We start from the raw sequence: 193,405 nt of genomic DNA on the forward strand, positions 1-193,405 counted from the left end.
GCAGAGAGTCGCACAGCCATGCGGTCATATTTTCGGTTGGTCTGAAACATAACGTATTGCTCTCAATAACAGACGTTAGGAAATTAAGAAGTGAGGGAGTTTAACTTAGGAGATTGACAGGTTATGTCTGTTGGGAAAAATTCTCATTCGGCTTTTTAGTGAAAAATCGCCATAATTAACTCATTGATAAATAACGTTATTCTGTTTATTTAAACGATAAGAATGTAAGGCGTAACGACACAACCTGTCAGGGCGGGAAAATTAGTTGGGTTGGCGAGGGGCGAGTTGGTTAAATAAGGTATCCGCCATCACCCAGAGGGCTTTATTGAGTTTGATATCGCCATCAATCCCATTCACCGAACGAGTACGAGCGCGTTTACCTTTTGCAGTTCTGCCTGATAATCCCCCTTTAATCAGGTTTTCTTGTAGACGTTGATACACCGTCCAGAGGTCTTCTTTTTTGTCTTCAAAGTGTCGAGGCTGTAGAACTTGCTCTCGAGTGACGGGCTGGAACTCTTCACCAAAGCGGTAGGTCAAAGCCGCTTCAGCAAAGGCTTGCTGGGCTGGTGGGGGTAACAATAACGACTGCATACTTTCGCGTTTTTCAGCCACTTGCTCAAACGTATCGAGTACCTCATACGCCCCCTCAATCACTTTCCCCACGACATCCCCTTTATGGGGTACTCGCACTTCCCCTAACACATCACCGCACACCAAACCGTTAGAACAGACGGCTCTAAAGAGTCCCGGTAACATCTGGTAGCTGCTTGAGCCATCATGGCTATTAAGTAAGATGATTTCAGGCACTTGTACGCCTGTAATTTGGTCATGACGACGCAGCCTCAACATATGCTTGGTGTGCTCTCGACGGCTGATATCACGCACCCGAGTCTGGCAAGCAAAGAACGGATAGAAGCCTTCTTTTTGCAGGCTATCTAACAAGATAATGGTTGGGATGTAGGTATAGCGTTCACTGCGGGAATCGTGCTTTTCTTCAGAAAACACACTCGGTACAGTACGGAATAACTCTTCGATGGTCAGTGGACGGTCACGGCGAATACTGTTAGCAGAACCAAAACGCGAAGCTAATAAACTCATGATAGACTCCTGATTAATCAATTAAATGGAAAATGGCAGCGGATTCGGGATGTTCTGCAGCGTAGTCGCGCAGCTGATAAAAGCGGTCGCACATGACTTCGCTTTCCGTTTGGAATGACCAGATGCTGTACAGGATCAGACACACCGCAATCCCTGCCGCTTTTTGACTCACGGTGGCTTCATTGCCGTTGTGCATATTGAATAGGGTTAAGGTGTCTGCGTTGATATCGGGGTAGATAAAGGCACCTCCATTACTGAGCACGCCGTACTCCCAGTAACCGCCATGATATTCGTCGCAGAATTGCCCCATCGTGGTGAAGATCACCACTTCAAAGGTGGCCCAACCTTTTACTGCACCAAAATGGTTGAACCAAAAATCAAGGCGTTGTTCATCAGGGACTAATTCCATTGTGATAGCGGATTCAGTTGAATGATTCATAAGTTGATACTCTAATAAAAAGAAATAAAAAAGCGCCAATCCCGTTAAGGACTGGCTCTGAGAGTGATAAATAATGAGTTAACGTAGGAGGTTAAAAGAATAGGCTCCACAGGGATTTAGCGACGGAAACGATGCTGTTTTTGACCGTACCAATCGTACTTTTTATCAGTGGTGGCAACGGAACGATGTCGATTAAAGTATCAACAATATCACTGATACATTGCCCAAAATCGTTACGTGCCGAAGTTTCTACAGATTGCGTCCGGTAAGTGTTGTTCAGTTGCCTAGCAACGCCGCTACTAGCCTCTGCTGGTAATACCTGTATTAATTGCTCTGCTAATTCAGTGAGTTGATAGTTTTCGATTGCAGATACAACCATTACAGGATGATGCGGTTTAAATGCTGTTATCACGGTTTGTTGCTTGGAGACTAAGTTAGCCGATTGCTCAGGGGATGGCTGGTGGCTCAGTTCATTCCACTGGCGACAGGGCTCTATTTTGTCGGCCTGATTCAATACAAACAGAAATCGTTCAGATTGGTAGCCAAATTGCTCAGTGAGAAAGCGATAACATTGTTCATCAGAAGACCATGCCCTATCATCGGCTTTGAGTACCCAGATGATTAAATTTAGTTCTGGCAATAAGTTACGATAGAGCTGGTGGTACTCTTTATCTCGCTCAAGGCTTTCACCTACGCCGGGTAAATCCACAAAGGTAAGCGTGTGATTGTTCATCGTCATACTGAAGCGTTGGGCGTGCCGTGTACAGCCGGATACATCACTCACAGGTGATAACTGGGATTGGAAGAGAGCATTGATTAAGCTGGATTTTCCAGCACCTGTTTTACCCATTAGGCCGATGGTTGGGGAATAGTTGATTAGGTGATTGAGTTGGTTGAAAAACAGATTTTTAAATGAAGCAGGAAAGGCAGAAATAACCTTTCCTAATTCAGGATGTTCGTTCATATTACTTCCTTGAAAGAATCATTGTTACTATTCAAGTTAATAATATATATCTGAAATTTTTTAAGCTTCCGTTTGATTATTGTTCAATAATAATTAAACGATAGTTTAACATACAGTTAAGCTTCAAAAATTTGCTTTTTAAATTCATTTAAAATTTTATGATTAATATAGGCTTTCATTACAGATATTGGTTCACAATAATGGCAATAAATAACAGGATATTCTAATTCAGCAATAAATAAATCAGTTCCCCCTTGTCCTCTTTTCCCAACATGAGCCGATATTAATTTTTGTTCTACTCCAGGAAATACAAAATGAGTTGTAACTTTCACATCATGATTTACTGTAGATTTGACAGCTTTCTCATAAAAAAATTGCTTAACTAAATCAGGCCAACCGGGGGCATCTTTTGGTGTCAAAGCGGTATAATATTTAGCATCGACGACGGCAACTCGTTGATTAGACTTGTCACTAATGACTATATCAGTTCTTTGCCCTTTTTCTGCAACCTCATGATATTTAGAGTTTTGTAGATAATAAGGAACAGGTAATTTTTGATTGTATGCTTTTTCTCCGAGTAGCACTTTATGTAGCATGCTCTCCCACACATTCTGAAAATGACGAGTACCTATTATCAATATGTTATTGTTCATACCATCTATGTTTTCAATATATCGTTTTAATAATCTGATTAAGTTAATATCTCGTTCAGAATAACTTAAAGAGAGTTCACGATTTAAATGAGCGAGTTGAGTTTCTTGGTCGCCGGAGGGGACAGGCATTTCCTCTAGATTTACATCAAAATGAATCTCTTCACCATTTATAAGCACACCAAATTTATTCTTAATGTCTCTAATGATTGCAGCATGGATCCTAGCGGTTTCACTATCTGATATATTCTTTATCTGAGATGATTCAAGCTCTAAATAAACAGGAGATGAGTTGGATATAAATGGCATATGTCGAGATACTGTACGGGACCAGTTTGTTTTGCCTTTATTAACCGACTGAATTTTATGCCTCCTGACATATAAACCATTTGTTATATAGTCTTCAAATATACTGATTGAAGTAAAAATTAAATTTCCCCCAATCAATGTATCACCATCAGTATCTTGTATACCTGTTAATTTGTCTGAATAGTAACGATTTAATGACTGGAACAAATAATGAGCGGCTAACTCTTTATTATCTGTTAATGCGCTGTTTACTGGCAAGAAAACTGCTGTAGTCCCAGACCAAGAAAAGAAACCACAAAAACGAACCTTATAATGATCTGGGGCTATTAACCCCATTTCACGCATCTTACAAGACAATTCATCAGGTAACTGACTGATGATAGAACGATCTCTGTAAAATTGAAGGTTACTCATCTCCTTCTGTAACCCCTGTAGTATCATCAGCCGTGTTGCCATTCGAGATAATTAGAGATTCAATTACTTCGCTGAAAACAGGTTTTTTACCCTCAATGAACTGTTCATGTAATTCACCAAATGTACCAATATTTTTATCAAAAATGATATTCCGTCCCTTATGACGTAATACATCATCCCAGAGATACACAAACAGTTTACCGCTGATTGCTTCATTAGATGTCTCACTATTTGATAATTCAGTACTATTGAGAAAAAATGGGCCGATTAAGCGATCTTCTGGAACTTTCATTTCTTTCAGTTGATGATTGACCACTTTATTAGCAAAATCTTTCCAAGTGATATAATAAACACCTTGAGTAGTCATAATTCGCAGGTTTTGTGAACTAACTGCAGGGTTCTCAAAATCTAGCTTCATATATCTAAATGACCAGCGTCTTTTAAATGCAGTATCCAAAGGCATAACTGCTTGGTCGCTACTATTCATAGTTGCAAGTAAAGACAAATTTGCAGGTATTGATAATTTGGAACGTTCATCTAGACCCACAGCTTTAAGTTCCTCATTAATGTAAGCCTGCATATCAGGATCAGTGAAATCAATTTCGTACTTGCTTGCCCCGTTTTCTCTATCTAAGAGTTGAAACAATTCACCAAATACCGCAGCAGCAGGTGCTCGATTAATTTCTTCAATAACTAGGTAAACATTTTGTTCTGGATTCTTTAGTGCTTCAAGTAATGCTGTGGTAAAAGGGCCGGGTCTGAAAGCATAAGTAACAGAACCACTTACATTTGTTGGCTTCAAAGAACCAATAAAATCTGAATTTTGTGTATCAGGATGGAAAACGGTAACAATTTTTCTATCACTTTCTGTTAGCTCATTAAGCTGGTGGCTTTTACCTGTACCAGGTGCGCCATAAAAAATAATATTATTGCTGGTGAATTTTCTAAAAATAGGGGAAGCATTTGTAATAAAATCACTTTTTACCTGAAGGGATGCAATATAGCTATCTTCATCAGCAATTTGTGAAGTTAAATAAGCTATAGCAACATTTAAATGCTCTTTACTTAATGGCATTTGCTTATCACTAAAATTTACATCCAACTTATTAGCTTTGTATATGATTTTATTAATTAAACTAAATAATGGAAGCGTTTGTACAGTTGATAACGCATTTACAATATCATCAGTAATATAATTGCTAAATAAATTTCTCCATCTAGTTTCCTCATAGGTATTATATGGTAAAAACTCAGGTAAAGAGTTGTTTATATCGATTAATACCGTAATCATTTGATTTAATGATACATAGAAAAATTTTACACCTTTTCTTCTTCCTGTATTAGAAAATTTAAATCCAGGAGATAGTGGTAGGTAAGATACGCTCATCTCGCTTTCAATCTGTTGGATATCATCAACAAATGAATTAATTGTTTGATTGTACATATGGGCCTATTGCATGTTTATTTATACAGTTGTAAAATCCGGGTCTAAAAGCGGATACATGGGCATGACTATAATGACAACTTTAATTGATTCAAAACCTGAATATATCAGAAAAATGAGAGAAAGCCTTGGATTAGGGTTAACTGAATTTGCAAATCTGTTAGGTATGTCATCTACAGGAGAGAGAACAATTAGGGGCTGGGAAAGTGGGGAACACAAACCAACACCAGCGAAATGGCAGAACATACTCGATTTAGAAACATCGTTAGCCGAACATTTTAAAAATGCTCCCTTCAAACAAAAACCTTTAGAAGAAGCTGATTTTACATTTATTGATTTATTTGCAGGGATCGGAGGGATACGTTTGCCATTCCAAAATCTTAATGGGCATTGTGTATTTTCATCCGAATGGGATAAATTTTCTCAAAGAACGTATTTAACGAATTATGGAGAAATGCCGAACGGAGATATCACTCAAATCTCAGCAAAAGATATTCCTGACCATGATATTTTATTAGGTGGCTTCCCTTGTCAAGCATTCTCACAAGCTGGATTAAAGCAAGGTTTTAACGATACTCGAGGAACAATGTTTTTTGAGATACAGCGGATACTTGCAGAAAAAAAACCGAAAGCATTCCTCTTAGAGAATGTAAAGCAACTTCAAAGCCACGATAAAGGCCGAACACTACAAACTATAATTAACATATTACAAGGGAAGCATAATCAGGCTATACCTGATGATGTTCCAATGAGTGAAGAAGCACGCCATGCACTCTCTGTAAAACTTAATTATTGGGTTGATTTTAAAATACTTCGCGCTGCAGATTTTGGCATCCCTCAAAATAGAGAACGAATTTTCATCGTAGGCTATGACAGGGATTATTTTAAAGATATAGACTTTGCTAGCCTATTTAAATGGCCTATTCCACCAAAATCTGACACTCGAGTTGGAGATATTCTTCAACCACAGGAAGAATTAGAAGCCGAGATCAAAAAAATAGGTAAAGACAAATATACTATTTCTGATCAACTATGGAATGGACATAAAAAAAGAAAAGAAGAGCACAAGATGAAAGGAAATGGTTTTGGGTATACATTATTTAATTCCGAAAGCGAATATACGAATACAATTAGTGCTCGCTATTATAAAGATGGTTCTGAGATATTAATTGACCAAAGTCATCTTGGTAAAAATCCAAGAAAACTAACGCCTAGAGAATGTGCAAATCTCCAAGGCTTTCCCAAAAACTATATTGTTGATGCTGTATCACAAGGCCAAATTTATAAACAATTTGGTAATTCCGTATGTGTTAAAGTGGTAGAGGCTGTTGCTAGAGAGTTGGTTAAAATACTTACTGTTTATAAACATAAAAATAATAAGGTTGTCTAGATTAATTATAATATAACAGTTAAAAATTAGTATTGCTAGCTTACATTAGGCTACTCCAAAATACTCAGTGATTTGATAAGTATAATTAATATATAAAGTGTGGTTGTGCAGGGGATTGAATATTTAGCTGGTTTTTTTAGTGGAAACAGAAGGAAAATAACTTATAACCTCAGCTACAATTGCTACATGTAGCAATTGTAGCTGAGATCTAAAAGATAAAATTTATATATTTTTACGTAATTCGTTTTCTACTATTACCAATGCATTGCATATTATAACTTTTCTTTGATAAATTTTTTCTGATATATCATCGGTATAAGGAAGTAAACTTCTTAAATTGTTACCTTCGCTATTGGCTCTTAATAAATCAAATAAAACTGACATACAATCAAGGCAATTATATAGATTGGAATGTTTAATGATATTAAAGTAATTTTTCGTAACCTCTTGTAATTTTAATGTTTTATTATGTAAAATGTACTTTGCGAGATTTTGGCTTGTAAGCGGTTCTTTTAGATTATTAATGGCATGGTTCAATTTAGTTGCAGTGATGCTAATTTTATTGAGAAAACCTGAAATCGCGTGAGGATAAAACTCATCAGGATTATCACCATCTAGGCTACTTATTTTATATATCATTACGTTATATAATTTAATTGAACGCATTATTATCATATTGTTAGAGTTTGAAATAATAGGGTTTTTTAGTTGTTCTGGCCTTAAGAATGCATAACTAAAATACGGACTTTGATTATTTAAAATAGGATTTATTAATGGTATTAATGAACCATTTTTTATTTTTTTTGGCTCTAGTTTTATTTTTAGTGCAAGCTTTATGATTGATATTGAAGATATTAATTTATTTGATTGGATTTCGCCTAAGTCCATTCCATTTATAAGTCTATAGGCTTCATTTAAATTTTGGTGCCTTAGTAAATATAAAATGTCTAAAAATTGTTCATACGTATGAAATATGGGGTATTGCTTACACTCACTTAGTTTTTTATAAATGTTAAGAAAATCATTTTCAGTATAATTCTTACGTAATATATATACATAAACTATTTCATTTATTTTTCGAATAACATATCTAGCATGTAGTGGTTCGTCTTTTATATTAGATAACTTTGCATAAGAAATAATTTCATCTGAACAGCGTTTAACGTTCCCTTCATTATATATATATTTATATATGTATACATATAAAGACTTTAATGGAGGACTTAAAGGGGTATTTTCATTTATTATTTTTTCATAATAATCTTTTACTAATTGTACTAAATATGTTTCATTTTGAAATGTCAGCATTGAATTTAAGGAAGTATATGCCATTTTTATTTTTTCAAACGCATCATCATAATTTAAATTTGCACGTTTTGCATTTAATTTGCAAATTTTTATTTTTTGGATGAACGTTTTTGTATTTTGATTTGCACTGGCTCTGATATTTCCAATTTGGATCTCAAGTAGCTTTGTATCTATAATTAATGGAAATTTCATGTTTTTGATAATTCTTTTAAGATACTTTCTAACTCCTTTTGGGAGTTCTTTAGGATCATGTAAATTGTGAGGATAACAGTCACTGAATAGAAAGGCCTCAATATAACTATAGAAATGAATGGGGTTATCTTTAGATGAAGTGTTGAGTGTTATATGCATATCTAGAGCAATAATTGCTGGAATAGTGATCTCAGTAAGTTTTTTTATTATTTCTTTTTTTGACAATTTAGATAAAATAAATTCGCTATTTAGTTGATTATATAGTTGTTCATATTTATAAAAATATTCCCTCCTTTTATCTTTATTTATCACTTTATTATGATCGATAATTTCGATTATCCCATTATAAGCATCATCTAAAAATTTTTGATGAGATATAAAATCTGTGTGGTTCCGCAATTCTTTCTTGTCAAGTTCTTTTGATAGTAACCCTAGAATTTTACAGACATCAATCATTATATTGGCAAACTTGTGTGTATACATTTTCTTCTCTATTGGTCTCGGGATTTTTACGAGTTATTTTCTCATAACTTATGGCAAAGTCGAAGCATGTAAACAAAGCTGATAAGAGAGAACGAAATGCTGAATCCAAAAGAAAATGTAAATCAATCAAACTTACCTATACGTATCCTGCGAATGACAGAGTTAACGGTAATGCTTGGTATATCCAGATCAAGTATTTATGAAAAGCTCAATCCTCGGTCGAAATACTACGACCAAGACTTCCCTAAGCCTATCAAGCTTGGTGCCGCATCGGTGGGATGGCAGTACGCATCTATTGAAAAATGGTTAGTTTCACGAATTGCTTAGTTGAATTAATAAAGGGGTATGAAATGTCTAAACAAAAAAAAGAACTGTGCTTCAAGCTAGATGTATTACCAAAATATTTTCAAGATTTGATTGTTGAGATCCACGCTAAAACAGGCGCAGCAGCTGAGGTTATTTTTCCTACAATGTTGGGCGTTATGGCTCAGTCCTGTCAGGACATGTTCGATGTCAAATATAAAGGTGGAATACAGCATCCAGTATCTATCTTTAGCATCGTACTTGCTAGGTCTGGAATGAGAAAAACAACAGTATATCGCTTGTTGACGGAAAAGTTAGGGCAAATAGATAAAAAATTAGAGGAAGAGTTTGATGCTGAAAAAGACACCTATGAACGTGGGAATATGATCTGGGAAAGTGCTTTTAGTGCATACAATAAAAAATACCAAGCAGCTTTGAAGTTAGGGGATGATGCTAATACGGCTGAAAATGAATTGAATGAACACATCTTAAAAAGACCAGTAAAACCTGTTAGAAAACGATTAATAATTAACGATACAACGAGTGAAGGGCTCGTAAAGGAATTAGGTTTGGGATATCCAGTAGTGATGCTTATGTCAGATGAGGCAGGGGAATTGTTTGATGGAAGTCTATTTCGAAAAACCCCCCTGTTAAATGCCCTTTGGTGTGGAGAGACAAAAACCGTCACTAGGGCATCTAGCGACGGTTTCACAATTAAAGATGCTCGCTTTGGAATAGTGCTATTGCTACAACCAATGTTATTTGACAAGTATTTAGATGCTAAAGGGCAAAAGACTCGGGCGTCAGGCTTTTTACCTCGCTGCTTAATAGTTGATTTAGATAACATTCCAGATTTAGCAGATATCAGTGTTCTAGCTCAGCCGGATGAATTAGTATTTAATAATTTCTCATCTATTCTAGCTAAACATTTAAAAGCAGGAATTGAACGTAGAGAACGAAATGAAGAGCGTACCTGTATTACTTTTGAACCAGAAGCTCAAAAAATATGGGATGAATATCAAAAAAATGTACGAGAAATGATGAAAATAGGAGGGGAATTATACTCATATGATGATTATGCCGCGCGGTTTATGGAGCATGCAGCAAGAATCGCCGCAGTGATGCAAATATTTATAACACCAAATTCAACAATAGTGACTAAGGAAGTATTAGTATCCGCTTTACATATTGCTGAATGGTATATTAATCACTTTATTGAAAAAGTAGATTATTTTAGGGAACTTAGCGACACAGAAAAATTGGTATTATGGCTAGAAGAACATTTAGTGAGCAATAAATCTTATGATTTTAGGCGAAATGATATTATTAAAAAAGGACCATTTTGTCTTAGACGTTCGGATCGTTTAATACCTGCTTTAAAAAAGCTCGAAGATAACGATATGATTCAACAATTTGAGCATGAAGGGAAAAGCTATATCAGATTTATAGGGGCAAAAATGGACGCAATGGAGCTTGCAAAAAGAATTAATTTACCTATAGACCAATATCCATGTTTTGGATTGAGTAAGTTAAAAAGATTGATATAACTTCAGAGTAATTTTAGATATTTTTATTTGGTAATATTTTATTAAAGCCTAGGCGTATAGCGCTTTTTAGCAATATTGCTATGTAAGTTTATTATTTATTCACGCTGGTATATGTAATATATATTACATATTTAAATTATAGCAAGACCAATTGATTATAACTCTTAATAGAGCTGTAAGTTATACGCATGGGTAATTTTTGAATTACCTATTATTGAGTTATATAAGATTGGTATTGGTGGAAATATTATGATGTCATTATATGAATTAACTAAAACTGAATTAAATAATCTGATTTTAGAAGCTAATAATAAATATGGCTCTGAGATTGATGGTGCTATCTTATGTAAATCGTTAGCAGTGATATATGACAGTTTAACAAAACATAACCGAATATTCGCTATTCGTACAGATCTAAGGTTCGCACAAGACCATGTTCAAGACGAGCCTGATTTACCTTTATGTTTCCAGCGAGTAGATGAAAAAGCGATTACTCGGTTTATAGAGTCATTGAAAAGTCAGCTTCGCGCAGACCATAAACGTTCAGGCAGAACTGGTGAGCCGACGCTACCAGCCTATATCTGGGCAAAGGAACGTAAGGAAAGTGAACATTATCACTATCACGTAGTTTTATTGTTCAATGGCGATGCTTATCGATACTTAGGTGATTATAGAAATAGTGATGCTAATAATATGGCTATAAGGATTCAGAAAGCATGGTGTAGTGCATTGGAGCTTGAGTTTCCTTACTATGCACCACTAGCTGAATTTCATGAAAACCATTCATTTAGATTTGATAGGCAGGATGCTCAGAATCGTAATTACAATTACCTTTATTTCTTATTACGAATAACCTATTTGGCTAAAGTGTATACAAAGGAATTGAATACTGGCTATCGAAACTTTGGAACAAGTCAAGTTTGATTGAGTGGTATTAGCTCAGACTTGAACTGACAGGCTTTGTTGGTAGAACATGACTAAGCCTGACAGTCTGATCTGAGCGAGGAGCTGACATGTAAAGAAAAAAGGGACATAATCTGCTGCAGCAGAGAGCGTCTTTAAAAAATGGGTCACGACATTTTCTGTAAGATTATTGTTGTTCATGAGTAATGAGAGCCAATCTGAGGCGATGCTCAATGAATCCCGTCTTAAAAGCACTATAACGACAGTTATCGTTTTCACTTGCTAATACCACTACACATTTAGTTTAAGAATACTGCTTTGCTATCTCTTTATTTTTAAGAAGATAATATCAAAATGTAAGAAGCTTTTTATGTGTTTATAGCCAACGATATGAACCTAGCGACTGTGTTGCTTTTTCAGTAACTGCCACATTGTCCAGCACTGATATTTCGCGTTATTGTCATAAAAAGCTTGCCATAGTTATTCTATATGACTAATCCACGGTGAATATGCAGGTTGGTAAATAGCCCTGAACTTCGGATTGACTTTTAACCAGCACACCGTTTTACGGTTCTTATGAATGATATAATTATCAACAACAAGTGCGATGGTTTTTGCTCTTCAGTAGGTGAATTTCAGATACTTCAATAGACTGATAAACAACACCGAACTTTTACTGTTACCACCGACATAACTGACTTACCAGTTTCTCTGTGTAACGCTCTTGCCTGATAATATTTTTCATTCTGTTCCGGAGTGACCCCACGTTTTTGCTGACTACGTAACTGTCAGTTCGAGCCGATTTTCGGGTTAAGATGAACGCCGACTTTGGCTTCGTTTTCATAAAAGACCGGAAGTACTGCACTGCATTTCCTGAGAGCCTAATTGATTGAAACGATTTTTTCCTCTTTATGTGGTTCACGGATACCCAGGGTTGGTGCTGTTCTGTGCCAGACTATTCCTGCAGGAAGATGCCTGAAGCGTAGTGTCCTAGTATGAATATGATATTGGTTAATTCATTAATTTTTATAGCCGGAGGCTCTGTGCGCCAGTGTGAATGCTGATAGCCGAGGTCTCCTGGTGCCAGTTTTATTAACTCCTGCAACAATGCACAGATGGTCTTAAACAGCCAGCGCTAGGAGCAGCCGGTAGATAACAAATTTACCCCTTCAATACCGTTCAATATGTAATAGCTTATCCCGCGACCGCCGGAAGAACGCGCACAACATAAAATCCAGGAACTTCAGTAACTGTTTATCCTCGGTTCAGTATCTCAGTATACCTGTGAGCCTTTTTGTGAGCTATTATCTGACGCAGCTATTTAGTCCCAAAATAACAACGCATCTATCTATAGCCTCCTTTAAAATTTATTAAATAATAATTCCTATTTTTAGATATAAATAATCTTACGGTTTTTTGAAATGAATAATTCATCAAAAACTTATCATATAATAAATGAGTTTATGGCACATCTATAATTTTTCGCATTTTTTCAGTTATACGCTGCCAGAAATCACCTGAATGGTATGCTGTGCATTGGAAAACTAAAGTATTTGTATTACAATTGTCTTTGTAATGATTAACAACCTGATTTTTTCTTTGTCTAATTGCCTCACCTCTATAATTTTGCTCTACCCAAGCTTTATCTTGTTTTTGACCTACCATGATAACCATTTTTAAAATTGGAAGTAATATTCCATCTAAGAGATAATGGCCATCTGTAAATAAATAAGCATTACTTTTATTTATTCCACGCAACATTAATTGCTCAAGATGTGAGCTATAACCCTGAGGGTCATTCACTTGGCTACTATATGTATAAATATATTCATCAACTCTTTGTTTAACTGCATTTATAGTATCATCATTTTCTGTAAGATCTTCATTGAGAAGTTTGGAACCTTCAGGCAAACGAATAGCCATATTAAATAAATTTTCCGGATGCAACTGCCATTCAATATTATGTAACCATGAAAAAAGACAAAGAGCAGGGTGAATAATTTCTGAATATTTCGCTAAAGAAGTTAATAATTGATTCTCTGGATATTTATGTAAGTGGAAGCACTCAAGGATATTACCAATGGCTTCCGGTGAGTTAATATAACTTTCACGAGAGTAATAAAATGTATGAAGTACGAATTGATTGGTGATTAATTGTTCTGCAAATTCATTTCTATTGCTGCATAAATAGTCATAGTCACTATCAACCCCAACGATAAAATCCTGATGAAGATTCATATACTCGCGTTCAAGGCTTCGTTTCGCTTCCGCCCCCCCCTGTGAATAGGGCATAACTCTATATCTTCCAGGGCAAACAGATTTAACAAGCCGTTCCCAAAACAAACGATCGGAGGCATCTTCAATATAAAGAAAGCCTGCTGGAACAGATGAGGTAAATAAATTATATGCATTTAGAAAATCACGATTTGATCTAATGGAATCAAAATCATTCATGATTATACCTCATGACAATATTTTTAATATCTACATAAGAGTCCATGTACCCATTCATGACAATTGCTGGACTATGTGTTACAATAATGATTTGCATGTTATTATTTATTTTACGCAGCACATCAAGAATTTTTTCTTGCCAACTTAAATGTAATGAAATCTCTGGCTCATCCATTAGAAAAATAGCTGGTGAGTTTCCAATATTTGCAGCAGTAGCTAATATGTAAATCAATTGTCGTTCTCCAGAAGACAACTGGCTTAATGTAAGTTTTTTATTTGTGTTCTTATCAAAAACCCAATACTCATTGTCTGAAGTAAAAAACTGCTTATTAGTATCACTCAACATTATATTAACTTGCTCTAAAAATGCATCTTTATATAATCGATTGTCATTTTTTAATAGCTCAATCATTTCTTTATTTGTAGCAAGGTCAAGTAAATTGGTTGAAATGCTATTGCCAACATCAACATTATTCTCAGCATTGAAAGATATATTTACTGTAGATATATATCTTATCTTTAGTTCATTTCTAATGTATTTTTCAGTTTTCTCTGTGTAAAAAATAGCATCCTTATGCATTTTTAATGTGTCACTTAATTTATTATTTATAAATAAATCATTGAAAACCATATCTGCTATTATTTTTTTGATGCTATTTGTTTTTTTTGATTTTAATTTTTTATTTTTTTGTATTTCATCAATTCTATCATCAACTGCTTTTTCAAGTAGTATTCTTTTGAACTCATCATTAAGACCACCGAAAGTTATCGATTCATCATCGGTGAAGGATAATTCTGCAAAATTACATATTGATACTAAATATTCATCACTTGTATTAATAAGTAATGAATGAATCAATTTCAGCAAAGTAGTCTTACCCATGCCATTTTTACCAACAATCACAGTTACATCTTTAAATTCCATAAAAATATCTTTGTAGCCATAAAACCCGTTAACTCTTAAATTTTTTATTTTGGGAAATTTTGGGTAAGTATCCATTTTTTTTCTCATCAGTTTTTATACTAGTGTAAGCGATTTTGCGGCTATGTGCACCTTAGTAATTGTTGCTACTTTCTACATTTAGGGAAGGCCTTCTAGTCTAAAGGGCTTTTTTCAAAGAACACATCAAACGAAGCAAAACACGACGCTAATTCCATTATTCAGGAAAAGTGTTTTTTGCGTTCTTGTAGTGATCTCTATGTCTGATTTATTGTTTCCCTTTTCTAGTATATATACAGAAAAGGAAACCTAAGTCAAAGTGCTATATAGGTTCTTTCCGTGTCGACAGGATAGAGTATCTGACCTGTTCCCTACCATAATGTAAACAGCGTCCACTTTTGGCACAGAGCCGACATCTGGATGATATATAACTCTGTGTTGTTATAGTACCCGCTCAGATTAGAGCTGATACATGCAAATTACCTAACTAGCGATATCCCTCTTATCCCTCCTTCAATAATACTCCCCCTATCTGCTTCCTCAATAAAATCAGCCCACCATTGCATCATAGGGCGTCTTTGCTCTAAGTAATCACTGCGGTTATAAGCACGTCTAACTTCGTTTTTATCAACGTGGGCTAGGGCTGCTTCAATTACATCAGGAGGGAAGCCTTGTTCATTGAGTGCGGTACTGGCTATTGAACGAAGACCGTGAGAAACCAATACACCACCAAACCCAGCGCGTTTTAATGCAGCATTGACAGTTTGGCTGTTCATTGGCTGGGTAGGCTTGATACGGCTAGGGAAAATAAATTCACGATTACCACTGAGTGGTTTCATTAGTTCTAAGATAGCTAAAGCAGCGTCAGATAACGGAACGGTATGTTCACGGTTCATCTTCATTCTGGCTGCGGGTATCTTCCATTCTTTGGTTTCAAAGTTGATTTCGTCCCAACGAGCTTCAGCGGCTTCGGCAGGGCGTGAGATGGTGAGTAGCTGCCACATAAACAAGCATCGAGTGGATAGGCTAATACTAGCTGTACGCATTGTCTGCATGAGTTTTGGTAGCTGATCAGGGCGAATACTTGGCATATTCTTTTTCTTGGGTTTTTCAAAAGCTTTACCAATGTTGATACTTGGTACGGCATCAATTAAGCCAGTATTTTGAGCATAGATCATGACTTCATTGATACGCTGACAAAGGCGACGAACAGTTTCTAATGCACCTCTGGCTTGAACGGGCTGTATTGCTTGAACCAATATATGGGCTTTGATATCGGTAACGCTGATATCACCTATAGCGGGAAACACATCTCGTTCAAGTGAACGCCAAATATCGTTACCGTAATCTTCGGTTACGGTGGACTTCTTTATTTCCCACCAACGTTCAGCGACAAGTTGAAAGGTATTGGTTTTGGCCTCTTGAGAGTTTCTTATTTGATCTTTTTGGTATTCTTGAGGATCAATATCTTTTGCCAGTAATGAGCGAGACTCTGCTCTAAGTTTTCTAGCGTCTGAAAGTGTGACAGCAGGGTAGGCCCCAAAACTTTGTTTGGTCCTTTGTTTTGTATACGGGCGGTAGTAACGGAATTGCCATAACTTGCTTCCGCTAGATTTGATTAACAGTGTGAGTCCATCACCATCATACAGCTGATAGTCCTTGTCCTGCGGTTTAGCTGCTTTGATTTCGGTATCGGTTAATGGCTTAGTTTTTCTTGCCATGAAAAATCTCCATGCGTTTAGGCCCAACAAAGATGTTAGTTCTTTTCGTTGGGCCTATCAATGGGCCTAAAGGAATTAGCTTGGGTGGGATAAAATAGGACGGCGTAGGACATAAAAAAGCCCGCAACTCATTGAGTTAGCGGGCTTTTCAGTCTTCTTTGGACGTCCTTAGAAGATAATTTGGTGGAGCTGGCGGGAGTTGAACCCGCGTCCGAAATTTCTACATCCTCGGTACTACATGCTTAGTCTAGTCTTTAATTTCATTTGCCAGCTGCGGACAGACACGCCACCAACAAACTATCCTGATTAAGTTTAACGCTTCAACCCCAGGCAAGGTATCCACGCGATCTCTTTTGGGTTTGACTTCTCTTGATCCCCGTCCTAAGAGCGGAGGCTAGGGAGAGAAGGCTCTAAGCAGGTTATTAAGCTGCTAGTGCGTAGTTTTCGTCGTTTGCGACTATTTTTTTGCGGCTTTTTACGAGGCCAACCGCCCCTCGGCATGCACCTTGGGTTTCGCAAATCCCGTCGAATCCAGAATCAGCCCCAAGTTGTGAGTGCAGTATAACAGAAAATAACTCTATAAAGCTAGGACTTAGCGATTAGAATGTTTCATTATACGTGCTTTATCTAATTGCCACTCTCTATCTTTGATATCAGAACGCTTGTCGTGGGCTTTTTTACCTTTGGCGACGCCAATTTTCACTTTGCACCACGCGTTTTTCCAATATAAGGAAAGAGCGATGACAGTATAGCCTTCGCGGTTAACTTTACCGTAAAGGGTATCTAATTCACGTTGATTAAGAAGTAGTTTTCTACTGCGGGTTGGGTCGCAGACAACATGGGATGATGCGACTGTCAGTGGTGTAAAGTTGGCACCAAACAGATAGGCTTCACCATCGCGCAGTAAAACGTAGCTATCGCCAATGTTGGCTTTGCCCGCACGTAATGATTTAACTTCCCAACCCTGTAGGGATAAACCCGCCTCGAACTCCTCTTCGATAGAATATTCGTGGCGAGCACGTTTGTTCATAGCAATTGTTGCTGAACCGGGTTTATATGGTTTTTTCTTTGTCATAGTTCATTCATTATACGTTAAGATGCGTTGAATGAAATCGTTCAACACTGATATTTTTGCGATTGTGCATTTCTTGCCCTGCACGGGTTTTGTTTTTTGAGTAACCCATCAATGGTGCTATTATATGCGCAGTTTTTGGGGATAGGAATTGATATGCCACAGATTAGTCGCTCTGCGTTAGTCCCTTTTAGCGCAGAACAAATGTATAAACTTGTGAATGATGTGATTTCATATCCAAGTTTTTTACCAGGATGCGTTGGAAGCCGAATCATTAGCCAAAATTCAGAAGAAATGACGGCATCAGTTGAGGTTTCAAAGGCGGGAATTAGCAAAACCTTCATTACTAAAAATGCGCTGGAAGATAATAAACGTATCCAAATGCAGTTAGTTGAAGGTCCTTTTAGAACTCTATCTGGGGGATGGCAGTTTATTCCTTTGAGTGCTGACGCCTGTAAAATTGAGTTTCATCTTGATTTTGAATTTACGAATAAGCTGATTGAGTTGGCATTCGGTAAAATATTCAAAGAGCTGGCCAACAATATGGTTCAAGCATTTACATCTCGTGCTAAGGTCGTTTACCGTGTCTGACATCAATATTGAAGTGACTTACGCATTACCTGAAAAGCAATTTTTGCTTCCTGTAAAAGTTGCAGAAGGAACCACGATTGAAGATGCAATTATTGCATCGGGTATTTTAACGTTGCGTTCAGATATCGATTTAAAGAAAAATAAAGTGGGCATTTATAGTCGGCCTGCGAAATTGGGTGATGTCGTTCAAGAAGGGGATAGAATCGAAATTTATCGCCCATTGATTGCCGACCCGAAAGAGTTACGCCGCAAGCGAGCTGAAAAATCGAAAGAGAATAATAAATAAGATATTGCGTAGTGAACGTATCTATATGATATGAAGCCGAGTGAAAGCTCGGTTTTTTTGTTTCAAATATATAGGTTTTTTCTTTGCGGGTGCGATGGATGCGTCGATTGATAGGCTAGAACGTAGAGGAGTATTGGCGAGAAGCTATAAAGGGATAAATAAAAGCACTAAAGTAACTACCTGTTTGTTATCCCATCATATAATTGGGCAGGTAGTTACTTATATACTCAAGTTATACACGCTCAAGCATTACGCTATATAGGGTGTTATTCCGCTGCTTTTGGTTCTGATGCTTTAACTTCACCAGCTTCCATGGCTTGTTGTGCTTCAAGGTTTTTTTCGTTTTTGATATCTGTCAGGATACCGTTGCGATCAAACGTCAGCGTCAATGTTTCTTGCTTCACTGGGTCATGCCCCAGCTCTTGGCGGAAAACATAAAACCAAGTCTGAGAACCAAACGGGTCAGTCATCATTGGCGTGCCTAAAGCATAAGCAACCTGTTGCTGTGTCATTCCTTTTTTAATCTTCGCAACATCTTTCGCCGTTAGGTAGTTACCTTGGTTAATATCCGGATGATAGACAAGACGTTCCATCATTGAACAGCCCGTGGACATTAATGCGAATGATAGTGCTGCAGCAGTTAACAATTTATAACGCATGGATATCTCATTCCTTTTGGAGTCAGAACATCAATGATAATCGACATTGATACAATTTAAAACCTTCCAGATCGACTCTAAGACAACAGGAGATAAAAAAAGTTGTCGAAATTTAAGCTGCGAGCAACTCTTTTGCATTAGCCAATGTATTTTTTGTTACCTCTGAACCAGCGAGTAACCGTGCAAGTTCTTGTAATCTAGATTTTTTATCCAGTAACTGCATATGAGTCTCGGTTTCCACACCGTTCGTTTCTTTACTAACATAAAAATGGTGATGACCGCAGCCTGCAACTTGAGGCAAGTGAGTTACACACATAACTTGGGTGGACTCACCAAGTTCACGGAGTAATTTCCCGACGATAGCGGCGGTTGGACCACTGATCCCTACGTCCACTTCATCAAAAATTAAAGCTGGAGTATCCATTTTTTTCGCGGTGATCACTTGAATGGCTAAAGCGATGCGAGATAACTCACCACCTGATGCGACTTTCGCTAATGCTTGATGTGGCTGTCCTGGGTTAGTGGTGACATTGAATTCGACTTTGCAGGCGCCATCAATTTGCAAATGTTCGGGAACAAATTTTATATCAATCGTGAATAGACCATGAGGCATTGAAAGTTGGTGCATACTGCTGGTAATTAGCTGGCTGAGCTCTTGTGCATAATGCAGACGTACATGATGTAAACGTTCTGCACATTCTAACGCTTTTTGGTGGTCAGCAATGACCTGCGCATTTAAAGCTTCACAATCTTCATTTTGGTTAGCTATCTGATTTTGTTCTTCAACTAATTGTTGAAAAAGTTCAGGTAGGGCTTCAGGTGTGACGTGATGCTTACGTGCCAAACTAATTTGTTTGGAAATTCGCTGCTCTAATTCGAATAAACGATTTGGGTCTAATTCATATTGATCGCAGTAATGTTTAATTTCGTCACTGACTTCACTAACTTGGATGGCCGCTTCTTCCAGCATATCCAATAACCCTGAAAATTTAGGATTCAGAGCAACTAAATCAGAAAGCTCATTTTTTGCCATATTGAGAAGGCTGATAACGTTCGCATCGTCACTTTCTGTCAGAATTTGTGTTGTTGTTTGCCCAATAGTTAAAAATTGCCCGTGATTAGCAAGTTGTTTATATTCTTGATCAATTTCCTCAAACTCCCCTTGAACGGGTAGGAACTCATTTAACTCTTTTAAATGATAATCCAGCAATTGCTGGCGAGATTCACGCTCTTGCATTTGTTTTTGAAAAACAGCTAATTGCTGACAGGACTCATGCCACTTTTGCCACGTTTGCTTCATTTGAGCGAGTAATTCTTGCTGATTAGCATAGGCATCAAGTAGGGATTGTTGATGATCATTATCCAATAATAGCTGGTGAGCATGTTGACCATGAATTTGGATCAGTAATGCGCCAAGTTCACGTAATTGTGATAGGGGAACGGAGACACCGTTAATAAAGCCTCGAGAGCGCCCATCGGTTGCGATGGTGCGGCGCAGTAAGCATTCATTTTGATTATCAAGTTGATGCTCAATGAGCCAATTTGCTGCCATTTGAGCATCAGACAGTGAAAAGCGAGCACATAAGTCGGCACGTTGAGCACCAGGGCGAACCATGTTGGCTTCACCTCGGTTACCTAAACATAAACCAAGAGCATCGATAGCAATGGATTTACCCGCACCGGTTTCACCTGTAATTGTCGTCATACCGCTACGAAAATCGATTTCTAACTCACGAACGATAGCAAAATTATTGATGGTTAGTTGGGTTAGCATCTGCGCTCTCCTGTTTAAATACACACCTGTGTTTTCGTACAGTTTAACCTGTTTTTTTATACAGTAAAGAGGCAGTGCAAAAAATTTAAAAAGTTTTTTTAGACCAACCGAGTTTTGAACTTAATGTATTGAAATAATTGTAATCTTTTGGGTGAACTAAATTCAGACTCTTCGAGCTGCGCTTTATAATCACCTCTTCGCCATCCTGTATAGGTAGCATAATTTGACTGTCACAACTGACTTCATAATCAATATTGGTTCGTAAAAATTTTAAGCGGATACTGCTGTCGCTGCTGATAACTAATGGGCGAGACGATAGGGTGTGTGGGAACATCGGCACGAGTACAATAGCGTCTAGATTTGGTGTAAGGATAGGTCCCCCAGCGGATAAAGAGTAGGCTGTTGAGCCTGTCGGGGTCGCAATAATTAAGCCGTCTGAGCGTTGTGAAAACGCAAATTTTTCATCAATGTAAACTTCAAACTCAATCATATGAGCGACTTTACCTGGGTGCAGAACCACTTCGTTGATGGCGCTACTTTTACGGGCTTTTTGATTTGCCTTGATTACTTGAGCTTCTAATAAAAAGCGCTGCTCTTCATGATATTCTCCATCAAGAACACAGGACAGTTGTTGAAGGGCATTGTCGGGGTCTAGGTCGGTTAAAAAACCCAAGTTACCGCGGTTTACGCCAATAACTTTATTGTTATAGCGGGATAAAATTCGCGCGGCCCCAAGCATGTTGCCATCGCCGCCAACCACAACGACTAAATCGGCTTGTTGACCGATTTCTGTTAAAGTTCCTGTATTGGCATCTTTTAATTTCAAATCCTTAGCCACTTGTTTATCAATTATTGCGTGGTAATTTTTTGAAATCAGCCAATGATAGATAAGTTCATGGGTCGCCAGTGCTTCAGGGTGCCTTGGGTGTCCGACAATACCGATAGTTTTAAATTGTAAAGATGGTGTCATCTTAGCCTTTTGCATACTTTTTTAACTCCTCGTTGTATGACTTCCCTTGAATCCCTGTATTAGATCCCCATAATACTCCCATAGATAGAATTATTGCTAAATACGCGGAGATATTCATGAGTAGTAAAGAACAAAACATGCATGATGAGCAAGCTTCTGAGCAAAATGAAACACAAAAAGTGCAAGCAGAGCAAGAAGTTGATACTCAACAAGCTGATTTACAAGCCGAAGAACAAGCGTTAGCAGCGCGTATTGCTGAGCTTGAACAGCAACTTGAAGCTTCCCGTAAAACTGAACGCGAAGCGATGTTACGTGCTCACGCTGAAATCGAAAATATTCGTCGTCGTACAGAACAAGATATTGAAAAAGCCCACAAGTTTGCGCTTGAGAAGTTTTCCAATGAATTGTTGCCTGTTATTGATAACTTAGAGCGTGCAATTGAGGCAGCTGATCGTGACAACGAAGAGTCCAAAGCGATGCTAGAAGGCCTAGATCTTACGTTGAAAACGTTCTTAGATGCCGTTTCTAAGTTTGGTATTGAGCCTGTTGATGCGGCAAATGTGCCATTCAACCCGGAAGTTCACCAAGCAATGACCATGATTGAATCCCCAGATCATAGTGCAGGTCAAGTGATTAACGTGATGCAAAAGGGTTATACCTTGAATAACCGTCTGTTGCGCCCTGCAATGGTCATTGTTTCTAAATAAGTTTAGAGCATAAATAGTTTTAGGGTATATAACGAGAATGGGATGCTGAGCATCCCATTTTTCTATTGCGAACTTCTACGAACTTTATCACCAATGCATTTTATCGCTATAGAATGCATCTATTCAGGAATAACCGGATACCAATCAATAGGTGCGCGGTCTTGCTGTTCAAGCAATTGATTAGCTTTCGAGAAATGACCACATCCTAAGAAGCCTCGATGCGCAGAAAGTGGTGATGGGTGAGGTGCTTTAAGCACATGGTGGCGTTTAGTATCGATAATGCGACCTTTCTTCTGTGCATGAGAGCCCCATAAAAGAAAAATCACGCCCTCAGTATGGTCATTAATCGCCTGAATCACTTTATCTGTAAACGTTTCCCAGCCTAGATGTGCATGTGAGTGCGCATTGCCTTGTTCTACAGTTAATACTGTATTGAGGAGTAAAACCCCTTGTTGCGCCCAGCTAAGCAAGTACCCATGTCCCGGGCGGACGAACCCAGGAATATCTTTTTCAAGCTCTTTATACATATTGACGAGTGAAGGCGGTGCTTTAATTCCCGGACGTACAGAAAAGGATAATCCGTGTGCTTGTCCTGGTCCATGATAAGGGTCTTGCCCCAAGATCACGACTTTGATGTCCGCTAATTCGGTATAGCGAAACGCATTGAAAACATCTTCTTGTGGTGGGTAGATTACTTTTCCACTTTCTCTTTCTTTTGCGACAAACGCGAGAGTCTCTTTGAAATAGGTTTGTGATTTTTCCGCACCAATTACGTCGTGCCAAGTCATCGTATTTGACATGAATGATCCCATAGTGATGTATTTTATAGTTCGTAGCTTACTGGTTCATGACGCATAGATAAAGTGTTGTTCCGCGCTAACTCCCTAAAAGCACTTCAAATTAATTTGAAAATTTACAAAAAATAATTAAAAAGTCTAAATATGAATATTGATTTAAATCATAAAGATGCACCGATCTGGTTAATTACCATACGAAACATTTGATAAATATCAAAGAATCCGGGGGTTCTAGCTGGTATATATTAGATAAACAGGTTGGTTAGACCAATTATCCAATCAACAGCGATTAAAAACAGTTAGCAAAGATTGATCAAAATCTGATTCGAACGTGGAGGTCGAGATGATTACTGGTATTCAAATTACTAAAAGTGACAATGCAGCACTGCTGAACTCTTTCTGGTTAATCGATAGCGAGACAAATGAAGCTCGTTGCGTGTGTGCGAAAGCAGATTATAGCGAAGGTCAGGTTGTTCCTAAAGATGAATTGGGAGCTTTTGAGAGCCGCGAAGTTCCTTTGGAAATGAAACCAACTGTTCGCGTAGAAGGTGGCCAGCACTTAAATGTTAACGTATTAAGCCGTGAAACATTAGAAGATGCAGTTAAAAACCCAGAGAAATATCCGCAATTAACTATCCGTGTTTCTGGTTATGCAGTGCGTTTTAATTCATTAACACCTGAACAACAGCGTGACGTTATTACTCGTACTTTCACTGAAAGCCTGTAATAAACATTAAGGGGTCAATAGATCTCTTATCTTAATAAATTCTAAAAGCCATTGTTCTCAATGGCTTTTTTATTTGCCCCTAACAAAGTTGATTATTTCCCCCCTTGGTTATTTATATTTCAATATTCTTCCAGCATACAGCATTTGTTAGGGAGAATTTATGCCATTCAGTACAGCAATACAGCAGACAGTAAGTAAGGACGAACTTTCTTTTTTTGAAGAAGGTTTAAATTTATATCAACAAAATACATTTTCGGATTCATTATGTAGCCCTCGTGATAAATGGTCTAAAAATGTTACGAGAGAGGAGTTTCTAGGAAGAGATGCGCAGAATAAAGATTATCTTTTAGTGTTACTATCACAAGGTGCTTATCATAGTAATTGGCGTGATATTCAAGGAGTAGAAAAACTCAGCACGTCAAAAATTAATGAATTAGGCATAGATGCAGAACTTTTAAATAATGAATTTACAGGTTTTCAATCGAATATTTGTTGTTTTAATGGTCTGTATATTATTTGCTTTGCGGGAACGAATGATATTGTCGATTTTTATGCCAATATTCGGCAAGGGCTAGGATATTACGAACCTCAATTCTTTCAGGCGGTAGGGTTAACTAATATTCTATATCGAGCCGTGAAAGGTAATATTATCTGTACAGGGCACTCTCTAGGGGGCGGTCTTGCATCAATAGCCGCATTGGCGAGTCAATCACCTTGTATTTCATTTAGTCCTTCAGGGCTTGCACAAAATACAGTACATAAAATTGGAATGGATTATAACATTGCTAAGCAACAAGCAGATGAAGGTTTGATACGCTTTTATACTGTTCAATATGATTGGCTTGATGCACTTCAAAACACGTTACCAATCCCTTCTGCGTTGGGAAACCGTATCAAAATGGCTTACAGCGAACATAATTCTTGGAAAGACTGGTTACCACACCGTTTGTTGACCAGGAGCTTTATTGCACATTCAATGGTTAAGATTATTAGGATGATGTGCAAACATAAACCATGGAATAATTGGAATGCGATTACAGGTGAATTTGATAAAACAGCGGATTCTATGTTGAATGAATTTCCTAACGTAGAGCAAAACCAAAGTTTTAATTGGCAAGAAAGTTGTAAAAATTCAATTAAGAAAGAAAATATTAGTGAATTTAAAGTGCTACTTTCAATGAAAAATAAGCACTGTGATATTGATAAACTGGCAATGCAATCTGTTCGTGCGGGTAATAGCCAATTTATAAAAGTATTATTGGAATCTCCATACGGGCAGGGAATTAAAAAAATGCAGTTAGCTCAGCAAAAAACAGTTTTACATTTAGCGGCTCAAAGCGGGAGAGTGGCTCAATCAGAAATTTTGCTGAGTAATGGTTTAATGGTCAACGTGAGAGATAATTTGGGAAATACCCCGTTGCATGACGCTTTAAATAGCCACTCTTTAGATGTTGCTGAATTATTATTATCAAATGGCGCAGATTGGCGAATGGAAAATAATCAGGGTTATAACTGCCGAGATATTTTAGATAATCATATGATAAAAGCAGAAGCGTTAACCAATGAAAGTCGGGTTATGAGAGAGAAGGTCTATAAGTTAATGAACTTAAGTTAATAAATGAAAAACGGGCCGAAGCCCGCTTTTGTCAGTATCACTCGATTGAGTTTTACTTGGTTTTATTGCTATCTGCAGTTGCAGATGGCGTAGTTGTAGAGGATGTAGCTGGAGTGCGACGTTTACCGATATTTTTCTTATCGCGATGGCGTACTTTTTCTTTTTTCTTGCTTTGCTCTTCTTTTTTCTTCTCTTTACGCTTAGCCAGCACTTTCTTAGAGGGTTTTGGCTTATTCAGCATTGCTTCAGAAGGCGCTTTGGTTGTTGGGCGTAATGAATCTACCACTCGCATCTTAATTGGGTCTTCGATGTAGCGAGTGATTTTACCCAGTAGAGGGAAATCGTGTGCTTCAACTAAAGACAGAGCAGTTCCTTTGCGTCCAGCACGACCGGTACGACCGATACGGTGCAAATAGACATCCGCGGTGCGCGGTAAGTCAAAGTTAAAAACATGGCTGACGTTTTCAATGTCTAATCCACGAGAAGCCACGTCTGTTGCAACGAGGACTTTAACTTGTCCAGTCACTAAGCGGCGAACAGCTTCGTTACGCTTCGCTTGCACCATTTCACCTTCGATATAGCAAGGTTCAATCCCTGCCTCACGCAGCCATTGGACAACTTCACGAACGCGTTCACGCTTACGCACAAAGACTATCGATTTGGTGACGTCTTCTTGCTTGATAAGGTGACACAGCAGCGCAGTTTTATGTTCTAACGTGTCAGCGCGATAGTAAAATTGTTGGATTTTCTTGCGTTCACGGCGTGAAGGATCTGCTTCAATTTCGATAGGATCTTCGAGTAGACGCTCAGCAAAATCACGAATTGCTTCACCTTCAAGAGTGGCAGAGAACAACATGGTTTGCTTGCGCCAGCGGGTTTCGCCTGCGATAGTTTCTATATCGTGCGCAAAGCCCATATCCAGCATACGGTCAGCTTCATCGAGGATCAAAATTTCTACGGCGCGGCAATCGAAGTTTTCTTCTTTAATGTATTGCAGCAAACGTCCGGTGGTTGCTACGACGATATCTTGGTTTTCGCTGAAAACCTCAGCGTGGTTCATATACGCAACGCCGCCTGTAATGGTGGCAACGTCTAAATGATTATGTGCACACAACTCTTTAGCTTGATCAGCGACTTGCATAGCGAGTTCGCGAGTTGGTGTTAAAATCAGAACGCGAGGCGGACCTGATTTTTTTCTTGGGAAATCAAGTAAATGTTGAATGGCTGGCAATAAGAACGCCGCAGTTTTACCTGTTCCGGTTGGGGCTGAACCTAAAACGTCGCGTCCATCCATTGCAGGAGGGATAGCCGCTTCTTGGATGGCCGTCGGGCGCTCGTAACCTTTATTGGTCAGCGCGGTGATCAGGCTCTCATCAAGCTCAAGTTCAGAAAAAGTGGATGCAGTCATGATATACCTCTATTTGGGGCGCTGATTATAAACAGGTTAGCAAAATTGTTCACCACAAAAATCAGCTTTGTGCAGAGTTTACCTGTTTTTGTTGGCGGGGGGTATACAAGGAAGTGGCTTACTGATAATGCTCCCTCTTACCAAACTCTGTCGTATGGTTGGTAAGAGGGATGAAGTGGAATTAGCTGAGCATGTTAATTAACCAAGTGTGGTAAGGAATTCCCACGAGGTCGATAAGTACAGCACCGCTTAATGGCACAATCATAAACGCTTTCATAGAAACTTGTTTGTAGCGCTCACAGACTGATGACATGTTTGCCATTGCGTTCGGTGTCGCCCCTAAACCATGTCCCATCATGCCTGAACACATTACTGCAGCATCGTAGTTTTTGCCTAACAGCCTGAAGACGACGAAAACAACGAACAGGATGATGGCAATAGTTTGCGCCAGTAAGATGATGAATAATGGCAGGGCGATGACTTTCAATTCCCAAATCTTAAGCGACATCATCGCCATGGTTAAGAATAAGCCCAGTGAAACATCTGAAATTAGGTTGATGGATTTTTGGTTAATACGAACAATTTCAACTTGGTCGTTAATGTTACGCACAATAATCGCGATAATCATTGCACCGACATAGCTTGGTAAAGAGAATCCCGTGGCTTTAGTAAATTGCGCAGAAGCAAATTGACCGACAACCATTACACCTAAAATAAGCGCTAACATTTTTAAGAATGCATGGGCATCGATAGAATCGATTTTGCCAGCCAATTTCTCTTCAACTTTCACGCTTTCAATGTGTTCTTCGGTTTGAATAGTGACTTTGTGTTTTTTAATTAAATAGCTCGCGATAGGGCCACCTAATAAGCTTCCTGAAATCAGACCAAACGTTGCTGCTGCAATAGCCGCAACAGTTGCAGACTGTACGCCAAGACCTTCAGCCATACCACCAAAGGCAGCCGCACCACCGTGTCCACCTGTTAAGGAAACACCGCCAGCCATGATCCCGATAACCGGGTCGATACCTAATAAATGCGCCAGACCGGCACCAAAGGTGTCTTGGAAAATAACCAATGTCCAGCAAATTAATAGGTAAGTAATGAGTAAGCGTCCACCGCTTTTTAATACGCGGAAGCTGCCATCAATACCAACAGTTGTAAAGAATGCCACCATTAAGAATGACTGTAAGCTGGTATCGAAAGTAATTTCAGCTAAATCGAAAGACTTTAATCCCCAAATAAGCAAGCTGACTAAAAAACCACCAATGACCGGTGAAGGAATACAGAAACGTTGCAGCCATTCAATGCGTTTTTTGAGGTGAACACCCATCAGTAGGCAAACTACAGTCAGGAAGAGGGTGGTGAGTGTGTCGATTTGGAATGTCATATTTTTCCCTTTATTTATACCTTGTCTTTTTTATACTTTGTCTTTCGTGCTACAGCGTTGTTGGCCGCGTTCGGCTACCCTAGTCACATACTTATGTATGCTCCTCGGGATATCCTCTCTAGCCGCCTAGCTGTAACTCGAAATCCAAGGGTATAAATGTCTTGTTAAAGACACGATAAAATTGTTTTTCGTGCTACAGCTTTAGGGGCACAATGCTGTTTATTTTTAACTAGTTGCTTAGTTGACTAAGCTTTTATTTATATTTTGAAAGACAAGGTAAAGTTGTTTATCAGTCGTTTTATTGTGTTTGTTGTTTTTAGAATAAATATTGGTAAACCAAGTAAGCTGCTAGTTTTGATGTGTGGTTATCAATATCAAATTCAGGATTGCACTCAGCGATATCAAACAGTGCAATCTTGCCGCTAGATTTGATGACACTAAATAATTCATCAAATGTTTCAGTAGAAATCCCTCGAGCGGCTGGCGCGCTGACTCCCGGTGCGATACCTGCAGAGAACACATCCAAATCCACAGTGACATACAGGTAATCCACTGAATTTATAAATTGTTTAATCTGTTCAATTGCTTGGGGTAATAAGCTTGCGGTTAAAGCTTTATCGCGAATATAGTGGCAACCTAAGCGATCCGCTGTATCAAATAACACCTTGGTATTACCGTGATCTGCGATGCCTAAACATAGGTAATTGAAAGGGCGCTGGTGCTTAGCGCACAGTTGTGACGATTGTAAAAATGGCGTACCAGATGTGGCTTCTGGGGCTTCGCGTAAATCAAAGTGCGCATCAAAATTGATGATCCCAATGGTTTTTTCTGGTTGATGTTTTTGAACAAAATCGAAAACACCTTGGAAGCTCGCAAAGCCAACTTCGTGCCCACCGCCTAAAACAATGGGTTTTTGGCGCAGTTCTAACACTGAGATTATCTCATCGGATAGGCGGCGTTGAGCCGCTTCCAGATCACCATCATCACAACTTACTGTTCCCACATCACGAATAGCCAGTGGCTGGTGGATAGGCAGGCCAGCAAGTTGACGACGGATAGTATCAGGACCAGATTTAGCGCCTTGGCGGCCTTTATTGCGGCGAACACCTTCGTCCGAAGCGAAGCCGATAATGGCAAACTCCGCAGGTGAATGTTGGTTGATGACTTGGTGAATGCGTAAATGTTCCTGTGTTTCACCATCAGTACGACCCTGCCATTGAAAAGGTTGTGTCATAGTTACTCCAAGTTAATCAGTTTTGTTATATTTTGGGCCGTTTGGCATGTGGCTTTAATCAGCTCATCGACACGGTTGACGGCACGAAATTCGGGTGCCATGACAGAGACGACAGCTAAAATATCATTGCCTTTAAAAACAGGTGCCGATGCGCCAAAAACACCAGCATCAATTTCACCAACAGAAATGCCATAGCCCTGTTGACGGATTTGGATCAGATCCTGTTTTAATTTCTGTAAATAGTTATCTTTGTGTAGCTGCTTGGCGTGAGTTTCGAAGACCAATTCTTGGTATTGTTCATCACGGTAAGCTAAGAGGGTTTTTGCACTAGCGCCGCGGATCACGGTATTGCCATGTCCCACAATAAAAGAGCAGCGTACGGCTTGTTCACTATCAATTTTATCGACACAGATGGTTTCCCGTAGGTTGGCGGTGATAATTGCCGCAGTTTCTTGGGTCTTTTTCGCTAATGCATGAAGCTCTGATTTTGACGAGGTCATCAACAAACTGTGGTGATAGTATTTTTCTTGAGTTTTGATACTCTGCGCACCAACGGTATAAGTGCCATATTGCTTAGAGTAAGTTATAAATTCCCAGTTTATGAGAATAGTTAAAAGCCGATAAACCGTTGAGAGAGGAATATCTAACTCTTTGGAAATGGTTTGCGGTGTGATTGGAGACGCGCAAGTCGTGACAAACGATAAGATATCTAGTGTTCTATTAATACTGTTCATGGCATCTCCTTTTTCTCGAACTTAGCAGTAAAAAAAATCACTAACAAATCACATTCTCATTATGCGAGAATAATATTATTAGAATTAGATTAAATTTGCAGATTTGTGGGTTGAAATTGAGAATATTCACGTAAATCCTATTTAAACCAGAGTGGCAGTATGAGCGAACAAAAAAAGAGTTATCGAAAAGGCGGGTTTACCTTCAAGCAATTTTTTGTTGCTCATGATCGTTGCGCGATGAAGGTCGGTACTGACGGGGTATTACTCGGTGCGTGGGCGCCTCTTAATGCAACAAAATATGCGTTGGACATAGGCAGTGGGAGCGGATTAATAGCCTTAATGCTAGCTCAGCGTAGTGAGCAAGTGCAGGTTGATGCGGTTGAACTTGATGACGCTGCGGCGTTACAAGCACAGGAAAATTTTGATGAATCTCCATGGTCTGAACGGCTGCGAGTGTTCCATCAGGACATTATTACGTTTAGCGAACAGCCTAACCATCAGTATGAATTAATCGTGAGTAATCCTCCTTATTTTGAGCCTGCGGTAGCGTGTCGGGATGAAAAACGCGATCAAGCTCGCTATACCGGAACACTTACTCACCAAGTATTACTAGATAGCGCGAAACGATGCTTGGCACCAGACGGGATTTTTTGTTTGGTATTGCCTTATGATGTAGGGCAGAAAGTCGAAGCGATGGCAATGGCGAGTGGTTGGTATTTAGCCTATCGCGCGCAAGTTCAGGATAAAGCCCATACACCATATCATCGGATGCTATTAGGGTTGACGATTAAGATGATGGAACCGGTTATTTCGTCTTTAACATTGAAACAACCAGATGATAGCTATACGGATGAGTTTATCTCGTTGATCCAGCCATTTTATCTTAAGTATTAAAAGCCTATCTGCGGCTAATGCACAGATAGGCGGTGAATATTAGCGGGTTAAAACGGTTGGACCAGAATCGGGTAAAAGTTCAGGGTAGTCTAAGGTATAGTGCAAACCGCGACTCTCTTTACGTTCTAAGGCGCAGCGCACCATTAGTTCTGCAACTTGGACTAAGTTGCGTAGTTCCAGTAAGTTATTGGAGATGCGGAAATTAGCATAGTAATCATTAATTTCTTGTTGAAGTAAATGAATACGACGCAAAGCGCGTTCAAGGCGTTTTGTGGTTCTTACTATCCCCATGTAATCCCACATAAATAAGCGTAACTCATGCCAGTTATGCTGAATGACAACTTGTTCGTCAGAGTTATGGACTCGGCTTTCATCCCATTCAGGGAGTTCAGAAATCTCAGGGATCTGGTTGATCGTTTTGATGATATTTTCTGCGGCAGCCCACCCATAAACTAGACATTCAAGTAATGAGTTGGACGCCATGCGATTGGCACCATGTAGCCCGGTATAACTCACTTCACCAATAGCATAAAGATTCGGCACATCTGTCATGCCTGTCGGGTCAACAACAACGCCGCCGCAGGTATAGTGTGCTGCGGGAACTATCGGGATCGGCTCTTGGGTTAAATCTAAACCTAAGGTGAGTAATTTGGCATAAATGGTGGGGAAGTGGTGCTGAATAAACTCAGGGGATTTGTGGCTGATGTCCAGATACATGCAGTCTGCCCCGAGGCGTTTCATTTCATGGTCGATAGCTCTGGCGACAATATCCCGCGGTGCTAATTCACAACGCGCGTCATAATCTGGCATGAATCGGCTACCATCAGGGCGTTTTAAGTGAGCGCCTTCACCTCGTAAAGCTTCGGTGAGTAGGAAATTACGTGCTTGAGGGTGGAATAAACAGGTTGGATGAAACTGGTTAAATTCCAAATTAGCTACGCGGCAGCCTGCCCGCCATGCCATGGCAATACCATCACCGGATGAGATATCAGGGTTGGTGGTGTATTGATAAACCTTCGCAGCGCCACCTGTGGCTAAGACGATAGTTTTTGCTCGTATAGTTTCGACTTGCTCTTTTTGGCGATTCCAAACATAGGCACCGACAATACGGGAGCGGGTATTTTGTTGGGTTTTATCTTCGAGGATCAGATCAACCGCATTGTAGCGTTCTTTGATCTGGATATTCGGGTGTTCGAAAGCAAGATTAACAAGGGTGGTTTCAACCTCTTTTCCGGTGGCATCTGCATGATGCAAAATACGGCGATGACTGTGTCCGCCTTCTCGGGTGAGGTGATACTGAGTTTCCCCTGTTTCGTTGACTTCGGTATCAAATAAAACCCCTTGGTCAATCAGCCATTGAACACAATGTTTGGCGTTTGATGCAATAAACTCTACGGCGCTCTTTTCGCAGATCCCCGCGCCAGCCACAAGCGTGTCATTAACATGGGATTCTATGCTGTCGGTGTCATCGAAAACGGCGGCTATTCCGCCCTGAGCGTAATAAGATGCACCATCACTGAGGGTGCTTTTGCTGAGAATAGTAACTTGATGAAAGGGTGCAAGCCGGAGTGCGGCTGATAATCCTGCGACACCACTTCCAATGATTAAAATATCAGTGTCATGCTGTGTGGATGCGTTCATAAGTGTTTGTGTGTTGTGTTTCTATAGAGAATTTTATGTTAGCCTATCGAGCTGCTTGTGACTATGTATTAATCGCATTTTGAGTTCTTAAAGAACTATATTATTTAGCTACACTTTAGTTTATTTGGAAAATCATCATTTATTTTGGAAAAAACTATTGGCTAAATGAAAAGTGCCAATGTGAATGAATAAATTCCACGTAATCATGCCGTAGATATGCCTGTTTTGTGTATACTATTAGGTAGTGCTCACAAGGATCAATGAGATCGATTAAGAAACATCGATCCCATTTTTTGAAATTATTTTCGATTATTTTTGGAATAAATTGAACTTCATCAGTTTTTATTACTCGAAGTTAGGCTTGCTTAAGGAAGGGATAAGATGAACAAGTTAAGTCATTATCAATCTGTGTTCAGGAGATGGTTCCTGGAATGAGCGAGCAGCTGACAGACCAAATATTGGTTGAGAAAGTACAAAAAGGCGATCAACAAGCTTTCAATTTACTGGTGATTAAATACCAGCATAAGGTTGCAAGTCTCGTTTCTCGTTATGTACCGCAAGCGGATGTGCCTGATGTTGCACAAGAGTCGTTTATTAAGGCTTATCGTGCAATCGGCTCGTTCCGTGGCGACAGTGCCTTTTATACTTGGCTTTATCGAATTGCTGTCAACACGGCAAAGAACTACTTAGTCGCGCAAGATAGACGTCCTCCCGCGTCAGATCTAGAAGCAAGCGACGCAGAAAACTTCGAATCAGCCGGCGCATTAAAAGAAATTTCGAACCCAGAGAACTTAATGTTGTCTGATGAATTAAAGCGAGTTGTTTTCCGTACCATTGAGTCACTGCCAGAAGATCTCCGAATGGCAATCACGCTACGTGAACTTGATGGCTTAAGCTACGAAGAGATAGCCGAAGTGATGGATTGCCCTGTGGGTACCGTTCGATCACGGATCTTTAGAGCAAGGGAAGCAATTGATGAAAAAGTTCAGCCGTTGATCCAACAACATTAATTGGTTGGGTCGCGAGTTACCATTTAACTGTGAGCAATTAACTGAAGGTAATTGGGCATGCAAAGAGAGAAACTTTCCGCAATGATGGATGGTGAAGCTCTAGATTTAGAACTTATTAACACCATTTCATGTGATTCAACGTTAAAGCAACGTTGGGAGAGCTATCATCTTGTTCGTGATACTCTGCGTAATGATACAGGCGATGTCATTCATTTTGATATTGCAAGTAAAGTTGCGGCAGCGCTGGAAAATGAACCGGTGCGAATTAATCCTCAAGCAGTTGTTGAATCACAACCAGAACCTGCAAGCTGGAGTGGTTTCCCGTTTTGGAACAAAATTCGTCCATGGGCTAGCCAAATTACGCAAATCGGTGTGGCTGCATGTGTATCACTCGCTGTAATTGTGGGTGTTCAACAATACAATCAAAGCAATAGCGTCGATTCTACTGTGGATGATCCTGTATTTAATACTGTTCCTGTCGGACGTGGTGCGCCAGTTAGCTTAAATATTTCAGATAGCCAATTGTTTGGCACTGAGCAACAGTCTCAGCAAATCGAACAACAGAATCAACGTATCAATGCCATGCTGCAACAGTATGAAATTGAAAGACGTTCGATGCTGAATCAGCCACATCAAGACAGTGATAAAAATACCGCATCAGCAGGGGTTAAACTGCAATAATGAATAAATGGTTATCCGTCCTCTGCCTGACGGGCAGCCTGATTATATCTAATCAAGCGTCGGCATCATCTACGGATGCCGATGTTCTTTTCAAAGAAATGGGAACGGCTGCCCAGAACCTGTCATATGAAATGTCGTTTATGACATTCAATCCGCAAAATATCGTTCCAGTGCGCTATCGCCATGCGATTATCAATGGTGTTCCTATTTCTCAAATGATCCAAATGGATTCATCTCGCCGAGAAATAGTACAAAATGGCAACCGAATTAGTTATTTTGAACCGGGATTCGATGCGTTTAGCCTGAATGGCGAACATATCATTGATAACTTACCTACGGTACTTTTTGCTGATTACCAAAAAATTCAGCCTTATTATAATTTTATTGATGCTGGCCGTACGCATATTGGTGATAGACCCGCATTAGTCATCCGTATTATTTCAAAAGATAATTCTCGATTTAATTATGTGTTACTAATCGATGAAGAAACTAAATTGCCACTGCGTGTTGATTTGCTCGACAACAATAATCAAACACTGGAACAGTTCCGGGTAATTTCGACTGTTTTAGATAGCAAAAATGTACAAGATTCATTGAAATCCCTCAGTAATGTGAATTTACCACCATTATTGGTATCGCCAAAAAATGAAAACCCATCATTTAAATGGCGGGTGGGAATGCTGCCTCCAGGCTTTGAGGAAGTGTCTCGCTCTACGCGAAAATTGAGTGATGATGACATCATTGAAACAGCGATGTTCAGCGATGGGTTATTCACCTTTTCGGTTAATGTGACAAAAACATCGAAAGGTCCTTTACTGGATCAGCCGCTACAAAATGGTCGCCGCACAATTTACACCATGACTCAAAAGCAAAATGTGATTACGATAATAGGGGAGCTACCGCTATCAACATCCCAGTTAATTGCGAGTAGCATTCAGTTTCGGGAGTAAATCATGGTAAAAGAATGGGCAACGGTAGTTAGGTGGCAGAAAGGACGAGCGTTATTGCGTTATGGCTCTTCAGCCGGATGTGGAAGTTGCAGCGCTCGTGCGGCTTGCGGTTCATATGCTTTAAACAAAATAGGACCTAACACAGAGCATGAATTGGAAATTGAAGTTGAACAGCCTTTGGTTGTTGGACAAAAAATTGAAGTAGGTATTCCTGAAGGAAGCTTGCTACGTTCTGCTATGTTAGTCTATTTAACGCCATTGGTTGGATTGTTTATATTTGCCGCATTGGCTCAATTAGCTGAATTTGAGCAGGTATGGGTTGCATTAGCAGGCATTTTCGGTGGGTTTGCTGGCTTTTTCACTGCGAGAGAAATGGCTTCACGTTGGCGCAATAAAATCGATTTTCAGCCTATCGTTTTACAAATAGGGCTGCCCCCCGGCGAAATCAGCGTTCAAACACATGGTTGAATGCCATTGTCTCACATCATCGCCTGTAGCTAAGCTTTCACGACATAAGCTTTTTACTACAGGCGATTTTGTTTTTGGTCGTTCAAAAATGAAGAAAAATGAAATAAGTAACTCATTCAACTTTGGCTAGTTTACAGTTGTTTTACATTGAATCTTTGTGTTAGTGGGTTCTTGTATGTAAAATGCTGCTAATTAGCAATCTTGTGATAATCATAGCATTTTAGTTTTGTGGCAAAATTTGCTCAAAACTGATTTTGTAAGGCAATTTAAAAGAAGATATTACCTTGAAAATCAAAAACATTAGAAACTTTTCGATCATTGCACATATCGACCACGGAAAATCCACGTTGTCAGATCGTATTATTCAAATCTGTGGTGGCTTAACTGACCGTGAAATGGCGGCTCAGGTTTTAGACTCTATGGATCTGGAACGTGAACGTGGTATCACCATTAAAGCACAAAGCGTAACGCTCGATTATAAAGCAGCGGATGGTGAAACTTACCAACTGAACTTTATCGACACTCCAGGACACGTGGACTTCTCCTATGAAGTTTCTCGTTCATTGGCGGCGTGTGAAGGCGCATTATTAGTTGTGGATGCAGGGCAAGGTGTTGAAGCTCAAACCTTGGCGAACTGCTATACCGCAATTGAAATGGACTTGGAAGTCGTTCCAGTCCTTAACAAGATTGATTTACCAGCCGCTGATCCTGAGCGTGTTGCTGATGAGATTGAAGACATTGTGGGTCTTGATGCCCATGATGCTGTTCGTTGTTCTGCGAAAACCGGTATCGGTGTCCAAGATGTTATCGAACGTTTAGTAAAAGAAATCCCACCGCCAGAAGGTGATGGCGATGCACCGTTACAAGCGCTAATTATCGACTCTTGGTTCGATAACTATTTAGGCGTTGTTTCTCTGATCCGTATTAAAAGCGGAACATTGAAAAAAGGTGACAAAGTTAAAGTGATGAGTACGGGCAACGTGTATAACGCGGATCGCCTCGGTATTTTCACACCAAAACAAATTGACCGTGATGTGCTTAACTGCGGTGAAGTAGGCTGGTTAGTGTGTGCGATTAAAGACATCACTGGCGCACCTGTCGGGGATACTTTAACTGGTGCTCGTAACCCAGCAGATAAAGCATTACCAGGCTTCAAAAAAGTTAAACCTCAAGTCTATGCGGGTTTGTTCCCTGTTAGCTCTGATGACTATGAAGCCTTCCGCGATGCATTGGGTAAATTAAGCCTGAACGATGCTTCTTTGTTCTATGAACCAGAAACGTCAACAGCATTAGGATTCGGTTTCCGTTGTGGTTTCCTTGGCTTACTGCACATGGAAATCATTCAAGAGCGTTTAGAACGCGAATACGATCTTGATCTGATCACCACGGCACCAACGGTAGTTTATGAAGTTCAGCAAACTAACGGCGAGATTGTTTATGTGGATAGTCCGTCGAAATTACCACCGCTGAATAACATCGAAGAGTTAAGAGAGCCTATCGCTGAGTGCCATATGCTGATGCCTAAAGAGTATTTAGGTAACGTTATCACTCTGTGTATTGAAAAACGTGGCGTACAAACCAACATGGTTTACCACGGGAATCAGGTTTCTCTAACCTACGAAATTCCGATGTCAGAAGTGGTTCTGGATTTCTTTGACCGTTTAAAATCAACCTCTCGTGGTTATGCTTCTTTAGATTATTCATTCAAGCGTTTCCAAACGTCAGACATGGTGCGTGTGGATGTGTTAATCAACAACGAACGTGTCGACGCTTTAGCGCTGATCACTCACCGTGGCAACTCGCAGTACCGCGGACGTGAGTTAGTGGAAAAAATGAAAGAGCTTATTCCACGTCAACAGTTTGATATTGCTATCCAAGCAGCAATTGGTAACCACATTATTGCTCGTTCTACAGTGAAACAGCTGCGCAAAAACGTTCTTGCCAAATGTTATGGCGGTGACGTTAGCCGTAAGAAGAAACTGTTACAGAAGCAAAAGGACGGTAAGAAACGTATGAAGCAAGTGGGTAACGTTGAACTCCCACAAGAAGCGTTCCTTGCTATATTGCACGTTGGTAAAGACAGCTAAGTTTACAAGGAGTCTTAATGGCTAACACATTTGCCCTGATCCTCACACTGGCAACACTGGTGACAGGGATTATTTGGTGCTTAGATAAATTTAAGTTTGCGCCAGCACGTAAAGCGAAGCTTAAAAAATTGCGGGAAGTAACAAACGGCTCAATGAACGAAGATGAACTTGCGAAAGCGGTTCGTCGTCCGTCGTGGCTGGAAACGGGAACCTCAATTTTTCCTGTGTTAGCCATTGTTTTGATTGTTCGTTCGTTTATTTATGAGCCGTTCCAAATCCCATCAGGTTCGATGATGCCAACGCTCTTAGTTGGTGATTTTATGCTGGTTGAGAAGTTTTCTTATGGATTGAAAGATCCTATTACTCAAACCACATTAATCGAAACGGGTAAGCCTAATCGTGGAGATATTGCGGTATTTAAATATCCGAAAGAGCCAAATGTAGACTTCGTGAAACGCGTTATTGGTTTGCCGGGGGATAAAATCATTTATAACCCAGAAGCGAAAGAGCTGACCATTTACCCTAACTGCGCAGACAATAAATGCACAGAAAAATTGCCGGTCACTTATGGTCCATTAGAACCAAGTGAATGGACAATGGTATTTGAAAATAGCTCTGTGGTTGATAATCAATATGGTAATTATCAAATCCCAGTAGACCAAGCGTTACCAAATAACTCACTGCGCCAATATGGTCGAAGTGAGAAATTAGATACCGTTACGCACCAAATTTTGACGATTAATAACTACATTACTCAATCAAAATATGTACAACCAGGTTTACCGCTTAATGAGTGGATTGTGCCTGAGAAACACTATTTCATGATGGGGGATAATAGAGACAACAGCTCTGATAGCCGTATGTGGGGCTTTGTTCCTGAGCAAAATTTAGTGGGGCGTGCAGTGTTTATTTGGTTAAGTTTAGATAAACAAGAGAACGAATGGCCTACAGGTATTCGCTTTAGCCGAATTGGTCCTCTATAATTCATTTCAGACAATGCGGGTTTTCATTAGAAAACTCGCATTATCATAAGCATTATTATTTTACCCAGTGTACAATAATGTTGTTTTAAACATTATTGACTTCCTAATTATTAACTATCCTCGTTAAATTCCGATAATTCATAAAAGTTATTTTTCGAATATCAATTGCTTACGAGTGATGGTCGACGGAAGTCAGTGCAAACGCAACAGTTTTGTAAAATAGCTGATTTTACAGGTCTGTTGCGTGTGCTTTTTTATTAAACGTAGAATGGTTGGGCGCACATGAACCCCTCTTTGTTAGAAAAATTACAGCGTAAGCTGGGATATACATTCCAGCAAAATGATTTATTAATTCAGGCATTAACTCATAGAAGTGCTAGCAGCAAACATAATGAAAGACTGGAATTTTTGGGTGATTCAATTCTCAGTTTTGTGATTGCTAACGATCTCTATCATCGTTTTCCTAAGGTGGATGAAGGTGATATGAGCCGTATGCGCGCAACGTTAGTGCGTGGAAATACACTGGCGGAAATTGCCCGTGAATTTGAACTCGGTGAATGTTTACGTTTAGGCCCGGGTGAATTAAAAAGTGGCGGTTTCCGCCGAGAATCAATCTTAGCTGATACCGTTGAAGCCTTAATTGGTGGGATTTTCCTCGACAGTAATATTCAAACTATCGAAGAGATCATTCTGGCATGGTACAAAGTAAGATTGGATGAAATTAGTCCGGGTGATAAACAAAAAGACCCGAAAACGCGGCTACAAGAATATCTGCAAGGACGTCATCTTCCACTGCCGAACTATTTAGTGGTACATGTGAAAGGTGAAGCTCATGATCAAGAATTTACGATCCATTGCCAAGTGAGCGGCATTGAAGAGCCGATTAACGGCATAGGTTCAAGCCGTCGTAAAGCGGAGCAAGCCGCAGCAGAACAAGCATTGAAAATCTTGGAGATTGAATGAGTGAATTACAATCCCACTGTGGTTTTGTTGCCATAGTTGGACGACCAAATGTTGGGAAATCAACACTGTTAAACCAGTTACTGGGGCAAAAAGTCTCGATCACATCGAGAAAGCCTCAGACAACTCGCCACCGTATTATGGGGATCCACACAGAAGATAATTACCAAATTATCTATGTCGATACCCCTGGTCTTCACATCGAAGAAAAAAGAGCGATTAACCGTTTGATGAACCGCGCAGCATCTAGCTCTATTGGCGATGTTGAATTGGTTATTTTTGTGGTTGAAGGTACCCACTGGACACCAGATGATGAAATGGTGCTGAACAAGCTATCTAGCTTACGTTGCCCAGTTATTTTGGCGATCAACAAAATTGATAATGTGGTGGATAAAACCAGCTTACTGCCACACATCGGTATGATCAGCCAAAAAATGAATTTCTTGGATGTCGTACCAATCAGTGCAGAAAAAGGCACTGGTGTTGATACCATCGCGAAGATTGTGAAACAGCATATCCCTGAAGCTATTCACCACTTCCCTGAAGACTATATTACAGACCGCTCTCAGCGTTTTATGGCTTCTGAAATTATCCGTGAAAAACTGATGCGTTTCTTAGGTGATGAGTTACCGTACTCTGTGACTGTTGAAATTGAACAGTTTAAAGAGATGGATAAAGGCGGCTACCATATCAACGGTCTGATTTTAGTTGAGCGTGAAGGCCAGAAAAAAATGGTTATCGGTAATAAAGGTAGCAAGCTGAAAACCATTGGTACAGAAGCTCGTATTGATATGGAACGCCTGTTTGAAACGAAAGTTCACTTAGAGCTTTGGGTTAAAGTTAAATCCGGTTGGGCAGATGACGAAAGAGCACTGCGCAGTCTGGGCTATGTTGACGATTTAAAATAATCGGTGACACCGTGAGTGGTTGGCAACGCGCGTTTGTGCTCCATTCCCGTCCTTACAGTGAAACAAGTCTATTAATTGACTTTTTCACGGAAGGGGAAGGTAAAATTCGTTTGCTAGCAAAGGGTGCGAGACGCAACCGCTCACCATTAAGAGGCTGTTTACAGCCTTTTACACCTTTGTTGATCCGTTGGAGTGGCAAAGGTGAAATCAAAACTCTTATCAATGCTGACCCTGTCTCTCTTGCTCTCCCTCTCAGTGGCACTGTTTTATATAGCGGTTTATACCTTAATGAACTTACCGCTCGGGTTATTGAGTTCGGTACACCTTATTCATCTCTATTTTTTGATTACCTCAATTGTTTGCAAGTTTTAGCAGGGAGTGAACGCACGCCTGAATCTGCGTTACGCCAGTTCGAGCTCGCTTTGCTGTCTTATCTCGGTTATGGCGTAGATTTTTTACATTGTGCGGGCAGTGGTGAGCCAGTTTCAGACACCATGACCTACCGTTACCGTGAAGAAAAAGGGTTTATCGGCAGCCTAGTTGTTGACCAACTCACGTTCACGGGTAAGCAATTAAGAGCGTTAGCCGACCGAGAATTCCCAGATGCCGACACCTTAAAAGCTGCTAAACGGTTTACCCGCATGGCACTAAAACCTTACCTAGGTGGTAAACCTCTTAAAAGCCGTGAACTTTTCAGGCAATTTACTACCCCTTCTCAGAACATGACTAAGTCATAGAAATTATTCGATTTTGTTTTATGGCGCTATTTTTATCTGTTGTAATTGCAAATGGCTGTCATCCAAACTGTTGTAACCATAAAACGGAAGGTGAGCGAGACAAATTTTTTTGCGCTATTTACTTTCTTCGAGGCGCTTCCCAAAAAATGAATGTAATTGATGAAATATTATTATTAGTTTGGAATCAGTAAGGAAGAAAGAGATATTTTTTCCCCCAATTCCATAAATTGCAGTAGGATATGGCAGACAAGAAATAAGTGACTGTTTATTCATAGGGAGTTAAACATGGCTGAGCTGTTATTGGGCGTTAACATTGACCACATTGCAACTGTTAGAAATGCAAGAGGAACACAATATCCTGACCCTGTTCAAGCGGCATTTGTTGCTGAGCAAGCTGGAGCCGACGGGATCACTATCCACTTACGTGAAGATCGCCGTCATATTACCGATAGAGACGTTGAACTGCTCAACCAAACCATTCAAACGCGTATGAACCTTGAAATGGCAGTCACAGATGAGATGATTGACATTGCTTGTCGTATTAAGCCGACTTATTGCTGTTTGGTTCCTGAAAAGCGCGAGGAAGTGACCACTGAAGGCGGACTTGATGTCGCAGGGCAAAAACAAAAAGTCGCATCCGCAGTAAAACGGCTGGCCGAAGCAGGTATTTTAGTTTCTTTATTTATCGATGCGGATCATAAACAAATTGATGCTGCTCAAGAGTGTGGAGCGCCATTTATTGAAATTCACACAGGCGCATATGCGGATGCCAAAACTGAACAAGAGCAAGAGCTTGAGTTCCGCCGTATTCGTGATGGCGTAAGTTATGCTGCAGGTAAAGGTATTAAAGTGAATGCGGGGCATGGACTGACTTACCATAATGTTCAACGTATCGCAGCGCTGCCTGAAATTTATGAGCTGAATATCGGTCACGCGATTATTGGGCGTGCACTGTTTAGCGGTTTAGCTCAAGCAGTGTCTGACATGAAAAACTTACTCACAGAAGCACGTAAATAATGGCTATTGTAGGTTTAGGTACAGATATTGTTGAGATTACGCGTATTGAATCTGTTATCGAGCGCTCCGCAGATAGCTTAGCGAAGCGTATTTTAACAGAGCATGAATATGCGCAATACCAGCAACAAACTAAGCCTGCGCGTTTTCTTGCTAAGCGATTTGCAGTGAAAGAAGCGGCGGCTAAGGCATTAGGTACGGGGATCCGTAATGGTTTGGCTTTCAATCAGTTTGAAGTCACAAACGATGAGCTAGGCAAGCCATTACTGTCACTGAGCGGTGAAGCGTTAAAATTAGCCAATAGCTTAAAAGCCACGCATTTTCATGTTTCAATTACTGATGAACGACACTATGCGGCTGCAACGGTGATTATTGAAAGTCTGTAGTCATTATTCATTGCCGGCTTATCTGCAGTCGGCAATGTTTCAATGAAATAGTAGCTCAATGAAAAAGTCTTTTAATGAAAGAGCACTTCAACGGATGGGTTTTTAGTAAAACAAAGCTAAATAACGCAGAGTTCAACCATCGTCGTTTCAACAAGTCTGTTCAGCATCTTTATGAAATTAGATTTTATCGGCGTGATGGATCATGACAAATTTATCCCAAAGCTGTTCCTGGGATTCAATATGTTCAGGATCTGTAATAATTGTATTCGTGATAGGGCAAACTGATTGGCAAGTGGGTTTATCATAGTGCCCAACGCATTCAGTACACAGGTTTGAATCTATTTCATAGATTTCCGCTCCCATGAAGATCGCATCATTTGGACATTCAGGTTCACACATATCGCAGTTAATGCATTTTTTAGTAATTAATAGTGCCATTTCAATTAGTTATATCAGATTTAAACCAGTAGTATACGTCTTCGAACGTCATTTTACACTGAAGTAAATCAATTAGACACTGAATTATGTGCAAGTGAACGGAGATGACCAACTAAAAAACAGTGATAAACAAGCAGAATAATTGAAAGTTCTAAGTATTATTTAAAGTGGGTAGTTTGCAAATAAAGTCGAATTAATAATATAAAAAGGCTCTATTTATAAAAATAGAATAAGAGCTTAAATTAAGCTCTTATGGAAGAAAGCAATTAATAGCAAATATTAAATTAATAATTAATTAAGTTGTAGATATACCAGCTCTTAGTTTTATCAGATTGCGTATAGAAGCACAGTACACCATTAATGATGAAGAAGGTCGCTGATTTTATAGAGTCTTCAACGTTGAACTCCTCAGAATACATTAGCACGATGCTGGCATTATCAGCGATTTGATAAACATCGATAACTTTCTCATCGAGATTATAACCGTACAGATACTGTTTGTTCTGTGTTGGATCGTAGAAAGCTTGAATATTTTGCAGATAGGTTTTTAATTTACCTTTTTGTACGACAACGGTAGGTTCAATTTTGCCGGCATCTGTCATGTTATAGATCATGTAGGATTTATCTTTTGAATGCCCTAAGAAGTAATTTTTCTTAGCAGCGCTGAATGCAAGCGTTGTTGGGTAAAACTCTTCAAAGATACTTGATTGCACGGTTCTTCTAATAAAAGCCATGTTTATTCCTCTTATTTAAACTATGAAAACTTAAGTGCGGGTTAATCATATTTAATGAGAGAGATTTTAAAAATAATGTTAATTATTAGTTCGTTTTATATATTCAAATGATTTAAAAATTAATAAAAGTAGAATATTCACAATGGATCGCAACTGTGATAGTAATAAGAAAAAACAATTAGGAAGTAGTCATGTTTGAAAATCTAGGGGTATTGAATTTTTGGACTTACTTAGCGGGATTGGTGCTTATCATCATTGTTCCTGGTCCGAACTCACTGTATGTATTAAAATCAAGTACTTCACATGGGACTAAAGCGGGATATCGCGCTGCAATCGGTGTTTTCACTGGCGATGCAATACTGATTTTTCTTTCATTCATTGGTGTTGCCTCGGTGATCAAAGCCTCTCCAACGCTGTTTACCATCGTAAGATAGTTAGGGGCAGCTTATCTTTTGTACTTAGGGTGCAAAATCTTATATGCAACTTTTTGGCAGAAAAAATCGTTATCAGCAGGGGTTGAGCAGATTGAAGTAAGAAAAGAAAATTACTTCACTCGCGCGTTGGTACTTAGCTTAACGAATCCGAAAGCAATTTTGTTCTATATCTCGTTCTTTATTCAATTTATCGACTTCAATTATAGCCATGCTTGGGTGCCGTACATGGTATTAGCGGTTATCTTAGAGACGGTTAGCTTCTTGTATCTAAGCTTATTGATATTCAGTGGCTACTTGATAGCGCGCTTTTTACGGGAAAAGCAGATTTTGGCGAAATTGGGAAATTGCACTGTCGGTGCATTCTTTATGGGGTTCGCAGCAAAACTTGCCATTTTTAGTAATTAGTTGTTGATTAATATCAGATTCAATTTGCAGTCACTTTAACATTTCGTAATAATCAACTTTTCGTGTGTGGATGAATGAGAGGCTAGAGTGACGCAATTAGAAATCGACGAGTATTGGATGGCTCAAGCTCTTGAGCTAGCAAAAAAAGCTCAAGATGCAGGGGAAATTCCTGTCGGTGCGTTACTGGTCAAAGATAACCAACTAGTAGCAGAAGGCTGGAACCACTCCATTGAAAATCACGACCCTACCGCCCATGCCGAAATTATTACCTTACAAAAAGCGGGCACCGCACTACAGAATTACCGTTTATTAGACACAACGCTGTATGTCACTTTAGAACCTTGCATTATGTGTGCAGGGGCGATGATCCATAGCCGCATCGGTCGAGTGGTGTACGGCGCGAACGATTTTAAAACGGGGGCATGTGGCTCCTTCATTAATATCATGTCGCAGCCAGGTTTAAACCACTATGTTGAAGTGACGAGTGGTGTACTTGAAGAAACTTGCTCATCCATGCTCAGCGATTTTTTTAGAATGCGCAGAGCACAAATTAAAGAGCAGAGACGTCAAGAAAAGCAGGCTCAAAATCCCGAAAGCTAGTCTTCAATTGATGTTTCCTTTTGTAGGGCTACGTTATTATCGGTGGAACTCGAACGTGTTGGTTTTGCCAAAATATATTTCCCTAGAGAGTCGTTTGGTGCACGAGTATTTTCCTTGGCATTAAACACACCGAGATTTGCTGACGCTTTGGGCGTGATATCCACTTTTGCTGACACCACATCGGGCATCACATAAGAGGAAAGCGGCGAGTTCTCATTTGGCACTACAACGTAAACGTGAGATTTCTTGGCAATTTCGAGTGTTTTCTGCTTTTTCTCCTGACTTTGCAAATAACCCACTAAGCTTTGATGATAGCGACGAATATTTTCTACATAGCGATAAGCTTCGTGTCCTCGGGCATAACCATAAGTGAGTTGGGAATAATATTTTTGCTGAGTTAGCAAGGGTAAATTTGCTTTAACATCAAGCCAGCGGTCAGGATTACCGCCAAGTCTTTGCGTTAGTTTTCGCACATCCAGCATATGCCCATAACCCATATTATAGGCAGCAAGGGTAAACCAAATGCGATCATCTTCAGCGATAGAATCGGGTAAGCGTTTCATAATATAGGCTAAATACGCAGCCCCACCTTTAATGCTCCCCTCTGGATCTAACCTGTCTTCAATTCCCATAGTTGCAGCCGTTGGTTTGGTGAGCATCATGATCCCACGAACGCCAGTCGGTGAGGTTGCAAGAGGATTCCAGTGAGATTCTTGCCAAGCTATTGCAGCAAGTAATTTCCAATCGATGCTCTCAACGGTCTCAGCATATTTCTCAAAGAGAGGTTGATAATCCGGCAGTTTATTATTTATGGCGCTAATAAACGTTATGGTATCGAAATAATCGAAGGATTCCACATGGCTGAAATGCTTTTCAATCAAGCGAGCAAGAAGATCGTTTTGATTGCTGAGATTAAAAAAATCGAGCAGGGCGGCATCTAGGCTGTTGTCATGTTGGCGGCTTAAATACCATGTAATGGCATGGTCATCGCGCAAATCAAATGCCACGGCGACTTTAGGATGAATACGTTGCTGCAAAGAGACCGCAATAGAATCTTCAAGGGTGTAATCAATTTCACCTTCGGCCACCATTTCTAATAATTGACTTGGTGTATAGTTGCTGCTTTCTTCCCACTTAAGATTAGGATATTGCGCTGAAAGTGCTTTTAACGTGCTTGCATGAGTGCTCCCCGCGATAACCATTAATTTCCCTTTCAGGTCATTAAAGGTTTTTGGGCGCGTAGTACCTTTACGGTAAACCAATTGCTGAGTAACACTCAAATAGCTTGGACCCGTTTTCATGGTTTCCAAACGGTCTTTATTATACAGCAGCCCCGCCACAGCGATGTCGGCATCGTCGTTATCGAGATCTTCGAAAATCTGTTCAATAGTCGGACGAATAATAATTTTGAGTTTAATACCTAGGTACGTGGCAAAGCCTTGAGCAAGCTCGTAGTCAAAGCCACGTAGCTGACGCTGCTCATCAATATAAATGAGTGGTGAACTTACTGCGCTAATACGTAACTCACCCCGAGAGATAATTTTGTCGACTTGGGTGTTTTGCGTATTAGACCATCGGACATTGAAGCCAATGATCATGGTGGCAAGTAAAGCGATGACCACGATAATAAAATAGTTAACTTTTAGGTTATTCAAATAATTATTTCTCGTGCAGGAACTGGTGTTGTGCGCTTAATAAAAACTGTTTAATCATGGTTATAAATCCAGTGGTTTCGTATTTTGCTCTAACAATGATGATCGGTGCAACTAATATTATCGTATTTAGCACATATTAATATTTAACTAATCGCTCTATTTTTAGTCACGCAAACGGTTTCGTATTGATGAACATTGCTCTATAATGGACTCCGGTTTCCCTGCTTTCGTGATCAGGGCTGGCGTTTAAAAGAGAGAATTTAAGACTATGGAAATTTTGCGTGGCTCACCGGCACTATCAGCATTTCGTATTACCCGCCTTTTGGCGCTGTTTGCTGAAAAACAGCTCCCAGTAACGGATATCTATGCTGAATATATGCATTTTGCTGAGCTATCAGCCCCATTAAGTGGCAGTGAGCAAGGTAAACTGAGTAGTTTATTAAAATATGGTCCTTCTCTGGCAGAGCATGAGCCATTTGGAAAACTGATTTTAGTCACCCCACGCCCAGGAACTATCTCTCCTTGGTCTTCTAAAGCAACGGATATCGCACATAACTGTGGCCTAACACAGGTTAAACGTATTGAACGCGGCGTTGCCTACTATATTCAAGCCGATTCACTGACAAGCGAGCAGTGGGATTTGGTTATCAGCCTGTTACATGACCGAATGATGGAAACGGTCTTTGCCTCTTTTGAACAAGCTGAGGCACTATTTATTCAGCAACAGCCTGCCCCAATGAAAGTGATTGATATCATCGCTGGCGGACGCCAAGCACTAGACACAGCTAACAAAGAGATGGGCTTAGCGTTAGCTGACGATGAAATTGATTATCTATTAGAGGCATTCACAGGGTTAAAACGTAACCCAACGGATGTTGAGCTATATATGTTTGCGCAAGCAAACTCAGAACATTGCCGCCATAAAATTTTCAATGCGGATTGGATTATTGACGGGGAAACACAGCCAAAATCCCTGTTTAAAATGATCAAAAACACCTTTGAAAAAACGCCAGATCACGTCTTGTCTGCTTATAAAGATAATGCGGCAGTAATGGAAGGTTCCTCAGTAGGTCGTTTCTTCCCTGAGCCAGATGGACGTACTTATCGTTATCATCAAGAAGATGCACATATTTTGATGAAAGTGGAAACCCATAACCACCCAACGGCAATCTCTCCATGGCCGGGGGCTGCAACTGGTTCTGGTGGTGAAATTCGTGATGAAGGCGCAACAGGTCGCGGTGCAAAACCAAAAGCAGGTTTAGTGGGCTTCTCCGTTTCAAACTTACGTATTCCGGGTTTTGAACAACCTTGGGAAGAAGATTTCGGCAAGCCTGAACGTATTGTGACTGCACTCGATATTATGACGGAAGGTCCTTTAGGCGGGGCGGCATTTAACAACGAATTTGGGCGTCCCGCATTATTAGGTTATTTCCGTACCTATGAAGAGAAAGTGAATAGCCACAATGGTGAAGAATTACGTGGTTACCATAAGCCAATTATGTTAGCGGGTGGTATTGGTAACATCCGTGCGGATCACGTTCAAAAAGGTGAAATTACCGTTGGCGCTAAGCTCATCGTTTTGGGTGGCCCTTCGATGAATATCGGTCTAGGAGGCGGAGCTGCATCATCCATGACATCCGGTCAATCTGCGGCGGATCTTGATTTTGCTTCTGTTCAACGTGATAACGCCGAAATGGAGCGTCGTTGTCAAGAAGTGATCGACAAATGCTGGCAGCTAGGTGATAAAAACCCAATTCTGTTTATCCATGATGTTGGTGCGGGGGGATTATCCAACGCAATGCCTGAACTGGTGAGCGATGGCGGTCGTGGTGGTCGTTTTGAACTGCGTAAAATTCTTAATGATGAACCAGGAATGAGCCCACTGGAAGTGTGGTGTAACGAATCCCAAGAGCGCTATGTGATGGCGGTTGCTCCAGAACAACTGGCATTATTCACTGAAATTTGTCAGCGTGAACGCGCGCCGTTTGCTGTGATCGGTGAAGCAACGGAAGAGCGTCATTTAACCCTTAATGATGAGCATTTTGATAACCAACCAATTGACATGCCACTGGATGTATTGTTGGGCAAAACGCCGAAAATGTTGCGTGATGTGACAACACTGAAAGCCGAGCCTGAATCGCTGGATAGAACCGCCATCGATTTAACTGAAGCTGTTAAGCGTGTTCTGCATTTACCGGCTGTGGCAGAAAAAACCTTCTTAATCACTATTGGTGACCGCACTGTGACGGGAATGGTTGCTCGTGACCAAATGGTTGGTCCATGGCAAATCCCAGTCGCTGACTGCGCGGTGACAACCGCAAGTTTGGATAGCTATTATGGTGAATCAATGTCTATTGGCGAAAGAACGCCTGTGGCATTATTGGATTTTGCCGCTTCTGCGCGTATGGCAGTGGGTGAAGCACTAACCAACTTAGCATGCTCTTATGTACAAGACCTTAAGCGCGTGAAGCTATCTGCTAACTGGATGTCTGCGGCGGGTCACCCAGGGGAAGACGCAGGTCTGTACGAAGCAGTTAAAGCAGTCGGTGAAGAATTGTGTCCGGCATTAGGTCTGACAATCCCAGTGGGTAAAGACTCAATGTCAATGAAGACTCGCTGGCAGCAAAATGGTGAAGAGCGTGAAATGACGTCGCCATTATCGTTGATTATTAGTGCATTTGGTCGTGTTGAAGATGTTCGTTTAACGGTGACGCCAGAGCTGAAAACTACGGTAGATAACGGCTTGTTATTAATCGACCTTGGTCAAGGTCACAATGCGCTTGGTGGCTCTGCATTGGCGCAAGTTTACCGTCAATTAGGTAATAAAGCGCCAGATGTTCGTGACCCAGCGCTGTTGTTAGGCTTCTTTAATACCATCCAAAAACTGTTATCTGAGCAAAAACTACTGGCTTACCATGACCGTTCTGATGGCGGGCTGTTTGTCACGTTAGTGGAAATGGCATTTGCGGGTCATTGCGGTATTAACGTGGATATCAGTTCATTTGATGAAGACACCTTAGCGGCACTGTTTAATGAAGAGCTGGGCGCAGTGATCCAAATCCAAGGCGCCGATCGCCAATATGTAGAGCAGTGTTTTGCCGATGCTGGCTTGGCAGGCTGTGTTCACTATCTTGGTTCTGCAACTCATGACGATGCGGTGATTATTAATAGCCGTGATACTGTCGTTTACAATGGTTCTCGTAGTGCTCTACGTGAGTGCTGGGCTGAAACTACATGGCAGATGCAGCGCTTACGTGATAACGAAGAGTGCGCAGATCAAGAGCATGACGCGAAGAAAGACAATCAAGACCCAGGTCTGAATGTGAAGCTGACTTACGATATCGCAGAGGATATTGCTGCTCCGTATATCGCATCGGGTGTTCGTCCTAAAGTGGCAGTGCTGCGCGAGCAAGGGGTTAACTCCCACGTTGAAATGGCAGCGGCATGGGATCGTGCAGGCTTTGATGCTATCGACGTCCACATGAGTGATTTACTGGCGGGCAACTTGTCTCTGGAGCAGTTCCAAGCACTAGTGGCATGCGGTGGTTTCTCATACGGTGACGTATTAGGCGCTGGTGAAGGTTGGGCGAAGTCCATTCTGTTCAATAACCGTGTTCGTGATGAGTTTGCTACCTTCTTCAATCGTCCAGACACCTTATCATTAGGTGTATGTAATGGTTGCCAGATGATGTCTAACTTGCATGATCTGATCCCTGGCGCTGAATATTGGCCACGTTTTGTACGTAACCGTTCAGAGCGTTTTGAAGCACGCTTCAGCTTAGTTGAAATTGCAAATAGCCCATCATTACTGCTGCAAGATATGGCGGGATCACGTATGCCGATTGCGGTTTCTCACGGTGAAGGCCAAGTAGAAACTCGTGCGCCAACTCATTTAACGCAGTTAGAAAATAACGCGCTGGTGGCAATGCGTTTTGTGAATAATTACGGTCAAGTGACTGAGCAATACCCAGCGAACCCGAATGGTTCTGTGAATGGGATTACGGCAGTGACATCAACGGATGGTCGCGCGACGATTATGATGCCGCACCCTGAGCGTGTCTTCCGTACGGTAAGCAACTCTTGGCACCCAGAAAACTGGGGTGAAGATAGCCCATGGATGCGCATTTTCCGTAATGCACGTAAGCAATTAGGCTGAGATTAAAACGTCTGTTTTAATTTAGCGCTAAAAACTAAACACCCTATAGATCTCCTGATTTATAGGGTGTTTTTTTATCTGTTATCCATAAAAAAACCGCCCAATAGGGCGGTTAAGATGCATCTAAAACAGAGAATATTATTCTAAAATAAACATCCCGTATGGGTGGATTTGCAGGTAAAGATCTTCACCCACAGACGGTTGCAATTGAGTCGCATTGATCTGTAATAGCATTGATTGGCCGTGCCAATCTACCGTGACCTCATATTGCGGTCCCATATAAGCCACATGAGTGATGGTACAGCGTTGGCTATCTTCACCTTGTTTGCTTAATGTGATGGCTTCAGGGCGAACACCGACAGTGACTTGAGTTTTATCTGTTGAAAACAGCGCAGGGCGCGGTAAACGGTAATTAAAGATATCCACGGAATCGCTGCTGAGTGTAGCAGGGAAAATGTTCGCATCACCCATAAAGCTCGCCATAAACTTGGAAGCAGGTTGGCGGTACAGTTCTTGAGGTGAACCTAACTGCATGATTTTACCTTTGTTCATTACCAGAACCATATCCGAAACCGCAAAAGCTTCACTCTGGTCGTGGGTCACGTACAGTGAGGTAATATTAAATTGCTGTTGCAGTTCACGGATTTTTTCACGCATGCTACGGCGTAAGTTAGCATCCAAGTTACTTAATGGCTCATCAAATAACAGTACCTTGGGTTTTAAAATCAAGGCACGTGCTAGTGCAACACGCTGCTGCTGTCCACCGGAAATTTGGTCAACGAAACGGTCTGCAAAGCCCGCTAAGTCCACCAGTTCCAGCGCTTCTTCTACACGTTTTTTTATTTCAGCCTTTGGCAAGCCAAGCATTTTCAATCCATATCCCACGTTATCCCCTAACGACATATGCGGGAAGAGGGCATAGGATTGGAATACCATACAAATATCGCGCTGTTGAATAGAGCGGTCGGTGACATCTTCGCCATCGATAAACATACGCCCTTCAGTAGGCTTTTCTAAACCAGCGACTAAGCGCAGTACGGTGGTTTTACCGCAGCCAGATGGCCCTAATAGGGTGACCATACTCCCTTGTGGGATGGAAAGGCTTAAATCGTCAATGACCGTATTGTCGCCAAAGCGCTTAGTTATATTTTTTAATTCAACGAAACTTTTCTGTGTCATGTCAGTGACTCCATGATTACTGTGCATTTTTGGCTTTGGAACGTGAAACACGGGCTTCGCCAATTAAATAGTCAAATAAGAAGATAATCGCGAGCATGACCACGATCAGAATAGAACCGTAAGCAATCGCCACACCGTATTCACCATCTTCAACACGGTTCAAGATATACGCTGTCGCAACGCGGGTGTCTGGTGTTACCAAGAATACAATAGCGCTTACGGTGGTGATCGCACGGACAAAGCTGTAGATCAGCGCAGATAAAATCGCAGGGCGTAATAATGGCAGCAGGATATGGAAAATTGTCCGCATTGAACCTGCACGTAAGCTGAGGGAAGCCTCATCTAACGATTTGTCAATTTGCCCCAATCCTGCGATACCCGCACGAATACCGACTGGTACGTTACGCATGGTCATGGAGATAATCACAATCGCCGCGGTACCCGTTAAATAGAACGGTGTATCGTTAAAGGCGAGGATGTAAGAAACCCCAGCCACAGTACCCGGTACGGCAAAGCACAACATGGTGGAAAATTCGATGGTTTTCTTTCCACGGAAATCTTGGCGAACCACTATATACGCGATAAGCAGACCTAAAATCGCGGTGATTGGCGCAGCGATACCCGCATATAACAGGGTGTCTAACAGTGACGGCCATGCACCATCATCAAAACCTTGACCAAACAGTTTGATAAAGTTGTCCAGTGTTAAGGTGTAGTCCACACCCCAGTTCACCGTGAAGCTTCCGTAGAAGATGCTGCCGTACAGTAAGACGTTAAACGCGACCCAAATACCGAGAATTGTTGTCACCGTTGCAACAAGAGAAACTGGCAGCGGTTGAACATCGCCACGGTATGACTTACCGGAAACGGTGACGTAGGAACGTTTACCAATCCACATGTATTGCACACAGAAAACCAGCAATGAGAAGACAAGTAAGGAAGCGCCTAACGTACTGGCCGCTTGGTAATCAAGCTGGGAACCGGTGATATAGAAATAGATTTGTGTCGCCAGAACGTCGAAGTTACCCCCTAATACTAATGGGTTACTGAAGTCGGCAAGGGATTGTACAATCACGATTAAAAAGGCGTTCGCCAGTGCCGGTTTCAACAGTGGCATAAACACGTTGAAGAATGTCTGGTAGCGGTTAGCACGCAAGGTGTATGACGCTTCTTCCAGTGATGGATGGATAGTTTTAATCGCACCATCAAGGATCATAAAGGACATCGGGGTGAACGCGAGAACTTGTGCTAACCAAATACCGGTAAAGCCGTATAACCAGTTAGTATTTTCTAGCCCCATATAGGTAGCTAAAAACTCAGTAATATAGCCTGAGCGACCCATCATTAAGGTGACGCCTAAACCGACAACAAACGGCGGGGTCACAATCGGTAAAATCGAGAATACGCGACCAATAATAGCGGAGCGCTTAGCAATTCGAGTAGTATAAATCGCCAGGATTAAACCAAAGAAGGTACACCCAACACCCACAGCTAGTGAGAGGAATATGGAGTTGATGATGACCTGAACAATATGCGACTGGGTTAAAATAGCCACAAATGCAAATGGTGCAAAATCTCCGTTCCCGTCAGTAAACATTGGAATAAAAATTGCCACACTGGGAAAGATGATAAATAGTGTAATCAGTGCGACGACGGTGATAAGGGAGCCAATAACAAATTGGTCGCCACCCAGCCACTCTAAACGAGTCAAGGCGTGGGTCATTATCATACCAAGGGCGATAAATAAGGTGATGGCGGAATAGCCTAATCCCTTACCCTCTAAATAAGCAGTAATAATCACGAGAATTGCCGTGATGGCGGCAACCGCGATATCAAGATAGTGACGGGTTTTTTGATTACGATCGGCTGGCGTGATTGGTCTTAACAGTAAAATAGAAGGCAATAAATACCATAGCCAACTAATATTGACACTGCTCCAGCCATAGGCAGCTAAGATCTCATCTTGCGTTGAGTCGAATAAGCCGTAGTCGAGGCTCCATGAGGGTAGCAGAGCGAAGCCCAGCCAAGCTATCAGAATCCAAAGGAAGATACTGTCCTTTTTCTTCGAGGCTGTTAGGGTTAAGGTCTGAGGCATTGTTTTTCCCCTAAGTTTATTATTATTGAGTTAATTAACCATTGGTTTAATCTTATGATTTATAACGAAAATAATTTTAAACTTAATTAATATTATCGTTCTAATGAGTGAGCCAGACTGGAGCCGTCTGCGTAGCGCAGACACTCTTTTATTTGGCATCATTTTTTATAGTAAGTAGCTAATACACTAAATCGCGAAGTTCGCGAGTCATACGTGAGTCAATCAGGTAAAGTGCGGCGACAGGCGCCGCACCCAACATCTTATTTACTCATTTTAACTTCAGTAACCCACTTGTTGATCAGATTCTTACGGACTTCAGCGTCACCGTATTTATCCATATCGTAGTTGATTAAGTTTAAGTCTTTGAGTTTCAGAGACAGTGGAGAAGACTCTGCGGTGGTGTTGGTCAGGATTTGGTAAGACTGACCTTGTTTCCAGCTCAGCTCTTGGGCTTCTTTAGACAGAACGAAATCCACGAATAGTTTTGCGTTGTCCATGTTACGTGCGTTTTTCAGAATACTGATCCCGCCGATTTCATAGCCTGTCCCTTCACATGGCGCGATTAACTCCAATGGTGCACCATTTTCAACTTCCAAAGAGTAGTCATGCAGGAAGCCGATACCGATAGCAGATTCGCCGCGAGCCGCGTTACGTGCTGGGGCAATACCTGATTTGGTGTATTGGGAGATGTTAGAGTTCAGTTTTTTCAGGTAATCAAAAGCTTGCTCGTTACCCCAAAGTTGGTCAAAGGTTGCCAATGCAGTGTAAGCAGTACCTGAACTTTGTGGATCTGCGATTTGAATTTCGCCTTTATATTCAGGCTTAGTCAGATCTTTCCAGCAAGTAGGAATTGGTAATCCTTTCTCTTTTAAACGATCTTTATTCACACCAAAACCTAAGATACCGATATAAACCGCAGAAGAGTAGTTACCTTTGCGTTTAGCTGGATCTTGGAATTGCGGCATGATTTGAGACAGGTTAGGGGATTTGTACGGCTCTAGCAGATCCATTTCACCGGCTTGTGAATGTGGATCTAAGGTTCCGCCATACCAAACGTCTGCTTGTGGGTTACGTTTTTCAGCTTCGATTTTTGCTAAAGTACTGCCTGAACCGTTGCGAACGAACGTGGTTTTAACGTCGTATTTCTTGGCGAATGCTTGCGTTTCCGCTTCACACATCGCGTTGGTGGCACTACAGTAAACCACTAAACGGCCAGCTGCGTTTGCAGTGGTCGTAATAGCGGCAAGGGATAAACCTGCTGCAACAAGTGTAGAGAGAGTCTTAAGTTTCATTGTCAGTCCTTTATTCACGTTTTCGGATTAACTATTATTATGTGTCGGTGAAACTGCACCGGCTAAATGCTCTCTTTTACTGACATTGGCAATTAAAAGAGGCATCAGTAGTAGCCCCATCAAAGCAGCTGCACTGGCGAGTAAGGTAAACATCCCTGACCAACCATAATTGGCAATCACTTGAGAGAGCGGCCATCCTGCGATTGCAGCCCCTAGATAAGCGTACAATCCAAGATAACCCGTTACCGTTCCAGCTGCCTTTTTATGACAATATTCTGTAGCAGCTAGACCGACTAACATCTGTGGTCCAAATACAAAGAAACCGTTGGCTAAGAAGCATGCAGCTAATAGCCCGTAGTGATGAATTGGAATTAACCATAGGGCATTCACAGAAACGAATAGACCTAAGGAAAACAGCAAAATCATCGGTGCGCGTTGTCCTCGAAACAGGAGGTCGGAACCCCAACCTGCGCACAATGCACCTAATAAGCCACCTAATTCAAACAGCGCTAACGTGGCATTGGCGCTTAATAAATTGCTTCCGTGTGTTTCGGTTAGCCATAAATTTCCCCAATCGTTTATCCCAATACGGATGAGATAAACCAAAATGTAGGTGAAACCGAGCAGCCAAATCATTGGGTTAAACACAATAGTTTGTTTTAAAATCACCCACATGGATTGCGGGGGAGAAAGCTGCTCTTGGCGTAACTCTAATGCATCATGTCGCCACTGCCCCACGGTGGGTAAATGTTCTTCTTTGGGCGTACCCCGAAGCTGGCGACATAGCCATAATCCTAAAATAACCCCAATAATTCCCGGAACGATCAGCGCTATTTGCCAACTGTAATGGGTCGCCAACAGTGCCGTTAACAGCGGTAGCGCCATTCCCCCGAGATTGATGGAGATATTCCACAGTCCCCACCAAAAGCCCCGCTCGTTCCGTGAGTACCAATGAGTGAGAATACGCGCACAGGGCGGCCAACCCCAGCCTTGGAAAAATCCGTTTAACGTCCAAACGATTAACAGTGCAGGGAACGATAAACAGTAGGCAAAAATGATATTGAGGATCCCTGTCATCACGAGGCCAACACCCATAAACCAACGGTAGCCTGTAATGTCATGGAAAATACCGGATATAAACTTGGATAGACCATACGCAAGGTAAAATGCTGAGGCGATCCAACCAATATCACTTTTGTCTAAAAACAGTTCTGCCTGCATAACGGGCATCACAAAATTAAAGCTTTTACGGGTAAGGTAAAAAGCGGCATAACCGATGATCATGGAAAACATCAGGCGGCGACGCCAGAAACGGTAATTGTTATCCAGATCCAGTTTGCTTGTACCCGTCATGATTGTGTTTCTCCCGTTTGGCAGAATGTAATGAAGTTTTTAAATAAAAGGATGAGATAAGGTATTAGGAGGCTAAGAATTATTCCTAGTTTTTCACTATTTCATTTCAAAATGTGGGCAAGTTAACAATTATTTTGGTACCACTTTGGGTTGTTAGCGTCCAGTCGCCACCTAAGGCTCTAACTCGCTCCTCAATTCCACGCAAACCAAAGCCTGATGTGCGTTTGCTAAAAGGAATGCCCACACCATTATCATCAACAATTAGCTGTATCGAGTCACCTTGTTGATTTAGTGAGATGTGGATTTTTGTGGCTTTGGCGTGCTTACTGATATTGTTCAGTAGCTCTTGAACCAAACGGTAAAGGGTGAATAACACCGTTTCATTGGCTGGAGTTTCAGTTAATCCGTAATGAAAGTCACATTGAATATTATTTTCCTTGAAAGCAAATTCACCGATTAAATGGGTGAGTGCGTTTTCGAGGGACATTTCATCGAGCACGGGCGGACGTAATTGGCGCAATAGATGGCGGGTGGCTTGGTGGATCTGTAGTGCCAATTCGTTGATTTGGCTAGCGGCGTTATAGCTTAAATCGTTAGCCGCGGTTTTCTTCACCAGCATCGATTGGATTTGGATCGCGGTAATATTTTGTCCAATCTCATCATGAAGTTCACGGGCGATATCTTTCTTCACATCTTCTTCGGTGTGCACTAATTGGCGCATCAAGTCTCGGCGGGCGTGAAGCTCTTCTTCTAATCGCTGGCGGTAGCGTTGTAAGTTACTTGAGAGTTGCTTTTGGCGGCTGATAGCGATACCTAATCCAATACCAATCAACGCTTGAGAGCTTAAAAAGAGCTGTAGTTCTTGGAGATCATCAAAGGCACCTTGGAATTGTCTTGCGAAGGTGATGATTAAGCTTCCAAGTAATGCGGATAACACGCCGCCTTGCCAGCCATAACGATATGCCATGAAAATATTGGGAATAAAGACCAACAAAACAATCAGTTGCTCAATTTCTGGGGCAAAGAAAATTTGGGCACTTAAGCCGACGAGGCAGAAGAGAAAACACCAAATAATCAATGAAGTACGTAATTGCTTATCCGTGGTTCCGTAGTCGAGCAGCATATGATAGTGCTGCTCGTGTAAGTATTCATAGATAAGATAAACAAAAGGGGAGAGTAGAATTCCGCCCGTAAATGTCGTTAAGAATAATTGGCTAATGGAATATTGAGATAACAGCCCAAACAGCAAGGCATTGAGTATGCTGTTGGCGGCGACGCCTGCCAATAACAAAATAAGTCGTTGCCAATAAAGTGTATATCGCCACCAAATATTTTGGATAACCATCGCAACCAGCAGGCTCAATATTGGGGATAACAGCAAAATAGGTTGAGTGAGTAATTGTTCTTGCGCAAGCCAGTAAGTCAGCAGGCCTTCAGCGAGTAAAACAGTTGGCCAGTAGCGTCGCCATAATAAGATCATCAAGGTGAGGCGTAAGGCTTGTGGTAGAAATAGGGTGGCTTGGAAGCTATTTTGGCTAAGGTAAAAGCCGATGATCCATAATCCCACCCAAATCAGTGAGTAGGTAAATAATAGGAATAGAGACTGTAATCCTAAACGAGCCGCTTTGTTCATTACTATTTACCTTGTGAGCGCGTTACCTTGCAGGAACGTTACCTTACTGGAAAGAAAGCCTGTTTATCGAGAAATGATGTTGTGTTCTAAGGCGTAGTGCACTAAATCAATGGTGTTTTCGCATTGCAATTTCCCGAGAACATTCGCGCGATGTACATGCACTGTTTTATGGCTGAGGTTTAATTGTTCCGCAATGACTTTCACACTGAGACCTGCGACCAGTAAATCAAAGACTTCGCGCTCACGGTTAGTCAGCTCTTGAACGCCTTGTTTTTGCTGCGGCGTTTGGCGTAAGGCTCGCATTGCATCAGCACACAGGTAGCATCCACCTTGGTAAACAGAACGTACCGCCTGGACTAATTCTTCAGGTCCGCAGCATTTGGTGAGATAGGCGCTGGCGCCTGCATCGAGCGCACTTTGTACGAAAGCAGGGGTGTCATAGATGCTTAAAATAATAGTACGAAAGTCGGGCTTCTTTTTACGTAAACGGGTTAGCAGTTGTAAACCGCTCTCATCTGGCATTGAAATATCCATAATTGCCACGTCAATATCGAGGCTAATTAGGTGTGGCCATGCTTCTTGCGCACTCGCATATTGCCCCACAATACTAATGTCAGGTTCTAACGTTAGTAATTGAGCAAAACCGGAGCGAACAACAATATGGTCATCAATAAGGGCTATTTTTATCATTGTAGTTTTGAAACGATAGTGTCAAGAGTAAGTAGGAGACCATTTGCCAGTCTTATATCAATATAGGGATGGATAAGCTAGCGGAATAACATAAAATTCTGACGTACATCAGAAATGAAACGCGCAGGATCATAGCGATAATAAATAGGATGGCAATATTTTATTTGGGCTTCAAAAATCGATATATACCGTCCATTCAACGCTAAATAGATAGGTTTAAAGAGAATATAAATAATAGAAGATAGGTAAATTTTCTGGAGTGTCTACTATTCGCGACAAATAGGGTTTGCTAGTGTCTCCAAAAGGAGACATTTATCTTATTGATAAACAAGTGATTTAAAAATGATGGAATTCACTGTCTTAAATTGGAGACAGATTCATGGTGAGTTAGTGGTATTTTTCATCGCTCATAACAATTCAAAAATGATATGAACAAGTAAGAAAATAAATTTATATGAAAATCAGTGAGATAAAAATCTAATTGAAAGGTTGGCACGGGTTGTGCATAATATCCATCAGTTGCTCATTCAATTGCTTATGTAGGTCCAAGCTTGGGGAAACCTAGCAAATGGGAACATACCACATAAAACCCGAATGATGCCAAAGTAAGGTGCCTACCGTCCAAATCATCGATATTCGCTTTCGAGCTTTATCAAACACAGGGCGACACGTGGAGTGAGGCACCACCTATATGATTATCTTTAATGAAAGACATAGTCATATGAAAAAAATCGACATTCAAGCGTAATGCCGAGTATCGCTGGCGGAGGTGAGAAGCAATTCTTCCCTCCGCCTTCCCATTTCTGGGGCATCAATATTCCTTTCTATCAAGTTTATTCTTTCTATCGAATTAATCCTTCCATTCAATCATAGTATATTTAATCTATTTATCTGAAATCATTCACGTTTAGCTCACTTTCTTGGCATGTTCATTGCTATCTATCTGTCTATTGGTTTATCTATCATCAATGTAAACAGCACTTTTCGCATTAACGGGAGTTCTGCTACCATTGAATTACATATAAATAGGTAAGAGATGAATGCGTTGAGTAAATTGCGCCTTTTTCCGCGCTCATTGCGGCAGCTAGTGGTCATGGCTTTTTGGTTAGTCCTTTTGCCATTACTGGTACTGGCTTATCAGGCTTATCAAAGTCTAGAACAATTGAGCAACCAAGCGGCAGATATCAATAAAACTACGCTGCTTGATGCTCGGCGCAGTGAAGCGATGAGTAGCCTCGCACTGGAAATGGAGCGCAGTTATCGCCAGTATTGTGTATTGCAAGACAAAGCCTTACAGACGCAGTATCAAAAGCAGTTTGCTGATTATGAACAGATGCTGGAACGTCAAAAAACTATTTTGCCAGAGACTCCTGAAGTGCTGGGGCTTTTTACTGGACTGCAAAAGCTAAAAGCGATTAGTTGTGAAAATAATGAGCCGATGGAAGCCACGACCAAAGTGTTAGAGCAATTCTCCGCGCAAAATACGGCTGTCGTTCAGCAAACTCGAGAGGTGATTTTTAGCCGCGGTGAACAGCTTCAAAAAGCCATTGCCAATAAAGGACAATTATTTGGTTGGCAAACACTGATCCTCTTCTTGCTGAGCGCGCTGTTGGTGACCTTATTTACTCGTATGATTATCGGTCCGGTTAAAATCATTGAGCGTATGATTAACCGTTTAGGGACGGGGCTGACTCTGGAAAATGATACTGATCGCTTTAAAGGCCCGAGAGAGCTGAGGATCATTGCTCAGCGAATTATATGGTTAAGTGAGCGGTTGGCTTGGTTGGAATCCCAGCGCCATGAGTTTTTACGTCATATTTCCCATGAGTTGAAAACGCCATTAGCCAGTATGCGAGAAGGAACGGAATTATTGGCAGATGAGGTTGCAGGCCCGTTAACTAGCTCGCAAAAAGAGGTGGTTGATATTCTTGATCAGAGTAGTAAGCATCTTCAGCAACTTATTGAACAGCTTCTTGACTATAATCGGAAATTAGTCGATGAGCCGCCCGTTGCCCAGCAAGTCGATTTGAAAAAGCTTATTGAAGATATTGTTAATGCACATAATTTACCCGCAAGAGCGAAAGATATTACCACTGATATTCGCTTAAAAGTGGACAGTTGCCTTGCAGAACCGACCTTACTCGGAAGGGTTATTGATAATATCTACTCCAATGCGGTGCACTATGGTGGCGAATCAGGTAATATTTGGATCTCAAGTCGCAGAACAGGGAATAAATTACTCATTGAGGTTGCCAATACGGGCACGCCTATCCCTGAGTCTGAGCAAAATATGATTTTTGAACCTTTCTATCAAGGCAGCCTCCAAAGAAAAGGCGCCGTCAAAGGAAGTGGGTTAGGGCTTAGCATCGCGCAAGATTGTATTAAGCAGATGGGTGGTGAATTATCATTAGTGCCACATAAATCAGCGGATGTTTGCTTCCGAATTGAACTGCCTTTAACCGCAGAGAACGAATAATAATGCAAAACAGGTCTACAGATTTCTTGGTGGTATTGTGTAATGCAGTACTGTCGAAGACAAAAACAATCTCAATTCGCCGTGGGGCAGGTATTAAGTCTTCCCGCGTTGGTACTCCTTTGGGAATAATTCTATTCTCGCTCATTTTAACAGGATGTGTGGCGAAGAACGGTCAATCACCATTAGAAACTCTAGCCAAAGTTGTTATCCCAGAAGTGAAAACCACGGATTACCGTTACGCTTCTTGCGAATCAATTTGGGAAAATCAAGAACCTGTCTCACAGGAAAATGCCCTCTATTGGTTACGCATGATGGGCTGTGTGGACAGAATGGATGCTGACAAAGCGCGTGCTGAAGCGAAAAAGATTGAAGTGAATGATTGGTCTACTTCATTTACTAAAAACATTCTATTAGGTTCAGCGGAGCCTACAATCGCTGAACGTCGCCAAATGCTCGATAGCATCAACACCTATAGTTTGAGCTTCCCAACGCCAATTCGCCCATTATTGCAATTGTGGCGCGAACAGCAGGTTCAAGCGATCAACCTTGCAGATGCGAATGCACGTTATAAACGTATGCAGCAAGAGATGGATGCAAAGCTTGACCGCCTAAAAGAAGATAATGCCAAGTTGCGTTTTGAGCTTAATAATACTTCCCGCAAGTTAGAAAACTTAACGGATATTGAGCGACAGCTCTCTTCTCGCAAGAAAAATGCGAATGAAGTTGAAAAAGAAGATGAAGCCGCTGTTGCTGCGCCAACAGAAACGAAGCCAGCTTCAGCCGAACAGAATTCCTCGGAGAATAAAGCACAATGACCGGTCGTAAGTCAGCTAACTTACTTTTGGTGGATGATGACCCTAGCCTGCTAAAACTGCTTGGTATGCGTTTGAGTAGTGAAGGTTTTAAAGTCTCTACAGCGGAAAGTGGACCTGAAGCACTAAAATTACTCCAGAAAGAAAAAGTCGATCTCGTGATTAGTGATTTACGAATGGATGAAATGGATGGCATGGCGCTGTTTGATGAAGTGCAAAAAGCCCATCCTAATCTTCCGGTGATTATTCTCACTGCTCATGGTTCGATTCCTGATGCGGTTGCGGCAACGCAGCGCGGGGTATTTAGTTTCTTAACCAAACCCGTTGATAAAGACGCGCTTTATAAAGCCATTGATGAAGCATTAGCATTATCTTCCACACCGATTAGTGATGAAGAGTGGAGCGCTGGCATTGTCACGCGTAGCCCGCTAATGATCCGTTTGCTTGAACAGGCTCATATGGTGGCACAATCGGATGTGAGCGTGCTGATTAATGGGCAAAGTGGTACGGGTAAAGAAGTATTAGCGCAAGCGATTCATAAAGTGAGCCCACGTGCTCATAAACCGTTTATCGCAATTAACTGTGGCGCATTACCTGAACAATTACTTGAGTCTGAACTGTTTGGGCATGCTAAAGGTGCGTTTACCGGTGCAGTCAGTAGCCGTGAAGGGCTATTTTTTGCTGCCAGCGGTGGAACGCTCTTTTTAGACGAAATTGGTGATATGCCAATGCCGCTGCAAGTCAAATTACTGCGTGTTTTGCAAGAACGTAAGGTTCGCCCGCTAGGTAGCAACCGCGATTTAGATATTGATGTCCGCATTATTTCTGCGACCCACCGTAACCTACCGAAAGCGATGGAAAAAAACGAGTTCCGTGAGGATCTCTATTATCGCTTGAATGTAGTGAACCTGCGGATCCCTGCATTGAATGAACGCGCGGAAGATATTCCATTATTAGCTAATCATTTATTACGTGAAGCTGCGAGCCGCCATAAACCATTTGTTCGTAGTTTTTCGAGTGATGCGATGAAGTGCTTGATGACCGCAAGCTGGCCCGGAAACGTGCGCCAGTTAGTGAACGTGATTGAGCAGTGTGTCGCATTGACGACCTCTCCAGTGATCAGCGAAGCTCTCGTTAGCCAAGCGCTGGAAGGAGAAAATACGGCGCTACCGACTTTTGTTGAGGCGCGTAACCAATTCGAATTAAATTATCTGCGTAAGCTATTGCAGATGACCAAAGGCAACGTGACCCAAGCTGCGCGCATGGCGGGACGCAACCGTACCGAGTTTTATAAATTACTTGGGCGTCACGATTTAGAAGCGAATGATTTTAAAGAATAAAACCTTTATAGCCTAAAGGATTAAGGGAGAACAAACACGTTATGAGCCGTAAGCTTAATATCTCACTGGCACAACTTAACTGGCTGGTTGGCGACATCGAAGGTAACTGCGATCGTATGTTGCAAACTGTTGAAGAACAGGCTGAACATACTGATATCGTCATGTTTTCTGAGTTGGCTCTAACAGGGTACTCCCCTGAAGATTTACTCTTCCGCCACGATTTTGAAGAGCGATGCACCACACAATTAAAACGTTTACAACAAGCTAGCGGCCAATGCGGGATTATCGTGGGTCATCCGTGGTACGAAGAGAATGAAATTTATAACGCATTATCATTTTTCTACCAAGGCAAGCTATTAGCCCGTTACTTTAAGCAAGAACTACCTAATTACGGTGTTTTTGATGAGCCTCGTTATTTCACTGCGGCGGAAAAAACCTGCGTGGTGGAATTCAAAGGTTATCAGCTCGGTTTACTGATTTGCGAAGATATTTGGTATGACGAGCCGATTGATGCGGTGAAAGGGGCGGGGGCTGAATTGGTGCTTACCATCAATGCCTCACCATATGATTTAAATAAAGAACACATTCGCAGTGACTTGCTGGTGGAACATGCTCAGCGTACCGGTTTGCCGATTGTTTATCTTAACCAAGTGGGTGGACAGGACGAGCTCGTGTTTGATGGCGGCTCGAAAGTGCTGGTAAATAAAGGCAAGCAAGTCTACCAAATGGCTGAATTTGCAGAGCAAGTGGCAACAGTTACATTTGAAGATGTAAAACTAGTGACTGAGCAGCCGAAGCAACCTGAAGCGTCTCAAATCGCGCAGGTGTATCAAGCATTAGTTCTAGCAACCCGCGATTACATCAACAAAAATGGCTTTAATGGCGCGATTTTAGGATTATCTGGCGGGATAGATTCAGGATTAACTGTGGCGATTGCGGCGGATGCTATCGGTAAAGATCGCGTTCAAGCGGTCATGATGCCGTTCCGTTACACCTCTGAAATGAGCATTCATGATGCTAAAGAGCAGGCGGAATTACTGGGTGTTGAGTTTGATATCGTTTCCATCGAACCGATGTTTGATGCCTTTATGGCACAATTGCAGCCGATGTTTGAAGGGACTCAACCGGATACCACGGAAGAGAATTTACAAGCCCGTTGTCGCGCCGTGATCTTAATGGCGATGTCCAATAAGCGCCGCCGTTTAGTGCTGACGACTAGCAATAAAAGTGAATCTGCAGTTGGGTATTCAACGTTGTATGGCGATATGGCAGGGGGCTTTGATGTCCTGAAAGATGTGCCAAAAACGCTGGTCTTTGAACTGGCTAAATATCGTAATACAATATCGCCAGCAATTCCGCAGCGCGTGATTGATAGACCACCTTCAGCGGAGCTGGCTCCAGGGCAATTAGACCAAGATAGTTTACCGCCATACGATGTGTTAGATGCCATCTTAGACGGTTATGTAGAAAAAGATTTATCTGTGGCTGACCTTATCAAGCTCGGATTTGATAGAGAAATTGTTCGCAAAGTTGTGCGTCTTGTCGATATTAACGAATATAAACGCCGTCAGGCTCCTGTTGGACCGCGGATCACAATGCGTAATTTCGGTAAAGATCGTCGTTATCCGATTACCTCAGGTTTTGGCCGCAAAAACTGGTCATAACAGGAACTGAAAATGAAAAAAATTGATGCAATTATAAAGCCATTCAAACTTGATGATGTGCGCGAAGCGTTAGCCGAAGTGGGGATCACCGGTATGACGGTGACTGAAGTTAAAGGTTTTGGTCGCCAAAAAGGTCACACTGAACTGTATCGCGGTGCAGAATATATGGTGGATTTTTTACCAAAGGTAAAAATTGAAATCGTTGTGCCGGACGATATTGTAGAAAGCTGTGTAGAAACCATTATGCAAACGGCGCAAACCGGCAAAATCGGTGATGGAAAAATCTTTGTGTATGATGTTGCTCGCGTCATTCGTATTCGTACAGGTGAGCAGGACGAAGAAGCGATTTAATTTTGTTCTAGTTGGCGGTTAGTTTTTGGGCTAGCAAGTTAACTAGAATGAAAAATGCGGTAACGGGATAAATATATCTTACATGGGATGATAATATATTTATATGCGAATCCGTTACCGCAAAAATTAAAAATTTATATAAACTAAATCTTTAAAAACAATTCACTATAATGAATAACTGCGATTAATTTAATGGTAATACTTTATGAGGACCAAAACACTCATAATGAATATTATCGGCAGTGACACCCATTTCAATTAGCTGTTTTCCAACATGCTGCATAAAGCCAACTGGTCCACAGAAATAGAATTGCATATTTGGCTGAAGCACTTTCTCTTTGACTTGCGTTAAATCCAGTAATCCACGGTATTGGTAATCTTTACCCTGTTGATCTTGTGGTGCTGGTTGATTAAACCAGACCGCTGAATGACCTTGGGTATGCTGTGACATCAACTGGCTAACTTCTTGATTAAAAGCGTGTACATCCCCATTTTCAGCGGCGTGCAACCAATTCACAGGTGCTTGATGTTGGTGCATAGTGAGGTGGTTAAGCATGCTGAGCATTGGTGTTAAACCGACGCCAGCAGAGATTAAAGTCACTGGCGTTTTCGGTTCTACATCAAGGTAAAAGTCACCGCAAGGTGGCGCTAAACGAACAATATCACCCTCATTGAGATTTTGATGTAAGAAGCCTGAAACGATGCCTTGCTCTTCACGTTTCACCGCAATACGGTAGGTTTTCCCATTTGGCGCAGTAGTGAGTGAATACTGGCGAATCTCTTGATTTTCAAAACTATTTTCATTCAGATACACAGTAATATATTGCCCTGGACGATAATCCGCCACCGCTTTACCATCTATTGGAGTGAGTTCAAAACTGGTGATAACGGCACTTTGAGGCTGTTTTTTAGTGACTTTAAATTCACGTAAACCTTCCCATCCGCCAGATTTCTCCGCATTTTCATGGTAAATCGCGCTTTCACGGTTAATGAAAATATCCGCCAGTACGCCATAAGCTCTTCCCCATGCGTCCAATACTTCCTGACCCGGGCTCAGTAGCTCATCAATCGCAGCAAGCAGGTTTTCCCCGACAATTGGATAATGTTCTGGTTTGATATTTAAGCTGGCGTGTTTTTGCGCAATTTTCTCCACTGCACCAATTAATGCTTCAGGGGTTTCAATATGGATGGCATAGGCACAAATAGCGTTGAATAGGGCTTCACGCTGATCGCCATTCGTTTGATTTCTCATATTGAAAATATCTTTTAGCTCAGGATGTTGTTTGAACATTCTGTCATAAAAGTGAGCGGTTAATTTAGGGCCAGTTGCTGCGATGGCAGGGATGGTGGATTTAATTGTGGCGATAGTTTGTTGATCAAGCATACAGGTACTCCTGAATTATTTTCATAATATTATAAATTTATAAACATGTATTTTATATGCAACTTATAGTATTTAGCGGGAAATGTAAATAATTAACGCATCAAAAAGTGGGGGAATTCACCGCAAAATTAGAAGTAGCTAGCAAAGTTAGATATTCGTCTCGGTATTATTGAAATGTGCGCTATTATATTTTGTGTTGTTTAAAGGTATCTGAAAGCAAAAAAATTAATGCAATCGTTTGCGTATATTTTTTCTTAGGGGCTATCTCAACGACGAAAAAGAGTTTACACTGTCAGTCATTAAGTTGAATTGATTGTTACCTTATTGAATTGCTGAGGCAGGAGAAGCGAATGTTAAAGCGTGAAATGAATATTGCAGATTACGACCCACAACTGTGGGAAGCAATGGAAAAAGAAGTACAACGTCAAGAAGAACACATTGAATTAATTGCTTCTGAAAACTATACCAGCCCACGAGTTATGCAGGCTCAAGGCTCTCAGCTGACCAATAAGTATGCGGAAGGTTATCCAACTAAACGTTATTATGGTGGTTGTGAATTCGTTGATGTGGTTGAACAATTAGCTATCGACCGCGCAAAAGAGTTATTTGGTGCTGACTACGCAAACGTACAGCCACACTCAGGTTCACAAGCTAACGCTGCGGTCTATATGGCGCTGCTGCAACCAGGTGACACAGTATTAGGTATGAACCTTGCACACGGCGGTCACTTAACTCACGGTTCCCCAGTAAACTTCTCCGGTAAACTGTATAACATCGTTCCTTACGGTATCGATGAAAGCGGTAAAATCGATTACGACGATATCGCGGCTCAAGCGAAAAAACATCAACCTAAAATGATCATCGGCGGCTTCTCCGCATATTCTGGTGTGGTTGATTGGGCTAAAATGCGTGAAATCGCAGACAGCATCGGTGCTTACCTGTTCGTTGATATGGCTCACGTTGCGGGTCTAGTAGCAGCGGGTGTTTATCCTAACCCAGTTCCACATGCTCACGTAGTTACTACAACTACGCATAAAACATTAGCGGGTCCACGTGGTGGTCTGATTTTAGCTAAAGGCGGCGACGAAGACCTGTACAAGCGTTTGAACTCTGCGGTATTCCCAGGTTCGCAAGGTGGTCCTCTGATGCACGTTATCGCAGGTAAAGCGGTAGCACTGAAAGAAGCGATGGAACCTGCGTTCAAAACTTACCAGCAGCAAGTCGCTAAAAATGCGAAAGCAATGGTGGAAGTTTTCCAAAAACGTGGCTTTAAAGTGGTATCTGGCGGTACTGAAAACCACCTGTTCTTGGTTGACTTAGTTGACAAAGATATCACAGGTAAAGACGCTGACGCTGCACTGGGTCGCGCAAATATTACTGTAAACAAAAACAGCGTACCTAATGATCCGAAGAGCCCATTTGTGACTTCTGGTGTACGTATCGGTTCTCCTGCAATTACACGTCGTGGCTTCAATGAAGCAGATGCACGCGAGCTAGCTGGCTGGATGTGTGATATTCTGGATAACCTCAATGACGAAGCGACCATTGAAGCTGTTAAACAGAAAGTATTAGCTATCTGCAAAAAATACCCAGTTTATGCATAATGGCGATATGCCCATAAAGTAAGCTGAATTAGCACGATAAACCCGCTTCTACACTTTGTAAAAGCGGGTTTTTTGTTGTCAGTTGTAAACCCCTTCATAGAGAGGGTGATATGAAAATAAGGGAGGAGTGATGGTTATTCCATCAACGCGTTGGCTAGCGATTGATTATTTTACCTACTTTTTTGCCTACAGTATTTTCTTACCATTTTGGTCAGTGTGGCTACAAGGTGAGGGAATAGATGCAGAAATGATAGGGCTGTTGTTAGGTATCGGGCTTGCGGCGCGTTTTCTCGGTGCTATGTTTATCACCCCCCAAGTCAAAGAGCCTTCCAAGCTGATTAATGCATTACGATTACTGGCGGCGCTTTCCCTTATTTTCTCCATTGGATTTTCGTTCGGCTCCCATTGGGCGTGGCTGATGTTTGTCATGATAGGGTTTAACCTCTTTTTTGCGCCTATGGTGCCATTAGGGGATTCACTGGCAGGAACATGGCAAAAACAGTTTACTTTTGATTATGGCAAAATCCGTGTTTGGGGCTCCATCGCCTTTATTATTGGCTCATCGTCGATGGGCTATTTCGCTGGCGTGTGGGGACATACCTCTATCATGGTAGCGTTGGTGGTAAGCTGCGCCGCTTTATTACTGGGGGCGATGCTAAAACCGGCAATTATGCCCGCAGGTGTGGCAAAAATAGATGGCGCAAATAAGGTCTCCTTCAAACAGCTGATTGCCGATAAAAACGTGCTGTTGTTTTTAATTTGTGTAACGTTATTGCAAGGTGCTCATGCTGCGTATTATGGATTTGCTTCACTGTTCTGGAAAGAAGCGGGTTATTCCGATTTAGTGATCGGTAATTTATGGTCACTGGGTGTGGTGGCAGAAGTGATTGTCTTTATGCTGAGCCATCGATTATTCCGACGTTGGAGCGCACGTAATTTACTCTTATTATCCGCTGTTTGTGGGATTGTCCGCTGGGGAATGATGGGGGCATTTACCGCATTACCAGTTTTAATTATTGTTCAAATCTTACATAGCGGAACCTTCACCGTTTGCCACTTAGCGGCAATGCGCTTTATTAGTGCGCGTAAAGAAAATGAAATCATTCCGCTACAAGGCGCTTATTCTGCATTAGCGACTGGGGGAGGGCTTGCGGTGATCACGATTATGGTCGGTTATATTTATGAACGTATGCCTGAACAACATGGCGTTGTGTTCTATTTGATGGCGCTCTTGGCTGTGCCTGCGCTGTTTATTCGACCAAAAGTGACGGCTCAGTCTTAGGTTGAAGTTGTCGCAACGCAATAATAAAAAGGGCGCTTAGTTTTCACTAGCGCCCTTTTTAGCAAATTTAACGAGGGTTAAATTAACGTTTTAATGCTTCAGATAATTCATCTTTCATTGCAGCCAGAATATCGCGAACAACGCGTGGGCTGCCTGCGACTAAGTTACCCGATGCTAAATAGTTATGACCACCTACGAAGTCAGTCATGATCCCGCCAGCTTCACGCATGATCAGTTCACCGCCTAAGAAATCCCATGGTTTTAAACCGATTTCAAAGTATGCATCTACACGGCCTGCCGCCACGTAACATAAATCCAGAGCTGCTGAACCTGTGCGACGGAAATCTGCACATTGGTCAAACATTTTGCCCATGATGTTCATGTAGATAGAAGCGTGTTGCTTATGTTTGAATGGGAAGCCTGTTGCGACAACTGCGCCTTCAAGGTCGCGCTTCTCAGCCATACGTAAACGGTAGCCGTTCATTTGAGCGCCTTGTCCACGTACTGCAGTAAATAATTCGTTACGCATTGGGTCATAGACAGCAGCAACCTCTGTACGACCTTTTACGCGCACAGCGATAGAAACTGAGAAGTGAGGGAAACGTTTTGTGAAGTTGGTGGTGCCATCCAGTGGATCAATTACCCATTGAATATCATCATCTTTACCTAATAACTCACCACTTTCTTCAGTGATGATAGTGTGGTCTGGGTAAGATTTACGAATAATATCAACGATGATTTGTTCAGCGTCACGGTCAACGTTAGTGACGAAATCGTTAGCACCCTTTTGGGTTACTGTTACGTTCTGAGGATCTTCATAGTTTTTAGCTATGTAATTACCAGCCTTACGTGCAGCACGTATGGCGATGTTAAGCATCGGATGCATGGGTATTTTCCACTGGGATGTTAAAGAACGAAAATCAAGAGACGCAAAGTATATAGATGTTCGTCACAATAAGCAATTTTGTGTTAGACTCTTGCGATTAATTTTTCATGACAACGTATAAACCATGCTAGAAAATATTCGTATCGTTCTTGTTGAAACCTCACACACTGGCAATATGGGCTCAACCGCTCGAGCAATGAAAACTATGGGGCTTTCAAATCTCTATTTAGTTAATCCACTCGTCGAACCTGATTCCCATGCTATTGCGTTATCCGCGGGAGCAAGTGATGTCATTGGTAATGCAAAAATCGTAAAATCTCTCGATGAAGCATTAGAAGGGTGCAAATTAGTCATTGGTACCAGCGCACGTTCTCGTACACTTTCTTGGCCAATGGTCGAGCCTCGTGAATGTGGCGTGAAATCTGTTGAACAGTCAAAAGAGTCACCCGTCGCGATTGTTTTTGGTCGTGAGCGCGTCGGTTTAACCAACGAAGAATTGCAAAAATGTAATTACCATTTGTATATTCCGACCAATCCAGAATATGGTTCGTTGAATTTGGCAATGGCGGTTCAATTAGTTAGCTACGAGATCCGCATGGCGTATTTGGCAATTGCTGAAAAAAATACGCAAACATCGACCGATGATGAGGTAGAATACCCACCGGCTGAAGATTTAGAACGTTTCTATGTTCATCTTGAAAGCGTATTGAATGAATCGGGCTTTATTCGCAAGGCGCATCCAGGGTTAATTATGAATAAACTGCGACGTTTATTTACCCGTGCCCATGTTGAAACCCAAGAGTTGCACATTCTTCGCGGCATTTTGACATCAATGGAAAAATGGGCGAAAAAATGAGGTTAATGCCGTGGTAAAGTGAGCATAATACTTGAGTAAATTAGTCAGGTAAATAGTTGACCAAATTACTCGGGTATGTCACAATTGCTGCATATTTTACCACGGAGTATTTATGTTATGAGACTCACTTCCAAAGGGCGTTACGCAGTAACTGCGATGCTAGATGTCGCGTTACACTCTCAGACAGGTCCAGTACCTTTAGCTGACATTTCTGAACGTCAGGGAATTTCCCTCTCTTATCTTGAGCAACTCTTCTCTCGTTTACGTAAAAACGATTTAGTTTCTAGTGTTCGCGGTCCTGGTGGCGGTTATCTGCTTGGGCGTGATGCTGACCAAATCTTTGTTGCTGAAGTAATTGCTGCGGTTGATGAATCCGTAGATGCAACCCGTTGTCAGGGTAATAAAGAAGGTTGTCAAAATGGCGACCGCTGCTTAACTCACGCATTATGGCGTGACCTAAGTGATAGAATCACCAGTTTTCTCAGCAGCATCAGCCTAGATGAGCTGGTTAAGAATCAAGAAGTTCTGGATGTTGCTGATAGGCAAGATAATGAAAAGCGTAAAACAATGCCGAACGGCATTACGCCAGAATCCATTATCAATGTTCGTGCCTAATATAAAATAGATTATAAATTGCAGTCGATCACCAAATGGTGAAAAAGCCTAACCTATAGCGGCTTGCACCATTGGGATCATTAAAAAATTAAAGGCAAAGTTGTCTTGTCCTTTGGAGTATGTGAGCAATGAAATTACCGATTTATCTAGATTATTCAGCAACTACGCCTGTCGATCCGCGCGTTGCTGAAAAAATGATGCAATGTCTAACAATGGATGGGAATTTTGGTAACCCAGCATCTCGTTCACACCGTTTCGGCTGGCAAGCTGAAGAGGCGGTAGATATTGCTCGTAATCAAATCGCTGAATTAGTGAATGCTGATCCTCGTGAAATCGTCTTCACATCAGGTGCAACAGAATCTGATAACTTAGCTATCAAAGGCGCTGCCCAGTTCTATCAGAAAAAAGGCAAGCACGTCATTACTTGTAAGACAGAACATAAAGCAGTTCTGGATACATGCCGTCAATTAGAGCGTGAAGGTTTTGAAGTGACTTACTTAGCACCTCAAAGCAACGGTTTAATTGACCTGAAAGAGTTAGAAGCGGCAATGCGCGAAGACACCATTTTAGTGTCAATCATGCACGTGAATAACGAAATCGGTATTGTTCAGGACATCGCTACAATCGGCGAATTATGCCGTAGCCGTGGTATCGTATTCCACGTTGATGCCACTCAAAGTGTTGGTAAATTACCTATCGACCTGTCAACGTTAAAAGTTGACCTGATGTCATTCTCTGCACACAAACTGTACGGACCAATGGGTATTGGCGCACTGTATGTTCGTCGTAAACCACGCATTCGTTTGGAAGCACAGCAGCACGGTGGTGGTCATGAACGTGGTATGCGTTCAGGGACTTTACCTGTTCACCAAATCGTGGGCATGGGCGAAGCTTACCGTATCGCTAAAGAAGAAATGGCTCAAGAATCTGAACGTCTGCGTGGTTTACGCTTACGTTTATGGAACGGTATTAAAGATATCGAAGAAGTTTACCTGAACGGTGACTTAGAAAATGGTGCGCCGCACATTCTGAACGTCAGCTTCAACTATGTTGAAGGTGAGTCATTAATGATGTCGCTGAAAGATTTAGCAGTTTCCTCTGGTTCAGCATGTACTTCTGCAAGCTTAGAACCTTCATACGTGCTGCGTGCTTTAGGTATGAATGACGAACTGGCTCATAGCTCAATTCGCTTCTCTTTCGGTCGCTTTACGACTGAAGAAGAAATTGACTATGCAATTAAACAAATTCATGGTGCGATCGGTCACTTACGTGAGCTGTCTCCTTTATGGGATATGTTTAAAGCAGGCGTAGATCTCAACAGCATCGAATGGTCTCACCATTAATCAGACAGTTTCAGGAGTTTAAAAATGGCTTACAGCGAAAAAGTTATCGATCATTATGAAAATCCACGTAACGTCGGTTCATTTGATAACAATGATCCAAGCGTGGGTAGCGGTATGGTAGGTGCACCTGCTTGTGGTGACGTTATGAAGTTACAAATCAAAGTAAATGATGACGGTATCATCGAAGATGCACGCTTTAAAACCTATGGTTGCGGCTCTGCAATTGCATCAAGTTCACTGGTAACTGAGTGGATGAAAGGCAAAAGCTTAGACGAAGCTGAGTCAATCAAAAATACAGCGATCGCAGAAGAGTTAGAATTACCGCCAGTGAAAATTCACTGCTCAATTCTGGCTGAAGATGCAATTAAAGCTGCTATTGCTGATTACAAAAGCAAACGCCAAGGCAAATAATAGATAAATATCAGTTAGTAAGGGCTGTACCTTAGAGCATATAAACAACAAAAATAGACAGCCCACGACTGATAGTTAAACTCAAATTAATTAAAGATGTATTTATTATGCAACTTTAAATATAATGAGTTGTACCGATGATTTGAAGGCGGATGCTAATAATTTCTAGCATCTGCCTTGTTTGTTTCTAAAGTGAGGTTTGCAATGTCGATTTCTCTTACTGAAAGTGCAGCGCAACGAATTCAATCTTTTTTGAATAATCGTGGTAAAGGCGAAGGCTTGCGTTTGGGTGTAAGAACTTCAGGTTGCTCGGGAATGGCATACGTGCTTGAATTCGCTGATGTAATTAATGAAGAAGACACCGTTTTTGAAGACAAAGGTGTTAAAGTCATCGTCGATGGCAAAAGCATGGTTTATTTAGACGGCACTGAGCTGGATTTCGTAAAAGAAGGCTTAAACGAAGGGTTTAAATTTAATAACCCTAACGTTAACAGTGAATGCGGATGCGGTGAAAGTTTTCACGTATAATGTCTTCAAATGAGCATGACTTTGACCAATGTAACTAACGTGGCGTTAATGACCACATGATCTTTAGCTAAGCTTAGCTACATTGGTACCCGGTTCGAGAAACTGAGCACTTATGGATTACTTTACTCTTTTTGGGCTAACCCCTAATTACGCGATTGATAGTGAGCAACTCACACATCGCTTTCAAGAATTACAGCGACAATATCATCCCGATCGCTTTGCAACCTGTTCAGAACAGGAAAAAATGCAAGCACTACAACATGCTGCAACTATCAATGCGGCATATCAATCCCTTCGTCATCCGCTGAAACGTGCGGAATATATGCTGTTACTACATGGTTTTGATATAAATAACGAACAACATACCATGCATGACACCGCATTTCTGATGGAGCAACTCGAATTACGCGAAGAGTTAGATAACATCGAAAATAGCCCACAAGCCCTTGAACGGGTGTCTGCCTTTATGAAAAATGTCAAACAAATGCAGCAGACGCGCAGCGCTTTGATGGTTTCAGAACTCGATGCGATGCAGTGGGAAAAAGCCGCTGATACCGTCCGAAAATTGCGTTTTCTCGATAAGTTACAGCAACAAGCTGAGCAACTCGAAGAACGGTTACTAGACGACTTTTAAGAGAAAACGATTATGTCTTTATTGCAAATTAGCGAACCAGGAATGACCGCCGCGCCACACCAACGCAAGTTGGCGGCAGGGATCGATCTTGGTACAACACACTCTCTGATTGCCACTGTTCGTAGTGGTGAAGCTGCTGCATTGCCCGATGAAAAAGGGCGCTATTTGCTTCCTTCTGTAGTCAATTATCAAGCAGATAACCGCATTGTGGGTTGGGAAGCGAAACAATTATCCGAACAAGATCCTGTCAACACCGTGATTTCGGTGAAACGCATGATGGGGCGTTCATTAGCGGATATTCAAAAACGTTACCCTGATTTACCTTATCAGCTAACTGCTAGCGAAAATGGTTTACCATTTATTCAAACGGCAGCAGGGCAAGTGGATCCTATTCAAGTTTCTGCTGACATTTTAAAAACGTTGGCAAAACGCGCAGAGCAAACTCTTGGCGGTGAAATGGATGGCGTGGTGATCACGGTTCCTGCTTACTTCGACGATGCCCAGCGTCAAGGCACCAAAGATGCAGCTCGTTTGGCGGGCTTGCATGTTTTGCGTTTACTGAATGAACCTACTGCCGCCGCGATTGCTTATGGCTTAGATTCCGGTCAAGAAGGGGTTATCGCCGTTTATGATTTAGGTGGCGGCACATTTGACGTGTCGATTTTACGCCTGAGCCGCGGTGTCTTTGAAGTGTTGGCAACAGGTGGTGACACGGCGTTGGGTGGCGATGATTTTGACCACGTATTAGCGCAGTGGATTGCACAGCAAGCGGGGCTTTCCATTCAGGGTGATCACCATTTAACGCGCCAATTATTGAACATTGCCACCGAAACAAAAATCGCATTAAGTGACGCTGATTCCGCGACAATCACTTTGCCAAATTGGCAGGGTACAGTGAGCCGTGAAACGTTTGAATCGCTGATTGAAACCCATATTAAACGCACATTAATGGCATGTCGCCGTGCCTTAAAAGATGCTGGCGTAGAACATGACGATGTCTTAAATGTGGTGATGGTCGGTGGTTCGACTCGCGTACCATTAGTTCGTGAAAAAGTGGGTGAGTTTTTTGGTCGTACACCATTAACCTCCATCGACCCAGATAAAGTCGTGGCTATCGGCGCTGCAATTCAAGCAGATATTTTAGTGGGTAATAAGCCAGACAGCGACATGCTGCTATTGGATGTTATCCCGCTATCATTAGGTTTGGAAACCATGGGCGGTTTGGTGGAAAAAGTGATCCCACGAAATACCACCATCCCTGTCGCTCGTGCGCAAGAGTTCACAACATTTAAAGATGGACAAACCGCCATGAGCGTTCACGTTGTACAAGGTGAGCGTGAAATGGTTTCGGATTGCCGTTCATTAGCGCGCTTTACGCTGCGTGACATTCCGCCAATGGCGGCAGGTGGCGCACATATTCGTGTCACATTCCAAGTGGATGCAGATGGTTTACTCAGTGTGAGTGCCATGGAAAAATCCACGGGTGTTGCCGCATCGATTCAAGTTAAGCCATCCTACGGTTTAACTGACACCGAAATTTCAACCATGATTAAAGATTCAATGACTAACGCGCAAGATGATTTAAATGCGCGCCGCCTAGCGGAGCAAAAAGTTGAAGCGGCAAGAGTGCTTGAAAGTTTAACGAGCGCATTAGAGCAAGATGCACATTTACTGACTCCAACCGAAGAGTCAGAAATTGATAATGCGGTCAATGAGTTAATCCAAGCAGTAGAAGGTACAGACCCTACTGTTATTGAAAATGCAATTAAACAACTGGATAAGAAATCCCAAGAATTTGCCGCTCGCCGAATGGATGCATCTATTCGTCAGGCGCTGTCAGGCCATTCTGTGGATGAGATATAATTATGCCTAAAATCGTTTTTTTACCTCATAGTACGTTATGTCCGGAAGGTGCTGTAGTCGAAGCACAAGAGGGCGAATCTATTTTAGACGTAGCACTGCGCAATGGAATTGAAATCGACCATGCCTGCGAAAAATCCTGTGCATGTACAACCTGTCACTGCATCGTTCGTGAAGGCTTTGACTCTCTCGAAGAAAGCAGCGAACTCGAAGATGACATGCTAGACAAAGCCTGGGGCTTAGAGCCAGAAAGCCGTTTAAGCTGTCAAGCACGTGTTGCGGATGAAGACCTCGTTGTGGATATTCCGAAGTATACGATTAACCACGCTCGCGAGCACTGATGCTCGTCATATTTCGCACTGTAGCGTTGTTAGCTGCATTCGTTAACCCTAGTCACATACTTGTGTATGTTTCTAGGGATTATCTGCTTTACCGCCTAGGCTCGTCATAGTTCGCACTGTAGCGTTGTTGGCTACATTCGTTAACCCTAGTCACATACTTGTGTATGCTCCTAGGGATTAACTATTTTGCCGCCTAGCTACAGCGCGAACTATTTAGAGCGGTATAATCCCAAAAACTGACTTTGTATAATTTGGAAAGAATATGAGCCTAAAATGGACAAACAGTCGTGAAATCGGTGAAGCGCTCTATGATGCTTACCCGGATACAGACCCAAAAACCGTGCGTTTCACGGATATGCATCAATGGATCTGCGACTTAGAAGATTTTGAGGATGACCCGCAAAAATCTAACGAAAAAATCCTCGAAGCTATTCTATTAGTCTGGCTGGACGAGTACGAATAAGTTTCGTGGATAAAAAACCGGATAGCGCTGAATAGGTTGCATCCGGTTTTTTTTCGTCTGTAACAGACTGCATAAGAAATTAAAATGATTCAAAAGAACCTATTAGTCTGATAGAAACTAAACTCAATAACGTTGCCATTTTTAGGGTATAGTTGGCGAATTAGCAAAGATTGATAGCAGAAAGTGATAAGCTAAATTCAAGATCCCGCAATAATCAACTTAGTGGATAAAGTGAGAAGAATAATGACCAAACAAATTATGCAAGTCATGATTACATGCGAAGCTGCGGCACCATGCTGGGGTGAAGGCGCTCTATTAAGTTCAAACGATAAAGGCATGACTATCCACCTTAAGCATCCGGGTAAGCTGTGTGCTGTACAAAGTGCTGGTCGTAAGTTAGATAGCCAAGGCATTCGCAATGTTTCATTAACGGGCGAAGGTTGGGACTTAGAAAAAAGTTGGGCATTTTGGCAAGGTTTCCGCGCACCAAAAGGGGCGAGAACTATCGAATGGCCAGCATTGCAAGAAGCGGATCGCAAAGAATTAGAACAGCGCATCAATACCATTGATTGGGTTCGCGATATTATCAATGCGCCAGCAGAAGAATTAGGTCCAGAGCAACTGGCTCAACGTTCAATCGATTTACTGTGCAAAGTAGGCGCTCAAGATATCAGCTACCGCATTGTCAAAGGCGATGACCTATTAGAGCAAGGTTATGCAGGTATTCATACTGTGGGTCGTGGGTCTAGCCGTCCTCCAGTATTGCTGGCATTGGATTACAACCCAGGTAAAGATGAGAAAGCGCCTGTATTCGCCTGTTTAGTCGGTAAAGGCATTACCTTCGATTCAGGGGGTTATAGCATTAAGCCATCTGCTTCAATGAACTCAATGAAAGCAGATATGGGCGGCGCAGCAACATTAGTGGGTTCTTTAGCGCTGGCGATCACGCGTGGTTTAAACAAACGCGTAAAATTATTCCTGTGTATCGCAGACAACATGGTTAGCGGCAATGCCTTTAAATTAGGGGATATTATCCGTTATCGTAATGGCAAATCTGTTGAAATCATGAACACAGATGCTGAAGGGCGTTTAGTCTTAGCGGATGGTTTAATTGATGCAAGCAAAGAGAAACCAACGTTATTAATCGATGCGGCAACCTTAACTGGGGCTGCGAAAACAGCTGTGGGTAATGACTACCACTCGGTACTGAGCTTTGATGACAAATTAGTGGCAGAATTAATGTCAGCATCAGATGAAGAGTTCGAGTTATTCTGGCGCTTACCATTAGCTGAATTCCATCGTCAACAACTGCCTTCTGGTTTTGCTGACCTGAACAATATTGCAGCGCCTTCGCATACTGCGGGTGCAAGCACTGCGGCAGCCTTCTTGTCTCACTTTGTTGAAAATTATCGTCAAAACTGGGTACATATCGATTGTTCAGCAACTTACCGTAAATCGCCAGTGAGCTTATGGGCTGAAGGGGCAACCGGTATTGGTGTGAGAACATTAGCTAACTTACTTCTCAAAAAATCAAAATAATTCGCGTTATAATGAAATCGCAGTGGTGCAGTCAATGCAGCCTGCGATTTTTTCTTTAACATGAATGGTTTTTGAATTTAGACGATATTATTTTTGGTTGTAGAGGATATTGAATGACGCAACAATCCCAAAACCTAACAACAGACTCGCAATCCGATGTTCAGTTTACTGAACTCACGGTGCCAGAAGGCTCTTCATTAAAATTAAGCGTTCTCGAACAAGAACCTGAAGAATTGACAGCGGCGCTCAGTGAATTTTTTAAACAACATAAAGTCGTACGACGCGCGTTTATTGTTTCGGTCCAAGAAGCAGAAGATGAACAATTTGATGATATTTTGATGATAGCGTTGGAATTTGTTCCAGGCGCAGAAAATATCGATGAAATTATTCAAGAAGCTGGCGCAACCGCATGCGAATATATTGATGAGGATGAATCCATTGATTTTTGCATCGTTAACGAAGACGAAAAAGGGTTAAGCCACTTTATTACCCAGCACGTTGCGCCATTTTATCAACGCCGCTTAGGCAGCTTTTTGCGCGACAGTATTCCCATCAAAAATACCTAATTCTCTCCTTACTCAAAATAAAGACCGGACTTCTCCGCGTCTTTATTTTTTCATGCTGTTTTTTCCGTTTTGTCTGATAGGTGTTGGTGTTACATTCTGTTAAATTATGTATTCAATTAATGCGCATACTTATTATTGCGGATTACACACTAAGCTCAATCATCGCAACGTATTTAAGTTCAAGGATTTTCTTGGGCTTCATGAGCATAATAAATTAACTTAATAAGGGATGGGGCGGTAATGAAACAACAATCAAGTTGGACTTCATTGGCGGGTCTAAAAACGAAAAAGCGTTATGTAGCATTAGCCTTAGCGTCCGTTATGGCATTAGCGGGCTGCGATAATACTGACGATACCACGAAAAAAGAGGGTAATGTCTCAACCTCAGCGGCAGAAACGAGTACCAAAACGGCGCCCGTTGCAGAACAAAAACAGGCTGCGCCTAAGCTTTCCAATGACGAGTTAGCGAAGAAATATGCCGGGAAAGATCTGGAAATTTTGGATGCCTCGGAATTGCAGCTAGATGGTGCAAGCGCCATGGTCGTGACATTCTCGGTGCCTTTACAACCAAATCAAAACTTTGGTCAATATTTGAATCTGGTGGATGTGAAATCAGGCAAGCTGGATGGAGATTGGGAGTTATCTGATAACCAGATGGAATTACGTTTCCGCCATTTACCGCCATCGAAAGAATTAAACCTTTCGGTTAATCCGGGAGTGAAAGCGGTCAACGAACGTACCATCAACAACAGCTTTGAGAAGAAATTCCAAACGGCGCAAATTATTCCAACCGTTGGGTTCGCAAGTAAAGGCTCTTTACTGCCAAGCAAAGTTGCCCAAGGCTTGCCTGTCATCGCGCTGAACGTGGATAAAATCGACGTAAATTTCTTCCGTGTCGATGAAAAACAATTACCGCAATTCCTCGCGATGTGGCAATACCGCAGTAACTATGAATATTGGTATTCCGATGAATTCCTCGACAAAGTCGAATTAGCCTATACCGGGCGTTTCGATTTAAACCCAGATAAAAACACCCGCCAATCCATTCTGTTGCCATTAAAAGATATCAAAGAGTTGCAACAAGATGGCGTTTATTTAGCGATCATGCAAAAAGCGGGTAGCTACAGTTATCAATTCCCTGCGACAGTCTTTACGCTTAGTGATATCGGCGTGTCATTACATAGCTACCATGATCGTGTGGATATTTTCACCCAATCATTAGCCAAAGGTTCGGCGATTAAAGGCGTCGAGCTGCGGATTTTGGATGAAAAAGGTCAATTAGTGACCAAAGGCACGACTGATGGTGACGGTCATGCTCAGTTAGACAAACTGGCTGGCGGCAAATTATTACTGGCAACCCACGAAGGGCAAACCAGTATGATTGACTTGACTCAACCCGCATTAGACCTGTCTGAGTTTGATATTTCAGGTCCTTCAGGCTATGCAAAACAGTTCTTTGTGTTCGGTCCTCGTGATTTATATCGTCCGGGCGAATTACTGCTAGTGAATGGTTTACTGCGTGATGGTGATGGTCAGCCAGTGAAATCTCAGCCAGTCAAAGTGGATGTCTTAAAGACGGATGGTCAGGTCTACAAGAGCTTTGTATGGCAAGGGGACGAAAAACAAGATGGTTTGTATCAGTATCAGCTAGAGATCCCGAAAAATGCTGAAACGGGTGGTTGGTCGCTGCGTTTTGATTTAGGTGATGGTTCACCACTGCGTTATTACAAATTCAATGTTGAAGATTTTATGCCAGAGCGTATGGCGCTGGATATTACAGGTAGTGAAAAGCCAGTATTAAGTTCGCAGCCCGTTGACTTTGACATTAAAGGTCGTTACCTCTACGGCGCCCCAGCAGCGGATAATCAGTTGCAAGGTCAAGTGTTGCTGAAAGCTAATCGTGAAGCGGTTGCGAAATTGCCAGGCTTTGAATTCGGTGCGACGAATGAAGAAGGCTTACCGCGTAAGCTGGATGAGTTTGACTTAACCTTAGATGGTAGCGGTGAAACAGTGATCTCCTTACCGCAAAGCAACTGGGAATCAACGCGCTCTCCAATTACAGCAGTTCTGCAAGCTAGCTTATTAGAAGCAGGCGGTCGTCCTGTGACTCGCCGTGCTGAGCAAGCGATTTGGCCAGCGAAAAAATTAGTGGGTATTCGTCCTCTCTTTGAGAAAAAAGAGATCTACGATTACCGTACAGACCGCTACGCGAAGCGTTATAACGTCGATGAAAATTCATTAGCTGAGTTTGAAATTGTCATGTCAGATATGGCAGGGCACAAACTGGCAGCGGAAAACCTGACTGCGCGTTTAGTGTATGAGCGTCGCGATTACTACTGGAGCTGGTCAGAAAGCGGTGGTTGGGTTTCTAACTACGATCAGAAAGATCTCGTGGTGGCGAATGAAAATATTTCTATCGCCAAAGATGGCACCGCGAAGATCTCATTCCCAGTGGATTGGGGCTCATTCCGTTTAGAAATTACCAACCCTGAAAATGAGTTAGTCAGCAGCATTCAATTCTGGGCAGGCTTCTCTTGGCAAGATAATACCGGAGGCAGCGGTTCTGTTCGCCCTGACCAAGTGAAATTAAGCTTGAACAAGCCAGCATACTTACCGGGTGAAAAAGCCAAAGTCCGTATCGAAGCGCCAAAAGCAGGTAAAGGTTACATTCTGCTTGAATCGAGCAGCGCGCCATTATGGTGGCAGGAAATTGATGTTCCAGCGGGCGGGTTAGATGTGGAAGTGCCGGTGAATAAAGAGTGGGCGCGCCATGATTTATATATCTCTGCGGTGGTTGTTCGCCCAGGAGATGACTCCAAAGAGGCGACCGTTAAACGCGCTGTTGGGGTATTGCATCTGCCGCTAGCTGATGAAAATCGTAAGATTTCACTGGCGCTGAACGCACCGACAAAAATGCGTCCAAATGAAGATCTGAAAGTGAAGATCAAAGCTACTGCTCAAGATGGCAAGCCACTGCCTGAAAAAGTGAACGTGTTGCTGTCTGCGGTGGATACGGGCGTCCTGAATATCACCGATTTCAAAACACCAGACCCATACGATGCTTTCTTTGGGCGTAAACGCTACAGCGTTGACCAATATGATGTGTATGGCCACTTAATTGAAGGTCAAGGTAAGTTAGCCAACCTGCGCTTTGGTGGTGATGGTGAAGATGCAGCGCTGGAGCGTGGTGGCATGAAGCCTCTGACAGAGATACAAATCATTGCGGAACAAGCGCAACCTGTCATCTTAGACAAAAATGGCGAAGGCGAAATTACGCTGGCAATTCCTGATTTTAATGGAGAATTGCGTTTAATGGCACAAGCATGGAACCAAAAAGATTTTGGTCATGCAGACAGTAAGGTCGTTGTTGCGGCACCATTAGTGACGCAAATGTCGATGCCTCGATTTATGGCGGGTGGCGATAAATCTTACTTCGCGTTAGATCTTACCAATATGACCGACAACACGCAGAATGTGACCGTCACATTTAAAGCGTCGGGCATGGTGAAATTAGACGGTGCACCAACTCGTGATATTGAACTGACCAAAGGCAAACGTACCACAGTGACATTGCCAGTCAGTGCTGATTATGGCTTTGGTGAAGGCGAAGTCTCCATGACTATCAACGGCGTAAAAGTCGAAGGGGAAGCGGAGAAAGAGTACAAAAACAGTTGGAAAGTTGGCGTGCGTCCAGCACAACCAGCCGAAACCGTGGCATTTGCTACCGCGATCGAACCGGGTGAAATTTGGTCATTACCAACCAACGATTTTGCTTATTTACAGCAAGATACGCTGGAAGGGCAAGTGCTGTTAACGAGCCGTCCGCCGCTGCAAATTGCACGCTATATTCGTGAGCTGTTTGCGTATCCATACGGCTGTTTAGAACAAACAGTGAGCGGGCTGTATCCGTCACTGTTCTCGACACAAGCTGAATTGCAAAAACTGGGTATTAATTCACAAACTGACGCAGATCGCCATAAAGCGATTGAGTTAGGCATCCCGCACTTACTGAGCATGCAGCGTGATGACGGTAGCTTCTCTCTATGGGATAAAATGGGGCGTGAAGAGTATTGGTTAACTGCGTATGCGACGGATTTCTTAAACAAAGCGAACCAACGTGGTTTCTCCGTACCGCAAAGTGCATTGAATAACGCTAACGCACGCCTGTTAAGTTACCTGCAAGATGGTAGTCAAGTGAGTTATCCGTACACGGATCAGCCAGACGCATCCCGTTTTGCGATCCAAGCCTATGCGGGCTTAGTGCTAGCAACTCAGCAAAAAGCACCATTAGGGGCACTGCGTCAAATCTATGGTCAAGCTAACAATGCGACCAGCGGTTTAGCGTTAGTTCAACTGGGTGTTGCATTAAACCTGATGGGTGATAAAGCGCGTGGTGAAAGTGCCATTATTGATGGTATGAAGAAACAAAGTGCACGTTACAGCAGTATTGGTGATTACGGCTCAGCTATCCGTGATGATGCGATGATCGTGGCATTACTGAATGAATATAACTTAATGCCAAAATCTCGTGACCAAAAATTGCAAACGCTGTCTAACAATCTGACTTCGCAGAAGTATTTCTCGACTCAAGAGAGCAATGCCCTGTACTTAGCGGGTCGTTTCTATGCCAATGAGACAGAAACACCATGGAAAGCGCTAGTGAATGGTCAAGAGCCTCCATTGGTTTCAGATAAACCAGTGAGTGAGTTCTTAACTAAACAACAGCTAGTGAATGGTTATAGTGTTGAAAACAGCGGTACCAGCACACTGTATACTCGTTTGAATGTTGTCGGCTATCCGATGCGTTCACCGAAGCCATATTCAAATGTGCTGGATATCAAACGCAGTTACTACGATATGAAAGGCAACCGTATTTCAATCGATAGATTAAGAAGCGGCGAAATGGTAGTGGTGAAGTTGGAAGTGAATGCCAACCAAACTGTCCCTGATGCATTGGTGGTGGATTTATTACCTGCGGGCTTAGAGTTGGAAAACCAAAACTTAGCCAATAGCAGCGCTAACCTCAGTGAATCAGCGCCAAATCTGCAAGAGATGATTGATGATATGCAGCAATCGCAAATTCGTCACATGGAATACCGTGATGACCGTTTTGTGGCGGCAGTGGAAGTTCAGCAATATCGTCCAACCACACTGGTTTACTTAGCTCGCGCGGTTACGCCGGGTGTGTATAACAAACCAGTGCCACAGGTGGAATCCATGTATGTGCCAGAATGGCGTGCAATGGGTTACTCCGATGGTCAGTTGGAAGTGGTTCGTTAATTAATATTAAATTAGAGAATCATTGAATTAGATGAAGATAAAGAGGGAAGCGTGTGTTTCCCTCTTTTTTTAGTATCATAAAAACAAATAATAACTCTCGGTATATTGACGAATGAAGAGATGGCTACGTCGCATTGGGTGGACGCTACTGGTTTTGGTCGTGGTATTGCCACTGGCCTTTTTAGCAGCAGATAAAATTTGGCCTTTGCCAATCAAGCAGATTGAAATGGCACGCACGGTCGTCGCGGGGGATGGGACTCCGTTATGGCGTTTTGCCGATAAAGAAGGTATTTGGCGTTTCCCTGTTAAGTTGGACGAGGTTTCGCCGGAATATATTGACGCGTTATTAACCTATGAAGATCGCCATTTTTACCAGCATCCGGGGGTTAACCCATTTTCGTTAATGCGGGCGGCAGGGCAGTTAGTGAGCTCAGGACGCATTGTCTCTGGGGGCAGTACCATCTCAATGCAGGTGGCAAGGCTGATTGACCCACATGAGCGCACGTTTGGTGGCAAACTCAAACAGTTATGGCGTACTGCACAGCTGGAATATCACTATTCTAAAGATGAAATCCTCGAAATGTATCTTAACCGAGCACCTTATGGGGGGACGATTGAGGGCATAGGTGCTGCCAGCTGGGTCTATTTGAATAAATCCCCTGCAAAATTGACCGCAAGTGAAGCGGCATTGTTTGCGGTTTTACCACAAGCGCCAAGCCGTTTAAGACCTGACAGATACCCAGAACGGGCGCAAGCAGCACGAGATAAAGTACTCGACAGACTGGCTGAATACCAAGTTTGGAGCACTGAAAAAGTCAATGAAATCAAGCAAGAGCAAATCTGGCTTGCCCCACGTAAAAATCCGCATTTAGCACCATTACTGGCGCGTCGGATGGTCAAAGATTCCCAAGAATCCATCGTGGAAACTACCATTGATGCTAGCCTGCAAAAGCAGCTTGAAGATATGGCGATGAACTGGAAAAACCAATTACCTAAGCAAACTTCCTTAGGATTGCTGGTGGTTGATCACACGGATATGAGCGTGAAAGCGTATATCGGGTCGATTGATTTTCAGGATGATAGTCGCTTTGGTCATGTGGATATGATCAGTGCGTGGCGTTCACCGGGCTCAACACTCAAGCCATTTTTATATGCGCTGGCAATGGATGATGGTTTGATCCACGCCGAATCACTGTTGCAGGATGTTCCTCGTCGATTTAATGATTATCGTCCCGGTAACTTTGATAGCGGTTTTAATGGCCCTGTCAGTGTGAGTGATGCGTTGGTGCGCTCATTAAACTTGCCCGTTGTGCAACTGCTGGATGTCTATGGCAGTAAGCGTTTTGCGGCGCAATTACGTAATGTGGGCACAGAACTGCGTTTTCCAGTTGGCGGAGAACCTAACTTGTCGTTGATCCTCGGGGGAACGGCGGCACGAATGGAAGACTTAGTGTCAGCTTACAGTGCATTTGCTCGCCAAGGAGAAGTTTCTCCACTGCGTTATCGACCGACAGATGTTATCCGCGACCGCAAGTTAATGTCTCCGGGGGCCGCGTGGATTGTTCGCCGGATTATGGCAGGAGAAGCCCGCCCAGTCCCTGATGCTAATTTATCGGGACAGCCAAATCTTGCATGGAAAACAGGGACTAGTTACGGATACCGCGATGCTTGGGCTATTGGTGTGAACCCACGTTATACGATTGGTGTTTGGGTTGGGCGTCCTGATGCAACGCCAGTTGCAGGGCAGCTTGGCTATGCCACAGCAATTCCAATTATGAACCAAGTAAATAACATGCTGCTGACGCGAATTTATCAATCTCGAGAAGTGCTTCCGAAAGATTCAAGACCCGCGAGCGTTAGCCAAGCCGTGATCTGCTGGCCAGGGGGAACCTCATTACTGAAAGAAGATAGTAATTGTCGCCAGCGCCGTTTGAGCTGGATTTTAGATAATACGATTCCACCAACGCTAATGGCACGGGATCAAGAATCCTCTCTTGGACTCAGACAAAAAGTGTGGGTGAATGAGCAGGGGCTACAAGTTGCGCCAGATTGCCCAAATGCCCAAGAAAAAGAGATCCATTTATGGCCGATTACCGTAGAGTCGTGGTTGCCTGTAAGTGAAAAACGAATAAATCGACTGCCTAAGCCGGATGCCGTTTGTCCGCCGTTAAATCTTGAAATGCCACCATTATTAATTTCAGGTATCCGCGAAGGGGAGGTTCTCCAACGTTTACCCGGAAAAACCAGTTTAGACCTGCGTTTACTCACTCAAGGTGGACAAGGGCAAAAATGGTGGTTTTTAAACGGCGAGCAAGTGAACAATACCGAGCAAAATGGGGCAATTTTGCTGACGCTCGAAAAAAGTGGAAACTACCAAATATCTGTCTTAGATATGAGCGGACAGGTCACCGCTATCAACTTTAAGGTGAAGTAATAGCATAAAACGACGACTTAATTAAAAATCTAGCATTTTTTGCTATGAAAAGATTAACAAAATGTTGATGTGACTGTAGGAAATTGTAATCCAAGCCCCTATAATCAACGCCCTATTTTTCTGCTTCCTAACATCAGGAATAGAAACAATATAAAAAACTACAACAGGCACATATTCTTGGTTCTTCATATGCCCCTCTTGAAATTCTAGTGGAAACATTGGGTTAAATAAGAGAAACAAAGCAGAGAATAAAGAGTAAAAGTCAAGTCAATCGCTAAGAGGTTATTTATGGCTGTTCAACGTACATTTTCTATCATCAAACCAAACGCAGTTAAGAAAAACGTCATCGGTGCAATTTACAACCGTTTTGAAAGCGCAGGCTTCAAAATCGTTGCTGCTAAAATGATGCACCTGACTCGTGAACAAGCTGAAGGCTTCTACGCTGAGCACAAAGGTCGTCCTTTCTTTGATGGTCTGGTTGAATTCATGACTTCTGGTCCAATCATGTTACAAGTGTTAGAAGGCGAAAACGCAATCCAACGTCACCGTGACCTGATGGGCGCAACTAACCCAGACAACGCATTAGCAGGTACTTTACGTGCTGACTACGCGGACAGCTTCACTGAAAACGCAACTCACGGTTCAGATTCAGAAGAGTCTGCTGCACGTGAAATCGCATATTTCTTCACTGCTGACGAAATCTGCCCACGCTAAGGCGTTCTCAATAATGCATTAGCATTATTGTTATAATATTTGTACAATATGTCGCCCTGTTAATCATCGCGTTAACAGGGTGATTTATTTTTTAGTCGTCCCGACTAATCGCAATCCCAATTTACGTCGTGCTTTTCGCACTGCCGAAAGTGTAATAACGAGGCAAACTCAATGTCTGATATGACTACCAATGCACAATGTGCAACTCCTTCTGCTGTATCTGCTATGCCAGAAAAAAATGGGCAGCCAGAAAAAAGCGGTCAAAAAATTAACCTGCTCGATTTAAACCGCAAGCAGATGCGCGAATTTTTTGCTGAGCTCGGCGAAAAACCGTTCCGTGCAGACCAAGTTATGAAGTGGATTTACCACTATTGCTACGATGATTTCGAGCTAATGACCGATATCAACAAGGTGCTACGCGCGAAATTAACCGAAGTCGCTGAGATCCGAGCACCTGAAGTGGCTGATGAACAACGTTCATCCGATGGCACGATTAAGTGGGCTATCAAAGTCGGTGATCAACTGGTTGAAACGGTGTATATCCCTGAAGCTGATCGCGCAACACTGTGTGTTTCTTCTCAAGTTGGCTGTGCACTGGAATGTAAATTCTGTTCTACAGCCCAGCAAGGTTTTAACCGTAACTTGCGTGTTTCCGAAATCATCGGACAGGTTTGGCGTGCGGCTAAAATCATCGGTTCGTTGAAGTCTAGCGGCCGCCGTCCTATCACCAACGTGGTGATGATGGGGATGGGGGAGCCGTTATTAAACTTAAATAACGTGGTTCCTGCGATGGAAATCATGTTAGATGATTTTGGTTTCGGTCTATCAAAACGCCGCGTAACAATTTCCACCTCAGGCGTGGTTCCTGCACTGGATAAGTTAGGCGATATGATTGATGTTGCGCTGGCTATTTCTCTGCATGCACCAACGGACGATGTGCGTGATGACATCGTACCAATCAATAAGAAATATAATATCGAAACATTCTTAGCTAGTGTGAATCGTTATTTAACGAAATCCAATGCGAATGCGGGACGTGTCACGGTTGAATATGTGATGCTTGATCATATTAACGATAGCGTTGAACAAGCCCACCAACTCGCGGAATGTTTGAAAAACACACCAAGCAAAATCAACTTGATCCCATGGAACCCGTTCCCAGGAGCGCCATATGGTCGCAGCTCCAACAGCCGAATTGATAGATTCTCTAAGGTATTGATGGAATACGGTTTTACGACTATAGTTCGCAAGACTCGTGGTGATGATATTGATGCTGCATGTGGGCAACTGGCAGGGGATGTTATTGATAGGACGAAACGTACCTTGAAAAAACGCCTTGCTGGGGAACCTATCCAGGTAAAATCAGTCTGATATATAGATAATATCTAATCAGTGAGTTAGGTTATAATTCGGGGCGTTTTATGGTTAGGCAAAACGCCCTGGTTCGCCTACAATAATTAAAGCGGCATATCTTCTCTACTGTTGTTGGAAACTATGACGTAATCAGACGGGTAAAGTAGCGTAAAATCTGCTTTATATTTATTAAACTTGGAAATAGTGTTGCCAGCTAATGACTATCGAAAATAATACCGAACAAACTTCTATCACTGTAGGGCAATTATTATCCCGCGCTCGCGAGCGTATGGGACTAACGCAAGAAACAGTTGCGGAGCGACTGTGTCTTAAAGTGAGTACGGTAAAGGAAATAGAACAAGATATTCATCCTGCGGGCGTAGAGCCTACGTTTTTACGTGGTTACATTCGTTTGTATGCACGAATGGTTGGTATCCCTGAAAATGAAATTACGTCTCTGTTAAAAAGTGATGTTCCCGCACAGTCCCCGAATGTTTCCCCAATGCAAAGCTACTCATTAGGCAAAAAGCGTAAAAAACGCGAAGGTTGGCTAATGAAATTGACGTGGCTGATCGTGATTGTTTTAATTGCGATGATTGGCGTTTGGTGGTGGCAAGATCATAATGCTCAACAGAAAGATTTGTTGTCGATGGCTAACCAAAATGAAGCCTTGGTTCAACAAGATACTAGTGAACCCGTAAACAATATTGCGGTTGATATGCCACTTGCGACTGACAATAGCACTGTACAAACCGACCCACTGGTCGATCCTGCACCAGTATTGACGGACACCCAAACAGCAACGAATACAGATGCAGAAGGGGTGAGAACAATCCCGCTGCCAAATGCGCCGCAAACAACACCTTCTGTTGACAGAGCCCAAGCAGATGTTTCTCAAACAACGGATATGCCAGCCGCAACAGGTAATGGTTTAACGTTAAGTTTCTCTGGTCAATGCTGGTTAGAAATTCGTGACGCAAACAATAAAGTTTTATTTAGCGGCATGAAAAATAACGGCGACAAATTAGAACTTGATGGCGCACAACCTTACCGTTTAAATATCGGTGCGCCAGCCAATGTGACGGTGCAATTCCAAGGTAAAAATGTTGATTTAAGCCGCTTTATCAAAGCGAAACGTTCCGCGAAATTTAAGTTGCCAGAAGCATAAAAATATTACGAAATTAAAGAAGCAAACTATATCCTAAAACACTCTTTGTGATAGTTTATAGTTTGCTTTCTTGTGTATAGTGGGGCGCGTTAAAGCAATGACCATACACTATGCCATGATATTAAAGAGCGCCATGGTATTAAAATGAGCACATGGATGTTCGGAGAATTAAACAAAAATGCATAACGAATCACCAATCAAAAGACGCAAATCCACCCGTATTTATGTCGGTAATGTTCCTGTTGGCGACGGCGCACCTATCGCTGTTCAATCAATGACCAATACCCGTACAACCGATGTCGAAGCCACTGTTCGCCAAATTAAAGCCCTTGAACGTGTTGGGGTAGATATTGTGCGCGTATCAGTACCCACGATGGATGCCGCAGAAGCCTTTAAATTAATCAAACAGCAAGTTGATGTCCCTCTGGTCGCTGATATTCACTTTGACTACCGTATTGCCTTAAAAGTGGCAGAATATGGTGTTGATTGCTTGCGTATCAACCCGGGAAATATCGGTAGTGAAGAGCGAATTCGCCAAGTGGTTGACTGCGCTCGTCATTACAATATTCCTATTCGAATTGGGGTGAATGGCGGCTCGCTGGAAAAAGATATTCAAGAAAAATACGGTGAACCGACACCAGAAGCGTTGGTTGAATCAGCCATGCGCCATGTGGATATTTTGGATAGATTGAACTTTGATCAATTTAAAGTCAGTGTGAAAGCCTCTGATGTATTCCTTGCTGTGGGCTCATATCGTCTGCTTGCTCAAAAAATTGACCAACCACTTCATCTAGGTATTACTGAAGCGGGCGGTGCGCGCTCAGGTTCTGTGAAGTCAGCTATCGGTTTAGGTATGCTGCTCTCTGAAGGTATCGGGGATACACTGCGTATTTCGCTTGCTGCCGATCCTGTTGAAGAAGTGAAAGTAGGCTTTGATATTCTGAAGTCACTGCGTATTCGTTCCCGTGGTATCAACTTTATTGCTTGCCCAACATGTTCACGCCAAGAGTTTGACGTGATTGGCACGGTGAACGCGTTAGAGCAGCGACTTGAAGACATTATCACGCCAATGGATGTGTCTATCATCGGTTGTGTAGTGAATGGTCCTGGTGAAGCTGAAGTGTCCACATTGGGTGTCGCGGGTGCGAAAACCAAGAGTGGATTCTACGAAGATGGTATTCGTCAAAAAGAGCGTTTTGATAATGACAACATTATTGATCAGCTAGAAGCTAAAATTCGAGCCAAAGCGGCAATGCTAGACGAGAGCATGCGAATAAATGTTAATCAGATAGATAAATAATATTTAGAAACTGGCTCATCATGAGTCAGTTTTTTATTTATCACCGTGATTAGCAGTGTTAATCACGGTCATTTTTTCTTAAAATTACGCCATAGCGACCAAAATCAACAGATAATTCCCGATTCCACGGTGGTTTTGCAGTTTGTTGATTGAACCTGATGACATTTCGCTCTTATAATCGACCTTATGTAATTCTGAAAATAGAGAAATAAAGTGGGAAAAAATATCCAAGCCATCCGAGGCATGAATGACTACTTGCCAGCAGATACTCGAGTGTGGCAAAAAATCGAAGCAACATTGAAGAATATTTTACAGGGTTATGGTTTTAGCGAAATTCGTACCCCGATTGTAGAGCAGACCCCGTTATTTAAACGGGCGATTGGTGAAGTGACTGACGTTGTTGAAAAAGAGATGTATACCTTCAACGACCGTAACGAAGAGAGCCTCACACTGCGCCCAGAAAATACCGCAGGTTGTGTCCGTGCCGGTATTGAGCATGGTTTGCTGTACAATCAGGAACAGCGCTTATGGTATTTAGGGCCAATGTTCCGTTATGAGCGTCCACAGAAAGGCCGCTATCGCCAATTCCATCAGCTAGGTGCTGAGGTGTTTGGTCTGGCAGGTCCTGATATTGATGCGGAAGTGATCTTAATGACTGCCCGCTGGTGGCGTGCACTTGGGATCAGCGAGCATGTTACGCTGGAACTCAACTCAATCGGTTCATTAGAAGCTCGCGCAAACTACCGTGATGCGTTAGTCGCTTTCCTGGAACAGCACAAAGATAAGCTGGATGAAGATTGCAAACGTCGTATGTATAGCAATCCTCTGCGTGTGCTGGATTCTAAAAATCAAGACGTTCAAGCATTATTAAATGATGCGCCAGCGCTGTTTGATTATCTGGATGCGGAATCTCGCGAGCATTTTGATGGACTGTGCAAATTATTAGATAACGCGGGTATTAAATACCGTGTTAACCAACGCTTGGTGCGTGGTTTAGACTACTATAACCGCACTGTGTTTGAGTGGGTGACAACTGCGCTAGGTTCCCAAGGTACGGTCTGTGCGGGTGGACGTTATGATGGTCTAGTAGAACAACTGGGCGGTCGTGCAACACCTGCAGTTGGCTTTGCAATGGGTATGGAACGTATGGTTCTGCTGGTTCAAGAAGTGAACCCAGAGTTCATCGCAGATACATCCGTTGCCGATGTGTATCTGGCTTCTTTTGGTGAAAATAGCCAACAAGCTGCATTGTTAGTTGCAGAAAAAGTGCGTGATGAACTGCCAACTCTGCGTTTAATGACTAACCACGGTGGCGGTAACTTTAAGAAGCAGCTCGCGCGTGCCGATAAGCAAGGGGCAAAAATTGCTCTGATCTTAGGTGAAGACGAAATCAATAATAGCCAAGTGACGTTGAAAGATTTACGTACTGGTGAGCAAGAAACTATTTCACAGCAACTAATGGCATCGCGTATCGCCACGCTGTTAGGTTAAGGAGAGACAAGTGGAAGTCTATACAAACGAACAAGATCAAGTTGAGGCGATCAAACGTTTTTTCGCTAACAACGGCGTTGCTTTAGTGGTTGGACTGGTTATTGGTGTCGGTGGTGTATTTGGTTGGAACTATTGGCAATCACACAAGTCGAATGTGTTGCAAGAAAGTGCAGCAAAATACGAGGCCGTCAATACTCAGTTACGTTCAGGTTCAGCGGAAGGTATTCAAGCTGCACAAAAATTTGCAGCAGAAACTAACGACGTTTACAGTTCAATGACTGGGCTGGAACTGGCGCAAGTTTTTGCTGATAAAGGCGATTTAGCAGGTGCTGAGAAAGCATTGACTGACGCATTAGCGAAAGCAAAAACCGCTGATTTGCAAGATGTGATTAACCTGCGTTTAGCGCGTATCCAACTTGCACTCGGTAATGCGGATGCGGCTATCGCCTCTGTTGCTAAGATCCAAGGTAAGTCATGGCAAGCTACGGCACAGGATGTCCGTGGGGATGCTTTACTCCATAAGGGTGATAAATCCGGCGCTAAAGCGGCATACACTCAGGGGTTAGAAAGTGAAGGTTCTCAATCACTCAGAGGTATTTTGACTCTGAAATTGAACAACGTATCTAATTCATAAGAAGAAAGGAAACGACACACTATGCAGTTGCGCAAAACTCTTTTGGTAGGCCTGGTTGCTTCAGCTTTACTTGCCGGTTGTTCCAGCGAAACTGATTCTATTGTGATGGCGCCATTACCACAGGTTGAGAATCAATTTACACCTTCTATTGTTTGGGATAAATCCGTCGGTAATGGTGTTGAGCAGTTCTATTCTGAACTTTCTCCTGTTTGGGATGGTTCAGCAATTTACGCTGCGGATCGTAAAGGCTTAGTTAAAGCGCTAGAACTTGATAGCGGTAAAGAACTGTGGTCTGTCGATTTATCAAAACGTACTGGTTTTCTTTCTGCCAATTTATCTGCGTTACTGTCTGGTGGCTTGACCATTTCTGATGACAAAATTTTCATCGGTACTGAGCGTGGTACAGTTATCGCGCTAAATAAAGAAAATGGTGAAGTGTTGTGGGATGTGGAAGTGGCAGGCGAAGCCTTGTCCAAGCCTGTCGTGAGTGGCGACATGGTGGTCATCCACACGAGCAATGGTCAATTACAAGCGCTGGATACAGCGACAGGCGCGATTAAGTGGACAGTGAATATGGATACCCCATCACTGTCATTACGCGGTGAGTCTGCGCCTGCGATTGCATTTGGTGCGGCTATCGTTGGTGGTGATAATGGTCGAGTGAGTGCCGTCCTGCTGTCTCAAGGTCAATTAATTTGGCAACAACGCATCTCTTTAGTCACCAGTTCAACAGAAATTGGTCGTCTGAACGATGTAGATATGACGCCTGTGATTGATGATGGCAAAGTGTACGCGATTGCTTATAACGGCACATTGGCGGCACTGGACATGCGTTCAGGTCAAATGTTATGGAAGCGTGATTTAGGCTCCATCAATGACATGGTGTTATCGGGTGATAACCTGTATTTAGTTGACCAAACTGACCGCGTGCTGGCTGTTCGTAAGAGCGACGGCGTGACATTATGGACTCAAGATCAGTTACTAAACCGTGGATTATCTGCGCCAGAAGTCTATAACGGCTATATTGTTGTGGGTGACAAAGAAGGTTATCTGCACTGGTTAGATACCAGCACAGGTGGCTTTGTGGCTCAAAATAAACTGAACAGTTCAGGGATCCACAGCCGCCCAGTCATTGCGAGTGATAAACTGATGGTTCAGACAAGAAACGGAACAGTTTACCTGTTAACACGTTAATTTTCTGACAAGCAGACAATTTATCGATAAAATAAACGGTTCCTGAATACAGGGGCCGTTTCGTTTTTTGTTTTCTGAGTTTAGCCTCAGAATTCTATTAGTTAATTAAAGTTGTGAGGCACTGAAGAATGATACCCGTCGTAGCGCTGGTTGGGCGTCCAAACGTAGGAAAATCCACGTTATTTAACCGATTAACCCGTACCCGTGACGCACTTGTAGCGGACTTTCCCGGTCTGACCCGTGATCGTAAATATGGTCGTGCAGAAGTTGAAGGGCACGAATTTATTATTATCGACACTGGTGGTATCGATGGTACTGAAGAGGGCGTAGAAACCCATATGGCGGCTCAGTCGCTTCAAGCGATTGAAGAAGCTGACGTTGTTCTTTTCATGGTAGATGCAAGAGCAGGCTTAATGCCAGCGGATGAAGGCATCGCTAAGCACTTACGCAGCCGCAAGAAAAAAACGTATTTAGTTGCCAACAAAACTGATGGTATTGATGCCAATATCGTTGTTGGTGATTTCTATTCACTGGGTCTTGGGGAAATTTACCCTATTGCTGCCTCTCATGGTCGTGGTGTCACTCAGTTAATTGAACACTCTTTAAAACCTTTTATTGAGGTTGAAGACGAAGAAATCGAACTTACTGACGAAGAAGCGAATGCTGCGTATTGGGCTGAGCTGGAAGCAGAAGGTGAATTCTCCGAAGACGAAGAAGATGATTTTGACCCGAGTACATTGCCAATAAAGCTGGCTATCGTAGGGCGCCCAAATGTGGGCAAATCTACCCTAACTAACCGTATTCTCGGTGAAGACCGTGTGGTCGTCTTTGATATGCCGGGTACCACCCGTGACAGTATTTATATCCCAATGGAGCGTGATGAGCGTGAATATATTCTCATCGATACCGCTGGGGTACGTAAGCGCGGTAAAGTGACTGAAACTGTAGAGAAATTCTCAGTGATCAAAACGCTGCAAGCGATTGAAGATGCTAACGTGGTCTTGCTGGTTATCGATGCTCGAGAAGGTATCTCTGACCAAGATTTATCGTTACTAGGATTCATTTTGAACGCAGGCCGTTCATTAGTGATTGCAGTGAATAAATGGGATGGCATGAAGCCTGAAGATCGCGAGCATGTCAAAGATATGCTGGAACTTCGTCTTGGCTTTGTAGATTTTGCCCGTATTCACTTTATCTCTGCGCTACATGGTAGCGGCGTGGGTAACTTGTTTGAATCTGTGCAAGAAGCGTATGAATCAGCGACTCGCCGGGTTGGTACTGCACTGTTAACACGTATTATGAAAATGGCGGAAGATGAACATCAGCCACCATTGATCCGTGGTCGCCGCGTGAAGATGAAATACGCGCATGCTGGTGGTCATAACCCACCAATCGTTGTGATCCACGGTAACCAAGTTTCTGATTTACCAGATAGCTATAAACGTTATTTAATGAACTATTTCCGTCGTTCATTAAATGTAATGGGAACGCCAATTCGTATTCTGTTTAAAGAGGGTGAAAACCCATATGCAGATAAGAAAAATAAACTGACACCAACCCAGTTACGTAAACGTAAGCGTCTGATGCAGCACTTGAAAAAACGCTAATCGCCAACTGTTAGCGCGATAAACAGACTAAAGCCGTAACCCAATTAGGTTGTTACGGCTTTTTACTATTATTTATTAGCTCGCCACAGCCCTAAAATTTAAGTTGTTTTAATGACTGAGGAAAACCATGGAAATCAATTCAACCACACGCCTGAATAAATATATTAGCGAGAGCGGTATCTGCTCTAGACGTGAGGCTGATCGTTATATCGAGCAAGGCAATGTGTTCATTAACGGTAAACGCGCAGGCATTGGCGACCAAGTTTCCGCGGGAGACGTGGTCAAGGTCAATGGTCAGTTAATTGAACCGCGCAATGAAGAAGATTTAGTCTTGATCGCGTTGAATAAGCCTGTTGGGATTGTCAGTACCACCGAAAGTGGCGAAAAAGATAATATTGTGGACTATGTGAATCACAGTACCCGTATTTTCCCTATTGGTCGTTTAGATAAAGATTCCCAAGGATTGATCTTCCTGACGAACCATGGCGACTTAGTGAATAAAATCTTACGTGCAGGTAATGATCACGAGAAAGAGTACATTGTCACCGTGAACAAGCCTGTGACCGATGAATTTATTCGTGGCATGGGCGCGGGGGTACCAATTCTCGGTACCATGACGAAGAAATGTAAAGTCAAAAAAGAGGCTCCGTTTGTTTTCCGTATTACGCTGGTTCAGGGGTTAAACCGCCAAATTCGTCGTATGACCGAACATTTTGGCTACGAAGTTACGAAGTTAGAACGCGTGCGGATTATGAATGTGAGGCTCACGGGCATTCCTGTGGGGGAGTGGCGCGACTTAACCGATGATGAGCTTATCGAGTTGTTTAATTTGATTGAAAAATCAGAGTCCGATGTTAAACCGAAAAAAGCGGCAAAATCTCAAGCGCGTAGCAGTAGCGGGAAAGCAGTAGGAAAGCAAGGTGCGGGTAGCCAAAAGCCGAAAGCTAATGCAGAACCACCGAAAAAGAAATTTACCCAGCCAGGACGTAAAAAGAAAAAACGTTAATTGGGCAAGAATGAAGCAAAAGATATTGAAGTGAGAAAAGGCTGAGGATGAGTGACCTAAAACTCATGTGTACTTGGCCTTTTTATTATGATTTTCGATCAAAGTCTTAGATAAAAGTCAGCCTCTTTGTGGGCCGACAAGGGCGTAATAATTACTTATTACACTTCATTTTTATTGAACACGTAACCCAACATCTAGCCAGCATTGGCGAGTTGCCAATTCAATTTGATCACCAAACAGATTTTTTGCTGAGCGAATTGTTGCCTGAGCAAATTCAATAAACGTCGCCGTATTCGAGACGCTCGGATCTGACACCGCTGCAACCCAGATTTTCCCTGCTATTTCCCAAGAATAACCACCTATTTTTGTTGCCAGTAAATAGAAGGCTTTGTTTGGAATGCCTGAGTTAATATGCACACCGCCATTATCGACATAGCGAGGTAAATCGCGATATTGATCCATATGTCCCACTTGCGGGTCATTATTTGATTTAGTGAAATAGTATGCTGTACCCGGATTTTTCATTGAACGTAATGCAGGTCCCTTTCTCTTATCAATAAATAAGTTTTCGCCCAGTAACCAGTTGGACTGTGTCGCAGTTTGCTTTTGAACATATTGCTTCACCATGATGCCTAATACGTCAGCAACAGATTCATTTAATGCACCAGATTGATCGACATAGTCAAAATCAGCTTGTGAGCCAATGTATCCATGAGCGAGTTCGTGAGCGATTATGTCAATATCGTTGTAGAACGGGCCAAAAATAGTTCCATCACCATCCCCAAAGAAAATAGCTTGAGAATTCCAAAATGCATTGGAATAGTTTTTGTCATAATGGATAACCGCATTGATATCAGCATCACAACCAAACATCTGATCAATATTGAGTTTCTCCTTAAGGAATGAGCGGATCAATCCAATAGCAGCGAACACGCGATGTGCTGGTTCAGTCGGTGCCACTTTATCTTCTTCTCGCATAATAACGGCGAAATCGTTATGCGCCATATGCTCATCAACTGGCATTTCTTCGCGGCGACAAATCGGTAGGCTAGAGTGGTTGTGAGTGTAATTTTCTACACGTTGTTGGGCATCACGGATCACTCGGTTGTAGGTGCCGCCGGCGATGCTACAAGTGCTAGCCAGTAATTGACGTTGATAGTTCGCATCTTCTTCTGTGTAAGTGCGGCTCATGATGTCATTGATATGAAATAAGGTTGATTTTAAATCATTGCATTGGCTTTCTTGATAGAAGTGAGAGATTAAGCTAGGTGATAATAGTGAACGACCAAGTATCTGATTCATTTATAACTCCATTTTGTTTGACGAAATGGAATCATAAACGGTTGTGATTTTATTGTAACTACATGATAATTAAGTAATTAAATCAATATCTGCTAATTTTTATTATCAAAACTAGCAGATAGAAATCTGATTAATTACAGAAGTTTGTACTATTTATTGTGTGTGAGCCAATCTTTACCAGTGATCAAAAAGTCGGTATACAGCTTAGCTTCTGGGCTACCGGCTTCTGGATGGTAGTCATATTCCCAACGTACTAATGGCGGCATAGACATCAAAATGGACTCTGTGCGCCCGCCACTTTGCAAGCCAAAGAGTGTGCCTCTATCCCAAACAAGGTTAAATTCTACATAGCGTCCGCGACGATAAAGTTGGAATTGGCGTTCACGCTCACCCCATGGGATTTCTCGACGTTTTTCGACAATGGGTACATAAGCTTGTAAAAAGCCATTGCCGACATCTTGCGTGAATGCAAAACAAGACTCAAAGTCCCATTGGTTAAGGTCATCGTAAAATAATCCGCCGATGCCACGAGGCTCATTGCGATGTTTTAAGAAGAAATAGTCATCACACCACTGCTTGTATTTAGGGTAAACCTCCGTTCCGTAAGGCGTACAAAGTTCATTAGCGACGGTATGCCAATGGACAGCATCCTCTTCAAATCCATAATAGGGGGTCAAATCGAAACCACCACCAAACCACCATACGGGGTCGGCACCTTCTTTTTCAGCAATGAAAAAGCGCACATTGGCATGTGTGGTCGGTACATAAGGGTTGAGAGGGTGGATAACTAATGAAACGCCCATGGCTTGGTAGCTACGTCCTGCTAACTCCGGGCGATGTGCTGTCGCTGAAGCAGGCATTTTTTCACCTTTGATATGTGAGAAATTCACGCCAGCTTGTTCAAAAAGTGCGCCGTGGGTTAAAACTCGGCTGCGTCCACCACCGCCTTCAGCACGTTCCCAAGTTTGTTCAAGGAAGGTTTCTTTGCCATCTAATTCTGTGATTTTTTGGCAGATGGTATCTTGCAAGCTTTGCAAATAGGCTTTTATGCGTTCAATATCTGGGTAATTCATTGTTTTTTAATAGAACCGTCGGGAGAAATAAATTGGGTAAAGTATACCCCGTTGAGGTAAAAAAGGCATATTGATTATTGATTGTGTATCAAAAGCAGTGATAATGGCAGACAGTTTAGCTCAAACGGACAAGATGATGGAAATACGCATATTTCGCCAAAATGATTATGAAGAGGTGCTTACGCTGTGGGAACGCTGTCAATTGAATGAAATTTCAGGTGATCCTGAATTAGATATTGAGCGTAAACTACAGTGCGGTGCCGATCTTTTCCTTGTCGCCGAGGTATCGGGTGAAGTGGTCGGAACCATTATGGGGGGCTACGATGGAATTCGTGGTACCGCTGTGTATTTAGCTGTACATCCTGAATTTCGCGGGCGCGGTATTGCTAATGCGTTAGTGAGTCGTTTAGAGAAAAAATTGATTGCCCGTGGTTGTGGCAGAATCGAATTGTTGGTCAACGAAGAGTCTGATTCGGCAATCTGCATGTTTGAAAAAATGTTGTATGAAGAAGAGCAAGCTGAGCGTTTGATCTATTCAAAAAGATTGACTCACGAAGTGGATTTCTAAACTGCTGGTGATTATTTTCTTGAAGGTTTGGCTAAACAGCGTGAATCTTTTATGAAATGGACGGTCTCAGTATGCATTATATGACCCGCTAAAGAGGATGATATGTCCCAAAACGTATTCGTAACCCTATTTAAAGTTTCTCTACTTGGTGGCGCGGTGATGCTATCGGGTTGTGCTGGTAAAAGCCTATTTTCACCATCCACATGGTTTCATAGCCCTCTAATGATTTCAGAAGCGGGCGTGGGGGCAATCACAAGTCTGACGCCAATGGAACGTGATGTGATTAATAATCAACTTGATGACCGCTATGCCATACGTGGTGGCATGCAGCTTGAAAATGGAGAAATGGTTTCGGTGTTTCAAGCTATGAAAGATTTAGACGTTGAAGTCGAAGTCTTTGGTCCTGAAAAAGGCACCGTATCTCGTATTGTCGTGAATGATCCTGATATGCTCACTGAATGGGATACCCAAATTGGTACTGAGTTTAGCGACATTTACCAGAAGGCCTACGGATCATGTTCCTTAGGGGAAGCGGTTGATAATATACCGACAGTACTGTGTGTTGCACCGCAAAGTAGCAAAGTGGTTTATAAATTCAGCGGAAAATGGCAAGGTCCTGAGAATTTAATGCCGGCCGATGAAGTGTTGAAAACATGGAAAGTGTCGCAAATTATTTGGCATAAATAAGTTACTTAGCTAAAATTTTGGACAAAAGGCCGTAAGTTATTCGATTTAATAGGCAATAACTTACGGTTATAATCTACTGATAATATTGCTATTTATTCTTTTCTCTCGTCAGACCCTTCTAATATTTCCTAGACTGGCCAACTCTTGCGTTAAAACAAGGTGAAAATCATTATTAATGCGATAAACTAATTTAAAGTATAGGTTTGTGTAATTTATTCATTCTAAGGGGTTTATGCATGTCTCATTCCCAAAGTGGTATTTTGAAGGAACATAGTCGTTTTGGTATTTTTATTGAAGCCATGGTGACCGGGTCGCTCGAAGAGGTGAAATCAGGGTGCAAGATTTTTGTTGATGAATTAACCAAACTACAAGCAAAATTCCCTGATGATCGTCTTGGTGCAGTGATTGCATTTGGTTCAGATGTTTGGAAGCAGCTCGGACACTCAGCTGTTTCACCAGAATTAAAGCCATTTCGCACGCTCGGCAAAGGACTAGCGCCTGCGACTCAGCGCGATATGTTTATTCATATTCAATCATTACGTCATGATATTAACTTTTCTCTGGCGCAAGCCGCGCTAAAAGCATTTGGTTCATCCATTGAAGTGGTTGAAGAAATTCATGGTTTCCGTTGGGTTGAAGATAGAGATTTAAGCGGTTTCATTGATGGTACAGAAAACCCTCAAGGCGAAGAAATTGCTGAAGTGACGTTGATTAATCAAGGCGATGACATTGGTGGTAGCTATGTCATGGTACAACGCTATGAGCATGACCTGAAAAAATGGTCTCGTTTCTCTGAACATGAACAAGAGAAAATGATTGGTCGAACTAAACACGATAGCGTTGAATTAGACGAAGATGCACGTAATAAAACATCTCACGTTTCTCGCGTAGTGATTGAAGAAGAGGGCGAAGAGCTTTCTGTGATGCGCCATAGCCTGCCATACGGCACAGCAAGCGGTAAACATGGTTTATTCTTTATTGCCTACTGCGCAACCATCCATAATATTGAACAACAATTGCTGAGCATGTTTGGTGAAACTGATGGTAAATATGATGATCTGCTGCGTATGACGAAAGCCGTTTCTGGTAGCTATTACTACGCGCCATCAATTGAAAGATTATTATCCCTATAATCTTATCGCGATAATTCAAGCTGTCGCGGATAGCGGCAGCTTGAAAGCGTTTACTGATCGGTTTTTTGGAGTTCTTTACGTGCTGCGGCAGCAATGAATCCACTACGGCTTCCATACTCGGGATTGGCTTTAACTAGCGTATCAATACGATGCAGTAAGCGATGAGGTAGCGTAATATTAATCCTTTCTGCACGTCCATCATATTTATCCATGTCGATATCAACGAATAACCAAAGACCATTTTGATATTCATCTTTTGTACGATTTAGATGCTCTTGCTGAGATTTTGGCTCAGGAATTTCAAACCCCTTTTCACTTAATAATTCAAAGTGGGCATCGAGTGCTGATTTTGCATCAGTGTAAGCATTTTCAATATTGTCGCCAGCAAAAGTACAACCTTCAATATCTGGAAACCAACCACTCGCACTACCATCATGATCAATTTCAATAAAGGCTGGGTATAGCATGTTTTGTCTCCATAAAGATAGCGCTCGGAGCGTGTTAAAGAGCGCGTCTTTAATTAATGTTTCAGTTTAGCCGCCTTAAGGATTTGATTAAGTGTGCCTATCTTTAAATCCTTTCGAGGATGCGGGACTGTGATAACAATTGAAAAGTCTGGATGAGAAAATTGGTGATGACTTCCTTTAACTCGCTCTAATTTCCATCCATTATTTTCTAACAAATTTATCAGCTCCGAACTTTTCAAGATCCCTCCATTTCGTCAACTGACATACACACGATACACACCGCAATTAGGTTTGGCAAGTATGCATGTTTATTCTTAACGTTTTATTCTAGGCTTAAATGAACCTTCCTCATTACATTAACATCTTAAATTTCCTCTGAATTTTATGGCTTATTGCTATAACCTCTTTGTTATTCCAACTTGATATATCAAAAGATGATTGATAACTACAAAGTTATAACCAAAACATATACATTGTTTTTTAGATTATGTTTGGGTTTAGTCACGAGTAGGGATCATATGAAAAAATCAATTTTTAAAAATACAGGCTTAGCGAGTTTGGCGATGTTTTCGTTAATGAGTAGCGCATCCCTGACGGCGGCTGAATTACTGAATAGTTCCTATGATATTTCAAGAGAGCTATTTGCGGCGTTAAACCCTGAATTTGAAAAGCAGTGGGCGCAGGAAAACCCTAATGATCCACTGACAATCAAGCAGTCTCACGCGGGCTCATCGAAGCAAGCGTTGGCCATTTTGCAAGGGCTAAAAGCGGATGTGGTGACGTTTAACCAAGTGACTGATGTGCAAATTCTCCACGATAAAGGGCAATTAATCCCGGCAGATTGGCAAGCGCGTTTACCGAATAATAGCTCCCCTTATTATTCGACAATGGCGTTTTTAGTTCGTAAGGGCAATCCGAAAGGCATTAAAACGTGGAACGACCTTGCACGCAGTGACGTGAAACTGGTATTTCCAAACCCCAAAACGTCGGGAAATGGTCGCTATACCTACCTTGCAGCATGGGGAGCATTTAACCAAGAAAATGGTAAAGATAGCCCTAAAACACGCGAAAAAATGCAGCAATTCCTGAAAAACGTTGAAGTGTTTGATACGGGCGGTCGTGGTGCAACAACCTCATTTATCGAGCGAGGGTTAGGGGATGTTTTAATTAGCTTTGAGTCTGAAGTGAATAACATTCGTAGCCAATATGGCGAATCCGACTACGAAGTGATTGTGCCTCCGGTCGATATTTTGGCGGAATTCCCAGTCGCGTGGATTGACAAAAATGTGCAAAAAAATGGCACAGAAAAAGCGGCAAAAGCCTACTTAAATTACCTCTACACCCCCGAGGCACAAAATATTATTACTCGCTTTAATTACCGCGTGAATGACAAACAGGTGATGGAAGCGAATAAAAGCAAATTCCCGTCAACTCAGCTGTTTACGGTGGAATCACAATTTGGCAATTGGAACAATGTGATGAATGACCACTTTTCGACGGGAGGGGAATTTGATCAACTTATGGAACAAGGTCGTCGTTAATGCGTAAATCAGGAAAGCGGTTTTTACCCGGTTTCGGACTGACGTTAGGTAGTAGCTTGTTTTTCGTCTGTTTGATTTTGTTATTGCCTTTAAGCGCTCTCGTGGTGCAGCTTTCCGATATGACATGGCAGCAGTATTGGGCTGTGATCAGTTACCCTCAAGTGGTTGCTGCTTATAAAGTAACTTTATTGGCGGCTCTGGTCGCAAGCCTATTTAATGCGGTTTTTGGCATGTTGCTGGCATGGATTTTAACGCGTTATCGCTTTCCTGGTCGCTTGTTCCTAGATGGATTGGTGGATTTACCTTTCGCGCTTCCTACGGCGGTCGCTGGGCTGACTCTTGCGACCTTATTTGCCACATCGGGCTGGTATGGACAGTATCTGCATCAGTTCGATATCAAAGTGGTAAATACTTGGTTAGGTATCGCCGTCGCGATGGCTTTTACCAGCATTCCTTTTGTGGTCAGAACGGTTCAGCCTGTACTGGAAGAGTTAGGGCCTGAATACGAAGAAGCTGCACAAACGCTAGGTGCAACACGCTGGCAAACGTTCCGCCGTGTTGTATTACCTGAAGTTTCTCCTGCACTAATAGCGGGAACCGTTTTATCTTTTACACGCAGCCTTGGTGAATTTGGGGCGATTATTTTTATCGCCGGAAACATTGCGTGGCAAACGGAGGTGGTCTCCTTAATGATTTTCAGCCAATTGCAGCAGTTTGATTACCCTGCCGCTAGTGCGATTGCCTCGGTAATTTTAGCGGTATCACTGCTTCTTTTATTCACGGTGAATGTAATCCAAAGCCGCTTTGGTAAACGCTTAGGGGGGCATTAATGGGACAAGTCACACCATTTCCAGTCACTCAACGCAGAAATATCAACTGGGGAAAATGGGCACTCATTGGAATTGGGCTATTTTTCTCGGTATTGCTGCTGGTGGTGCCAATTATCTGGATTTTTATCACGGCATTTGAGAAGGGATTAGGTGAAGTACTCGTCAACTTAAGCAACCCAGACATGCTCCATGCCATCGGGTTAACGATTCTTATCGCGTTGATCACAGTGCCTGTTAACTTGGTTTTTGGCGTGATGTTGGCGTGGTTGGTGACGCGTTTTCAGTTTCCAGGGCGCCAGTTGTTATTGACCTTAGTTGATATTCCTTTTGCGGTTTCGCCGGTCGTGGCAGGGCTACTCTATTTACTCTTTTACGGTTCGAATAGTTGGTTTGGTGGCTGGTTAGAAGGCTTTGATATTCAGGTGATGTTTTCATGGCCGGGAATGGCGTTAGTGACTATTTTTGTGACATGCCCATTTGTCGTCAGGGAGCTAGTGCCATTGATGCTAAGTCAGGGAAGCCAAGAGGACGAAGCAGCAACATTATTGGGTGCGTCAGGTTGGAAAATGTTTTGGCGAGTCACTCTGCCAAATATTCGCTGGGCGCTGCTTTATGGCGTGGTATTAACCAATGCGCGTGCCATTGGCGAATTTGGTGCGGTGTCTGTGGTATCGGGCGCTATTCGTGGTGAAACTTACACATTGCCTCTGCAAGTTGAGTTGCTTCATCAAGATTACAATACGGTAGGTGCGTTCACGGCTGCGGCTATTTTAGCGTTATTAGCGATTATTACCTTGATTGTGAAAAGTGCTTTGCAATGGCATTTAAGCCGGCAGCAAACTGAGTCAGGAGTCCATTAATTATGAGTATTGAAATTAATCATGTTGGTAAATTGTTTGGTAAAACATCAGTGCTGAACAATATCTCATTGGATATCGGCTCAGGGGAAATGGTGGCATTGTTGGGGCCATCTGGCTCTGGGAAAACCACCTTGTTGCGGATTATTGCGGGGCTAGAGCAACAAAGCCACGGTTCGTTACGTTTCCATGGTCAAGATGTAAGCCAAGTCCATGCGAAAGATAGGCATGTTGGTTTCGTTTTCCAGCATTATGCGCTATTTCGCCATATGACGGTATTCGAGAATGTGGCGTTTGGTTTGACGGTATTACCTCGAAAACAGCGACCCTCAAAAGCAGCGATTAAGCAAAAAGCAATGGCGCTGCTTGAGATGGTGCAATTAGCCCATTTGGCTGAGCGTTTTCCTTCTCAGCTTTCTGGTGGACAAAAACAGCGGGTAGCATTGGCAAGAGCATTAGCGGTAGAGCCGCAAATTTTGCTGTTAGACGAACCGTTTGGTGCACTAGACGCGCAAGTGCGTATTGAATTACGTCGTTGGTTGCGTCAGCTTCATGAAGAGTTGAAATTCACGAGTGTATTCGTGACTCATGACCAAGAGGAAGCGATGGAAGTTGCAGATCGCATAGTCGTGATGAGCCAAGGGCATATTGAACAAGTCGGTACTCCAAATGAAATTTGGCAATCACCGGAAACGCGTTTTGTGCTTGAATTCATGGGGGAGGTTAACAAAATCCCTGGACAGATCCGCGGTTCACAGTTGCAGATAGCGAACTTTACCTTCCCACTCGCGCAGGTTAGTGCTCAGCAAGGGGAGGTTGATGTGTTTATTCGCCCTTGGGATATTCGTTTGCAGAAAGAAAGGGATGAACAATACCAATTGCCAGTAAGGATCATTGAATCAGGCCCTCGCGGCCATTTTTGGCAATTAACGGTGCAACCTTTAGGTTGGAGTGAGGAAACCTTGTCCGTGGTATGGCAGGATGCGCGTACTGTTCCTACAAGGGGCGAAAATTACTACCTCGGCAGCCAACAAACACAAATTTATCAGGGTAAAGAGCCATTATTTTTCCCCTCTCTAGCTAAAAGCGCGTAGATTAATAAGGGGTGATTGATTTTAGAATTAATTGTTAATTATATTATCAATCAATAAAAAATTATTATAAGGAAAAACACAGTGTCAACGTTGGAACAGTTTATTGGTCATACGCCGTTGGTTCGCTTGCAACGTCTAACGGAAGGTTTGGATGCTGAAATCTGGGTAAAGCTTGAAGGAAATAACCCTGCCGGTTCAGTAAAAGATAGAGCGGCATTTTCGATGATCAACGAAGCCGAAAAACGCGGGGAGATCAAACAGGGAGATACGCTTATTGAAGCCACCAGTGGCAATACAGGGATCGCTTTAGCGATGATTGCTGCGGTGAAAGGTTACAAACTGAAGCTGTTAATGCCGGATAACATGAGCCAAGAGCGTAAAGCGTCTATGCAAGCTTATGGTGCAGAACTTATTTTAGTGAGTACGACAGTAGGAATGGAAGGGGCGAGGGACTTAGCTCAAGAGATGGCAAAGCGAGGCGAAGGGAAGGTTTTAGACCAATTTAATAACCCTGATAATCCTTTAGCCCATTTTAAAACTACAGGACCCGAGATCTGGCAACAAACAGCAGGGCGAATTACCCATTTTGTGTCTAGTATGGGGACAACAGGCACCATCACTGGTGTGAGTCGTTACTTAAAAAGCCAATCACAAGATGTGGAAATTGTGGGCTTACAACCCGCTGAAAAGAGCCAAATCCCAGGGATTCGCCGTTGGTCTCCAGAATATTTACCGGGGATTTTTGACAGCGAATTAGTGGATACTGTACTCGATATTAATCAGCAAGAAGCTGAAGACACGATGCGCGCTTTAGCAAAACGTGAAGGTATTTTTTGTGGTGTAAGTTCAGGTGGTGCGGTAGCGGGTGCGTTACGAGTAGCAAAAGAGAACCCTCATGCCGTGATTGTGGCGATTATTTGTGATCGTGGTGACCGCTATTTGTCGACAGGTGTTTTTGATAAATAAACGTTTGTTGATAGAACGTCTAGAAAATAGAACCCAACAAAAAACCACCAGGGCAAAAATGTCGCTGGTGGTTTGTTATTAAGCTGCTTTTTAAGGTTTAGCGCAATTATTTCTTAATACGCATAATGACTGTTTCACCCACAGTCACGGTACCGCTTAATTTATTCAGCTCTTTGATCTCGTCCATATTTGAAATAACAACTGGAGTCAGAACTGATTTTGCTTTTTCTTCTAACAGGGCTAAGTCAAACTCAATGACAACGTCGCCTTTTTTCACAGATTGACCTTCTTCTGCGATACGTTTAAAGCCTTCGCCTTTGAGTTCAACAGTATCAATACCGAAGTGAACAAACAGTTCGATACCATCATCAGATTCAATAGAAAACGCATGGTTAGTTTCAAAGATTTTACCGATTGTACCATCAACCGGAGCCACAATTTTGTTGCCAGAAGGCTTGATAGCAATACCGTCACCAACAATTTTTTCTGCGAACACAACGTCTGGTACATCTTCAATATTGACTATCTCGCCTGATAATGGCGCGATGATTTCAATATTGCCACTGCTACTCTTGTCTTCCGAAACTAGTGATTTCAGTTTGTCAAACAGACCCATGGACCTTCTCCTAATCGTTTTATATGGGACCGAACTAATGTGCTGCTGTTAGCATAACGTTTTTTCTTGGATAAAGGTATCGACAAGTTTCATCAATTCATCGGCTGTTGGTTGAGCAAGTGCTTGTTCCGCTAGCGCTTGAGTATCTGCAAAATTCGCATTACGAATAAGCTTTTTGATACGAGGAATTGAGATTGCGCTCATACTAAATTCGTCCAGACCCATGCCTAACAGCAATAAGGTCGCACGTTCATCACCTGCTAATTCACCACACATACCCGTCCATTTACCTTCCGCGTGAGAAGCGTCAATCACTTGTTTAATCAAGTTCAAGACGGCTGGAGACATCGGATTATAAAGGTGTGAAATCAGCTCATTACCACGGTCAACCGCTAAAGTGTATTGAGTGAGATCATTCGTCCCAATACTAAAGAAATCAACTTCCTTCGCCAAATGATGTGCAATGACTGCCGCAGCTGGCGTTTCCACCATAATACCGACTTCAATCGCTTCATCAAAGGCTTTGCCTTCTTCTCGTAGCTGCTCTTTAAGCATCTCAAGTTCTGCTTTCAGTTCTCGAACTTCTTCGACAGAAATAACCATCGGGAACATGATACGCAGTTTACCAAATTTAGACGCCCTTAAAATAGCTCTTAATTGAGAGTGTAGAATTTCTTTGCGGTCAAGACAAATACGAATTGCACGCCAGCCAAGGAATGGGTTCTCTTCCTTCGGTAAGTTCATGTAAGGTAAGTCTTTATCACCACCAATATCCATTGTACGTACAATCACTGCTTGGCTGCCCATGGCTTCTGCTACAGCTTTATACGCTTGGAATTGCTCTTCTTCTGTTGGCAGAGCGTCTCTGTCCATGAATAAGAATTCAGTGCGGTATAGACCCACACCTTCTGCGCCATTACGCTCAGCACCTGCGACATCACGCACAGTACCGATGTTTGCACAGACTTCAACTTGATGACCGTCTAAGGTCATTGCTGGTAAATCTTTTAATTTCGCCAGCTCTTCTTTTTCTTGTAGGTATTCATTTCTGAAGGCTTTCAGCTTATCAATTTCGCTTTCAGATGGATTGAGGTAAATGGTGTTGTTCACGCCATCTAATACAATAAAATCACCGCTTTTCACTTTGCTGGTCGCATCGGTGGTACCGACAATCGCAGGAATTTCCAGTGAACGAGCCATGATAGAGGTATGGGAAGTACGACCACCGAGGTCAGTGATAAAACCTAATACTTTGTCTAAGTTTAACTGAGCAGTTTCGGATGGAGTCAAATCAGGGGCAACTAAAATAACTTCTTCGGTGATTGCGCTTAAATCGACAATCGGCATATTAAGAATATTTCTGAGCAGGCGTTTACCAATGTCACGTACGTCAGCGGCACGCTCTTTCAGATATTCGTCATCTAATGCTTCTAATGCTTGAGCTTGGTCTTCAATGACTGAGTAAACCGCCGCATCCGCGGTTTTTTTATCGCCTTTGATGAGAGAAATAATTTCTTGCTCTAATTCTTCATCTTCCAGCAGCATGATATGACCTTCAAAAATCTCAGCTTTTTCCGCACCAAGATTTTTTTCTGCTTTATCTTTGATAAGGCTAAGCTGCTCAGCTGATTTGTTACGTCCATCAATGAAGTTTTGGATCTCTTTATCAATTTGCTCGTCAGTGATTTTACGGGTGCTGACAACAATAGGATCTTCTTTGAGGATGAGAGCCTGACCAAAAGCAAAACCTGGGGATACTAAAATTCCTGAAATCATAATATTACCTTACTACTGATAGGAGATTTGATGTTGCAGAGACAACAGTAGATATAAGTGATTAAGCAGGTGTCCCCGAATAAATTATTCAGGGACAGGGAATTATTACGTTAAAACAAGATGGCAAAGTGAAACGTTATTCTAATTCGCCCATCAGTTTAACTAAAAATTCAACTGCTTGTTGCTCATCTTCACCTTCAGCAGAAATGGTGACTACGGTGCCTTGGGTTAAACCTAATGTTTGTAGTTTGAACAGGCTTTTTGCGCTAGCTGACTTGCCGCCTGAACTCAGAGTAATGTCTGAAGTGAACGCTTTTGCTTCTTTAACGAATTGAGCCGCAGGACGAGTATGTAAACCGTTAGGTGCTGTAATAGTAACTTCTTGCTGGAACATAATATTTCCTCAGTGATTTTAAGATTTTTATGATGACACAGCCTATTGTAGATGAAATATGCTGAGCATGCGTATAATTTAGATTATCAACGATTCATTTGGTTTTCTACTTTGTTTGGTATCAACCAAATTATCATTTATTTAGCTTAAATTTCACACAACGCTTTTAGTGGGTATTTTGCCATTCAATAGATGAGTGACTAAAAAATGATTAATTTCGAGGTGTGAAATAATTACTATGTTTAATACTAAATGCCGGATAATAAATCATCCCAATCCGTGCTAATCTATGATCTCACCCACAAAAAAAGCACCTAATTGGTGCTTTTTTAACGTAATGTTAACCTAACAATCATTATTCGGCATTAATATCTGCAAACAGTGCGGTGGATAAGTAACGCTCTCCTGAAGACGGAAGAATGACCACAATATTTTTGTCTTTATATTCTGGTAGTGCAGCAAGTTTAGCGGCTGCCGCAATCGCAGCACCCGAAGAAATACCCGCCAGAATACCTTCTTTTTCCATTAACTCACGAGCGGTTGAAATTGCTTCGTCATCAGTAATTTGCAGGACTTTATCAATAATAGAAAGGTCTAAGTTGCCAGGGATAAAACCAGCACCGATTCCTTGGATTTTATGGGGGCCCGGCTTAATTTCTTCACCCGCAAGAGCTTGAGTGATTACTGGGGAAGTTGCGGGTTCAACGGCAACCATCACCACATCTTTTTTCCCTTTTGTCTGCTTTAAATAGCGTCCAATACCTGTGATAGTCCCGCCAGTTCCAACACCAGAAACAACGACATCCACGTTGCCATCAGTATCATTCCATATTTCAGGCCCGGTCGTTTTCTCGTGAATGGCTGGGTTGGCTGGGTTACTAAATTGCTGTAATAGCAGATACTTACTTGGGTTGCTGTTGACGATTTCTTCCGCTTTCGCAATAGCGCCTTTCATACCTTTGGCGCCTTCAGTCAGGATTAAATTAGCGCCAAGGGCTTTTAGAAGTTTACGGCGTTCTACGCTCATGGTTTCTGGCATGGTCAGCGTTAGTTTATAACCACGAGCCGCGGCCACGTAAGCGAGGGCAATCCCCGTATTTCCGCTTGTTGGCTCAACCAGTTCTTTATCTTTTGTCAGGATGCCTTTTTTCTCTGCATCCCAAATCATGTTCGCGCCCACACGGCATTTCACGCTGAAGCTTGGGTTACGAGATTCCACTTTTGCCAAAATATTACCGTTGCCAAAATGCTGTAAACGCACTAATGGAGTATTTCCAATGGTCAACGAATTATCTTCATAAATTTTGCTCATGGGAGATCCTTAAAATTAACGGTTAGCCAAGAATTAGGTGTGTTTTCAAAATTGAATATGAATTCAACATACTCGAACATCTGATTATTGCAAATATGATTTAACGCTAGAATATAACCATGGGTTATTTAAAATTGCATTATTATAACTAAGATGGAATGTTTGATATCGGGCGAATTTGAGAGTAGGAGCAGTGGAGAAGGATATGCAGATAGGTACCTGCATATCCCTAGAAAGCGTTAGTTTTGATGAGGGCTAATAGCGAGCATAACGAGCGCGATAACGGTCAACCCACATTAAGGTTGCGCCACAAACTGCAACCGGCATGATGACTAAATTCAAAATTGGGATCATCATTAATAAGCTGACGGCACCACCAAATTGAACATTATTCACTCGGTCTTTTGAGAGTGCTTGCTTCATGTCGTTAAACCCAACTCGATGGTTATCAAATGGGTAATCGCAATATTGAATAGACATCATCCAAGCGCCGAACAGGAACCATAAAACGGGTGCAACAGTTTGTCCAATACCGGGAATAAAGAACAGCACCAATAACACGATGGCTCGTGGCAAATAGTAAGCAATTCGCACAAATTCGCGTTTAATCATGCGCGGTACATCTTTTAGCAATTCTGCCATTCCCGTATCAGGTGCAGGCTTACCAGTCAATTCAGCTTCTAAATGCTCTGATAGCCAGCCGTTAAACGGAGCCGCGATGATGTTGGTAATCGTGCTAAAGAAATAGCTGAAAATCAGTAAGATAGAAATGACGGCAACAGGCCAAATCAGATAGTCAAGCCATTGTAGCCAGCTAGGGATGTAGCTCATAACCTGCTCAATCCATCCGCCAAGCTTGCTGTATAACCACCAAAAAGCGCCACCAAGCAGCAGAATGTTTGCTAATAGGGGTAAAATAACAAAACGCTTAATGCCAGGACGAGTGATTAGTCGCCACCCTTGTGAAAAGTAATAAAAACCAGAGTGATTTTTTTGTGGCGAAAATGTCGATTGGGTCATACTTCTTATTATCTCCTTTGCGGGTGAGCATGTATCATATAGGTATGAAATTACACTGACTAGTGATAATTTTGTTTAAAAAAGCAGCAAACGAAGGCGGAATATTCTCTTTCTTGTAAGAAAATCGTTCTGAGGGTTGCACTTAGAGCAATTGAGAAATAATCTTAAGGTAGTTTCCGCCGTGATGGCATCATTATTCATCAACTAGAGATAGCAGCGATGCAGGATTTGCGTCTAATATTAGTGGTCGTAGGTGCGATAGCCATTGTCGCTTTATTACTGCATGGTTTATGGACCAGCCGTAAAGAGCGCTCTAAGTTATTTCGCGACAGACCTGTAAAACGTAGAAAGAATGACACGCAGGAAAGTTCATCAGAATATGATGATTCTGCTCTGTTTACTGAAAATCAACCGGTACAAAAAGCCGCTGTTGAAGATCAGCCTATCTATATGGTGAAAGAGGAGCCGCGTGCTGAGCCTGTCTCTCAACCCCATACAATTCAACGTGACGCTGAGCCTGAGTTTAATTTAACTGCGGAGCACTCACCACAGCCTGCTTCAAAGCCAGTTAAACCAACAGCTTCTGAGCCTGTGTTTGCTCCACATGTTGATAATCGCCATGCCCCTGAGCAATTGACGATTAATATGGCAGATGAAGCTGATTTACAAGAGCATGTTTCAGAACCTGTACGCATTCATACAGAGCCGAAAATCCATGTTTCTGCACAGCCAGAGTCTGTACCACAAGTCTCTGCTCATCAAGAAGCGGTACAACCTGTGGCTCAACCTCATAGTGAAGTAGAGCATGAAGCACCAAGTGCATCAGTAGAAAAAGCGGCAGTTGCAAGTGAAAAAGAAATTGTTCTGGTACTGCATGTTGCAGCGCATCACGGGCAGGTTCTTGAAGGTGAAGCATTACTGCAAAGTATTCTTCAAGCGGGCTTCCAGTTCGGTGCCATGAATATCTTCCACCGTCACGTTCATCCAGCGGGATCGGGTCCAGTATTATTTAGTCTGGCAAACATGGTGAAACCAGGATCATTTGACCCAGAAGCTATGTCTGATTTCACCACACCGGGCGTCTCTATCTTTATGATGGTGCCGTCTTATGGTGAAGCTAGCCAGAACTTTAAATTAATGCTCCAAGCGGCACAACGTATTGCATCAGATGCAGGTGGTGTTGTGTTGGATGATGAACGAAAAATACTGACACCTCAAAAAATAGAGGTGTATCATGCAAGAATTCGAAATACATTAAGTTAATTAAAACCCCCGACTCAGGGGGTTTTTTATATCTATTGGTGAAACATGACGACGAAACAAACCCCAGACGCACTCACGCAAAAAATAGACGCGCTAAAACAACAATTGCGCCATCACGAATACCTCTATCATGTTATGGATGCGCCAGAAATTCCTGATGTGGAATATGACAAACTGATGCAGGAACTTAAAAGCCTCGAAGCGCAGCATCCAGAACTGATCACCACAGATTCCCCAACCCAGCGTGTGGGTGCCGCACCATTAGCTGCATTCGATACAGTTCGCCATGAAATTCCCATGCTCTCTTTAGATAACGTGTTTGATGAAGAAAGCTATCTCGCATTTGATAAACGCGTGAAAGACCGACTGCATAACCACACTGAATTAACATTTTGCTGCGAACTCAAATTAGATGGTTTAGCCGTCAGCTTGCTGTATGAAAATGGTGAGTTAGTTCAAGCCGCTACCCGTGGTGATGGTACTGTTGGTGAAAATATCACGGCTAACGTACGCACGATCAAAGCGATTCCGCTGCGTTTACGGGGGGATAATATTCCTGCCCGTGTTGAAATTCGTGGTGAAGTTTTTATGCCTCAAAAAGGCTTTGAGGCCATGAACGAAGAAGCGCGTAAAACGGATGGTAAGATTTTTGCTAACCCACGCAATGCGGCGGCGGGTTCCCTTCGCCAGTTAGACCCGCGTATTACCGCTAAACGCCCATTAACCTTCTACTGCTATGGTGTAGGGCTGGTGGAAGGCAAAACATTGCCAGATACCCATTACGAGCGCTTGATGCAATTTAAAGCGTGGGGGTTGCCAGTGAGTGAGCATGTACAGCTACGTGTTGGTTGCCAGCAAGTGCTCGATTTCTATCACCATGTTGAAAAAATTCGCCCGACGCTCGGTTTTGATATCGATGGTGTCGTGATTAAAGTGAATGATATTGCCACTCAAGAAGAATTAGGTTTTGTTTCCCGGGCACCACGCTGGGCAACGGCGTTTAAATTCCCAGCTCAAGAGCAAATCACATTACTAAAAGATGTCGAGTTCCAAGTGGGGCGCACAGGGGCGATTACGCCCGTGGCTCGATTAGAGCCAGTGCAAGTTGCGGGTGTTGTGGTGAGTAATGCCACACTCCATAACGCGGATGAAATTGACCGTTTGGGTGTTCGCATTGGGGATACTGTCGTGATCCGCCGAGCAGGGGATGTTATTCCTCAAATCGTGAGTGTCGTGCTGGATAAACGCCCTGCGGATAGTCGTGAAATTTTATTCCCAACCCATTGCCCAGTCTGTAATTCGGATATTGAGCGTATCGAAGGGGAAGCGGTGGCTCGCTGTACAGGTGGGTTAACCTGTGGCGCTCAATTAAAAGAATCACTGAAACACTTTGTTTCTCGCCGTGCGATGGATGTCGATGGGATGGGGGATAAAATTATTGAGCAGCTGGTCGACGCGGAATATGTGAAAAATGCGGCGCAGCTCTATCAATTATCAGCGGGTAAATTAACCGGCCTAGAACGAATGGGACCGAAATCTGCACAAAAACTCATTGATGCGCTCGAAAAATCCAAACAAACGACACTGGCTCGCTTTATCTATGCATTAGGGATCCGTGAAGTGGGTGAGGCGACAGCGGCGAACCTCGCAGCACATTATGCATCATTAGATGCGGTGATGGCGGCGGATGAAGAATCACTGAAAACCGTTCAAGATATTGGTGAAGTGGTGGCAAAACATGTGGTGCATTTCTTCCGCGAAGAGCACAATCGCCAAGTTATTCATGATTTACTGACCATCGCGAACATCCACTGGCCTGAAGTGAAAGTGATTAACAGTGCTGACATCGATAGCCCATTTGCTGGAAAAACAATCGTACTTACTGGATCGATGTCAACGCTTTCTCGCGATGAAGCTAAGGATAGATTGATTGCCTTAGGCGCGAAAGTCGCGGGTAGTGTATCGAAAAAAACTGACTTGGTGATTGCCGGTGAAGCGGCGGGTTCAAAGTTAGCGAAAGCGACAGAATTGGGGATAAAAGTCATTGATGAAGAAGAATTAATTCGTTTGCTGAATATCTAATCGTGACCTATATTTAATGCGCAATGCCATTATCGTCCGTCGTGATAATGGCATTTCTTATTTTCTGGCTAACATTTTTACAGTTGTTATTAATGTGTTACTCATGAAACGTGATCTGGTCGTGACTTTTGACAGATAGGCTGAGTCAGTTTTCATATTAATGTGACGTTAATCTCATTTAAATGTTGTCTATTACATAGAATATGCGCATAGACTGATTCGTAACTTTGTTGGAGTCAAATATGACCTCGATCCTGCACTTTATTTTATCCATCGTCATCATCGGCGCTCTCGCTATTTTAGCGAGTAGTAACCGTAGAGGGATCCGCCCTCGCTATGTTATTCAATTACTTGTGATCCAAATTGCACTCGCTTACCTGTTCTTAAAATCAGGTATCGGTGAGTCTTTCGTTCTTGGTGTTGCTGGCGTATTTACCCATTTATTGGGTTATGCGGCAGAAGGGACCAAATTTATCTTTGGCGGAATGATTGAAGGCAACTTAGCATTCTTCTTCCTACAAGTATTGTGTCCAATTATCTTTATCTCTGCACTGATTGGTATTTTACAGCACATTAAAGTCCTGCCTTTCGTTATCCGCATCATCGGTACGGTGCTGTCGAAAGTAAACGGCATGGGTAAACTTGAGTCATTCAACGCAGTAAGTTCATTACTGTTGGGTCAGTCAGAAAACTTTATTGCCTATAAAGACCAATTAGGCAGCATGTCAGAAAGAAGAATGTACACCATGGCGGCAACGGCGATGTCTACCGTTTCAATGTCCATCGTGGGTGCATACATGACCATGTTAGATCCAAAATATGTGGTTGCCGCTTTGGTCTTAAACATGTTTGGTACATTCGTGGTGTTATCGCTGATCAACCCGTACCCACCAGAAGGGGAAAAAGAGATCCAAATGCGCAGCCTGCATGAAGGTCAAAGCTTCTTCGAAATGCTGGGTGAATATATTCTTGCTGGGTTTAAAGTTGCGATTATCGTTTCTGCGATGCTGATTGGTTTTATCGCCCTGATTGCGATGGTTAACGGAATCTGCTCTGCTATTTTCAATGTTAGCTTCCAAACTATGCTGGGCTATGTGTTCTATCCATTTGCTTGGATGTTAGGTATCCCTGCGAATGAAGCGTTACAAGTTGGCGGTATCATGGCAGTGAAAATGGTGACCAACGAATTCGTGGCAATGGATGGCTTAAAAGCCGTAGCATCGGGTTTATCTGACCGCTCTGTGGGTATCTTATCTGTATTCTTAGTGTCATTCGCTAACTTCTCTTCCATCGGTATTATTGCTGGTGCTATTAAAGGGTTAGATGAAAAACAAGGTAATACCGTTGCACGTTTTGGTCTGAAATTACTGTACGGTTCAACGCTGGTAAGCTTCTTATCTGCTGCGGTGGTTGGATTAATCCTGTAGTTATTACGATAAAAAGTGTTACAGTGAGAAACGGCATTCAGTGAATGCCGTTTTTTTTATATCTAAAACAAGAGCGGATAAATGGAAAAACAAGACTTACTCGATATAGCCAATACATCGATGCCATTTGGTAAATATAAAGGTTGTGTCCTGATTGATCTTCCTGAGGAATACTTGCTGTGGTTTTATAAAAAAGGGGAGTTTCCTGCAGGGCGATTAGGGGAATTGATGGAGATGACTCTTGGGCTGAAGATAGAAGGGCTAGATAGCATTGTTAAGCCCCTAAAACGAAAGTAAGGGTTAGAGGCTTAATCGATAATTAAAGCGTATTAAGCAGGCTGTTGGCGGCATCTATACCCGATTGATAAGCACCGTGTACGGTACCAGCTCCTGATAGTGCTAAATGTTCTCCTGCAAAGAAAACTTTGTTATCAATAGGCTGTTTTAATTGGGCAATTTGATCCGCTGAATAGTTAGGTGCGGGGTAGCTAAACGAGCCATAAGCGTAAATATCTTTTTCCCACTCGGTTTTTATCAGCTGTATAGGTGCGGGTACATTATCAAATACCTTACTGAGCGATTGTTGCAGTTCATGCCATGCGGCGTATTCATCACACTCTTCAAGCCATTTTGCGGACAACCCACCAAATAAAAACAGCAACGTTGGTTTTTGGTAAATCGCGCTTACATCCATAAAATTTAGCCAATAATCAGACTCATGAATATACATACTATTGACGTTGTTGAGTGAATTTTTACGCCAAAAAGCCTGTTCAAAGGTGACAAATAACTTGTTGAATACACCGAAACCTAACTGATGAATAGCTTCTTGAGTTTTTTCAGGCAGTGCAGGCGTAAAATGAATTTTGTTTTTCTTCAACACCCCTAGCGGTACGGTGACAACGACTTTATGGGCATTGAATTGTTGTCCATTAAGCGTGGTGATAGTGACATAATTATCTAAGTAATGAATATGTTCAACTGGATGGTTAAGGCGAATATCCAGCCCATTTGATAGCGTTTCGATAATTTGGGAATATCCGCGAGGGAAGATCACTTCATCGCCTTCACAAAAGCCTTCAAGTTGTAAAAAATAGGGAGATAATGTCTCTAATGTGCAAGCACAGGGATCTTCAGCGATAACTTCAAAAAACTCATGTAAACCTGTTTGTAGCTGTTCAAACAGGGATTGACTTGCATGGTGGTCTACTGTCAATAAATGGTGGAATTCAGGGCTTTGCAACCAACTATTTAACGCTTCGGCTGCATTGTTAAATTGGCAGGGTGATGAAATGGTTTCAAACTGTTCCATTAAATAGTCAAGACCCGCTTCAAAAGCCTCTTTTTCGTTCTCACACAAAACCAAGCCATTTTTTTTATAGAAAATAGCGTCTTGGTAATTGAAAACAACGGTTTGAATATGGTGCTGTTGTGCGATTGCACTGATTGGATTGTCGGTAATACCGTGGATCCAAGAAGCGCCTAAATCATAAAATTGGTTATCAATTTCACGCGTATGAATACGCCCACCAAGACGGTCGCGTGCTTCTAAGATAAGGACTTTTTTATGTTGGGGGGGTTGTGACTGTAATTGATTTGCGACTGATAAACCTGAAACGCCTGCTCCTATCACAATGATATCGGCATCTATGTGTGGCATAACTCACCTAGTTGAAATGGAATAGGGACGATGTGCGATGAGACATCTGAATAATTCTATTTAAATAAAATTATAAGCTAATTATATATGAGTAAATCAAATGTGAATAGACGGTACAGTAGGGGAAAGTGAGTTAGGCTAAATTATTAAGATAAACTGCAAATAGAATTTGGAAAAGGAAAGAGTGAATTAAAGGGAGATAAGAAAGAGTTTGGTGGAGCTAAGCGGGATCGAACCGCTGACCTCTTGCATGCCATGCAAGCGCTCTCCCAGCTGAGCTATAGCCCCAAACGTAGTCTTTTGTTATGAAATTCAGCCATCTAAACTGGTTTTTAGATGGTGGAGCTAAGCGGGATCGAACCGCTGACCTCTTGCATGCCATGCAAGCGCTCTCCCAGCTGAGCTATAGCCCCAAACAAAATCTTTTGGACGGGAGGCATCATATTCAAGCTCGATTGGAGTGTCAATATATTAATATGTTTTTCGGGTTTAACTGCTGAAATATAGAACATTTTGCAATCAATTCCCATTTAATGCGGGAGCTGAAAAGCAAACTGCCTCTTAAGTTAAGAGGCAGTAAAATAGAAAGGCTTCTTAATTTAGAAAATTATTGTGCGGATGCTTCGCGTTCTGCGATAAACGCTAATGCTTTTTCGATACGAGCTACAGAACGAGCCTGACCGATAGCATGAACGGTAACATCTAACCCAGGTGATTGGCCTGCACCAGTTACCGCTACACGTAAAGGCATTCCCACTTTACCCATACCCACATCTAATTCAGCCGCGGTCGCTTCAATCGCTTGATGGACATTCTCGGCCGTCCAATCGGAAATAGCGATTAATTTGTCTTTCACCACTTCTAATGGCTGACGTGCAACTGGGCGTAAGTGTTTTTTCGCTGCATCAGCATCAAACTCTTCAAAGTCCTGATAGAAGTAGTGGCAAGATTCCGCCATTTCTTTCAGTGTCTTACAGCGCTCACCCAGTAATTTGATTAACTCAACTAACTGTGGACCTGTGCTGGTGTCGATATTTTGCTGTTCGATATGCCATGCAAGGTAGGTTGCCACTTCTTCAGCTGGCAGAGTATTGATGTAGTGATGGTTCAGCCACTGTAATTTCTCAGTGTTGAATGCACTCGCTGATTTGCTGATAGCATCAAGAGAAAAATATTCTTTCATTTCTTCAATTGAGAAGATCTCTTGGTCGCCGTGTGACCAGCCTAAGCGTACTAAATAGTTTAATAGTGCTTGTGGCAGGTAACCGTCATCGCGATATTGCATAACGCTAACAGCGCCATGGCGTTTAGACAGTTTTTTACCATCATCACCTAAAATCATCGAAACGTGAGCATATTCAGGCACTGGCGCGCCTAATGCTTTGAGAATGTTGATTTGGCGAGGGGTGTTATTGATATGGTCTTCACCACGAATGACGTGGGTAATTTCCATATCCCAGTCATCAATAACGACACAGAAGTTGTAAGTTGGAGAACCATCGGTACGACGGATGATTAAGTCATCCAGCTCTTGGTTGCTAAATTCAATTGGACCACGAATGGTGTCATTGAAAATTACAGAACCGTCTTGTGGGTTACGGAAGCGAACAACATGCGGTTCTGCCGCAGTGTGGTTATGTTCATGGTCACGGCAACAACCGTCATAGCGAGGTTTTTCGCCTTTTGCCATTTGTTCTTCGCGTAACGCTTCTAAACGCTCTTTAGAGCAGTAGCAGCGGTAAGCGGTACCTGCTTCTAACATGGTATCAATTACCGCATTGTAGCGGTCGAAACGCTTAGTTTGATAGTAAGGACCTTCATCCCAATTTAAATTCAACCAGTTCATACCGTCCATAATGGCGTCGATAGCTTCCTGAGTTGAACGTTCTAAGTCGGTGTCTTCAATACGCAGGACAAATTCGCCCTGATTGTGGCGACTATATAACCAGGAATACAGGGCGGTACGAGCACCACCAACGTGCAAGTAGCCAGTTGGGCTTGGTGCAAAACGGGTTTTGATTTTACTCATCGAGATTGCCTTAATTGCGAAACGTTGTTTCTTATGCGCTTATGTTCATCGTAAGCATTGCTAAAAGTTCCTCTATTCTATCACCCTGTAGTGAATCCTCAATCTGCTTCTCTCTATACAGATAAAGAAAATCATCAAATTGGGAAAATAACCGCTGAAATTTTTAGTCTGGTGAGCTTCGGATGATTTTTTTCTAATAAAATTTAGTAGGATAATGTAGTTAATTGATTAAAAAGGGTACTTCTTAGGTGATAATTAAAACATCTTGATTATTTTTGCAACGAACAGAAAAAATCTATTCAAAAACCGTTGACTCAGAACGCAGTATCCCTATAATGCACCTCCATCGACGACGGGGCGATTAGCTCAGTTGGTAGAGCACCTCCCTTACAAGGAGGGGGTCAGTGGTTCGAGCCCGCTATCGCCCACCACCGTTGACGATGAAAACATAAATGATTGGGCGATTAGCTCAGTTGGTAGAGCACCTCCCTTACAAGGAGGGGGTCAGTGGTTCGAGCCCGCTATCGCCCACCAATTATTTATGACAATGTGGTTATTATGAAGTGGGCGATTAGCTCAGTTGGTAGAGCACCTCCCTTACAAGGAGGGGGTCAGTGGTTCGAGCCCGCTATCGCCCACCACTTCATCTTTTCTTGCATTAAAAACAATTCAGAAATACAGATGGGTCGTTAGCTCAGTTGGTAGAGCAGTTGACTTTTAATCAATTGGTCGCAGGTTCGAATCCTGCACGACCCACCATCTAAATGAAATAAGTCATTCAAGCAGTACAGATACTTGAATATGGGTCGTTAGCTCAGTTGGTAGAGCAGTTGACTTTTAATCAATTGGTCGCAGGTTCGAATCCTGCACGACCCACCATCAAGTACAGCGTCATGAAGTGGGCGATTAGCTCAGTTGGTAGAGCACCTCCCTTACAAGGAGGGGGTCAGTGGTTCGAGCCCGCTATCGCCCACCACTTCATCATTCTAAAAAAGCGCCTCTCTAAAAACGTCAATTGAAGATATAACTTACTGATTTTAGTTAATTTGCGTATAGTTACATTCAATAAATTTTCATCATCCTCTCTCTATGATCCTTCGTTGATTTTGCTTAAATATTCATATTACTCATTAAGTATTATTCCTATTAAGATTGAATATGGCGTTATATTGACCATTATATTATTAATATAAACTTTTGTTTTTTTTATGAATCAATATATTCAATGAAACGATAACGAGATTTTTCCTTGCATTGAATAAGTCTCAATTTGGTTAAAATCAAAATCTAGTTAATAAAAATAAAGAATGTTAACGCCTTAAGTGAAATTACCTAAATGGAGATGTTAAAGGATTAATGCATTAATAGTTTTATCTGAAATGAATTTTTATTTAAAACTATGGCGGTAATGTAACTGCGTTAGAAACTAAATTATGCGATACCCATGAACAGCCTTATGTTGGTTTGGATTAAATAAATTATTAAGAATATTCTTAGATGATATTAAAGAAATAACAAACAAAACTTTCATTGATATTACAGTAAAAGAATATCTTCAAAGTAGTATATTAGTGAATAATTCTAGCTATTCACGTTTTGATAATCTTAAAGTTCAATAATTTCTGAGTGTTCATGTATTCATAATATTAAAATAAGATTATCGATAATCAGTAATGTTCATATTTTTGTGATATTCATCAAGTAAAGTGAATGTTCGGCTTCCTTAACGTTAATGTTTTGTTATGTTGAATATGTAGGTGCATTAAATTCACTAAGTTACTTTAAAAATATAGCGTTTAATTAATTTGTAGCATGCGGTTCAAAAATGTAAGTTATTGATGTTTTATGTTGCAAAATAGTTATATATGTAAAACACATATTTTTTACTTTCTTTTACAGAAAATGCTCACTTAATGTGGTTTTTGACTCAAAAAACTACCAATGTTATCGTGAAACGATTAACTTTGTTACAGTGTTAAATTATTCTGTTTATTTCCTTTATTTTTGGATTTATTGGCGGGAAAGTGGTTGGTTTTTAGTGAATTGTCTTGCGATGTGCTCTTTCACCTGAGTTTACTCGGTGATATTCACTGGCTATCAATTTGCATAACAGATTGATAATTAAGGATTTATTTGCTAACTCGTCTTGTTTGTATAGAAAAAAATATTTTGTTACATAGTTGCAATGTCATTTTTGGACTAGTTGAAACTAATTAGAAGGCTAGTATATCATTCTCTTAGTGATGTTGGATGTATCACCATGTTTTTATCGATGAACTATATAGTACATATAAAATAACAATGAAAATGGCAGAAAATACCTGCTGATTTTTATTCAATTAATATAGATTGAAGCGAGAATGTTTATGAATACAAAATATCCTGTCGCTTGTGCAGTTGGACAAAAAATTAAGTCTTTAAGAAAAGCTCAAGGCTATACGGTTTTCCAATTAGCTAAAGAGATCGACATCAGTGAACAACAACTATTTCGTTATGAACGAGGTGTGAATCGTATTGATATAGATTGCTTAGTTCGCGTATTAAAGGTACTAGGCGTAAATATGGGTGAGTTCTTCAGTGAAGTTCTCCAGGATGATATCAACGCGTCTGAGGAAAGAGAATCTAAAGGGTTTAACGACTCACTTTATTCTCTCGTATAATATCTATTCCATGTATACGTTTCATAATGAAACAAATTAAGTACAGTAATTAAATTGTTTCAATTGAGAACGATAAAATTAATTAACTCAAGTTAGTTAGTAAAAGTCATTGAATATATTAATCTCCCTCTTATATAGAGTACTTGCAAAAATAAAAGCCCCTTTGGGGCTTTTATTTTTTATGCATACAATTTAGAAAATAAGCGTGGAAAAATGAAAATGGATTATCACTATTTTTAACATATTATTCCTGCTGGATTTTTACTGGCTCTAAAATAACAGTAACGATACGTGGGCCGATCATTTCATCAATTTTTATTTGTATGCCATCTAGCTTAATCACATCCCCTTGAGAGGGTTCATTTTCAGTATTGACGTGAATAAATTGATTGAGTGTTTTATCGGAATCAACTTCAATCAAAATCCCATATGACTCATAAATTTCATTTAATCGCGTTGTGCCTTTTAAGCTTAAACCTGATTCAGGTAGCTCCATAACGGTTGGTTCTGAAGAAGTTTGTTCGGAGAATAATCTTTCTAAGAATAGGCGACTTTGCGGTTTTAGTACGACAAACAAATGATCATTCGCCATTAAGATTGTTGAGCCGCGTGGTGGCAATACACTTTTTTCTCGGGTGATCATCGCAATCACGGTTTGGTCAGGCAGGGCTAATTGAGATAACCTTCGTCCTACCGCAGAGCAGTCCTCGCCCAGCGTATATTCGACCAAGTCAGCATCAATCTGGTCGACAGCAGTAATATCTAATGTCGCAGCGGGCAGAAGCGGTGGTGGTTGCATAAGATTTAACTTGCGAGCAAAGTAAGGCAGCGTGGAACCTTGTAGCGTTGCAGAAATGAGTACCACGAAGAAAACAACATCAAAAATGAGGTTGGCCCCCGGTAACCCAAAAATGAAGGGGAAAATAGCCAAAATAATCGGAACAGAGCCTCTTAGTCCAACCCAGGAGATAAGTGCTATCTCATTTCGAGTGAAGCGAAATAGTTTGAGTACAGGGACAACCGCCAACGGTCTTGCAACAAAGGTTAATACCAGCGCAATGAGCAACCCTTCCTGCCATACCTCAATTAATGAGCTAGGGTTAACCAATAAGCCTAACATCACGAACATGATGATTTGGCTTAACCATGCCAGCCCATCATGGAATAGAAAGGTATTGCGCTGGAAAACAAATGAGTGATTACCAATAACCACACCCGTGACAAAAATAGATAAGAAGCCACTTCCATCTAAATTACTGGCGACACCGAATGAAAACAAACCACAAGCCGCCACTAAAACGGGATAAAGACCTGCCGCAAGTAACTTAATTTTGTTGATGATCTTTATTGAAATCCAACCAACACCTACCCCTACAGCAGCACCAATTCCCATTTGGCTAACAAATAATAAAGCTAATTCACTGCCAGAGGCTTGTGGGTTCATTAGTAGTTGCAGTAGTCCAACGGTTAAAAATATGGCCATGGGGTCGTTGGTTGCACTCTCTATCTCTAAAGTCGCCTGTAAACGCTCATTTAGGTAAATGCCTGCATTGCGTAGCAGTGAAAATACGGCGGCGGCATCCGTTGAGCCAACAATGGCGCCTAAAAGCAACCCTTCAAGAAGTGGAATACCTAAAATATAGGCAGCGGCTAACCCAGTGATACCCGCAGTAATCAAAACACCAACGGTAGCTAAGGTGAATGCAGGTTTCCAGACTAGCTTAATTGATTTTACTGAGGTTTGTAGCCCACCATCGAAAAGGATTAGAGCAAGGGCGAGAGAGCCAACAGCATAAGATACATTGACGTTATCAAAGGTAATTTTCCCTAAGCCATCCTCACCTGCCAGCATGCCAATAAAGAGAAACATAACCAACATTGGCAAACCAAGTCTTGCAGACAATTTACTCGAAAAAATACCGAGTAAAATCAATATGGATGAAAGCAATATAAGTTGTTCGATAGTCGGCATAATCAGTTTTCAGTTAGAGGTTAATAAAACGCTGACGATGCATCGTAAAGCGCGCGAGGTAGCTAAAGATGTTATCAAAGTGACTAAAATATACATTTCATAGTGTTTTTGGTCTCAAGTGGTCAAATAAACATTATGATGTATAGTATTATGATTATATATGAATCATTTAAAATATATTGGTATTTTACTGCATTTTTTAAAATTTAATTTTTAGAAATAGCCTGTTTTTTTATTAAACTCGTATTAATAGCGACTTTTTTATGTGTAAATATTTTTTGCGGAGGAATTGAAAAGGGAAGAGAGATGGTTAATTGTATGAAAAATAAATAAAAGTCGATGAAGATATTTCATCGACTTTATATTAACTAGTGAAAACGCGCCTTTCTTGCCAAAGTGTCACCAATAAACTGTATTCCTTGCACGATAATCACCAAGGTCACAACCGTAATTGCCATAGCAACATTATCAAAGCGTTGATAACCGTAATTTAGCGCAAGATCACCAACACCGCCGCCACCAACGGCTCCAGCCATCGCCGTTGCCCCAACCAGCGTTATACTGGCAGCCGTTAAGCTTAAAATTAATGATGACTTTGCTTCCGGTAGAATAAAGTGCCAAACAATTTGCCAGTTGGTCGCCCCCATTGCATCGGCAGCTTCAATAATACCCGAATGGACACTGAGCAATGAATTCTCAACCAATCTTGCCGTATATGGCGCAATATAAATGACTAAAGGGACTATCGCCGCGGTGGTGCCAATAGATGTTCCTACCACAAAGCGTGTTAATGGGATTATAGCCACTAATAAAATAATAAAAGGTAGTGAACGGAATATATTAATAATAGGGTTAATAACGCGATAAATACGTTTGTTTTCCCAAATTCCGTCTGGGCGAGTAATAACTAATAAAATTCCCAATAAGATCCCGAATAGCGAACCGAGGACAAGCGCAATACTCACCATAGTGAATGTTTCTGACATGGCCAATAAAAATTGTTTACTTGTCAGTGCTGTTTCAAAAAACTCACTCATACTGTCCCCTTATTCACTGCAACGCCACGATGGCGTAAATAGGCTACGGCTTCATCAATGTGCTGTTTATCGCCTAACATCTGAACAAACATACTGCCTAAAACGACGCTGTTGATCTCTTTCATGTTGGCAAATAGGATATTGATTTTAATAATATTTTTGATAATAAGTTCATTCACCACAGGCTCTTGAGCGGATTTGCCTAAAAATTCTAATCGATATACATCCTCTTGATGTTCAAGCTGATGGAGTACACGCTCCGGAATTTTTTCATTGAGCACAGTACCCACAAATTTTTGCGTGGTTGGATGTTGAGGATTGGCAAAAATATCAAGTACTGTGCCTTCTTCAACAATGCGACCGGATTCCATGACGGCGACACGATGACAAATCTGCTCAATGACTTCCATTTCATGAGTGACCAATAAAATGGTAATTTTCTGCTCACGATTGATTTTTTGCAGTAATGCCAAAATAGAGGCGGTGGTTTGCGGATCCAAGGCAGAGGTTGCCTCATCACACAGCAAGATTTGTGGATTATTAATCAACGCTCTCGCTATTCCAACACGCTGTTTTTGCCCACCAGAAAGCTGGTTAGGGTATTGGTGTTTCTTATCGCTTAATTCAACGTATTCAAGAATGTTATCTACGCGACGGGCAATTTCGTGCTTATCAATGCCAAGTAAAACCAGGGGCATAGCAACATTCTGTTCGACAGTCTTGGTTTCCAACAAATTGAAATGTTGGAAAATCATTCCGATACTTTTTTTATGTGTCCGTATTTGCGATGGGGTATGCTCCGCCAAATTGTGCTGATCGACCTTGATGGCGCCACCGGTAGGCTTTTCTAATTGATTGACTAAGCGGATCAAGGAACTTTTACCTGCACCGCTATAACCAATAAAACCAAAAATATCACCTTTATTGATATGCAAATTAATATCTTGTAGAGCGACTAAGGATTGCCCATTTTTTTCATAAATCTTTTGGACATTGTTAAATTCAATCATCCTTTACTCCACATTTTCAATCAGTTGTACACGCTGAGCGGGTGGTAAGGCAGGTTGCCATTCATCACCTAATAACTCATTTTCTGTACTGGTTTTAACCAACTCAAGGTGCTGTTGCCGATGGGCTAGATACAACTTGGCAGCAATATGATCCGCTAAACGCTCAGCTCCGGTATTGGTGCCTGGGATCAAGCCAATTAAGGGACCCATGCTGAGCGAAGCGCTTAAATTGAAGCAATAAAAGTGGTCGATAAACGGAAACTCGTAACCCGATTTTGCTTGCAATTCAAAGTGTTCACCAAGATAGGGATGCGCGGCAAGTTCATCATTTTCCTCACCTTTAGGTGGGGTATAAACATCTCTCCACGTTTTAATAAACGGCGCTAGGCGATGAAATGGGCTGTATTTTTGCCAATTTAGTCGGTAGCCAGTCGCTAAAATGAGGTAATCAAAAGAGAAATCCCCTTGGTTGGTGGAAACGTGCAATTTATTCTCTTTGACGGTGACATCATTGACTTGTGTATTGAAGTTAAAATAAGCATGTGTATGACGAGAAACTCGTAGTGTACTACCATGAGGGGCAGGGGTTTTCGCTTTCAAAACATAATCGGCATAATGCCATTTTTGCGCATCGGTAAAATACCCATAGGCATTGGTAAAACCGGCACTTCCGGCGACCTTTCCTCGGTTTACTCGCGGCATCTCTTTTGCTCGGATCAACAACTCAACAGACTTAGCACCATGTTCTAATGCAGTGGCTGAACTGTCCATAGCTCCCGCACTGTAGCCTACAACGCCAATATCGAGCCCGTTAAATCTCTCATAGTTGCTACCCGCATATGAATGCTCCCAGTATTGAGTTGGAATTTTATTCATAAATTCTGGGATGTTAGGCTCGCTAAATGATTCCATGCCGGTTGCAATGACAACATGCTGAGCAACAAAAGAGGTTTGTCCATTGGGAGTATCAAACGTTAACTCACGGCCTTGAGGGATTAATTTAACATCGACTAATTGGTGCTGATTTAGCAGTGTGGGTGCCGTCATGGTTTTAAACCATTGTAGGTACTCACCCCATTGTAAGCGTGGGATTTTATCGAGATTTTCCCACACATCATCGCCAAATTGAGCTTTAAACCAGGCTTGGAATGTTAAAGAGGGGGATGCAAGAGCAGGGCCGACAACCTGTTTAGGTGACCGCAAGGTTTCCATCAAGGCTGGCGTTTGCCAAGGACCTTCTTTGCCTGAGGGCGCTTGGTCAAAAACGATAGCGTTAATTCCCCGTAATTTTAAGGCAAAAGCCGCCGTTACTCCCGACATTCCCCCACCGATAATGGCGACATTAATCTTTTGTTTATCAAGATCTTCATCTGACAACGACCATGAGCTAATCGGTAAATTAAGATACTGCAAATCCTGATTTATTTGCGCCTCTAGAGCCGCTAATCCAATGACCTTATCCATGGTATTACTCCTTATTTTCAGGGAGTTCAAACGGTTCTCCCAATGTCAGCATTAAGCGATTAGCCCATGAAAAAAATGCACTGGATTGAATTAAATCGAGTAACTCTAGTTCCGTTAACCCTAATGAGCGTAGCTGATCGATTTGCTCAACTGAGGCTTGAATAGGCGTAGTAGAGAGCGAAGCAACAAGAGAAACGATAGCTAAAAGCCTCGATTCATAGCCTTCAGCAAGCACATTTCCTGCGGGTGTCGCCAGCAGTTTCTCGATATCACCGAGATGTTCTTTTGCATACTGGCTAGCTTTGCGCGCATGAACTGAAGCGCAATAAATGCAGCCATTCACTTTACTGACCGCAGCAGCAGCAAACTCTCTCTCCCAGCGAGGTAGCCCACCTGAGGTATAAAAAATACCTCGGTCTATCTGTGTACGTAGCGCTAAAATCTCGCTTTGATGAGCTAACAGAAGGAAATATTCAGAATTTAATTGCCCATGTTTTTTCAGCGTTTGAGTTTCATCGTCACTTAACGAATTGACATCTCGCGCAGATAACCAAGACTCCCAACCTAATTGCTGCTGTGTAAAGGCGGTCGGTGATGGTTGCCCTAACTGTGTTGTCGTTGCGTGGTTCCAATTTCCTGCCAAAATTGGAAAGTGTTGGTCTGCTTTATTATCTGAATTCTGGCTTTGTCCAATTAATAATTCCAGGCCAGCAACTAAGCGGGATTGATAAGTGACAAAGGTAATTAACTGAGCCAATAAAATAATATCGGGCTCAGACCATCCTTGCTGAATAAATTGTTGTGTTAAAGCATAATCAGCTTGATTTGGATTGCTGGTTAATACTCGCAGATATTTCTCTGCAAGCGTAATCTCAGGTGTTATTTCGACGATGGATTGTGATGATAATAATTCAGCATAATATTTTGCGAGTAATATTGAACCAGTAATTTTCGCCACGGAAAGCGCAAAATAGTATTTCACATTTAGAGGCAATATTTGAGATGGCACAGAAAAAACAGCCTCAAAAGCGGCTTGAGTATTTTCTGTTGCAACCGGTCTTTCTGCGCGGTTTTTCGCTAATTCTGAGTCTGGTGTCAGGTTAAGAATATTGTTAATTAAATCAAATTTTACTGTCATAAATAACTCACTTTATTTAAATTTTTTTATCTCCTTCATTACATATCAATCACATCATTATTCGAACTACCATTTTGTTATATCGTTATAACCATTTTGGTTTGATTCATTTTTATATTCATTTCTATTTAAGTTATAACGAACGGATCTAAGACGTTAAATAAATCCTGTTTATACTCCGGTCGATTGGCAATATTAAAAGCTGAAAGTAATTAAAAAGTAATCACCATAGGAAATTTCAAATGTTCAAACAAAAAATAATAAATTTATCTTTAGTGGCAACCGCAATCATTTTATTGGCAGGATGTGGTGATAATAAAGAAAAAGACAGCTCAGATAAAAAGCAAATTACTATTGGCTTCGGTGTTGGGAATTATATCGACCAAGTCGATAAAGGCATTGTACCTATTTTAGAGAAAAAAGGTTACCAAGTGACGTTACGTCAGTTTTCACAAAACAGGCAAATTAACCCTGCATTTGAAGAAGGGGCAATTGACGCATCAGTAAACCAAAGTCGCGCTTATATGGAAGCGTATAACCAAAAAAATAATATTAATATGGTCGCATTGGCCGATTCACCAAGCGCACCGCAGAGTTTACGTTCGAATAAACACAAAACGCTGAATGATGTGCAAGATGGCATGATTGTCGCGCTGTCAAATGACCCTGTAAACGCGGAACGTGGAGCTCGAATTTTAGAGCAACTGGGTTGGATTAAAATCAAACCGAATGTCAGTACGCTCAGCTTTAGCGTCAATGACATTGAACCTGCAAAATATAAGCTCGATATCCGTGAAACAGATGCCGCGCAAGGTTTACGTCTATTGGATGATGTGGATTTTGTAGTAGTGAATGGTAATTATGTGGCGAGTGCAGGGCAGCGTATTGCGGATGGTTTGGTTGTTGAAAATTCACCGCTTGAGCATCGCGTTGTGGTTTCTGTGCTACAAAAAGATCTCGACACTCAATGGGCTAAAGATTTAAAAGAGGCTTTTGAATCAAAAGAGTATGCAGATTATATTCGCTCTCAGCGTATTTATGATGGTTTTATTGAACCTGCTGCATGGGCAAATTATTCTAAATAATATTCGAATCTTCGTTGCCAATTTGGTGAAAAATTGGCAACGGATTGTTTAGAAAGATAGACAAACGTCATAGAGTTGGTTATTACCTATTCAGAATAAATAAAAATAGCAAAATAAAATTGTCTTGATAAAGACTAAAACCAGATAGGGGAAAATGATGGCTAACGAAGTTTTAAATGCACTAAAGGTATTAAAATCCAAAAAATGGGTGGATTTAACGCACAGCTTTGATAAAGATTCTCCTCATTTCTTTATGTTTGACTCTGCAGAATTTAAAACATTATTTGGCTACTCTGACGGCTTTTTTGCTCAGCAATTTACCTTTCCTGGGCAATACGGCACGCATATTGACGCGCCTTGCCATTTTGTTGAAGGAAAACGCTTTTTACATGAATTGGAGCTGCAAGAGTTAGTCTTACCGCTGATCGTTATCAACCAATCTGAGCGAGCGGCACAAGACCCTAATTTTGCATTTTCTCGCGAAGATGTTTTAGCTTTCGAGCGTGAACATGGGCGAATCGAACCGGATAGTTTTGTAGCACTACGCACAGATTGGCATAAGCGCTGGCCTTCTCAAGAAGCCATGGATAATAAAGACGCAGAAGGTAATAATCAAATCCCGGGATGGGGTATGGATGCGCTCAAATTTTTATTTGAAGAGCGTGGCATTAAAGCCATTGGGCATGAGACATTTGATACTGATGCAGCGAAAGATTTTCGCCAAAATAACGCGCTATTAGGTGAATATTACGTATTAGAACAAGATACTTACCAAATAGAGTTGATGGCGAATTTAGATCAATTACCGACTCGTGGTGCTGTGATTTTTAATATTGTGGCGAAACCCAATAATGCTAGTGGGTTTCCTGTGCGCTCATTTGCTATTCTTCCCTGAAAATCCTAAACGCCTTTCTCAGTTAAATAGGCTGAGAAAGGCGTTAGTTTTATAACGCGAATAAAATCCATGCAGTGGCTAATAGCATACAGAGAACGGCAACAATTCCCCCAGATTTTGCAAATTCTGAGAATGAAATTTTCACACCATAAGCCGCCGCTTGTTCCACAACAATAATGCCCGCCAAGCTACCAAACACAAACAAGTTACTGGAAAAACCAGAGCCAAGGACTAATGCGGCGCCTAATGCATCAGCGTTACCGTCAGGCGTTAAAAAAGGCACCAGCAGCATGACAGAGGGGTTATTTCCGACAATAGTGCTGAGAACGCCGGTTACTAAAAATAGAATGAATGGGTTATTGAGTTCAACACCATGAGCGCGTAAATCATTCAACATTTGCTGCGGTAATCCTGTTCCAGCAAATGCCGCGTTGACGACAAATAATCCCATGATTAATAGTAATAAATTCCCATCCACTAACTTAAGCATATCGCTAGATGCAATGGAACGGTTCAGTAATAGGAAACCCGCTGCCGTTAATGCGATTAACTCTTTTGGTATATCACTCACCACAAAAGCCACAATCACGGCGAGTGTGATCACACCGGCTTTAGCAGTTTCCCATGTATCGAGTGGTGTTGGAGGAGAGACCGTTTTAGGGGTATTAGTCGGCTCTTTAGCTAAGTACCAGCGGTTGCGATATAACCACACCAATACCAGCCAGGTGAGCGGTAAAGATAATAATGCCGGTATTGCCGAGGATTGTAATAAGCCCACAAAGGAAATATCTAGCCCCTGTGCCGCGATCATATTTTGCGGGCTACCAATCAGCGAGCCGGTTGCACCGTTGTTGGCGGCAAAACAGAATCCAAGCAGAAACGGAATGGGGTTAAGCCCGCGAGATAGTGTGATGGAGACCAATAATGGTGTCATCGCGACGACAACCACGTCGTTGGTTAACAGTGCGGAAAGTAATCCGCCAACGGCGATCAGTACGGCAAGCAGTGTAGGCGCACTGACTTTGAGCATCGCCACGCGATCGGCGGTCCAACTATAAAAGCCGGAAACCACAAACGAAGCGGAGACCACCATCAAACCAAATAGCATGCCGATAGTGCGGTAATCAATGGCATTCCAGGCATGAGGTGGCGTGATGCTGTCGATGGCCATCATGGCTAATGCACCGATGACGGCGGCGCCCGTTCTATCAACTTTAAAGCCGGGTAGTTTGCCAAATGCCATGGCGATATAGACCAACACAAAAATAATAATGGTAAGCGTCATATTATTCACATTTTTTCTGAAAGATTAGGGGGATTTTACGGTGAATAAAATTACAGGCAAGATAAAAAATGTTTAGTTTTTAATTAAGTAAATGGTGTCTAACTAGGATATTCGTAATACGATGTTATACGGACAGTAAGCGATAATTAATTTGTTGGCGGGATGTTTTCTACATCATAAAAATACCGATAAATAAAATGAGGTTGTTATGAAAGTTACAGTTACACATGATATTACCCCTGAAGATAAAGAAGAGTTATTTACTGGTCTAAGAAGCTACAACCGATCTTTTTTGCAAAATAGCTATTTTGGGCAACTTGGTGTGTATAGCAAGGATGAAAATGGGATCATGCAGGGTGGGCTTCTCGCGTCAATTAAAGGTCGATGGTTATGTATTGATTATCTGTGGGTGGATGAGTCAATGCGTAAGAATGGATTAGGTAGCCAATTAATGCACGTCGCAGAAGAAGAGAGTAAAAAACTCGGCTGCCACAATGCATTAGTGGATACTTTTAGTTTCCAAGCTTTGCCATTTTATGAAAAACTGGGTTACGTGAAACAAATGTCTCTCCCTAATTTTCCGGAATTAGGCATGCAACGCCATTATCTTTCTAAAGAAATATAACAATCCTCATGGCACCAGTTTATCTTTTAGTTCATGTGAGCTGATGGGTTTGTTGGTAAGGATTGGCTATCTATCCATTGAGATAATATTTGTTTTGCAGTTAATCTCAATGGTGTATTTGTCGCATTAGACGAATTTAAATATTGCGTAGAATATTCTAACAAGTATCCATTCTTAAAAATAAACCAGCGGTCTGTTATTTTTACTGTGGCTTCTGGTTGTTGTTTATCATGATAAACCATTAGCTGATAACCATCCTGCCTCGTTTGCTCATCCGGCGTTCCTTCTATTTGCATCACTTGGTTTGATGTCATCCCTGTCATAACAACAGAAGGCGATTTTTCCATCGTACAACCTATCAGAAGAATACCAATTAATAAGGCAAAAAGTGTTCGCATCGTGGTCAGTCCATCAAATAGGGATATAAGCAAAATACTATAGGGGAAGAAGTAAAAGCGAAATAGGGCGAAGAAAGATTGGGAAAGTTCTTGGGGGGGCTTAGTGCAGGAATCTGTCCCCTGCAGGAATCGAACCTGCAACTAGCCCTTAGGAGGGGCTCGTTATATCCATTTAACTAAGGGGACATTGAGATGCTGCGTAATAGCGCTTGGCATTTTACTGGCCACCCTCCATTGAATCAAGCTGTTACAGCCAAATTCTCTGCTTTTATCTTTTTTATTCTTTTCTTTGTTGGTTTTTTAAGCATCTTGCAGTTTAGCCTAAAATTATTTCAGATAAGTCTATCTCTATGTTAATGCACTAATTAATGACATTTACTGAAGCAACCCTGGCGTTTGGGGGGATTCGTATGTATTTCTTATGATAAGTTGATAATTAAATAGGTTATAATTATATCTATATGGCAATTAAACCACTCAAAACGCTTAACATGTTTTTCTATTTGCTTTTATGATAAAGCGATTAGTAATAACGATAAAAACACCATGGCAAGGTGGAATAAAGGATGGAGAGAATGATGAAGTTTCGCATAAGTAGCGTTCTTCTCGCGGGAGTTTTAATGGCTGGATGTGCGAGCGTTGACCCAGAAACGCAGCAGCGTTCAGACCCGTTAGAAGGCTTTAACCGAGCAATGTTTAACTTTAACTATAATGTCTTAGACCCATATGTCTTAAGACCTGTAGCCGTTGCTTGGAATGATTACGTGCCAATGCCTGCTCGAAACGGACTCAGTAACTTTCTTGGCAACCTTGAAGAACCGGCCAGTATGTTAAACAGCTTTTTCCGTGGAGAAGTGGAGCAAGGCTTTAAGCACTTTAACCGCTTCTTCTTAAACTCAGTGTTTGGTATCGGTGGCTTAATTGATGTTGCTGGCATGGCAAACCCTCAGTTAGTCAAAGAAGAGCCAAAGCGTTTCGGGAATACACTAGGCTACTATGATGTGGGTTATGGCCCATATGTGGTTTTACCGGGTTATGGCAGCGCAACATTGCGTGAGCAAGGTGGTGATCTAGCGGACGATCTCTACCCAATGCTGAGTTATTTAACTTTCTGGATGTCTGCGGGTAAATGGGCACTGGAAGGGATTGAAACCCGTGCAAGATTACTTGATTCGGATGGATTGCTGAAAAGCTCTTCCGACCCTTACTTAATGTTCCGCGAAGCTTACTTCCAACGTAATGATTTCTTATCAAGAGGGGGAACGCTGCAACCAGCAAATAACCCAAATGCGTCAGTCATTGAAGGAGAGCTGGATTCGATTGATTAATTAGTTGATCGATTGATTTGGTGGGGTTTATCACTCTCTATGTTTTTTTAGACATCAGAGAGTGATAAATAAACTGCTAGTCATTGTCCTGTTTTCCTCGTTGGATGACTGTGTCAATCACGGCACTGACGACTAACACGCTAACAAAGCTTATAGTGAATAATGTTCCCATAATGCCCTCCTATGTTTTTTCCATGATTTTCCTCAGATGGTAGCTTAGTGAGCAACTCTACTGCTTCTTCATGTCAAAAAAATGAAGGGCAGCATTGCAGTTAAAAATCGATATCAAAATGATTGAGTGGATATTTATGACTGGGATCAGTACATGAATAAGCCGCGGGAATGTTTTTAACAATAAAATAACATCGGGCTATAATTAATATATAAATCTGTACAAAAAAAAGTCAAGAAAAAATTTGGCTTGAGGATGTTTTTTCTGCGAAGAGCATAAAAGGAAAGTGGGCAAAGGAAGAGATAGAAAAGGAGATATCAGGGGAGCGAACTCCCCCGATAAGATATAACTGATTAGAATGTATAGTTAAAGTTAATACCTGCTAACCACGCTGAACCTTCTGATTTAAAGTTGTATACAGGTGAAGCGATAGGAAGTTTGTCACTTTCGATCAGTTTTTCACTGATATTGACTTTTTTACCGTACATATAAGCTAATCCAAGATCTACAGAGGCATTTGGTGTAAATGCATAGGTGGTTCCTGCAGTTAACCAATAACGATCTTGATCTGGGATGGAAATTGAACGGTATTTAGATGGTACCGGACTTTCATCGTAAGCAATACCCGTACGGAATGTCCAATTATCATCATAGAAATAGGTCGTACCGACAGCTAAACGCCATGCATCTTTAAAGTTTTCTGGTTTGTGGAACAGGACTTCACCATCACTTTTTCTATAAGCTGTTAAATCTTTGAAGGTGCTCCAGCCAGTATAGGCAACGCTATAGTGCAGCGCCCATTTAGGGTCAACTTTATGGTAGCCAGAGAACTCCCAGATATCAGGTAAATTTAAGTCTAAAGTTCCTTTCTCTGTTGCTCCACCAGTGCCGTTGAGTAGGCCTTTTGGTAGATCGTTAGAGAACTTACCATTTTCAAATTTTACTTTTACTTTTGAGCGGTAGGTAAAACTTAAACGGTTATCTTGGTTGATTTCATATAGTAAGCCAGCATTCCAGCCATAGCCCCAGTCATCACCTTTAAGCTTTGCCATAGTTGTACTTGCTGGGAAGGGGGGAAGTGCTCCGTGACTGATAATTGGCGCTAATGCACCTAAGTCACCAGCATGGCGAGTGATTTCAGCGTCAGCATAAACGGCATTCGCACCTACACCAAAACTAAAATTATCGTTAATACGATAAGCGCCACTTAAATTCAAGTTAACAGTTTTTAAATCCGTTTTTCCACCGATAGGGCCTGCTGCATAATTTTTATTAAAATCGGTAGCTAAACCAAAGTTAGTGGTCATTGAGGTACCGACAGCCCACTTATCATTAATTGGGAAGATAAAGTGTGCGTTAGGGACTAGCGCACTTGGGGCGATATCGTTGGCTGTAGTATTGCTATTAAGTGGTGAGCCACCTTTACCTTTAATATCAACACTTGGGTTAATGTGAACTGCACCAACAGAAATAGTTGGTCGATCAAATAACATCATTGCAGCTGGGTTGCGGCTGCCTTCACTTGCGTTGTCGCCGACGGCTCCTGCGCCTGAAAATGCACGTCCTAGGGCTGAGGTTGAATATTCATTCAGCAAAAAACCAGCTGCACTTGCATTGGAAGAAATAACAGCCACTGCGATTGCTAAAGCTGATCGAGCAAATAGGTTTTTCTGGTTCATGACCAACACCCTCTTGTATGTTTTATTTAAATAAGCGACTTCTATCGCAAGAAGCGCTGAATTGTAGGGTCGCTTGCCTCTACGACAAATCAGACCAGTTCAATGAGTATAGGTCTGACCACTGGGGATGTTGCAAGGTTGTTTTGTTTTTGTGCGATTTTTCTTTTCGAAAATGCGATGTAATTAACAAAATGGCAACATTTGTGTGAGCTTAACGAGTAATAAGTGCTCATATAAGGAGCTAGATCAAACTTATATTGAATTATTAGCAACTAAATTTGATATCACTAGTGTTTGGCACTTTTTCAGCGTTATGATACTTACTTAACAGTTTGTTCATTGGGAGAATAAAATGACTGATGCGATTAAACGTTGTAGCGCGGATGAAACAGCTGCGTGCTGCTGTGTAGATGTGGGTACAGTTCTGGAAAATAAAGATTGCACCGCATCGTATCAGCATGTTTTTGCGACTCAGCAAGAAGCTGAAGCGATGCTGAAAACACTCACAGAAAAAGCCAAATCTGTTGAGTCAGAACCGTGTGAAATTGCTCACTCAATCAACCCCGTTGCGGGTGGTGTAGAGTTATCGGCTCACTTTACATTTAGCTGTGAAGCAGAAAGTCTGATTTTCCAATTAGGCTTACGTTAATCAAACGTTTGAATTCCTTTTTGAAGCCCATTAACTCTATTATTTCGCGGATGCGTCATTTTTAGAAGTGAATGGGTTTTTTATTACTCAAAACTTACCTAATTTCCCCTCTTTATTGCCAATTAATTGTAACTTGTGTGTGAGCTCGCATTTTTTATCGACGCTGATTGATAAATGTGAAGAATATGTTAACAATCGATACAGGTCAGACCTCTTAATTTAATCACAACAATTCTACTTATTTTTCTTTTAGCAGGAGCGACCATGAATCAACTCTCCCACCATGGCGATAATAAGCATGCCGCAAAAGAAAGGATTGCTATCGTTAGTGGATTACGTTTGCCTTTTGCTAAGCAATCTACCGCTTATCTCAATATTCCAGCCGTGGATTTAGGCAAAACCGTCGTTGCAGAACTATTACATCGTAGTGATATTGACCCGTCGATTATTGAGCAATTGGTTTTTGGACAAGTGGTTCAAATGCCTGAAGCACCTAATATTGCGAGAGAAATTGTGTTGGGTACGGGTATGAGCGTATCGACGGATGCTTACAGTGTTTCTCGCGCCTGTGCGACCAGCTTTCAAGCGATTGTGAATGTCGCGCAAAGCATGATGGTGGGGGATATTTCCGTGGGTGTCGCGGGTGGCGCAGATTCATCCTCTGTGCTGCCTATCGGCGTATCAAAAAAGCTCGCAGCCACACTATTGGCGCTAAGCAAAGCCAAATCATTTGGGCAAAAATTATCGCTTATCAGTAAATTACGCCTGAAAGATTTAGCGCCAGTTGCACCTGGTGTCGCGGAATACTCCACTGGATTACGCATGGGAGACACCGCCGAACAGATGGCGAAAAGTTACCATATTAGCCGTGAGCAACAAGATGAATTAGCCCATCGTTCTCATTTGCTGGCTGCCAAAGCTTGGAAAAGCGGGGTGTTAGAGCAAGAAGTGATGACCGCATATATGCCACCTTACAAGCAGGCATTCTCGCAGGATAATAACGTGCGTGAAAATTCCGTGCTCGCTTCTTATGCGAAACTCAGACCTGCCTTTGATAGAAAACACGGTAGCGTTACCGCAGCCAACAGCACGCCATTAACGGATGGGGCGGCTGCTGTGTTGATGATGACCGAATCTCGAGCAAAAGCATTAGGTTATACCCCGTTAGGGTACATCAAAAGTTATGCTTTCTCGGCAATTGATGTGTGGGAAGATATGCTACTGGGACCATCCTATGCCACACCGATTGCCTTACAAAGAGCAGGGCTTACTCTGCAAGATTTGACTTTAATTGATATGCACGAAGCGTTCGCAGCTCAAACTCTCTCCAATATTCAAATGTTTGCCTGTCAAAAATTTGCCCAGGAAAAGCTTGGCTTGTCGAAGGCGATTGGGGAAATTGATATGGACAAATTTAATGTGCTGGGCGGTTCTATTGCTTATGGTCATCCTTTTGCCGCGACAGGGGCGAGAATGGTGACTCAAACATTGAATGAGCTACGTAGACGTGGTGGCGGGTTTGGGCTAACTACCGCTTGTGCGGCGGGTGGGCTTGGTGTGGCAATGATTTTGGAGGCGGAATAATGACGCAACATTCAGCAGTCATCACAGAACCTGCATTCACGTTAAAGGTAGTCAATGGCAATGTTGGGGTGATTTATATTGATGTTCCTAATGAAAAAGTGAACACCCTAAAGGCGGAGTTTGCGCAGCAATTTCATGCCATTTTACAACAAGCACAATCGACATCTGGTCTGAAAGGATTGGTGATCACCTCCGGTAAAAAAGACAGTTTTATCGCAGGAGCAGATATTAGCATGATAGCTAACTGCACCAGTAAAGAGCAGGCGAGTGAGCTATCTAAGCAGGGGCACACTCTGTTCGATAAGATTGAAAATTATCCGCTGCCGATTATTGCAGCTATCCACGGCGCATGCCTAGGTGGTGGCTTGGAGTTAGCGCTCGCTTGCCATGCGCGCATTTGTTCTGATGACGATAAAACCAAACTGGGTTTACCTGAAGTGCAGTTAGGGTTACTGCCAGGATCCGGCGGCACTCAGCGTTTACCGCGTTTAATTGGGATCCCAAATGCCTTAGACATGATGCTGACAGGACGCCAATTAAAAGGTAAACAAGCGTTAAAAATGCGATTAATCGATGACGTAGTTCCGGTTTCGATTCTACTGGACACGGCGGTTGAGCTGGCGCAGAAAGGGGGCGTAAAACGTAAGCCTCTCCCTTGGCAACAGCGTTTACTCAGTAGCAAGTTATTGCGTAATAAAGTTTTCTCCAGCGCGAAAGAGAAAACATTAAGTAAAACCCAAGGACACTATCCGGCACCAGAAAAGATTATTCAGGTGGTGAAAGCGGGTATGAATAGCGGGCTAAAAACAGGATTCGCCGAAGAAGCCAAAGCGTTTGGTGAACTGGCGATGACACCAGAATCTGCCGCATTACGTAGTTTATTTTTTGCCTCTACCGCATTGAAAAATGAAACTGGGGCGGACGCTAAACCAAAAACTATCAAACAAGTGGGTGTGCTTGGTGGTGGCTTGATGGGCGGCGGGATCGCTTATGTGAGTGCGGTATTGGGTAAATATCCGGTACGCATTAAAGATATTTCGGACAAGGGTATCGCTCAAGCTCTGCGTTATAGCTGGGATCTGCTTTCTCAGCGAGTGAGTAAAAGGCGCTTACCGCCTCGGGAGCGGGATGCGATTATGGCTAGAATCTCGGGAACATTGACCTATCAAGGATTAGAGTCAGCAGACATTGTAGTGGAGGCTGTGTTTGAAGATCTGGCACTGAAACGTAAAATGGTGCAAGAAACCGCAAAAATGTCAGATGGCAAAGCGATTTTTGCCTCAAATACCTCTTCGTTACCTATCCATCGTATTGCGGAAGGTAGCCCTCATCCAGAGAAAGTGATTGGGCTGCACTATTTTAGTCCTGTGGATAAAATGCCGCTGGTGGAAGTGATCCCTCATCAGCAAACGGATGCCACTACTATCGCAACCACGGTTGCCTTTGCTAAGCGCCAAGGTAAAACAGCCATCGTCGTTGGTGATGATGCGGGCTTCTATGTGAACCGTATTCTGGCACCTTATTTGTGTGAAGCGGCTCAATGTCTTGTGGAAGGCGAGGCGATTGACCATATTGATAAGGCATTAGTGAAATTTGGTTTCCCTGTTGGACCTTTCCATCTACTTGATGAAGTGGGTATTGATGTTGGAACCAAAATTTTACCGATTCTCGTTGAACGTTTTGGCAACCGCTTTAAAGCCCCTGACGCTCTCGACAAAGTGGTCAACGATGACCGTAAAGGGAAGAAAAACGGTCGTGGTTTTTATGTTTACGGGCAGCCAAAAAGTAAGCTGGCTTTCTGGAAAAAATCCACAAAACGTCAAGTTGACCAGGGTATTTATTCACTGATTAACATTCACCCCTCAACGTCAACGAACCAAACGGATATTGCTCAACGCTGCGTTATGTTAATGCTCAATGAGGCTGCACGTTGTTTAGATGAGAAGATTATCCGTAGCGCGCGAGATGGGGATATTGGTGCGGTATTTGGAATTGGTTTCCCGCCATTCTTTGGGGGGCCTTTCCGTTATATGGATAGCCTTGGCCTCAGTAAAACCGTGGAAACGTTGCAACATTTAGCGGAAAAACATGGTGATAAGTTTGTGCCATGCGACTTATTGATTGAAATGGCACAGTCTAATCGCACGTTTTATCCGGTGAATGATCATGAAAAAAATGCATCTTCAGCGGAAGAAAATAGTGATATTTAATAAGCGATAATCGCTGTCTAATCAACCTGATGCCACAGTTAAACGCTGTGGTTATCAGGTTTTTTTATGGCTGAATGACAAAAAATGTCAGTAAAAAACAATGTAAATCATTTTATTTGCAACGGGTTTGTTGCAGAATCTCTCCTCACCCCAACTGATGGTTATCTTTAACAATAATTATCTTAACAAAAAGACCCGTATTCTCCTGTGGGACTGCGGCACAGATGGTGGATTATGCAAGTTTATATTATGCGTCACGGTGATGCTGCAATTCAGGCGGCGAGTGATTCAGCGAGACCATTAACCCAAAAGGGAAAAGATGATTCGGTACTGATGGCGAAATGGCTAAAAGCCCGCCAACCTCAAATTGATACCGTATTAGTGAGCCCCTATTTGCGCGCGGAACAGACATTACAAGTGATGCGTGAGGAATTATCGTTGCCAGCGCAAGCGCAAATCATGGAAGGGTTAACCCCCGGAGGAAATGCGGATTGGGTTGCCTCTCAAATTCGAGATTATGCATTTAGTGGTGCCAAGGCAGTTTTGGTGGTTTCGCACCTGCCACTGGTCGGCTATTTGGTCTCGGAGTTATGTCCCCACGAAGCACCGCCAATGTTTACAACATCGACGATTGCATGCGTTGAGGTGGATACTGAGCAGATGAAGTGTCACTTAGAATGGATGCTCAGCCCATCGCAGATTTCGTTGACCCAATCTTAAGTTTGAGCATCCTAGGGGATGAAAACTAAACGAAGTGAGTGCTTAACGGCGAGCACTCTCAGTCGTTTCAATTAATAATAGCAGCGAAGCATTGCCACCCCACTCTTTAGGGGCTTGGTGAAAAGCGACAATATCAGGATGTTGGGCAAGCCATAGAGGTGTTTGCTGCTTCAAAATATGCTTACCGTGTCCATGCATAATGCAGGCACAATGGACATTTTCCCGCTTACAGGCTGCAATTAACGCGCCAATTTCTTGTTTCGCTTCCATTTGGGTTAACCCATGGAGATCCAGAAATAACTCCGGCACATAGTCTCCACGACGTAATTTTTTCAGCTCATACGGGTTGGCATCCGGTCTTAAATAACGAGTAGGACCTTCATTATCTAGCTGTGGTTGAAATTCATCAGAAAAATAAAATGAAGCATCCACTTGTTCTTGCTGAACTTTTTTACTGGATGGTTGAGTGACTTTCGCACGAATAGGGGCATGCACTATTTGGTCTTGGTGAATTTTCTTAGCACCTTGAATAGCGTCTTTAAAGAGATTGATGTCGCCGTCTTCTAAGGCGAATTTATTTTTAGTCATTGTTTATAAATCAATTGTTAATAAATGATGCTTTCTTGGATGGGCAAAACAGAACCCACAAAACGGAGCGTAGTGTAACCCATTTTTCCCATGAACAGTTATCATAGAATATTTTTAGCGCTACGTAACAAATTTATAACTTTTACGAGAGTAAACATTGACAACAGACCGATAAGTAGTCTAATTGTATATACATATCTATACGTTTATATCTGTACCTTTCATATGTGAAGCCGAATCGGGTTTCTGCTGCCATGGGATGATTTATGTTATTTAAAGCACACGCAAATGATGTGATCTGGCGTAACGGGCGGATCGCCACAATGAATAGTGAACTTGGAACGGCATATGGGTTATTGGAAAATCACGATTTAATCATTCGTGGTGAGCAGATCATTGCCATTCACCCAAGCGACAAAGTTGATGCCAACGGCTGCCACATCATTGATGTTGAAGGTCGCTTAATCACGCCGGGACTAATTGATTGCCATACCCACTTAGTGTTTGGTGGTAACCGAGCCGCAGAGTGGGAACAACGTATGAATGGCGTCTCCTATGAAACAATTAGCGCACAAGGTGGCGGAATCAATTCTACCGTTCGCTCCACACGAGCTATGAGTGAAGATGGGTTATATGAGGTGTCGAAACCGCGTTTAGAAGCGTTGATCGGTGAAGGCGTCACTACTGTTGAAATGAAATCGGGTTATGGGTTAGATCTTGTCAATGAAGAGAAACAACTGTCAGTGGCAAAACGATTATTTGCAGCTTATCCGATCGACGTGAGCTCGACATTACTTTCCGCGCATACAGTTCCGCCAGAATATAAAGGTAAAGCTGACGATTATATTGACCTTATTTGCGATGAAATTATGCCGCAGCTATGGAAAAAAGGGCTATTTGATGCCGTGGACGTGTTCTGTGAAAGTGTTGGCTTTTCTCTTAAACAAAGCGAGAAGTTATTCTTAGCAGCGAAAAAACTAGGAATTCCAGTAAAAGGACATGTCGAGCAACTCTCTAATTTAGGGGGAAGTGAGCTGGTGGCAGAATTTAACGGGCTATCAGTCGACCATATTGAATACTTAGATCTCCAAGGTATTCAAGCCCTCAAACGCAGTGGAACCGTGGCAGTATTATTACCTGGTGCGTTCTATTTTTTACGCGAAACCAAACTACCGCCGATTGAACTATTACGCGAAAACCAAGTACCTATGGCCATCTCCACGGACTTTAATCCAGGCACCAGCCCATTTGCCTCACTGCGTATGGTGATGAATATGGCGGCGGTATTATTTAGATTAACCCCTGAAGAAATTTGGGCAGGAGTGACACGCCATGCAGCAAAAGCATTAGGGCGAGAACATAGCCTTGGGCAATTACGCGTCGGCTATCAAGCTAACTTTGTGGTATGGGATGCCAAGGATCCGGTAGAAATGATTTATGAACAGGGCAGCAATCCATTAAATCAGCGTGTTTATCAAGGAAAAGTCACCCATAAAAATTAATGGTTTATTTTAGTTAAAATAGAAAAAGCGTTTCTGTTTTTCAGGTTATAATATTATTTGCTCATAAAATTCTGATGTATTCATAAAGTTCTGATTGCTGCCTAGGAATATCACCTCCACTATAGGCAGTAATTATTTTGATTGATTTTCAATGTTGACGACTCACACACATTACTTATTTGGAAATAAACGTGACAGCCGAAAAAAAACCGAAGCTGAAAACTCCTGTTCCATTGTATTTGCAAGTTAAGCAGTCAATTATTGAAAAAATACAAGCAGGAGAGTGGCAAGCCAACGACCGTGTGCCTTCAGAAGCCGAGTTAGTTGTGCAGTTTGATTGTAGCCGAATGACGGCAAACCGAGCCTTACGGGAGCTTACCGCTGAAGGGTTATTGGTGCGTCTTCAAGGGGTTGGCACCTTTGTTGCCGAACCTAAAGGGCAATCCGCTTTGTTTGAAATCCACAGCATTGAAGATGAGATCCTCGCCAGAAATCATCAATACAGCTGCAAAATTAATAAGTTAGAGAAAGTCAGTGCATCAGTCACACTGGCAAAAGAGTTAAATATTTCCCCAGAAACGCCGGTTTATCATTCCGTGATTGTCCATTTGGAGAATGATATTCCTGTGCAAATTGAAGATCGTTTTGTGAATGCGCTGGCAGCACCGGATTATCTGGAACAAGACTTTCTGACCATCACTCCCCACGATTATTTATCCCGTGTTGCGCCGTTGACTCAGGGTGAGCATATTGTTGAAGCGGTAGAGGCGGATGACCGCAGTGCTCGGCTTTTGCAAGTGCATGTGGGCGCATCCTGCCTGCAAATTACCCGCCGAACATGGTCACAAAGCCATATCGTGACCAGTACGAAGTTATTGTTTCCCGGTCATCGATATAAACTGAAAGGCAGTTTTTCTTCCTAGTGGTATGAAATAAGACCATTCCGTCGGCATGAGCGCAGCCATTATGGCTGTGCTGACCCCTATCATCCCTAAGATAAATGTAAAATAACTGTGAACTAAATGTGATCTGGTAGGCAGATTTAGAATAAAAAAACATCAGTAAAATCAAAGGGTGTTTTTTTATTTCATTGTTTTTAATGAATAATATTTTTCGTTAGAGTCTGTTTTAGTCATCACAATTGTTAAAAAATAAATTGATCGTACATGTATATACAACTATATCTATAAGGAGACGCAATAAGTCAAACACGCATCTAAGTGAGGGTATATTCGTGACAAAGTTAAATAACAAATATCGTAATATTGAAATTCGAGCACCTCGTGGAACGACCTTAACAGCTAAAAGTTGGCTGACAGAAGCGCCACTGCGCATGTTGATGAACAACCTCGATCCTGACGTGGCAGAGAATCCCCATGAGCTTGTGGTTTATGGTGGGATTGGCCGTGCAGCCCGTAACTGGCAATGCTATGACCAAATTATTGAATCCCTGAAACAGCTAGATAGCGACGAAACCCTGCTGGTGCAATCAGGGAAACCTGTCGGTGTATTCAAAACCCACGAAAATGCCCCCCGTGTATTAATCGCTAACTCTAACCTTGTACCGCATTGGGCGAATTGGGAGCATTTCAACGAGTTGGATGCAAAAGGCTTAGCCATGTATGGTCAAATGACCGCTGGAAGCTGGATTTATATTGGTAGCCAAGGGATTGTGCAAGGTACCTATGAAACCTTCGTTGAAGCGGGGCGCCAACATTACAATGGCGATCTTACAGGGCGTTGGGTATTAACAGCAGGTCTAGGTGGAATGGGTGGCGCACAGCCATTAGCGGCTACATTAGCAGGAGCTTGCTCATTAAATATTGAGTGCCAGCAAAGCCGTATCGATTTCCGTTTAAGAACCCGTTATGTGGATGAACAAGCCACTGATCTGGATGACGCATTAGCGCGCATCAAAAAGTACACATCAGAAGGCAAAGCTGTTTCTATCGCACTGTGTGCTAACGCGGCTGAAGTTTTACCTGAAATGGTTCGTCGTGGCATTAAGCCAGACATGGTTACCGACCAAACCAGTGCTCATGACCCGCTCAATGGCTATCTGCCGATTGGTATGAGCTGGGATGAGTATCGCGAAAAGAGCGTGAAAGACCCACAAGGTACTGCGTTGGCGGCGAAAAAATCCATGGCGGAACATGTGAAAGCGATGTTGGCTTTCCAAGCCCAAGGTATTCCAACATTCGATTACGGTAACAATATTCGTCAAATGGCGTTGGAAATGGGTGTTGAACATGCATTTGATTTCCCTGGATTTGTTCCAGCCTATATTCGCCCACTATTTTGCCGCGGTGTTGGTCCATTCCGTTGGGTGGCGTTATCAGGGGATCCTGAAGATATCTATAAAACAGATGCTAAAGTGAAAGAATTACTGCCAGATGATAAACATCTGCATCGTTGGCTGGACATGGCGCGTGAGCGTATTAGTTTCCAAGGCTTACCAGCACGTATTTGCTGGGTTGGTTTGGGGGATCGTGCCAAGTTAGGTTTAGCGTTCAATGAAATGGTCAGAAGTGGCGAGGTCTCTGCACCGATTGTTATTGGTCGTGACCATTTAGATTCAGGCTCAGTAGCGAGTCCAAACCGTGAAACTGAAGCGATGAAAGATGGCTCGGATGCGGTGTCGGATTGGCCGTTACTGAACGCGCTATTAAATACGGCGAGCGGCGCGACATGGGTGTCATTACACCATGGTGGCGGTGTTGGAATGGGCTTCTCTCAACATTCTGGCGTAGTGATTGTCTGCGATGGTACAGATGCAGCGGCGGAGCGTATTGCTCGCGTACTGCACAATGACCCAGCGATAGGGGTGATGCGCCACGCGGATGCGGGCTATGACATCGCTATCGAATGCGCTAAAGAGAAAAACTTAAACCTACCTATGCTAAAAACACGTTAAGGAGTGCCATTGATGACTAAATTAACTATCCATCCAGGGAAAATGACACTCGACGAATTACGCGTTGTTTTCCAAAAACCAGTGACTGTTGCGTTAGATAAACATGCCCACAGCGTCATTGCCAAAAGCGTTGCGACCGTAAATCAAATTATTGCGGAAGATAAAACCGCGTATGGCATCAATACTGGGTTTGGTTTACTTGCTAACACCCGTATTGCTAGCAAAGATTTGCAATCTTTACAGCGCTCTATTGTGATGTCTCATGCGGCTGGCGTTGGTGAACCACTGGACGATGATCTGGTTCGCTTGATTATGGTATTAAAGATAAACAGCCTTGCGCGTGGTTTCTCAGGCATTCGCTTAGAAGTGATTGAAGCGCTGATTGCACTGGTTAACGCACAAGTCTACCCGTATATTCCTGCAAAAGGGTCAGTGGGCGCATCGGGTGATTTAGCGCCGCTAGCACATATGAGCTTAATTCTGATTGGCGAAGGGCAGGCGCGCTTTGAAGGTCAATGGCTACCTGCGAAAAAAGCGTTAGAAAAAGCGGGCTTGAAACCATTAACTCTGGAAGCTAAAGAAGGTTTGGCACTCCTGAACGGCACTCAAACCTCAACCGCGTTTGCGTTAAAAGGCTTGTTTGCGGCGGAAAATCTGCTGTTATCCGGCATTGTGTGTGGGGCGTTAAGCGTAGAAGCGACATTAGGCTCTCGCAAGCCATTTGATGCGCGAGTCCAAGAAGTTCGTGGTCAAAAAGGTCAAATCGATGTGGCTGCGCTGTTCCGCGATGTGTTATCGCCAACCAGCGAACTGTCCCAATCTCACGCAAATTGTTCTAAAGTCCAAGACCCGTATTCATTACGCTGTCAGCCTCAAGTGATGGGCGCGTGTTTAACGCAAATCCGTCAAGCGGCAGAAGTTATTTTAATTGAATCTAATGCGGTATCCGATAACCCGCTGGTGTTTACCGATAATGGCGACATTATTTCTGGTGGTAACTTCCATGCGGAGCCAGTTGCTATGGCGTCGGACAATATCGCGCTGGCATTAGCTGAAATAGGTGCATTATCAGAGCGACGCATTGCGATGTTGATGGACACGCACATGTCCCAATTACCGCCATTCTTAGTTAACAATGGTGGGGTGAACTCCGGCTTTATGATTGCACAGGTGACGGCAGCAGCATTAGCCAGTGAAAACAAAGCATTAGCGCATCCATCTAGCGTGGATAGTTTACCAACATCTGCTAACCAAGAAGACCACGTTTCCATGGCACCAGCAGCAGGTCGCCGTTTATGGGAAATGGCGAAAAACGTGACAGGCATTTTAGCCATTGAATGGTTATCTGCGTGTCAGGGAATGGATTTCCGCGACGGTTTGAAATCGAGCGAAAAACTGGAAAAAGCCCGTAAAACCCTGCGTGATAAAGTCGCGTATTACGATAAAGACCGTTATTTCGCACCGGATATCGAGGCGGCTATCTCGCTTATTGATCAACATAAACTTGCCACGTTGTTTGCAGCAAACTCGGTTTTTCATTCATAAAAACTTGTCGTTCATATACCGATAGTTCCTATAAGTAAGTGTTTTAGAAGCAGCCGACTATGTATCGGCTGCGAATTCTCTTCGAAACGACTGATAAAAATACGAAGGACACAACATGCAAAGCACATCACAACTTGCGCGTGGGCTTTCTGCGCGCCACATCCGATTTATGGCCCTCGGTTCAGCAATAGGAACGGGGTTATTTTATGGTTCAGCCAAAGCCATTGAAACTGCCGGTCCGGCCGTTTTACTGGCTTATATTATTGGGGGCGCCGCTGTTTTTATGGTGATGCGTGCTCTTGGTGAAATGGCGGTTCGTAGCCCATTGGCAGGATCATTCTCCCAATATGCTAGCCACTATTTAGGTCCGCGAGCGGGCTTTTTCACAGGTTGGACGTATGTTTTTGAAATGCTCATTGTCTGCTTGGCTGACGTGACGGCATTTGGGGTCTATATGAAATTATGGTTCCCTGATGTGGCTCAGTGGATTTGGGTGCTCAGCATTATCTGTTTTATCGGTGCCATTAACCTGTGCCACGTCAAAACATTCGGCGAAATGGAATTTTGGTTGTCGATAGTGAAAGTGGGGGCGATTGTCGCGATGATCGTCGGTGGCGCTGCCATTATGATGTTTGGCTTCGGTCAAGCCTCTGAACATGCGGTTGGGGTATCAAACCTATTTGACCATGGTGGGTTTATGCCAAATGGCATAGGCGGGGTCATCGCCTCATTTGCCGTGGTCATGTTCGCCTTTGGGGGAATTGAAGTCATCGGGATCACGGCGAGCGAAGCCAAAAACCCAGAAGTGACTATTCCTAAAGCCATTAATGCGGTGCCTGTACGTATCTTACTGTTCTACGTATTAACGTTGTTTGTACTGATGTGCATCTACCCATGGAATCAAATTGGCCAAAATGGCAGCCCGTTTGTGCAGATTTTTGATAGTTTAGGCATTTCAGCTGCGGCGAATATCTTGAACGTGGTAGTGATCACCGCCGCCATCTCGGCAATTAATAGTGATATTTTTGGTGCCGGTCGCATGATGTACGGCATGGCTCATGAAGGGCAGGCGCCTAAATCATTCACTAAGTTAACCAAAAATGGGGTGCCATGGATGACGGTGTTAGTCATGGTGCTGGTACTGTTTATTGGTGTGGTACTGAACTATCTGATCCCTGAAGATGTGTTCTTAGTGATCGCTTCGATTGCCACGTTTGCCACGATTTGGGTCTGGTTCATGATTTTACTGGCACAATTTGCGATGCGCCGTAAGATGACGCCAGAGCAAGTTCAGCAATTGAAATTCCCAGTACCGATGTGGCCAGTTGCGCCTATCCTTGCAATTGCCTTTATGGTGTTTATTTTCGGTGTATTAGGTTATTTCGAAAGTACTCGAATTGCGCTGTATGTGGGGATCGGTTGGTTGTTGTTACTCACTATTGCTTACGCGGTATGGGTGAAAAAACCGGAAGAAACCGAGAAAGAAGTCGAAGAATTAGCGTAACGTTTTTAATATCATGATAAACACTGCGCCCTTGATGAAAATCCGGGGCGCGGTTATTTTTAGCGCCAAAATGCGCAAACAAGTGCTTATCTGCGTATTTTCTTACATTAATCTGCTGATTTGTCTTTCACTTCGTGGCAAACTTTAGCCATTCAAATTTTTCCTTTTAATCCACAGGCAGGAGAATCCCTTCTTGGAAAAGATCTTCGTTGATGAAGCCGTCGCAGAACTTCATACCATTCAAGACATTTTACGTTGGACCATGAGCCGCTTTAATGCTGCCAATATCTATTATGGTCACGGTACCGATAACCCATGGGATGAAGCTTTACAGTTAGTTTTGCCAAGCCTGTATTTACCGCTGGACTTACCGGATGAGCTACTAACTTCGCGCCTGACTCCAACGGAGCGTCACCGCATTATTGAGCGCGTATTACGCCGTATCAATGACCGTATTCCAGTTGCCTATCTGACTAACAGTTCGTGGTTCTGTGGACATGAATTCTATGTGGATGAGCGAGTGCTGATCCCGCGTTCGCCAATTGGTGAGCTGATTAACAACCATTTTGTGGGTTTATTATCTGATGAACCACAAACCATCCTTGACCTGTGTACGGGAAGTGGCTGCATTGCGATTGCCTGCGCCCATGAATTCCCTGAAGCTGAAGTGGATGCCGTGGATATCTCTACGGATGTCTTGGCTGTGACTGAGCAAAACATTGCGAATCATGGTTTAGAGCACCGTGTGATCCCAATTCGTTCTGATTTATTCAGAGATATGCCAGACGTTAAATATGACCTGATTGTCACCAATCCGCCGTATGTGGATGCCGAGGATATGGACGATCTGCCACAAGAGTTCCGTGTCGAGCCTGAACTGGCGTTGGCGGCTGGTAGCGATGGTCTGAAACTGGTTCGCCGCATTCTCGCTAACGCTCCGCGCTTCTTAACTGAAGAGGGGATTTTGGTGTGCGAAGTGGGTAACAGCATGGTGCATCTGATTGACCAATATCCAGATATTCCATTTATCTGGTTAGATTTCGAATTTGGTGGTGACGGCGTGTTTATGTTAACCCGTGAACAGTTGGTGGAACATCACGAGCACTTTGCTCTTTATATTGATTAATATATTAATTAATAAAGAGTTGCGTTACTCGGCATAATCAAATAAAACATAATAGTTACGCATAACATCATATTTCTTAACAAGTATAAGAATCGCAAGCAAATAGGAAACAGGGAATGGCTGGAAATTCAATTGGGCAACTGTTTCGTGTGACCACTTTTGGAGAGTCACACGGGCTAGCATTAGGCTGCATCGTTGACGGTGTTCCGCCGGGATTAGCGCTGACAGAAGCAGATTTACAAATCGACTTAGACCGCCGTCGTCCAGGCACATCGCGCTATACCACTGCGCGCCGTGAACCTGACCAAGTGAAAATCCTATCGGGGGTTTTTAACGGTGTGACGACAGGCACCAGTATCGGTTTATTAATTGAAAATACCGATCAACGTTCCCAAGATTATGGTGCGATTAAAGACGTGTTCCGTCCAGGGCACGCCGATTACACATATGAACAGAAATATGGTCTGCGCGATTATCGCGGTGGCGGTCGTTCATCCGCCCGTGAAACCGCGATGCGTGTTGCTGCGGGGGCGATTGCCAAGAAATTCTTGCAAGAAAAATTTGGCATTCAAATTCGTGCATGTCTGACCCAAATGGGCAGCGTAGAGTGTGAAATTAAAGATTGGTCGATTGTCGAAGAAAACCCATTCTTCTGCCCTGATCCAAGCAAATTGGATGCCCTTGATGAGCTGTTACGTGGCTTGAAAAAAGAGGGTGATTCCATTGGTGCGAAAGTCACCGTTGTGGCTGAGAACGTTCCCGCGGGTTTAGGCGAGCCAGTTTTTGACCGCTTAGATGCTGATATCGCTCATGCACTGATGAGCATTAATGCAGTAAAAGGCGTAGAAATTGGCGATGGTTTTGGAGTGGTGAGCTTAAAAGGCAGTGAAAACCGCGATGAAATCACCCGCCATGGTTTTACATCTAACCATGCTGGTGGAATTTTAGGGGGCATTAGCAGCAGCCAGCCGATTATTGCCCATATCGCGATGAAACCGACCTCTAGCATTACTGTTTCAGGAAAAACCTTGAATCGTGATGGTGAAGAAGTTGAGATGATCACCAAAGGTCGCCATGACCCTTGTGTAGGCATTCGCGCGGTACCTATCGCGGAAGCCATGATGGCGATTGTGCTGATGGATCACTTTTTGCGTCACCGTGGGCAATGTGCGGATGTTGTGCCAGCAGTGGCACCATTCGAATAAGTCATTGACGTTTTTCAGTGGATATTCTTGCTTGGCAAGGGTATCCACTGTGAGTTAAAGGTTAGGATGAAACCTCGATTATAATCCATCCGGGCTGTGATATTGCTTAACTTTCAATAAGATAATCAATAAATAACAAATCTGCATCGTGATAGTTTACTTATCTGGAATGTGAAATGGATTGGCTTACCGCCGTTGCGCCTGAAGTTTACGCTCTGCTGTTTTTTGTCGCTCTACTTGCTGGTTTTATTGACTCTATCGCTGGGGGCGGTGGTTTACTGACGATTCCTGCGCTGCTTTCTGTGGGGATCACCCCTGTCGAAACCTTGGCGACCAATAAATTACAAGCCATTGGCGGTTCATTTTCTGCCACACTCTATTTTGCAAGACGTAAAGCCATTAATTTGCGAGAGCAAATTTTCCCGGTGGTCATGACCATAATAGGGGCAATGCTCGGGGCAATTTTAATTCAATCCATCGATACCGCATTTTTGAAACAGCTGTTGCCAGTAATGGTCATCTGTGTCGGTCTCTATTTCTTACTCACACCCTCTTTGGGTGTGCAAGATAGACCTCAGCGCGTCAGCATGCCAATCTTTGGGGTTGCTGCGGGGATGAGTATCGGCTTTTATGATGGGGCATTTGGTCCAGGAACTGGCTCATTTTTAGCGCTCGCTTATGTCCTACTATTAGGGTATAACCTCGCCAAAGCTACCGCCCATGCTAAATTGTTAAATTTCGCCTCCAATTTCGGATCTTTGATCTTTTTTATTATCGGAGGTCATGTTCTTTGGGTGCTCGGTTTTGTTATGCTTGCCGGCCAAATGGTTGGTGCGAGGCTTGGCGCTCGCTTAGTGTTAACCAAAGGACAAAAACTTATCAGGCCGATGATCGTCGTGATTTCACTCTTAATGAGTATTAAGCTGTTAAATGACAGCCACGGTGACGATATTAAAGCTTGGTTTCTCACATTATTTTAAGATGATTTAAGCGTTCCATGACCCAACATCATTATCAGCAACTTATTGATATTTTCGAACAGTGTTTCGGCGAAGAGTACAATACCAAATTGGTAAAAGGGGACGACGAGCCTGTCTATTTACCTGCCGATGACACCACACCATACAACCAAATTGTGTTTGCACATGGCTTTTTTACCAGTGGACTCCATGAAATTTCTCACTGGTGCATTGCGGGGGAAAAACGCCGCCAGCAAGTGGATTACGGTTATTGGTACTGCCCAGATGGTCGCGATGAAAAAACTCAGTGTGACTTTGAAGTGGTCGAAATCAAACCTCAAGCATTGGATTGGTTTTTCTGTGTGGCAACAGGTATCCCATTTAATGTGAGTTGTGACAACTTGGAAGGGGATTTTGAACCTGACCGTATTGCCTTTATGCGCAAAGTGCATGGTCAAGTGATGGAGTACCTCGAAAAAGGTATTCCAGAGAGACCACTGCGCTTTATTAATGCGTTACAATCGTTTTACAATACACCCCCACTTTGCGCGGAACTGTTTCCTTATCCGGAAGATATTTTCGCCTAATAGAATCACTCACTACAGTAAGGATTAAGCATGCTTGCGGATTTTGAAACACGCATACTGACAAAAATTGATGATATGGTTGAACACGCCAGCGATGATGAGCTGTTTGCTGGTGGCTATCTGCGTGGTCACTTAACCCTTGCTGTAGCAGAGCTGGAAGAAGAGAACGAAACCAGTGTTGATGCACTGTATCAGCGCGTTGAGCTGAGTATCCAAAACGCCATCAAAGCAGGTGAATTGACCCCGCCAGACCAAATTTTGGTGCTGGGTATGTGGAAAACACTGTTAGATACCGTGCGTTAGTTTTATGGACTCTATTGACCGCATGTATTCTATTCGATTAGCAACCCATGAAGATGCCCAATTTTTACCTGAGGTAGAAGCGTCTGCGGGGCAGACTTTTGCTGGGCATTTGAAGTTTGATTGGATTGCCCAAGGTGAAGTTCAACCGGAAGAAAACCATATTGAGTGTATTGCGAACGGCTTAGAGTGGCTCGCTGTGGATAATCATGATCAGCCTGTTGGCTTTATTATGGCGGAGCATTTGAGCGATAGCCTGCATATTGTGGAGCTTTCAGTTCAGCAGTCAGCGCAAGGGCAGGGCTTAGGTAAGCGGCTTATTCAGCAGGTTATTGAGTTCGCTCAATCCCAACAGATTGGTCAGGTTACACTAACCACATTTCGTGATATTCCGTGGAATGCGCCGTATTATCAGCGCCTTGGTTTTTCGATAATGGAAGAGGCGCAATTGACGCGCGAATTACAAGATATATTGCAACACGAAGTGGATGCAGGGTTTCAAAGCATTGATCGCTGCGCCATGCAGTTGAGCGTGAATTAATCTCAATATTACTTCGTTCTGAGGGCTTCCAAATGGAAGCCCTTGAGGTTGATGACAAAGAGGGATAAAAGCGTGGTTTTTCCCTCTTTGTGATATCAGGCGAAAATCAATAAATTGATTTTCCTCGTTAATTTTACAACCCAAAAGAGCCATTTCCAAACCTGATGGGTTTGTCAATGGTCTGAGGGCTTCCAAATGGAAGCCCTTTTTCGTTTATGCTTCTTTTGTTTACGCCTCTTTTGTCGTGATTGGACGTCCCGCCAGCAGTTTTCTCACCCAAAAACGATTTGGATGTAATGCGGCAAGCACGTCATCGTCGGCAGGCATTGGCTCGTCAAAAATTTGAGCGGCGAGGATTTCAGCACAAAGTGGTGCAGTGGAAAGCCCTCGTGCGCCTAATGCGCCAAATACAAATAGGTTAGGATAGGCTGGAGAGGGTTCAACAGGTTGTTGACGGTGAAGTTGCTCAGGTAAATTCGCATATTGTTGCATCAGGGCATCGAAGTTAGGAACATTACCAAGTAGTGGCATATGGTCGCGGATCACGCAGCGGATCCCTTGGCGTGACTGTTGGTCAGAGATATCCACCTGCGACGTCCAGTCCACATCCGGTAGGCTGGTGAGCAGCTTTTGCAGATTTTCTTGCTGCTCTTCCTCGGAGTATTCAAGGCTCAAATTATCTCGTTGATAGCTAGCTCCCAAGCAGTGATGCTGGTTTGTAGCATCTTCTGGTGTCATATAACCTTCGAAGCACAGCACAGTTTTTAATTGCTGCAACGTAGGGTTAGTCGGAATGTGGCTGACTTGCCCGCGCACAGGCGTGATAGGCAAGTTTTTTGTTTGCTCAAACTGATTCAATAAATGACCATTGGCAATCACCACGGTTTGATGATGGGCTTTTTTCTGGTTATTGAGTGTCAGCGCCCAATCTTCCCCTGAGCGCTGTAAGTCGGTGACTGACAGACCAAAGTGGAAATTAACGCCTTCTTCAGCGAGTTTTTGCGCTAAGCTTTCGCATAATTGCGCAGGACAGAGCCAGCCACCAGTGGGGTAATAAATACCTCGATGGTTGACATCCACACCACTAAGTTCACTGAGTTGTTGCCTATCTTTACCAACGGCAAATTCTTCTGGCCAGTCAGTTTGCAGCATGTTGTCGATTTTTTTTGTAGATTTAGGGTTATACGCCATTTGGCTTACCCCGCACCATTGCCCATTAAATTCGATACCTTGCGTACTAAGTTGCTGATAAAAACGAATTGCAAACGGGAAACCACTGACAAAAAAGCGTTCTAAGGCATTATCGTTCCCGGTTAAGAGAGGGTAGACTGCGCCTTGACGGTTTCCAGATGCGTTTTGCGCGACATGCTGGTCTTGACAATAAATCGTGACATTCGCCCCGCGTTTTTTGAGTGAATTGGCTAAGGCGAGGCTGGCAATTCCGCCGCCAATAATCGCGATATCATCATTATGAGATGCAGGTTGACGCGCAAACCAAGGCGCCATTGGGCGAGTCAGATTATTTTCTAGTACTCCCGTCAGCATTTGACGCTTTTGACCAAATCCTTTGGTCTTCATGATAGTAAAGCCCGCTTGTTGTAATCCACGTTTGACAAATCCGGCTACCGTAAAGGTGGCAAATGTACCGCCTTCACGCGCAAATTTTGCCATTGCAGCGAACAACTGTTCGCTCCACATTTGCGGATTTTTGGAAGGTGCAAAACCATCTAAAAACCACGCATCTATCTTATTGTTTAAATTGTCATTAAGTATGGATACTTGCGTATTTACATCACCAATCCATAAATCGAGGGTGATTAAGCCGTTTTCTAAAATAATTCGATGGTTGCCGGGTAGGGCGGGTGGCCACTGTTCACATAATTGCTCTGAGAGCTCAGCTAATTCAGGCCAACAACGGTGCGCGGCGATTAAATCGGCTTTTGATAACGGGTATTTTTCAAAGCTAATAAAATGTAATCGTTGTAATTTTGCATTGGGATTTTCGGCTTTGAATTGATTGAAGACCTGCCATAAAGCGAGAAAATTCAATCCGGTACCAAATCCTGTCTCGGCAATCACACAAGTTTCATCTTGGTGTGTTAGAAATCGCTGTGGAAAATGGTTTCCCTGCAAAAACACATGGCGACTCTCTTCTAATCCATTCTGGTTAGAAAAATAGATGTCTTCAAACTGTTCTGAAATCGGTGTGCCTTCCTCATTCCAACTGAGGTGAGCGGTTTGTACAGCTGTCTTTTTCACGTTTAAGCCCGTTATTGCAAAATCATTTTCAAATTCTAACGCTGATATCACTGTAAGGCTACCGTCACATAAAAGCCTTGTTTGTGTCATGATAAAAAAAATACAAATATTTACCCTGATCGGACTTGTTCAGCGTACAAGTGTAAGCTAAAGTGACACCTGTAATCCCGTAATCATATAATTATAGACATGAGGTAACGAATGAAGCGTGCAGTCATAACTGGCCTAGGTATTGTTTCCAGCATTGGTAATAACCAGGAAGAAGTACTGGCTTCTCTGAAGGAAGGTCGTTCCGGGATCACTTTCTCAGAAGAATTTAAAGAGGCAGGGCTGCGTAGCCATGTCTGGGGTGATGTAAAGCTGGATACTGAAGGTCTGATTGACCGTAAAGTCCGCCGTTTCATGAGTGATTGCTCTGTCTATGCTTACCTGTCAATGGAACAGGCGATTAAAGATTCAGGTTTAGCGGAAGACCAAGTGTCTAACCTGCGTACGGGTGTTGTTGTTGGTTCTGGTGGTGGTTCACCGCGTAACCAAGTCGCTGGCTCTGACGGTATGCGTGCAAAAGGTCTGCGTGGTGTGGGTCCATATATGGTGACTCGTGCAATGGCTTCCGGTATTTCTGCTTGCTTAGCAACGCCGTTCAAAATCAAAGGCGTTAACTACTCAATCAGCTCTGCATGTTCAACGTCTGCACACTGTATCGGTCACGCGGTTGAACTGATCCAACTGGGCAAACAAGATGTTGTGTTTGCTGGTGGTGGTGAAGAACTGAGCTGGGAAATGACCTGTGAGTTCGATGCAATGGGTGCGTTGTCGACTAAGTACAACGAAACCCCATCAAAAGCGTCAAGAACGTATGACCAAGACCGTGATGGTTTTGTTATTGCAGGCGGTGGCGGTATCGTCGTCGTTGAAGAGTTAGAGCACGCATTAGCACGTGGTGCACACATTTACGCAGAAGTGGTTGGCTACGGTGCAACTTCTGACGGTGCTGATATGGTGGCTCCATCGGGCGAAGGCGCAGTGCGTTGTATGCAAATGGCAATGCAGGGTGTTGATAAAATCGATTACATCAACACACACGGTACTTCAACGCCAGTCGGTGATACTAAAGAGTTAGAAGCTATCCAAGAAGTGTTTGGTCATGATTGCCCAGCACTTTCTGCAACCAAAGCGATGACAGGTCACTCTTTAGGTGCAGCGGGCGTTCAAGAAGCGATTTATAGCTTGCTGATGTTAGAGCATGGTTTTATCGCACCAAGCATTAACGTTGAGAATTTAGATGAGAAAGCGAAAGGCTTGAACATCATCACCAAACCAACTGAGCAAGCGCTGAACACAGTGATGTCTAACAGCTTCGGTTTCGGTGGTACTAACGCAACGTTAGTGATGAGCAAATACAAAGCGTAAGTTTCTTCACTGAAATGCACAAAATAGAAAGCGAGGGCCAAGGCTCTCGCTTTTTTTATGACTCAATTATTGCCGCCACCATAATCATCATTTTATTAAATTACCGTAATGAAAATAGTGCCATGATATTTGCTCTATTAATGTATCAATAAGGAGTTAATATGGATTTCACACGGTGTAAGATTTGGAAAAATGATTTAAAACTTTTGGGTAATGCACTAATTAAAAGTATTAAGGGGCTGTTTCCTGCCAAAGTTAAGCGTGCATTTAATACTAATATCATGTATCCACTTTTTGGAAAGCAAGAAGAAAAGACGATGTTTCCGCGCCACGGCTAAAATATGTTTATATTGGCAAAAACGCAGATAATAAAAACGTTGTTTCGCTGAGTTACACGTAGTATCCCTTTTATTAATCAAAAAGTTTGCCCCGAAATCTTTATGGGGCAAACTTTATTGTTCACGACAACCCGAACTACTCATTGAATATTGAAGTTCCTTCGACGATTATCAGAGTTATCCGCGAGCATCTTACCTTCAAACTGCGTATAAATGCTCAATACATAAAATAGTCAAAAAGAAAGGTAAAAAAGATGGCGTATTGGACGGCGAAGAGTGTTCCCGAATTAGCAGGATTAGAGAGAAAAGAGCAAGGACGCCTATTTCGTCAATGCCTGAAAGAAGGTAAAAAACGCATGGGTGCGAAATATTGGAAGCTCACTGGACTCGCGGTTTTACTTTCCGCTGTATTAGCCTTTATGTTGTTTTTCTTTGGTTTCTTTTCCGGTGGTTTTCTAGGTGGCGCATTGTTAGGCGGTATGATTGGTGCCTTGTTTGTCTTTATTGTACAAACACCAACCATTGATGTGGGTCGCGAATGGTTACGCGAGCAGGGCTATCCGAAACAAGACATCTAGGATAGGTCAAGTGAAGAAAAAGTGAGAGTCAAGGCTTTCGCTTTTTTTATAAATTCTGATAGATAGTAGAAACCCTGCCCCTTGTTAACCCTCGTTTTCGCCATAAAACTTGCGGTCATCTTTTAATTGTTCAGCGATAATGCCTCTAAACCACTCTAATGCTTTATCAGTATCACTACGTTGGTGCCATACCATTTGGAAATCCAAATCAGGAAGAGATAATGGAGGCGAAAATAACGTAAACTTGCCTAACATTGATTGAGGTATCGCTTTTTCCGCCACCGTTAGGATCAAGTCAGTTCCTGTTAATAATTGGGGGGCAATTTGCCAGTAAGGCACAGTCACTGCGACACGGCGCTGTTGGTTAATTAATTGGAGTTGATGGTCTATTTCGTTAGCATCAAAAGGCTTCATACTCACTAAAATGTGGGGATGGGATAGCCAATCAACTAAATCCATTTTGCCTTGTGAGCCGAGTTGATGATCAACCAGACAGACAAATTTATCAGTAAAGACAGTTTGATTTCGTAACGAATAATCCAACGTATTAAATATACCGAATGCTAAATCTAAGCTCCCTTCATGCAATTTATTTTGCATTTCTTCCCGACTACAGTGCCAGATATTGAGATCAATATTGGGGGCATATTTGCGTAAATAAGAAACCAATTTTACCGCAATTAAAGCCGCGCCGTAGTCGGACATCGCGATATTAAAGCGTCTTTGGCAGCTGAGCGGAGAAAACTGTTTTTGGGCAATCAAGTCATCTAACTGGTTTAATGCTTCATTTAATGGGAGATAAAGAGACTCAGCTTTGCTGGTTAATTGATATTGGCCTTCACGGCGAACCAATAATGGGTCTTGAAAAATGTCTCTCAATTGATTTAATGCATGGCTGACTGCGGGCTGACTTTTATGTAAAGCTTCTGCTGCTCGGCTGACATGACGCTCCCGTAATAAGACTGACAACGTCACAAGTTGATTTAAATCTAATTTTCTTAAGTTATTCATCCTACGAATAGTGCCTTATAAAATTGTTCATTTTCCAATGTCGTTATCTCTCTTTACTATGGCAACCAATCAATTTAAGTCAATATTAATGAAGAGGTTTCGATGTCAGCATTTTCAATCATAGGGATCATACTTGCCTTTGTTGCATTATTGGCAGGCGCAGTTGTGCCAATCCAAGCAGCAAGTAATGCCATACTTGCTCGGCAATTAGGTCACCCATTATGGGCGAGCGCGACATCGCTCGTGATCAGTTTAATTGTGTTAATTCCACTATTAATTATTTTTAAAGTACCAAAACCCCATTTTAGTACTGAGTTATTTAATCAACCCATCTGGATCTGGTTTGGTGGTATCGCAGGAATGCTCTATCTCACTTCGGCTTTGATTTTAGTCCCTAAAATAGGGAGTACGACATTCTTTGTTTTGGTGATTGCGGGTCAATTAATTATTTCCGCGCTTATTGAGCAATTTGGTTGGTTTGGTATGAATCGAAATCCCATTCCAATTGAGAAAGTGGTGGGTATCGGTTTAGTGATTCTAGGGGTTTTATGCGTCCAATTTTCACGAAAGTAATGGTATCGAACCTAAGTAATGCATTTTTACTAGGAGGATTTATCAGTAGACCTGCCCCACTTTCATGGGGCGAAGTCTGACAGTCATAACGTACAATTTGGAATTAGGCTTGCGCGGTTTGATGACGACGTTTGCGAATAAGCTTCACAATGGGTGGTAACACCAGAACCAGCACCGCCAGAATTAATAAGCTCTTAGAAATAGTGCTACTCCAGAGAATATTAAAATCCCCATTACTGATAGATAACGAGCGTCGCAGGTTTTGCTCTAACATTTCACCCAAAACAAACCCGAGGATCAGCGGAGATAGCGGGAAATTCATCTTCCGCAAGATATAGCCGAAGACCCCAAGCCCCATCATTAACAGTAGGTCAAAAGTGGTGCTGTGTACGGCGTAAACGCCCACCGCAGAGACACAAGCAATCGCAGGGACTAAGAACCACAGTGGCACGGTGAGCATACGAGTGAATAAACCGATGAGCGGAATATTCATTACCAACAACACGACGTTAGCGATAAGCAGTGCAGCAATTAATCCCCAAACGATATGTGGTTGTTCAGTAAACATGCCTGGACCTGGGGTGATGTTATACAGAGTCAGCGCCCCCATCATTACTGCCGTCGTGCCTGAACCCGGAACACCGAGGGTTAACATCGGAATAAATGACCCACAGGCAGAGGCGTTGTTGGCGGCTTCAGGTGCCGCGACACCGCGAACATCCCCTTCACCAAATGTCCCTTTATCCCCTGCAATTTTTTTCTCTGTCATATAGGTGATGGCACTAGCGATAGTCGCCCCTGCACCCGGTAAAATCCCCACAAAAAAGCCAATAAATGAGGAACGTAATGTTGGACCAGCACAGGTCTTGGCTTCTTTCTTGCTAAATAACATTCGACCCGTTTTGCGGATCAATCCTTGTCCTGTTGCCGTGCTTTCTAGCATGAGTAATATTTCACTGACAGAGAACAGACCAATAACCACGACGATAAACTGGACGCCATCGGATAGGTTAACGCTGTCAAAGGTAAAGCGGTATTCCCCAGAGTTGGCATCGACACCGACGGTTGCTAGTGCCAAACCAATCAATGCTGCGAGCAGCGATTTGACAGGGTTTTGGCTCATCATGCTGCCTAAACACGCGATAGCAAAAACCATCAATGCGAAATATTCAGCAGGACCAAATGCGAGTGACCATTGTGCCAGTAAAGGTGCAAATAAAATGATCCCAACAATCGCAATTGTGGAACCGATAAATGAACTGACGGCAGAAATCGAGAGCGCGATACCGCCTTGACCTTGCTTCGCCATCGGATAACCATCTAACGTGGTCATGATCGCCGCGGCGTCACCGGGAACGTTCAATAGGATGGCGGAAATTCGCCCTCCATACTCACAGCCTAAATAAACGGTTGCCAACAAAATTAGGGCAGATTCAGCCGGTAACTTTAGTGCAAATGCCAATGGCAATAGAATTGCGACACCGTTAATTGGGCCAAGACCCGGTAACATACCGACAATGGTGCCGATAAAGCAGCCAATCAGCCCGATCATAATGTTTTGAGGGATCAGCGCGACCTCAAAGCCTTGAGATAAATACATCCACGTTTCCATACTTTCTCCTTAGCTAAAAAGCTCGCCGATTGGCAATGTCACATCGAGTAATCGGTCAAAGGCATAGAATAGGGAAATGCCTAGGATTGGACCGGAAATCAGGGCGGCTATCGGGGTTGCACCAAATAACAGGGCAACGCTGATGGTCAACAAAGTGGTCGATAATGGAAATCCTAACCACTCAAACGCCCATGCATAAATAACTAATGCAATGATTAACAAGACTAAACGGCGCAAGACATAGGGCTTTGGCCATTCAACCGCTTCTTGGCGACCCAGCAGGAGTGCGAGTGCGCACAGGGTCATTAATGACAGTATGGCAATCGGGAAAGGGCGGGGGCCCAATGGTTCATAGGTAAACTCACTTTGGATGCCCCAGCCGATGTACAGCCCGATCCCACACAGTATTAGCCAGACTATGGCAAATATGCGTTGGCTCATGGTGACTCCGTTATTTCGCTAACCCGAAGGAACGCGCTTGCTCACGGTAGTTCTCAACTTCTTTTTTCACGTAAGCGTCCAGTTCTGGGCCCGATAAGTTGTATTCAAACAAGCCACGTAATTCACGCTGCTTTTTAAATTCGTCGGTTTGTTGTAATTTTTGGAAGGCTTCAACCCATTGATTGTAATCCGCATCGGATACTTTTGGTCCCATGTAGAATCCGCGAATGATTGGCCAAACTATGTCATAGCCTTGCTCTTTAGCGGTTGGGATATTAGCGAGCCCATCCGGTAGGCGTTTATCCGCATATACCGCTAGGATGCGGATTTTTCCGTCACTGATATAGGGGGTCATTTCACTGATATCACCGGAGATCACTTGGATGTGGTTGCCTAACAGGGCTGTCAGTGTTTCGCCACCGCCTTCGAAAGCAACATAGCGCATTTTTCGTGGGTCTAAATCGATCGCTTTGGCGAGTAACGCCGTTTTCATCCAATCTTGGCTACCGATGGAGCCACCAGCACCGAAGACAATGCTGTTTGGATCTTTTTTGAAGGCGTCCATCAGTTCGCCTAAGGTTTTATAAGGGGAGTCTGCACGCACGGCAATCATGCCATAGTCACTGCCAACACTCGCTAGCCAGCGAACATCATTTTCGTTGTAACGACCAAATTTACCTTGTGCAAGGTTGAGTAAGGAGCCACCAGAGAATGCGACGATGGTTCCCGGCTCAGCTGGGCGTTGAGCCACAATGGCATTGTAGGCAACGGCACCAATTCCACCTGGCATGTATGTCACACGCATCGGTTTTTCGATTTCTTTGGTTTCCAGCATGGAGACTTGAACGAGTTTACAGGTTAAGTCAAAGCCACCGCCAGGTTTGGCTGGGGCAATACATTCGGTTCTTTCGGGTAACGCCATTGCTTGGTTAACGCCAACTAAAAAAATTGCTGCAGCTAAGGTATTGATTGTGAAATTCTTCATGCTTCATTCCTCACTAGACAATAATTAAGTTACTTGGTTGTTGTTGGTTATGTCGTTATGGATCTACCGTTGTAGATGAATATGTTTTTGTAGATAAATAACTGTGGGCGATGTTTGCTCGCCACTCATCATTGTATTGAGAACCTTTCATTTACCTTTCATTAACAAATAAAATTATTTTTATGTGATACATATCAGATTGTTTTATATTATCTCTTCTTATATTTGTTAATTTAATGTTAATTTCTATTTGTGGTAGCAGGTTAATGAAGGATAGTTGTGATAGCTTCGGTAAAAATCACGTTTAACACTTTTCATTCAATTGAGAGAGTGCCAACTTATACGCATAAATAATCATAATGAGTGGGCGACGGATGAGAATGTTATTGGTTGAAGATCATGACGAGTTGTCATTGTGGTTACAAAAAGCCTTAACCGCATCGGGATTTGCTGTTGATATTGCCAGTGATGGCTATAGTGCTGACCAGTTATTACAAACTGAAAATTATTCGTTGGTGGTATTGGATGTTTCATTACCACGGATGAGTGGTTTGGATGTATTAGCCCAGATGCGCAAGCGGCATCAAGAAACACCTGTGCTGCTATTAACGGCGAATTCAGATGTGGCTGACCGCGTAAAAGGGCTGAATGCAGGGGCGGATGATTACCTGACTAAACCCTTTGATATTGCCGAATTAGAAGCCCGAGTGCGCGCGCTATTACGTCGTAGCCAAGGGAATGCGAATAGCGACCAATGTTTTGGTGATCTTTGTTTTCATGACGAGGGTTATTTTTCACTGAAGGCGGAGCCGCTAGGTTTAACCCCGCGAGAATACGCGGTATTGAATACACTTTTTCATCGCAGAGGGCGACCTGTTTCAAAAACACAATTATTTGAACAGGTATTCTCACTGTCGGATGAAGCCAACTTACAAAGTATTGAATTGTATGTGCATCGGGTTCGCAAAAAACTCGCGGGTTCAGATGTTAATATCAATACTTTACGCGGATTGGGATACCGATTAGAGCAGTGTAGTGTATGAAATTAGTCTCTCATCCACGCTCTCTCTTTCATCAGTTGCTGCTTTTTTTCGGTATCCCCCTCATTTTGTTGGGAAGTTTCTCCGTTTATACCCACTATTACAGCGCTAAAAACGCCGCTAACCTCGCCTATGACCGGACATTACTGGCGTCGGCGAGAACGGTGGCGGAGCGATTACAAGTTGTGGATGAACATCTTTCCGTGAATGTGCCTTACGTGGTACTTGATAGCTTTGAACTGAACAATAATGACCGTCTATTTTATCAAGTCATCGCTCCTCATGGGGAGACCATTTCTGGCTATGATGACCTACCGCCAATCCCCCCTTACTGGATGCGCTCTCAACATTACACGGCCTTAGTCTACTTTTATGATGCGGAATATATGGGGCTTCCCATTCGCGTAGCGACCTTTTTCCAACCGATTAATGAAGGTGGGATCCAAGGCATGGTGGAGATCCGCGTCGCTGAAACGGTGTATGCTCGGCAAGATTTTGCCAATCAATTGCTGATCTCGGCTTTGATGAGCCAAGGTACTGTGGTGGTTGTGACGCTGATATTGGCGTATTTGCTATTACGTAAGTTATTAACACCGTTGAAAAAACTTTCTAATCTCATGTTGGGTCGTGCCGCGAATGACCTAACTCCAATCCCGAATGTGTTGCCATGGTCAGAACTTTCGCCTCTGGTGGATGCATTGAACCGCTATGTGGAGCGATTAAGGCGTATGTTAAAACGCCAAGAGCGTTTCAGTGCAGATGCTTCCCATCAATTAAAAACCCCGTTAGCCGTATTAAAAACTCAAGTTTCGGTGGCTCTTAATAGCGATGATGAGCAACAGAAACAGCAAAGTTTGCAGGCGATTAATAAAACTTTGGATAACACCATTGTATTAACTGATCGGTTATTGCAGCTTGCCCGTTTAAAAGAGCACGAAAAAGAGGCGATCAGGCTTTATCGTGCAGTTAATTTGGTCGAAATTGTTCAGCAAGTCTGTTTTACCCGCTTAGGGCAATCCGAAAGTAAGCAGATTGATTTAGGCTATGAGGGGCTAGAACATTGTTGGGTGAAAGGGGATGCTATTTTGCTGGCGGAAATGTGCGCGAACTTAATCGATAATGCGATTAAATATACCCCAGAGAAGGGGGTTGTCACGGTACGTATTATTGCAGATGAAAGTCATAAGTCGATGATCAAGTTGGAAATTGAAGACTCAGGACCTGGTATCGAAAATAAATATATTCACCGCTCATTAAAAGCCTTCATGCGCTTGAATAATGCCAAAGGGCTGGAAGGTTCAGGGTTGGGTTTGGCGCTTGTAAAAGATATCGCCAGTTATCACGGCTCAGAATTGCAGCTGTTAAAGAGTGAGCATCTCGGCGGCCTGTTGGTACGTATCACTTTGAAAGCGAGCCGGGCACCGAAGAAAGCTTAGTGGCTACTCTGTTATTATCTAGTTGCACCTAAAAACGGTCATTATCAAATTTACACACCTTTTTAGGTGCAATTGATCTGTGTAATTAGCCGGAAAGGCATAAAATAAACAAAGCCCCATAACCTTGAAGTAGATTTATGGGGCTTTTAATCAATCGAACTATTAATGTGGCTTACTGGCAAGTCTCTTCTTCTAACGCTTTTTTCTTGCGAGAAAATAGCTGGGTGAGCGGGGTGCGCAGCTGTTGAGCTAACATCACGCCAAGTAACACGATTCCGCCCCCAATTAAGTGGTAACTCTTTAACTCTTCCCCAAGTGTGAATACCGCGATAATGGCAGTAAATACCGGCGCGAGGTTCATAAAGATAGAGGTGGTATTGGCGCCTAAGCGGAGCACGCCTTGGATCCACATTGCTGGAGCCAGAATCGATGCAGCAATCCCTGCGAATAAAACTAACCCGATATTATTGCTGTTAAGGCTCACATCATCTGCCATCAAGAAGTTTGGAATTAATAATAAAACGCCAAAGAAGACTTGCACGTACAGTGAATCCCAACTCGATAGCTGAATAGACCAACGCTTAGTTAATACTCCGTATAGGGCATAAGCGGCGGAAGCGACGATCATCAGCAATTCGCCTTGACCCAATCCATTATCCAGTAATGAACTTGGGTTCCCTTGGCTGACTAACCAAGCCAATCCAAACAAAGATAGAACGGAACCAATAACAATCCCAACGGTTGGGATCACCCTCAGAACGAAAATACTAATCACCACAGTTAATAGCGGAATAAATGAGTTCATAACACCCATAAATGTCGCGCTTACTGTGTGTGCGGCATAGTAAGCCAAACTTTGATACAGCATCATCCCCAAAGCACCTAAGATGGCCAGTTGCCACCAATGTTGTTTAACCACTTTGGCATTGCGCAGTACCGAGCGCAGAACAAATGGGGTCATGACTAAAAATGCCAGAGCCCAGCGATAAAACGAAATAGCAGCAGGGTCAATTGCCGTTGCAGCGGCTTTGTTGACGATGGCATTGATGGACCATAATAAAACCGCGGTCAGCGGAAACAGGAAATATTTCATTAACAACGTTCTCCCTAATCAGTCACAGGAGTATACATCTGTCCGAAATATTATATATACTGATATTCAGACAATCGATAACGCTTTTCAGACAGCTTATGAATAATTTAAAAAGTGATGTTCTGCAAATTAACGAATGCAATATTATTGAGCCTGAATTTATTGCCTTGCGTCATGAGCAGATCAACCAGCAAACCGAATACAAATCCCATTCCCATACCTTTGGTCAATTGCTGTATGTGGTCTGTGGGATTATGGAAATGGAAGTGGAAGGCAAGCATTATATGGCACCGCCAGAGTTTTGCATCTGGATCCCCGCTAATACCCAACATGCGAGTTTTAATAAGCAGAGTGTCAAATTTCGCATTATTGATTTTGCCCAATCTTATACACCGCGACTTGCTAGTAAGGCATGTGTTGTGCGATTAAGCCCCATTTTCCATACGATCATGACGGATATGTATCAACGGGGCATTGTTCAGCCCGAAACCGAGCAGGATATTCGTTTGGGGGAGGTATTGATTGACCAATTTGCTATTTCGCCATGCCAAGATACCTATTTACCCACCAGCAAAGATAAATTGTTAGCGCCTATTTTAGCGGAGCTACAGCAAGACCCTGCGGATAATACAACGCTCGCCCAGTGGGCAAAGCGGGCTTATACCTCGGAGCGAACATTATCTCGCCGTTGCCAACAAGAGCTGGGTATGTCATTCAGTGAGTGGCGCCAGCGACTACGTTACTTACATGCAGTGGCTGGATTGGATAAAGGTAAAAGTGTCCATGAAGTTGCTTTGGATGTGGGGTATAGCTCGGCATCTGCATTTATTGCGATGTTCCAGCAAATTTCAGGGGTCACTCCAGACCGGTTTCGAATGAAAGAGCTGACCCCATAGTAGAGGGAAAATCAATATACATAATTGTATTTGATATTAGCGTGGTAGTTGTACACGCTATCTTTCCCTCCGTGTTCATCTTTAATTAATGTGGTGATCTTTTTTTCCGCGTCGGTGCACCTTCCGAACGTATTCCAGCTGTTACAGGTGGTCGCGGTTGTTTCGGTGGTAAAAAATTCTTCAATGGTTTTGTTGGTTAACATTCTGTCATCATCATCATAGGTAAACTCTTTGACGGTTGAGTCAGACTGCATGCGAACTAAGCGATTTTTCGCATCATAGAGGAAGGCTGTTTTCACACTATCATTTTCTAGCGTACTGACTCGGTTGGATTCAGATAATCGTCCTTTATCATCAGTTAAAAAAGTGGTGACTGCTCTTGTTAACATGCGCTCTTTATCGAGGGTTGTCGTATAAGAAGAATCTTTGGCTTCGGTTATTTTTCCATTCTGATCAGTGAAAAACTTTCCGTTCATTTTTTGCTGTAAGATAGTTTTTTCAACATTATCTTGATTAATAACAGACAGCTTAAATGCGGATTTGTAGTCCCAACCGTTGCCATTTTTTTTCATGCTCATATCAATGGATTTGACGGATACACTGTCGTGGATGCTGAATTTGATAACTTCATGACCAGTTAACTCAATTAGGGCTCCACAATCATCAAACTTCGTTTGAACCGTATTGCTGATGTAATCATCTTGACTGGTGGTGCGTGAGTTCATTGCTTTTAATGAGTCGTTAAATGGGCGCTCTTGGGCAAAGACGAAATTATTAAAGTTGTTGATGGCGATGGTGTCCGTCGAGCAGTTTTGGTCGCCAGCATAGGCATAAAACGAGCACATTAGGGGAAGCGACAGTAATACTTTTTTCACAATCAATATGCCTTTCAAAATAAATGCCTTCCTGAAAAATGAATAACTTTTAATGTGGTTTTGCTGATTAAACATGAAATTCTTTAGATTAGATAGTCAGACTCATCTGTAAGATTGTTTAATAAAAAGAAAAATTAAATGTCGCCGAATAGACTATCAATTTCAACCAAAAGCATTGTCATGTAAATGATTCAGCCTATCGACGATTTGGAGTATAGTGTGGCAGCCAAATCGGGCATGACACACATTCTATTGGGACGAATTCCGTGAAAATTTTGGTTGATGAAAACATGCCATATGCTCAAACACTGTTTAGTGAGCTAGGCGAAGTTAAAGCAGTACCAGGGCGCCCAGTGCCAGAACAGGAACTGGTTGATGCAGATGCATTAATGGTGCGCTCAATTACCAAAGTGAATAAATCATTACTGAGCAATACGCCAGTAAAATTCGTCGGCACGGCAACAGCAGGGTTTGACCACGTTGATACCCAGTGGCTTGCCGAAGCCAATATTGGATTCTCTTCAGCGCCAGGGTGCAATGCCATTGCTGTCGTTGAGTATGTTTTTTCTGCATTATTGATGCTGGCGGAACGCGATAACTTTGATTTACGCGATAAAACTGTTGGGATAGTCGGGGTTGGTAATGTGGGAGGGCGTTTGTATAAACGTCTGCAAGCGTGGGGCGTGAATACCGTATTATGTGACCCTCCTCGAGCAGATAAAGGCGACCAAGAAGTTTTTGTTCCATTCGATTCGCTACTGGAGCAGGCTGATATTTTAACCTTCCATACACCGCTCAACATGGAAGGCGAATATTCTACCTTCCATTTAATGGATAAATCTCGACTAGCAAATTTACGCGACGGTACCATTTTGGTGAATGCGAGCCGTGGTGAAGTGGTGGATAACCAAGCGCTATTACAGTTGCTTGAGCAAGGTAAGCCGCTGAGTGTGGTATTGGATGTGTGGGAGCCTGAGCCTGATCTGGATACAGAATTACTGGCGTATGTGGATATCGGTACGCCGCATATTGCGGGCTATACTTTAGAGGGTAAAGCACGAGGAACAACCCAAGTCTTTGAAGCTTATTGCGAATTCCTAGGTAAGCCTACTAATGTATCTCTGGCATCGCTGTTACCGAAACCGGATATCGACTGCATTAATTTCAATGGTAAATTAACGCAAAGCCAGCTCAAAAGATTAGTGCATCTCGTGTATGATGTGCGCCGTGATGATGCATCGTTGCGCGCAGTGGCTGGCATTCCCGGTGAGTTCGATAAATTACGTAAACACTACCAAGAACGCCGTGAATGGTCATCGTTAACAGTTCAATGCGATAGCCAAGAGACAGCCCAGTTACTGAGCGAATTAGGCTTTAACGCAAAAATTTAATAACAGATTCTTTTAGGTGAAATAAGCGGCTAATCACGGCTTGTTTCACTTTGATTTTTTAGAGGAAAAACCATGACAGAAGGTTGGAATATTGCATTACTCGGGGCAACCGGCGCAGTGGGCGAAGGTATTCTTTCCCTGCTTCAAGAAAGAGAGTTTCCCGTTGGTGAGCTTTATTTACTAGCCAGTGAGCGTAGTGCAGGGGAGAGCATTCGCTTCAACGGTAAAAGTTATCTAGTGCAAGATGTCGCGGATTTCGATTGGTCGCAGGCACAAATTGCCTTTTTCGCGGCAGGCGAGGAAGCCGCAGCACAGTATGCGGAATTAGCGGCGCAAGAAGGCTGCATTGTGATTGATAACAGCGGTATTTTTGCGTTAGACCCTGATGTACCATTAGTGGTACCGGGAGTTAACCCGCAAGTATTAGCGGATTATCGTAATCGCAATATTATTTCGGTGGCAGACAGTTACGTTAGCCAACTCTTAACGTCTATCAAACCGTTAGTGGACGCGGCTGGGTTAGGACGCATTACACTTACCAATATGCTGTCGATGTCAGCGTACGGTAAAGCGGCTGTGGATGAATTAGCGGGTCAAAGTGCGCGTTTATTGAATGGTATCCCTGCGGAAGAAGGTCGTTTTACTAAGCAATTAGCCTTTAATATGCTGCCATTATTAGCGGATGGTGAAGGCAGTGTTGTGCAAGAGCGCCGTTTAGTTGAGCAAGTTCGTAAAGTGCTGCAAGACGATGGTTTGCCAGTCTCCGTAAGCTTTATTCAATCACCGGTATTCTATGGTAATGCGCAAGTGGTGCACTTAGAAACTCTACGCCCAGTTAGTGCAGAAGAAGCGAGCGAAGAATTTGAACGTTTTGATGATATTCAGGTCTCAGAAGAGGGTGATTATCCAACTCAAGTGACTGACGCATCAGGTAATGATTTCTTAAGCATTGGCTGTATTCGTAACGATTATGGTATACCGGAAATTTTACAGTTCTGGTCAGTGGCGGATAACGTTCGTTTTGGTGGTGCGTTAATGGCGGTTGAGACAGCAGAAAAACTGGCTCAGGAGCTGTATTACTAATGTCGGAGTCCCCAAAGCTGCATCGCATTGCCCTCGGAATTGAGTATAACGGTAGCCGTTATTATGGTTGGCAACGCCAGCAAGAAGTGAAAAGCGTACAGGGTTGCCTTGAGGTTGCCCTGTCTAAAATTGCCGCGGAGCCAATCACCGTCAATTGTGCGGGACGCACGGATGCAGGTGTTCATGCGACTGGGCAGGTGGTGCATTTTGAAACTTCAGCTAACCGTAAAGAGGCGGCATGGACGATGGGAGCAAATACCCACCTTCCTGACGATATTGCGGTTCGCTGGTGTAAACCTGTGGATGATGAGTTTCATGCGCGTTTTAGTGCAACGGCACGTCGATATCGTTATGTGATTTTTAATCACCGTTATCGACCTGCAATTTTATCGAATGGTGTCACGCACTTTCATTTTCCCCTTGATGAAAAGCGTATGCACCAAGCGGCACAAGCATTGCTGGGCGAGCGTGATTTTACCTCATTCCGCGCGGTGCAGTGTCAGTCAAAAAGCCCTTGGCGTAATGTGATGCACGTTAATGTAACGCGTCACGGAAACTATGTGGTTGTGGATATTAAAGCCAATGCGTTTGTACACCATATGGTGAGAAATATTGTTGGCAGTTTGTTGGAGATAGGCTGTGGTAATCAAGACATTGATTGGATGGCACATCTTCTAGAATTAAAAGATAGAACGAAAGCGGCGGCGACAGCCAAAGCGGAAGGACTGTATTTAGTGAGCGTGGATTATCCTGAAAAATTTGACCTACCACAGAATGTGATGGGGCCTCTATTTCTTGCGGATGAGCTGCTGTAAAGGTCGTTAATATAAATCTCCACATGAGGAACCCCATGGAGTTTATCAGTTTTATCATTGATTTTATTTTACATATTGATGTGCATCTTGCGGAATTGGTCGCCGAATATGGTGTTTGGGTTTACGGAATTTTATTCCTGATCCTATTCTGTGAGACGGGGCTGGTGGTTACGCCTTTCCTTCCCGGGGATTCTTTATTATTTGTCGCGGGTGCGTTAGCAGCATTGCCAAGTAATGATTTAAACGTACACGTCATGGTGTTGTTGATGATTATTGCGGCAATTATTGGTGATGCAGTGAACTACACCATTGGACGTATCTTTGGTGAAAAACTGTTTAAAAACCCAGATTCAAAAATTTTCCGTCGTAGCTATTTAGATAAAACCCATCAGTTTTATGAAAAACATGGCGGAAAAGCGATTATTTTGGCGCGTTTTGTGCCTATCGTGAGAACCTTTGCACCTTTCGTTGCAGGTATGGGTAAAATGTCTTACCGTCATTTTGCCTTTTATAATGTGGCAGGTGCGTTATTATGGGTGCTACTCTTTACCTATGCAGGGTATTTATTCGGTGATTTACCGATAGTACAAAAGAATTTGAAATTACTGATAGTCGCGATTATCTTTATTTCGATTCTGCCGGGTGTCATTGAAATTATTCGCCACCGTCGAGCTGCTGCAAAAGAAAAAAATGCAGTGGCAAAAGAAAAGAGTGCGGCGACGCAAAAAAACGATAACCAATAATCGGTTTGAAAAAAGTTTTTATCTACAGTGAGATATCATTGTGGTTTAATGGCAAAAAAATAACATACTGATAGATGCTTCTTATATAACCACCATCTGAAATTCAGTGATGGTATTATTCGAAGTGTCGTCAGAGTGCAATCAGACGAAAAGGTCCATTAATGAGCTGGATTGAGAAAATTTTAAAAAAAGGTACTTCAACCCCATCCCATAAAGCAAACATCCCTGAAGGTGTTTGGACTAAATGTGATAGCTGTGGGCAAGTCCTCTACGGTGCTGAGCTTGAGCGTAACCTACAAGTGTGTCCAAAATGTGACCACCATATGCGTATTCATGCTCGCCAACGCCTTGAATCTTTCCTTGATGAAAACTCAACAACGGAATTAGGTAGTGAATTAGAGCCAAAAGATGTGCTCAAATTCCGCGACTCTAAAAAATACAAAGACAGAATTAGCTCCGCCCAGAAAGAGACGGGTGAAAAAGATGCTATCGTCGTGATGAAAGGTACGCTCAAAGAGATGCCTGTTGTTGCCGCTGCATTTGAATTCTCCTTTATGGGTGGTTCAATGGCATCGGTTGTGGGGGCACGTTTTGTCCGTGCTGTAGAACAAGCTTTGGAAGATAACTGTCCATTAGTTTGCTTCTCATCCAGTGGTGGTGCGCGTATGCAAGAAGCGCTGCTGTCCCTGATGCAAATGGCGAAAACCAGTGCTGCACTGGCGAAAATGCAAGAACGTGGCTTACCGTACATTTCTGTACTGACCGACCCGACCATGGGCGGTGTTTCTGCAAGTTTAGCAATGTTGGGTGATATCAACGTGGCTGAACCTAAAGCACTGATTGGCTTCGCGGGTCCTCGCGTTATCGAACAGACCGTTCGTGAAAAATTACCTCAAGGTTTCCAGCGCAGTGAATTCCTGCTGGAAAAAGGGGCAATTGACATGATCGTGCGTCGTCAAGATATGCGTGATCGTCTGGCTGATGTCCTAGCGATGTTAACCAATCAACCAAGTCTGAACACCGCACCAGCGCTGGTTGTTGAAGTGGTTGACGTGGAAATTGACCTTGCTGATGCTGTCGATGGTGCAGATAAAGCAAAAGGCGTTAAACATAAAAAAGATGATGAGTAATCTAATCATTCCTACAGCCAAGTCTCCATTGGAGGCTTGGCTCTCTTATCTCACTGACCTGCATAGCCAAAATATTGATATGGGGTTGGAACGAGTAGGGCAAGCTGCCCGTCAAATGCATCTCACTCAACCTGCTCCTCGCGTCATCACTGTCACCGGCACAAACGGTAAAGGCACAACCTGCCATACACTTGAGTCTATTTTGATGGCTGCGGGTTTGAAGGTGGGTGTCTACAGTTCCCCACATTTAGTGCGCTACACGGAACGCGTCCGAATCCAAGGTAAAGAGCTTACTGAAAGTGAGTTTTGCCAAGCATTTGCGACTATCGAAGCGCAGCGTGGAAATATTTCATTAACCTACTTTGAATATGGCACCTTAGCTGCACTACAATTATTTAAGCAAGCTGAGTTAGATATTGTGATCCTTGAAGTAGGGTTAGGCGGTCGCCTTGATGCAACTAATGTCGTGGATGCGGATATCGCGGCAATCACCAGTATTGCGCTTGATCATACCGATTGGCTAGGTTCTGATCGTGAGCATATTGGTCATGAGAAAGCGGGTATTTTCCGTCAAGGTCATTATGGTGTGGTGGGCGAGCCTGATATGCCGGTTTCTATAGGCGCTTATGCCGATAAAATAGGCACTATACTGTTTCGTCGTGGAAAGGATTGGCATTACCAAGAGCAGGGGCAACATTGGTCTTGGGAAAGTTCTCAGCGCTCATGGGAAAATTTACCCTTACCGAATGTGCCGCTGGCCAATGCAGCAACTGCGATGGGGGTGATCAGCTGCCTGATGGAGATTGATTCCCAGCTAGCACAGAAAATCACTGACCAATCTATCCACCAAGGTTTAAGTACTGCTCAGTTACCGGGACGTTTTCAGATCATTGGAGAACATCCGTTAATGATCTTGGATGTAGCCCATAACCCTCATGCTGCAGGCTATTTAGTCACCAAACTCGCACAATTACCGATGACAGAAGGTCGTCGAGTTCGTGCTGTGGTGGGAATGCTAGGGGATAAAGATATTCAAGGGACATTAACCTGTTTATCCCAACAAGTAACTGACTGGTATCTCGCGCCGCTAAGAGAGTTTCGTGGTGCAGATGTGACTGAGCTTAGTCAGCATGTTGACGGTGCTCATGAGTTTGATTCCGTGGAAGCAGCTTGGCAACAAGCATGTGCGGATGCGCGACCACAAGATGTGATTGTGGTGTGTGGGTCATTCCATACCGTGGCTCATGTCATGATGTTATTAGAGAAAACAGAAGGATAAAGCCAGTGGCTAGTAAATTCCAGAATCGTCTTGCTGGCGCCATTGTTTTAGTCGCTGCAGGGGTCATCGTATTGCCTGCATTGCTGGATGGCGATAAAAAATACAATGAGAATGAATTTGCAGCCATTCCGATTATTCCCAAACCGGGTGATGAAGAAGATATTGAGTCAATTGCACCAATTACACACAGTGCATCGACCGCGTCTTCGGAAGGAACTTCTGAAGCGATGCTATCGGAAGCTATTACTGAGCAAAAGCAAAGTGAGCAGTCTCCTGTAGCCGCAAACAGTGCAAATCAAAGTAATAACAGCCAAAACGTGGTGAATCAAAATGGAAGTGCCATTCCAGCTAATGTCACTCCAGAAAAACCACGGGTAGAACCTAAACCGGAGCCTAAGCCTAAGGTGGAACCAAAGCCAGAACCTAAACCTGAACCGAAGCCAGAGCCGAAACAAGAACCTCAAGGTAAAGCGTATGTGGTGCAAGTGATTGCCCTCAATAATGCCAGCAAGGTTGAAGAAATTGTGGCGAAGCTAAGATTGTCTGGGTATCAGGTTTATACGGTGCCAGCGCAACCGGTGAACAACAAATTAACGCGTATTTATGTGGGACCAGAAGCATCAAGGCAGAAGCTTGAATCTGCTTTACCTGAACTGAACGCAATTACCGGTACAAAAGGGATAATCCAAGCCTTTAAGCCTTAAATTGACATTCAGTTATCCCTAAAAAATAAGGGTATTTAGTAACTTACTGCGGCGATTATGATTTTTTCTTTTCGCCGCTGATTTTTTTAAATTCGATGAAAAATGGTTACGCAAACGTTTTCGTTTTCTGTTAGAATGCATTCGCCGCTGACGTGAATGCGAATTTTGGAATGAAATATGGTCTGGATTGATTACACAATTATCGCCATTATTGGCTTCTCGGCACTGGTAAGCCTGATCCGTGGATTTGTACGTGAGGCATTATCGTTAATCACTTGGGGTTGTGCGTTCTTCGTAGCAAGTACGTTTTACCCTTATTTAGCGAGTTACTTTACGAACTTTGAGGATGTTTTGGTTCGTAATGGTATTGCGATTGCAGCGCTGTTTATCGCGACATTGATTGTCGGTGCAGTGGTGAACTATGTGATTAGCTCATTAGTACAAAAAACCGGATTATCGGGTACAGATCGTGTACTGGGGATCTGCTTCGGTGCGTTGCGTGGGGTATTAATTGTATCGGCGCTATTGTTCTTTCTCGATACATTTACACCGCTTCCTCAAAGTGAGGACTGGCATCGTTCACAGCTTATTCCGCAGTTCAGTCATATAATTAGGTGGTTCTTTGACTACCTGCAAAATGCGTCAAGTTTCCTACCGGAGAATATCTCTCCGTCTGGCTGATGAGGAAAGACTAAATGTGCGGTATTGTCGGTATCGCCGGTGTTTCACCGGTAAACCAATCAATTTATGATGCGTTAACGGTGCTACAGCATCGTGGGCAAGATGCAGCGGGTATTGCGACTATTGATGGTAAAAACAATATCCGTTTGCGTAAAGCAAATGGTTTAGTAAAAGATGTCTTTGAAACGCGCCACATGCTGCGCCTTCAAGGTTCAATGGGTATTGGACATGTTCGTTACCCAACCGCGGGTAGCTCTAGCGCATCGGAAGCCCAGCCTTTTTACGTTAACTCTCCTTTTGGTATCACCCTTGCGCATAATGGTAATCTGACAAATGCTCACGAACTCGCTCGGAGTCTATTTGAAACAGCGCGTCGCCATGTGAATACCACGTCAGACTCCGAAATTCTTCTAAACGTATTAGCATACGAATTAGATAAGTTTGATCATTTTCCTCTCGAACCCGACAATATTTTTAGTGCAGTAGCTTCAATGCACAAAAAAATCCGTGGTGCCTATGCTTGTGTGGCTCTGATTATTGGTCATGGGATGTTGGCATTCCGTGATCCTCACGGGATTCGCCCATTAGTTCTTGGTCGCCGTATTTTAGCGACTGGCGAACACGAATATATGGTCGCGTCTGAAGGTGTGGCTCTCGATACTTTAGGTTTCGAATTCCTACGTGATGTTGCACCAGGCGAAGCGGTATATGTCACTGAAGATGGCAAATTATTTACCCGCCAATGTGCAGAGAACCCGCAGCTGACACCGTGTATTTTTGAATATGTTTATTTTGCTCGCCAAGATTCGTTTATCGATAAAATCTCGGTGTATAACGCAAGATTACGTATGGGGCAAAAATTGGGCGCGAAAATTGCTCGTGAATGGGAGGATCTGCATATTGATGTAGTGATCCCAATCCCTGAAACCTCATGCGATATCGCGTTAGAAATCGCCCATATCCTAGATAAACCGTATCGCCAAGGTTTTGTGAAAAACCGCTATGTTGGACGTACCTTTATCATGCCTGGGCAACAAGAACGTCGTAAATCCGTGCGCCGTAAGCTGAATGCTAACCGTGCAGAGTTTCGTGATAAAAACGTTCTGCTGGTGGATGACTCTATTGTGCGCGGTACCACATCAGAACAGATCGTTGAATTGGCTCGTGAGGCGGGTGCAAAGAATGTCTACTTTGCTTCAGCCGCACCAGAAGTTCGCTTCCCTAACGTCTACGGAATCGATATGCCAAATGCGAATGAGTTGATTGCACATGGTCGAGAAGTGGATGAAATTCGTAAGCTGATTGGCGCAGATGGTCTAATTTTCCAAGATCTCAGCGACCTCATCGATGCGGTTCGTGAAGAAAATCCGGAAATCAATGAATTTGAATGTTCAGTATTTGATGGCATCTACGTGACCAAAGATATCGACCAAAGCTATTTAGACTATCTAGAAAATCTGCGCAAAGATGATGAGTTGAAGTTGAAAGATCAGAGTGATGTTGAGGATTTAGAGATTTACAACGAAGGCTAAACGTTAGGGAATCCTCGTCATACTTCACGCTGTAGCGTTGTTGGCTGCATTAGCTAACCCTAGTCACATACTTGTGTATGCTCCTAGGGATTAGCTAGCTTGCCGCCTAGCTACAACATGAATTATTTAGAGGATTAAATTTAAAACTAAGCTGAAAATGAAGTTAGTCTGAATTACCCTCCGTTCAAGTTTCCTTTATTGATGACTGCTTATTCAGTGAGTAAAGTTTTGCTCTGTATTTTCACTATCCTGACCTCCACACTTCGCCTCTCACTCACTACTTCACGATATTTAATATATAATGCAAGAAATGACGTGAATTGGGGCTGAACATGAAAAAATTGATCATTGGGTTAACAGGCGCAAGTGGAGCAATCTATGGCATTAGATTGCTGGAAGTGCTCAAACCTGTGAAGGATGTGGAAACCCACCTAGTGATGAGTGCAGCTGCGCGTCAGACATTAGCACTGGAAACAGAATTCAGTGTTAAAGATGTACAACAGCTTGCGGACCATGTTTATGATAGCCGCGATATCGCCGCTGCTATCTCCTCAGGCTCTTTTCGTACTGCGGGCATGGTCATCATGCCGTGTACCATGAAAACTCTTTCTGGCATCGTTCACAGCTATACAGACACGTTAGTTACCCGTGCTGCAGATGTCGTTTTGAAAGAAGGGAAAAAGTTGGTGCTGGGCGTGCGTGAAACACCGCTGCATATTGGCCATTTGAAATTGATGGTACAAGCCGCAGAAATGGGAGCGGTGATTATGCCCCCAATGCCTGCGTTTTATCACCAGCCTCAATCTATTCAAGATATTGTTAACCAGACTGTTAACCGCGTTCTTGACCAATTTGATATCGAGCTTGAACAAGATTTATTTACCCGTTGGCAGGGCGCTAAATAGTGCCTGTTTTTAAAATAATCATGATTTTGGTGCTAACAAATCTTCAAGTGCAATTCTCAGCTCAATAAATTCAAATTCAAAGCCAGCCTCTTCTAAACGTTTAGGTATGGCTTGTTGTCCACCAAGTAATAATGTCGCGGATTCCCCAAGTACACCCCTGACTGCAAATGCTGGGGTGCGGATAAAGGAAGGGCGGTTGGTAACATCCCCCATCATGGCGGCAAATTGATCATTATGGACAGGGTAAGGCGAGGTCATATTAAATGGGCCGGAGAGGGTTGGCGTCTCCATTAGGAATAAAATCGCCTTCACCATATCGTTAATATGGATCCACGGCATAAATTGTTTTCCGTGACCAATCGGTCCACCAGCACCCATTTTAAAAATAGGCAGAATTTTAGCGAGCAAACCGCCGTTAGGGGATAAAACTAATCCAGTACGTAGTAAACAAACTCGGGTTTTATCCGATTGCGCTTCTTGGGCGATAGCTTCCCAGTGAGCAGCTAGTTGATGGGTAAATTCATCATGAGGTTGATCTTCTTCCGTCACGACCGATTGACCTTGGTCGCCATAGTAACCAACAGCAGAACCTGACAGGAATACGCTCGGTGGGTTTTGACTGGCTTTGATTAAATTCGTCAATTGTTGCGTGATTTTCCAGCGACTATCACAAAGGATCTGTTTTTGTGCTGCCGTCCAACGTTTTTCTGCGATAGGTTCACCAGCAAGGTTGATGACCACATCAAAGCCATCAAGAGAGGTTTTATCTTGAAGGGTTGTCCAGCATTCAACGGCTTTACAAAATAAACTGTATACTTTTTGTGGTGAACGGCTTAACACGGTGACCTGATGTGAATGCATCACTAACGTTTGAACTAGTTGGGTACCAATTAACCCTGTTCCGCCTGTTATTAGAATTCTCATTTTTTATCCCCCTATTTAAAGCGCTATCACACTCTAAATAATCCAATTTTTACCACCCTGTAAAGATAACTATAGCATTTGCAAATGGGAATTGTTGGGTTTCAGTTAACGCTTCACAAAAAAGAATTTTGTACTGTATCTTAAAGAGATGCATTGATTTTTGTGATGGAAAGCAAGGTCAAATTTGGTTAGGATCCCTTGCAACATATATGCGAAAAGAATACCTTGTATCAAAGTATTTTGGTGGGCAAGCTAAATAAGGTTTTCAGGATGGAACAACAGACCGAATTCGTCGAATGGGTAGATATCGTTGACGAAGATAATAATGTAATAGCGCAAGCAACTCGTAGCCAAATGCGTGCAGAAAACTTACGCCACCGTGCGACCTATATCGTGGTGCACGATGGTATGGGTAAAATTCTGGTGCAACGAAGAACAGACATTAAAGATTTCTACCCAGGGCTTTTGGACGCAACGGCGGGCGGTGTCGTGATGCAAGATGAACAGATCCTTGAATCAGCTAAGCGCGAAGCTGAAGAAGAATTGGGGATTGCTGGCGTTCCGTTTGCAGAGCATGGCACTTTCTACTATGAAAATGAAATTTGCCGTGTGTGGGGTGGATTATTTAGTTGTGTGAGCCACGGTCCTTTTGCTTTGCAAGAAAGTGAAGTCGCGGAAGTAAGTTGGTTGACACCTAAGGAAATTACCGCTCGTTGCGATGAGTTCACGCCAGATTCACTCAAAGCGCTGTCATTATGGTTAACACGTAATAATGAAGCGGATAAGGCGATTAGTTGTTCAAACCCAGAGTAAATGCGAGTATTGAAATTAGGACTACCTTGGTAGTCCTTTTGTATTTTTATGATTTATAAAATTTAGGTTCTTTGATTTTATTGGATAGCGGATATTGATGAAGTTTATCGGCGTAGGAAGTATTAACCTCGATGATTTTCTCGTGTTGAGCATTAACTAAGCATGCTTGCTGAGACATTGTTTTCTCAATGAGATTAAAAAACTTTTTCTTATTTTTTGTTATATAAAGCCCTTTATTAGGATCAAAGAACTTGAATATAACTTTATCGTTGATATGTTTAATTGTGATCCCCATGGCATGATTTTTAGTAATAAAATCACAAATGGTATCCTTCTGTTGCTGTAGCCGATTATTAATACGCTGTTTGAATTGCTCGAAGGTTATATAATTTTGCGGATTTAATTTTATATCATTATCAATAATCGTATAGGTATCATACTTTATATTATATTGGCTATTTTTTTGTATTATTTGGTACTTAATGATTTTTTTCTGGTGATTTTTAACCAGTTCAAAAAAAGGTTTCATACCTTTGAGTGATAAGTCAGTTTTTGCAAAATTAGAACATTTTCTCTTAATTTCTCGAGCGGTTAACTTTATTAAATGACATTCAAAGTGGCTTTTCCCTTTTAATATATCTTCCCTGGCGTTTGCGGATGTAGAATATGCATAAGAATATAGCTGATGTAATGCTTTTTTTAAGTTGATAGCATCATCTTCTTTTATATTATCGAGTAACAATGCGCTATTTTTTAAAAAGATTTCACTGATGGAGTCAAGCATTTTTTTTGTTTTAATTCATGACTATCATTTGAAAAATCAAACTTTTTTATGGCGTTGTCAATGTGAAGGGCATAGTCAACCGATGCTTGTTTATAAATAATTTGACAGAAAGCATCATTTAAAAAAGTACGATAGTGACGAGTGTTTTCTTTGGCGTTATGTGTTTTTTTTAATGCGTGTGCCAGATTTTTTATATATTTCTTTTCATCATTTGCATGGGCATAAAATAAGAAAGCATGTGTTAATCCATAACAGACACCTTTTTCGGCTTCTTGGATATTTTTAATGCCAATTATATTGCGGGAAAACTCATTCTCAGCGGTGTTTTTAAAATGATCTGTTAATTTTATCTGTTCAAACTTAATATGAACTCTATGGGAAAGAATCATAATTAACCTCAATATTTTGTGAAAATATAGAGGTTAATGATATGGAAATGGGAGGATGTTATTTTCAGATAGCGATGAAAAAATAAAGGTCAACCCATTTCTGGATTGACCTTTTAACTCAATACTTAATAACTAAGATTATGCGTTTTCGTTTTGTACCGCTTGAATCGCAGTCAGTGCAACGGTGTAAACAATATCGTCTACCAGTGCACCACGGGATAAGTCGTTAACGGGTTTACGCATACCTTGCAGCATTGGACCGATAGAGACTAAGTCAGCAGAACGTTGTACTGCTTTATAGGTAGTATTACCGGTGTTCAAGTCTGGGAAGATAAACACAGTTGCTTTACCTGCAACCGGTGAGTTTGGCGCTTTAGATTTAGCCACATCTGCCATTACTGCAGCATCGTACTGTAACGGACCGTCGATCATCAGGTCAGGGCGTTTTTCTTGCGCTAAACGTGTTGCTTCACGCACTTTCTCAACATCGCTACCCGCACCGGAATTACCCGTTGAGTAAGAGATCATCGCAACGCGAGGCTCGATACCAAAGGCTTTTGCTGAATCCGCAGATTGAATTGCGATTTCAGACAGTTGCTCTGCCGTTGGATCTGGGTTAATCGCACAGTCACCATAAACAAACACTTGCTCTGGCAGCAGCATAAAGAATACAGAAGAAACTAATGAGCTACCTGGCGCAGTTTTGATTAACTGTAGTGGTGGGCGGATGGTGTTTGCGGTGGTATGAACCGCACCAGAGACCAGACCATCCACTTCGCCTTTTTCCAGCATCAATGTGCCCAGAACAACGTTATCTTCCAATTGTTCCCGAGCAACCACTTCGGTCATGCCCTTGCTCTTACGCAGTTCGACTAAGCGTGCAACATATTCTTCGCGAACTTTAATTGGGTCAACGATTTCGATGCCAGTGCCTAATTCGATACCCTGAGATGCTGCAACACGGCGGATATCATCAGGATTACCTAACAATACGCAGGTCGCGATACCACGTTCAGCACAAATCGATGCTGCTTTAACGGTACGTGGTTCATCACCTTCTGGCAGGACGATACGTTTGCCTGCTTTACGAGCCAGTTCAGTTAACTGGTAACGGAACGCCGGAGGAGACAGACGGTTAGGACGCTCAGAATCAGCAACCAGAGATTCAATCCAGTTACTGCTAATGTGGCGAGCCACATAGTTTTGAATTTTCTCGATACGCTCATGGTCATCAGCAGGTACTTCAAGGCTGAAGCTTTGCAGATTCAGTGAAGTTTGCCATGTGTTGCTGTTCACCATAAACACAGGTAAGCCAGTTTCGAATGCTTGTTCACAAAGTTTGCGAATAGGTGCATCGATATCATAGCCGCCTGTTAATAAGATAGCCCCAATTTCGACGCCATTCATTGCTGCTAAAGAGGCGGAAACCAGTACGTCAGGGCGATCCGCAGAGGTCACTAATAATGAACCTGGGCGGAAGTGTTCCAGCATGTGTGGAATGCTACGTGCGCAGAACGTGACGGATTTAACGCGGCGAGTATTGATTTCACCTTCGTTAACGACTTTCGCATTTAAGTGTTTTGCCATGTCGATTGCACGAGTGGCAATCAGGTCAAAGTTCCAAGGAATTGACGCTAAAACGGGTAGATTTAAACACTCCAGCGCTTTGGCATCGATATTTGCCACAGTCGCTTTGGTTGAATCATCAAAGATTTCAGACAGGTCAGGGCGAGTACGACCTTGTTCATCAACGGGGGCGTTAACTTTGTTAACGATAACCCCGATGATGCTTTCATTACGTTGACCACCAAATTCGTTACGAACCAGCTCTAAACGCTCTTGCATTTGCTGGATTGAGCTATTGCCCGGCGCAGTAACAAATACAATTTCAGCACCTAGGGTTTTAGCAATTTCGTAGTTCAGTGATTGAGCAAAAGAGTGTTTGCGAGTTGGGACTAAACCTTCGATCAGGATCACTTCTGCATCTTTAGTGTGGTCGTGGTAGCGCGCCACGATCTCTTCCATCAGAATATCTTTCTTCGATGAAGTCAGTAGAGACTCAACATATTCCATTGTTAAAGGCTCAACAATGGTTGTGATGCTGGAGTGAGAACGTAAAACTTCGGTAGTTTGGTCTTTATTACCGGAAACGCGTGGTTGTGCGATAGGTTTAAACACGCTCAGCTGGACACCTTTTTGTTCCATTGAGCGGACGACACCCAGACTAACGCTGGTTAAACCAACGCTGGTGCCAGTAGGAATTAGCATAATTGTACGGGACACAGGAACCTCGTTTTTTGGTTACTCTAAAGCAGTACCGCCAGCATAAGGCTGGCGGCAAGAAAGTCTTTATGCTGTTAAGCGTGCAGCATCTTGGGCAATCACCAACTCTTCATTGGTTGGGATAACCAGTGCCGGGCGGCTGTTGTCGGTGGTGATAACACCTTCTTTACCGAAACGTGCTGCTAAGTTGCGCTCGTGGTCATATTCGAAACCAAGAATTGCCAGTTTCTTCAGTGTGATTTCACGCACTTGTGCAGAGTTTTCACCGATACCACCAGTGAAGATGATTGCATCAAGACGACCTTCCATCAGCGCGCTGTACGCACCAACATATTTTGCTAAACGGTGGCAGAACACATCCATTGCACGGGTTGCATCCGCTTTAGTGCCGTAGTTATCTTCAACATAACGGCAGTCGCTAGTCACGCCAGTTAAGCCCAGTAAGCCAGATTCTTTGGTCAGCATTTTGTTGATTTGGTCAACGCTCATGCCTAATGAATCATGCAAGTGGAAAATAATCGCAGGGTCGATATCGCCGCTACGAGTTCCCATGACTAAGCCTTCTAATGGAGTTAAACCCATTGATGTATCAACACATTTACCGTTAACGATAGCAGATACTGAACCACCATTACCTAAATGGCAAGTGATAACGTTCAGTTCATCAACTGGCTTGTTCAGTTTTTTCGCCGCTTCGCGAGAAACGTAGAAATGGCTAGTACCGTGCGCACCATAACGACGGATGCTGTGCTCGGAATATAATTCGTATGGCAGTGCATACAGGTAAGCTTCTTCAGGCATGGTCTGATGGAACGCTGTATCGAATACCGCTACGTTTTTGGTGATCAGATGAGGGAATGATTTTCTCGCCTCTTCAATACCAATAAGGTGAGCTGGGTTATGTAAAGGCGCGAATGGGATTGCCGCTTTAATACCCGCGATAACTTCATCGTCAATAACAACAGAAGAAGTAAATTTCTCGCCACCATGAACAATACGGTGACCAATAGAGGAAATTTGAGCTGACAATTCAGGCTTCGCAGCAAGAATTGTGTTTACGATGAAGTTCAGTGCTTCGCTATGTGCAGCGCCTGCACCTAAAGGTGCCTCATGTTTTTCACCGTCCATTTTCCATTTAATGCGAGCTTCAGGCAAATTAAAACATTCAGCTAAACCTGATAGAAATTCATCTCCATTAGTCGGATCGATAATTGCAAATTTCAGTGAGGAGCTACCGCAGTTTAAAACCAGTACCAGCTTACTTGACATGGAAATACCTATCTTAGTTGATGTTGTGAAGCCCGTTATGAGGACACACAGACTTAGTTGAAAAATGTAATTCGCTAGAGCCTAGCGCATTTATATCCGACCAATTCATGATTGATATCATGATATGTGCAAAAAAGTACATGGGTCGATGATTTTACAGGGTTTTCTCGCGCAAACGTTACGTGATGCTGTTAAATAACTGTGAGAAATAAGTCACAGTATCGTGTTGAAATAACGCGCAGAACCCCAATATATCACTGTTGTTTACTTATTAAAGAGAACTATTAAGTAACATAGTTCGGCAGTAATTCTAATTACGGTCGATTCTACTAAAACTATTTTATATTTTATATGTTTTTTTTAAAAATAGGGCGTTTGGTTGATTAAAATCATAAATGCCATATAAAGTGTAGTTATAGCGGTGAGTTACGCATTCAAGAGAATAGCGGGTTTCATTTAAGTTAGCTTAATTAAAGCTAAATTTGTGAAAATTAACTTAAAAACTGAGTGTGCGTTCACGCTCAATTTGACGTAAGCTAGCCATAGATTGATATTGTTTTTGTGATGACATCCAGAAATGAATAGCGACAGAAAATGAATGGCAGTAGAAAATCAATAGTAGTAGGAAATTAATTGATGAGCACAATGCAGAGTACCCCTCCGGGTTTTTTCAAACGCTTCAGATTAGGTAATCACTATCTGAAGGTTTTCCCTATGGAAAAAAAGCTAACGCCACTGTTTCCTGAACTACGTATCAATAAAGCGATTCGGTTTGGGATCCGCTTTATGCCGCCCATTGCGATATTTACGCTGGCTTGGCAAATTGCGTTAGGCGGGCAGTTAGGTCCAGCTGTCGCAACGGCGCTATTTGCCTGCAGCTTGCCAATGCAAGGATTATGGTGGTTAGGTAAGCGTGCCGTCACACCATTACCGGCAGGGTTATTAAGCTGGTTCTATGAAATTCGCGATAAATTTACCGAAGCGGGAATCGCGATGGCACCCGTTGAGCAGCAGCCTGACTATATGGCGCTAGCCGAACTTTTGAAAAAAGCGTTCAATCAGTTAGATCATACCTTTATGGAAGATATCTAAACGGTTCATTGAACCTTATTTAGCATTCAATTTGATAACAAACCTTTATTTAACAGTAATTAACGCAAAATAACTGTTTAGATCAATAAAAGTGATATTTAATCTGTGCATTATCAACATTGAATGCGAAGATTGCAGAAAATTATCTACGGAGAGCTGTGATGGAAATGACCAATGCTGAACGCCTAATTTTATCCAATCAATATAAAATGATGACCATGTTAGACCCAGATAACGCGGAGCGTTACCGCCGTCTGCAAACTATCATTGAGCGTGGATTTGGTTTACAAATGCGCGAGCTGGATAGGGATTTTGGTGAACTCAGCGAGCAAACGTGTCGTACAGTTATTGAAGTGATGGAAATGTACCATGCGCTGCAAGTTTCTTACGGCAACATGGAAGACAAACATGGTGTGGATGGTCGTCGTGTGCAGTTTTTGGGCTTTGATGCCGCAACGGAAGCGCGTTATCTGAGTTACGTGCGCTTTATGGTTAATACAGAAGGGCGATATACCCATTTCGATAGCGGAACTCATGGCTTTAACTCACAAACACCAATGTGGGATAAATATTTAAGAATGCTGAAAATTTGGCAAGCTTGCCCTCGCCAATATCACCTTTCAGCGGTTGAGGTTTCTCAAATTCTCAATGCTTAACCTATCTTTTTAGGTAGACACATTTACGTCTTGCATTAGGTAGCACGATTTTCTGAAAAAGGGTTTGATGTGAAGTTAAAAGCAAAAGGTTTTTTATTCGATCTCGATGGCACGTTGGCGGACTCACTCGCTGTTGTTGAGCGCTGTTGGTGTTTATTCGGCGATAGAATTGGTGAAGATAAGCAAGCGATTATCGACTACATTCATGGAAAACCTGCAATGACCACATTGCGCCATTTCCTACCTAATGCGAGCGAAGAAGAGCTGCAAAGCCATTTTCGTTGGTTAGAGAAGATGGAAAGTGAAGATATGGAGGGGGTTGTTGCACTGCCAGGTGCAATAGCGCTGTTATCTTTATTGAATAAATTAGGCGCCCCTTGGGCGATTGTGACATCAGGTACAGTACCCATTGCTCACGGACGCCGAGCAGCAGCGGGTTTGCCTGAACCTAAACATTGGGTCACGTTTGAAAAAGTCTCGAAAGGTAAACCAGACCCAGAACCTTTCCAATTAGGGGCGAAAAGCCTCGAACTTCCTCCTGAAGCGTGCATTGCTTTTGAAGATGCGCCAGCGGGGATCCATTCAGCATTAAGTGCGGGCTGCCAAGTTATTGCGGTTCATGATCCAGAAGACATGCCAAGACGAAATGAAATCTCTGCGATTATTAGTACATTAGAACAAATTTCCGTGACAGGTCCTGACGATAACGGCTATTTTGAGCTTTTCGTGTCGAAAAACGTCTAATTGCGATCTAATCAAAGAAATCCTCTGAAAAACATGGTTAACTAACTAAAATCTTTAGCCTGTTTTTTTTCGTCGAAAGGGGATACTTTGAACGGAGAATTGCTGTGGGTGCTAACCCTACTATTGATCGCGGTTGTTCTATTTACTACCAATAAAGTCCGCATGGATGTGGTTGCCTTATTAGTCATTGTGGCGTTTGTATTAAGCGATACACTGACCTTACAACAGGCAACGGCGGGTTTTGCGGATCCTAACGTTTTGTTGATTGCCGCTCTGTTTGTCATCGGTGATGGTCTGGTTCGTACCGGAATTGCCTACCAAATGGGGGAGTGGCTCGTCCGAGTTGCAGGCAGCAGCGAAAGTAAAATGCTCGTCTTTTTAATGATGACGGTGGCGGGGCTCGGTGCATTTATGAGCTCCACTGGCGTGGTCGCTATCTTTATTCCGGTGGTGCTCAGTGTCGCAGCACGGATGAAAACCTCACCAAGTCGATTAATGATGCCGCTGGGCTTTGCTGGCTTAATCAGCGGCATGATGACATTAGTCGCAACTCCTCCCAACATGGTGGTCAACAGTGAATTAGTTCGCGAAGGATTACCCAGCTTTCAATTTTTCTCAATCACCCCAATAGGACTTCTTATTTTAGTCGCGGGTATTGGCTATATGTGGCTGACTCGTCGCTGGTTGGGTAGCAATGAACCGGATAAACAACCTGTTAAATATCAACGTAGTTTTCGTGATTTGATCCGCGATTATAAACTGGCTGGGCGTGCCCGCCGATTAGCGATTCGTAAAGGTTCTTCACTGATTGGACACACGCTTGATGAGCTTCATTTGCGTTCCCGTTATGGTGCAAACGTTGTGGGGATTGAGCGCTGGCGTAAGTTTCGCCGTGTGATGGTGAGTGCAACGGGGGGAACGGAGCTACGTGAGCGTGATGTTTTGCTAATTGATATTTCAGTGACTGACGATGAACTGCGCCAATTTTGTAGTGAACAGCTTCTTGAGCCGATGATTTTGCGTGGGGATTATTTTTCCGAGCAATCGAGGGATGTGGGGATGGCGGAAGTTTCCATGAACCCGGACTCGGAATTGCTAGGTAAAAGTTTACGAGAGATTAAATTTCGTACCCGATATGGTTTAAACGTCGTCGGGATCCGTCGCGATGGAAAAGCGCTTGATGGAAAACTGGTGGATGAACCTTTGCGCTTGGGGGATATTTTACTGGTCATCGGTGATTGGAAATTGATCCGTGTTCTATCAACAAAACCGCGTAATTTTATCGTATTGAACTTAGCCGCCGAAGTCGAAGCTGTTGCCCCTGCCTCCTCACAAGCCCCTCATGCGTTATTTTGCCTTGCGCTCATGGTGGCGATGATGGTTACCAATGAAATCCCTAACTTTATTGCAGCGTTGATTGCCTGTTTATTAATGGGAAAATTTCGCTGTATTGATATGGAAAGCGCGTACAAATCGATTCATTGGCCGAGTATTATTTTGATTGTTGGCATGATGCCATTCGCTATCGCTTTACAAGAAACCGGGGGGATAGCCCTTGCGGTAGATGCACTAATGAAGGTAGCTGGCGGATTAGGTCCTCATGTGATGCTAGTCTGCCTGTTTATTTTATGCGCGACGATAGGCTTATTTATTTCCAATACGGCTACTGCGGTACTCATGGCGCCTATTGCGATTGCCGCCGCGCATCAAATGGATGTCTCTCCATTACCTTTTGCGATGGTGATTGGTATTGCGGCATCCGCTGCGTTTATGACCCCTGTTTCTTCCCCTGTGAATACATTGGTATTGGGTCCCGGTGG

General features: G+C 42.6%; 168 protein-coding genes, 9 tRNA genes, 1 other RNA gene and 2 pseudogenes. 113 read left to right on the forward strand and 67 right to left on the reverse strand.

Going from position 1 to position 193,405, the window contains the following annotated elements:
• Positions 1-261: 261 nt before the first annotated feature.
• The 5 genes from GKR61_RS14755 to GKR61_RS14775 all read right to left on the reverse strand — a co-directional run bounded on the left by GKR61_RS14755 (position 262) and on the right by GKR61_RS14775 (position 5,318).
• A complete protein-coding gene (locus GKR61_RS14755; protein WP_154639866.1) occupies positions 262-1,098 on the reverse strand; it encodes a DUF932 domain-containing protein in 837 nt (278 codons plus the stop codon).
• 13 nt (positions 1,099-1,111) lie between these two features.
• On the reverse strand, positions 1,112-1,537 hold the full coding sequence (locus GKR61_RS14760; protein WP_154639868.1) for an antirestriction protein: 426 nt from the start codon (positions 1,535-1,537) through the stop codon (positions 1,112-1,114).
• A 91-nt stretch (positions 1,538-1,628) separates the two neighbouring features.
• The gene (locus GKR61_RS14765; protein ID WP_154639869.1) at positions 1,629-2,501 is read right to left on the reverse strand and encodes a GTPase family protein; all 873 of its coding nucleotides are present in this window, start codon (positions 2,499-2,501) and stop codon (positions 1,629-1,631) included.
• A 116-nt stretch (positions 2,502-2,617) separates the two neighbouring features.
• A complete protein-coding gene (locus tag GKR61_RS14770; protein ID WP_195848393.1) occupies positions 2,618-3,874 on the reverse strand; it encodes an LlaJI family restriction endonuclease in 1,257 nt (418 codons plus the stop codon).
• Positions 3,867-5,318: an McrB family protein gene (locus GKR61_RS14775; RefSeq protein WP_154639873.1), complete on the reverse strand. Its 1,452-nt coding sequence runs from the start codon at positions 5,316-5,318 to the stop codon at positions 3,867-3,869. The genes GKR61_RS14770 and GKR61_RS14775 overlap by 8 nt, the downstream gene beginning before the upstream one ends.
• A gap of 64 nt (positions 5,319-5,382) precedes the next feature.
• Here GKR61_RS14775 and dcm point away from each other — a divergent pair, with 64 nt between their 5' ends.
• On the forward strand, positions 5,383-6,708 hold the full coding sequence (dcm, locus tag GKR61_RS14780; protein ID WP_336426639.1) for a DNA (cytosine-5-)-methyltransferase: 1,326 nt from the start codon (positions 5,383-5,385) through the stop codon (positions 6,706-6,708).
• Between the two features lie 222 nt (positions 6,709-6,930).
• On the opposite strand, the gene GKR61_RS14785 is transcribed toward dcm, so the two are convergent.
• On the reverse strand, positions 6,931-8,691 hold the full coding sequence (locus tag GKR61_RS14785; protein ID WP_154639875.1) for a hypothetical protein: 1,761 nt from the start codon (positions 8,689-8,691) through the stop codon (positions 6,931-6,933).
• A 96-nt stretch (positions 8,692-8,787) separates the two neighbouring features.
• Between GKR61_RS14785 and GKR61_RS14790 the strand changes: the two genes are divergently transcribed.
• The 3 genes from GKR61_RS14790 to GKR61_RS14800 all read left to right on the forward strand — a co-directional run bounded on the left by GKR61_RS14790 (position 8,788) and on the right by GKR61_RS14800 (position 11,465).
• The gene (locus GKR61_RS14790; RefSeq protein WP_154639876.1) at positions 8,788-9,018 is read left to right on the forward strand and encodes a helix-turn-helix transcriptional regulator; all 231 of its coding nucleotides are present in this window, start codon (positions 8,788-8,790) and stop codon (positions 9,016-9,018) included.
• Positions 9,019-9,041: 23 nt separating this feature from the next.
• On the forward strand, positions 9,042-10,541 hold the full coding sequence (locus GKR61_RS14795) for a YfjI family protein (RefSeq protein WP_195848394.1): 1,500 nt from the start codon (positions 9,042-9,044) through the stop codon (positions 10,539-10,541).
• Positions 10,542-10,790: 249 nt separating this feature from the next.
• On the forward strand, positions 10,791-11,465 hold the full coding sequence (locus GKR61_RS14800) for an inovirus Gp2 family protein (RefSeq protein ID WP_154639880.1): 675 nt from the start codon (positions 10,791-10,793) through the stop codon (positions 11,463-11,465).
• Between the two features lie 375 nt (positions 11,466-11,840).
• Here GKR61_RS14800 and GKR61_RS17760 read toward each other — a convergent pair.
• The 6 genes and pseudogenes from GKR61_RS17760 to smpB form a co-directional block, all read right to left on the reverse strand.
• Positions 11,841-12,675: pseudogene (locus tag GKR61_RS17760) on the reverse strand (IS630 family transposase); the annotation flags it as partial.
• Between the two features lie 230 nt (positions 12,676-12,905).
• Complete coding sequence (locus GKR61_RS14805) at positions 12,906-13,898, reverse strand: DUF4435 domain-containing protein (protein ID WP_154639881.1); 993 nt, start codon at positions 13,896-13,898, stop codon at positions 12,906-12,908.
• Positions 13,891-14,898 (reverse strand): AAA family ATPase, encoded by a 1,008-nt coding sequence (locus GKR61_RS14810; RefSeq protein WP_195848395.1) that lies wholly within the window; start codon positions 14,896-14,898, stop codon positions 13,891-13,893. Before GKR61_RS14810 ends, GKR61_RS14805 begins: the two co-directional genes overlap by 8 nt.
• 419 nt (positions 14,899-15,317) lie before the next feature.
• On the reverse strand, positions 15,318-16,559 hold the full coding sequence (locus tag GKR61_RS14815; protein WP_154639883.1) for an integrase: 1,242 nt from the start codon (positions 16,557-16,559) through the stop codon (positions 15,318-15,320).
• Positions 16,560-16,740: 181 nt separating this feature from the next.
• Positions 16,741-17,104: a transfer-messenger RNA gene (gene ssrA / locus GKR61_RS14820) on the reverse strand.
• 47 nt (positions 17,105-17,151) lie between these two features.
• Positions 17,152-17,634: an SsrA-binding protein SmpB gene (gene smpB, locus GKR61_RS14825; RefSeq protein WP_006814817.1), complete on the reverse strand. Its 483-nt coding sequence runs from the start codon at positions 17,632-17,634 to the stop codon at positions 17,152-17,154.
• A gap of 153 nt (positions 17,635-17,787) precedes the next feature.
• Here smpB and GKR61_RS14830 point away from each other — a divergent pair, with 153 nt between their 5' ends.
• Together GKR61_RS14830 and GKR61_RS14835 are read left to right on the forward strand one after the other, a co-directional pair.
• Positions 17,788-18,222 (forward strand): type II toxin-antitoxin system RatA family toxin, encoded by a 435-nt coding sequence (locus GKR61_RS14830; RefSeq protein WP_036949406.1) that lies wholly within the window; start codon positions 17,788-17,790, stop codon positions 18,220-18,222.
• The gene (locus tag GKR61_RS14835) at positions 18,215-18,508 is read left to right on the forward strand and encodes an RnfH family protein (RefSeq protein WP_108478517.1); all 294 of its coding nucleotides are present in this window, start codon (positions 18,215-18,217) and stop codon (positions 18,506-18,508) included. The genes GKR61_RS14830 and GKR61_RS14835 overlap by 8 nt, the downstream gene beginning before the upstream one ends.
• A 266-nt stretch (positions 18,509-18,774) precedes the next feature.
• Here GKR61_RS14835 and bamE read toward each other — a convergent pair whose 3' ends face one another.
• The 3 genes from bamE to nadK form a co-directional block, all read right to left on the reverse strand.
• The gene (gene bamE / locus GKR61_RS14840; protein WP_036949409.1) at positions 18,775-19,167 is read right to left on the reverse strand and encodes an outer membrane protein assembly factor BamE; all 393 of its coding nucleotides are present in this window, start codon (positions 19,165-19,167) and stop codon (positions 18,775-18,777) included.
• 112 nt (positions 19,168-19,279) lie between these two features.
• Positions 19,280-20,941 carry a DNA repair protein RecN gene (gene recN / locus GKR61_RS14845; RefSeq protein ID WP_154600239.1) on the reverse strand — a complete coding sequence of 554 codons (1,662 nt, stop codon included), beginning with the start codon at positions 20,939-20,941 and terminating at the stop codon, positions 19,280-19,282.
• Between the two features lie 85 nt (positions 20,942-21,026).
• Positions 21,027-21,911: an NAD(+) kinase gene (gene nadK / locus GKR61_RS14850; protein ID WP_195848396.1), complete on the reverse strand. Its 885-nt coding sequence runs from the start codon at positions 21,909-21,911 to the stop codon at positions 21,027-21,029.
• Between the two features lie 116 nt (positions 21,912-22,027).
• Between nadK and grpE the strand changes: the two genes are divergently transcribed.
• Positions 22,028-22,618 carry a nucleotide exchange factor GrpE gene (gene grpE, locus GKR61_RS14855; protein WP_036949413.1) on the forward strand — a complete coding sequence of 197 codons (591 nt, stop codon included), beginning with the start codon at positions 22,028-22,030 and terminating at the stop codon, positions 22,616-22,618.
• Positions 22,619-22,737: 119 nt separating this feature from the next.
• Here grpE and ung read toward each other — a convergent pair whose 3' ends face one another.
• On the reverse strand, positions 22,738-23,418 hold the full coding sequence (gene ung / locus GKR61_RS14860; RefSeq protein ID WP_036949415.1) for a uracil-DNA glycosylase: 681 nt from the start codon (positions 23,416-23,418) through the stop codon (positions 22,738-22,740).
• Positions 23,419-23,758: 340 nt separating this feature from the next.
• On the opposite strand from ung, the gene grcA reads away from it, so the two are divergent.
• Positions 23,759-24,142, forward strand: coding sequence for an autonomous glycyl radical cofactor GrcA (gene grcA, locus GKR61_RS14865; protein ID WP_108478520.1), 384 nt, complete (start codon positions 23,759-23,761; stop codon positions 24,140-24,142).
• A gap of 160 nt (positions 24,143-24,302) precedes the next feature.
• Complete coding sequence (locus GKR61_RS14870) at positions 24,303-25,757, forward strand: ankyrin repeat domain-containing protein (protein WP_154639884.1); 1,455 nt, start codon at positions 24,303-24,305, stop codon at positions 25,755-25,757.
• Positions 25,758-25,809: 52 nt separating this feature from the next.
• On the opposite strand, the gene srmB is transcribed toward GKR61_RS14870, so the two are convergent.
• From srmB to GKR61_RS14890, 4 genes are all read right to left on the reverse strand, one after another.
• Entirely contained in the window at positions 25,810-27,165 is a 1,356-nt protein-coding gene (gene srmB, locus GKR61_RS14875; protein WP_154600235.1) for an ATP-dependent RNA helicase SrmB, read from the reverse strand.
• Positions 27,166-27,346: 181 nt separating this feature from the next.
• Positions 27,347-28,552: a sodium/glutamate symporter gene (gene gltS / locus GKR61_RS14880; RefSeq protein ID WP_036949418.1), complete on the reverse strand. Its 1,206-nt coding sequence runs from the start codon at positions 28,550-28,552 to the stop codon at positions 27,347-27,349.
• A 316-nt stretch (positions 28,553-28,868) separates the two neighbouring features.
• Positions 28,869-29,786 carry a formimidoylglutamase gene (hutG, locus tag GKR61_RS14885; protein ID WP_108478522.1) on the reverse strand — a complete coding sequence of 306 codons (918 nt, stop codon included), beginning with the start codon at positions 29,784-29,786 and terminating at the stop codon, positions 28,869-28,871.
• 2 nt (positions 29,787-29,788) lie between these two features.
• The gene (locus GKR61_RS14890; RefSeq protein ID WP_036949422.1) at positions 29,789-30,520 is read right to left on the reverse strand and encodes an IclR family transcriptional regulator; all 732 of its coding nucleotides are present in this window, start codon (positions 30,518-30,520) and stop codon (positions 29,789-29,791) included.
• Between the two features lie 159 nt (positions 30,521-30,679).
• Between GKR61_RS14890 and trmN the strand changes: the two genes are divergently transcribed.
• Positions 30,680-31,414: a tRNA(1)(Val) (adenine(37)-N(6))-methyltransferase TrmN gene (gene trmN, locus GKR61_RS14895; protein ID WP_036949424.1), complete on the forward strand. Its 735-nt coding sequence runs from the start codon at positions 30,680-30,682 to the stop codon at positions 31,412-31,414.
• A gap of 39 nt (positions 31,415-31,453) precedes the next feature.
• Here the strand turns inward: trmN and nadB are convergent, their stop codons facing one another.
• Positions 31,454-33,055: an L-aspartate oxidase gene (gene nadB / locus GKR61_RS14900; protein WP_154600234.1), complete on the reverse strand. Its 1,602-nt coding sequence runs from the start codon at positions 33,053-33,055 to the stop codon at positions 31,454-31,456.
• A 431-nt stretch (positions 33,056-33,486) separates the two neighbouring features.
• Between nadB and rpoE the strand changes: the two genes are divergently transcribed.
• From rpoE to acpS, 11 genes are all read left to right on the forward strand, one after another.
• On the forward strand, positions 33,487-34,065 hold the full coding sequence (gene rpoE / locus GKR61_RS14905; protein WP_006661282.1) for an RNA polymerase sigma factor RpoE: 579 nt from the start codon (positions 33,487-33,489) through the stop codon (positions 34,063-34,065).
• Positions 34,066-34,122: 57 nt separating this feature from the next.
• A complete protein-coding gene (rseA, locus tag GKR61_RS14910; protein WP_036949428.1) occupies positions 34,123-34,746 on the forward strand; it encodes an anti-sigma-E factor RseA in 624 nt (207 codons plus the stop codon).
• A complete protein-coding gene (gene rseB, locus GKR61_RS14915; RefSeq protein ID WP_036949430.1) occupies positions 34,746-35,696 on the forward strand; it encodes a sigma-E factor regulatory protein RseB in 951 nt (316 codons plus the stop codon). The genes rseA and rseB overlap by 1 nt, the downstream gene beginning before the upstream one ends.
• Before the next feature lie 3 nt (positions 35,697-35,699).
• Positions 35,700-36,164 carry a SoxR-reducing system protein RseC gene (rseC, locus tag GKR61_RS14920; protein ID WP_036949432.1) on the forward strand — a complete coding sequence of 155 codons (465 nt, stop codon included), beginning with the start codon at positions 35,700-35,702 and terminating at the stop codon, positions 36,162-36,164.
• A gap of 290 nt (positions 36,165-36,454) precedes the next feature.
• Positions 36,455-38,251, forward strand: a complete 1,797-nt coding sequence (lepA, locus tag GKR61_RS14925) for a translation elongation factor 4 (protein WP_036949554.1) — start codon at positions 36,455-36,457, stop codon at positions 38,249-38,251.
• Between the two features lie 17 nt (positions 38,252-38,268).
• Positions 38,269-39,234 (forward strand): signal peptidase I, encoded by a 966-nt coding sequence (gene lepB / locus GKR61_RS14930; protein WP_036949433.1) that lies wholly within the window; start codon positions 38,269-38,271, stop codon positions 39,232-39,234.
• Positions 39,235-39,516: 282 nt separating this feature from the next.
• Complete coding sequence (gene rnc / locus GKR61_RS14935; RefSeq protein ID WP_036949435.1) at positions 39,517-40,197, forward strand: ribonuclease III; 681 nt, start codon at positions 39,517-39,519, stop codon at positions 40,195-40,197.
• Positions 40,194-41,102 (forward strand): GTPase Era, encoded by a 909-nt coding sequence (era, locus tag GKR61_RS14940; protein WP_036949437.1) that lies wholly within the window; start codon positions 40,194-40,196, stop codon positions 41,100-41,102. The genes rnc and era overlap by 4 nt, the downstream gene beginning before the upstream one ends.
• A gap of 11 nt (positions 41,103-41,113) precedes the next feature.
• Positions 41,114-41,839, forward strand: coding sequence for a DNA repair protein RecO (gene recO, locus GKR61_RS14945; protein WP_036949438.1), 726 nt, complete (start codon positions 41,114-41,116; stop codon positions 41,837-41,839).
• 285 nt (positions 41,840-42,124) lie between these two features.
• On the forward strand, positions 42,125-42,856 hold the full coding sequence (gene pdxJ / locus GKR61_RS14950; protein WP_036949439.1) for a pyridoxine 5'-phosphate synthase: 732 nt from the start codon (positions 42,125-42,127) through the stop codon (positions 42,854-42,856).
• Entirely contained in the window at positions 42,856-43,239 is a 384-nt protein-coding gene (gene acpS, locus GKR61_RS14955; protein WP_036949441.1) for a holo-ACP synthase, read from the forward strand. Before pdxJ ends, acpS begins: the two co-directional genes overlap by 1 nt.
• A 177-nt stretch (positions 43,240-43,416) precedes the next feature.
• Here the strand turns inward: acpS and GKR61_RS14960 are convergent, their stop codons facing one another.
• Together GKR61_RS14960 and GKR61_RS14965 are read right to left on the reverse strand one after the other, a co-directional pair.
• A complete protein-coding gene (locus GKR61_RS14960) occupies positions 43,417-43,677 on the reverse strand; it encodes a YfhL family 4Fe-4S dicluster ferredoxin (RefSeq protein WP_006661288.1) in 261 nt (86 codons plus the stop codon).
• Positions 43,678-43,961: 284 nt separating this feature from the next.
• Complete coding sequence (locus tag GKR61_RS14965; protein WP_108478528.1) at positions 43,962-44,411, reverse strand: XRE family transcriptional regulator; 450 nt, start codon at positions 44,409-44,411, stop codon at positions 43,962-43,964.
• A 191-nt stretch (positions 44,412-44,602) separates the two neighbouring features.
• On the opposite strand from GKR61_RS14965, the pseudogene leuE reads away from it, so the two are divergent.
• Positions 44,603-45,250 (forward strand): annotated as a pseudogene (leuE, locus tag GKR61_RS14970) (leucine efflux protein LeuE).
• Between the two features lie 87 nt (positions 45,251-45,337).
• Complete coding sequence (tadA, locus tag GKR61_RS14975; protein ID WP_036949447.1) at positions 45,338-45,850, forward strand: tRNA adenosine(34) deaminase TadA; 513 nt, start codon at positions 45,338-45,340, stop codon at positions 45,848-45,850.
• Here the strand turns inward: tadA and mltF are convergent.
• Entirely contained in the window at positions 45,847-47,505 is a 1,659-nt protein-coding gene (gene mltF / locus GKR61_RS14980; protein WP_036949448.1) for a membrane-bound lytic murein transglycosylase MltF, read from the reverse strand. The two genes, tadA and mltF, sit on opposite strands and share 4 nt — an antisense overlap.
• A 268-nt stretch (positions 47,506-47,773) precedes the next feature.
• Between mltF and purL the strand changes: the two genes are divergently transcribed.
• Positions 47,774-51,661, forward strand: coding sequence for a phosphoribosylformylglycinamidine synthase (gene purL, locus GKR61_RS14985; RefSeq protein WP_154600232.1), 3,888 nt, complete (start codon positions 47,774-47,776; stop codon positions 51,659-51,661).
• Positions 51,662-51,799: 138 nt separating this feature from the next.
• Here purL and fbpC read toward each other — a convergent pair whose 3' ends face one another.
• The 6 genes from fbpC to GKR61_RS15015 form a co-directional block, all read right to left on the reverse strand.
• Positions 51,800-52,840: a ferric ABC transporter ATP-binding protein gene (fbpC, locus tag GKR61_RS14990; RefSeq protein WP_108478530.1), complete on the reverse strand. Its 1,041-nt coding sequence runs from the start codon at positions 52,838-52,840 to the stop codon at positions 51,800-51,802.
• 16 nt (positions 52,841-52,856) lie between these two features.
• Complete coding sequence (locus tag GKR61_RS14995) at positions 52,857-54,935, reverse strand: ABC transporter permease (RefSeq protein WP_154600231.1); 2,079 nt, start codon at positions 54,933-54,935, stop codon at positions 52,857-52,859.
• A gap of 260 nt (positions 54,936-55,195) precedes the next feature.
• Positions 55,196-56,227: an ABC transporter substrate-binding protein gene (locus GKR61_RS15000; protein WP_036949455.1), complete on the reverse strand. Its 1,032-nt coding sequence runs from the start codon at positions 56,225-56,227 to the stop codon at positions 55,196-55,198.
• Positions 56,228-56,254: 27 nt separating this feature from the next.
• A complete protein-coding gene (gene uhpC, locus GKR61_RS15005) occupies positions 56,255-57,580 on the reverse strand; it encodes an MFS transporter family glucose-6-phosphate receptor UhpC (protein WP_036949457.1) in 1,326 nt (441 codons plus the stop codon).
• Positions 57,581-57,686: 106 nt separating this feature from the next.
• Positions 57,687-59,213, reverse strand: coding sequence for an MASE1 domain-containing sensor histidine kinase (locus GKR61_RS15010; RefSeq protein ID WP_036949459.1), 1,527 nt, complete (start codon positions 59,211-59,213; stop codon positions 57,687-57,689).
• A 63-nt stretch (positions 59,214-59,276) separates the two neighbouring features.
• Positions 59,277-59,903 carry a response regulator transcription factor gene (locus GKR61_RS15015; protein WP_036949460.1) on the reverse strand — a complete coding sequence of 209 codons (627 nt, stop codon included), beginning with the start codon at positions 59,901-59,903 and terminating at the stop codon, positions 59,277-59,279.
• A 1,036-nt stretch (positions 59,904-60,939) separates the two neighbouring features.
• Between GKR61_RS15015 and GKR61_RS15020 the strand changes: the two genes are divergently transcribed.
• Genes GKR61_RS15020 through glnB form a run of 5 tightly spaced genes read left to right on the forward strand, consistent with a single transcriptional unit; the run spans position 60,940 to position 66,546 of the window.
• The gene (locus GKR61_RS15020; protein WP_036949462.1) at positions 60,940-62,379 is read left to right on the forward strand and encodes a sensor histidine kinase; all 1,440 of its coding nucleotides are present in this window, start codon (positions 60,940-60,942) and stop codon (positions 62,377-62,379) included.
• 2 nt (positions 62,380-62,381) lie between these two features.
• Positions 62,382-63,194: a two-component system QseEF-associated lipoprotein QseG gene (gene qseG, locus GKR61_RS15025; RefSeq protein WP_108478534.1), complete on the forward strand. Its 813-nt coding sequence runs from the start codon at positions 62,382-62,384 to the stop codon at positions 63,192-63,194.
• A complete protein-coding gene (glrR, locus tag GKR61_RS15030; protein WP_036949464.1) occupies positions 63,191-64,531 on the forward strand; it encodes a two-component system response regulator GlrR in 1,341 nt (446 codons plus the stop codon). The genes qseG and glrR overlap by 4 nt, the downstream gene beginning before the upstream one ends.
• A gap of 41 nt (positions 64,532-64,572) precedes the next feature.
• Positions 64,573-66,195: an NAD+ synthase gene (locus GKR61_RS15035; protein ID WP_154600230.1), complete on the forward strand. Its 1,623-nt coding sequence runs from the start codon at positions 64,573-64,575 to the stop codon at positions 66,193-66,195.
• A 12-nt stretch (positions 66,196-66,207) separates the two neighbouring features.
• Complete coding sequence (gene glnB / locus GKR61_RS15040; protein ID WP_004921424.1) at positions 66,208-66,546, forward strand: nitrogen regulatory protein P-II; 339 nt, start codon at positions 66,208-66,210, stop codon at positions 66,544-66,546.
• 184 nt (positions 66,547-66,730) lie between these two features.
• Here the strand turns inward: glnB and hmpA are convergent, their stop codons facing one another.
• On the reverse strand, positions 66,731-67,930 hold the full coding sequence (hmpA, locus tag GKR61_RS15045; protein WP_036949467.1) for an NO-inducible flavohemoprotein: 1,200 nt from the start codon (positions 67,928-67,930) through the stop codon (positions 66,731-66,733).
• A 350-nt stretch (positions 67,931-68,280) separates the two neighbouring features.
• Here hmpA and glyA point away from each other — a divergent pair, with 350 nt between their 5' ends.
• Positions 68,281-69,534 carry a serine hydroxymethyltransferase gene (gene glyA / locus GKR61_RS15050; RefSeq protein WP_036949469.1) on the forward strand — a complete coding sequence of 418 codons (1,254 nt, stop codon included), beginning with the start codon at positions 68,281-68,283 and terminating at the stop codon, positions 69,532-69,534.
• A 130-nt stretch (positions 69,535-69,664) separates the two neighbouring features.
• Complete coding sequence (locus GKR61_RS15055; protein WP_036949471.1) at positions 69,665-70,816, forward strand: 3-phenylpropionate MFS transporter; 1,152 nt, start codon at positions 69,665-69,667, stop codon at positions 70,814-70,816.
• An 82-nt stretch (positions 70,817-70,898) separates the two neighbouring features.
• Here the strand turns inward: GKR61_RS15055 and suhB are convergent, their stop codons facing one another.
• Positions 70,899-71,702: an inositol-1-monophosphatase gene (gene suhB, locus GKR61_RS15060; protein WP_108478536.1), complete on the reverse strand. Its 804-nt coding sequence runs from the start codon at positions 71,700-71,702 to the stop codon at positions 70,899-70,901.
• A 124-nt stretch (positions 71,703-71,826) separates the two neighbouring features.
• Between suhB and trmJ the strand changes: the two genes are divergently transcribed.
• From trmJ to rluF, 22 genes are all read left to right on the forward strand, one after another.
• Complete coding sequence (trmJ, locus tag GKR61_RS15065) at positions 71,827-72,558, forward strand: tRNA (cytosine(32)/uridine(32)-2'-O)-methyltransferase TrmJ (RefSeq protein ID WP_036949475.1); 732 nt, start codon at positions 71,827-71,829, stop codon at positions 72,556-72,558.
• Between the two features lie 117 nt (positions 72,559-72,675).
• Entirely contained in the window at positions 72,676-73,173 is a 498-nt protein-coding gene (gene iscR / locus GKR61_RS15070; protein ID WP_036949477.1) for a Fe-S cluster assembly transcriptional regulator IscR, read from the forward strand.
• Positions 73,174-73,301: 128 nt separating this feature from the next.
• A complete protein-coding gene (locus GKR61_RS15075) occupies positions 73,302-74,516 on the forward strand; it encodes an IscS subfamily cysteine desulfurase (protein ID WP_036949479.1) in 1,215 nt (404 codons plus the stop codon).
• A gap of 24 nt (positions 74,517-74,540) precedes the next feature.
• Complete coding sequence (iscU, locus tag GKR61_RS15080) at positions 74,541-74,927, forward strand: Fe-S cluster assembly scaffold IscU (RefSeq protein WP_036949481.1); 387 nt, start codon at positions 74,541-74,543, stop codon at positions 74,925-74,927.
• Positions 74,928-75,131: 204 nt separating this feature from the next.
• The gene (gene iscA / locus GKR61_RS15085; protein ID WP_036949483.1) at positions 75,132-75,455 is read left to right on the forward strand and encodes an iron-sulfur cluster assembly protein IscA; all 324 of its coding nucleotides are present in this window, start codon (positions 75,132-75,134) and stop codon (positions 75,453-75,455) included.
• Between the two features lie 112 nt (positions 75,456-75,567).
• Entirely contained in the window at positions 75,568-76,089 is a 522-nt protein-coding gene (hscB, locus tag GKR61_RS15090) for a co-chaperone HscB (protein WP_036949485.1), read from the forward strand.
• 12 nt (positions 76,090-76,101) lie between these two features.
• Positions 76,102-77,952 carry a Fe-S protein assembly chaperone HscA gene (hscA, locus tag GKR61_RS15095; RefSeq protein ID WP_036949486.1) on the forward strand — a complete coding sequence of 617 codons (1,851 nt, stop codon included), beginning with the start codon at positions 76,102-76,104 and terminating at the stop codon, positions 77,950-77,952.
• A 2-nt stretch (positions 77,953-77,954) separates the two neighbouring features.
• Entirely contained in the window at positions 77,955-78,290 is a 336-nt protein-coding gene (gene fdx, locus GKR61_RS15100; protein ID WP_036949488.1) for an ISC system 2Fe-2S type ferredoxin, read from the forward strand.
• Between the two features lie 262 nt (positions 78,291-78,552).
• Entirely contained in the window at positions 78,553-78,753 is a 201-nt protein-coding gene (gene iscX, locus GKR61_RS15105) for a Fe-S cluster assembly protein IscX (protein WP_006661301.1), read from the forward strand.
• Positions 78,754-78,996: 243 nt separating this feature from the next.
• The gene (gene pepB / locus GKR61_RS15110) at positions 78,997-80,292 is read left to right on the forward strand and encodes an aminopeptidase PepB (protein ID WP_154600229.1); all 1,296 of its coding nucleotides are present in this window, start codon (positions 78,997-78,999) and stop codon (positions 80,290-80,292) included.
• 113 nt (positions 80,293-80,405) lie between these two features.
• Positions 80,406-80,858 carry an enhanced serine sensitivity protein SseB C-terminal domain-containing protein gene (locus GKR61_RS15115; RefSeq protein WP_036949492.1) on the forward strand — a complete coding sequence of 151 codons (453 nt, stop codon included), beginning with the start codon at positions 80,406-80,408 and terminating at the stop codon, positions 80,856-80,858.
• Positions 80,859-81,098: 240 nt separating this feature from the next.
• Positions 81,099-86,138 carry an alpha-2-macroglobulin family protein gene (locus GKR61_RS15120; RefSeq protein WP_154639885.1) on the forward strand — a complete coding sequence of 1,680 codons (5,040 nt, stop codon included), beginning with the start codon at positions 81,099-81,101 and terminating at the stop codon, positions 86,136-86,138.
• A 112-nt stretch (positions 86,139-86,250) separates the two neighbouring features.
• Complete coding sequence (gene pbpC / locus GKR61_RS15125; RefSeq protein WP_154600227.1) at positions 86,251-88,572, forward strand: peptidoglycan glycosyltransferase PbpC; 2,322 nt, start codon at positions 86,251-86,253, stop codon at positions 88,570-88,572.
• Positions 88,573-88,860: 288 nt separating this feature from the next.
• Complete coding sequence (gene ndk / locus GKR61_RS15130) at positions 88,861-89,286, forward strand: nucleoside-diphosphate kinase (protein ID WP_036949497.1); 426 nt, start codon at positions 88,861-88,863, stop codon at positions 89,284-89,286.
• A gap of 225 nt (positions 89,287-89,511) precedes the next feature.
• Positions 89,512-90,657, forward strand: coding sequence for a bifunctional tRNA (adenosine(37)-C2)-methyltransferase TrmG/ribosomal RNA large subunit methyltransferase RlmN (locus GKR61_RS15135; RefSeq protein WP_410431076.1), 1,146 nt, complete (start codon positions 89,512-89,514; stop codon positions 90,655-90,657).
• Positions 90,658-90,856: 199 nt separating this feature from the next.
• Positions 90,857-91,807 carry a cytoskeleton protein RodZ gene (gene rodZ / locus GKR61_RS15140; protein ID WP_154600226.1) on the forward strand — a complete coding sequence of 317 codons (951 nt, stop codon included), beginning with the start codon at positions 90,857-90,859 and terminating at the stop codon, positions 91,805-91,807.
• A gap of 178 nt (positions 91,808-91,985) precedes the next feature.
• Positions 91,986-93,107, forward strand: a complete 1,122-nt coding sequence (gene ispG / locus GKR61_RS15145; protein WP_036949502.1) for a flavodoxin-dependent (E)-4-hydroxy-3-methylbut-2-enyl-diphosphate synthase — start codon at positions 91,986-91,988, stop codon at positions 93,105-93,107.
• Between the two features lie 213 nt (positions 93,108-93,320).
• Complete coding sequence (hisS, locus tag GKR61_RS15150; protein ID WP_036949504.1) at positions 93,321-94,598, forward strand: histidine--tRNA ligase; 1,278 nt, start codon at positions 93,321-93,323, stop codon at positions 94,596-94,598.
• Between the two features lie 10 nt (positions 94,599-94,608).
• Entirely contained in the window at positions 94,609-95,232 is a 624-nt protein-coding gene (locus GKR61_RS15155; protein ID WP_036949506.1) for a YfgM family protein, read from the forward strand.
• 21 nt (positions 95,233-95,253) lie between these two features.
• Positions 95,254-96,426, forward strand: a complete 1,173-nt coding sequence (gene bamB / locus GKR61_RS15160; protein WP_036949508.1) for an outer membrane protein assembly factor BamB — start codon at positions 95,254-95,256, stop codon at positions 96,424-96,426.
• A 128-nt stretch (positions 96,427-96,554) separates the two neighbouring features.
• Positions 96,555-98,033 (forward strand): ribosome biogenesis GTPase Der, encoded by a 1,479-nt coding sequence (der, locus tag GKR61_RS15165; RefSeq protein ID WP_036949510.1) that lies wholly within the window; start codon positions 96,555-96,557, stop codon positions 98,031-98,033.
• A 127-nt stretch (positions 98,034-98,160) separates the two neighbouring features.
• A complete protein-coding gene (gene rluF / locus GKR61_RS15170) occupies positions 98,161-99,039 on the forward strand; it encodes a 23S rRNA pseudouridine(2604) synthase RluF (RefSeq protein WP_036949512.1) in 879 nt (292 codons plus the stop codon).
• Positions 99,040-99,210: 171 nt separating this feature from the next.
• Here rluF and GKR61_RS15175 read toward each other — a convergent pair whose 3' ends face one another.
• Entirely contained in the window at positions 99,211-100,341 is a 1,131-nt protein-coding gene (locus GKR61_RS15175) for a M4 family metallopeptidase (RefSeq protein WP_154609821.1), read from the reverse strand.
• A gap of 149 nt (positions 100,342-100,490) precedes the next feature.
• Positions 100,491-101,414, reverse strand: a complete 924-nt coding sequence (gene hemF / locus GKR61_RS15180; protein ID WP_036949516.1) for an oxygen-dependent coproporphyrinogen oxidase — start codon at positions 101,412-101,414, stop codon at positions 100,491-100,493.
• 136 nt (positions 101,415-101,550) lie between these two features.
• Here hemF and GKR61_RS15185 point away from each other — a divergent pair, with 136 nt between their 5' ends.
• The 3 genes from GKR61_RS15185 (at position 101,551) to GKR61_RS15195 (ending at position 103,802) form a co-directional block, all read left to right on the forward strand.
• Positions 101,551-101,982, forward strand: a complete 432-nt coding sequence (locus tag GKR61_RS15185; RefSeq protein ID WP_036949558.1) for a GNAT family acetyltransferase — start codon at positions 101,551-101,553, stop codon at positions 101,980-101,982.
• 102 nt (positions 101,983-102,084) lie between these two features.
• A complete protein-coding gene (locus GKR61_RS15190; protein WP_154600222.1) occupies positions 102,085-102,669 on the forward strand; it encodes an RpoE-regulated lipoprotein in 585 nt (194 codons plus the stop codon).
• A 236-nt stretch (positions 102,670-102,905) separates the two neighbouring features.
• The gene (locus tag GKR61_RS15195; protein WP_036949519.1) at positions 102,906-103,802 is read left to right on the forward strand and encodes a Dyp-type peroxidase; all 897 of its coding nucleotides are present in this window, start codon (positions 102,906-102,908) and stop codon (positions 103,800-103,802) included.
• Positions 103,803-103,852: 50 nt separating this feature from the next.
• Here GKR61_RS15195 and GKR61_RS15200 read toward each other — a convergent pair whose 3' ends face one another.
• Both GKR61_RS15200 and GKR61_RS15205 read right to left on the reverse strand, forming a co-directional pair.
• Positions 103,853-104,269 carry a type II toxin-antitoxin system HicB family antitoxin gene (locus GKR61_RS15200; RefSeq protein WP_036949521.1) on the reverse strand — a complete coding sequence of 139 codons (417 nt, stop codon included), beginning with the start codon at positions 104,267-104,269 and terminating at the stop codon, positions 103,853-103,855.
• Between the two features lie 53 nt (positions 104,270-104,322).
• Positions 104,323-104,508, reverse strand: a complete 186-nt coding sequence (locus GKR61_RS15205) for a type II toxin-antitoxin system HicA family toxin (RefSeq protein WP_071992125.1) — start codon at positions 104,506-104,508, stop codon at positions 104,323-104,325.
• A 279-nt stretch (positions 104,509-104,787) separates the two neighbouring features.
• Between GKR61_RS15205 and GKR61_RS15210 the strand changes: the two genes are divergently transcribed.
• The 5 genes from GKR61_RS15210 (at position 104,788) to cysM (ending at position 109,557) form a co-directional block, all read left to right on the forward strand.
• Positions 104,788-105,810, forward strand: coding sequence for a sulfate ABC transporter substrate-binding protein (locus GKR61_RS15210; protein WP_154600221.1), 1,023 nt, complete (start codon positions 104,788-104,790; stop codon positions 105,808-105,810).
• Positions 105,810-106,640: a sulfate/thiosulfate ABC transporter permease CysT gene (cysT, locus tag GKR61_RS15215; protein WP_036949525.1), complete on the forward strand. Its 831-nt coding sequence runs from the start codon at positions 105,810-105,812 to the stop codon at positions 106,638-106,640. The genes GKR61_RS15210 and cysT overlap by 1 nt, the downstream gene beginning before the upstream one ends.
• Positions 106,640-107,500: a sulfate/thiosulfate ABC transporter permease CysW gene (gene cysW / locus GKR61_RS15220; protein ID WP_036949527.1), complete on the forward strand. Its 861-nt coding sequence runs from the start codon at positions 106,640-106,642 to the stop codon at positions 107,498-107,500. The genes cysT and cysW overlap by 1 nt, the downstream gene beginning before the upstream one ends.
• Positions 107,501-107,502: 2 nt before the next feature.
• Positions 107,503-108,591, forward strand: coding sequence for a sulfate/thiosulfate ABC transporter ATP-binding protein CysA (cysA, locus tag GKR61_RS15225; RefSeq protein ID WP_154600220.1), 1,089 nt, complete (start codon positions 107,503-107,505; stop codon positions 108,589-108,591).
• An 81-nt stretch (positions 108,592-108,672) separates the two neighbouring features.
• Positions 108,673-109,557, forward strand: a complete 885-nt coding sequence (gene cysM / locus GKR61_RS15230) for a cysteine synthase CysM (protein ID WP_036949531.1) — start codon at positions 108,673-108,675, stop codon at positions 109,555-109,557.
• A 106-nt stretch (positions 109,558-109,663) separates the two neighbouring features.
• On the opposite strand, the gene crr is transcribed toward cysM, so the two are convergent.
• The 5 genes from crr to cysZ all read right to left on the reverse strand — a co-directional run bounded on the left by crr (position 109,664) and on the right by cysZ (position 114,675).
• The gene (gene crr / locus GKR61_RS15235) at positions 109,664-110,173 is read right to left on the reverse strand and encodes a PTS glucose transporter subunit IIA (protein WP_006658610.1); all 510 of its coding nucleotides are present in this window, start codon (positions 110,171-110,173) and stop codon (positions 109,664-109,666) included.
• 48 nt (positions 110,174-110,221) lie between these two features.
• Positions 110,222-111,949, reverse strand: a complete 1,728-nt coding sequence (gene ptsI, locus GKR61_RS15240; protein ID WP_036949533.1) for a phosphoenolpyruvate-protein phosphotransferase PtsI — start codon at positions 111,947-111,949, stop codon at positions 110,222-110,224.
• Between the two features lie 136 nt (positions 111,950-112,085).
• Positions 112,086-112,343 carry a phosphocarrier protein Hpr gene (gene ptsH, locus GKR61_RS15245; protein ID WP_006658608.1) on the reverse strand — a complete coding sequence of 86 codons (258 nt, stop codon included), beginning with the start codon at positions 112,341-112,343 and terminating at the stop codon, positions 112,086-112,088.
• A gap of 355 nt (positions 112,344-112,698) precedes the next feature.
• On the reverse strand, positions 112,699-113,655 hold the full coding sequence (gene cysK / locus GKR61_RS15250) for a cysteine synthase A (protein WP_036949535.1): 957 nt from the start codon (positions 113,653-113,655) through the stop codon (positions 112,699-112,701).
• A 255-nt stretch (positions 113,656-113,910) separates the two neighbouring features.
• Positions 113,911-114,675: a sulfate transporter CysZ gene (gene cysZ / locus GKR61_RS15255; protein ID WP_154639886.1), complete on the reverse strand. Its 765-nt coding sequence runs from the start codon at positions 114,673-114,675 to the stop codon at positions 113,911-113,913.
• 219 nt (positions 114,676-114,894) lie between these two features.
• Between cysZ and zipA the strand changes: the two genes are divergently transcribed.
• From zipA to GKR61_RS15275, 4 genes are all read left to right on the forward strand, one after another.
• Entirely contained in the window at positions 114,895-115,938 is a 1,044-nt protein-coding gene (gene zipA / locus GKR61_RS15260; protein ID WP_036949539.1) for a cell division protein ZipA, read from the forward strand.
• A gap of 45 nt (positions 115,939-115,983) precedes the next feature.
• Entirely contained in the window at positions 115,984-118,020 is a 2,037-nt protein-coding gene (gene ligA / locus GKR61_RS15265) for an NAD-dependent DNA ligase LigA (RefSeq protein WP_108478550.1), read from the forward strand.
• A 242-nt stretch (positions 118,021-118,262) separates the two neighbouring features.
• A complete protein-coding gene (locus GKR61_RS15270; RefSeq protein WP_036949543.1) occupies positions 118,263-119,447 on the forward strand; it encodes a NupC/NupG family nucleoside CNT transporter in 1,185 nt (394 codons plus the stop codon).
• A gap of 81 nt (positions 119,448-119,528) precedes the next feature.
• Positions 119,529-119,744 carry a DUF3820 family protein gene (locus tag GKR61_RS15275; RefSeq protein WP_132495526.1) on the forward strand — a complete coding sequence of 72 codons (216 nt, stop codon included), beginning with the start codon at positions 119,529-119,531 and terminating at the stop codon, positions 119,742-119,744.
• 22 nt (positions 119,745-119,766) lie between these two features.
• Here GKR61_RS15275 and GKR61_RS15280 read toward each other — a convergent pair whose 3' ends face one another.
• From GKR61_RS15280 to gltX, 4 genes are all read right to left on the reverse strand, one after another.
• Complete coding sequence (locus GKR61_RS15280; RefSeq protein WP_132495524.1) at positions 119,767-121,107, reverse strand: flavin monoamine oxidase family protein; 1,341 nt, start codon at positions 121,105-121,107, stop codon at positions 119,767-119,769.
• A gap of 212 nt (positions 121,108-121,319) precedes the next feature.
• Positions 121,320-121,395: transfer RNA gene (locus GKR61_RS15285), tRNA-Ala, on the reverse strand.
• A 49-nt stretch (positions 121,396-121,444) separates the two neighbouring features.
• Positions 121,445-121,520: transfer RNA gene (locus tag GKR61_RS15290), tRNA-Ala, on the reverse strand.
• 194 nt (positions 121,521-121,714) lie between these two features.
• Positions 121,715-123,136 (reverse strand): glutamate--tRNA ligase, encoded by a 1,422-nt coding sequence (gene gltX / locus GKR61_RS15295; protein WP_108478553.1) that lies wholly within the window; start codon positions 123,134-123,136, stop codon positions 121,715-121,717.
• Positions 123,137-123,491: 355 nt separating this feature from the next.
• On the opposite strand from gltX, the gene GKR61_RS15300 reads away from it, so the two are divergent.
• From GKR61_RS15300 to GKR61_RS15330, 7 genes are all read left to right on the forward strand, one after another.
• Positions 123,492-123,567: transfer RNA gene (locus tag GKR61_RS15300), tRNA-Val, on the forward strand.
• A gap of 27 nt (positions 123,568-123,594) precedes the next feature.
• A tRNA-Val gene (locus GKR61_RS15305) sits at positions 123,595-123,670 on the forward strand.
• Between the two features lie 31 nt (positions 123,671-123,701).
• A tRNA-Val gene (locus GKR61_RS15310) sits at positions 123,702-123,777 on the forward strand.
• Positions 123,778-123,819: 42 nt separating this feature from the next.
• A tRNA-Lys gene (locus GKR61_RS15315) sits at positions 123,820-123,895 on the forward strand.
• Positions 123,896-123,939: 44 nt separating this feature from the next.
• Positions 123,940-124,015, forward strand: a tRNA-Lys gene (locus tag GKR61_RS15320).
• A gap of 21 nt (positions 124,016-124,036) precedes the next feature.
• Positions 124,037-124,112: transfer RNA gene (locus GKR61_RS15325), tRNA-Val, on the forward strand.
• A gap of 1,390 nt (positions 124,113-125,502) precedes the next feature.
• A complete protein-coding gene (locus GKR61_RS15330) occupies positions 125,503-125,796 on the forward strand; it encodes a helix-turn-helix domain-containing protein (RefSeq protein WP_036949379.1) in 294 nt (97 codons plus the stop codon).
• 244 nt (positions 125,797-126,040) lie between these two features.
• Here the strand turns inward: GKR61_RS15330 and GKR61_RS15335 are convergent, their stop codons facing one another.
• From GKR61_RS15335 to GKR61_RS15355, 5 genes are all read right to left on the reverse strand, one after another.
• Positions 126,041-127,768, reverse strand: coding sequence for a potassium/proton antiporter (locus GKR61_RS15335; protein WP_071992124.1), 1,728 nt, complete (start codon positions 127,766-127,768; stop codon positions 126,041-126,043).
• Between the two features lie 368 nt (positions 127,769-128,136).
• Complete coding sequence (locus GKR61_RS15340; protein ID WP_036949317.1) at positions 128,137-128,805, reverse strand: methionine ABC transporter permease; 669 nt, start codon at positions 128,803-128,805, stop codon at positions 128,137-128,139.
• Positions 128,802-129,815: a methionine ABC transporter ATP-binding protein gene (locus GKR61_RS15345; protein ID WP_154639887.1), complete on the reverse strand. Its 1,014-nt coding sequence runs from the start codon at positions 129,813-129,815 to the stop codon at positions 128,802-128,804. Before GKR61_RS15345 ends, GKR61_RS15340 begins: the two co-directional genes overlap by 4 nt.
• A gap of 3 nt (positions 129,816-129,818) precedes the next feature.
• On the reverse strand, positions 129,819-131,279 hold the full coding sequence (locus GKR61_RS15350; protein ID WP_036949323.1) for an FAD/NAD(P)-binding protein: 1,461 nt from the start codon (positions 131,277-131,279) through the stop codon (positions 129,819-129,821).
• A gap of 4 nt (positions 131,280-131,283) precedes the next feature.
• Positions 131,284-132,417, reverse strand: a complete 1,134-nt coding sequence (locus GKR61_RS15355) for a CMD domain-containing protein (RefSeq protein WP_154600218.1) — start codon at positions 132,415-132,417, stop codon at positions 131,284-131,286.
• Between the two features lie 242 nt (positions 132,418-132,659).
• On the opposite strand from GKR61_RS15355, the gene GKR61_RS15360 reads away from it, so the two are divergent.
• Positions 132,660-133,502 carry a MetQ/NlpA family ABC transporter substrate-binding protein gene (locus tag GKR61_RS15360; RefSeq protein WP_036949328.1) on the forward strand — a complete coding sequence of 281 codons (843 nt, stop codon included), beginning with the start codon at positions 132,660-132,662 and terminating at the stop codon, positions 133,500-133,502.
• A 157-nt stretch (positions 133,503-133,659) separates the two neighbouring features.
• Positions 133,660-134,397: a cyclase family protein gene (locus tag GKR61_RS15365; protein WP_108478557.1), complete on the forward strand. Its 738-nt coding sequence runs from the start codon at positions 133,660-133,662 to the stop codon at positions 134,395-134,397.
• A 49-nt stretch (positions 134,398-134,446) separates the two neighbouring features.
• Here the strand turns inward: GKR61_RS15365 and GKR61_RS15370 are convergent, their stop codons facing one another.
• Positions 134,447-135,682, reverse strand: a complete 1,236-nt coding sequence (locus tag GKR61_RS15370) for an SLC13 family permease (RefSeq protein ID WP_108478558.1) — start codon at positions 135,680-135,682, stop codon at positions 134,447-134,449.
• 208 nt (positions 135,683-135,890) lie between these two features.
• Here GKR61_RS15370 and GKR61_RS15375 point away from each other — a divergent pair, with 208 nt between their 5' ends.
• Positions 135,891-136,307, forward strand: coding sequence for a GNAT family N-acetyltransferase (locus GKR61_RS15375; protein ID WP_108478559.1), 417 nt, complete (start codon positions 135,891-135,893; stop codon positions 136,305-136,307).
• 26 nt (positions 136,308-136,333) lie between these two features.
• Here GKR61_RS15375 and GKR61_RS15380 read toward each other — a convergent pair whose 3' ends face one another.
• Both GKR61_RS15380 and GKR61_RS15385 read right to left on the reverse strand, forming a co-directional pair.
• Positions 136,334-136,705 carry a hypothetical protein gene (locus tag GKR61_RS15380; protein WP_036949337.1) on the reverse strand — a complete coding sequence of 124 codons (372 nt, stop codon included), beginning with the start codon at positions 136,703-136,705 and terminating at the stop codon, positions 136,334-136,336.
• A gap of 114 nt (positions 136,706-136,819) precedes the next feature.
• A tRNA-Arg gene (locus GKR61_RS15385) sits at positions 136,820-136,891 on the reverse strand.
• A gap of 392 nt (positions 136,892-137,283) precedes the next feature.
• On the opposite strand from GKR61_RS15385, the gene mlaA reads away from it, so the two are divergent.
• Complete coding sequence (mlaA, locus tag GKR61_RS15390; RefSeq protein WP_036949340.1) at positions 137,284-138,033, forward strand: phospholipid-binding lipoprotein MlaA; 750 nt, start codon at positions 137,284-137,286, stop codon at positions 138,031-138,033.
• A 525-nt stretch (positions 138,034-138,558) separates the two neighbouring features.
• On the opposite strand, the gene fadL is transcribed toward mlaA, so the two are convergent.
• Positions 138,559-139,884 carry a long-chain fatty acid transporter FadL gene (gene fadL / locus GKR61_RS15395; RefSeq protein WP_108478560.1) on the reverse strand — a complete coding sequence of 442 codons (1,326 nt, stop codon included), beginning with the start codon at positions 139,882-139,884 and terminating at the stop codon, positions 138,559-138,561.
• Positions 139,885-140,236: 352 nt separating this feature from the next.
• On the opposite strand from fadL, the gene GKR61_RS15400 reads away from it, so the two are divergent.
• From GKR61_RS15400 to sixA, 4 genes are all read left to right on the forward strand, one after another.
• Positions 140,237-140,533, forward strand: a complete 297-nt coding sequence (locus GKR61_RS15400; RefSeq protein WP_080675607.1) for a YfcZ/YiiS family protein — start codon at positions 140,237-140,239, stop codon at positions 140,531-140,533.
• Between the two features lie 264 nt (positions 140,534-140,797).
• Entirely contained in the window at positions 140,798-142,117 is a 1,320-nt protein-coding gene (gene fadI / locus GKR61_RS15405) for an acetyl-CoA C-acyltransferase FadI (RefSeq protein ID WP_154639888.1), read from the forward strand.
• A complete protein-coding gene (gene fadJ / locus GKR61_RS15410; RefSeq protein ID WP_154609516.1) occupies positions 142,117-144,327 on the forward strand; it encodes a fatty acid oxidation complex subunit alpha FadJ in 2,211 nt (736 codons plus the stop codon). The genes fadI and fadJ overlap by 1 nt, the downstream gene beginning before the upstream one ends.
• A 234-nt stretch (positions 144,328-144,561) precedes the next feature.
• Positions 144,562-145,047: a phosphohistidine phosphatase SixA gene (sixA, locus tag GKR61_RS15415; RefSeq protein WP_132495498.1), complete on the forward strand. Its 486-nt coding sequence runs from the start codon at positions 144,562-144,564 to the stop codon at positions 145,045-145,047.
• Between the two features lie 42 nt (positions 145,048-145,089).
• Here the strand turns inward: sixA and smrB are convergent, their stop codons facing one another.
• Positions 145,090-145,635: an endonuclease SmrB gene (gene smrB / locus GKR61_RS15420; RefSeq protein WP_036949350.1), complete on the reverse strand. Its 546-nt coding sequence runs from the start codon at positions 145,633-145,635 to the stop codon at positions 145,090-145,092.
• A 266-nt stretch (positions 145,636-145,901) separates the two neighbouring features.
• On the opposite strand from smrB, the gene hutI reads away from it, so the two are divergent.
• The 11 genes from hutI to GKR61_RS15475 all read left to right on the forward strand — a co-directional run bounded on the left by hutI (position 145,902) and on the right by GKR61_RS15475 (position 157,818).
• The gene (hutI, locus tag GKR61_RS15425; protein ID WP_036949352.1) at positions 145,902-147,137 is read left to right on the forward strand and encodes an imidazolonepropionase; all 1,236 of its coding nucleotides are present in this window, start codon (positions 145,902-145,904) and stop codon (positions 147,135-147,137) included.
• Positions 147,138-147,328: 191 nt separating this feature from the next.
• The gene (gene hutC, locus GKR61_RS15430; RefSeq protein ID WP_187129357.1) at positions 147,329-148,060 is read left to right on the forward strand and encodes a histidine utilization repressor; all 732 of its coding nucleotides are present in this window, start codon (positions 147,329-147,331) and stop codon (positions 148,058-148,060) included.
• Positions 148,061-148,371: 311 nt separating this feature from the next.
• Complete coding sequence (gene hutU, locus GKR61_RS15435; RefSeq protein WP_336426640.1) at positions 148,372-150,051, forward strand: urocanate hydratase; 1,680 nt, start codon at positions 148,372-148,374, stop codon at positions 150,049-150,051.
• A gap of 12 nt (positions 150,052-150,063) precedes the next feature.
• Complete coding sequence (hutH, locus tag GKR61_RS15440) at positions 150,064-151,596, forward strand: histidine ammonia-lyase (RefSeq protein ID WP_036949361.1); 1,533 nt, start codon at positions 150,064-150,066, stop codon at positions 151,594-151,596.
• Positions 151,597-151,711: 115 nt separating this feature from the next.
• The gene (locus tag GKR61_RS15445) at positions 151,712-153,100 is read left to right on the forward strand and encodes an amino acid permease (protein ID WP_132495490.1); all 1,389 of its coding nucleotides are present in this window, start codon (positions 151,712-151,714) and stop codon (positions 153,098-153,100) included.
• Between the two features lie 193 nt (positions 153,101-153,293).
• The gene (gene prmB / locus GKR61_RS15450) at positions 153,294-154,226 is read left to right on the forward strand and encodes a 50S ribosomal protein L3 N(5)-glutamine methyltransferase (protein WP_036949367.1); all 933 of its coding nucleotides are present in this window, start codon (positions 153,294-153,296) and stop codon (positions 154,224-154,226) included.
• A 116-nt stretch (positions 154,227-154,342) separates the two neighbouring features.
• On the forward strand, positions 154,343-155,431 hold the full coding sequence (gene aroC, locus GKR61_RS15455; protein WP_154600215.1) for a chorismate synthase: 1,089 nt from the start codon (positions 154,343-154,345) through the stop codon (positions 155,429-155,431).
• Positions 155,432-155,607: 176 nt separating this feature from the next.
• Positions 155,608-156,411 carry a TSUP family transporter gene (locus GKR61_RS15460; RefSeq protein WP_036949371.1) on the forward strand — a complete coding sequence of 268 codons (804 nt, stop codon included), beginning with the start codon at positions 155,608-155,610 and terminating at the stop codon, positions 156,409-156,411.
• A gap of 17 nt (positions 156,412-156,428) precedes the next feature.
• Positions 156,429-156,977: an elongation factor P hydroxylase gene (locus GKR61_RS15465; protein WP_154600213.1), complete on the forward strand. Its 549-nt coding sequence runs from the start codon at positions 156,429-156,431 to the stop codon at positions 156,975-156,977.
• A gap of 30 nt (positions 156,978-157,007) precedes the next feature.
• Positions 157,008-157,280, forward strand: a complete 273-nt coding sequence (locus tag GKR61_RS15470) for a YfcL family protein (RefSeq protein ID WP_036949376.1) — start codon at positions 157,008-157,010, stop codon at positions 157,278-157,280.
• Positions 157,281-157,284: 4 nt separating this feature from the next.
• Entirely contained in the window at positions 157,285-157,818 is a 534-nt protein-coding gene (locus GKR61_RS15475; RefSeq protein ID WP_154600212.1) for a GNAT family N-acetyltransferase, read from the forward strand.
• A 228-nt stretch (positions 157,819-158,046) separates the two neighbouring features.
• Here GKR61_RS15475 and mnmC read toward each other — a convergent pair whose 3' ends face one another.
• A complete protein-coding gene (gene mnmC, locus GKR61_RS15480) occupies positions 158,047-160,077 on the reverse strand; it encodes a bifunctional tRNA (5-methylaminomethyl-2-thiouridine)(34)-methyltransferase MnmD/FAD-dependent 5-carboxymethylaminomethyl-2-thiouridine(34) oxidoreductase MnmC (RefSeq protein WP_272537301.1) in 2,031 nt (676 codons plus the stop codon).
• A 201-nt stretch (positions 160,078-160,278) separates the two neighbouring features.
• Between mnmC and fabB the strand changes: the two genes are divergently transcribed.
• From fabB to GKR61_RS15495, 3 genes are all read left to right on the forward strand, one after another.
• On the forward strand, positions 160,279-161,490 hold the full coding sequence (gene fabB, locus GKR61_RS15485) for a beta-ketoacyl-ACP synthase I (RefSeq protein WP_036952643.1): 1,212 nt from the start codon (positions 160,279-160,281) through the stop codon (positions 161,488-161,490).
• A 161-nt stretch (positions 161,491-161,651) separates the two neighbouring features.
• A complete protein-coding gene (locus tag GKR61_RS15490) occupies positions 161,652-161,828 on the forward strand; it encodes a hypothetical protein (RefSeq protein WP_154600210.1) in 177 nt (58 codons plus the stop codon).
• Between the two features lie 254 nt (positions 161,829-162,082).
• The gene (locus tag GKR61_RS15495) at positions 162,083-162,406 is read left to right on the forward strand and encodes a hypothetical protein (protein WP_036952649.1); all 324 of its coding nucleotides are present in this window, start codon (positions 162,083-162,085) and stop codon (positions 162,404-162,406) included.
• 84 nt (positions 162,407-162,490) lie between these two features.
• Here the strand turns inward: GKR61_RS15495 and GKR61_RS15500 are convergent, their stop codons facing one another.
• Positions 162,491-163,417: a LysR family transcriptional regulator gene (locus GKR61_RS15500; RefSeq protein ID WP_154639889.1), complete on the reverse strand. Its 927-nt coding sequence runs from the start codon at positions 163,415-163,417 to the stop codon at positions 162,491-162,493.
• Between the two features lie 102 nt (positions 163,418-163,519).
• Between GKR61_RS15500 and GKR61_RS15505 the strand changes: the two genes are divergently transcribed.
• Entirely contained in the window at positions 163,520-163,990 is a 471-nt protein-coding gene (locus tag GKR61_RS15505) for a DMT family transporter (protein ID WP_036952655.1), read from the forward strand.
• A 103-nt stretch (positions 163,991-164,093) separates the two neighbouring features.
• Here the strand turns inward: GKR61_RS15505 and GKR61_RS15510 are convergent, their stop codons facing one another.
• Genes GKR61_RS15510 through GKR61_RS15520 form a run of 3 tightly spaced genes read right to left on the reverse strand, consistent with a single transcriptional unit; the run spans position 164,094 to position 167,028 of the window.
• Positions 164,094-165,602 (reverse strand): tripartite tricarboxylate transporter permease, encoded by a 1,509-nt coding sequence (locus GKR61_RS15510; RefSeq protein ID WP_154600208.1) that lies wholly within the window; start codon positions 165,600-165,602, stop codon positions 164,094-164,096.
• Positions 165,603-165,611: 9 nt separating this feature from the next.
• The gene (locus GKR61_RS15515) at positions 165,612-166,043 is read right to left on the reverse strand and encodes a tripartite tricarboxylate transporter TctB family protein (protein WP_036952661.1); all 432 of its coding nucleotides are present in this window, start codon (positions 166,041-166,043) and stop codon (positions 165,612-165,614) included.
• Positions 166,044-166,053: 10 nt separating this feature from the next.
• The gene (locus GKR61_RS15520) at positions 166,054-167,028 is read right to left on the reverse strand and encodes a Bug family tripartite tricarboxylate transporter substrate binding protein (RefSeq protein ID WP_036952664.1); all 975 of its coding nucleotides are present in this window, start codon (positions 167,026-167,028) and stop codon (positions 166,054-166,056) included.
• A gap of 374 nt (positions 167,029-167,402) precedes the next feature.
• On the opposite strand from GKR61_RS15520, the gene tctD reads away from it, so the two are divergent.
• Both tctD and GKR61_RS15530 read left to right on the forward strand, forming a co-directional pair.
• Complete coding sequence (gene tctD / locus GKR61_RS15525; RefSeq protein ID WP_154600207.1) at positions 167,403-168,071, forward strand: transcriptional regulator TctD; 669 nt, start codon at positions 167,403-167,405, stop codon at positions 168,069-168,071.
• Positions 168,068-169,504, forward strand: a complete 1,437-nt coding sequence (locus tag GKR61_RS15530) for a sensor histidine kinase (RefSeq protein WP_036952669.1) — start codon at positions 168,068-168,070, stop codon at positions 169,502-169,504. The genes tctD and GKR61_RS15530 overlap by 4 nt, the downstream gene beginning before the upstream one ends.
• Before the next feature lie 172 nt (positions 169,505-169,676).
• On the opposite strand, the gene GKR61_RS15535 is transcribed toward GKR61_RS15530, so the two are convergent.
• Entirely contained in the window at positions 169,677-170,597 is a 921-nt protein-coding gene (locus GKR61_RS15535; RefSeq protein ID WP_036952672.1) for a DMT family transporter, read from the reverse strand.
• 98 nt (positions 170,598-170,695) lie between these two features.
• Here GKR61_RS15535 and GKR61_RS15540 point away from each other — a divergent pair, with 98 nt between their 5' ends.
• Entirely contained in the window at positions 170,696-171,493 is a 798-nt protein-coding gene (locus tag GKR61_RS15540) for an AraC family transcriptional regulator (protein WP_036952675.1), read from the forward strand.
• An 11-nt stretch (positions 171,494-171,504) separates the two neighbouring features.
• Here the strand turns inward: GKR61_RS15540 and GKR61_RS17980 are convergent, their stop codons facing one another.
• The gene (locus tag GKR61_RS17980) at positions 171,505-172,368 is read right to left on the reverse strand and encodes a hypothetical protein (protein ID WP_272537300.1); all 864 of its coding nucleotides are present in this window, start codon (positions 172,366-172,368) and stop codon (positions 171,505-171,507) included.
• A gap of 266 nt (positions 172,369-172,634) precedes the next feature.
• On the opposite strand from GKR61_RS17980, the gene pdxB reads away from it, so the two are divergent.
• The 10 genes from pdxB to GKR61_RS15595 all read left to right on the forward strand — a co-directional run bounded on the left by pdxB (position 172,635) and on the right by GKR61_RS15595 (position 182,631).
• A complete protein-coding gene (gene pdxB, locus GKR61_RS15550; RefSeq protein WP_108478576.1) occupies positions 172,635-173,759 on the forward strand; it encodes a 4-phosphoerythronate dehydrogenase PdxB in 1,125 nt (374 codons plus the stop codon).
• A 72-nt stretch (positions 173,760-173,831) separates the two neighbouring features.
• Positions 173,832-174,842 (forward strand): aspartate-semialdehyde dehydrogenase, encoded by a 1,011-nt coding sequence (locus GKR61_RS15555; protein ID WP_036952682.1) that lies wholly within the window; start codon positions 173,832-173,834, stop codon positions 174,840-174,842.
• Positions 174,842-175,657, forward strand: a complete 816-nt coding sequence (gene truA, locus GKR61_RS15560; protein ID WP_036952686.1) for a tRNA pseudouridine(38-40) synthase TruA — start codon at positions 174,842-174,844, stop codon at positions 175,655-175,657. The genes GKR61_RS15555 and truA overlap by 1 nt, the downstream gene beginning before the upstream one ends.
• Before the next feature lie 35 nt (positions 175,658-175,692).
• Positions 175,693-176,400 carry a DedA family protein gene (locus GKR61_RS15565; RefSeq protein WP_108478579.1) on the forward strand — a complete coding sequence of 236 codons (708 nt, stop codon included), beginning with the start codon at positions 175,693-175,695 and terminating at the stop codon, positions 176,398-176,400.
• Positions 176,401-176,561: 161 nt separating this feature from the next.
• Positions 176,562-177,530, forward strand: a complete 969-nt coding sequence (gene accD / locus GKR61_RS15570) for an acetyl-CoA carboxylase, carboxyltransferase subunit beta (protein ID WP_036952691.1) — start codon at positions 176,562-176,564, stop codon at positions 177,528-177,530.
• Positions 177,520-178,809, forward strand: a complete 1,290-nt coding sequence (gene folC / locus GKR61_RS15575; RefSeq protein ID WP_154600205.1) for a bifunctional tetrahydrofolate synthase/dihydrofolate synthase — start codon at positions 177,520-177,522, stop codon at positions 178,807-178,809. Before accD ends, folC begins: the two co-directional genes overlap by 11 nt.
• 5 nt (positions 178,810-178,814) lie before the next feature.
• Positions 178,815-179,513 (forward strand): cell division protein DedD, encoded by a 699-nt coding sequence (dedD, locus tag GKR61_RS15580; protein WP_272537299.1) that lies wholly within the window; start codon positions 178,815-178,817, stop codon positions 179,511-179,513.
• A gap of 177 nt (positions 179,514-179,690) precedes the next feature.
• Positions 179,691-180,194, forward strand: coding sequence for a colicin V production protein (gene cvpA / locus GKR61_RS15585; RefSeq protein WP_132495458.1), 504 nt, complete (start codon positions 179,691-179,693; stop codon positions 180,192-180,194).
• 14 nt (positions 180,195-180,208) lie between these two features.
• Complete coding sequence (gene purF, locus GKR61_RS15590; protein WP_154639890.1) at positions 180,209-181,726, forward strand: amidophosphoribosyltransferase; 1,518 nt, start codon at positions 180,209-180,211, stop codon at positions 181,724-181,726.
• Positions 181,727-182,058: 332 nt separating this feature from the next.
• The gene (locus GKR61_RS15595; RefSeq protein ID WP_036952700.1) at positions 182,059-182,631 is read left to right on the forward strand and encodes a UbiX family flavin prenyltransferase; all 573 of its coding nucleotides are present in this window, start codon (positions 182,059-182,061) and stop codon (positions 182,629-182,631) included.
• 18 nt (positions 182,632-182,649) lie between these two features.
• Here the strand turns inward: GKR61_RS15595 and GKR61_RS15600 are convergent, their stop codons facing one another.
• Positions 182,650-183,555: a TIGR01777 family oxidoreductase gene (locus GKR61_RS15600; RefSeq protein ID WP_036952702.1), complete on the reverse strand. Its 906-nt coding sequence runs from the start codon at positions 183,553-183,555 to the stop codon at positions 182,650-182,652.
• 270 nt (positions 183,556-183,825) lie between these two features.
• On the opposite strand from GKR61_RS15600, the gene yfcD reads away from it, so the two are divergent.
• Complete coding sequence (gene yfcD, locus GKR61_RS15605) at positions 183,826-184,368, forward strand: NUDIX hydrolase YfcD (RefSeq protein ID WP_036952704.1); 543 nt, start codon at positions 183,826-183,828, stop codon at positions 184,366-184,368.
• Between the two features lie 46 nt (positions 184,369-184,414).
• On the opposite strand, the gene GKR61_RS15610 is transcribed toward yfcD, so the two are convergent.
• The 4 genes from GKR61_RS15610 to ackA form a co-directional block, all read right to left on the reverse strand.
• A complete protein-coding gene (locus GKR61_RS15610; RefSeq protein WP_230083171.1) occupies positions 184,415-185,152 on the reverse strand; it encodes a hypothetical protein in 738 nt (245 codons plus the stop codon).
• Positions 185,122-185,541: a hypothetical protein gene (locus GKR61_RS17765; RefSeq protein ID WP_230083172.1), complete on the reverse strand. Its 420-nt coding sequence runs from the start codon at positions 185,539-185,541 to the stop codon at positions 185,122-185,124. Before GKR61_RS17765 ends, GKR61_RS15610 begins: the two co-directional genes overlap by 31 nt.
• Before the next feature lie 138 nt (positions 185,542-185,679).
• The gene (gene pta / locus GKR61_RS15615; RefSeq protein ID WP_154639893.1) at positions 185,680-187,809 is read right to left on the reverse strand and encodes a phosphate acetyltransferase; all 2,130 of its coding nucleotides are present in this window, start codon (positions 187,807-187,809) and stop codon (positions 185,680-185,682) included.
• Positions 187,810-187,890: 81 nt separating this feature from the next.
• Positions 187,891-189,093 carry an acetate kinase gene (gene ackA, locus GKR61_RS15620; RefSeq protein WP_036952711.1) on the reverse strand — a complete coding sequence of 401 codons (1,203 nt, stop codon included), beginning with the start codon at positions 189,091-189,093 and terminating at the stop codon, positions 187,891-187,893.
• Positions 189,094-189,729: 636 nt separating this feature from the next.
• Here ackA and yfbV point away from each other — a divergent pair.
• The 4 genes from yfbV to GKR61_RS15640 all read left to right on the forward strand — a co-directional run.
• Complete coding sequence (gene yfbV / locus GKR61_RS15625; protein WP_036952713.1) at positions 189,730-190,185, forward strand: terminus macrodomain insulation protein YfbV; 456 nt, start codon at positions 189,730-189,732, stop codon at positions 190,183-190,185.
• Between the two features lie 161 nt (positions 190,186-190,346).
• A complete protein-coding gene (locus tag GKR61_RS15630) occupies positions 190,347-190,841 on the forward strand; it encodes a YfbU family protein (protein ID WP_036952716.1) in 495 nt (164 codons plus the stop codon).
• Positions 190,842-190,910: 69 nt separating this feature from the next.
• Positions 190,911-191,585, forward strand: coding sequence for a sugar phosphatase (locus GKR61_RS15635; RefSeq protein WP_272537297.1), 675 nt, complete (start codon positions 190,911-190,913; stop codon positions 191,583-191,585).
• Positions 191,586-191,672: 87 nt separating this feature from the next.
• A partial coding sequence (locus GKR61_RS15640) for an SLC13 family permease (RefSeq protein ID WP_154639891.1) occupies positions 191,673-193,405 on the forward strand: 1,733 nt, incomplete at its 3' end.

It is taken from the genome of Providencia sp. wls1916 (assembly GCF_009706585.1).
GTDB lineage: Bacteria > Pseudomonadota > Gammaproteobacteria > Enterobacterales > Enterobacteriaceae > Providencia > Providencia lanzhouensis.

Bases quoted from the DNA above. Each gene is read 5' to 3' on its own strand.
- GKR61_RS14755 (WP_154639866.1), bottom strand. From the start codon at position 1,098: ATGAGTTTATTAGCTTCGCGTTTTGGTTCTGCTAACAGTATTCGCCGT.
- GKR61_RS14760 (WP_154639868.1), bottom strand. From the start codon at position 1,537: ATGAATCATTCAACTGAATCCGCTATCACAATGGAATTAGTCCCTGAT.
- GKR61_RS14765 (WP_154639869.1), bottom strand. From the start codon at position 2,501: ATGAACGAACATCCTGAATTAGGAAAGGTTATTTCTGCCTTTCCTGCT.
- GKR61_RS14770 (WP_195848393.1), bottom strand. From the start codon at position 3,874: ATGAGTAACCTTCAATTTTACAGAGATCGTTCTATCATCAGTCAGTTA.
- GKR61_RS14775 (WP_154639873.1), bottom strand. From the start codon at position 5,318: ATGTACAATCAAACAATTAATTCATTTGTTGATGATATCCAACAGATT.
- dcm (WP_336426639.1), top strand. From the start codon at position 5,383: ATGACTATAATGACAACTTTAATTGATTCAAAACCTGAATATATCAGA.
- GKR61_RS14785 (WP_154639875.1), bottom strand. From the start codon at position 8,691: ATGTATACACACAAGTTTGCCAATATAATGATTGATGTCTGTAAAATT.
- GKR61_RS14790 (WP_154639876.1), top strand. From the start codon at position 8,788: ATGCTGAATCCAAAAGAAAATGTAAATCAATCAAACTTACCTATACGT.
- GKR61_RS14795 (WP_195848394.1), top strand. From the start codon at position 9,042: ATGTCTAAACAAAAAAAAGAACTGTGCTTCAAGCTAGATGTATTACCA.
- GKR61_RS14800 (WP_154639880.1), top strand. From the start codon at position 10,791: ATGATGTCATTATATGAATTAACTAAAACTGAATTAAATAATCTGATT.
- GKR61_RS14805 (WP_154639881.1), bottom strand. From the start codon at position 13,898: ATGAATGATTTTGATTCCATTAGATCAAATCGTGATTTTCTAAATGCA.
- GKR61_RS14810 (WP_195848395.1), bottom strand. From the start codon at position 14,898: ATGGATACTTACCCAAAATTTCCCAAAATAAAAAATTTAAGAGTTAAC.
- GKR61_RS14815 (WP_154639883.1), bottom strand. From the start codon at position 16,559: ATGGCAAGAAAAACTAAGCCATTAACCGATACCGAAATCAAAGCAGCT.
- smpB (WP_006814817.1), bottom strand. From the start codon at position 17,634: ATGACAAAGAAAAAACCATATAAACCCGGTTCAGCAACAATTGCTATG.
- GKR61_RS14830 (WP_036949406.1), top strand. From the start codon at position 17,788: ATGCCACAGATTAGTCGCTCTGCGTTAGTCCCTTTTAGCGCAGAACAA.
- bamE (WP_036949409.1), bottom strand. From the start codon at position 19,167: ATGCGTTATAAATTGTTAACTGCTGCAGCACTATCATTCGCATTAATG.
- recN (WP_154600239.1), bottom strand. From the start codon at position 20,941: ATGCTAACCCAACTAACCATCAATAATTTTGCTATCGTTCGTGAGTTA.
- nadK (WP_195848396.1), bottom strand. From the start codon at position 21,911: ATGACACCATCTTTACAATTTAAAACTATCGGTATTGTCGGACACCCA.
- grpE (WP_036949413.1), top strand. From the start codon at position 22,028: ATGAGTAGTAAAGAACAAAACATGCATGATGAGCAAGCTTCTGAGCAA.
- ung (WP_036949415.1), bottom strand. From the start codon at position 23,418: ATGTCAAATACGATGACTTGGCACGACGTAATTGGTGCGGAAAAATCA.
- grcA (WP_108478520.1), top strand. From the start codon at position 23,759: ATGATTACTGGTATTCAAATTACTAAAAGTGACAATGCAGCACTGCTG.
- GKR61_RS14870 (WP_154639884.1), top strand. From the start codon at position 24,303: ATGCCATTCAGTACAGCAATACAGCAGACAGTAAGTAAGGACGAACTT.
- srmB (WP_154600235.1), bottom strand. From the start codon at position 27,165: ATGACTGCATCCACTTTTTCTGAACTTGAGCTTGATGAGAGCCTGATC.
- gltS (WP_036949418.1), bottom strand. From the start codon at position 28,552: ATGACATTCCAAATCGACACACTCACCACCCTCTTCCTGACTGTAGTT.
- hutG (WP_108478522.1), bottom strand. From the start codon at position 29,786: ATGACACAACCTTTTCAATGGCAGGGTCGTACTGATGGTGAAACACAG.
- GKR61_RS14890 (WP_036949422.1), bottom strand. From the start codon at position 30,520: ATGAACAGTATTAATAGAACACTAGATATCTTATCGTTTGTCACGACT.
- trmN (WP_036949424.1), top strand. From the start codon at position 30,680: ATGAGCGAACAAAAAAAGAGTTATCGAAAAGGCGGGTTTACCTTCAAG.
- nadB (WP_154600234.1), bottom strand. From the start codon at position 33,055: ATGAACGCATCCACACAGCATGACACTGATATTTTAATCATTGGAAGT.
- rpoE (WP_006661282.1), top strand. From the start codon at position 33,487: ATGAGCGAGCAGCTGACAGACCAAATATTGGTTGAGAAAGTACAAAAA.
- rseA (WP_036949428.1), top strand. From the start codon at position 34,123: ATGCAAAGAGAGAAACTTTCCGCAATGATGGATGGTGAAGCTCTAGAT.
- rseB (WP_036949430.1), top strand. From the start codon at position 34,746: ATGAATAAATGGTTATCCGTCCTCTGCCTGACGGGCAGCCTGATTATA.
- rseC (WP_036949432.1), top strand. From the start codon at position 35,700: ATGGTAAAAGAATGGGCAACGGTAGTTAGGTGGCAGAAAGGACGAGCG.
- lepB (WP_036949433.1), top strand. From the start codon at position 38,269: ATGGCTAACACATTTGCCCTGATCCTCACACTGGCAACACTGGTGACA.
- rnc (WP_036949435.1), top strand. From the start codon at position 39,517: ATGAACCCCTCTTTGTTAGAAAAATTACAGCGTAAGCTGGGATATACA.
- era (WP_036949437.1), top strand. From the start codon at position 40,194: ATGAGTGAATTACAATCCCACTGTGGTTTTGTTGCCATAGTTGGACGA.
- pdxJ (WP_036949439.1), top strand. From the start codon at position 42,125: ATGGCTGAGCTGTTATTGGGCGTTAACATTGACCACATTGCAACTGTT.
- acpS (WP_036949441.1), top strand. From the start codon at position 42,856: ATGGCTATTGTAGGTTTAGGTACAGATATTGTTGAGATTACGCGTATT.
- GKR61_RS14960 (WP_006661288.1), bottom strand. From the start codon at position 43,677: ATGGCACTATTAATTACTAAAAAATGCATTAACTGCGATATGTGTGAA.
- GKR61_RS14965 (WP_108478528.1), bottom strand. From the start codon at position 44,411: ATGGCTTTTATTAGAAGAACCGTGCAATCAAGTATCTTTGAAGAGTTT.
- purL (WP_154600232.1), top strand. From the start codon at position 47,774: ATGGAAATTTTGCGTGGCTCACCGGCACTATCAGCATTTCGTATTACC.
- fbpC (WP_108478530.1), bottom strand. From the start codon at position 52,840: ATGACACAGAAAAGTTTCGTTGAATTAAAAAATATAACTAAGCGCTTT.
- GKR61_RS14995 (WP_154600231.1), bottom strand. From the start codon at position 54,935: ATGCCTCAGACCTTAACCCTAACAGCCTCGAAGAAAAAGGACAGTATC.
- GKR61_RS15000 (WP_036949455.1), bottom strand. From the start codon at position 56,227: ATGAAACTTAAGACTCTCTCTACACTTGTTGCAGCAGGTTTATCCCTT.
- uhpC (WP_036949457.1), bottom strand. From the start codon at position 57,580: ATGACGGGTACAAGCAAACTGGATCTGGATAACAATTACCGTTTCTGG.
- GKR61_RS15010 (WP_036949459.1), bottom strand. From the start codon at position 59,213: ATGAACAAAGCGGCTCGTTTAGGATTACAGTCTCTATTCCTATTATTT.
- GKR61_RS15015 (WP_036949460.1), bottom strand. From the start codon at position 59,903: ATGATAAAAATAGCCCTTATTGATGACCATATTGTTGTTCGCTCCGGT.
- GKR61_RS15020 (WP_036949462.1), top strand. From the start codon at position 60,940: ATGAATGCGTTGAGTAAATTGCGCCTTTTTCCGCGCTCATTGCGGCAG.
- qseG (WP_108478534.1), top strand. From the start codon at position 62,382: ATGCAAAACAGGTCTACAGATTTCTTGGTGGTATTGTGTAATGCAGTA.
- glrR (WP_036949464.1), top strand. From the start codon at position 63,191: ATGACCGGTCGTAAGTCAGCTAACTTACTTTTGGTGGATGATGACCCT.
- GKR61_RS15035 (WP_154600230.1), top strand. From the start codon at position 64,573: ATGAGCCGTAAGCTTAATATCTCACTGGCACAACTTAACTGGCTGGTT.
- glnB (WP_004921424.1), top strand. From the start codon at position 66,208: ATGAAAAAAATTGATGCAATTATAAAGCCATTCAAACTTGATGATGTG.
- hmpA (WP_036949467.1), bottom strand. From the start codon at position 67,930: ATGCTTGATCAACAAACTATCGCCACAATTAAATCCACCATCCCTGCC.
- glyA (WP_036949469.1), top strand. From the start codon at position 68,281: ATGTTAAAGCGTGAAATGAATATTGCAGATTACGACCCACAACTGTGG.
- GKR61_RS15055 (WP_036949471.1), top strand. From the start codon at position 69,665: ATGGTTATTCCATCAACGCGTTGGCTAGCGATTGATTATTTTACCTAC.
- suhB (WP_108478536.1), bottom strand. From the start codon at position 71,702: ATGCATCCGATGCTTAACATCGCCATACGTGCTGCACGTAAGGCTGGT.
- trmJ (WP_036949475.1), top strand. From the start codon at position 71,827: ATGCTAGAAAATATTCGTATCGTTCTTGTTGAAACCTCACACACTGGC.
- iscR (WP_036949477.1), top strand. From the start codon at position 72,676: ATGAGACTCACTTCCAAAGGGCGTTACGCAGTAACTGCGATGCTAGAT.
- GKR61_RS15075 (WP_036949479.1), top strand. From the start codon at position 73,302: ATGAAATTACCGATTTATCTAGATTATTCAGCAACTACGCCTGTCGAT.
- iscU (WP_036949481.1), top strand. From the start codon at position 74,541: ATGGCTTACAGCGAAAAAGTTATCGATCATTATGAAAATCCACGTAAC.
- iscA (WP_036949483.1), top strand. From the start codon at position 75,132: ATGTCGATTTCTCTTACTGAAAGTGCAGCGCAACGAATTCAATCTTTT.
- hscB (WP_036949485.1), top strand. From the start codon at position 75,568: ATGGATTACTTTACTCTTTTTGGGCTAACCCCTAATTACGCGATTGAT.
- hscA (WP_036949486.1), top strand. From the start codon at position 76,102: ATGTCTTTATTGCAAATTAGCGAACCAGGAATGACCGCCGCGCCACAC.
- fdx (WP_036949488.1), top strand. From the start codon at position 77,955: ATGCCTAAAATCGTTTTTTTACCTCATAGTACGTTATGTCCGGAAGGT.
- iscX (WP_006661301.1), top strand. From the start codon at position 78,553: ATGAGCCTAAAATGGACAAACAGTCGTGAAATCGGTGAAGCGCTCTAT.
- pepB (WP_154600229.1), top strand. From the start codon at position 78,997: ATGACCAAACAAATTATGCAAGTCATGATTACATGCGAAGCTGCGGCA.
- GKR61_RS15115 (WP_036949492.1), top strand. From the start codon at position 80,406: ATGACGCAACAATCCCAAAACCTAACAACAGACTCGCAATCCGATGTT.
- GKR61_RS15120 (WP_154639885.1), top strand. From the start codon at position 81,099: ATGAAACAACAATCAAGTTGGACTTCATTGGCGGGTCTAAAAACGAAA.
- pbpC (WP_154600227.1), top strand. From the start codon at position 86,251: ATGAAGAGATGGCTACGTCGCATTGGGTGGACGCTACTGGTTTTGGTC.
- ndk (WP_036949497.1), top strand. From the start codon at position 88,861: ATGGCTGTTCAACGTACATTTTCTATCATCAAACCAAACGCAGTTAAG.
- GKR61_RS15135 (WP_410431076.1), top strand. From the start codon at position 89,512: ATGCCAGAAAAAAATGGGCAGCCAGAAAAAAGCGGTCAAAAAATTAAC.
- rodZ (WP_154600226.1), top strand. From the start codon at position 90,857: ATGACTATCGAAAATAATACCGAACAAACTTCTATCACTGTAGGGCAA.
- ispG (WP_036949502.1), top strand. From the start codon at position 91,986: ATGCATAACGAATCACCAATCAAAAGACGCAAATCCACCCGTATTTAT.
- bamB (WP_036949508.1), top strand. From the start codon at position 95,254: ATGCAGTTGCGCAAAACTCTTTTGGTAGGCCTGGTTGCTTCAGCTTTA.
- der (WP_036949510.1), top strand. From the start codon at position 96,555: ATGATACCCGTCGTAGCGCTGGTTGGGCGTCCAAACGTAGGAAAATCC.
- rluF (WP_036949512.1), top strand. From the start codon at position 98,161: ATGGAAATCAATTCAACCACACGCCTGAATAAATATATTAGCGAGAGC.
- GKR61_RS15175 (WP_154609821.1), bottom strand. From the start codon at position 100,341: ATGAATCAGATACTTGGTCGTTCACTATTATCACCTAGCTTAATCTCT.
- hemF (WP_036949516.1), bottom strand. From the start codon at position 101,414: ATGAATTACCCAGATATTGAACGCATAAAAGCCTATTTGCAAAGCTTG.
- GKR61_RS15185 (WP_036949558.1), top strand. From the start codon at position 101,551: ATGGAAATACGCATATTTCGCCAAAATGATTATGAAGAGGTGCTTACG.
- GKR61_RS15190 (WP_154600222.1), top strand. From the start codon at position 102,085: ATGTCCCAAAACGTATTCGTAACCCTATTTAAAGTTTCTCTACTTGGT.
- GKR61_RS15195 (WP_036949519.1), top strand. From the start codon at position 102,906: ATGTCTCATTCCCAAAGTGGTATTTTGAAGGAACATAGTCGTTTTGGT.
- GKR61_RS15200 (WP_036949521.1), bottom strand. From the start codon at position 104,269: ATGCTATACCCAGCCTTTATTGAAATTGATCATGATGGTAGTGCGAGT.
- GKR61_RS15210 (WP_154600221.1), top strand. From the start codon at position 104,788: ATGAAAAAATCAATTTTTAAAAATACAGGCTTAGCGAGTTTGGCGATG.
- cysT (WP_036949525.1), top strand. From the start codon at position 105,810: ATGCGTAAATCAGGAAAGCGGTTTTTACCCGGTTTCGGACTGACGTTA.
- cysW (WP_036949527.1), top strand. From the start codon at position 106,640: ATGGGACAAGTCACACCATTTCCAGTCACTCAACGCAGAAATATCAAC.
- cysA (WP_154600220.1), top strand. From the start codon at position 107,503: ATGAGTATTGAAATTAATCATGTTGGTAAATTGTTTGGTAAAACATCA.
- crr (WP_006658610.1), bottom strand. From the start codon at position 110,173: ATGGGTCTGTTTGACAAACTGAAATCACTAGTTTCGGAAGACAAGAGT.
- ptsI (WP_036949533.1), bottom strand. From the start codon at position 111,949: ATGATTTCAGGAATTTTAGTATCCCCAGGTTTTGCTTTTGGTCAGGCT.
- ptsH (WP_006658608.1), bottom strand. From the start codon at position 112,343: ATGTTCCAGCAAGAAGTTACTATTACAGCACCTAACGGTTTACATACT.
- cysK (WP_036949535.1), bottom strand. From the start codon at position 113,655: ATGAGCAAAATTTATGAAGATAATTCGTTGACCATTGGAAATACTCCA.
- cysZ (WP_154639886.1), bottom strand. From the start codon at position 114,675: ATGACCCAATCGACATTTTCGCCACAAAAAAATCACTCTGGTTTTTAT.
- zipA (WP_036949539.1), top strand. From the start codon at position 114,895: ATGCAGGATTTGCGTCTAATATTAGTGGTCGTAGGTGCGATAGCCATT.
- ligA (WP_108478550.1), top strand. From the start codon at position 115,984: ATGACGACGAAACAAACCCCAGACGCACTCACGCAAAAAATAGACGCG.
- GKR61_RS15270 (WP_036949543.1), top strand. From the start codon at position 118,263: ATGACCTCGATCCTGCACTTTATTTTATCCATCGTCATCATCGGCGCT.
- GKR61_RS15275 (WP_132495526.1), top strand. From the start codon at position 119,529: ATGGAAAAACAAGACTTACTCGATATAGCCAATACATCGATGCCATTT.
- GKR61_RS15280 (WP_132495524.1), bottom strand. From the start codon at position 121,107: ATGCCACACATAGATGCCGATATCATTGTGATAGGAGCAGGCGTTTCA.
- gltX (WP_108478553.1), bottom strand. From the start codon at position 123,136: ATGAGTAAAATCAAAACCCGTTTTGCACCAAGCCCAACTGGCTACTTG.
- GKR61_RS15330 (WP_036949379.1), top strand. From the start codon at position 125,503: ATGAATACAAAATATCCTGTCGCTTGTGCAGTTGGACAAAAAATTAAG.
- GKR61_RS15335 (WP_071992124.1), bottom strand. From the start codon at position 127,768: ATGCCGACTATCGAACAACTTATATTGCTTTCATCCATATTGATTTTA.
- GKR61_RS15340 (WP_036949317.1), bottom strand. From the start codon at position 128,805: ATGAGTGAGTTTTTTGAAACAGCACTGACAAGTAAACAATTTTTATTG.
- GKR61_RS15345 (WP_154639887.1), bottom strand. From the start codon at position 129,815: ATGATTGAATTTAACAATGTCCAAAAGATTTATGAAAAAAATGGGCAA.
- GKR61_RS15350 (WP_036949323.1), bottom strand. From the start codon at position 131,279: ATGGATAAGGTCATTGGATTAGCGGCTCTAGAGGCGCAAATAAATCAG.
- GKR61_RS15355 (WP_154600218.1), bottom strand. From the start codon at position 132,417: ATGACAGTAAAATTTGATTTAATTAACAATATTCTTAACCTGACACCA.
- GKR61_RS15360 (WP_036949328.1), top strand. From the start codon at position 132,660: ATGTTCAAACAAAAAATAATAAATTTATCTTTAGTGGCAACCGCAATC.
- GKR61_RS15365 (WP_108478557.1), top strand. From the start codon at position 133,660: ATGGCTAACGAAGTTTTAAATGCACTAAAGGTATTAAAATCCAAAAAA.
- GKR61_RS15370 (WP_108478558.1), bottom strand. From the start codon at position 135,682: ATGACGCTTACCATTATTATTTTTGTGTTGGTCTATATCGCCATGGCA.
- GKR61_RS15375 (WP_108478559.1), top strand. From the start codon at position 135,891: ATGAAAGTTACAGTTACACATGATATTACCCCTGAAGATAAAGAAGAG.
- GKR61_RS15380 (WP_036949337.1), bottom strand. From the start codon at position 136,705: ATGCGAACACTTTTTGCCTTATTAATTGGTATTCTTCTGATAGGTTGT.
- mlaA (WP_036949340.1), top strand. From the start codon at position 137,284: ATGAAGTTTCGCATAAGTAGCGTTCTTCTCGCGGGAGTTTTAATGGCT.
- fadL (WP_108478560.1), bottom strand. From the start codon at position 139,884: ATGAACCAGAAAAACCTATTTGCTCGATCAGCTTTAGCAATCGCAGTG.
- GKR61_RS15400 (WP_080675607.1), top strand. From the start codon at position 140,237: ATGACTGATGCGATTAAACGTTGTAGCGCGGATGAAACAGCTGCGTGC.
- fadI (WP_154639888.1), top strand. From the start codon at position 140,798: ATGAATCAACTCTCCCACCATGGCGATAATAAGCATGCCGCAAAAGAA.
- fadJ (WP_154609516.1), top strand. From the start codon at position 142,117: ATGACGCAACATTCAGCAGTCATCACAGAACCTGCATTCACGTTAAAG.
- sixA (WP_132495498.1), top strand. From the start codon at position 144,562: ATGCAAGTTTATATTATGCGTCACGGTGATGCTGCAATTCAGGCGGCG.
- smrB (WP_036949350.1), bottom strand. From the start codon at position 145,635: ATGACTAAAAATAAATTCGCCTTAGAAGACGGCGACATCAATCTCTTT.
- hutI (WP_036949352.1), top strand. From the start codon at position 145,902: ATGTTATTTAAAGCACACGCAAATGATGTGATCTGGCGTAACGGGCGG.
- hutH (WP_036949361.1), top strand. From the start codon at position 150,064: ATGACTAAATTAACTATCCATCCAGGGAAAATGACACTCGACGAATTA.
- GKR61_RS15445 (WP_132495490.1), top strand. From the start codon at position 151,712: ATGCAAAGCACATCACAACTTGCGCGTGGGCTTTCTGCGCGCCACATC.
- aroC (WP_154600215.1), top strand. From the start codon at position 154,343: ATGGCTGGAAATTCAATTGGGCAACTGTTTCGTGTGACCACTTTTGGA.
- GKR61_RS15460 (WP_036949371.1), top strand. From the start codon at position 155,608: ATGGATTGGCTTACCGCCGTTGCGCCTGAAGTTTACGCTCTGCTGTTT.
- GKR61_RS15465 (WP_154600213.1), top strand. From the start codon at position 156,429: ATGACCCAACATCATTATCAGCAACTTATTGATATTTTCGAACAGTGT.
- GKR61_RS15470 (WP_036949376.1), top strand. From the start codon at position 157,008: ATGCTTGCGGATTTTGAAACACGCATACTGACAAAAATTGATGATATG.
- GKR61_RS15475 (WP_154600212.1), top strand. From the start codon at position 157,285: ATGGACTCTATTGACCGCATGTATTCTATTCGATTAGCAACCCATGAA.
- fabB (WP_036952643.1), top strand. From the start codon at position 160,279: ATGAAGCGTGCAGTCATAACTGGCCTAGGTATTGTTTCCAGCATTGGT.
- GKR61_RS15490 (WP_154600210.1), top strand. From the start codon at position 161,652: ATGGATTTCACACGGTGTAAGATTTGGAAAAATGATTTAAAACTTTTG.
- GKR61_RS15495 (WP_036952649.1), top strand. From the start codon at position 162,083: ATGGCGTATTGGACGGCGAAGAGTGTTCCCGAATTAGCAGGATTAGAG.
- GKR61_RS15500 (WP_154639889.1), bottom strand. From the start codon at position 163,417: ATGAATAACTTAAGAAAATTAGATTTAAATCAACTTGTGACGTTGTCA.
- GKR61_RS15505 (WP_036952655.1), top strand. From the start codon at position 163,520: ATGTCAGCATTTTCAATCATAGGGATCATACTTGCCTTTGTTGCATTA.
- GKR61_RS15510 (WP_154600208.1), bottom strand. From the start codon at position 165,602: ATGGAAACGTGGATGTATTTATCTCAAGGCTTTGAGGTCGCGCTGATC.
- GKR61_RS15515 (WP_036952661.1), bottom strand. From the start codon at position 166,043: ATGAGCCAACGCATATTTGCCATAGTCTGGCTAATACTGTGTGGGATC.
- GKR61_RS15520 (WP_036952664.1), bottom strand. From the start codon at position 167,028: ATGAAGAATTTCACAATCAATACCTTAGCTGCAGCAATTTTTTTAGTT.
- tctD (WP_154600207.1), top strand. From the start codon at position 167,403: ATGAGAATGTTATTGGTTGAAGATCATGACGAGTTGTCATTGTGGTTA.
- GKR61_RS15530 (WP_036952669.1), top strand. From the start codon at position 168,068: ATGAAATTAGTCTCTCATCCACGCTCTCTCTTTCATCAGTTGCTGCTT.
- GKR61_RS15535 (WP_036952672.1), bottom strand. From the start codon at position 170,597: ATGAAATATTTCCTGTTTCCGCTGACCGCGGTTTTATTATGGTCCATC.
- GKR61_RS15540 (WP_036952675.1), top strand. From the start codon at position 170,696: ATGAATAATTTAAAAAGTGATGTTCTGCAAATTAACGAATGCAATATT.
- GKR61_RS15555 (WP_036952682.1), top strand. From the start codon at position 173,832: ATGACAGAAGGTTGGAATATTGCATTACTCGGGGCAACCGGCGCAGTG.
- truA (WP_036952686.1), top strand. From the start codon at position 174,842: ATGTCGGAGTCCCCAAAGCTGCATCGCATTGCCCTCGGAATTGAGTAT.
- GKR61_RS15565 (WP_108478579.1), top strand. From the start codon at position 175,693: ATGGAGTTTATCAGTTTTATCATTGATTTTATTTTACATATTGATGTG.
- accD (WP_036952691.1), top strand. From the start codon at position 176,562: ATGAGCTGGATTGAGAAAATTTTAAAAAAAGGTACTTCAACCCCATCC.
- folC (WP_154600205.1), top strand. From the start codon at position 177,520: ATGATGAGTAATCTAATCATTCCTACAGCCAAGTCTCCATTGGAGGCT.
- cvpA (WP_132495458.1), top strand. From the start codon at position 179,691: ATGGTCTGGATTGATTACACAATTATCGCCATTATTGGCTTCTCGGCA.
- purF (WP_154639890.1), top strand. From the start codon at position 180,209: ATGTGCGGTATTGTCGGTATCGCCGGTGTTTCACCGGTAAACCAATCA.
- GKR61_RS15595 (WP_036952700.1), top strand. From the start codon at position 182,059: ATGAAAAAATTGATCATTGGGTTAACAGGCGCAAGTGGAGCAATCTAT.
- GKR61_RS15600 (WP_036952702.1), bottom strand. From the start codon at position 183,555: ATGAGAATTCTAATAACAGGCGGAACAGGGTTAATTGGTACCCAACTA.
- yfcD (WP_036952704.1), top strand. From the start codon at position 183,826: ATGGAACAACAGACCGAATTCGTCGAATGGGTAGATATCGTTGACGAA.
- GKR61_RS15610 (WP_230083171.1), bottom strand. From the start codon at position 185,152: ATGCTTGACTCCATCAGTGAAATCTTTTTAAAAAATAGCGCATTGTTA.
- GKR61_RS17765 (WP_230083172.1), bottom strand. From the start codon at position 185,541: ATGATTCTTTCCCATAGAGTTCATATTAAGTTTGAACAGATAAAATTA.
- pta (WP_154639893.1), bottom strand. From the start codon at position 187,809: ATGCTAATTCCTACTGGCACCAGCGTTGGTTTAACCAGCGTTAGTCTG.
- ackA (WP_036952711.1), bottom strand. From the start codon at position 189,093: ATGTCAAGTAAGCTGGTACTGGTTTTAAACTGCGGTAGCTCCTCACTG.
- yfbV (WP_036952713.1), top strand. From the start codon at position 189,730: ATGAGCACAATGCAGAGTACCCCTCCGGGTTTTTTCAAACGCTTCAGA.
- GKR61_RS15630 (WP_036952716.1), top strand. From the start codon at position 190,347: ATGGAAATGACCAATGCTGAACGCCTAATTTTATCCAATCAATATAAA.